This window comes from Haematomicrobium sanguinis DSM 21259, from assembly GCF_000688395.1.
In the GTDB taxonomy this organism is placed as follows: domain Bacteria; phylum Actinomycetota; class Actinomycetes; order Actinomycetales; family Micrococcaceae; genus Haematomicrobium; species Haematomicrobium sanguinis.
This window is the reverse complement of record NZ_JIAG01000007.1, coordinates 1-166,168: the sequence shown is the minus strand read 5'-3', so window position 1 is coordinate 166,168 and position 166,168 is coordinate 1. Positions and strand designations below refer to the sequence as shown.

The following is a 166,168-nucleotide window of genomic DNA, read 5'->3' as shown; positions in this document are numbered from 1 at the left end:
CGTACCGACGCCGACCACATCACCGAATGGGACACCGGCGGCGAAACCAACCCGGAGAATCTGCAGTTGTTGTGTCGCAAACACCACAACCTCAAAACCCACCACGGCTGGCAAGCCAAAGTCCTGGACCCAGAAACCAACACGATCCAATGGACCTCACCACTGTGCAACACCTACCTCACCGAACCCGTCGGAACAGGAACCGGCACCGGAACCAGCACCGGAGTCGGCTCGGGATCAGGTTCAGGTCGAGGCTTAGGCGCACAAACCGGCGCCGGCGACGGCACTCGCACCGGCGTGGGGGTCGACCCGTGGGGCACACCCCGCGACAACGATTCCGACAGTAATAATTCCGGCAGTGCGGGTGCGCGCAGCAACAGCAACTATGCCGCACAAGACGACTCGAGCAATCCGGCGCCCTGGACGTTCTCAGCACAAACATTCACAGCGCAACAAAACACCGACGCCGCGAACGGGCCCTGCTTCAAATGCCTCCGCCACGAATGCTCCACACCCGGCCACGACAACCGGATCGGGCCCTTCAACGACCACTCCGTCAGCTACCAAAACTCCCTCGCCGAAGGCTTCCGGCCCATCCAAGGACCGCATAACAAACCCGCCTCCACCCCACAGCACTTCACCGCCACCGGGGTTGACGACAACCCACCCTTCTAAACCGCGACCAACGCGGAACCCGGCGGCCGCGCGCCGCGCGTCTCTTGAACCCCCAAGCACCCCAGAACCAAGGTACGCACGCGTGATCAGCCGGGAACACGCCGTCGAACCTCACCATAAAGACGAGAGCGCAAAATCCTTCCGCGGCACCCGGTCAGCCCAGTAGTGTGAGACCACCACAGTCTTCCAGCGACAAACGGAGCAACCATGGACAACGTCATCTCAGCGAACCGTACCTTTCACGTTTCCCCGCAGCGCGCCTACGACGCCTGGACGACTCCCGAGCAATTCGCTTATTGGTTCGGCACGGATCAGGTCACTATCCCGCTCGACACCGTCAAAATGGACCTTCGTCCAGGTGGAAAATGGGCGGCCCAAATGCATTTGCCGGACGGCAACGTCATTAATTGGGTGGGGGAGTACCGCGAGCTTGACCCCGGAAACCGCATCGCCATGACGATTACCGACCAACCTGATGACCCCGCTCAGGCACTCCTCGAGGTGGACTTCAACCCCGAATCCGATGGTGAAACCAACGTCGCTATAACGCAGGAGGCACCCGGGTTCAGCGCCGAGCAGATCAAGCAGACCGAGGCGGGTTACAACTCGTTCTTTGACTCCATGGCCACACTTTTTGAGCGGCGCTAAGCCAAGTTCAACGCAGGACCAATCGCGTCAACGCCCTGCGAGAGCGGCACACCCGATCCATCCCGGCGACCAAACTCCGTCGGAAGCGCCCGCGCAACGCCTTGGGCTGAAACCGCCTTCGCAGGTCCGTGACCGGCCCACGCCAAAATCAGCGAATCTTCGCCCTTCAAGAATCGGTGCGCACGCACGCCGCCAGTCGCGCGGCCCTTCCCCGGGTACTCGGCAAACGGCGTGATCTTCACCGACCCCGGCGAAACACCCGGAAGCGCGCCGGACGCCGACGCAATGGTCACCACAACGGCCGCAGCGTCGGACGGGGAAACCGCGCCAAAGAACAACACCTGATCGCCGCTGGCAAGCTTGATACCCGCCATGCCACCCGCGTTGCGGCCCTGAGGGCGAACCGTGCTCGCCGGGAAGTGCAACAATTGTGCGCCCTGGGTGATGAACACCAACTCATCGTCGGCGCCAGCAGCAACAGCGCCCACCACCGCGTCGCCCGGCTTGAGCGAAATCACCTCAAATTCATCGCTGTTTTGCGGGTATTCGGGGGTGACCTGCTTGACCACTCCGTGCTTAGTGCCCAGGGCAATGACCTCGCTTACCGGCACCAGCGACAAGAGGCTCTCACCCGGTTGCAACGTCAAGAAGTCCTTTGCCGCCACCCCGCCGCTCAGGTTTGGCACTCCGGACGCCGGCGGCAACGCCGGCATGTCGACGACGTTCACCCGGATCATCCGGCCCAAGGAGGTAATGGCACCGACCTGGGCACGCGCCGTCGTACTGAGCGCCGCACGGAAGGCATCATGCTTCACCCGCTGCCCGCCATCCACCAGCGCACCCGCGTCCGCGGTGCGCGCCAGCTGACCGGAAGTGCTCAAGATGACCCAGCACGGGTCATCGGGAACCTCGAGCGCAAGAGCGGCAGCCTTAGCCCCGCCATCGCCCCCGGACGCCTTCGCCATGGCCGAGGCGGGAACCGTGCTCGCCTCCGACTCCAACAACACGGTGCGCCGATCCGTCCCAAACTTCTCCGCGACCTCTTCCAGCTCGGCGCACACCACATCGCGCAACACCGAGTCAGAGCCCAGAATCTCTTCCAGCTCGGCGATCTGCTTCGCCAACTCGTCCCGCTCGGTCTCCAACTCAATCCGCGAGAACTTTGTCAGGCGACGCAACGGCAGGTCCAGAATGTAGTTCGCCTGCACTTCGCTCAGGTCATAAATGGCCATCAGCCGCTCGCGTGCGGCGCCCGCATCATCCGAAGAACGGATCACCTGGATGACCTCGTCAATATCCAAAATGGCAATGAGCAGGCCATCGACCAGGTGCAACCGATCCTGCTTCTCCTTGAGCCGGAACGCGGTGCGGCGGCGCACCACCGACAAGCGGTGATCCACGTACACGCGCAACAAATCCACAAGCCCGAGCGTCTGCGGCTGCCCCTCGACCAGCGCCACATTATTAATGCCGAACGAGTCTTCCATCGGCGTCAACCGGTACAGTTGCGCCAGCACCGCTTGCGGGTTGAATCCGTTCTTGATCTCAATGACCAGGCGCAGCCCGTGCTTCCGGTCGGTCAGATCCTGCACCGCAGAAATGCCCTGCAGCTTCTTCGCGTTGACCGCATCCTTGATCTTTTCAATGACCTTTTCCGGCCCCACCAAGTACGGCAACTCGGTCACCACGAGTCCGGTGCGCCGCGCCGAAAGCTGCTCGACCTCCACCTTGGCCCGCGTCTTAAACGAACCGCGTCCCGAAGCGTACGCGTCACGGATCCCCGACAACCCCACAATCTTGCCGCCAGCCGGAAGATCCGGGCCCGGCACAAAGCGCATGATCGCCTCAAGGTCGGCATCGGGGTTGCGTATCAGGTGAATTGCGGCGGCGACCACCTCGCGCAAATTGTGCGGCGGCATATTGGTCGCCATGCCCACCGCAATGCCGGCGGCACCATTGACCAGAAGGTTCGGGTAGGCCGCCGGGAGCACCTCGGGTTGCATGAGCGCGCCGTCATAGTTCGGCACAAAATCAACCACGTCCTCTTTCAGATGCGCGGTCAACGCCTCCGCCGCGGCGTCCATCCGCGCCTCGGTGTAGCGCGGCGCGGCAGGACCGTCATCGAGCGAACCGAAATTTCCGTGCCCGTCAATGAGCGGCAACCGCAGCGAGAACGGCTGCGCCATGCGCACCATCGCGTCATAGATCGCGGTGTCGCCGTGCGGGTGCAGCTTGCCCATGACCTCGCCCACCACGCGCGCGCTCTTCACAAACGCGCGGTCCGGGCGCAGCCCCATGTCCGTCATCATGTACAAAATGCGCCGTTGCACCGGCTTCAGCCCATCGCGCGCATCCGGCAGGGCGCGCGAATAAATCACCGAATAGGCGTACTCCAGAAAGGAGTCCTGCATTTCCGAGGTGACATCGATATCGACAATGTTTTCGACAAAGTCGTCAGGGGCGTCGGTCGAGGTGCGGCGAGGCGTCACGAATGAAAAATCCTTCAACAAAAAATTGCTACTAGGCTGAGTCTATGGGCCAGGTGAGAGGATACCCGGAATATTGGGAAGCTGACGTCGTGTTGCGCGACGGCGTGACCGCGCACATCCGCCCGATCACCCCGGAAGACGCCCCCGGAGTCGAGCAGTTTCACCTCGGCCAGTCCGAAACCTCCATCTACTACCGTTTCTTCACCTACAAATCCACGCTCACCCCGAAGGAACTCGAGCGGTTCACCAACGTGGACTACCGCGACCGCGTCGCCTTCGTGATCACCGCGGGCGGCCACATCATCGGCATCGGCCGCTACGATCGGCTGAACAACCCGACAGAAGCCGAGGTCGCGTTCAATATCGCCGACGCGCACCAGGGCCGCGGGCTCGGCTCCATCCTGCTAGAACACTTGGCCGCCGCCGCCCTAGAAAACGGCATCACCCGTTTCAGCGCCGAAGTCCTCCCGGAAAACCGCAAAATGCTCGCCGTCTTCTCCGACGCGGGGTACGAAATTCAGCGCTCCTTCGACGACGGCGTCATTGCGGTCCACTTCGACATCGACCCCACCGCAAAGTCCCGCGCCGTCATGGAGGCCCGCGAGCACCGCGCCGAAGCCCGCAGCGTCGCCGAGGTCCTGCGCCCGCAACGCGTCGCGGTGGTCGGCGTCAGCAAAAGCCCCACCACCATGGGCCGCATGGTTTTCAACCACATTCGCGACGCCGGGTTCACCGGAACCGTCTACGGCGTCAACGCCCGCCTGGCCGCCGCGGACCCCGAGCAACGCCTCTACCCGCGCCTCAGCGATCTCCCCGAAAATGTGGACCTCGTGGTCATCGCGGTCCCGAATCGCAACGTTCATGAGGTCATTGCCGAGTGCGCAGGCAAGCGCGCAAAAGGCTTGCTGGTGTTAAGCGCAGGGTACGCGGACGACGGCGATGCCGGGCTCGAGCGCCAGCGCCACCTTGTGCGCGAAGCACGAAAAAACGGCATGCGGGTCCTTGGTCCCGCATCGCTGGGCATTTCCAACACCGACCCAGAAATCAAGCTCAACGCCTCACCGGCGCCACAACTGCCCAAGCGCGGCAGGGTGGGAGTCTTTACCCAGTCGGCCGCGCTCGGCTCGCTGCTTTTCGCCTCCGCCGCGCGCCGCGCAGTGGGCATCTCCACGGCCGTCTCGGCAGGAAACCGCGCCGACATTTCCGGAAACGACCTCATGCAGTACTGGGAAGACGACCCGAATACCTCGGTCGTTGGCATGTACTTGGAATCCATTGGAAACCCGCGCAAGTTCTCCCGCATCGCCCGGCGTCTGGCACTGACCAAACCGGTCATCGTCGCGAAATCCGATGTCATGGGACTCCAACTCCCGCCCGGCCACGTGGTGCGAACCACTCAGGCTCCCGCCGGCGCCCTGGATGCGATGATGCGCCAATCCGGCGTGATCCGGGTCAAAAGCAACGACGAGCTGGTCGACATTGCGATGGTGCTTGCCAGTCAGCCGGTGCCGCTTGGCTCCCACATTGCGGTGCTCTCCAATTCGCTGGCCCTCGGAAAAGTCGTCGCAGATAACGCGAGCGCCTGGAACCTCACACCCACGGTGCTCACCGCAAACCTGAACCTCTCGGGCAATACCGAACGCATCACCTCCCAACTCGCTAAAGCCGTGACCGAGGTGCTTTCGGGCACCCAGGCGGATGCCGCCGTCGTCACTCTCATCCCCACCCCGGGCGTGGCCACGGACACCCTTGCCGCCACCATTTACAACGCCGCCCGCGCGGCCGGGAAGCCCGTGGTCGCCAGCTTTGCCGGCGTCATGGACCAGTCCTTGGAAGCCTCCGGCCTCGTCACGGGACCCGACTTCGACCCGGCTCCCGACGGCCTGGATCAGGGCCTGCCCTGCTACTCCAGCCCCGGGGCGGCGGTTCGTGCCCTTGGCGCCGCGACCCGTTACGGGATGTGGCGGGCACGCGACCACGGCGAATACCTGGAACCCGAAGGCATCCGCGACGAGGACGCAACCCGGTTGCTTGAGCACTGGATGAAGGACGTCAACGGCGCACAACTGCTCACCCTGGACTCGGAGGAGAGCGTCCAACTGCTGGCAAGCTACGGCGTGAGGGCGCTACGCACCATCAAGGTCAGCACCGCTCAAGAAGCTGTCGCAGCGGCACACCTCTTGGGTTGGCCCGTCGCACTGAAGTCCACTGACGCCTACTTGAGACGGCGATTGGATTTGGGCGGCGTCAGGTTGAACCTCGGAAATCCCGTGCAATTGGCCGAGGCCGTGGACTCGATGAAAGAAGAACTGAGGGCATACGGCCGCAGCGGAATGGAAGTGCAAACCATGGCCGAACCCGGCCAGGCGTGCGTGATCCGCGCCATGGAAGACCCGCTGCTGGGCCCAGTGATTTCCTTCGGCATGGCCGGGGACGCCACCCAAATACTGGACGACTGGGCGCACCGCATCACCCCGCTGACGACCCAGGATGTGGCCGATATGGTGCGCCAACCGCGTGCTGCCATCAAGTTAGCCGGTCACCAAGAGAGCTTCGCGGTGGATAAAGGGGCGCTTGAAGACGTACTCATGCGCATTGCCGTCCTGAAGGACCGCCACCCCGAAATTGCCTCGATCAGCATCGACCCGCTCTTGGTGCACCGCGATGCCGTCGCACTTAGTGCCACCATCATGCTGGGCAATCCAGAGCAGAGAACCGACAGCGCCCGCCGGGCAATGAGAGACTAGGGAACATGACGCCAGCAACACCATCCAGCGCCGATCATCTGCTCACCTCCTTGGAGCGCTCCGGTTTTTACCCCGCCATGATGGCCGAGGTGCTCGTGGACGCCTTGGACGGCGCCGAGGCACGCGCCGACTTTGTGCATCTGGAAACGCACTTTGATCACAATGAGGTACACCGGCACTCCACCGTTTTGGTGCTCACCGATGATGTGCTTTTGGCCTCCCACGTGGATGATCACCAAATGAACGAAGAAGGCACCCATGTGATGGCCCAAATATCCACCGAGGCCATCCCGCTTGATCGCATCTCGACGGTCACGTTGACCTATGTCTATGACCAACCGCAGAACTTTACTCCGGGCACCGGACCCCAAGAGCTCACCCTCTCGATTGCGTGGACCGGCGGCCAGCGCTTGGACATTGCGCCGGCCGGATGCCCGGACCCCGATTGCGTTGCGGACCACGGGTACGCCGGTTCGCTGTCCACCGAGGACATCATTATTCGGGTCAGCGCCGAGGCCGACGGTATCGACACACTACGCGAGGCCAGCGCGTTCGCGAAGGCGTTGCGCAAGGCGACCTCCACCCGCGGCCGCTCGTGAGCACCCCGCTTCCGGCAGGGCCCGCCTTTTCCGGGGCGAGCCTCACCCAGGTGTTGCCGAGCGTCGCCAACGCACTTGGTCTAGCCGGTTTCCGCAACGAGCTGGATCTTCCCGACACCCGCAACGCCGTTATCGTCATGGTGGATGGTCTGGGGGCCGGCCAGCTCATGGAGAATCGTGCACATGCCCCCATGCTGGCTCGCGCCATTCGCGATGGGGGTCTGCGCACCCTGCAGACGGTCGCTCCCAGCACCACGGCCGCGGCGCTAGCCAGCTTTGCCACCGGATTGCCGCCGGCGCTCACCGGCATGGTCGGTTATGACGTGTTGGATCCGGATCAAGACAAGGTCGTCAACATGTTGGGCGGGTGGGACGCGAACGTCGATCCGCTGTCCTGGCAGACGCACCCCACGATCTTTGAAAAAGTGCAACCAGAGATTCAGGTCAGCACCGTCTCGCTACCGCACTTTGAACGCTCCGCGCTGACACGCGCGGCCCTCCGCGGTGGCGATTTCATTGGATCCAAGAGTGTCAGCGCCCGGGTGACGCATGTGAAAACCATCATGGAAAACCGGCGGGCGCGCCACCTGGTGTACCTGTACTGGAACGAGCTGGACAAGGCCGGCCACCGCTATGGCGTGCGTTCGCCGCAGTGGTTGCGCGAACTCGAAGAGCTGGACTTTAACATCTCACGCTTGGCGCGCTCCCTCGGCGACAACACGAGCATCCTGATGACCGCCGACCACGGCATGGTTGACATCCCGGCCGAGAACCGGCTCGATGTCAGCCACATGGACGCGCTCTTCAGGGGTGTGCGGCACACCGGGGGAGAACCCCGCTTCCTCCACCTCTATCTGCAACCCGAGCTGGGGACAAACTACGCCGAGCATCTGGCCAGCGAATGGCGGAACGAGTTTGGCGACCGCGCCTGGGTTGCCACCCAGGCCGAAGCCGTCGAGCTCGGCTGGTTTGGTCCGGCCGGACAACGCCCAAGCGAGAGAGTCGCGTCCCGCATTGGCGATGTCCTCGTCGCGGCGCGGGAGAACATCGCCCTTTATGACTTGAATCGGGTTTCGCTCGCCTCGATGGAGATGGTGGGACAACACGGTTCGCTCACCGACGCCGAACTGGGTATACCGCTGTTGCGAGTGAACTAGAGTTGAGGCGTGGCTGAACTCGTTTTCTTTTCCGGGACCGTGGACAGTGGCAAATCCACACTCGCACTTCAAATGAACTACAACCACAGTGTGCGCGGTCGCCGGGGACTCATCTTTACCAGCCATGACCGCTCGGGCACCGCGGTGCTTTCGTCCCGCCTCGGATTACAGCATGAGGCGATCGAGGTGGATCCGCAGCTCGATTTCTGGGAAGAGATTGTGCGGCGCAAAACCCACGGCGAAGCGATTCACTACCTCGTGTGTGACGAGGCACAGTTTTATTCACCGGAACAGATTGAACAGCTTGCCCGGCTTGTAGATGAAATGGGCATTGACGTTTTCACCTTCGGAATCACCAGCGATTTTCAAACCCGCCTGTTCCCGGGCTCGCGTCGACTCCTGGAATTGGCCGATCATGTGAAGCCGCTCCAGGTCGAAGCCCTGTGCTGGTGCGGCAAGCGTGCCACCCACAACGCCCGCACCCAGGACGGTGTCATGGTCGTCGAGGGGGAACAAATGGTGGTTGGCGACGTGGACCAGCGGGCCGCAACCGGCTACGAAACGCTGTGCCGCCGCCACTACATGCAAAGAATGACGGCCGGACGTGCCCGGCAAATCCCGGAAACGGCAGAACTACTTCCTTTCGACCTGCCGCCCGTGTAGGGGAGAGTTAGTCGTTCTTCGCGCCGAAGACAATTTCGTCCCAGCTCGGAACGCTGGAGCGCTTGTGCTTGAGACCGCGCTTAGCGCGGGCGTTGTCGGCCCCGGCGTCCTCCTCGGCCGCTGGTTTCTCCCGCTCGAGATCGACCGAAGCGGTATCCGTGTCCACGTCCTGTTGCAGGTTGATCGGATCATCCTTGGGCTCGGGTGCCAATCGCAAACCGCCAAAGAGCTGCTGCTGGCCTTCCAGTTCATCGGCCGAAGAATCAGATTTCCCCGACTTACCGGCCGCCGAGTCTTCGCTCGCATCACCCTTGGCCCCGGGGACCGGTCCCTTCGCGATCATGGCGGCCAACGCGTCATCGCTGATCTCATCGGTACCCAGACGTTGACCGCGCCGTTCCATGAGCATGTCCAAGAGCTCCGAGTGTTCGTCGGGGCCGGTATCGTCTTGCCCGTCATCTACCCCAGAACCGTCGGTGGCGGGCTCTGTGCCGGTCACCTCGCTCGGATCGGTGCCGCTGGTCTCGACGTCAAACACCGAGGACGGCACGGCCACGAGCCGTCGCGAGGGGAGCGGGCCGTCGATGGGCTCCATCTCGCTGAGCACCTGGGCCCACCGGTTCGCGTTGCTCAAGGACGCCGAGGACGCCTTAAAAATCCACCGTGCCAGCGGCGGTTCGCCAATCGTGTTGCTGGCATCCTTACCCAGTTCAAAGGCGAGAACCACATTCCAGGAACCGTCCTCGCGCTTGAACGTGTCCCAGGTCGCAGAGTCTGTATCGGCGCCAAAGGCTTCGAGCCGGTGGGCCACCATCTCGCCCAGGTTCGCCGAGGAGTTCCCAAAGGCCTCGCGGTAGCCATCTAGAAGCCCATCCGGCTCGGCAACGATCACGCCTTGAGCACGGGAGGCAATGTATTCGCGTTCTGCCAGGACCGGACCCTCAAAGCGTTGCACCATGGACAGCGGCGCGCCGGTCTCTTGTGCCACTTCCGCCGCGCTCGCACCGGCGCGGATCCGCGCTTGAATGTCGCGAGGCGAGGGAGGGGCAGCGTCACCCCCGGATTTAGCCAGCGGCGTGGGGTGGGTTTTCAGGGCCGCGCGGATGTCATCATTCAACGCGAGTGTGAAGTGGGTGCCGCTCTCATCGCTGAGCACGAGCGTTGACGTCTCGGCATCGACACTGACGAGGTGAAGTTCTTGCATCACGATTCCTTGAGTTGCACTATTCCTTGCCAACACTCTTACATTGCGTGCGCTGCAAGCGCCGGAATTAGGGCGGGTGTGGCGCACATTGGGCCCGGAATAAACCCAGACCTTCAACCGTTGCTTGCACTGATTGCCGCCCGCAACGCGAGCCGAAGAACTAACGATCGGAACACTTTTCTCACGAATCGTGCTCTGAGTTGGCATTTTGCCGCGGAATGGGCAACAATCTTTCGCGAGAGAAGACCATCCGACCGGAGTGAATTTTAGATTATGGCAACTGATTACGATGCACCGCGCAAGACTGATGATGACCTGAGCGAGGATTCCATTGAGGAATTGAAGTCGCGACGGACCAACACCCAGTCCGCGGTTGTCGACGAGGATGAGACCGAAGCCGCCGAAGGTTTTGAACTTCCCGGCGCCGATCTCTCCGGTGAAGAGCTCTTGGTGCGGGTGCTCCCGGCTCAAGCCGATGAGTTCACGTGTTCCTCCTGCTTCCTGGTACGTCACCGTTCCCAGATCGCTCGAGAAAAAGACGGACTCCTCTTCTGCAAGGATTGCGAGGGCTAAAGAGCCTCGCGGGCTTCCTGAAGCGCCTTCACCACGTCCAAGGGATGACGGGTGGACACCAACCAATACGGTGTGGTGTCCGCGTCATCCACCACGAAAACTTTCACCACGGGGGAAACCCAGCCCCGTATGCACAAATATGCCAGCCCGTGCAAACGGGTGCCGCGCTCAGCGGTGGCGGCATCGCCGTCGTACGCCTCGATGTCTCCCAAGTATTGGTGTTCAATTCTCGCCTTGCCCGCGGTGAATGCGTCCCGGGTGACCATGATGACCGGGGAGGCCGCGATAAAGGCGATCGCCACGGCGGCGGTGACGGCGATGCACCCGGCAATCGCTACCGGCAGGTTGATCGGCAGCAGGGCAAGCAGGGTTGCGCCCGCCACAAACAACACGAAAAACCACACCCCGACGCTGGGGTAGAGCTTCTCCCGGTACAAAATCGCGGAGCGGGCTTGTGTAAGGTCTGTGGTGTGGGGTTCGGCCATAAAATCTAGCTTGGCATTTGCCGCGACGCCTCGCAAAACCGACGCACACCGCGCGCGCCGGGAAATGAACGCCCATCACCACAATCGAGGTCATCCGTGAACCAGCCGACGAACACCGACGCCGAGCCCACCATGACGGTGCGGGTCAAACAACTGGATCCCGGCATCGAGCCGCTCGATTACGCACATGTGGGCGATGCGGGCGCGGATTTGCGCTCCACCATTGATCTTTCCCTCGCTCCCGGGGAGCGCGCTCTCATTCCGACCGGGATCGCAATTGCACTGCCACTCGGGTATGTTGCGCTGGTGCACCCGCGCTCCGGTCTCGCCGCCAAGCACGGCATCAGCATTGTGAATACGCCCGGCACGGTGGACGCCGGTTACCGTGGTGAGATCAAAGTCACCCTGATCAACACCGATCCGCGCGAAACTTTCACCGTTGCCCGTGGCGACCGCATCGCGCAAATGGTCATTCAACGAGTGGAAATCGCGCGTTTCGAGTACGTGGATGAACTCGATCAGACCAGCCGCGGCGAGGGCGGATTCGGCTCGACCGGGGGCTTCGCATCCTGATCTAGACTGGTGTACGTGCGCAGTTCTGGAAGGAGCCACCATGGCCTTTGGCCGATCCAAAAAGTCGTCTAAGAAGCAGTCCGGGGAATCGGTTGACCCCTACGCCAACATCCACCTGGGCAAGAACGTCGAGCAAAAACCCGTCGAGGAGACGAGCGGACCCTTCGACATTGCCGACCATCCCGACGACGACGGCTACATCGATCTCGGCGCGCTCAAGATTCGCCCGGTCGATGAGCTAAACATTCGGCTCGAGGTGGAGGAAAAGACTCAGCGGATTGTGGCCGTCAGCGTGGACTACCAGGGTTCCACCTTGCAGATGCAGGTGTTCGCGGCACCCCGCAAGGACGGGTTGTGGGAGGAAATTCGCGGGCAGATCACCGAGTCGGTCACCCGGCAGGGCGGCACGGCAGAAGAGAACGACGGCGTGTTCGGCCCGGAAATTTCGGCCAAGCTTCCCGCTGTGGCACAGGATGGTTCCAAAGGTCACCGGGTGGCCCGGTTTGTGGGCGTGGACGGTCCGCGCTGGTTCTTGCGCGGCGTCATCGGCGGGTTGGCCGCTACCAGCGCCAAGGACGCCGAAGCGTTGGAAGAGATTTTCCGCACCACGATTGTGGTGCGCGGCGAGGCCCCGATGCCGCCGCGCGAGTTGCTGACCCTGAGCGCACCGGGAGCGGTGCAAACCCCGCCCGCATCGCCCTTGGACACCGCGCCGCAAACCGGCCCGCAACCGGGGGAGCGCGGACCGGAGATTACCAAGATCGGCTAATGGCCCTGTCTCGATTGAGCGCCGCGGATCGCCGCTCGCCCTCCCGCGGCCGCATTAGCGCCATCACCATCCAGCCGGGCGAATCGGCGCCGCGATTCACCGCCGTCGTCGAGTTGCAAGAACCCGATGCCGGGCAAGAGCACCAGGTTCGTCTAGTGTGGCTCGGCCAACGCGACATTGCCGGGCTGGTACCGGGAACGGTTCTAGAATTTTGGGGGCGAGTGACCCGGTGGCAGGGCAAACCGGTCATCTTTAATCCCCGCTACGATTTGCTGTACACACCCACAAGGAAAATGACATGAGTGCGACGCCGCCCGAGAACGACCAGCCCAAAGCGTTTTGGCAGCAGGTCTCCGAAACCATGGCGTCCAAGAGCGGTGTCAAACAGGGCGAGGACGGCCAGATCGATGTGCTGGCGAGCATCGGCGGGGTGCGCGGCATCATTGAGAGCGTCGCGCCAGCATTCTTGTTTATTGTGCTGTACACGATCACGAGCGACCTGTGGCTTTCGGTCATGGCGGCGGTAGCGACCGCCGCGGTGCTCACCGTGATTCGACTGATTCAGCGCGACCCGTTTATGCAGGCGGTCGGCAGTTTGATCGGCGTCGCGATTTGCGCGTTTGTGGCGAATCAGACCGGGGAGGCCCGCGACTACTTTGTTCCCGGCTTTTTCATGAGCGGCGGCACCGTGGTGGTGCTGGTGGGTTCGATGATTGCCAAGTGGCCGCTTCTGGGTGTCGCCTTTGGCTACCTGCGCGGGGAAGGCCTGGAATGGCGCCAGCTCCCGGCGCGCATGCGCGTCTACCAATGGGCGACCTCCATTTTGGCCGCGGCGATGCTGCTACGCCTGATCGTCCAGGTTCCGCTGTATCTCACCGACAATGTGACCGCGCTGGGAGCCTCCCGGTTAGCCATGGGAGTCCCGCTGTACGCCTTGGCCGTGTGGATCGCGTGGATTGTGTCCTCGCCGCGGCGCGGAACCCGGGGCGCCAAGCCACCGGAGAATCAGCGCGGCTCAGGCCAGTAGCGCGCGCAGATCGTTTTCGGCGGCGATTGTGGTCACAAAGAACAGTTCGTCGCCGGATTCAATGACATCGTCTTCGCTGGGAGTGATGGGCTGTTCATCGCGCAAAATGGCGACGACCGTGGCGTCCGTCGGCCAGGAAATGGAGCCGATCGTCGCGCCAATGAGCGCGGATTCGTTCGGCACGGTGAATTCCACCAGGGATGACACGCCCGTCTGGAGGGTCAAGAGCCGCACCACGTCACCCACTTCGACGGCCTCTTCCACGAGGGCGGTCATCAGCCGCGGCGTGTTCACTGCCACGTCCACGCCCCAGGCGTCATCAAACATCCAGTCGTTTTTCGGGTTGTTTACCCGGCCCACCGTGCGGTTGACCCCGAACTCGGTTTTGGCGAGCAGGGAGACCACCAGGTTGACCTTGTCGTCACCGGTGGCGGACACCACAACTTCGGCGGTGTCCAAGTCGGCGTCTTTGAGGGTTGTCAGCTCGCAGGCGTCGCCGATGAGCCAGGTCGCCCCGGTGATGCCGCTGCGCCCCACTGCCTCGGGCTTTTCGTCAATGAGCATGACTTCGTGCCCGTGGCTCAAGAGTTCTTTCGCGATGGAGGAACCTACGCTCCCGGCACCGGCTATGACTACGCGCATGGGCTACTCTCCCTCCAAATCCAGGGCCGGGGCTTGTGAAAACACCTTGGCAATATCGGAGAGGCGGTCCCCGGCCATCATCGCGTGCACCACATCGCCGTCCTGATAGACCATGTCGGCGCTTGGCAAGGTGCCCTCGCCAAAGCGGGTCACAAAGGCGATACGCACTTCCCCGGCCTTCTCAATATCGGCCAGGGGAGTCCCGATCCACCCCTCGCCCAAGGGAAGCTCGCCCAGGACCAGACGTCCCGAGGCTTCCCGGAAATCGCTGTCAATGCTTCCTTCGGGCAAGATCCGGCGCAACACCTGATCGGTGCTCCACCGCACCGCTGCGACCGTGGGGATGCCGAGCCGCTGATAGATTTCGGCGCGCCCCGGATCGTAGATGCGAGCGACCACGCGTTGCACGTGAAAGTTCTCGCGGGCCACCCGAGTGGCAAGAATGTTGGAGTTGTCGCCGCTGGAGACCGCGGCAAAAGCGTAGGCTTCCTCGATGCCCGCGGCCCGTAGCGTGTCCCGGTCAAAACCGACGCCGGTCACCTTCTGGCCGGCGAAGTCCCGGCGCAATCGGCGAAACGCCCGCTCGTCCTGATCGATAATGGCAACGGTATGTCCGGAATCCTCCAGGGTGTGGGCCAAATTCGCCCCCACACGACCGCAACCCATAATCACGTAATGGGCCACAACTCTCCTCATTGGCGCGTACAGTGTTCTGGGTCTAAGTGTTGCAGATTCTTCACACATTCGCGCTGATGGCGGGCGCGCGATGACAAGCGCACCGCAAACGCTGTAGCGTTGTGGGCTGTGCTGACCTTTTTGGATGCGCTCAAGCGAGTATTGGTGGGGAAGCCGTTCCACAATGAACGGTTGCGTTCGCGCGAGTTGCCCACCCGCATTGCGCTACCCATCTATTCATCCAATTCTTGGTCCTCCGTCGCGTATTCGCCGGACGAAATCATTCTGACGCTCTCCTTGGCCGGGGTGTCCGCGGTGACGCTCGCGCCCTGGGTGGGGCTCGCCGTCGTGCTTGTGATGCTGGTGGTCATCGCGTCCTACCGGCAGAGCCTCTTGGCCTACCCGAAGGGCGGCGGCGACTACAAAATCGCGCGCAAGAACCTGGGGGATACCGCGGGTATCGCGGTGGCGAGCGCCCTGACGGTGGACTTTGTGCTGACCGTGGTGGTGTCCACATCCTCGGCGGCAACCTATGTGGCCAGCGCCATCCCGGCGCTGCAAGGCAAACAGGTCTGGGTCGCGGTCGCCGCTGTCGTTGTCCTGATCCTGCTGAACTTGCGCGGAGTGAAGCGCGGCGGCCGTTTTTTTGCGCTGATGAGCTACCTCTTCCTCGCCGTCATCGCCATCCTCTGCGCCGCCGGGTTCATTCAGGCGGCCCTCGGCATCTTGGACGCCGCGGTGAGTTCCGGGTACCAAGTCACCCCGGAAGAGGGGCTGAATCAGGGCCTGACCGGACTTGCCGGGGCGATCCTGGTGCTCCGCGCCTTCTCCACCGGCGCGGCCGCTCTCACCGGTCTGGAGGGCCCGGCCAACAACGTCGCCGAGTTCCCCAAACCTCGCGCCCGCAACGCGGCAACCACCCTGCTGTTGATGGGCGTCGTCGCCGCGGCCATCACGCTTCCGGTAATCATTCTTGCCCGGCTGACCCGCATTCACGTGGTCCAAGACCCCGCCAACCAGCTCACCATTGATGGCGCTCCACCACCGGCGGACTTCTTCCAAATGCCGGTGCTGGCCCAACTCGCGCAAACCATTTTCGAGCCCGGCAGCATCGTCTTTTACGTCCTGGTCGGGATTACCGCGCTCGTTTTGATGCTTGCCGCCCACGCGGCATTCAGCGGTTTCCCGGAGCTCGGCTCCACCCTCGCCCAGGACGGGTTCCTGCCTAAACAGCTGCGTACCCGCGGCGACCGGTTGAGCTACTCCAACGGTGTGCTCGCCCTCGGTATCCCGGCCATTGCGCTCATCCTGGTTTTCAACGCGGATGTCACCCGGCTCATCCAGGTGTACATTGTCGGCGTGTTCCTGGCACTGACTTTGGGTCAACTCGGCATGGTCCGCCACTGGAGCCGCACCTTGCACGCGACCCCCGGCAAACGGCTACGGCTCAAGGTACAACGCTCCCGCGCCATTAACTTCCTCGGTTTCCTCATGACCGCCTCGGTGCTCGTCGTGGTGTTGGTGACCAAATTCGTGTACGGCGCGTGGGTCGCCGTGCTGGCCATTGCGGCTCTCTCGTTGATCATGTACTCGATCCACGCGCACTACCGCACCGTCGCGCAGGAGCTCGCGATCACCGAAGACACCTCGGTGCGCGCCCTGCCCTCGCGGGTTCACGCGCTCATCCTGGTTTCCCATGTGCGCAAACCGGTTCTCCGCGCGCTCGCCTTTGCCCGCGCCTCCCGGCCCTCCACCCTGGAGGCGATCGTGGTGGACGTCGACCCCGAGGACACCGCACAAACCCTCGCCGAATGGGACACCTACAAGATCCCGGTGCCCATCACGGTCCTGGAATCGCCGTACCGCGAAACCGTGGGCCCCATCCTGCGCTACATCAAGGAGTTGCGCGCCAGTTCCCCGCGAGACCTCATTGTGGTCTACATCCCCGAATATGTGGTCGGCCGTTGGTGGGAGCAGCTCGTGCACAATCAGACTGCGCTACGCATCAAAACCCGCCTGCACTTTGAGCCGGGCGTCATGGTCGCCTCGGTGCCCTGGCAACTCAAGTCCTCCGAAACCGCTCACCACAACGACGGCGAGTAAGCGTGGAACTCGAACTCGACATCACCGCTGCCGCCCACGGCGGCCACTTTATTGCCCGCCACGAGGGCCGGGTCATCTTTGTGCGCCACGCGCTGCCGGGCGAGCGGGTGCGCGCCCGGGTGATGGAGAACGACGGCGATGCTCGCTTTTGGCGCGCAGACGTCACCGACATTGTGGTTGCCTCCGCCGACCGGCAGAAACACCCCTGGCAGCTCGCCGACGCGCTCGCGGCCGCGCGAGACGGACGGACCCCGGTCGGCGGCGCGGAATTCGGGCACATCGCCCCGGGGGCCGCGAGAGAAATCAAGGGCGACATTTACCGCGAACTCGTGACCCGCTTCGCCGGGACGGACGCGATCGCACCACACCTGTTGGATTCCCTCGCCGCCACACCCATGCCGGGCGAGCACCCCGACGGGCTTGGCTGGCGCACCCGGGTCGGTTTCGCCGTTGGAGAAGACGGTCGCCTGGGCATGCACCCGCACCGCTCGAACGCGGTCATCCCGCTCACCGAGATGCCGCTCGCCGCCGAACTCGACCCGGCAATTTTTGAGCGCGACTACTCCGGCTTCGCCACCGTCGACATCAGCCTCGGTACGCTCGGGGACAACGGTTACCGCCAGGCGAGCGTACTGGGCAATCGCCCGCTGCCGCCGCGCCGCGGCCGCACTAGGCCCACTCCCAAACCGCCGGTGCATCTGGCCGGATCGGAACAGCTGACCGAAACGGTTCTGGGACGCGAGCTGACCGTGAGCGCCGCCGGTTTCTGGCAAATCCACCGCAGCGCCCCCGAGGCCCTGGCCGCCAACGTCCGGGAGTGGATTGACCTCAAAGCTGGGGACACCGCCTGGGACCTCTACGCCGGGGCCGGCCTGTTCACCTCTGTCCTTGCCGAGGCGGTCGGCGAATCCGGAACGGTCCACGCCATCGAGGGGTCTCCCGTCACCAGCGCCAACGCCGCCGCGAACTTCGCTCACCAACCGCAGGTGAACGTCACGCGGGCGCGCGTCGACCAAGCCCTCGAAAGGCACCCAGGCCGGGTACACGCCGTCGTACTGGATCCGCCGCGCTCCGGCGCGGGAAAAAAGGTGGTGGAGCAAATCAGCGCCAGCACGGCCGAGAAGGTTGTCTACGTGTCCTGCGACCCGGCGAGCTTTGCGCGCGACCTCGCCGACATGCGCCGTAACGGCTGGCAGGTGGCGGACGTGAAACTGTGGGACATGTACCCCAACACCCACCACATGGAATCGGTCACCCTGTTCACCCGCGAACGCCCTGGAGCCGCCCGTGCCCGCCATTGACGCCGCCAAGCGCGCGGATAAGCGCCTGCAAACGCTCACCGAAGCCCGGGCGCACCTCGCGCCGCTCGGCGCCGAATACGTTGAGTCCGGGCTGAGCGCCGAGCAGGTCCACGAGCGCGTCAAACTGGATCTCAGCAACGAGCTCAAACACGATTCCAGCCGCAGCTTCTGGCAAATCCTGCGCGCCAACCTCTTCACCCTCTTCAACGCGGTGTTGACGCTGTGTTTTGTGGTGGTGTTGCTGGTCGGGGACTGGAAAGACGGGTTCTTTTACGCCATTGTGCTTGCGAACATCCTGATCGGGGTGGTGCAGGAGTACCGGGCGAAGCGCACTCTGGACAGACTTGCCGTGTTGAGCGCTCCGACGGCGCGGGTCATGCGCGAGGGCACTTGGCGGGACCTGGCACTAGACGATGTGGTGCTGGATGACCTCATCGAAATCCGTACCGGCGATCAAGTGCCGGCCGACGCCCTGGTTTTAGAATCCCGTTCGGTGGTGCTGGACGAATCGCTCTTGACCGGTGAGTCCGACGGTATTGCCAAGGGCAGCGGAGACGAGATTTTCTCCGGGTCCGCGGTGCTGGAAGGAAGCGCGACGGCCCGGGTCAACAAGGTCGGTCCGGAGTCCTTCTCGGCGCGGCTGACCGCGGAAGCGAAACGGTTCTCGCTGGTCAACTCGGAGATCCGCAACGCCCTGAACAAAATGGTGCTGTGGGTGACTTGGGCGCTCATCCCGATCATCCTGGTGGTGGTCAACGGGCAGATGCAGGCCCAGGGCGGCTGGGGGTCGGCGTGGGATTCCGGCGCCTGGCGGGTGGCGGTGATCAAGACGGTCGCGAGTGTGGTCGGCATGATCCCAGAGGGGCTTGTGCTTCTGGCTTCGGTGTCCTTTGGGCTTGCGGCCATCACCCTGGGTCGGCGGAAGGTGTTGGTGCAGGAGCTTCCCGCGGTGGAGGGGCTCGCCCGTGTGGACATGGTGTGCTTGGATAAGACCGGCACGCTGACCGAGGGGCGGATCAAGTTCGACACCGAAGAACCCCTGGTAAACCCTCCGGTGGACACGGCGAGCGTGCTCGCGTGGTTTGGCGCTCAGGGTTCCTCGCTGACCGGAGACGCGCTGGGGGAGCGTTTTGGCGCGTCCTCGCTGTCGGCGGCCGGGCAGGTGCCGTTTAGTTCCGCGCGCAAATGGAGTTCGGCGTCCTTTGACTCGGCTACAGGCGCGGACGCGGGCACCTGGGTGTTTGGGGCCCCGGAAATGGTGTTGGCCACCGGTTCCGCGCCGTTGGCGCGCGCGGCGGAGTTGGCCGCGGAGGGGGCGCGCACGCTGGTGCTCGCCCATTCGACTTCTCCCATGGTGGAGCACGACGGCGAATGGCAGCTCCCAGCCGATCTCACCCCGGTGTCCTTGCTCACCTTTTCCGAGCGGGTGCGGCCGGACGCCGCCGAAACCCTGCAGTATTTCCGGGAGCAGGGTGTGGATCTCATGGTCATCTCCGGGGACAACCCGGCGACCGTCGCGGCCATTGCGCATCGGGTGGGTATCGGCGTGTCATCGGGGAGCTCGGGTGGGCCAGAGGCCGGTTTTGATGCGCGCAACCTGCCGGAGGGGCGTGCCGAGCTGGACGCTGTCTTGGCCGAGCACCGGGTCTTTGGCCGGGTCACCCCGGATCAAAAGTTTGACATGGTGTCCGCATTGCAAGCTTCCGGGCGCGTGGTTGCGATGACCGGTGACGGCGTCAACGACGCATTGGCCCTCAAAAAAGCGGAGATCGGGGTCGCGATGGGTTCCGGCGCCCCGGCTACCAAGGCCGTCTCGCGTCTGGTGCTCTTGGACGGCAAGTTTTCGCGGCTGCCCGGGGTGGTGGCCGAGGGGCGGCGCGTCATTGCCAATATTGAGCGGGTCTCTAACCTGTTCTTGACCAAGACCGCCTACGCCATTTTTTCCTCTCTGCTGTTCGGCATTTTCTTGCTGGAGTACCCGTTTTTGCCGCGGCAGCTCTCGCTCGTGTCCTCGCTCACGATTGGTTTGCCGTCACTGGTGTTGGCTCTCTTGCCCAATAAGCGGCGCTACTTGCCCGGATTCTTGGGGCGTGCGCTGAAGTTTTCGGTCCCTGCCGGGCTTGTCATTACCGCGGTCATTTTTGGCACCTATTGGCTCGTGTATGAGTGGTTGGGCGCCTCCCGCGAAGTCATGCAGACCGCGTGCACCATCTCGCTCACGGCGGTGGCGATGTGGGTGCTGGTCGTGTTGTGCCGGCCGTTCGACCGGATCAAAACGGTGCTCGTGGCGGTGCTCGTACTGGTGTTTGTCGCCATGCTCACGGTCCCGCTCTTTGCCAACTTCTTTGCCTTCGTGATTCCCGACGGCGCGATTCTGGCAACTACACTGGGAGTGGCCGTTCTCGGATGCGGGGGAATTGAAATACTGTTCCGCCTGGTGCGCAAGGATGCGCTCCGGTCTCAGTGAGCGAAATGGGAGCTTTTAGACTCCGAGCGCCTGCGCCGGGAATAAAGCCGCCTCGAGTTAGGTCTACCTTGCTAGCGAGTGCACGGCGGTCACACAAAGATAAAAGGTGGCGAGAGGAGTCCAAAAAAGCATGAGTAATGTGGACAGTTTCGGATCCAAGGGCGTATTAGATGTCAACGGAACCGAGTATGAAATTTTCCGGCTACGCGACATTGACGGCGCAGAAAGCCTCCCCTATAGCTTGAAGGTTCTGTTGGAGAACCTGTTGCGCACCGAAGACGGTGCCAACATCACCGCAGACCACATCCGCGCGCTGGCCGGATGGGACCCGGATGCGCAGCCCAATACCGAAATTCAGTTCACCCCGGCCCGCGTGATCATGCAGGACTTTACCGGTGTGCCCTGTGTGGTGGACCTGGCGACCATGCGCGAGGCCGTCAAAGAACTCGGCGGCGATCCCACCCGTGTGAACCCGCTGGCTCCGGCCGAATTGGTCATTGACCACTCGGTGCAGATCGATGTCTTCGGCAACGATCAGGCCATCGAGCGCAACATGGAAATCGAGTACGAGCGCAACGGCGAACGTTACCAATTCCTGCGCTGGGGCCAAACGGCGTTCGACGACTTCAAGGTTGTTCCCCCGGGCACCGGCATTGTGCACCAGGTGAACATTGAATACTTGGCGCGCACCGTCATGACCCGCGAGGTCGATGGAAAACTCCGCGCCTACCCGGACACCTGCGTCGGCACCGACTCCCACACCACCATGGTCAACGGACTGGGCGTGCTGGGTTGGGGCGTCGGCGGCATCGAGGCCGAGGCTGCAATGCTCGGCCAGCCGGTGTCCATGCTCATTCCGCGCGTGGTCGGGTTTAAACTGACCGGGTCGATTCCGGCCGGCGCGACCGCCACCGACGTGGTGCTCACCATCACCGAAATGTTGCGCAAGCACGGCGTGGTGGGCAAGTTCGTGGAATTCTACGGGGAAGGCGTGGCCGCTGTTCCGCTCGCCAACCGCGCCACGATCGGCAATATGAGCCCCGAGTTCGGCTCCACTGCCGCCATGTTCCCGATCGACGATGTCACCCTGGATTACTTGCGTCTGACCGGCCGCAGCGAGGAAAACGTTGCCTTGGTCGAGGCGTACACCAAGGAGCAGGGACTGTGGCATGATCCGAGCCGGGAACTGCGCTTCAGCGAATACCTGGAACTGGACCTGTCCACCGTGGTTCCCTCCATTGCCGGCCCGAAGCGCCCGCAAGACCGTATCGAGCTCACCGATTCGCGCGAACAGTTCCGCAAGGACCTGCACAACTATGTGACGATCGGTCACGACACCTTGGACCAGGCGGTCGAGGACTCGATGATCGCTTCCGATCCGATAGGAGCGGCCCCCGGCGAAGAGGGAGCGTTCCTGCCCGATGACAATGAAGTGCGCCCGATGGATTCGGCCGCCAAGGGCAATGACGGACGTCCGTCCAATCCGGTGACTGTCACCGACACCGAGGGGCGCACCTTCGAGCTCGATCACGGTGCCGTGACCATTGCGTCGATCACCTCCTGCACCAACACCTCCAACCCCTCGGTCATGTTGGCCGCGGCCGTGTTGGCGCGAAACGCCGTGGACAAGGGCCTGGTGTCCAAGCCTTGGGTCAAGACCTCGGTGGCACCCGGCTCCAAGGTGGTCACCGACTACTACGAGAAGTCCGGCCTGATCCCGTACCTGGAGAAGCTCGGCTTCTATGTGGTTGGTTACGGCTGCACCACCTGTATCGGTAACTCCGGTCCGCTCAACCCCGAGATTTCCCAGGCCATTGCCGACAATGACCTCTCGGTCACCTCGGTGCTCTCGGGTAACCGTAACTTCGAGGGACGCATCAACCCGGACGTCAAGATGAACTACCTCGCATCGCCGCCGCTCGTGGTGGCGTACGCTCTGGCCGGTTCCATGGACTTTGACTTCAACACCCAGCCGCTTGGCCAGGACAAGGACGGCAACGACGTCTTTTTGAAGGACATCTGGCCGAACCCCGCCGAGGTGCAAAAGGTCATCGACGATTCCATTGACGAGGCCATGTTCGCCAAGGGCTACGACGGCGTCTTTGACGGCGATGAGCGTTGGCAGTCCTTGGACACCCCCGAGGGGAACACCTTCGAATGGGATGAGAAGTCCACCTACGTGCGCAAGCCCCCGTACTTCGAAGGCATGGGCCAAGAGCCGGCCGCGGTCGAGGACATCACCGGTGCCCGCGTCCTGGCGAAGCTTGGCGACTCGGTCACCACCGACCACATTTCCCCGGCCGGTTCCTTCAAGTCGGACAGCCCCGCTGGCCAGTACTTGATTGAAAACGGTGTGGAGCGCAAGGACTTCAACTCCTACGGCTCCCGTCGCGGCAACCACGAGGTCATGATTCGCGGTACCTTCGCGAATATCCGTCTGCGCAACCAGCTTCTGGACGATGTGGAGGGCGGCTACACCCGCGACTTCACCCAAGAGGGCGGGCCGCAGTCGTTTATCTATGACGCCTCGGTCAACTACCAGAAGGCGGGAACCCCGCTCGTGGTGTTGGCGGGCAAGGAATACGGTTCCGGCTCCTCGCGCGACTGGGCAGCCAAGGGCACCGCGCTCCTGGGCGTCAAGGCCGTCATCGCCGAATCCTACGAGCGTATCCACCGCTCCAACCTGATCGGCATGGGTGTGTTGCCGCTGCAGTTCCCCGAGGGCGAGAACGCCGCCACGCTGGGACTGGACGGTACCGAAACCTTCTCCGTCGAAGGGATCACCGCGCTCAATGAGGGAACCACCCCCAAGACCGTGAAGGTGACCGCTACCTCGGAGGATGGGGCAGAAAAGTCCTTTGACGCCGTCGTACGCATTGATACCCCGGGTGAGGCGGACTACTACCGCAACGGTGGAATCCTGCAGTACGTGCTGCGTCAAATCAGCAAGTAACTCGTTTCACATCCCCGGATCGCGTTTTCATCCCCAAGTGCGGGGATGAAAACGCGATCCGGGGATGTGGCGTTAAGCGCGGGTAGACTGGGAACCCAAGTGAGGTCAACATCAGGGAGGATCACGTGAGCTTGTTAGAGACCATCAAATCGCCACACGATCTCAGCAAATTGAGCAGTGGGCAACTGGAGGACCTCGCACAAGAAATCCGTGATTTTCTCGTCTCGAACGTGTCCCGAACCGGCGGGCACCTGGGGCCGAATTTGGGTGTGGTTGAGCTTACGCTCGCGATGCACCGGGTCTTCGACTCGCCGCGTGACTCGCTCATTTTTGATACCGGGCACCAGTCCTATGTGCACAAGATGCTGACCGGGCGGCAGGACTTCTCGACGCTTCGCAAGCAGGGGGGCCTGTCCGGGTACCCGGATCGCGCGGAGAGTGAACACGACATTGTCGAAAGCTCCCACGCTTCCTCCTCGCTGTCCTGGGCGGACGGCATTTCGCGGGCGCACAAGCTTGCCGGCAGGACCGATCGCTCCGTGGTGGTGATGATCGGTGACGGCGCGCTGACCGGCGGGATGGCGTGGGAAGCGTTGAACAATATTGCCGGGGATAAGGACCGCAGCGTCGTGGTGGTCGTGAACGACAACGGCCGATCCTATGCACCGACCATTGGCGGTCTGGCCGATCAGATGGCGCATTTGCGGAAGGCTCTGGACTCCGTGCGCACGCACCGCCGCTATGAAGGAACCCTGGACTGGTGGAAGAAACGGTTGCAAGAAGGCGGGCCGCTCGGCAAATTCACCTACAAGGGTCTGCATGCGACGAAGAAGGGCATTAAAGACTGGTGGGCGCCCCAGGGGCTCTTTGAGGATCTCGGGCTGAAATACATTGGGCCGATCGACGGGCATAACCTGGCCGAGGTCGAGGATGCGCTGACCACGGCGAAAGAGTACGGCGGTCCGGTCCTGGTGCACACCATCACCGAAAAGGGCCACGGCTTTCAGCCGGCCCGCGACCACGAGGACGACCAGTTCCACTCTGTCGGGGTGATTGACCCGCTTTCGGGTGCGCCCGTGGACGCGCCGGGTGCGCAATCCTGGACCTCGGTGTTTGCCGACGAAATTGTGACGATCGCCGATGAGCGCCCCGATGTGGTGGGCATCACCGGTGCCATGTTGATCCCGGTGGGGTTCCAGAAGTTGAAGGCCAAATACCCGGATCGGGTTTTTGACGTGGGGATTGCCGAGCAGCATGCGGTCACCTCTGCGGCCGGTATGGCCTTTGGCGGACTGCATCCGGTGGTTGCCGTCTATGCGACCTTCCTGAACCGGGCGTTTGATCAGTTGTTGATGGACGTGGCCTTGCATAAAGCGGGGGTCACGCTGGTCCTAGACCGCGCCGGCGTGACGGGTCCCGATGGGCCGAGCCACCACGGCATGTGGGATTTGTCCATTTTGCAAGTAGTCCCCGGCATTCATATTGCCGCTCCGCGCGATGCGGACCGCCTACGCGAAGAACTCCACGAAGCCGTGGCAGTGGAGGACGCGCCGACCGTGGTGCGGTTCTCCAAGGGCGATGTCGGAGCACCGATTGATGCGGTGGAGCGATTGGACGATGGCGTGGATGTGTTGGCACGCCGCCTTCAACCGCGCGATGGCGTCCGGGACGTGCTCATTGTCAGCGTCGGTGCGATGGCAGAACTGTCCCTGGACGTGGCGCAGCGGCTGGAAGCGCAAGGCATTTCCTCCACGGTGGTGGACCCGCGCTGGGTGCTTCCGGTCCCGCGATCTGTGGTGGACCTCTCCGACCAGCATCGGCTTGTGGTGGTTATCGAGGACGGCGTGCGGGCCGGGGGAGTCGGGTCGCGTATTCGGCAGGAAATGCGGGAGGCGGGTATCGACACCGGGCTCAATGAGGTCGGATTGCCGGTCGAGTTCTTGGCGCACGGATCCCGTTCCCAGGTGTTGGAACGGGTAGGGTTGAGCGCGCAGGAGATTTCTCGCGATGTGGTGGCCCAAGTACTCGGTGCTAAGGTTCCGCACGCCAGGCCGTTGCCGGGGGAGCGCGCCGCGACCGGCGAGATTCCTCGTCTGTAGTCCGCCCTGGCCGGGTTCTGAGCGAAGAAAGCGTGAGCATGAGTTTAGACGTGTCTACCGAAAGGCACCGTGCCCCGTATTCCGGGGAGCCGCTGACACATTTCACGGCCGAGCCCGGTGAACTTGTGGTCTTACGCAACTGGAAATGGGATGGGCGGCCGCACTGGGCGGTCCCGTCCTTTTATCTCGGATCCGATGAATACGGGCATTGGCTGTACCAGCCGGCCGGGCACCTCATCTCGCGGCCGGGATTCGCGTTCCTGGCACATCGGGAGAATCTCGTCCTCTTCCCCCACGACGATCAGTGGGTGGCGACATTCCATACCGGCGGGCATGAACACGGTTTATGGATTTACGTTGACCTGGTGACCGACAACCGTTGGCAACGGCTTGCGCGCGACGGCTGGGAAATCAACCTCGTCGATATGGACCTGGACGTGCTCCGCTTCGATGACGGCCGGATGGTCCTTGACGATGAAGACGAGTTCGAGGACCACCAAAAGTTGTTCCACTACCCACAGGCCATGATCGACTCGATCGCTGCGGACGCCGAGCGCATTTACCGACAGGTCGAAGCCGGTGACGCGCCATTTGACCACCGCGATCAACAATGGCTAAAGAGAGCCCAGGAATTGGGCTTGGATCGCTTCCCAGGAAAGGATGAGCGCTGATGGACATGCGTCGAGTAGGAAACTCCGGTCTCTCGGTATCGGTGGTGGGGCTGGGGTGTAATAACCTTGGCCGGGCTGGGACTGCCACCGAATCGCAAAAGGGGACTAACGCCGTCGTACGTGCCGCCCTGGATGCCGGGGTGACGCTTTTTGATGTGGCCGATGTGTACGGGAAGGAGCCCGGGCTCTCGGAGACGATGCTGGGCGCGGCGCTCAAGGGGCGGCGCGATGAGGCGATTATTGCCACGAAATTTGGGTTGGACGCGCGTGGCGCGAACGGCCCGGATTTTGGTGCGCGCGGGTCGCGGAAGTACATTTTGCAGGCCGTGGAGCATTCGCTCAAGCGGCTCGGCACCGACTACATCGACCTGTATCAGTACCACACGCCGGATCCGCTGACTCCGATCGGGGAGACGCTGTCCGCGCTCAATACGCTCATTCAGGACGGCAAGGTGCGCTACATTGGGCACTCGAATCGGGCCGGATGGCAGGTTGCGGAGGCCGAATATGTGGCGCGCGGGCTGGACGTGGAGCGGTTCATTTCCGCGCAGAATCACTACAATTTGCTGGATCGGCGTGCCGAGCTGGAAGTGGTGCCCGCCGCCGAGGCCTACGGGCTGGGTGTGCTGCCGTACTTCCCGCTCGCGAACGGGCTATTGACCGGTAAGTATTCGGACGGGAAGGCGCCGGCAGGGAGCAGGCTCTCGCACTCAAGGACCAACCTGGTGGAGAATGCGGACTTGGAGCAGTTGCGTGCGTTTGGCGATTTCGCGAAGGCGCGGGATCTGACCGAGGTGCAGGTCGCGTTCTCCTGGTTGGCAGCGCAACCCGCGGTGGCCTCGGTGATCGCCGGGGCGACTAAGCCGGAGCAAATCGAGCAGAACGCCCTCGCGGTGGTGCCGCTCAGCGACGAGGATCTGGCCGAGCTGGATGAGATCTTCCCGCAGACGCCGAAGGTCGCGCTCTTCTAACCTCAACTATGTAGCAAAAGATGCCCATGTGGCGCGAGAACATGGGCACCTACTGCTACACAGTCGAGGGGGATGCGGGACGAGGTGATACCAATGAACCTTGAATGGACTGTGCAGGACGAGACTGTACGCTCTATGCCCAGTGGCTTCAGAACCGTCACGACCCGAAACTACCGGATGCCCGATGGGACGGTGAGCGCATGGGATCTTGTGGATGATGGCGAATCTGTAGCAGTTCTGGCTCTGACTCCAGATCATAGGGTGGTGCTCGCCCGCCAATTTCGGCCCGGTCCCGGGAAAATATTGTTAGAGATGCCAGGGGGTCGGGTTGATCATGCTGAAAACGTCATTGTGGCCGGACAACGAGAGTTACGTGAGGAAACCGGCTACGGTGGATCAAACGCTGAGTACGTTGGTTCAACATGGCAATCTTCCACATCACGGCTCCAACAGCACGTCATTATCGTTCGTGATGCAGTTGAATTGGGAGCGCCTACCTTGGACACGGAAGAATTCATTGAAACAGTCACGGTGACATTGACCGAGTTTCGCAATTTACTGGCGTCCGGTGAACTCACCGATCAGGGGTTGGGATACCGTGCGCTAGAGCATCTCAATGCGGCGCAGCAATGAATTGCGGTTGCGCACCGAGCACTAATCTAGGTTCATGGACTTGGCAGACGCTTATATGTGGCGCGGTGTTGATGATCCGTCTCGGCAAGATTCCGCGTGGATTCACTTCGACGATTCGTGGATGCAAGCGCATGGATTCTCTCTCACACCCGAATACGAATTGTCGTGGGATCTCAGGGTGGATCCGGGGTGGATCACTCGAAGACTGCGGGTGAGCGTTGTTTCGCGCTACTTCCCGGAACATGGCATCACTGATCCAGACGCACTCAGCGACGCGCTGGACTGCGACTTGGCGTTGTGCCCGGTGACCAACACCATGCCGATTCGCCGCCTCGGGCTGCTCGAACACCCCACCCCTGAAACCACTTTGACCATGGCGTGGGTCGAGGTGCCCTCGCTGCGCGTGGTGCCGAGCCGCCAAATCTATTCGTCCTCCGGTGACGGTACCGTGCGGTATCAGAGCGCTGAGCGTGACTTCACCGCGGAACTTACTGTTGACGCCGACGGGGTGGTCATCGACTATCCCGGTCTCGCGAAACGCATCTCGAGCTGAACAGCCCCACGACGACGTGTATGTAGCGCGACACGCCGAGGGAAATCGCATTTCCTCGGCGTGTCGCGCTACATAGACGGGGGAGGGCTAGGCGTGGAACGGCTTTCGACCCACCCGCTCGGTCGCGCCAACCTGATCCAGGTACGGCGTGATCCCGCCCAAGAACATCGGCCACCCGGCGCCCAAGATCATGCACAAATCCACGTCCTCGGCCGCGGCAACCACGCCCTCGTCCAGCATCCGCCCAATCTCATCGGCCAACGCGTCCTGCACCCGCAGCAGCGCTTCCTCCGAGGTCGACGGCGAATCCCCAAACGTCATCAGTTCCATGGTCGAATCGGCAATCGTGCCGTCCTTCTCCCACAACCCCTTGACGCCCGCATCGATCAACTTCTGCTGGTTTTCGGATACGTAGAACCGATCGCCGAAGGCCGCATGCAGCGACTCCTGCACATGCTGACCCACCGGTAGCCCCACGAGCGCCAACAGTTTAAACGGCGTCATCGGCAGACCCATCGGCCGCAGCGCATTATCCGCCACCGACGCCGGTGTGCCCTCATCAAAGATCGCGCCGACCTCGCCAAAGAGCCTTCCGAGGACGCGGTTCACCACAAACGCCGCCGCATCCTTGACGAGCACCGCGGTCTTGCGCAACTCTTTCGCCACCACAAACGCGCTCGCCAGCACTTCATCGGTGGTCTCCGGCGCGCGCACCACCTCGACAAGCGGCATCACAGCCACCGGGTTGAAGAAGTGGAAACCGATCAGTCGCTCCGGATGCTTCAGGTCCGCACCCATTTCGGTCACTGAAAGCGAAGAAGTGTTCGTCGCCAGGATCGCGTCTGGCGAGACAATTTCCTCCACCTCGGCAAAGACCTTCTTCTTCACCGACATTTCCTCAAACACGGCCTCGATGACAAAGTCCGCATCCGCGTACACCGACTTGGAGACCGACCCGGAAATCAGTGCCTTGGTGCGATTGACCGCGTCCTGGCTCATCCGCCCCTTCTCCAGCTGTTTATCCAGCTCGGCATGGGCGTAGGCAACACCTTTATCGACGCGCTCCTGGTCAATGTCCGTCATGACCACGGGCACCTTCAAGTTCCGCGCAAACAGCAGCGCAAGCTGGCTCGCCATCAGGCCCGCGCCGACAACGCCGACCTTGGTCACCGGGCGCGCCAGTTTCGCATCGGGGGCACCGGCGGGTCGCTTGCCGCGCTTTTGCACCAGGTCCAAAAACGCGTACACGGTGTTGTGGAACTCGGGAGTCTGCATGAGCTCGGCGAGCGCCTCGCACTCGCGCTCGGCCGATTCGGCGAGCGTCCATTCGCGTCCGGCCTCCATGAGGTCCAACACCTTGCCGGGCGCCGGAGAGGCCCCACCGGTCTTAAGTTCGACGACGCCCCGCCCCTTTTCCACGGCGCTCGCCCATTCCTTCGCATCGGTGGGCGCATGCTCGAGTTCCAGGGCGCGCTCCACACTCACCTCGCCGCCAAGCACCTTCTGCGCCCAGGCGAGCGATTGCTCCAGGAAATCTGCCGGTTCGAAGATCGCATCGGCAATGCCGAGCTCGAAAGCCTGGGCGCCCTTTAACATGCGGTTGTTGTTCAGCGGATTTTCGATCATCACGGTGACGGCCGCCGCCGGGCCGATCAGGCGCGGCAGCAAATACACGCCGCCCCATCCGGGAACCAGACCGAGAAACGCTTCGGGCAGCCCCAGGGCACCGGCGCCGGTGGATACGGTCCGATAGGTCGAGTGCAATGCCAACTCCAGGCCGCCGCCAAGCGCCACCCCGTTCACAAAGGCAAAGGTGGGAACGCCCAGCTCGCGCAGGGTGCGGTACACGTCGTGGCCAAGCTGCGCCATCTGCAGTCCCTGTTTCGGGTCGTTGAGCTTGCCCACCGCGGAGAGGTCCGCGCCGGCCACAAAGAAATATGGCTTGCCGGTGATTCCGACGCCCACAATCTCGCCGCGCGCCGCCCGCTCGCGCAAGCCCTCGAGAACCCCGCCCAACTCGACCAGCGTATTTGGCCCCAATGTTGTGGGACGCTTGTGATCGCCGTCGTTATCCAGGGTAATGAGGACAAAGGTTCCCAATCCCTCAAACTCAATATCTTGGGTGTACGCGTGAGTCACAATTTCGTCGGGAAATTGTGCCGCGAGTTCGGTGAAATCTGCAACGGCCATTTACTTGTCCTCTCCGGAGTAATCGGGGTGGTGGGGATTTTCCCAAATGACGGCGGCGCCCATGCCCAAGCCGATGCACATCGCGGTCGCCCCATAGCGCACCGACGGGTCTTCCTCGAATTGGCGGGCCAGCTGGTTCATGAGCCGTACGCCAGAGGAGGCAAGCGGGTGCCCTAACGCGATCGCGCCGCCGTAGCGATTGACCCGAGGATCATCATCGGCAATATCGAAGTAATCCAGGAAACTAAGCACTTGCACCGCAAATGCCTCATTGATTTCAAAAAGCCCAATGTCCTCGATGGACAGGTCAGCAAGGCGCAAAGCCTTTTCCATGGCGGGGACCGGGCCGTAACCCATAATCTCCGGCTCCACACCGGCAAATCCAAAGGACACCATACGCATTTTCACCGGCAAACCCAGTTCCGCGGCGGCCTCGGCGGACGCCAGAATTGCGGCGGTCGCGCCGTCGTTGAGGCCCGCCGCGTTCCCGGCGGTCACCCGACCGTGCGCGCGGAACGGCGTCTTGAGCTCGGCCAGTCCCTCCATCGTGGTGCCCGGCCGCGGAGGCTCATCTGCGGTGCGCAAGGTCCAGCCCTCGCCGGCCTTCTTAGTCGCCACCGGCACCAGATCGGGCTGAATTTGACCCTTCTCATAGGCGGCCGCAACCTTGGCCTGGCTCGCCACCGCGTAGGCGTCGGCGCGTTCCTTGGTGATCTCCGGGAATCGATCGTGCAAGTTCTCGGCGGTGTTGCCCATGTTGAGGGCGGCCGGATCCACGAACTTCTCCGCCAGAAAACGCGGATTCGGATCGGCGCCGGAACCCATCGGATGATGGCCCATGTGCTCAACGCCGCCGGCAATGACCACGTCATAGGCGCCCACGCCGATTCCGGATGCGGTCGCGGTCACCGCGGTCATCGCGCCCGCGCACATGCGGTCAATCGCGAATCCGGGTACGGTGCGGGGGAGTCCGGACAAGAGCGCCGCGGTGCGACCAATCGTCAAGCCTTGGTCGCCGGTTTGCGTGGTGGCCGCAATCGCCACTTCGTCCACGCGCTCCGGCGGGAGCGAGGGGTTTCGCCGCAGCAAATCGCGAATGCAGTGCACCACGAGATCATCCGCGCGCGTGTCCCAGTACATTCCCTTTTCGCCCGCCTTGCCAAATGGCGTGCGCACCCCGTCAACAAAAACGACGTCCTTGATTTCTCGGCTCACCCGTGCTCCTCGTTGAGATTGTGATGGACGACGGCGATGCTCGCCTTTGCGCCCACCCCTTATGTTACCCACGGGTAACTTAGCTGTCCAAGTTGACGCAGATTACCGAAGTTGTACGGGATCCCGTACAACTTCGGTAATCTGCGTCAACTTTTTGGGGAGGACTTTTTCTCTGGGAGGGGGTCCGGGTGGGTGAACGCGTCGGAAATCAGGTCGGCGACGAGGCGCACCTGCCACGAACGCGCGCCCATATCCGCAAGCACCGCGCCAATCTGCGCCGGGCTCATGTCTTCCGGCGGCCGCCAGGCGAGGCGGCGCAAATAATCCGGGGTCAGAATGTTCTCCGCCGGGATGGTCAGTTCCTCGGATAGCGTCGCGATCCGGGCGCGGGCGGTCTGCAGGCGTGCTGCGGCTTGCGGGTCCTTGTCTGACCATAGTCGCGGCGGCGGGGGAGCATTGGATGCGCGGTGCAAGGGCGGCGGGTTCGTGCGCTTGCGCCCGGTAGCGATGGCCGCGATCCATCGCGGAGCGTCCTTACCCGCGGCGCGGCCGTGGAAACCGGGAGTGCCCAAGAGCTGCGGCACCGTGCGCGGCATCGCCTTGGCCGCGGCGATGATGGCCGAATCGGGAACAAGGCGACCCGGGGCAATATCGCGGCTTTGGGCGATCTTTTCGCGCTCTTCCCACAGCTCTTGAACCACAGCGAGCTGTTGCCGATCCCGAATTTGGTGCACGCCGGATGTGCGCCGCCACGGGTCGACGCGGGGCTCTGGCGCGTCCGCGGTGCGGATCGCTTCAAATTCTTCCAGCGCGAACTCGAGCTTGTTCTGGGACTCGAGCAGCTCCACTAGCTTCTCGCGCACATCGGCGAGGACGTCGACGTCGAGAGCCGCGTAATTCAGCCACGGCTCGGGGAGCGGACGCTCGGACCAGTCCACCGCGGAGTGTTCTTTCGCTAGGGTGAACCCCAAAAGCTGTTCCACCACCGCGGCCAACCCCACTTTGGGTAGACCGGCAATGCGCGCGGCGAGTTCGGTATCAAAAAGCTTGTCCGGCCACATGCCCAGTTCGGCGAGCCCGGGCAAGTCCTGAGTCGAGGCGTGCAGAATCCACTCGACGCCGGCAAGTGCTTCATGGAGCGAATCGAGATTTTCAAAGGGCTCCGGATCAATGAGGAAGGTGCTCGAGCCTTCGCGGCGCAACTGAACCAGGAAAGCGCGTTGACCGTAGCGGAATCCGGAGGCGCGTTCGGCGTCGACACCGACAGGACCGGTGCCTTCGGCAAGTTTGCGGGCCGCTTGGGCGAGCAGTGCGGGAGTGTCGGTAACCCGGGGGAGTCCGTCTCGCGGTGTATCCCAGAGCGGGTATACGGGTGAGTCCTCGGTGGCGCTGGGCTCGCGCGCGGAAACGGACTCATCATTCGTCATGGTATTTGTAGTCTATCCAGACATTCATGCCAAAGCTCGCATATTCCGCGGAAGGAATAATAGCGGTGCGTCTACGAGAGGCGGCGGCGGGGAATGGCGGAAACGCCCTCGGGCAACGGGGGTAGTCCGGCAAAGGTGCACACCATGGTTGACCACGCCTCCAGGTGCTCTTGAACATTGGGTCCGGGCGGGGTCCACGATGCCCGCAATTCAATGTCGATTCCATCCGAGCGATCGGCCAAGGTGCCGAAGCTTTGCGAGAGCACGCGCGTGGCGGTGCCCCCGGCATTCTTGTAACTCGTCTTGTGCTCGTCCAGCGCATCCAGGAGCCACGTCCAGGCCACCGAGCCCAAGAGCTCGTCATTGCCCATTTCGGCTTCCAACTGGGCCCGAATATAGGTCACAATCCTGAATTCGCCACCCCACATGGGCGAGCCGGCGGGATCGTGCAAGAGGATAAAGCGCCCGGTGGCCAGCTCCGACTCGCTGGCCGCCCCAATATCCAGGCGTTGCGCATCCGGGGATTCCATGACCTCGGCGCTCAACGCCACAGCGAATGGGGCCAGGCGGGCCGGGGCCGGGATCTCGGTCAACGAAATTTCCGGCCGAACTTCGGCGTGGCGAATGGCCGCCAATGCGGTCACGAATTCTGGCGGCGCGCTTCGCAAGTCAGGTGCACTCACACTGTGAGAATACGGCTATCCAGACTCGGAATCCGGCAGGCTCGCCGCACGCGAAGCGAGGTGACATTTAGCGCTCGGCCATTGCAGCCTCGATGGCCGCGACAAAAGCATCGACATCCTCTTCGGTGGTATCAAACGAGCACATCCACCGCACTTCGCCGCGAGACTCGTCCCAATCATAAAAGCGGAACTGCTCGCGCACCCGGTTGGCTACCTCGCCGGGCAGAACCGCAAAGACAGCATTGGACTGCGGCTCCTGTGTCACGGTCACCCCGTCTATCGACCGTACCCCGGCCGCCAGACGGGCCGCCATGGCGTTGGCATGCCGGGCGTTCTTGAGCCACAGATCGTTTTCCAACAGCGCAACAAACTGAGCCGCAATGAACCGCCCCTTGGACCCCAACTGCATGTTGGCCTTGACCAGGTAGCGTAGGTCCGTGTTGCCGGTGAAATCCAAAATGAGCTCGCCGAGCATCAGCCCATTCTTAGTGCCGCCAAAGGAGACAATATCGACCCCGGCATCGCGGGTGAGCGCCCGCAACGGCACGCCTAGGGACGCCGCGGCATTGGCCAGCCGGGCGCCATCCAGGTGCAGCTTCATCCCGAGCGAATGGGTGTGATCGGCGATCGCACGAATTTCTTCCGGGGTGTACACGGTGCCGACCTCGGTGGACTCGGTAATGGAGACCGCCGCGGGCTGCGCATAGTGCTCGTCGCCAAAACGAATGGCGACCTCGTCAATCAGTGCGGGTGTCAGCTTGCCGTCCGGGGTCGCAACCGGGCGCAACTTCATCCCGCCCACGCGCTCGGGCGCATTGCTCTCATCCACATGGATGTGCGCGGTATCGGCACAGATGACCGCGCCCCACCGCGGCAAGAGAGACTGCAGCGACACCACATTCGCGCCGGTGCCGTTGAACACCGGGTAAACGCCGGTACCTTCGCCAAAGTGCGCGGCAATGACCTCGGCCAGCCGCTCGTTGTACTGATCCTCGCCGTAGGAGATTTGGTGGCCGCCATTGCTGGCGGCAATCGCTGCCAGAACGTCCGGGTGGATGCCGGCATAGTTATCGGAGGCGAAGCCGCGCACAGTCGCATCGTGGATCTGGGCGTCATTGATCTGTGTGTCATGGATCGGGGCAGCGGAGTTCTGGGTCATCACAGTTCTCGATTATGTCTTAGGAAGCGGTGGAGGCCGAATCCGGGACCAGAGAGATGCGGGCACCATTGAGTTCGGCGTCGCCTTGGGCGCTCGAATCCTCAAACAAGTCCGCAAACGCGCGGGCGAGTGCATCCACATCGGTGTACCCCGGGAACGCGCGCTCGGGTTCGGCCTCACGCATGGCATCATCCAGCAGCGCCTTGACCACAAAGCGCACGCTTGCCGCCGGCGAATCAGCAGCCCGGAATCCCTGCGCTAGCGCCTGCATCCAGGTCTCCGCCGCCGCCTTGGCCGAGGCATAATTCGCGTTGGACGCCGTGGGTTTGTCCACCGCGGTCGCCGAGACGATCGCAATGCGACCGGCAGGAGCGGCCACCAAATCCTGGTAAAACTCCTGACTTACCAGGCGCAGCGAGTCCACGATGTTGCCGCTCAAAAATTCCCAGTCCGCCAGGCTTTGCCCGGCGATGCCGCCACCGCCGCGCCAGCCGCCCACCAACTGAAACACGCCGTCCACACCGCCGCCGGCACGAATCTGCCCGGCCACCGCGCTGAGAGAATCCGGATCGCGCAGATCCGCGGCAAGACAGGTGACACCCAAAGAGTCCATCGCCTGCTCAAGCCCCTCGAGATCCCGAGCAATGGCAACCACGCCAGCCCCACGCCGTCGTAATTCACGTGCGGCGGCGACACCGCTCGCCGAAGCCGCCCCGGCTAAGACAATGCGTTTGCCTTCCAGGCTCACGCCTCGCTCTTCCCGGTCATGCCGCTGGTGGACTCGATGACGCCGGTCATTTTCTTGGCAAGCGCCTCATAAAACATGGAGAGCGGGAACTCGTCATCGAGAACTTGGTCGGTCATTTCGCGCGGAGCGCCGGCCACCGGCAGCGCGTCAGCGCCCTTGGCCCACACGGAGGCGGGGTGCGGGGTGACGGTGCTGGACACGAGTTCATACGCGGCCAGCCAGTGCGCCACCTTATTGCGGTCGATGGAGTGCCAGTAAAGATCGTTGATCGCCTCACCGAGCTGAACAACGACGGCGGGCGCCTCCTCCCAGTCGATCGTCAGCTGGGTGTCGGTCCAGTGCAGGACGTGGTGCTGGTGCATCCAGGCGAAGAGCAACTGTCCGCCAAGGCCGTCATAGTTGCGCACCCGGCTGCCGGTGAGTGCGAAGCGGAAGATACGGTCAAAGATCACCGCGTACTGCACCAGGCGGGCGCGGTGGCGCAACAGCTCATCGGCGTCTTCATCGGCGGCGATTTTCGCGGCCTCGCGGAAGGCGGTCATGTCGCAACGCATTTCCTCCAGCGAGTACAGGAAGAAGGGCATGCGCTGCTTGATCATGAAGGGGTCGAAGGGCAGGTCGCCGCGCATGTGGGTCCGGTCATGGATAAGGTCCCACATGACGAAGGTTTCCTCGGCGAGGCGCTGATCCTCCAGCAGTTCCAGTGCTTCTTCGGGGAGTTCCAGGGCGGTGACCTCGGCGGCCTTCTTTACGACACGGCGGAAGCGGGCAGCCTCGCGGTCGGCGAAGATGGCGCCCCAGGTGAACTTCGGGATCTCACGCATGGCAACGGTCTCAGGGAAGAGGACCGCGGAGTTAGTGTCATATCCGGCGGTGAAGTCCAGGAAGCGGATCGGGACGAAAAGCTTGTTGGAGTATTCGCCGGCTTCCAGTTCGGCAATGAAATCCGGCCAGATGACCTCGATCAACACGGCCTCGACCAGGCGATTGCTGGATCCGTTTTGGGTGTACATCGGGAAGATGACCAGGTGCTGCAGTCCGTCAATGCGGTTCTGTTGCGGCTGGAATTCCACGAGCGAATCGAGGAAGTCCGGCTCGGCAAAGTTGCCGTCTGCCCAGCGGGTGAAGTCCCGTTGCGCAGCGTCGAGGTAGCTCGCGTCGTGCGGGAAGTTTGGTGCCAGAGTGGCAATGGATTCGACGATGGTGTTGACGTCGCGGCGGGCTTGTTCGTGATCTGCCGGTTCCGGGATCGAGCCGTCCTTAATCTGCACGGCTTGCAACGAGGCTGCCGCACTCTTGAGCGCCAGCCAGGCGGGGTCGCTAATAAGCGCGTTGCTCTCGGTAACGATGGCGGCGGGGGCGTTCGCCTCGGGGCGGACTGCGGTGTCGGTCACGAAAATCACCTTCTTGCTTCGTGGTTGGTCTCAGTATCTACACAACCACGAAGCAAGAAGTATTGTTCAGTTGGGCGCGCTTTGATTAGCTGCGCTTATTCTTTGCTGGCGTCCTCGCTCGGCTCCAGCGTGAGCGAGACCGAGTTGATGCAGTAGCGCTGATCGGTCGGGGTGTCATAACCCTCGCCCTCAAAAACATGGCCCAAGTGCGAGTCGCATGCGGCGCAACGCACCTCCACCCGATCCATGCCGAGCGTGCGGTCATGCAAGTACTTCACGCGTCCCTCGGCGAGCGGGGCAAAGAAGGAGGGCCACCCGCAATGCGAGTCAAACTTTTCCTCGCTGGTAAACAGTTCGGTGCCACACGCGCGGCATCGGTAGACGCCCTGGGTTTTGGTGTCCCAATATTCGCCGGTGTAAGGCCGCTCGGTTCCGGCCTTGCGGAGAACTTGATATTCTTCCGGACTCAGCTCCTCGCGCCATTGCTCGTCGGTTTTGGTGACCGGGGTGACCCCGGGGGCCACTTTAAAGGCGGGCTCGGTTCCTTCGCTGTGTGTGCTCATACTTCATTCAACACACAAATGCGTGAAATGAGTCCCGCCGGTGTCCGGCAATTTGCAAGAATGTCTGTATGAGCCGAGCGTCCCAGCCCGAGAGCCTGCAATCCGCCGCCGCGTCCCCGCTATCCTGGCTGAAACTGACGCTCCTCGCTGCGGGCGCCGGAGCGCTCATCGGGTCCACTTTTGCCGCCGCGGTTTCCGGGTTGGCCGCCTACTTTGCCCGCCAAGTGGTCACCCCGCACCCTCGAGTTGAGGACACCGACATTCTCGCCGTCCTTCCTGACCACTCCACGACCCCGCCGGGGACGCTCATCGTGTTCCCGGCCACGAAGGAGACCACGGCCCCCGGCACGTATTCGCTCTTCTGGGATGGCGGACAGGGGCACGCGCGCATCGGCGAGATCACCGCGAACCACCCGGCCGACGGCACGGTCACCCGGCGCGTGGAGCAGGTGTATTCCGGAGACCTGGATACGGCCGTTCGCGGTGCGCTCTCCGGGCTCGTGTATGGGCGGCCGCGCGAGATGGGTTTGGCCGAGGAAGAGGTGCACATTCCCACAAATCTCGGTGACGCACCGGCGTGGATTGTGCGCCCCGAGGCGCCGGGGGAGGTGTGGGCGATCATGGTGCACGGCCGCGGGCCCACCCGCGCCGACGCGTTGCGCGCGGTGCCTACCGCACGCCCGCTCGGGCTGACCTCGCTCTTGATTTCCTACAGGAACGACGGCGATGCCCCCAAAGCGGCGGACGGCAAGTATGGTCTCGGGTTGACCGAGTGGAATGACGTGGAAGCCGCCATTGAGTATGCGCTCGCCCAGGGAGCGAAATCGGTGGTGCTCTTCGGCTGGTCGATGGGCGGGGCGATCGTGCTGCAAACGGCGGACCGTTCCCGCTTCAAGCGCTCCATTGCGGCTCTGGTTCTCGACGGGCCTGTCATTAACTGGGTTGATGTCTTGGCGCACCAGGCGAAGCTCAATAAGCTCCCGGCAATGGTCGGGAAACTCGGGCAATGGCTGCTCTCCAACCCAGCCGGGCGCAAGCTCACCGGGCTCACCGCGCCCCTGGACTTGAAGGCGCTGGATTGGGTGTCGCGCGCCGCAGAATTGCGCATACCCACGCTCATTCTGCACTCCTCCGATGATGATTTTGTGCCGATCGGCCCGGCCGAGGCGCTCGCCGAAAAGAACCCAGAGCTTGTTACCTTAGAGCGCTACACCGTCGCCGACCACACCCGTGAATGGAATGTGGACCCGGAGCGCTGGAACAATGACGTCACGCGCTGGCTACGCCACACTCTCGCTACCCGACGGGGACCGGCGCGCAGTTAGTTATCGTATTGGCTCTTCATGAGCGCAACCTGGCGCTTAATGCGCCCGAGCATTGCGCTCATGCCACGCATACGGAGCGGCGTGATGGCTCCGGTCAAGCCCAGCATGTGGGGGACGTCATCGGGAACAGCCAACACCTCATCGGCGGGTAGGCCGTCCAGTCCTTCATGGAGCACGCTGGCGAAGCCGCGCGTGGTGGGGGCTTCCGGCGGAGCCGTGATGAACAGTTTCACCGTGTGGTTATCGTCGTCGTTCACCTCGACCGCGAGGAAAAGGGGAGATTGGCACTCCACTACCTGCTCGAGCAACTCCGGATGGTTCGCGAAGCGCTCGGGAAGCTCGGGCAGGGATTGGGAGAACTCCAACAGGAGTTGGAGGCGATCCGCCTCGCTGAGCGCCTGAAAATCGGTGACAATCTCAGCGAGGGCGGACGGAAGTGTATCGGTACTCACTCCACTCACTTTAGCGTGCGGGAACCTCGCCGGGCTCGGTGCCCTTGACGATCGGCACACGGACTGCGTTGCCCCATTCGGTCCAGGAACCGTCATAGTTGCGCACATTGTCCAGGCCGAGCAGGTGGGAAAGCACAAACCAGGTGTGGCTGGAGCGCTCGCCAATGCGGCAGTAGGCGATGACGTCCTCGCCGGTATTCACCTTGGCGCCGTCGAAGTAAATCTTCTCCAATTCGGCGCGATCCTTGAAGGTGCCATCCTCGTTGGCGGCCTTGGCCCACGGCACCGACTGGGCACCCGGGATGTGGCCGCCGCGCAGGGCGCCCTCTTCGGGGTAGGCGGGCATGTGGGTGCGCTCGCCCGAGTACTCTTCGGGGGAGCGGACGTCCACGAGCGGCTTGTCGAGGTTCGCCAGGACATCTTGCAGGTAGGCGCGGTGCGGTGCGTCGTTGCGCTCCACCACGGGGTAGTCCACTGCGGTGGGGGATGGCTTCTCGGTGGTCAGCTCGCGGCCTTCGGCAATCCACTTGTCGCGGCCGCCATCCAGCAGGCGAACATCCTCGTGTCCAAAAAGGGTGAAGACCCAAAGGGCGTAGGCTGCCCACCAGTTGGACTTGTCGCCGTAGAGCACGACCGTGGTATCGCGGCCGATGCCCTTGGATCCCAGCACCTTGGCGAACGTTTCACCATCGACAAAATCGCGGTCCACCTGGTCGTTGAGTTCGGTGTGCCAGTCGATTTTCACGGCACCGGGGATGTGGCCGGTGTCGTAGAGGAGGATGTCTTCGTCGGACTCGAGCACCACGACGTTCTCGTTGTCGAGGTTGTCGGCGAGCCACTCGGTGGACACCAGCCGCTCGGGGTGGGCATACGCCTCAAACTTCTCGTTCGTTTCCGCAGCTACGCTCACGGTATCGTCCTCTCTTCGGTGGGGGTTAGGTCAGCTTCTACTTCAGCGTAACGATATTGATGCCCGGATGCTTCCGAAAGGTCACAGTTGTCAATAAAGTCACACGCGGAACGGTGACCCCGGCGTTGGGGTCCGCGGGGCGGTTTGGTGAACGTGTCCCGGATGGTTACTTTTGTCTGGTGCACAATTGTGCACTCATGTCTTGAGTAAGGGAATAGCCGTGGACCAGAGAATCCACCTCACGAGCCGCCAACCCCAGGTTGATGCGCAAGAAATCCTGTCCGGTTTTTCCCCGTCCGCCCGATTCGCCTCGGTGTCCTTTGACTCCTATATACCAGACCCGAACCAGCCGAGCCAGGCGGCAGCAGTGGAAGCGCTCAGGGCGTTCTCCAAGCGCAAGGTCGGCAAGGACGCCGGTGGAAAGGGCCTCTCAAGGCTGTTCGCCAAGAAGAGCACACCCGGTCGGCAGGGGATTTACCTGGACGGCGGCTTTGGCGTCGGCAAGACGCACTTGCTCGCCTCGCTTTATCACGAGGCGACGGGCAAAAAGGCGTTCGGCACCTTTGTCGAGTACACGAACTTGGTGGGGGCGCTGTCCTTCCGCAAGGCGGTAGATGCGCTCAAGGAATACAGCCTGGTTGCCATTGATGAGTTTGAACTCGACGATCCCGGCGACACTGTGCTGATGTCACGGCTCATGCGCGAGCTCGCCGATGCGGGCGTCAAACTCGCCGCAACATCCAACACCCTGCCCGGTTCTCTCGGCGAGGGACGCTTCGCGGCGGTGGACTTCAAGCGTGAAATCCAGGTGCTGGCGGACCAGTTTGACGTGGTGCGTGTGGACGGCGAGGACTACCGTCACCGCGGGCTACCGGTCCCCCCGGAGCCGGTCCCGGATGACGAACTTGAAGCCATGGCGCGCAAGGTGTTTGCCGACAAGGTTGTCGCCGAGGACAATTTTGCCGACCTCTTGACCCATCTGGCGGGGGTGCACCCGAGCAAATACCGCCGCCTCATCGAGGGTGTCGAGGCGATTGTGTGGCACAACGTGGAGACCATCTCTGACCAGAGCGTGGCGCTGCGTTTCGTGGTGTTGGCGGACCGGCTCTATGACCTCGACGTGCCGATCCTGGCTAGCGGCATGCCTTTTGACAAGCTCTTTACCGAGGAAATGCTCTCTGGCGGGTACATGAAGAAGTACTACCGTGCCGTGTCCCGATTGACCGCGTTGGCGCGTGAAGCGCAGTTCGGCGATGAGGCTTAAAGCCCCAGTTCTTTTTGCAGGTCGACGTCTGGATGATGGTGCACCGTCTGATAGCCCTCTGCCGCGGCGGCCTCGACATTAACCTTTTTGTCATCGACAAACACGATGTCCTCGGGGCTCGCGTCCAACTCCTGGGCAATCCGGCGGAAGATTTCTGGATCGGGCTTTATCAGCCCCAAGTGTCCGCTGAAAAATAGCCGCTCAAAGTATTGTGTCCAGGGTTGCGATGAGAATTCATCGGCCATGGCCACCGGCATATTGGAGAGCACCGCGAGTTGGTGTCCTTGGCGCGAGAGATCCTCCAGCACGTCAAGGGTGTCCAGGTTCAGGTGGGACCACTGCAGGGCATCCAGTGAATCGAGGCGGCTCACGGTTCCTTCGCTCACCTCCGTGCCCGCGACCTTCGCCCAATATTCTTGGGAGCTCAGGCGTCCGGCATCGAAATCCTCGCGGTGCTGCCAGTATGGACTCTCGTCCTGACGCATCGGCATGCCCAAAGCGTCTTCCAGCAAGTCCCAATCTCGGTCTTCGGGCGCGGTGGAGATCACCATGCCATAGTCAAAGAGGTACCACTTCGGAGTTTGAACCATAGCCCTAGACTACGGTGCACCCCAGGTGAGAGTGCAAGGTACTTTGAGTGAACAATTCCGTCACGTTTGCTGGGAGCGTGAAGCGCCGAAAACCCGCTGCGAGGGGAGTAGCCTGGAAGGGTGTCCTTAGATTTCACCGCGATTGACTTTGAAACCGCCAATGGATTTTGGGGTTCGCCCTGCGCCATTGGCATGGTGCGGGTCCGTGACGGTGAAATCGCCGACACGCACACCATGCTGATGAAGCCGCCCGAAGCGGTGGAGCGCTTCGACCCGCGCAATGTCGCGATCCACGGGATCCGGCCGGACATGGTTGTCGATGCGCCGCGCTTCAAGGACGCATTGCAAGATATTTGGGACTTTGTGGGCGATGACGTGCTCGTGGCGCACAACTCCGCATTCGACATGGGGGTGTTGCGCTCGGCGGCGGAGGTGTCCCGCGTGGATTGCCCTTCGCGCCTGCACGTCTGCAGCGTCAAAATTTCCCGGCGCACCTACACCTTGCGCTCGCACTCCTTGCCCTACGCGGCCGAGGCGGCGGGATTTAACCTGGAGCATCACCACCGCGCCGATGAAGACGCCATGGCGAGCGCCGCGATTGTCATTGACGCGGCCCGCATCCACGGACACGATTCGCTATATGACCTGGTGACCAACACCGGCGCGGGTTTCCGGCGCTCGCGCACCTTTGAGGCGGGCGTCACGGAACTGTCCGACTCGGCCCGCAAAGCGCTCTCGCACATTTATGGCGAGCAACTGCCGCTCCAGCCCGAGTGGGCTACCCGCTAAATTTCCAGCCTGACCCCCGTCGCGCGTTCGGAGTACTCGATCAGCCGCGCCGCCTGGTCCCGATCGCGTGCCTTTTTCTTTGCGGACACGAGCGCGGGATAACCCGTGAGCTGCCCCCATCCGCCAGGACCCCAATAGTCCCCGTTGTCGACCAGCGGTTCGGTCAGCGCGTGCACCAAGGGGAGCGCGCCCATGTCCTTGCCCTGCACCACGTTTTTCGGCAGGTAGGACAGTGGATTGGGCCGCCGCGGGTGCCGGATGACGGAGCCACGCGTCGGCGCCAAGTCATTGATCGAGAGTCCCGGATGCGCGACGACGCTTTGCGCCCGCGACCGCGATTCGACCAGCCGGCGCGCCAACTCAAAACCAAAGGTCATCACCGCGAGCTTGCTGGTCGCATAGGCGCGCGCGTTGACGTATCGCGGAGCGGCATTCAGCGCGGATTCACTCAGCCGCGCCCAACGGTGCGAAATCGACCCCAGGTGCACCATGCGCGTCGCGTGCTCGTCAAAGAAGGGAAGCAGGCGGGCCAGCAGCGCGAAATGGCCGAGGTGATTGGTGCCCACTTGCAACTCGAAACCATCGGCGGTGTTTTGCCGCCGAACAGAACCGACGACGCCCGCATTCGCCAACACACCGTTCACCGCCGGGCCGTCCTGTATGGCTTGTGCCGCACGGGCGATGGAGTCGAGGTCGGCAAGGTCGAGTCGGAGCAGTTCAACATTCGCGCTCGGTACCCGGTCGAGAATTTGCGCTCGAGCCCGTTCGCCCTTGTCCAGGTTGCGCACCGCCAAGACGACCTCGGCGCCACGCGCGGCCACCTGTTCGGCGGCGAAATAGCCGAGCCCGGCACTTGCCCCGGTGACCAGGTAACGCTCCCCGTCCAGGCGGCGTTCTGCGGTCTGCCCGATCATGCGTCGACCGATTGGCGAGTGAACTCGTCGACGGCGCGCTCAACGACATCGAGGTCCTCGGTCTCCTGCAGCCACGCCTCCGGGAGCGCGCGCTCACCATAGAGCGCGCCGGAGAGATTGCCGATGACTGCGGCCGTGGTGTCCTTGTCCTCGGCCACCTGGGTTCCATGTACGACGGCGTTAACGAACCTTTCCGAGGCATCGTCAGCATTTTCGGGGTCACCAGAGTGCTCGCGTGCGACGCACGCGAGAGCCAGCACGAGGATATCGTCCGCGAGCTTTCCCGGCCCGAACCGATCGGTGAGGGGCGGCTGGGCGGAGGCATCGCCGTCGTGCTTCAGGGAGGCGACCGTTCGCAAGGAGGATGCGAGGTCAGTGGCTTCAAGATTGTCGGCGACCTGGGCGCCCGCGTCGATGGCGTCGGGGAGTGCCGTGCCAAGGGCGAGCTGATGGATGATGACCGGGAAGGCGGCACTGGCGGCGAGGGCTGCCGGGTGGCCGTGGGTGAGGGCGGCGCCGTCGAGGGCGAATGTCACGATGGTGCCGGTGTCGATGCCCGGAATCAGGCCGAAGGGGGCCGAGCGCATGAGCGAGCCGGGGCCGCGGGCGGTGAGGTTTTGCGGGTGTCGTGCGGTGCCCTGGATGCCGGAGGAGAGGCCGGTCAGGGTGGCGCGGCCGGGGTGGCGGCGCTGCATGGGCGGCGAGGTTTCGAGCCAGGTGCGCGGGGGAGCGGGGGCGCCGTCGGGGATGAGCTCTCCTTGGGTGCGTAGCCATCGGAGGCAGGAGATCCAGAGGAGTGCGGAGGTGTCGGTGGCGACGCCTTGGTTGGTCCAGTCGAGGAGTTCGGTGAGGGCTTCGAGCGTGAAGAGGGTGAGTTGGGTGTCGTCTGAGATGATGGGCGCTGGGGTGTTGTGCTCGGCTTGGTAGCCGTGAGCGTCGCCGAGCGCGCCGCCGACGATGCACCCGCGGATGACGGACGTCCAGTTTGTACTCATGAAGTCAGTTTAGGTTGGCGTACGGACATTGGCATTGAGCGTGGAATTTGCGCAGCGAAAATGCGCACGGAAAATGCGCAGCGAAAATGCGCACGGAGAGAGGAATCAAGGATGAGCGTGAAGTCGGAATCGAAGACCGGGTTGAGTGTGGGGAAGCCGTATGTCACGCATCGGTTGCTCCCGCGGCTCGGTGCGGAGTTTTTCGGGACGTTCATGGTTGTTTTGGTGGGCGTGGGGTACGGGGTGTTGGCGAACCCGTCCGAGTCGCCGTTGCTGCGCGCCGCCGCGTTCGGGTTTGCGCTGGTGGGTGCGATGTTCGTGTTTGCGCCGATTTCCGGCGGGCACCTGAATCCGGCTGTGACGCTGGGTGTAGGGGTGTCCGGACGGATGCCGCTCAAGGACGTTCCCGCCTATATTGTGGCGCAGGTCGCCGGTGGCGTTGCAGGTGTGGCGGTGCTGTTCTTTGCGTTTATGTCTCACCCGCAGTTGCAGGATGTGTCCGGGATCATCCGGAACTCGGGGAATGGTTTTGACCAGAACTCGCCGGCGCAGTTCCCGCTGACCAGTGTGCTGCTGATTGAAGTGGTGGCGACGGCGATTCTTGTTGCGGTGTACTTGGGGATTGGGCAGCGCAAGCGCGTGGGCAATGCGTTGCCGCTCGGTGTTGGTTTGAGTTACTTGGCGCTGCTGGCGTTCTTGTTGCCGCTTGATCAGGGCGGACTGAACCCCGCGCGGTCGACGGCGGTGGCACTGTTCGGGCTGGACTGGGCCGTGGCGCAACTGTGGCTGTTCTGGGTGGCGCCGCTGGTCGGGGCGCTCATTGCCGGGTTGCTGTTCCGGGCGTTGGATTTGAGTGCCGCGGTGGCGCGGAATCAGCGGTCTGCGGAGCGGGACGAGGATGATGCTGATGCTGAGGAAGCTACTGTGGGTGCTGCCGGGCGTGCTACCGGGGGTGCTGCCGTGGGCGCGGAGGGCAAGGCTGCGGGGGCCGAAGTGATTGCCGAGGACATTACCGTGGGGCGCCGCGGCGACACTAAGGTGGTCACCGAAGAGGTGGTCACTGACGAGGTTGTCGCTGAAGAGGGCGCTGCGGCCAAGAAATCCAAGCCGTCAAAAACGAGCGGCGAGCGAGATGAAGTTCAAGATTTCTTCGATAAGAAGTAAGTAACTTTCGAGAATTATCATTTTATTCACGGCATGATGGTGTGGCCGGGTGATTATTGCCCGGTTTTCTGATTGTGCTGTGGAGCTTTTTCGAGATTAGCAGCTGGGTCTGACATTGAGTTTCGCGGCCCGTACATTCAGGGCCTGAACGCAGGATTCCGGGGCAAGTTTCACGCAGCGTGCCTCGATCCTCATGGGGCGTGTGGTGGTTGCCGGGGGTGGATGCTCCTCCACAGGGAAAAACTTTAAAGAATTTTCCGAAGTTATCCACATTTGGGGTTTTTCGGGTGCTCAATGTCGGTGCCGGGTTATAGCGTGGTGTTATGACGTTTCCTATGGCACAGACAGAGCTCGGGGTCCGCACCAGTGCGGTCACCCGGCTCGCCTGTGGCATGGAAAAGCTCATGGACGAGTTTCAGCAGGATCTTCGGAATCCTCTCGGGGCGGAGCCCACCGTTCCGGCATCACCATCCGCGTTGGCCGCGGCCAGTGACGCGCACACCCCGGATGCGTTCAAGCGCGAGGCTTTGGGTGCTGTGAAGTTGTTGGAGCGTGCTCAGGTGCAGGTAGAGGCGGCGATGCATCTGGTTGCGGGTGTCGCGTTGAGCGTGGAGGCGGAGGAGCAAGAACGACTCTTGGATCTGCCCTTGGATGAAAAGATCGCACGCGGCAAAGGCGGGCACGGTGGCAAGCGCGGCAACGGTAGCGGCCGAGGGAAACACCAGGATGCGTTCACCGTCACTCCACCTACCAACGCGAACTCTCGCGCGGCTACGGGCCCGTCCGCGGCCAACCCCAACGGCACTAACTCCACGGGCACTGATTCCTCCAGCACTGCTAACTCGAGCACCGGCGCTGACTCGTCGAGCACGAGTGCCGGTTCGGCATCCAGTACTGGTACTGGGTTCGCGCGGGGTTCGGCGTTTTTCCCGGGTTTTAGCAGTCATGATGTGGCCGACAGTGAGGTCGGGTTCCCCAAGGTGTGGTGTGGTGTCAGCGTCAAGGCGATGGATGAAGCGCTGTGGGGTCTGGGTAGTGAGTTGGCGTTGTTGTGGGGTCGGAGCGAGTTCGTAACGACCGGGATGCTGATCGATACCGCGACCTTGTCCCGGCTGCCGAAACTCGAGGCCCGATTCATCACAGGAATGTTGAACAGCCGGTTGGTGAAAACCGTGGTGAAGCATTGTGTGGGGCTGACCGATGAGCAAGCTGCCAGTTATGACGAACGGGTGCATGAGTTCATGTTCCCGGCGAAATATGATGTGACCGGCCAATACCCGGTGCGCTCTGCGAATGATGTGGCGAAGTTCGCGGAGGTGACGCGGAACCGGTTGCACGCTGAGCCGCTGGCGGTGCGGGAGCGGCGGGAGATGAAGCACCGGTACGTGTCGATCTCGAATGAGTCGAACGGCATGTGCTCTATCTCGGGGTTGTTGCCGGCGATAGCGGCGCACCGGTTCATGAACACCCTCACGGATTTCGCGATCACTGCCAGAGGCGAGCAGGACACTCGTACGTTGAAACAATTGATCGCCGACGTCTTCACCGACCTGATCACCCATAACTACAACCAGTCGTACCCGAACACCCCACCCAACCCAGCGGGGACCAGTGGCGCGGGCCCACACGCGAGCCAGAGCACTGGCTCCACTGGCGGGACTGAGCGGACGAGTGCGCCCACCAGCGGAACGGCCGTGCCTGACACAGCCGCGGCTGACGGGACGAGCACGCCGGGAACCACTTCCGGCCAGTCCGAGAACCCTGCCTCGCGTTCGTGGGCCGAGAGTGCACCCGGGGATGCGGGTTCGCGTGGGGACGCGCCGGATGTGGGGTTGTCGTTCGAGTCCATCCATAACTTGTTCAACACCACCCGACAGCCCGGTGCCACGTTTACAGCCGGTTCCGACGGGACCACTACGCCCGACGGCAGGGCCGCAACCGGATTCGAGGGGACAGCTGCGCCTGACGATAGGTCTCAGGGGACACGTGGGCCCGATTCGGGAAACGGTTCGGCACCTGGCAACGACTGGGGGCGTGAGGACTGTTACTGGGTCGACCCCGACGGTGTCATCCACGACCACCCCGCGACTCCTGGGGGCGCGTCGGCGCACCCGGACGCCAGCCCGGAACCGGAAACTGCCTCGGGGTCGCGGTCGGGGTTGCGCGGTGAGGCGAAAATCTTTGTGACGATCCCGGCCACGTCGTTGGCGGGGTTGGATGAGCAGGATGCGATGCTCTCCGGGTACGGTCCCATCCCCGCCGACGCGGTCCGGGAACTCGCCGGAACCGCACACACCCTGTACCGCATATTCACCGACCCCAACACGGGTAGGCCGCTCGCGTTGGGCCGCTCAAGTTACCGGGTAGACACCCAGTTGCGTGAATTCCTGCAACTGCGCTCGGATACCTGCCAGTTCCCCGGGTGCGGTGTGAACGCTCGTCGTACCGACGCAGACCACATCCACGAATGGGATGCCGGCGGCGAAACGAACCCGGAGAATTTGCAGTTGTTGTGTCGTAAACACCACAACCTGAAAACCCACCACGGCTGGCAAGCGGAAGTGCTGGACCCCGAAACCAACACGGTCCAATGGACCTCACCGCTGGGCAACACCTACATCGCCGAACCCACCGGAACAGGAACCGGCACCGGAACCAGCACCACATCCGGCCCTGAATCGGAACCCGACACGGGCAACCAGACCACGGCCAACGCCAGTCGTGACCCCTGGGCCACCCTTCCCCACGAAAACACCGCCACCAACTGGTCAGGCGCACCCTTCTAAACCAGGCCCCGTTCTAAGCGGGCCCCTTCGAAACCACACTCTCCTCACCCGCTCCATTCGCAGAAGCATCTGGTGTCCAATACATTCTTCTGGCGTTCATCGGTCCAGCGCTCGTCGCGACGCGCACCAACGAGCTAGAGCCAGCACAGAGTTAGCACGAAGCCAGCACAGAGTTACGGGTAAGCACCACGAATAAAGGCGACAACGCGGAGCCAAGCCGGGAACACGCCGTCGAACGTCAACGAAATATGCGAATCCGGCACTAACTCATTGGGCCACTCTCATAGCCCGACTGGGGGAGTTATTCCGTCAGGTCGCCGAAAAGGTCACTCGACTGTGCAGCTTGCTCGCGGGCTTCCTCGAACTTCTTTTTCATCGTGGGGTTGCCGCGGGTCAGCTTCTTAATGGTGACGTCTTGGGCCTTGTCGTTCGCGAGTCGAAGGTTGCGCTCCGAACTGAGCAGGGATTCCTTGACCTTTTGCATCTGGGCGATCGACTTATCGATCTCTCCGATCGCGTCATGGAACTGTCGGGAAGCAAGGTCAAAATTGCGCGCAAAACCCGACTTGAACTTCGCCAGGTGATCCTCGAAATTCGTCACGTCGACATTCTGGGTACGAATCTCTGCCAGCTCACGCTTGTAGGGCAAAGAGTTGGTCGCGGCGTTGCGCAATAGCGTAATAATCGGCACAAAGAACTGCGGCCGGACCACATACATTTTGGGATACCGATATGACACGTCAACGATCCCCGAATTGTAGAGCTCGTTCTCGGCCTCCAACAAGGTCACTAGGATCGCGTACTCGCACCCCTTTTCGCGGCGGTCCTTATCCAGTTCCTTGAAAAAGTCCTCATTCTTGTGCTTGGTGGCCGTGGTGTCGGACTCGTTCTTCATCTCAAACATGATTGAGGTGATTTCGACGCCGGACTCATCCAGATCGCGGAAAATATAGTCGCCCTTGCTGCCGCTGGAGGCGTCATTATCTTTCTCGAAATAGGCGTTCGGGAACAGGCCCGCGCGCATGCGATTGAACTCGATTTCGCAGTGTTGCTCCAGCGTTTCGCCCAGCATTTTTGTGGACAGCCGCGCCTTCATATCCTTGAGACGCTCGATCATGTCGTCGCGATCCTTGAGCTGGGTTGAATGCAGTTCGCCCAGAGCCTTGGTTTCCAGTTCGGCCTCGAGCCGCGCGCGCTCCAGCGCGACCTTGAACTCGTCGCGCTCCTTTTCGACGCTGTTCACCGCCTCCGAGACGGCCAGTTTCTGCTGAATTTGGGCCGACTCCAATTGAGAACGCAGGTCCTTGATCGTCGCTTCGGACTGCGCATGCGCCTTCGCCAGTTCGTGGACAGCGCGTTCACGCGCCAACTCTTCGGCAGCCGCGCGCTCCTGTTCTTGGCGCTTCAACGCATTTTTGAGTTCATCGCGTTCGCGCTCGAGCGCAGACTTCGCCTCATTGACGGCGTGCTTCCTCGACTCGTCCGCGCTCTCAATCTGCTGGCGAAGGCGATCGAGCTCATTCTCCTTCTCCGAAAGCGCCTTATCCAAGGCGCCTTGAGCGCGAGTTTCGGCCAGGGCCAGCGCGGCGTCTTTCTCCTTGGCCGCCTGGGCAAGCCGCTCATGCAACGTGGATTCAAACTCCGCGTCGCGTACTTGCTTGGCGATGTCCGCATACTGATCCTCGTTGATCGTGAATGCGGTGTGGCAGTGCGGGCAGATTACTTCGTGCATGTGCCCTTCCTTTCCGAGCGGTGCGGTCCCGAATAATTCTGACATCTCGACTCAATCACATGTCACCGACATTGAGTTTTCGTGTGGCCGTCCTAACAGGCCAACGTGCCGTGGCTACCGCAAGAGCACGGTAAACTAGAGCCCTAGTACATGGGTTCAGTGTGTCGGGCGGAGGGACGGCACACACGCTTTTTGGGTACACACATGATCTCAACCTATGCACGTCTTTTCCGCATCGCGGGCCCGTCATTCTTCTGGATCGGGCTCCTTGCCCGGCTACCGATCGCCATGCACACGATCGGCGCGCTCACTTTCGTCACCGCCCAGTCAAACAACTACGCCCTCGGTGGCCTCGCCGCCGGTGCCGTCGGCATCGGCTCGGCGATCGGCGCACCCATCTCTGGCTACATTGCCGATCGCATCGGCCAAAAACCGGTCCTCATCGTCACCGCCTTGGCTAACGCCGCCGCCATTACCGCTCTCATCCTGGTCGTGGCGAGCGCCCCAGATTTCACCCCGGCCGTCAGCACCTGGACCCTCGTGCTTTCCGCCCTGGTCGGATTTAGCGCGCCCCAAGCCTCATCCATGGCGCGCGTGCGGTGGATGGCGATGTCCAAGGGCCCCAAAGCGGCCCAGCTCTCGGCCGCCCTCAGCTACGAAAGCACCGCGGATGAAATCACCTTTGTCTTGGGGCCCGCGCTCGTCGGGCTCTTCGCGAGCCTGATCGCCCCGTGGCTCCCGCTTGCCATTGCGGCCGCATTAGCCGTGACCATGGTGCTGGCCTTCGCGTTCCACCCCACCGTCAACGAGGTCGTGATCACGTCTCGCGACATCCCGGCACCAAAAATCAGCGCATCCATTTGGGCCCAGGTCGCAATCCCGGTCCTCGGCATGATCGCCATGGGAACCTTTTTTGGTGCAACCTCCACCGCAGTTACCGCGTTCGCGGGGGAGAACGGCAACTCCAGCCTCGGCGGCCTGCTTTATTCCTGCATGGGCCTCACCTCCGCGGTCACGGCCCTGTCCGTGGCCCTCTGGTCGCCCCGATTTTCCATTGCCGCCCGGTGGCTCAGCTGCGCTGCCGCGATGCTCGCCACCACGAGCCTGCTTCATCTGCCCACAACCATGCCGGTCATGATCGCAACGCTCATGCTAGTCGGTCTCTTTGTCGGTCCGACCATGGTCACCATCTTCAGCGTCGGCTCCCTGGTCGCCCCGGCCTCCCGCCTCGGCACGGTCATGACGTTGCTTGCAAGCGGTATTGTGGCCGGAAGCGCGCTCGGCTCTAGCATTGCCGGGGCATTGGCCGAATCGAGCGGTGCCTCGGCAGCGTTTTGGGTCAGCGCGGCCGCCTCGGTCGCGATGGTGATCTTCGCGGCGATCAGCGCCTGGGCCATCCCGGCGAGCCGACACAAGATCTAAGCATTACCCGCCAAACATCGCGGTGATCGGCCCGCGCACAAAGTAGAGCACAAACCCGACCGAGACTACCCACAGCAGCCAGTGCACCTTCTTGCCCCCGCGCACCGCGGTATTCAGAATCGCCCAGGAGATAAAACCGACGCCAATACCGTTGGCGATCGAGTAGGTCAGCGGCATCGTCACCACGGTCAAAAATACCGGCAGCGACACGGTGAACTGAGTGAAGTCCACATCCCGAATCTGCGCCACCATCATGGAGCCGACCACCACCAGCGCGGCGGCTCCGACCTCCATCGGGATAATCCCCACGATCGGTGCCAAAAACATGGACGCGAGAAACAGCGTCCCGGTCACGCACGCAGCCAACCCGGTCCGCGCGCCCTCGGCAATGCCCGCCGCGGAATCCACAAACACGGTATTCGATGACGAGGACGTCGCCCCACCGGCCACGGCCCCCACACCCTCGATGACAAACGCCGCCCGAATCCGTGGGAACGTGCCATCGGCATTGGACAGCTTCGCATTCCGGGCGAGCCCGGTCATCGTCCCCATTGCGTCAAAAAAGTTCGTAAACACCAGCGTGAAAATCAGCATGATTGCGGCCAGCGCCCCAATGCGCCCAAACGCCCCGAACAGATCAAACTGTCCAATCAGCCCGAAATCGGGCAGCGCCAAAATCTGTTCCGGCAACACCGGCGCGTTCAGATTCCAACCGTTGGGATCCGGGTTCTCCGGGTTACCAACCGTCCCCAAATGCGCAAAAGCCTGCACAATGCTCGCCACAATCGTCGCAACAATCATGCCGATCAAAATGCCGCCCGGCACGCGTTTTGCAACCAAAATTCCAATCAGCAGCAGCGCAAAAATGAACACCACCGTGGGCAGGCTGGTAATCGACCCGTTGATGCCCAATTGCACGGGCGGCCCGGCCGGTGTGCGGGTCACGAACCCGGAGTTCACAAACCCGATAAACGCAATGAACAGCCCAATGCCCACGGTGATCGCGGCCTTGAGCTCGGCCGGCACCGCATTAAAAATCGCCGTCCGCGCGCCCGATGCACCGAGGACCACAATGATCAAGCCGTTGATCACCACGAGCCCCATCGCTTCCGGCCAGGACACCTCCTTCACCACGGCGACCGCCAGGAAGGAGTTCATGCCGAGCCCGGCCGCGAGACCGAACGGCAGCCGGGCCACCAGCCCAAACAGGATTGTCACGAAACCGGCGGTCAACCCGGTCACCGCGCTCACCTGCGCGAAATTCAGCGTATTGCCTTCCACATCGGCCGAACCGCCGAGAATCAGCGGGTTCAGCACCACAATGTAGGCCATGGCCACAAAAGCGACGAGCCCGCCGCGCAATTCCTGGGCCACGGTGGATCCTCGCGCGGTGATCTCAAAAAAGCGGTCCAGAAAGCCGGTTGCGGTGCGTGATGACATGGTGCCTCGTTCAAGTGGGGGATAAAAATTGCTGAAAAGGTGCGCTAGTTCATACCTAGCTTAAGGGGATAGAGTGCCAAGTATGCCCCTGCTGAGCCATGGTTTCCCGCGCGCCGCAACCCGAATCCTCCGAGCCGGTACCGCTATCATCGCGATCGGTGTCCTGTCCGCGTGTTCCTCGCCCACCCCCGCAAGCACCCAGGCGGCCCCGAAGGAGATCACCATCTACGCCGCCGCCTCGCTCACCGAATCGTTCAACGAAATCGCCGAAGCCTTCAACACCCAAAATCCGCAGTACGCCATCGCGCCGATCAGCTATGACGGCTCGGCCACGCTCGCCACACAGATCAATTCCGGCGCCCCGCTTGACGTCTTCGCCTCCGCCGACATGGCCAACATGGACAAGGTCATCGATGCCGGGAAGAACGACGGCGATGCTCGCGTTTTTGCCCGAAACATCCTCAGCATTGTGGTCGCCAAAGATAATCCGCAGGGCATCGCCTCGCTTGCGGACCTCACCAAACCCGGGGTCAAGACCGTGCTGTGCGCACCGGAGGTGCCCTGCGGGGCGGCCAGCACAAAACTGTTAGACGCCAATCGGGTCGAGGTCAATCCGGTCAGCGAAGAACAAAACGTGAAGGCCGTGCTCACGAAAGTGTCAACGGGGGAGGCCGATGCCGGACTCGTCTACGTGACCGACGTCAACGCGGCCGGGGACGCCGTCAGCGGGGTGAGCGTCCCCAACGCGGACCAGTTCGCCAACGACTACTACATTGCGAAAATTGTCGATTCGAACAACCCCAAGGGAGCACAAGCCTTTATCGACTATCTGCTCTCCGCTCAGGGACAAGACGTGCTCGCCCGCTACGGGTTCAAGGCGCCCTAAACCGGTGACCGACCTGCCGAGCCCATTCACCACATTTATCCTGTGACCATCAAACTGCCCCGCATCCTCTACGCCCTTGCGCTGGTGGGCCTGGCGCTCCTCGTCCTGCCGATAGCAGCGCTCTTGATTCGCGCGGATTGGGCCGACTTTCCGGCCGCCTTGAGCGCGCCGGAAACCCTCGAAGCCTTGGGACTGTCGCTGCGCACCTCGGCCGCCGCCACGGCGCTGTGCCTCATTTTGGGTGTGCCGTTGGCACTCGTCCTCGCCCGATCAACCTCCACACTCTCCTCGGTGCTGCGCGTCGCGACAACACTCCCGCTGGTTTTACCGCCGCTCGTCGGCGGTATGGCCCTGCTCTTCCTCCTCGGGCGAACGGGCCTGATTGGCTCGCTCATCGCACCCTGGGGGATTCAGATTCCCTTCACCACTCTTGCGGTGATCATTGCCCAAACTTTTGTGGCCCTGCCATTTCTGGTTCTCTCCATCGAAGGCGCAGCCAGAACCGCCGGACAACGCTATGAAGCGGTCGCCGCAACCCTGGGCGCAGGACGGTGGCGCACCTGGTGGCGGATCACTGTGCCGCTCTTGGGGCCGGGGCTGCTCTCGGGAACGGTGCTCAGCTTCGCCCGGGCGCTCGGCGAATTCGGCGCCACCGCGCTCTTTGCCGGAAACGCCGCCGGTATCACGCGCACCATGCCGCTCGCCATCTATACCGCCTTCAACGGGACCGCCAACGCACAAGGGAGCGCGGTCGCGATGGCCATTGTATTAATTGCGATGGCGGCCCTGGTCCTGGTGTTCTTACGACCGTGGAAAAGCGGCACAAGTAGGGACGCGTCATGAGCGAAACAACCATTGTCGATGTGGCGGTGCGCCGCGGCGACTTCGACCTCGCCGCTGCTCTCACCCTTGAGGCAGGTAACCGGCTGGCGATTCTCGGTGCCAATGGGGCCGGAAAGTCGACGCTGCTCTCGGCCATCGCAGGACTGCTCACCCCCGAGCGTGGCCGAATCCTCGTCGCCGGCACACCGGTATTCGAACGGCATGCGGGGGAGCGGCCGGTGCGCAATGTGCCCACCGCACGGCGCCGCGTTGGGTTCCTCGGCCAGGACCCGCTCCTCTTCCCGCACTTGAGCGCGCTCAACAATGTGGCCTTCGGGCCGCGCGCGCATCACGTGCCCCGCGCCCAAGCCGCCGATGAGGCAACTAGGTTACTGACCGCCGTCGGGCTTCACAGCGTGGAAAGGCGCAAACCGCACCAACTCTCCGGCGGGCAACAACAACGTGTGGCGCTCGCGCGGGCGCTGGCGGCGCGGCCGCAACTGCTGCTCCTGGATGAACCGTTTGCCTCCATGGATGTGCAGGCGGCGAGCCATATGCGCACGCTCGTTGCCGATACGCTACGCGAGCAGGGGATAACGGCGATGATGGTGACGCACAATGTGTTGGACGCGATTGCGCTCGCCGATCGGTGCCTGGTGCTCCACGAGGGGCGCGTCGTGGATGAGGGGCCGACGGCGCGAGTGCTAGAACACCCGCGCAATGCACTCGCCGCCGCGCTCACCGGTACGTGCCTGGTTCAAGGGCCGCTAGCCGGTGACGGTTGGCCCGGCGTCGAAGCTTCGGTGGCAGGCGTCCTGTTGCACCCCCGGGATGCTCGCGGATTAGCTCCGGGAACGCAGGTACGGCTGGTCTTCGCACCGCGCGACGCGGACCTCTTGCACCCGCAAGCTGGACCGAATGCCGGGCTCACCCACCGAGTCGCGACGCTGGAGCCGACCGGCGACGGGGTGCGGGTGCGCTTTGCGGGTAGCGAAAGCCTGCAAGTCGAGGTCGGCGCCGAGGCCGCGCTGCGCTTAAGCTTGAGAGAAGGCCTGGACTGCCAGGTCCGCATTCGCGAGGGCGCCGCACGGGTCTCGCCCGTCAGCTAAGCAGGGGAGGAACACATGGCAAAAGTGTCATTGCCGCTTGGCACCTCCCGCGAGGTCTCCGATCGGCGGGGCCGCCCGCTACATGACCTGCGCATTTCGGTCACCGACCGATGCAACTTCCGGTGCGTGTACTGCATGCCCAAGGAGATCTTTGGGCGAGACTATGCGTTCTTGGAAACCTCGGAGATGCTGACCTTCACCGAGATTGAACGGCTCGTGCGGGCCAGTGTGAACCTGGGTGTGCGCAAGGTGCGCCTGACCGGCGGGGAACCGCTACTACGCAAAGGCATTGAGGATCTCGTGGCGCGCATTGCCGCGGTAGGGCATGATGCCGGGGTTCCGCTCGATATTGCTCTGACCACCAACGGTTCGGCGCTCAAGGTCAAGGCCGCAGCGCTCAAGGCCGCCGGGCTCAACCGTGTCACCGTGTCCATGGACGCTCTCGATGACGCGGTGTTCCGGGACATGAATGACGTCAACTTCGGCGTGGACCGGGTCTTGGCCGGGATCGCCGCCGCCGAGGACGCCGGACTCGGCCCGGTCAAGATCAATATGGTGGTGCAACGCTCGCGAAACCTCGATCAAATTGTGCCGATGGCCGAGTACTTCAAGGATCGCGGACACGTGTTGCGTTTCATCGAGTTCATGGACGTGGGCGAAACGAACGGGTGGGACCGCACCGACGTGGTGCCCACTCGGGAAATCGTGGAACTCTTGGACGCGCGCTTTGGACTGATGGCTCTCGAACCGGAGTCGCCCGATTCCACCTCGACCCGCTGGGGATATGCCGATGGCAGCAACGAAATCGGGTTCATCTCCAGTGTGACCGGCGCCTTTTGCTCCACCTGCTCGCGCGCGCGGATATCGACCGACGGCCAGCTTTTCACGTGCCTGTTCGCCACCCAAGGCACTGACCTGCGTTCGCTTTTGCGTTCCGGATACACCGATGAACAGCTTCAAGAAGCGCTCGCCGGAATCTGGGGAGTGCGCGCCGACGCCTACTCGCTACACCGCGGTGAGGACACAGATGGGCGGCGCGCTCGCGGCAACAAGGTGGAAATGTCCTTTATCGGCGGCTAGATCCGGTGTGAGAAATCCCATATCCGCACTACTTGGCTAGAAAAATCAGCAACGGTGTGATGATCTTAGGTAAGCATTACCTAAGAAAAAGGAGACATCGCTCATGGGGAATCTGAAACGCCGACACGCACTGGCCGCAGGCCTCGCCGTCGCCGCGCTCGCGCTGGCCGGTTGCGGCGCCACCAACTCTGCAGAGGCCGGCAGCACGGGAGAGAGCGCCAAAACGGTGAGCATCACCGACAACGCCGGCACCCAGCAGATTCCTGCCGATCCGCAGAAGGTCATCGCGACCGACAACCACATCTTCCGCACGCTCGAAGCCTGGGACGTGCCACTGGTGGCCGCCCCGAAGAAGATCATGCCCAAAGATCTCAACTATGTCAGCGATCAGAACGTCGTGGACCTCGGTAACCACCGTTCGCCCGACCTCGAAGCGCTTGTCGCGGCAGAACCCGACCTGATCTTGAACGGCTACCGTTTCGAATCGCAAGCCGAGAAGATCAAGGAACTCGCCCCGGACGCGGCCATTGTGGACTTCGCGCCGCGCGACGGCAAGGACCTCGGTTCCGAACTGAAGCGCCAAATCTCCGCGCTCGGCGACATTTTCGGCAAGCAGGATGCCGCCACCGAACTGAACGCCTCCTACGATGACGCGGTTGCCAAGGCAAAGGACGCCTACAACGGCACCGACACCGTCATGGGTCTCATCACCAGCGGGGGCGACATTTCTTACGCCGCCCCGAGCAGCGGTCGCTCCGTCGGCCCGGTGTTCGATGCCCTCGGCCTCAAGCCCGCTCTCGAACAGACCGCCCAAGACTCCAGCCACGGCGACGACATCAGCGTCGAAGCCATTGCTAACGCGAACCCGGACTGGCTCATTGTGCTGGACCGCGCCGCCGCCCTCGGTGAAAACTCTGCCGGCGCCAAGGAACTCCTGACGACCTCGGAAGCGCTCAAGGACGTTCCGGCCATTAAGAACAACCAGATTATTTACCTGGATCCGCAGTTCTACCTGACCGAAGACATCCAGGCCTACACCGGGCTGTATCAGGACATCGCTTCGGCGTTCAGCAACGCCGCATAAACGGTGCTGAAAAAGGCTGAAGCTCATCCGGCCGCGCCACCGCCCACTGGGCCGGGGCGAGGCCGGATGAGCCGTACCCGCCATTGGCCGCTCCTGCTCGGTACGCTTGCCACCGCCGGGCTCGTGGTCGCTTCGCTCTTTGTCGGCGCCTATGACTTCGGTGCCGAGGGCGCCAATGCCGACATGTTCTTCATTACCCGCGTGCCACGGGCCATCGGGTTGGTCCTCACCGGCGCGACTCTGGCCATGTGCGGCCTGGTGATGCAGTTGCTGACCCAGAACCGTTTTGTCGAGCCCTCCACGGCGGGCACCACCGAATGGGCCGGGCTCGGGGTTCTCCTCATGCTCATCCTCGCCCCGGGTGCGCCGCTCATTGTCACGATGCTTGCCGCGACCGCCGCCGCATTTATCGGCACCTGCGTATTCTTTGCCATGTTGCAGCGTATTTCTCTGCGCTCCTCGCTCATGGTCCCAATCGTGGGCATCATGCTTGGCGCCGTCGTCGGCGCGATCTCCACCTTGATCGCCCTCGGTACCGATCTTCTTCAGGTCATCGGTATCTGGTTCGCCGGAAGTTTCACCTCGGTGTTGCGCGGCCAATACGAAGTGCTCTGGCTCGTCCTCATTGTCACCGTCGGCATTTTCGTGGTTGCCGACCGGTTCACCCTCGCCGGACTCGGCAAAGATATCGCCACCAACGCCGGCGTCAATTACCACGCGGTGCTGCTGATCGGCACCTCGATGGTCGCCCTCGCGGTAGGTGTGACGACCGTCGTGGTCGGCGCCATCCCGTTCCTAGGGCTCATTGTTCCCAACGTCGTCTCGATGATCCGCGGCGACAATATGCGGGCAAACCTGCCCTGGGTGGCGCTCGGCGGCGTGGCGACGCTCACCGTGTGCGACATTATCGGCCGCACCATCAGGGCGCCGTTTGAGGTGCCCGTCTCGCTGATTTTGGGTGTGGTTGGCGCAATCGTCTTTGTCCTCATCCTGGTGCGCCAGCGGAGGGTGATCTAAATGTCGCTCCTGACCCGACATCAGCGGCGCCGGGAATCGATATCCACCCCGGCCACAGCCGAGCAACCCACCCATTCGGCCAAGCGCTACCCGATATTGCTAGGCCTCCTCGGAGCACTGGCCGTCGCGCTCATCATTGCGCACCTCGCCTGGGGTAACCCGGCGCCGGTGGGCTCCCGCGGCTTCTACCTCATTGCCGGCATGCGGGTGGAGGTGTTGGTCACGATCGCTGTGGTGGCCCTGTGCCATTCGCTCTCCACCGTCGTGTTCCAAACCATCGCGAACAACCGCATCATCACCCCATCCATCATGGGGTTTGAGGCGCTGTACGTGACCTTCCAGACCGCGACCGTATTTTTCCTGGGCGCGAGCGCCCTCGCCTCCATGGGCAAGGTCCCGCAAATCGCGATCCAGTCGCTCCTCATGGTCGGTTTTGCGGCGCTGCTTTACGGGTGGCTGCTGTCCGGAAAGTTCGCCAATATGCACATCATGCTGCTGGTCGGTATCATCATCGGCGGCGGTCTCGCCTCGCTCTCCACGTTTATGCAGCGGCTCCTGACCCCCAGCGAATTCGACATTCTCTCCGCCCGGCTCTTTGGCAGCATCTCCAATTCAAATGCCGCCTACCTACCCATCGCCATCGGCGTCTGCGTGCTCGTGGGCGCCTACCTCTGGACGCAATCTCCCCGCTATGACGTCATGGCCCTTGGCCGGGACGCCGCCATCAATTTGGGGCTCAATCACCGGCGCCAAACCATCCTGGCACTCCTCGCCGTCTCGGTGCTCATGTCCGTCACCACCAGCCTGGTTGGCCCAATGACCTTCCTCGGATTCCTGGTGGCAACCCTGGCCTACCAAGTGACCGGCTCCCATCAACACCGGCGCATCCTGCCGGTCGCGTTCCTCCTAGCTTTCGTGATGCTGCTCGGCGCGTACTTTGTGATGCGCAATATCTTCTATGCCGAAGGCGCCGTCACCATCATCATCGAGCTCATCGGCGGCGGTTTCTTCCTGTTCTACGTGCTACGAAAGGCCAAACAATGATTGAGGTACGGGAGGTCACCAAGGACTACCAGAAGACCACGGTCCTCGGACCGGTCAACCTGCGCATCCCCTCCGGCGGCATTACCGCGCTGGTCGGTCCCAACGGTGCCGGAAAATCCACCATGCTCACCATTGCCGGGCGCCTGCTCGCCCAAGACTCGGGTACCGTGAGCGTCGGCGGCCACGACGTGAGTGACACGCCATCCAAAAAGATGGCCACAGTGCTCTCCATCCTGCGCCAAGAGAACCACTTTGTGACCCGCCTGAGCGTCCGCGAACTCGTCGGCTTCGGCCGCTTCCCGCACTCCCAGGGACGCCTGAAGCCCACCGACCACCAACACATCGACAGTGCACTCGAGCTACTGGATTTGACCGCGCTTCAAGATCGATTCGTCGACCAACTCTCCGGCGGCCAACGCCAACGCGCCTACGTGGCGATGGTGCTCGCCCAAGACACCGACTACGTGCTCCTGGACGAGCCGCTAAACAATCTCGACATGCAACACAGCGTGCAAATGATGCAACGGCTGCGCCACGCCTGCGACACCCTCGGCAAAACCTTCGTGATCGTCCTGCATGACATCAACTTCGCCTCCGCCTACGCCGACCACATTGTCGCGCTCGGCGAAGGGAAGGTCGTACACGAGGGCAGCCCCGGCGAACTCATGCGCGAGGACATCTTGAGCGAGATCTTCCACACCCCGGTCACCGTGCTCCCGGGCCCGCATGGCCCGCTGGCCGTCTACTACCGTTAGGGCGCGCCGCCTCCACTGGCACGCTTGATCGACTTAAAGTGTTCTTGGGAGCATCGAGGCCGGGAGAGCACATGAAAACCGTTGCAGAATATCGACACCTCATCGCCGAACTGTTGGCGCCTGTCGGACAGGGCCTAGGGGCAGAGGCGGTGCGGATCGATGCGCCGGAGGTCGTCGGCCGGGTGATTGCCGAAACCCTCATCGCCGAACGGGACCTGCCGATTTTCACCAACTCGCAAATGGACGGGTACGCGGTGTACTCGGCCGACCTGGCCGCCGCCACGACCGACTCCCCGGTAGAACTCCCCGTGGCGCCCATGATCGCGGCCGGTTCGGCGCCGACCGAACTCTTGCCCGGGCTCGCCGCGCCCATTATGACCGGCGCGCCGCTCCCGGCGGACGCCGATACCGTCGTCCCGATTGAACGCGCGGATCCGCCCCGCTTTCACAGCGAGGAGATGAACGACGGCGATGCTCACCTCGTGCGCTTTAGCGCACCGAGCGCCCCCGGTACCTTTGTGCGCAAGGCGGGCAGCGACATCGCCCAAGGCGAGGTGCTCATCGAGGCTGGCACCCTACTCACCCCGCCCAGGTTGGGTGCGCTCGCGGCGAGCGGCGTGCTCGAGGTGCCGGTACGCCGTCGTGCTTCGGTCTTAGTGGTTGCCACCGGCAGCGAACTGGCGGGCGAGACCGGCGGCGAGTTAGAGCCCGGACAGATTTTTGATGCCAATACCGCAATGTTGCTCGCGGCGGTGCGCGAGTGCGGGGCCGAGGCCAGAGCGGTTCGGGTGGCCGATGATCCCGAGGCGCTGCGCGCGGCGTTGGGCTCGCAAACCGGGATCGATCTTGTGTTGAGCGCGGGCGGGATTAGCGCGGGTGCCTTTGAAGTGGTGCGCCAAACCTTAGGTGAGGCCGCGTTTGAGCACATCGGAATGCAGCCCGGGGGGCCGCAGGGGCACGGGATGGTGCAGGCGGGTTCGCGCAGCGTGCCGCTCGTCGCCTTTCCGGGGAACCCGGTGAGTGCGCTCATCTCCTTTGAAATGTTTGTGCGGCCGGTGCTGCGCGAGTGGGCGGGACGTTCGCCGTGGCGGGTGAGCCGCCAGGTGCGCCTTGCCGAGGGACTCGATTCGGTCCCGGGGAAACACCAGGTGCGGCGCGGCGAGTTTGACGAGTACTCGCACGTGCGCATGGTGGGGGGCGCGAGTTCGCACCTCTTGCACGCCTATTCGCGAGCCTCGCTCCTGGTGCACATTCCCCAGGAGGTGGACCACCTGGACGCGGGCGATCTGGTGGAAGTGTGGGAGCTTTAGCGATCCAAGAACGCGAGCGATTGCTCCTTGAAGAGCCGCGAGGTGAGCACGCTGACGTGGTCGCGGCCCTCGATGAGCGAATACTCGAACTGCGGGGCGAGCGCGGCTAGCCTGCCCGGCTCGGAGAGCGCATCGTCGGCGCCGGAAATGAAGGCAATCGGCTGCTCGGGTTTGGGCGTGGCCGGATCAAAGGGGTGGAACGGCTCTCGGGACGCGGCGGCGGCCAGGGCGAGCATGCGTTCCCTGTTGGCGTCGGCGTTGAACGGGGAGTTCAGTATGGCGGCGAGCTCTGATTCGGCAAGGTGGTCCCTGGTTGGGGCCCCGCCGAGGACCGCGCGGTGCACCAGTTCCGGCTGGGCGACCAGGAGGTCCCAGGCGAGCCGGGCGCCCAGCGAATAGCCGATCACGTCCATCTGGTTCTCGGCGGTAATTCCGGCGGTGCGCGCCGCCAGGTCAAGCGCGCGCACAATATTGCGGGGCAGATACGGATCTGTTGCGGAACCGGGTGCCGGGACGAGGCTCGTGCTCTGGCCGTGGCCGGGCAGATCCACCAGGATCACCGGGCGAGAGGCACGGGTGAAGAAGGAGACCCAGCCGCTCTGTTTCCAATTCAGGTCGCTACGCGAGGCAAAACCGTGGATGAAGAGAACCGGCCGGCCCGCAGCCTGAGCGCCGTGGGGGCCGGCCAGTTCCACATGCAGATCAGTCACGGCTGCTGGCGTTCTTTCGCACCGCAAAAACAATGGCAAAAACGATCGCGATCCCGGCCACCAGGGCGAACACCTGGAGCAGTTGCGAGCGGGTTGCCTCGTTCAAGAAGCCGAGGACAAAGATGCCCAGCAGTAACACGAGCCCGAATCCGGTCACGAACGGGAAACCGGGCATCGTGAGCGGTAGCGCGGTGCCCTCCCGCTCCGCGCGGCGACGCAAGATGAGCTGTGAGACCAGGGCGAAACCCCACACCATGAGGCAGGTTGCGCCCACCACGTTCAGCAGCGCGTTCAGAATCGTTTCCGGGTAGAGGTAATTGAGCACCACCGTGATGAAGCCGAAGGCGACGGAGGCGAGGACCGCCGCGCGGGGTACCCCGTTCTTGGTTGTGGTGGAGAGAACCCTTGGCGCTAGACGGCGGTTGCTCAAGGAAAACACCATGCGGCTTGCGCCATACAGGTTGGCGCTGAGCGCGGAGAGCAAAGCAATCACAATGATGATGGCCATGATGACGTCGGCACCCGGGATGTTCGCCGCCGAAAGGACCGAGACGAAGGGGCTCGTGCCCATGTTGGGGTCATTCCAGGGCAACACCAAGATCATGACGGTGACCGAACCGATGTAGAACACCAGGATGCGCCAGAGCACGGCCTTCACCGCGCGGGCGACGTTCCGGCTCGGGTCCTCGGTTTCGGCGGCCGCGATCGTCACGATTTCGGTGCCGCCAAAGGCGAAGATCACCACGAGCAGCCCGGCCGCGACGCCGCCGAGCCCGTTGGGTAGGAATCCGCCGTTCGCCTCAATCATCGCGAACCCGACCTCGTGTCCGGGGGAGAGGATGCCGACCAGCATCATGATGCCCACAACCAAAAACGCAATGATGGCAAGCACCTTGAGGGTGGCAAACCAGAATTCGAACTCGCCGAATTTGCCGACCCCAAGCAGGTTAATGCCGGTGAAGATGACCAGGAAGACAAAGGCGAGCAGCCATTGCGGCGGCCCGTCCGCCCACAGGCCGATAATGATCGCGGCGCTGGCTGTCGCCTCCGCGGCGATCACGACGACGAGCTGAATCCACCACAGCCACCCGAGGGTCGCTCCGGCGACCGGGCCCATCGCCTTTTCCGCGTACACCGAGAATGCGCCGGAATTGGGGTTGGCGGCGGCCATTTCGCCGAGCGCCCACATCACAATGATGACGACGGTTCCGGCGATGAGGAAGGAGAGCAGAACGGCGGGGCCAGCCGCCGCGACACCGGCGCCGGTGCCGACGAAAAGGCCGGTGCCGATGGCGCTGCCCAGGCTCATCATGACCAGTTGGCGGGTGTTCATTGAGTGTTTGAGGGCACCGGTTGCTGGGGTTTTTCCAGCCGCGGGCGACGTCGTTGTCTTATCCACGGACAAAGCGCTATTCCTTGATCTTTGGGGGTGTAAAAATCCTCATCGAGCCTATGCCGTATCTCACTCCCTCTCAAAATCGCCTCCCAATTTCCCCTCCCAAAATCGACTGTGCAAAACACGCACGCGACACGCCGTGAAAGTGCGCATTATCTGCACAGTCGATTTCGAGTGTGCAGGTCTCGCGGGGTGCGCTGCGGCTCGTGGGATAGCCGCAACAAGTTATTGTCTAAGTGACATTAAGTGCTAAGTTGGTGGCGTGGTCAGCATGATGCGTGGAGCTCCAGCGATAACGGGGTCGATGGCAAATGTCGCCGAGCGGCGTCTTGCGCCGCCGCGCGTCGCGGTGTCCACCGTCATTTTCACGATCGACTGGGCGGAGAACAGTCCGCGGCTAGTCCTTCCGCTGGTGCGCCGAATCCGCCCACCCTTCAAGGGCCAGTGGGCGCTTCCCGGCGGCCCGCTCGGCCCCGAAGAATCCTTGGTGAGCGCTGCGGAAGGCAACCTCGTGGCAATGACCGGGGTATCGCCGTCGTACCTGGAACAGCTCTACACCTTTGGCGACCTTGCCCGCTCACCCCAGGAGCGCACGGTGTCCATCGTGTATTGGGCGCTAGTGCCGCCGAGCGCGCGGACCGTGAGTGATGACGAGAATGTGAAGTGGTTTGACGCCGACACGGTGGGCGAGCTTGCTTTTGATCACAATGCGATTGTGGAGTATGCGCTCGCGCGGCTTCGCACCAAAGTGGCGTACGCGGACATTGCGTACCGGTTTTTGGGGCCCACTTTTACGCTGTCGCAGGTGCACGAAGTGTATGAGGCGGTGCTTGGACAGCGCGTTGACCCGGGAAATTTCCGGCGTCGGCTCAAGCGCGAACAACGCATCGCGGCGACCGAGGATTTTGTGAGATCCGGGGCGCACCGTCCTGCCAGACTCTACCGATATCTCAAGGATGAACAATGACGAATCCGCTCACCACGCGTGTGGAACTGTCGATTTCCGAGCGGCTCGGCGGTTCGGCCGAGTCGCGGTGCGCTCCTGACTTAACGTTACGTCCGTGGCAGGTAGGGGGTGCCGGGTACGGTCCAGGGGCCTCGCAAGCGGATACGGTGCCGCCGGGATCGCCAATTCAGGGAGGGTTGCCCGCTACGTATGCCGAGGCGAGCGAGGCGGAGTTGGCGGAGCGGATCGCACGAGCGAAGGCCCGGCTGGGGTCGCGGGTCGTGATTCTGGGGCACTTTTATCAGCGCGATGAAATTGTGCAGTTTGCCGATTTTGTCGGGGATTCCTTTCAGCTGGCGCGTGCCGCGAAGGAGCGCAGCGATGCGCAAGCGATCGTGTTCTGCGGCGTGCATTTTATGGCCGAAACCGCGGATATCCTCTCGGGCACGGATCAAAAAGTTATCCTGCCGAATCTGGCCGCCGGGTGCTCCATGGCAGACATGGCCAACGTCCCGGACGTGCAGTCATGCTGGGCGGAATTGACGGAGGTATTCGCCGGCGAGGCATGCGAGGCCGGCTTTCAGCCGGTCATTCCGGTCACGTACATGAATTCCTCGGCGGCGCTCAAGGCCTTTTGCGGCCGGAACGGGGGGATTGTGTGCACCTCCTCGAACGCTTCGGCGGTGCTGGAGTGGGCGTTTGAACGTGGTCGCCGAGTGTTGTTCTTCCCGGATCAGCACTTGGGGCGGAACACGGCCAAGGCGATGGGTGTGGCACTGGATGAGATGCCGACCTGGAATCCGCGGCTGCCGTTGGGCGGCAACACCCGGGATGCTCTGGCGCGATCAAGAGTTATCCTGTGGCACGGATTCTGTTCTGTGCACCGCCGATTTACGGTACAACAGATCGAGAAGGCGCGCACCGAGTTTCCCGGCGTGCGTGTCATTGTGCACCCGGAATGTCCCATGCCGGTGGTGGATTCGGCCGACGAGTATGGATCCACGGATTACATTCTCAGGGCGGTTCGCGAAGCCCCGGCGGGGCAGACTTTTGCCATCGGCACCGAAATCAATATGGTGAATCGCTTGGCAGCCCAGCACCCCGAGCACACCATCTTTTGTCTGGACCCGGTCATTTGTCCCTGTTCCACGATGTACCGGATCCATCCCGGTTATCTTGCCTGGGTTCTTGAAGAACTGGTCTCCGGACGCGTGGTCAATCAGATCTCTGTGAGCGAGGGGGTAGCGTCAGACGCGGCGGTGGCTCTCGAACGGATGTTGCAGGCGGTGCCCAAATGATCTTGGATGCCGCCGCCGTCGACGCCGTCATTGCTATTGCAATGCGGGAAGATAAACCTTGGGGAGATGTCAGCTCCGCCGCGTTCATCCCTGAGTCAAGCGAATCGCAGGCCCTCTTGCGGGCGCGCGAACCCGGTGTGATGGCCGGGGCGTCGGTCTTTGAGCGCGCCATGCGGTGGGGCGCCGAGGAGGCGGTGCGGGTGCAGCTGCGAGTGCAAGACGGTGACGCCTTCGCCGCAGGGGACGTGCTGGCGGAAGTTTCCGGTTCGAGCAGGGCGATCCTCGGGAATGAACGTGTGGCGTTGAACCTCGTGCAGCGCATGTGCGCCGTGTCCTCGACGACAGCGCGGCTGGTCGCCCTGGTTGCTGGGACGGGTGCTCGCGTGGTGGACACACGCAAGACCACGCCCGGACTGCGGTTGCTCGAAAAATATGCGGTTCGTTGCGGTGGCGGATTCAACCATCGATTCAGCCTCTCCGACGCGATCATGCTCAAGGACAATCACCTGGAACCGCTCCTTGCCGAATTCACGCGAAACGGGTCGGTGGACCTGGATGCGGCGGCCGCCGAGGTGCGCTCACGGCGCCGTGCGGCAGGGCATACTCTTCACCTGGAAATAGAGGTGGATCGCCCCGAACTCATCGATTTTGCCCTCAACGCGGGCGCAAACACCATCATGTTAGATAATTTCGCCGCTGCCGACGTGCGCGCTGCTGCGGCTCACATCGGTGACCGGGCCCACGTAGAGGTGAGCGGCAACATTACCGCAGAAACCATAGCGGATTACGCCGCTGCGGGAGCCGAAGTGATATCCGTTGGCGCTTTGACCCACAGCGCACCGGCAGTCGACCTTGGCCTCGACTTTGTCACGTCCACGCCAACGACTCCGAGCCCATGATTTACCTTGATGCCGCCGCGACACGCGAGGTAGATCTCGAGGTTTTAGAATTCGTGGCACCGCTGCTTCGCCACGATTTTGGCAACCCGTCCAGCGTGCACGAACTGGGGCAGAGCGCTCGCCGGGCGCTGGAATATGGTCGCGACATGGTGGCAGGCGCAACCGGTGGGCAGCATCCGGTGTTATTCACGAGCGGCGGGACCGAAGCGAACAACCTGGCGCTCAAAGGAGTGACGCTTCCACGGTGGTTAGAGCGGGGGAGGACGGGCGAGACTCTCAATGTGCTAGTGGGTGCCACCGAGCACTCCTCGATTGTTGAAGCGGCGCGCTATCTGGAGCGGTTCCACGGCATCGAGGTCCGTAGGGTTCCGGTGGACCGGGCTGGCGTTATTGATCTGGCGGCGCTTTCTCTCCTGCTCGATGAACACACAGCGGTGTGCGCGGTGGGTTTGGCGAATAACGAGGTTGGGACAGTGCAAGACACCGTGGCGATGTCCGTGCTGTGTCGAGCGGTGGGGGCGCACTTTCATGTGGATGCGGTTCAGGCCGCTGGCGTCATGGACATCGATCTAGATGCCGTGGGCGCTGACTCCCTCAGCATTTCCGGGCACAAGGTCGGTGCGCCTAAGGGCATCGGCGCTTTGGTGTCCCGGGCCGGCGTAAGAATTGAGCCGCTCATCCATGGCGGCGGTCAAGAGCGCGGTGTGCGCTCGGGAACCGAAAACGTGGCCTTCGCGGTCGCGTTGGGGTTGGCCCTGGCGCGGGCAGGCGAACACCGGGAAGAGCACGCCGCCCGGCTGAGCAGGTTCCGCGATTACCTGATCGAGGCGCTGACCGCGGGTGTGCCGGGAATGGAGGTGACCGGGCATCGCACGCAACGGTTACCAGGTCACGCCTCCTTTGTGAACGCGCTCGTGTCGGGGGAGAGCGCGCTCATCGAACTCGAGCGCGCGGGCGTTCTCGCCTCGTCCGGTTCCGCTTGCGCCGCGGGACGAAGCGACCCGTCCGCGGTCCTCTTAGCCATGGGCTATTCGGCGGAGAGCGCCCAGACGGCGTTGCGGTTCACCATAGATTCCACCGTGAGCGAGGCCGCCATGACCCGGGCAGCACGCGACGCGGTGTCAACGATGGCGCGGCTTATCGGGGAGATTCGCGCGTAGTTTCTCGGTGATCCGTTGCAGTTCCAACATTTCCGCCTCGCTGAGCGTAGACCCCAGTAATTCGTGGATATGGCGCACGTGTTCTTTTCCGATGCGTTGCTGTGCCTGGCGCCCCGCTTCGGTCAGCGAGACAAGGACGCCGCGCTGATCGTCGGGGGCCGTATGGCGCTCTACGAGGCCGCGGGCCTGCAGGCGGTCAATCATGCGGCTGAGGCTGGGTTGGGAAATGAGCAATACTTCATTCAGCGAGTTCAACCGGGTTTTGCCGCCCGGGCAACGGGAAATATTGAAAAGCACGTCATACTCGCGCAAGGAAATATCGGCGAATTCTTGGCCTGCCTGCAGTCGGCGCATCACCGCAACCTGGGAGCGAAATAGCGCCTCCCAGGTTGCGGCGCTTTGCCGCAAGCTCACCTTGCGATGTTGCGTCATGAGCGGTGAGAGACTTCCTCGGCGGGAGCGGCAATGTCGGTTTCATAGGCATTGGTTTGCTCCGAACTCGTCGAGCTTTCGGTGTTTCCGGATGACTCTCGGGCCCGTTTGTCGGCGAGCATGCTTTCATGTGTCGGGGTCTCGGGGATCCCGGCAGGGGTGCGCTCGGCCAATTCCTTCTTCAACACCGGTAGCACCTCTTCACCGAAGAGATCCAATTGCTCAAGAACGGTCTTCAAGGGCAAACCTGCGTGATCCATTAAGAACAATTGGCGCTGGTAGTCGCCAAAGTACTCGCGGAAGGTCAGCGTCTTTTCGATAATCTGCTGCGGGCTGCCCACGCTCAGCGGGGTTTGGTCCATGAAATCTTCCAGCGAGGGTCCGTGGCCGTACACCGGAGCATTATCGAAGTACGGGCGGAACTGGCGGATGGCCTCTTGGGAGTTCTTATTCATAAAGATCTGCCCGCCCAGGCCCACGATCGCAGTTTCGGCCGCACCGTGGCCGTAGTGTTCCCAGCGCTCGCGGAACAGCCGAATCAACTGCATGTAGTGTTCCTTGGGCCAGAAAATGTTGTTGGCAAAGTAGCCGTCGCCAAAGTACGCGGCCAACTCGGCGACCTGCGGGGTACGGATGCTGCCGTGCCACACGAACGGCGGCACATCATCCAGCGGCCGCGGCGTCGAGGTGAAGTTATGCAGCGGGGTGCGGAACTTGCCTTCCCAGCTGACAACATCCTCGGTCCACAAACGGCGAAGCAACGAATAGTTTTCAATGGTGAGTTCCAGCGAATCCTGGATGTTCTTGCCGAACCACGGGTACACAGGAGCGGTATTGCCGCGGCCCAGGATGAGATCCACACGCCCGTCTGCCAAGTGTTGAAGCATGGCAAAGTCTTCGGCGATCTTGACCGGATCATTGGTGGTGATCAGGGTAGTGGACGTGGAGAGAATGAGCTTCTCCGTTTGCGCGGCAATGTAGCCGAGCATGGTCGTCGGGGAACTGGGCACAAACGGGCGGTTATGGTGCTCGCCGGTGGCGAAGACGTCCATGCCGACCTCTTCGGCCTTCTTCGCGATAGCCACCATCGCCTTGATGCGTTCGTGTTCGCTCGGCTCAATTCCGTTGGTGGGATCCACCGTGACGTCGCCGACGGTGAAAATTCCAAACTGCATGATGTCCTCCTCGAGAACCCTCCGGCTCTCCTAAAGTATATGCATTTGCATCTATGTGCGCTACAACAGAGGATGAGTCGCAGACATTCCCGAGCTACGCTTTCTTTGCCGCGCGCCGTTCCTTGAAGCCTTCCACAAGGCGATACAGCACGGGAACCAGGATCAGGGTGAGCGCGGTGGATGAGATGAGACCGCCGATGACCACGATCGCGAGAGGTTGCGAAATAAATCCGCCTTCCCCGGTGAGACCAAGCGCCATCGGAATGAGAGCGAAAATCGTGGCGAGCGCCGTCATCAGAATGGGCCGTAACCGTTGGAGCGCTCCGACGGAGATCGCTTCGGCCAGCGGCATGGCCGCGCGGGCGCCGTCATCGCGCCGATATTGATTAATGAGGTCGATGAGAACAATTGCATTTGTCACGACGATTCCCACCAGCATGAGCATGCCGATCAGAGACGGCAGCCCCAAGGGAACTTGCGAAATCACCAACAGGGCAATCGCACCGGTGGCGGCAAAGGGAATGGACACCAGGAGCACGAGCGGCTGAACGAGCGACTTGAAGGTCGCAACCATGATCACGTACACAATGGCAACGGCGGCCAGGAGCGCCCAGAACAGTTGGCTGAAGGATTCCTGTTGCGATTGCGCGGCGCCGCCCACACTGAGGGTTGCGCCCGGAGGCAGTTCCACTCCGTCAACCCGGGCGTTCACCTCCGAAATGGTGGCGCCGAGATTGTCGGAATTCGGGGTGACGCTAATGGTGGCGGTTCGTTGGCCATTTGCCGAACTGATCGAGACCGGGACGTTGACCTCGGCGACCGAAGCGATGTCGGAAAGGGGAACGGGCCCGCCGGCGGTCGGGATGTTCAGGTTACGAATTTGAGCGATGTCGGTGAGCTGTTGCCCTTCGCCGATGAGCACCGGGTAGTCCCGCACGTCAAAGCGGATGGTGCCGGCCGGGATGGGGCTGATAGCGGATCCGGCGACCGCGCCAATTTGCGCTTCGCTCAGGCCCAACTGCGCGGCCTTGGCGCGGTCCACGGTGACCTGGATTTGGGGGAGATCTTCGGCGAGATTGCTGGACACATCGCTCGCTGAACTCAGGTTGCCGAGGTTGCTGAGCACGGCCTCGTTGGCTTTGACCAGAGTGGGCGTATCTGGCGCCGACACGTTGACATCCACCGTCGAAGCACCGCCAAATCCGCCTTCCTGGCTGGACAGGGTGATTTCGCCGGCACCCTTGAGTTTGCCTATCTCGGCGCGGATCCGGTCTTGAATGCCGGTCTGGTCGGCACCCTCTTGGGTGATGACGGTGAAAGTCGCCTGGGAGGTGCCTCCCAAGAGGCGCGCGGCAAGCCCGCCTTGCGCGTCACCGATATTGAGCTGATAGGTCTGGACCTCGCCGTCATTTTTCAAAATGTCTTCGACCTTGCTGGCGGCCGCGGCCGTGGTGTCCAGGCTGGATCCGGGCGCCATCTTCTGCGTAATGCTGAAGCTGTTCTGCCCGGAGGATCCCAACAGGTTGACCTTGAGCAAGGGGATAAGCGCAAAGGTGCCAATGACAATCACCAAGCTAAGCGCGACAGTCCAAACCGGGTGGCGCTGGGTGAGGGCGAGAACGGGCGCGTAGCCGCGTTGGAGCGCGTTGCGCTCCAAATATGCGCCGCTCACGCTATCCGCCTGAGCATCCGGGCCCGCATCCGAACCAGCAACCGAACCACCAACCGGGCCCGCACTCGCGGCGTGAGCGTGCCGCGACCTTTTCGGTTTCAAGAACCAATACGCCAACACCGGGACAATGGTCAGCGACACGATCAACGACGCCAACAGAGCAATCGTGACGGTCAAGGCGAATGGCCGGAACAGTTCCCCTGCCAGACCGCCCACAAAGGCAATGGGCGCAAAAACCGCCACCGTTGTGAGCGTGGACGCGGTGATGGCACCGGCAACTTCACGGACGGCGCGCACGATGGCCTCGCGTTTGCCGATCCCGTAACCCAGATGGCGGCTGATGTTCTCAATCACCACAATCGAGTCATCGACCACGCGCCCAATGGCTATGGTCAGCGCACCGAGGGTCAGGATATTGAGCGAGTAGCCACTGGCGTACAGACCGATGAAGGTGACCAAAAGCGACAAGGGAATAGATATGGCGGTCACCAGGGTGGATCGCACCGAGAGCAAAAAGACCAAAATCACTAGGACCGCGAACGCGAGCCCCAAGAGTCCTTCGGTGCGCAAATCGGAGATCGATTTCTCGATAAACGGCGCCTGGTCAAAGACCGTCGTGAATGTCGCGCCGTTGCCGAGCTTCTCCTCCAGTGCGGGTACAAGCTCCTCAAACGCTTGGGATAAGCCGACAATGTCGCCATTCGGGACCTTGGTGATGGACAGCGACAGCGTCTCTTCCCCGTTGGTCCGGGTGATCGCTGTGGGAACGTCGTCCTGGATCGAAACCGCGGCGACGGATCCGATAGTTGCCGGAGCGGAAGCGCCGGGTGAGGATCCTGCCAGCGGGAGACCTTTGATGACGCCCAAAGAATCGATGGGCGACCCCGCTTGGACGGTGAGGGTTTTGCCATCGGTATTCAGCACACCGATGGGAACCAAAGACCCGGAGTTGGAGAGCGCGTCGGAAATGTCGCTCACGCTCACCGACGCCGCCGCCATGGCCCGGGCATCCGGGGTGATCTGAATGTGCTGAGAAGTGCCGCCGGTCAGATCTGCCGACCGCACGCCGTCGAGCTTTTGAATCTCTGGGAGCGCAAGGCGCTCCACATCCCCTCGAAGCTCGGACAGCGAGCGATCCGAGGACACCGCCGCGAAAATGACCGGAAAATCGCTCACGCTTCCGGCGAGGGCCTGGGGTTGCACGCCATCGGGCAAGTTCGGCGCCACGTTGGCAATGGCGCGGTCCACTTGCGAACGCGCGCGATCCAAATTGGTGCCGTACTCAAAGGTCAGCGAGACCGTGGAAAATCCACTCCGGGACACCGAACTAGAGGACTCGAGCCCCTCAACGGCCCGCAACGCGGACTCGAGCGGCCGCGACACCTGTGCATCCACCACCGCGGGGCTCGCACCGGAATACGCGCTCACCACGCTCACCCGCGGAAAATCGAGCGAGGGGATGAGTTCCTGCTTGAGCGAGGACAGCGTGATGCCGCCAAAGATCGCCACCAGGACGGTGATGAGCGCAATGAGCGCCCGGTTTTTCAACGAGAGCGTCGCCAAGATTCCCATGAGCTGCCCCCGAGACCCGTCCCTAGGCGAGTTTCAGCGACGCATTGGTGCGAGCGGTGACCTCGGCCAGCAAATCCGGGTTGTCATTGAGCTTCTGCCCGTAGCTCGGGACGATCTCGCGCAGTTTGTCCTCCCACCCTGCGAACTGCGCGGGGAAGCAACGCTTAAGCAATTCGATCATGATCGGCGCGGCCGTGGAGGCACCGGGGGAGGCGCCCAACAGTGCGGCAATGCTGCCGTCGCCGGCGGTGATGAGCTCGGTGCCGAACTGCAAGATTCCGCCCTTCTTGGCGTCCTTCTTCATGACCTGGACACGCTGCCCGGCGGTGATGAGTTCCCAGTTGGCGCCATCGGCCTCCGGGAAGAACGTGCGTAGCGTGTCGTCCTTTGCCGATCGCGACTTCAGTACCTCGCTGACCAGATATTTCACCAGACCGAGGTTCTGCGCGCCAACGGCCAGCATCGGATAAATGTTGTTCGCCCGCACCGAGCCGGGCAGATCCAAATAAGAACCCTTCTTCAAATACTTGGTGGAGAACCCGGCGTACGGGCCGAAGAGAAGCGAGCGCTTACCGCCGACGTACCGGGTGTCCAGGTGCGGCACCGACATCGGCGGAGCGCCCACAGACGCCTGACCGTACGCTTTCGCCAGGTGCTGATCCACGATGGCCGGGTCCGTGCACCGCAAGAATTGGCCGGAAATGGGGAAGCCGCCAAAGCCCTTACCCTCGGGGATACCGCTTTTTTGGAGCAAATGCAGCGCACCGCCACCGGCCCCGATAAACACAAATCGCGCCGAGACGTGCTTGGTTTTCCCGGTCTCCAAATCCTTGACCGTGACCTCCCAACCTCCGGTACCACCTGAGCCGGAACCACCGGCGCCGCTCGAAGTACGCGAAAGATTGGTGACGTCATGCCGGAAATGGAGGGTCGCGCCGTCGTTCTTCAAATACTCGGTGAGCTGACGGGTCAGCGAGCCAAAATCCACGTCGGTGCCGCCGGCAACCCGGGACGCGGCAATCTCTTGGCCGGCATCCCGCCCGGCAACCATCAGCGGCGCCCATTGGCCGATCTGATCGCGATCCTGCGTGAATTCGATCGTGTCAAAAAGCGGTTGCGGCTTCAGCGCGTCATAACGGGTTTTGAGGTACGCCGAATGGTCCGCCCCCCACACGAAACTCATGTGCGGCACCGGGTTGATAAAGCTCTTAGGGTCGCCAATGAGCTTATTGTCGACAAAATAGGACAGGAACTGCCGGGTGATCTGGAACTGCTCATTAATGCTGATGGCCTTGTCCGGGGACACCGAACCGTCCTTGGCCGCCGGCGTGTAATTCAATTCGCACAGCGCCGCGTGCCCGGTGCCCGCGTTGTTCCACGGATCCGAGCTCTCCAGCCCGGGCGCGTCCAAGCGTTCGAAAAGCTGGATATCCCATTGCGGCTGCAACCGCTTCAAATAGGCGCCCAGGGTGGCGCTCATAATGCCGCCCCCAATCAAAACCACGTCCGTATCGATGCGTTCGGATTGCGCGGGCTGGGCTGAAGTCACAAGTTACTCCCGGGAGAATTGATGGTGTTCCACTCAACATTAGCGCGGGGTGCGCGCGGGTCTAAAACTGGGCGATCCTCGCGCCCATGCGGCTCACTCGGTGAGCTGAATTTTCGAATACGACTCGTCCAGCACCGGCGAAACCGGGTAGGAGCCAACCCGCGGGCTCACGGCAAGCGCGGACACCGGGAAAGCAATGGGGATGGCCGGAACCTCTTCAGCAATGGCCACCGAAATTTGCCGATAGGTTTCCAGCCGATCCTCGCCGTTGGCTTGGGTGCGGCCCTTGGCAACGAGATCGAAGAGTTGCTGATCGCTAAATCCCAGTTCGGTGTTCTTGGCGGCAAAAAGCGGGGAGATGAAGGTGTTCGGATCGTCATAGCTGCCGGTGAACCCGCCGAGATACAGCGCGCGGTTGGAATCGCGGCCGATGCGCTCCAAGTAGCCGTCCTCCCAGCGGATGGGCACGGGTTGAATATTAAGTCCGACGGCGACCAGTTGCGCTGAGAGCCGAGCGTACAGGATTTCAGGGGACGGCATATAGGAACGATTGACTTCCAGCGGATAGTAGAACGGAAGCGTCTCGCCTTGGTAGCCGGCAGAGTCAAGCAACTCCTTGGCCTTGTTCTGATCGAAACCGTAGCCGGGAATGTCGTCGGTGGGAACGCCGAGTTTTGGCGGGAAGAAGGTGTTAGCGGATTTGGAGTCCTTGAGGAACACGTCCCGCATGACGTCGTCCTTGTTGATGGCGTGGTAGATCGCTTGGCGCACGCCCAGTTTATCCAGCGGGGCGAACTCGGAATTGATACCCAGGTAAAAGACGGAGAATGGGTCGCGTTGCAGGATGTTCTTGCCGGAGCGGAGCAGGAGGATATAGGTGGGCACGGTAATGAGGTCGATCGCGTCCACCTTGCCGCTGTCCAATTGGCGCACCCTTGCGGCCGGTGAACTGAGAGTTTTGATTTCAACGGCATCCACATTCCCGGACTCGCCCCAGTACTGGGTGAATTTGCCGAGCCGGATCGTCTCATCCTTCCAGGAGACAAAGCGGAATGGACCGGTCCCCACCGGTTGCGTGGAGTAGGCGGTGCGCAGCGGTTCGGTCTCGTCGCTAATCGCCGCATCGGCACGGAAGCGGATGAGCGCGGCGGGGGAGGACATGGCAAAGGGCTGGGAGGCCATGGCCTTGATGAACGGGGTGAGTCGGCGGGTGAGCGAAATGCGGACCCGGAACTCATCCAACACGTCGCAACTGGCAAATGCCGAGTAGGCGCTGTCTCCCTTGAAGGAGCCGAAGAGCGATTCAAATGCGGTGCCCGCTCCGCGTGAACGGAGTGCGGGCGAGAGGGAGAACCAGCGGTCGAAGTTGGCTTTGACCGCCTCGGCGTTGAACGGCTCGCCGTCGTGAAATATGACGCCTTGCCGCAGTGTGAACGTATAGCTGAGGCCTAGGACGCTTTCGGTCCAGGATTCGGCAAGTAGCGGTGTGGGTTGGGAGGTGACCGGGTCGATGCCGACCAGGCACTCCAAAATCTGCCGACTGACCCGAAAGGACTCACCGTCTTGGGCGAGTACCGGGTCGAGACTGAGGGCGTTCGCTGGGGCTGCGATGCGGAAGGTCTTGATCGGCGCGGCGCCCCCGGAAAGGTCGGTGCTGGCTTGCGGGGTCGGTTGGCTGGTGCAACTGGCCAAGGAAAGGCCCGCGATAGAAAGCCCAAAGGCACCCAAGACCTGGCGACGGTTGGGCAGCTGTGACGGATGGGCGGAACTCACAGCGGGCAAACCTCCGGGGGTGGCTAAACAGCGATCGCGTGGCGAACACGGGGCAGATATTCCATTCTAATTCACGGAATCTGTGCGCTGGCCGGGAGCGGGCTCGCCGAAGCCTGGTACCGGGCGGGGAATGGGGCAAGGTCAGTCGGGGGTGACGCGGCGTTGCCGGGCCGCCTCATACATTGCGACGCTCGCGGCATTGGCGGCATTCAGCGAGCTTGCCGACCCGCCGATCGGGATGCGTGCCATCACATCGACGGCATCGCGCCATCCGGCGCTCAGTCCGGACGTTTCGTTTCCGACCACTAAAAGCGTGGGGCCGCTCAGGTTCACCTCGGCAATGTCGAACTCGCCGCCTTCATCGGTCCCCACTACCTGTATTGCCACGCCGCGCTCGCGGTGTGCGGCCACCCAGTCCAGCACCTCGCGATGCGAGCCCGTCCGCACCACGGGCAACGCAAACAGCGAACCCGTGGATGCGCGCACGGCTTTCGGATCATAGGGGTCGGCGGCATGGCCGGTGATGATGACGCCGGCACCGCCAAAAGCATCCATCGAGCGGATGATGGACCCCACATTGCCCGGCATGGTCGGCCGATCGATGACCACGCCGAGAAAATCAGGGCTTACGCCAATGCGATCGAAGTCATCCTCGGGTAGCTCCACGACGGCAACGAGTTCTGGCGCCTCCGCGTCTTTCTCACCGAGTTGCCGGATGAGGTCCGCGGACATGGCCACCGTTTCGACCGGCTCGCCTTTCGCCGGCTCGCCTTTCGCCGGCTCGCCCAGAGCGTCCGCGCCCGCGAGGACCTTCTTGGCCCAATGGGACAGCGACCGATCGGCATCAAAGATGAGCGCCCGAATCGTCCACCCATGCTCCATGGCTTGAGAGATGGGCCGTACGCCTTGCACCAGAAATTCGCGGTTTCGCTGCCGTTTCGTGCGGTTCTTGAGTAACGCTTCCCACTGTTGGAAGCGGGCGTTGGGCCGGGTGATGCGTGTTGCGTTCACGTGTCGTCTCCGTGCATGGAACTCGCCGGTTAGTGGTGCGCGAGGGGGGACTTGAACCCCCACGTCCTAAGACACTGGAACCTAAATCCAGCGCGTCTGCCAATTTCGCCACTCGCGCTCGCACCGGTCAATTTTCCGCCCGGTGCAACACTCAATGGTAGGGGATCGGCCCCAAAATCCCTAGTCGAGAACCCTGAGTTGTGCGCTACGCGGCGAGCCCAAGATCCTTACGCAACTTGGCCACGTGCCCAGTCGCCCGCACGTTGTATTGCGCCAACGCGATCTTGCCCTCGGGGTCGATGACGAAGGTGGACCGAATCAGGCCCTCATAGGTCTTGCCGTAGTTCTTCTTTTCGCCCCACGCGCCATACGCTTCGGCCACCGCATGATCGGCGTCCGAGAGCAGCGGGAACGGTAGCGACTCGTCCTCGGCGAACTTCACCAACTTCTTTAGCGGATCCGGCGAAATGCCAAGTACCACGTACCCTTCGGCGGTGAAGCGCGCCAGGTTGTCGCGAAAATCACAAGCCTGCGTGGTGCACCCCGGGGTCGATGCCGCGGGATAAAAATAGACAATCACATTCTTGCCGCGCTGATCCGCGAGCGTCACGGTCTCGCCCTGGGCGTCTTGTAGCGAAAAATCGGGGGCCGGGTCACCAACATTGAGCTTTGTCATGTCACCCAGTCTAGGCATTTTTGCCTCAGAAGCACGACGGCGTGTGCCCGGCTTTATTGCCTCACCTCACCTCGGTCTGGCGTGCTTGGGCGCACGGGCGTAGCTCGATTTCACAAAATCGGTTTCGCGCTGGTAATGTTTTTTGTCGTTGCAAAACGCACCTCTAGCTCAATTGGCAGAGCATCTGACTCTTAATCAGCAGGTTCCGGGTTCAAGTCCCGGGGGGTGCACCATTAGCCCCGGATCCCTAAAGATCCGGGGCTTTTTCGTGTCCCCCGAGACACCTCCCTGCGCCGAGTCGGCACGTCTTCCGCTAAAAACCCCGCCAAAAGCGGAAGACGTGCCGACTCGGCGACGTGGGGTGAGGCGTTCACGATCCGACCCGAAGTCTGAGCTCGGCGATCGCCGGGCATACAATGCTGGACATGAGTGCGGAAAATACCCCTGACATGAAACCACGCAGCCGCGATGTCACCGATGGCATCGAGGCGACCACGAGCCGCGGGATGCTTCGCGCGGTCGGCATGGGCGATGACGACTGGGACAAACCGCAAATCGGCATCGGGTCGAGTTGGAATGAAATCACCCCGTGCAACCTCTCACTGGAGCGTCTGGCGATCGCCGCGAAGGACGGGGTGCACACCGCCGGCGGTTTCCCGTTGCAATTCGGCACCATTTCAGTCTCCGACGGCATCTCCATGGGCCACGAGGGCATGCACTTTTCGCTGGTATCCCGCGAAGTCATCACCGATAGCGTCGAGACCGTCGTCATGGCCGAGCGCCTGGACGGCACGGTGCTGCTGGCCGGGTGCGACAAGTCCCTGCCCGGAATGCTCATGGCCGCGGCACGTCTGGACCTTGCCAATGTCTTTGTGTACGCCGGCTCGATTCTTCCCGGCCACGTGAAGCTGAGCGACGGCACCGAAAAGACCATCACCATCATCGACTCCTTTGAAGCCGTGGGCGCCTGCAAGGCCGGCACCATGAGCGAAGGCGACCTCAAGAGAATCGAGTGCGCTTTTGCCCCCGGCGAAGGCGCCTGCGGAGGCATGTACACCGCAAACACCATGGCCTGCGTCGCCGAAGCGCTCGGCATGAGTCTGCCGGGATCCGCATCCCCGCTTGCGGTGGATCGCCGCCGCGACTATTTTGCCCGCAAGTCCGGCGAGGCCGTCGTCAACCTGTTGCGCCAAGGCATTACGTCACGCGACATCCTGACCAAGAAGGCCTTCGAAAACGCCATCACCGTGGCCATGGTTCTCGGCGGCTCCACCAACGCCGTACTGCACTTGCTGGCCATCGCGAAGGAAGCCGAGGTCGATCTCACCCTGGACGATTTCACCCGCATTGGCCAGAAATCGCCGCACCTGGCGGACGTCAAGCCCTTCGGCAAGTTCGTCGCCCAAGACTTTGACCGCGTCGGCGGTATGCCGGTGGTCATGAAAGCGCTCCTGGATGCGGGTCTCCTGCACGGTGATGCGTTGACGGTGACCGGAAAGACGGTGGCCGAAAACCTGGCCGAACTCGACCCCGAACCGTTGGATGGCGACGTTGTCCGCGATCTCGACAATCCCATTCACTCCACCGGCGGTCTGACGATCCTGAGCGGAACGCTCGCACCGGAGGGTGCCGTAGTCAAGACGGCCGGTTTCGATGCCGAGGTCTTTGAAGGACCGGCACGCGTCTTTGAACGCGAGCGCGCCGCCATGGACGCCCTCACCAACGGCGAGATCAACCATGGCGACGTCGTGGTGATCCGTTACGAGGGCCCCAAAGGCGGCCCAGGCATGCGCGAGATGCTCGCGATCACCGCCGCCATTAAGGGTGCGGGGCTCGGTAAGGACGTATTGCTCTTGACCGATGGCCGCTTCTCCGGGGGAACCACCGGGTTGTGCATTGGGCACGTTGCGCCGGAGGCCGTCGACGCCGGTCCGATCGCGTTTATTCAGGACGGCGACCGCATTCGCGTGGATATCCCGAATAAGACCATCGATCTGCTGGTCGACCCCGCCGAACTCGAAGAGCGCAAATCCGGGTGGGAGCCGCTTCCGGCACGCTACACCCGGGGCGTGTTGGCCAAGTACGCGAAGCTCGTGAATTCGGCATCCACAGGAGCCTTCACGGGCTAGTCCAGCGACACGGCCGTCTCACGCACTGGACGCGGTGTCCAGATTGTGAGACGGCCGATCGGCGGTTTGACACCCCGGGCGGACCAGAGTTGACTAAAGGGCATGAGCAACCTCCTCGTAGTACTTATTAGCTGGCGCGTGGCGTAACCCACACCCGGTCGTACTACGTCACGCGCAGCCCCTCACCAACCACGGAAGAGGGGTTTTTTTGTACGCACATACAAATCGGCGCGGCACGACGAGAATCAGACATTCTCCATAAAGGAATAGACATGACTAAGGCATCACCCATCAGCCCCAAGCTGATGGCAAAGAACAGCCACGCGGGGGCCAAGGCGAGCTCCGCCGGGCAGGCGAGCAACGCCGTCGGACATCATGGCGAGCGCGCTCAAGGCGCCCCGGATGTACTGGCGGGCGCGCAGCTTGTGCCCGCCACCCCGATGACCGGCGCCCAGGCGATTGTGCGATCGCTTGAGGAGCTCGGTGTGGATGAAGTTTTCGGGCTACCCGGCGGCGCGATTCTGCCGACCTATGACCCGCTTTTTGCGTCCGAAAAGATCAAGCACGTGCTGGTCCGGCACGAACAGGGCGCCGGGCATGCGGCGCAAGGGTACGCGATGGCGACCGGTCGGGTGGGCGTGTGCATCGCCACGAGCGGACCGGGCGCGACCAACCTCGTGACCGCGCTGGCCGACGCGCACATGGATTCGGTGCCGATGGTCGCGATCACCGGGCAGGTGGCGTCGCCGCTGATCGGCTCGGATGCCTTTCAGGAGGCGGATATCGTCGGGATCACGATGCCGATTACCAAGCACTCGTTCCTGGTCACGAATGCTGCCGATATTCCGCGGGTCATCGCGCAGGCGTTTCACATCGCCTCGACCGGGCGCCCGGGGCCGGTGCTGGTGGATGTGACCAAGGATGCGCAGGTATCCGAGATGGAATTTTCCTGGCCGCCGACCTTTGATCTGCCCGGGTACCGCGTTATCACGCGCGGGCATTCCAAGCAGTTGCGCGAGGCGGCGAAGCTGATTCAGAGCGCTAAACGGCCGGTGTTCTATGTGGGCGGCGGCGTGATCAAGGCGGATGCGGCGGACCAGTTGCGCGAACTCGTGGAATTTGTGGACGCTCCGGTGGTCACCACACTGACCGCGCGCGGAGCGTTCCCGGATTCGCATCCGCTGCATATGGGAATGCCGGGGATGCATGGTTCGGTGGCTGCGGTGAGCGCGCTGCAGCAGGCGGATTTGCTGATCACGCTCGGTGCGAGATTTGATGACCGCGTGACCGGGGTGCTCTCCACCTTCGCGCCGGGTGCGAAGGTTATCCACGCCGACATCGATCCGGCGGAAATTTCGAAGAACCGGGCCGCGGACGTGCCCATTGTCGGGGCGCTGGATGACATCATCCCGGACCTGCAGGAGGCCGTTGCGGCGCGGTTTGAAGAGAGTGGCCGGCCGGATGTCGGCCGATGGCGCGAGCGCGTGTCCAAGATCAAAGTGGATTATCCGCTGGGATTCACGGCGACTCAAGATGGCTTGTCCGCGCCGCAGCACATTATCGAGCGCATTGGCGCGCTGACCGGGCCGGAGGCGATCTATGTCGCCGGGGTGGGGCAGCACCAAATGTGGGCGTCGCAATTCATCAAGTATGAGCGGCCGCGTTCCTGGCTGAACTCCGCTGGACTGGGAACCATGGGGTACTCGGTGCCTGCTGCGATGGGCGCGAAAGTCGGTGAGCCGGACCGTGTGGTGTGGGCGATCGACGGCGACGGTTGCTTCCAGATGACCAATCAGGAATTGGCGACGTGCGTGATCAACAACATTCCGATCAAGGTTGCGATCATCAATAATTCTTCGCTGGGCATGGTGCGGCAGTGGCAGACGCTGTTCTATGACGGCCGCTATTCGCACACGGACCTGAATACGGGGCATGAGACCATGCGGGTGCCGGACTTTGTGAAGCTTGCCGACGCTTATGGTTGCGTGGGTTTGCGGTGCGAGCGGGACGAGGACATTGACGCGACCATTGAGCAAGCGTTGGCGATCAATGATCGCCCCGTGGTTATCGACTTTGTGGTCAGCCGGGATGCGATGGTGTGGCCGATGGTGCCCTCGGGCGTGTCCAATGACAAGATTCAAATTGCCCGCGACCTGACGCCCACCTGGGAGGAGGAAGACTAATGAGCCGCCACACCCTGTCCGTTTTGGTGGAGGACGTTCCCGGCGTTCTCACCCGCGTGGCAAGCCTCTTTGCCCGCCGCGCATTCAACATTCAGTCCCTCACCGTGGGGCCGACCGAAATGTCCGGCGTTTCCCGCATGACCGTGGTGGTCGATGTGCAGGGCGATGCGCTGGAACAAGTGACCAAACAATTGAACAAGCTCATCAATGTCATCAAGATTGTTGAGCTGACTTCGGACACCTCCGTACAACGCGACCACATCCTGGTCAAAGTACGTGCCGACGCCGTGACCCGGCTACAGGTGACCCAGGCGGCGGACTTGTTCCGCGCGCATGTGGTGGATGTGTCCCAGGATTCCGTCATCCTGGAAGCCACCGGTAATCCGGAAAAGATTGCCGCGCTCTTGGATGTGTTGGAGCCCTTTGGGATTCGCGAGATCGTCCAATCCGGCACCCTTGCCGTGGGCCGCGGCTCCAAATCCATGAGCGACCGGGCGCTACGAAGCGCTTCCTAGCCATTCAATAGTTTTTAGCGAGACACAAACAAGGAGAAAATCACGTGACCGAATTGCTGTATGACGACGATGCCGACCTGTCCATCATCCAAGGCAAGAAGGTAGCCGTTATTGGTTACGGAAGCCAGGGCCACGCCCACGCGCAGAGCCTGCGCGATTCCGGGGTCAACGTTACCGTTGGCTTGAAGGAGGGCTCGAAGTCCAAGGCGAAGGCCGAGGCGGATGGCTTCACCGTATTGCCGGTGGCCGACGCGGTGAAGGACGCTGACGTCATCATGATTCTGGCACCGGATCAGGCGCAGGCGGGGATTTACGCCGCGGAGATCGCGCCGAATCTCGAGGCCGGGAACGCGTTGTTCTTCGGGCACGGGTTCAATATCCGTTACGGGTTCATTGAGCCGCCTGCGGATGTCGACGTGGCGCTCGTCGCGCCGAAGGGTCCGGGGCACATTGTGCGCCGCGAGTTTGAGGCCGGGCGCGGCGTGCCGGATTTGATCGCGGTGGAGCAGGACGCGAGCGGCGGCGCGTGGGACCTTGCGCTGTCCTACGCGAAGGCCATTGGCGGCACTCGCGCGGGTGTCATCAAGACGACGTTTACCGAGGAGACTGAGACGGACTTGTTCGGCGAGCAGGCTGTGTTGTGCGGTGGCACCTCGCAGTTGGTTCAGTATGGCTTTGAGACTCTGGTCGAGGCCGGATATAAGCCCGAGGTCGCTTACTTCGAGGTGTTGCACGAGCTCAAGCTCATCGTTGACCTCATGATCGAGGGTGGCATCGCGAAGCAGCGCTGGTCCGTGTCCGATACCGCCGAGTTCGGCGACTATGTTTCCGGCCCGCGCGTCATCGACCCGCGCGTCAAGGAAAACATGAAGGCCGTACTCGCCGATATTCAGGACGGAACGTTCGCAAAGCGCTTCATGGACGATCAGGCTGCCGGCGGTCCCGAGTTCAAAGAATTCCGGGCGAAGGGGGAGAAGCACCCGATCGAGGCAACCGGGCGCGAACTGCGCAAACTGTTCTCCTGGATCAAGTCCTCGGATGACTACAAGGAAGGTTCGGCGGCGCGCTAAGTAGCGCTCTGGAACTTTCGCGGGGTGGACCGGTTCGCCGGTTCGCCCCGCTTTTTATTTTTTTTAGTATTTCTGAATTCTTACAATTAGTATTTTTATGCACGACGGCGTTACTCGCCGTACGTGCGAGCGGTGACCTCCTGAGGTGGTCTACATTGATTATTTCCTAGGTTTATGTGGTCATGAAATGTGGCCTCCTTACTCGGTTATGAACTGGTTTCGCCCGGTGTCATTCGACCCTAGCAGCTGGGTCTGACATTGGGTTTCGCGGCCCGTGCATTCAGGGCCTGAACGCAGGATTCTTGGGCAAGTTCACGCAGAGTGGCCAGCTCTCCTCATGTTGTGGGTGACGCTCGCCGGGGTGGATGCTCCTCCACAGGGAAAAAGTTTTAAGAAATTTTCCGAAGTTATCCACATTTGGGGTTTTTCGAGTGCTCAATGTCGGTGCCGGGTTATAGCGTGGTGTTATGACGTTTCCTATGGCACAGACAGAGCTCGGGGTCCGCACCAGTGCGGTCGCCCGGCTCGCCTGTGGTCTGGAAAAGCTCATGGACGAGTTTCAGCAGGATCTTCGGAATCCTCTCGGGGCCGAGCCCACCGTCCCGGCATCACCATCCGCCTCGACCGCGGCCAGTGACGCGCTGACACCGGAGGCGCTCCAGCGCGAGGCTTTGGGCGCGGTGAAGTTGTTGGAGCGTGCTCAGGTGCAGGTAGAGGCAGCGATGCACCTGGCCGCGGGTGTCGCGTTGAGCGTGGAGGCCGAGGAACAAGAACGACTCCTGGACCTTCCCCTGGATGAGAAGATCGGACGCGGCAAAGGCGGGCACGGTGGCAAGCGCGGCAACGGTAGCGGCCGAGGGAAACACCAGGATGCGTTCACCGTCACCCCACCCACCAACGTAAACGCTAACGCGGCTACGGGCCCGTCCACGTCCAACCCCACGGGCACTGACTCCACGGGCACTGACTCCACGGGCACTGCTACCTCGAGCACCGGCGCTGACTCGTCGAGCGCGGCAGCCGATCCGGCATCCAGTGCTGGGACTGGGTTCCCGCGGGGCTCGGCGTTTATCCCGGGGTTTGACTCCCGCGATGTTGAAGACTCCGAGGTCGTGTTCCCGCGGGTGTGGTGTGGTGTGTCGGTGACAGCGATGGATGAAGCGCTCTGGGGTCTCGGGTCGGAGTTGGCGCTCTTGTGGGGGCGCAGCGAGTTCGTGACCACGGGGATGCTCATCGACACCGCGACCCTATCGAGGCTGCCGAACCTGGAGGCACGATTCATCACAGGGCTACTGAACAGCCGGTTGGTGAAAACCGTGGTGAAGCACTGTGTGGGGCTGACCGATGAGCAAGCCGCCGCGTATGACGAGCGGGTGCATGAGTTTATTTTCCCGGCGAAATATGATGTGACCGGCCAGTACCCGGTGCGCTCCGCGAATGATGTGGCGAAGTTCGCGGAGGTGACCCGGAACCGGCTACATGCCGAGCCGCTGGCGGTGCGGGAGCGGCGGGAGATGAAGCACCGGTACGTGGCCATCAGCAACGAGTCGAACGGCATGTGCACGATCTCGGGGTTGTTGCCTGCGACGGCGGCGCACCGGTTCATGAACACCCTGACGGATTTTGCGATCACCGCGAAGACCGAGAACGACACCCGTACGTTGAAACAACTGATCGCCGATGTTTTCACCGATTTGATCGCCCATAATTACAACCACTCGTACCCGAACACCCCACCCAACCCCGCGGGAAGCAGCAGCGCTGGCCCAGACGCGAGCCAGAGCACTAGCGGTGCTGAGGGGACCAGTGCGCCCACCAGTGGAACGGCCGAGCCAGACGTAGCCGAGGCTGACGGGACGAGTGCGCCTGAAACCGGTTCCGGGCCGACGGCGGGCACCGATTCGCGGCTACCCGGCGACCAAGAACCAGCAGCAGACACCGGCCCGGGTCGGTCGGCACCAACTGAGAAACTCTCGTACGACTCGATCCACGACTTGTTCGACCACACCGCCACGCCACGCACCGGGTTCCAGGGGACAACCACGCCCGCACCCGGTGGCGAGGGGACAACTGCGCCCACGTCCACCGACACTGACGGTTTCACCGTGGACGCCGACGGCGTCATCCACGGCCACACAGAGGAGAACGAACCGACTGATCCGGTCGTGGACACGGATTCGGACGCGCCGGCAACTTCGGGTCCGATTTCAGACACGGACTCGCGACACAGCACCGATACTGCCCCGACACCTGGCCAGGATAGAGAATCAGAGCCTGTTTCGGCAGATGCTGGGTCTGGCTCTGGTTTGGGGTTGCGGTCGGGGTTGCGCGGTGAGGCGAAGATCTTTGTGACGATCCCGGCCACGTCGTTGGCGGGGGTGGATGAGCAGGACGGTTTTCTCTCCGGGTACGGTCCCATCCCCGCGGACGCGATCCGGGAACTCGCCGGAACCGCACACACCCTGTACCGAATACTCACCGACCCGAACACCGGCAGACCCCTCGCATTGGGCCGCTCAAGCTACCGGGTAGACACCCAGTTGCGTGAATTCCTGCAACTACGCTCGGATACCTGCCAGTTCCCCGGGTGCGGGGTGAACGCCCGTCGCACCGACGCCGACCACATCACCGAATGGGACACCGGCGGCGAAACCAACCCAGAGAATCTTCAGTTGCTGTGTCGCAAACACCACAACCTCAAAACCCACCACGGCTGGCAAGCCAAAGTCCTCGACCCCGAAACCAACACGATCCAATGGACCTCACCACTCGGAAACACCTACATCGCCGAACCCGTCGGCACCGGAAGCGGCTCGGGCACCGGAACCAGCACCGGAACCAGCACCGGAGTCGGCACAGGAGAGGGCTCCCGATCAGGTGATTCCCCGGATGGGGATTACCGGTCAGGAATGCGTCGCGATAGTCGCTCGGACGCCGGATCGAGCGCGGACCAGGCTTCCGGATACGGTAACAGTGTCCGCGGATCTCGTGACCCGTGGGGGATGACCCCCGAAGAGCACGCCACCACTGTCTTCACAGACGCCCCCTTTTAGCGGTCGCACACTTCTCTAGCACCCCAAACCCCCGTGGCCGAGCCGGGAACACGCCGTCGAACTTCAGCGAAAGGTGTGAATACCAGGGATCGTTACCGAAATTAGTGAGTGAACACGCAGAATGGGTGACCGTCGGGATCCAACAGCACGGTGAAATCCTTTGGGCTCGGCTGGGTCTCAGCCAACGACCCACCCGCGGCTTTAACATCCGCAACTGCCTGGTCACCATCCTGCACGGTGAAGTCCAAATGGCTCATCATCAACTGATCCCCGCGCCTCGCGGGCCACGTCGGCGGTTGATACAACTCTTCCAGCTGCACCGAAATCCCCGCGCCGCCCTCGGGATTTGAGACCTTGGACCACGTGGGGTCATCGTGCGTCACATCCCAGCCAAGAAGCTGCCCATAAAAATTCGCGAGCCGCTGGGGGTCGGGACTGTCTAACACCACGTTGAATGACTCAATGTTCGCCTTGTTGCTGAAAGACACGCTTCCATCCTTTCGTCGTTGTACCTGGTCAACGCTATGAGCTCAGCCCAGAGCCCGCGAGATCAAAGGACTCCAAAGCGGACGCAGGGTGTCCGTGTCATTTAAGTAACGATTCTGTCCCACGCACCGGTATACTCATTCCTTGCGTAGGGGAGTATCCCAAGAGCATCATCCGTCAATACGTCGATCAGTGCCGATCTTCCGGGTGTTGCTGGCCGCAACCTCAAAGCATTCGCGGCCGGAGAGACTTACGGTAATCATCCCTCCCTTGCGAAAGGTTCTTCATGAACGATCTGCCCGTCTGGTTTGAAGTCGGCACCTTTGTGGTCCTCGGCGTCATCCTCGTCGCCGACCTGCTCCTCGTGGTCAAGCGCCCCCATGAACCCAGCGTCCGCGAATCCTCGCTGTGGGTGAGCTTCTACGTTGGCCTTGCGATCGTCTTCGCGATCTTGATGTTCAACTTCACCGGCCCGCAATACGGCCAAGAATTCGTCGCCGGCTGGCTCACCGAATACTCGCTGTCGATCGACAACCTCTTCATCTTCATTCTGATCATGACCCGCTTCAAGGTGCCGCGACGCTACCAACAAGAAGTGCTCATGATCGGCATCCTGATCGCCCTCGTGCTGCGCGGCATCTTCATCGCCCTCGGCGCCGTGGTCATCGAACACTTCTCGCCGATCTTCTACATCTTCGGCCTCTTCCTGCTCTGGACCGCCTGGCACCAACTGCGTAGTGAAGAAGAGAGCGAACACGTCGGCGACAACACCGTGGTCCGCTGGGCCCGCCGCGTCCTCCCGATCTCCGACAGCTACGAGGGCGGCCGCTTCCGCACCACAGTCAACGGTAAAAAGATGTTCACCCCGCTCATCGTGGTAATCCTGGCGCTCGGCATGACCGACCTCATGTTCGCGATCGACTCGATCCCGGCCATCTTCGGGCTGACCCAGCAGTGGTTCATCGTGCTGACGGCAAACATCTTCGCGCTCATGGGTCTGCGCCAGCTCTACTTCCTGCTCGGCGGCCTGCTCACACGCCTCATTTACCTCAAGTACGCGCTCTCCTTCATCCTCGCGTTCATCGGCGTCAAGCTCATCATCCAGGCCATGCACGAGAACGAACTGCCGTTCCTCAACGGCGGCGAGCCCATCACCTTCCTGCCCAAGATCGAAACCACGTTCTCGCTCGCGGTCATCGCCAGCGCAATCCTGATCGCGACCGTCGCGAGCCTGATCGTGTCACGACGCCGCGAGCGGCAGTCCGACGCTATCGATGCGAATAACGGGAACTCCTGAGAGGTTCGACGACGGGACGTCCACTTCCGCATTAATGCCCCAGTCTCCGTTCCCTTCCGGATCGAGGAAAACCTGGCGCACCTTCCAGCGCGTCTCACCTTGGGTGATGTGAAGCAAGTGCGGCCCGCGGGCCGCCGGGCCGTCGTTGATGTCCGGATACTCGTCAAAGTATTCGTCCATTGCGTCGGCCCAGCGGTCCGCGTCCCACCCCGAATCGTGATCGAGTGCTCCGAGAGCTTCTTCATTCTCATCGGCAAAAAGTTTCACCCGCTGGAACATGGCGTTGCGCACCATGACCTTGAACGCGCGTGTGTTGCTGGCCAGCGGCGGCGGTGGCGGAGGAACCTCGAGCTCGTCGCGTTCCAAGGCGCCAAGGTCGCCGCGGCGCAAGTCTTCCCACTCGTCCAATAGGCTGGAATCGACCTGGTGCACCATTTCGCCCAGCCACGCGATCAGGTCTTCTAGCTCTTCGGTAATGCTTTGAGTCGGCACCGTTTGGCGAAGCGCCTTATACGCGTCGCTCAAGTAGCGCAAAAGCACGCCCTCACTGCGGGTCAGCTGATAAAACGACACGTATTCGGTAAACATCATGGCGCGCTCAAACATGTCCCGCACCACACTCTTGGGTGTGAGCTCGAAGTCGGTCAGCCACGGTGCCGAGGAGGTGTAGGTTTCAAAACTCTGCTCAAGCAGTTCGCCCAGCGGTTTCGGATAGCTAATCTCGTCCAGCCGTGCCATGCGCTCGTTGTACTCCAGGCCGTCCGCCTTCATCGCGGCCACGGCCTCGCTCTTCGCCTTCTTTTCTTGTGCGAATAGCACTTGGCGCGGCGGCTCCAAGGTGGACTCAATGACCGAGACCATGTTGAGCGCATGGTTCGGATCCTCGGCGTCTAAGAGCTCAAGCGCCGCAACGGCAAAGGGGGAGAGCGGCTGGTTAAGAGCAAAGTTCTCCTGCAAATCAACCTTCAGCCTGAGGGCCCCGGGCTGAGCGTCAGCGCCTGTTCGCTCCACGACGCCGGTTGCGAGCAATTCCCGCAAAATGCCGATGCCCTGGCGTAACAGCGCAAACTTCCGAGTCCGCGTTTCGCCGCTTTTCTCGATGAGTTCGCGAAATTGTGCGATCGGATTGCCGCCGCGGGCCATCAGGTTGAGCACCATGGAGTGTGAGAGCCTGAATTGCGAGCGCAAGGGCTCGGGGTCCGCGTCTCGCAACCGCTCAAATGTGGGCTCGCCCCAAGACACAAACCCCGCGGGCGGCTGCTTGCGCGTGACTTGGCGCAGCTTCTTCTGGTCGTCGCCAAATTTGGACCTGGCCTTGGCCATCGCCCGCTCATTCTCGATGACATGCTCAGGTGCTTCGACCATCACGGTACCGGCGGTATCAAACCCGGCCCGGCCGGCCCGCCCTGCCAATTGGTGAAATTCGCGAGCCGAAAGATGGCGGGTGCGTTCGCCGTCGTACTTGCTCAAGGCGGTCAAAAGCACGGTGCGAATTGGCACATTGATGCCCACGCCCAAAGTATCCGTGCCCGAAATGACCGTGAGCAGCCCCTGACCGGCCAGCTGTTCCACCAGCCGCCTATATTTGGGCAGCATGCCCGCATGGTGCACGCCGATGCCGTTACGCACCAGCTTGCTGAGCGTCTTGCCGAAACCGGGACCGAAGCGGAAATCGCCGATCGCCTCGGCAATGCGATCCTTCTTTTCGCGCGAAATGAGATTGAGGCTCAACAGCGATTGCGCCCGTTCAATCGCCTCGGCCTGGGAAAAGTGCACGACATACACCGGGGCCTGGCCGGTCGACGCGATTTCTTCGATCGTCTCATTGATCGTGGTGGTGACGTAATAAAAATGCAGCGAGATGGGACGGGTCGCGTTGGCTACCAGGACGGTGTCCCGTCCGGTCGACTCGGTGAGCCGCTCCTCAAATTCGCTCACATCCCCGAGGGTTGCGGACATCAGCAAGAACTGTGCACCGGGAAGCTCATACAGGGGAACCTGCCACGCCCAGCCCCGCTGCGGGTCCGCGTAGAAATGGAACTCGTCCATGATCACCATGCCGACGTCGGCGTCCCGGCCCTCACGCAGTGTCTTGTTTGCCAAGATCTCCGCGGTGCAACACACAATGGGCGCATCGGCGTTGAGCGAAGAATCACCGGTGACCAGACCCACGTTCTCGGCACCGAAAATGTCCACTAGGGCAAAGAATTTCTCCGACACCAGGGCTTTGATGGGCGCGGTGTAATAGCTGCGCTGCCCCTCTGCGAGCGCCTTGAAATGCGCGGCCACCGCCACCAGCGACTTTCCCGATCCGGTGGGCGTCGCCAGAATGACGTTGTGACCGGTCAGGATTTCCAGCACCGCTTCATCTTGCGCCTCGTAAAGCGTGATGCCGCGATCCGAGGCCCACGCGGTGAATGCGGCGTAGAGGGAATCGGGTGTGCGCTCGCTCATTTCGGCGAGGCGGGCGGCAAGGTTCGGGAGGTGGCTTGGCTGATTCATGGTGCTTCTAGACTAGGGGGTGGGTCCGACAATGAGCGTTGGCCCCTCGCGAGGACAGGAGAATTCATGAAGTGGGACCCAGAGGTGTATGCGCAATTCGCCGATTTTCGGGACCGGCCCTTTCACGAAATGGTGGCTCGGATTGGCGCCGCCTCGCCGAACATCGTCACGGATCTGGGATGCGGACTGGGGAACCAAACGGTCACACTGACCGAGCGCTGGCCGCAGGCCGCCATTATGGGCATTGACTCATCGGAAGAGATGATTGCGAGGGCCAATGCCATCGAAGGCTACCCGCACGTACACTTCAAGGTCGGAGAGGCCACCACCTTCGACGCCTCGGTCACAGATGTGTTGATCTCCAACGCCATGTTGCAGTGGATCCCCGAGCACCGCGAACTCCTGTCCACCTGGGCAGACCAGATGCACTCCGGAAGTTGGCTCGCCTTCCAAGTCCCCGGCAACTTCGAGGCCCCCTCGCACGCCCTCATGCGCGAACTCGCCTCAAGTCCCGCATGGAAAAAGAAACTGGACGGCGTGTTGCGCGGCGGCGAAACCGTCTCGGATCCCAGCGACTACCTCGCGCTGCTCGCGGGCGCCGGAATGATCGCCGACGCCTGGGAAACCACGTATTCTCAAGTCCTGCAGGGCGAGGATCCGGTGCTCGGCTGGGTGCGCGGCACCGCGCTACGCCCCGTGTACAATGCGCTCTCGCCCGAGGATGCTGACGCATTTGTCGCCGAATACGCGCGATTGCTGCGAGACGCCTACCCGGCGCGCGACTTCGGCACGGTTTTTGAATTCCGGCGCATTTTCGCCGTCGCGTTCAAACCGTAACACCGCAACAACGCCTACCACCGCGCCCATACTACTTAGTTGCATGAGGCAACCAAGCGTCTTATAGTTGATCAAATCAACTAATTATGGGTCGTCCGGCCGCCCGTGGCCGAACCCCGCCACGACGTTGGGGGAGTAGATGCCGCGCGAGGCCGAGGACGTAGCCGAACTGGTCAACAACGTTCTCAAACTCAGTCGCATAGTGCGCACCCTGACCCAGCGAGCCGGCGAGTCGGTCAATTTGGCGCATCAAGCGGTTCTCTTCGCACTGAAGCGCTCCGGGCCAATCCGCGCCAGCGACCTCGCGAGCCAGCTATGCGTCGGCAACTCCGCGATGAGCCGGCAGCTCGCCGAACTGGAAAATTCGGGACTGATCACCCGCGAACAGGATTCCGCAGATGGGCGTGCCGCACTCGTGCGCCTGAGTCCGGAAGGGGAGACCTACTTGACCGCTCTCCAACGGCGCCGCACCGAACGCATGAAAGCCACCTTGCAACAGTTCAACGCCGCCGAGCTGCACGCCTTTAACGCAAGCCTGACTACCTTGAACGAACACTTCAGCGCCGCTCTGGATACCCCCACTGGCACGCTGAAAGCGGTTGCGGCAGCCGGAAGGAAGGACGCGTGAGTCACAGCAACGCCTTACCGGCATCCCAGCCACCGGCCGCGGCCATGACGCAAGGAGAGATCACCCGCGCCATCATCGGCCTGATGCTCGGATTCCTGACCGCCATGATCTCCACCACGATTGTGGTCAACGCGCTACCGGTCATCATCGCGAGCCTGGGCGGGTCTCAGACCGATTTCGCCTGGGTCATCACCGCTGCGCTGCTCGCGACCGCTGCGAGCACACCCATTTGGGGTAAGCTTGCCGATCTCTTTAATAAGAAGCGACTCGTCCAACTCACCATAGTCATCTTCGTCTCCGGGTCGGTTTTGTGCGGTTTTGCCACCGAAATGTGGATGATGTTGACCGGCCGGGTGATTCAGGGGATCGCAGTCGGCGGTCTCATGGCGCTTTCTCAAGCCATCATCGGATCCATGGTGTCCCCCCGCGAGCGCGGCAGATACTCCGGATACATCGGCGCCACGATGGCCGTTGCCATGTCCACCGGCCCGCTCATCGGCGGAGCCATTGTCGACAGTCCGCTGGGCTGGCGCTGGACGTTCTTTGTCTGCGTGCCGCTGGCCGTCATCGCGCTCGTCGTCTTGCATATGACGCTCAAGCTCCGTCACGTGCCGCGACCGGTCTCCATTGACTGGTGGGGCGCCATCACGCTCACTAGCGGGGTCTGCCTGCTCCTGATTTGGGTGTCCTTCGCAGGCCAAGACGGCTACTACGCGTGGCTGTCCTGGCAAACAGCGGCCATGGTCGGCGGCGGGCTCGCCCTCATCGTGGCGTTCGTGGCAATTGAGAAATACGCAAAGGCACCGATCCTGCCGCTTTACATTGTGAAAAATCGTACGACGGCGTTGGCCATCCTTGCGTCCGTCGCTGTCGGTATCGTGATGTTCGCCTCGAATACTTTCTTGGGCCAATACTTCCAGCTGGCTCGCGGGCATACGCCCACCGAATCCGGGCTACTTCTCCTACCACTGATTGCCGGAAACGTCATCGGCACCATCAGCTCGGGCCAGTTGATTACCCGCTACGGACGGTGGAAGGTCTTCCTGGTATTCGGCGGCATTTCTCTCACCGTTGGCAGTGTGCTCGCGGCCACGCTCAACCATTCCACTCCGCTCTGGCAGGTGGGCATCTACATCTTCTTTATTGGACTGGGCATCGGCAATATGTTGCAAAACCTGGTGCTCGCGGTGCAAAACACGGTCGATGTGAAGAACATCGGTGCCGCCAGCGGTGCGGTGGCGTTCTTCCGCAGTTTTGGCGGGGCCATCAGCGTGGCGGTGCTGGGAAGCCTCTTGGCGACCCGGGTCCGCACCTCGACCACGGAGGGACTGGCGGCCATCGGCATCACCACGCCGCCGAACGCGGGCGGCTCGGAAATGGACCTGGGATCCATGCCGGAGAACGTTCGCGAGATTGTGCGCGCCGCCTACGGGGACGCCACCGGATTCATTTTCGTCGTCTGCGCCGCGAGCGCACTGGTGGCGCTCGGGATTGTCCTCGCCATTAAAGAGGTGCGATTGCGAACCACAGTAAAAATGGAGACCTCTTCGATCCCCGTGGTATCCGAGGCCGATGCGAGCTTGCCCGAGCCCGGTGAACAGGATTCTGCCGCAAGAGAGGACGGGCGTAATCTAGATCAGCTAGACGACGCCGCGCCCCCACCGGCACACACCCCCACTCGCTAGATCCGACGAAAAGGCCCCATGTTCCTCAAACTGATTTATCGCTATGGCAAAAAATACAAGATTGCCATAGTTGCCATCATCGTGCTGCAGTTCGTGCAGACGCTGGCGACCCTCTACCTGCCCACGCTCAACGCGGACATTATCGATGAGGGCGTGGTCAAGGCCGATACCGGGTACATCATGAACGTCGGCGGATGGATGTTGCTGATTTCCGCGGGCCAGGTTGTCGCGATGATCGCCGCCATTTACCTGAGCGCGCGGGTCTCGATGGGAGTGGGCCGGGATGTGCGGCGCGAGGAATTCACGACCATCTCCACGTTCTCGGCCCGCGAGGTCGGGGATCTGAGCGCCGCGTCCCTGATCACGCGTACCACCAACGATGTGCAGCAATTTCAGGTGCTGTTCCTGATGGGTTTCAACATGTTGGTGGCGGCACCGGTCATGTGTGTGGGCGGTATTATTCTTGCGCTCGCGCAAGACGTGCAATTGTCCTGGCTGCTGGCCGTTTTCGTGCCAATCCTGGTCATTGCGGTAGGCCTCATTGTCCGAAAGCTCGTGCCGCTCTTCCGCAAGAGCCAAAAACTGTTGGACGGGCTCAACGGTATTCTGCGCGAGCAAATTATGGGCATGAGCGTGATTCGCGCCTTTGTCCGCGAACATCACGAAGAACAACGTTTCGCCGACGCCAACGCCACCTACACCCGGGTACAGGTGAGCGCTGGCCGATGGATGGTGTTCATGTTCCCGGTCATCATGTTGATCGTCAACATGGCCAGCGTCGGTGTGGTCTGGTTTGGCGGCATGCGCGTGGACTCCGGCGGCATGCAAATCGGTGCCCTCCTCGCGTTCCTCTCCTACATCATGCAGATCCTGATGTCCGTCATGATGGCCATGTTCGTATTCATGATGATTCCGCGCGCGGCGGTTGCCGCCGAGCGCATCACAGAGGTATTGGAGACCACCTCAAGCGTGCCCGACCACGGTGACGCGACGCTCACCGGCTCCGTGGAGCACCTGGAATTCGCCAACGTCGGGTACACCTTCCCCGGCGCCGACGCCTCGGTCCTGGAGGATGTGAGCTTCCGTACCGTTCGCGGCGAAACCACCGCCATCATCGGGTCTACCGGGTCCGGCAAGTCCACCTTGCTGAAGCTCATTCCGCGGCTCATTGACGCGACCGATGGCGCCATTGCCATCAACGCGATTCCCATCAATTCGCTCCCGCTGGCTCAATTGCGTTCCCACATCGGCTACATTCCGCAAAAGGCCTTCCTCTTTTCCGGCACCATCGCCTCAAACTTGAGAATGGGCAACCAAAACGCCACCGATGAGCAACTGTGGGATGCCCTGGAGATCGCCCAGGCCGCCGATTTTGTGCGGGAGTCACCCGAGCAACTCGACGCTCCGGTCGCCCAGGGCGGCACGAACTTTTCCGGCGGTCAACGCCAACGCCTCTCGATTGCGCGTGCGCTCGTGTCGAGTGCGGACATTTACCTGTTTGATGACAGCTTTTCCGCGCTTGACTTCTCCACCGATGCGCGGTTGCGCGCCGCCCTCGCTCCGCTAGCCAAGAACGCAATCGTGATGATCGTGGCGCAACGGGTCAATACGATCAGACACGCCGACCGGATCCTGGTGCTGGATGAAGGCAGGCTCGTGGCCCAAGGAACCCATGACGAGCTGTATGAGACGAGTCCGGTATATCGGGAAATTGTGGACTCGCAATTGGTGATGGAGGAAAGCGCATGAGCATGGGACGGGGAATGCCGCCGGCCAAGCCGCTGAACTTCGGCCCCACCATCAGGCGGATTCTGGGGTTATTTGGGCTGGAAAAGAAACTCCTCCTGGTGGCGAGCGTGTTGGCCGCGATCGGGGTGTTCCTCGGGGTCATCGGCCCCAAAATACTTGGCAATGCCACCGACGTGATCTTCAGCGGATTTGTTGGCGCCCAGTTTCCAGACAACGCCGGATTGACTCGCGATCAGGTGATCGATGGACTGCGCGCGCAAGGCGAAAATCAGCAAGCCGACCTGCTATCCGGCATGAATTTTGTGCCCGGGCAAGGCATCGATTTTGGTGAGCTGGGCGCTGTGGTGAGCATCGCCGTCGTAGTTTATCTGGCGGCCTTTGCTATTAACTGGCTCCAAGGCTTTATCACCACCGGGCTAATTCAACGCGCGGCCATGCGTTTACGCCGGGATATTGAGGCGAAGCTGAACCGGTTGCCGCTCTCGCATTTTCAGCAAGAATCGCGCGGCGACGTGCTCTCCCGGGTCACCAATGACGTGGACAACCTCGCGCAGACACTCAACCAGACTCTGATTCAGGTCATGGTGTCCGTGCTGACCATCTTCGGTGTGCTCGGCATGATGTTGACCATTTCGCTCTGGCTCTCGCTCATCGCAATTGTGACGATCCCGGTGTCGGTGCTGCTCACCCTGGTGATCACGAAACGTTCTCAGGGCGAGTTTGTGAAGCAATGGGGTGCCACCGGAGTGCTCAACGGGCATGTGGAAGAAACCATCACCGGACACGAGTTGATGCAGGCCTTTGGGCAGCAAAAGCAAGCGGTGGCGACCTTTGACAACACCAATCAGGAGCTTTTTCGCTCCAGTTCGCGGGCGCAGTTCATGAGCGGGATTGTGATGCCGGCAATGGGATTCGTCTCCAACCTCAATTACGTGGCGGTTGCCGTGGTTGGTGCGCTTCAAGTGGCCTCGGGCGCGCTGACCATCGGTGCGGTACAGGCCTTCATTATGTATTCCCGGCAGTTCAGCCAGCCGCTCGCGCAACTCGGCGGAATGATAAATTTGCTCCAATCCGGAGCGGCCAGCGCCGAGCGGGTCTTTGCCATGCTGGATGAGAAAGAGCAAACCCCCGATCCCGCTCCGGGAGCCGAACCGTCCTCGCGCCGCGGACACGTGCAGTTTCAGGACGTCAATTTCAGCTATTCGCCGGACAGGCCATTGATCGAAAACCTCAGCCTAGACGCCGAGCCCGGGCAAACAGTGGCAATTGTGGGGCCGACTGGCGCCGGAAAGACCACGCTGGTGAACCTGCTCATGCGCTTTTATGATCCCGATTCCGGGCGCATCCTGATTGACGGAGTGGATACCCGGGAGATGACCCGGGACAGCGTGCGCTCACGGATCGGCATGGTCCTTCAGGATGCGTGGCTCTTCAACGGGACGATTCGAGAGAATCTGCTCTATGGCAACCACGATGCCACCGAGGAAGACATGGTGCGCGCCGCAGAGGTCACCTCCGTGGACCACTTTGTTCGTGCGCTCCCCGAAGGCTATGACACCGTGCTGGACGATGATGGCAGCGCCCTGAGTGTGGGACAGAAGCAGCTCATGACGATTGCGCGAGCCATGTTGGCGAATCCTGAGATCCTGGTGCTGGACGAAGCGACGAGCAGCGTGGATACTCGAACCGAGGTCATGATTCGCCAAGCCATGACCGCATTGCGCACCGCACGGACCAGTTTTGTGATTGCCCACCGGCTCTCCACGATCCGTGATGCGAATATCATCCTCGTGATGAACCACGGCCGAATTGTGGAGCAGGGGACTCACGAGGAACTCTTGGCTAGGGACGGCTTTTATGCCGAACTGTATATGTCGCAATTTGCTGGCGACGATCTTGATGAGAGCGAAGAACAGGTGGATAGCGCCCCATGAATACCGCTGACGTTTCCTGGTTGACCGTCTCCAAAAAAAGCAGTGTGCCGCTTTACGATCAGGTGCGGCTACACATTTTGGAGGGCGCGCGTTCTGGCCGTTTGCCGGTGGGAACTAAGTTGCCGCCGGTGCGGCAGCTGGCAAAGGCTCTCGGTCTAGCGGCTAATACGGTTGCCCGCGCCTATCGCGAACTGGAAGAGGCCGGAGTTGTTGCCACTCACGGCCGGGGCGGCACCGTGGTCAGCGCCGAGGGCAACGAGATTCGTGCGCTCATTGCCGACGCCGCGGAGCAATATGCGCGGGTCACCCAGTCGCTTGGGTTCTCCGAAGCCAAAGCGATTTCGGTGTTCAAAGCGGCGCTGGGGCGGATTCGCCGTGAGGATTGAGCTGCGCACGGCTGCTCGGCAACTCGCGCCGCGAGATGCGGACAAAAGCTGTCCGCGAAACTTCGCGCCGACGCGAGAGCGGTGACATAGAGTATTCAGGTGCCTAAAAAGACCTCATCCGCCCCTGCCCTCGACCAAACGCGGCTCATAGTTCAAGGCGCGCGCGAGCATAACTTGCGCAATGTGGATCTGGATTTGCCGCGCGACGCGATGATTGTGTTTACCGGGCTGTCGGGTTCGGGTAAATCCTCGCTCGCCTTCGACACGATTTTCGCCGAGGGCCAGCGCCGCTATGTGGAATCGCTGTCCGCCTACGCCCGCCAGTTTTTGGGTCAAGTGGACAAGCCCGATGTGGACTTCATCGAGGGACTCTCGCCAGCGGTGTCCATCGACCAAAAATCCACGAGCAAGAATCCGCGCTCCACGGTCGGCACCATTACCGAAATCTATGACTATATGCGCCTTTTGTGGGCGCGCATTGGGCACCCGCACTGTCCCATCTGCGGCGAGCCGATTACCAAACAAACCCCGCAGCAAATTGTGGACCAGCTCTTGGAGTACCCGGAGGGCACCCGTTTTCAAGTTCTGGCGCCCGTTGTCCGCGGACGCAAGGGGGAGTTTGTTGACCTCTTCCGCGAGTTGAGCGCCAAAGGCTACGCCCGCGCGATAGTTGACGGCAACATGGTTCAGCTCAGCGAGCCCCCCACCTTGAAAAAGCAGTTCAAGCACAGCATCGATGTGGTGGTGGACCGTCTCGCCGTCAAGGACGGCGTGCGGCAACGTCTAGCGGACTCGGTGGAAACCGCGCTCGGCCTCGCCGACGGCCGGGTCGTGGCGGACTTTGTGGACCAGGACAGTGATTCGCCCGAACGCTACCGCGCGTTTTCGGAAAACTTAGCGTGCCCGAATGAGCACCCGCTCACCATTGATGAGATCGAGCCGCGCTCCTTTTCCTTTAACAATCCGTTCGGCGCGTGCCCGGCATGTACCGGAATCGGGACCAAGCTGGAAGTCGATGAGGAACTCATTGTCCCCAATGAGGACGCGACCTTAGCCGAAGGGGCAATTGCGCCCTGGGCCCGCGGCCCCTCCACCCAAGAATATTGGACTCGGCTCATGGCCGGACTTGGCGAGGAAATGGGATTCTCCGTCACCACCCCGTGGAAGAAGCTGAGCAAGGAAGTCAAGCAGACGCTGCTGCACGGCAAAGACCACAAGGTCGTGGTGCAGTACCGCAACCGGTTCGGCCGGGAACGCAAATACAGCACCGGGTTTGAGGGGGCGGTGCAGTATGTCCAGCGTAAACACCTGGAGACCGAATCCGATTACGCGCGCGATCACTACGAAGAGTACATGCGCCAAATTCCGTGCCCGGAATGCGGGGGAGCGCGGCTGAACCCGACGAGCCTTTCCGTGCTGGTCAATGGCAAATCGATTTCCGAGGTGTCCGCGCTTCCCATGCGCGAGGCGCAAGCGTTCTTGATGAATCTTCAGCTCAGCGCGCGCGAATCGCAAATCGCGGCCCAGGTGCTCAAAGAAATTCAAGCACGCCTGCAATTCCTGTTGGACGTGGGACTGGAATACCTCAATTTAGAGCGCGCCTCGGGAACGCTCTCCGGCGGTGAGGCGCAACGCATTCGCCTGGCAACCCAGATCGGTTCCGGGCTCGTGGGCGTGCTCTACGTGCTGGATGAGCCCTCCATCGGCTTGCACCAGCGCGACAACCGCCGCCTGATCGAAACCCTGACCCGCCTGCGGGACCTGGGCAACACGCTCATTGTGGTCGAACACGATGAAGACACCATCCACGAAGCGGACTGGATTGTCGACATCGGACCGGGTGCCGGCGAGCACGGCGGCAAAGTGGTGCACTCCGGTCCTTTGGCCGAACTGAAAAAGAACACCCAGTCCGTCACCGGTGACTATTTGTCCGGCCGCAAGGCCATTGCGGTGCCGGCAAAGCGCCGACCGATCGACAAGAAACGCATGTTGAGCGTGGTGGGGGCAAAGGAGCACAACCTCAAAGACCTGACGGTGGACTTTCCGCTGGGCGTGTTGACCGCAGTGACCGGAGTGAGCGGATCCGGGAAATCGACGCTGGTCAACGAGATCTTGTACAAGGTATTGGCCAACAAGCTCAACGGGGCGCGCCAGGTGGCTGGGCGGCACAAATCCATTAAGGGTCTCGAGCACCTGGACAAAGTGATCCACGTCGACCAAAGCCCCATTGGCCGGACGCCGCGGTCAAACCCGGCAACCTACACCGGGGTATTTGATCACGTGCGCAAGCTCTTCGCCGAAACCCAAGAAGCGAAGCTGAGGGGCTACCAGCCGGGCCGGTTTTCCTTCAACGTCAAGGGCGGGCGTTGCGAGGCCTGTAGCGGCGATGGCACCTTGAAGATTGAAATGAACTTCCTCCCCGACGTGTATGTCCCATGCGAAGTGTGTCACGGCGCCCGTTACAACCGCGAGACCCTCGAGGTGCATTACAAGGGCAAGACGATCGCCGACGTGCTGGACATGTCCATCGAAGAGGCGGCAAAATTCTTTGCCGCCTTCACCCCGATCGCCCGTCACCTCAACACACTCGTGGACGTGGGTCTTGGGTATGTGCGCCTCGGACAGCCCGCCACCACGCTTTCCGGTGGTGAGGCGCAGCGCGTGAAACTTGCCAGCGAGCTCCAGAAGCGCTCGAACGGGCGTAGTGTCTACGTCCTCGACGAGCCCACCACCGGACTGCATTTTGAGGACATCCGTAAGCTCTTGCACGTGCTACAAGGACTCGTGGACAAGGGCAACACCGTGATCACCATCGAGCACAACCTGGATGTCATCAAAAGCGCCGATTGGATCATCGACCTCGGTCCGGACGGCGGTTCCGGCGGCGGCACCGTGGTCGCGACCGGCACTCCGGAGCAGGTCGCGAAAAACAAGGACAGCTATACCGGCACGTTCCTGGCGGAAATCTTTTCGGAGAACCGATAACGCACCGCAGCCGCCCGGCGGCATATTCCTTTACGGGAATATAATTTTCGGTAAATGCGTCCTCGGTGTGAGAAACTTTCTCGGTGACCCCAGCGCCGCTCTACGCCCTCTTCGACCTCGACGGCACCCTTGTCGACCCGCAAGGAGCCATCACCGACGGTGTAGCAGACGCCCTTGCGGCGCACGGCATAGAACGCCCAGACGAGGCGACGCTGCGCACCTTCGTCGGACCGCCCATGACGGTGCGCCTGGAGGAGCTCTATGGCCTCGACGCCGAAACAGCGCGGCACATCGTTGACCGCTACCGTAAGAAATATGTCTCCGAAGGCATGTTTAAGAGCGAGGTCTACGCTCAAGTACCCCAGGTTTTGGCGACCCTCGAGCATGCCGGTGTTCACCTCGCCGTCGTAACTCAGAAACCGCAACCGGTGGCCCACGCACTCTTGGACGCGATGGGGCTCAGCGACTATTTCGCCAACGTGTACGGCGACCTCGGCGCCGAAACCGAAGGTAAAGAGCCGATCCTTCGCCGCGCGCTTGCCGACCTGCCCGCGGGTTCCCGCGCCATCATGATTGGCGACCGTCGCTACGATATCGAAGCCGCCCAAGCGCTCGGCATTCCGGGCTGGGGCGTCGCGTGGGGGTATGCCGCCCCCGGCGAACTCGAAGCAGCGGGCGCCCAATGGATCGCCGCTACACCCGAAGAACTCGGCGACAAACTGCTGGAAGTGAACCGCGCATGAAGATGCTGGACGCAAGCCGAGTCACCACCGGCTCAGTGATCAAGGGACTGTGCCGTCCCACGGTCAACGGGCTCGAAAACGTCCCGACCACGGGCCCGCTGATTGTGGCGCCGAATCATCTCTCTTTCTTTGACTCCATCATTGTGCAAACGCTGATGCCGCGGCGCATCGCCTTCTTCGCGAAAGCCGAATACTTCACGTCTCCGGGCGTAAAGGGAGCATTTTGGCGTTGGTTCTTTGGCTCCACCGGATCCATTCCGGTACAGCGCGGGGAACACGCGGCAAGCGTCGCGGCGCTGCAGAGCGCGCTGGAAGTGCTCGAATCGAATGAGGCGTTCGGCATCTACCCGGAAGGGACGCGCTCTCGGGACGGGCGGCTCTATCGGGGGCGCACCGGCGTTGCCTGGCTCGCGCTGACCACCGGCGCCCCCGTCGTCCCGGTGGGCCTCGTCGATACCGATAAGCTCCAGCCCGCCGGTTCCAACCTCATCCGTCCGCACCACTTCACCATGAATATCGGCAAGCCGCTGCACTTTGACCGGCTCGGCCCGGACCATGCCCTGCCAGCCCGGCGCGAAACCACCGATGCGATCATGGACGCCATTGCAGCCTTGAGCGGCCAGGAGCGCGCCGACCATTACAACCAGAGCCCGAGCACCGAATAGCGCGCACCGGGGAAACGCTCCAGAATCACGCCCTCGGCAAAAGCGGGCGCGTGGCTCGCTCCTGGGCGGGGCGGGCAAACTAGACTTGTCGAGTGGCAGATCCGCAGAGCTATCGACCCAAAACCGGTGACATCCCCACCGACCCCGGGGTGTATCGATTCATTGACGGCAATGGCCGCATCATTTATGTCGGCAAGGCCAAGAATCTGCGCAACCGGCTCACCAGTTATTTCGCGAACCCGCACACGCTGACCAGCAAGACGCGCAATATGGTCTTCACGGCGGTCCGCGTGGAATGGACCGTTGTCGCCACCGAACTTGAGGCGCTCCAGCTGGAGTACAGCTGGATCAAGGAGTTCATGCCGCGCTTCAACATCGTTTTCCGCGATGACAAAAGCTACCCGTACCTGGCGATCAGCATGAATGAGGAATTCCCTCGGGTACAGGTGACCCGCGGCAAGAAACGCAGGGGCACCCGCTATTTCGGCCCCTATTCGCAACCGCGCGCGCTCCGCGAAACCATGGACTCGCTCTTGCGCGCCTTCCCGATCCGCTCCTGCTCCTCCGGGGTCTTTGCCCGGGCCCAACGTTCGGGCAAACCCTGCCTGCTCGGCTATATCGGCAAATGCTCGGCACCCTGCGTCGGCAACATCAGCCAGGAAGCGTACTACGAGCTCGCCGAGTCTTTCGTGAACTTCATGGACACCAACGCGAAGCAACACATTCACCACGTCGAAGAGCTCATGGCTGATGCGGTGTCCAAACTCGAGTATGAGCGGGCCGCCCAGTTGCGCGACGAAATTGCCGCGCTCCGCAAGGTCTTTGACGGCCCGAACATCGCCACCATGCTCAACGAGAACACGAACGGCGACTTCTTTGCCGTCCATGCGGACGAATTAGAGGCCGCCATTCAAGTGTTCTATGTCCGGCAGGGCCGCATTCGCGGCCACCGCGGCTGGGTGAGCGAACGCAGCGACGATTCCAGCACCGCGGACATGCTCCAACAGTTGCTCATGCAGGTGTATAGCGACGGACAATTGGCGGACAACGGGCTCCCCGGCAGAATCTACGTTGAGGAAAATCCCACCGACCAGGATCAAATCGAAGAGCTCCTGGGCGCCGAACGCGGCACCTTGGTGACCATCAAGGTCCCCCAGCGCGGCGAAAAGGCCGCGCTCATGCGCATCCTCGCTGAAAATGCGAAACAGGCCCTCGCCTTGCATAAGTCGCAGCGAGCCAGCGATATCTCCATCCGGTCCCAAGCGCTCGAAGACTTGCAGCAGGCCCTGGGGCTGCCGCAGGCGCTCTTGCGTATTGAGTGCTTCGACATTTCGCACGTGCAGGGGACCAACGTTGTCGCTTCGATGGTGGTGATGGAGGACGGCCTCGCTAAGAAGAGCGAATACCGTAAGTTCAATATCACCGGGGACGCCGCCCGCGACGACACGGCCAGCATGTATGACGTCATCACCCGCAGGTTCCGCAATTACGTTGCCGAACAGGCCGAGATCGCGGCCGCCCGCGGCGCCTCCGAGCTAGAAGCCCTACAGGCCCGCGAGGAGGCCAGGGCGCAAGAGGCCATCCAGGACACCACCACCCAAACGAGCGCCCGCAAGTTCGCCTACCCGCCCAACCTCGTGGTGGTGGACGGCGGCCAGCCGCAAGTGAACGCCGCGGCCCGGGCCCTGGCGGATCTTGGGATTACCGATATCGCGGTCGTGGGGCTCGCCAAACGCCTGGAAGAAGTGTGGCTTCCCGAGGACGACTACCCGGTCATTCTCCCGCGCTCCTCTGAAGCGCTGTATCTCATCCAGCGTCTACGCGACGAAGCACACCGCTTCGCGATCACCTTCCACCGCAAGAAGCGCTCCAACTCCATGATTGTGTCCGCGCTGGATGGCATCAACGGGCTCGGGGAAAGCAAACGGAAAGCGCTCATCAAGCATTTTGGTTCGTTGAAAAAGATTCGCGCCGCGAGTGTCACAGAATTGCAGCAAGCCTCCGGGATTGGTCCGCGGCTCGCCGAAACAATTCATGCCCACCTCCATGAAAAGAACGACGGCGATGCTCGCCAAATCATCAACCTCACCACCGGTGAGGTGCGTGAGGAAGAGTAGGGCCTAAGCATATTAGGCTAGAGAAGACAGGCCGGGAGACGACGGCCCCAACAGCCCGCCTCACGATGTCAAGGAGTTAATGCATGAGCGAAGATGCCGGTCTTCGTAGCGAAAAACCTGCCCAATCGGAGATTCTGGTGGTGACCGGAATGTCGGGTGCGGGTCGATCGACCGCGGCCAACGCCTTGGAAGACCACGGCTGGTACGTCGTGGAAAACCTTCCGCCGCAAATGCTCGGCCCGTTGAGCGAACTGGTGGCACGCTCGCCGGAAACCATGCCAAAACTCGCCGTGGTTGTCGATGTGCGCACCCGGGAACTCTTCCGCGAAGTGCGTGAGGCGCTGGCCGGTTTGCGCTCGGCGGGGGTGGACTACCGGGTGCTGTTCCTGGACGCCACCGATGACGTGTTGGTTCGCCGCTTTGAACAAGGCCGCCGCCCGCACCCCTTGCAGGGCGATGGGCGCATTTTGGACGGCCTCGCCTTAGAGCGCGAAGTGATGAACGAGGTGCGCGACTTCGCCGACCTGCGAATCGACACCACAGACAAAAACGTCCACCAGCTGGCCACCACCATCACCGACCTCTTTAAAGAGGACGGGCCCATTGTGCTGCGCATCAACGTGATGAGTTTCGGCTTCAAATACGGGCTGCCGGTGGATGCCAACTATGTGGCCGATGTGCGGTTTTTGCCCAACCCGCACTGGGTTCCCCAGTTGCGCCCGCTCACCGGGCAAGACGAGGCCGTCTCCGAGTTTGTGCTGCACGAAAACGGCGCCGAAGAGTTTGTCGAGAAGTACGTGAGCGCCCTGGAACCGGTCTTTGAGGGCTACCGCAAGGAAAACAAGCACTACGCCAATATTGCGATCGGTTGTACCGGCGGAAAGCACCGCTCGGTGGCCGTGGCAATCGAACTGGGCAAGCGGCTCGCGCAATTGCCCGGGGTGAAGGTTGCCGTGCACCACCGAGACTTGGGCCGAGAATAATATGTGGACCGGCTCTCTACCGATACTTCCGCCAGCCGCCGGTAAACCGGAACCGACCGATCAAAGCCGGCCCAACGTCGTCGCACTGGGGGGCGGGCACGGGCTCTACGCATCGCTTTCGGCGCTGCGGCACGTGACCGGGGAACTCACCGCGGTGGTGACCGTCGCCGATGACGGCGGCTCCTCCGGGCGCTTGCGCACCGAGATGGGCGTGCTCCCGCCCGGCGATTTGCGGATGGCGCTCGCCGCGCTCTGCGACACGAACGACTGGGGACGCACCTGGCGAGACGTGATGCAACACCGCTTTGTGTCCCAGGACGGCATTGACGGCAGCCTCGACGGGCACACCCTGGGCAATCTGCTCATTGTCACGCTCTGGGAACTCCTAGGCGATCCGGTGGCCGGTCTACAGTGGGCGGGCGCGCTGTTGGGTGCGCGGGGGACTGTGTTACCGATGTCCAAGCTTCCGCTCACCATTGAGGGCGATGTCTTGCAAGAGGTCAACGGGCAGCTGAGTACCGCGAAAATTGTCGGGCAGTCTCACCTTGCCCGTGCCGGGGCACACAATGTGGTGTCCAATGTGCGGCTCTTTCCCGAGGACGCGCCCGCCTGTGAAGAAGCTCTCAACGCCATTGAATTCGCCGATTGGGTCGTGCTGGGGCCCGGGTCCTGGTACACCTCGGTCCTACCGCACTTGCTGCTTCCAGAGATGCGCCGCGGACTGCAAAATTCCACCGCCAAGCGAGCGTTGGTCATGAATTTGAGCACAGAAACCGAGGAGACGGTGGGCATGAGTCCCAGCGATTTCCTGCGTGTCATCAAACGCTATGCGCCCGAGTTGCGCTTTGATGTCGTGGTCGCGGATCCTACGGTGCTACACCCCGGGGACGGGTTTGAGGAGGCCGCACGCGAGTTGGGTGCACAGGTGAGCGTGAGTAAGCTTGGCGTGTCGAGCGGTGAGCCGATCCATGATCCGATCAAGCTCGCCGCCGCAATGAACGAGATATTTGAGGGCTAAGGGGAGTACATGGCGCTGACAGCAGAACTGAAAGAGGAACTCTCCAGGCTCGAAGTCAAGAAGTCGGTTATTAAGCGTGCCGAAACCTCGGCAACCCTCCGTTTTGCCGGAGGACTGCACATTATCTCCGGGCGCATCGTCATTGAAGCCGAAGTAGATTTGGCCTCCACCGCGAGACGGCTCCGGGCGACCATCGCCGAAGTTTTTGGGCACCAGAGCGAAATCATCGTGGTCTCCGCCGGGGGATTGAGGCGTACCAGCCGGTATGTGGTCCGTGTGGTCAAAGATGGCGAATCCCTGGCACGCCAAACCGGTTTGCTGGATGCCCGCGGCCGCCCGGTGCGCGGTTTGCCTTCGGCGATCGTCAACGGTTCGGTGGCCGAAGCCGAGGCGGTGTGGCGCGGTGCGTTCTTGGCGCACGGTTCGCTCACCGAACCGGGACGCTCCTCGGCGCTGGAGATTACCTGCCCTGGCCCGGAATCGGCACTCGCCTTGGTGGGCGCCGCGCGACGCCTCGGCATTGCCGCCAAAGCCCGCGAAGTGCGCGGCATTGACCGGGTCGTGATCCGCGATGGCGATACGATCGCCGCACTGCTGACCCGGATGGGAGCGCATGACACCTTGCTGGTGTGGGAAGAGCGGCGAATGCGCAAGGAGGTTCGTGCCACAGCCAATCGGCTCGCGAACTTCGACGACGCGAATCTGCGCCGCTCCGCGCAAGCGGCCGTTGCCGCCGGTGCACGCGTGGAACGGGCGCTGGAAATCCTCGACGACGATGTCCCCGATCACCTCAAATATGCGGGCGAACTGCGCACCGCGCACAAGCAGGCGAGCCTGGATGAGCTTGGCCGTCTCGCCGATCCGCCCATGACGAAGGACGCGATCGCCGGTCGGATTCGCCGACTTTTGGCCATGGCGGATAAGCGGGCCGCCGAGCTCGGCATACCGGGCACCGAAGAGAGTGTGACGGAAGAGATGCTGGATGAATAGGATGGGAAATAGGTCACTCATTCCCTGAGTTGAACCCAGTAGGAGAAACCGGCGAGGTTTCGCCCGCGCGGCCACGACAAGACTGGCCGCACACATCGAAATTGGAGGAATACGTGAGCAATTTCACCGAGTACACCCTTCCCGATCTGCCCTATGACTATGCGGCTTTGGAGCCTTACATCTCCGCGCGCATCATGGAGCTTCACCACGACAAGCACCATGCGGCATACGTGGCCGGTGCGAACAAGGCCATGACCCAGCTCGCGGAAGCTCGCGAGAAGGGCGAATACGGAAATATCAACCAGCTCTCCAAGGACCTCGCGTTCCACACCGGCGGTCACACCAACCACTCGATCTTCTGGAATAACCTGTCCCCGGACGGCGGCGACAAGCCCACCGGCGAGCTCGCAGCCGCGATCGATGACGCGTTCGGCTCCTTCGACAACTTCCGTGCACAGTTCACCGCAGCGGCGCTCGGTCTGCAGGGATCCGGTTGGGCATTCCTGTCCTTCGATCCCATCGGCGAGAACCTCTTGATCGAGCAGCTTTATGACCAACAGGGCAACGTTGCCGCAGGCGTGACCCCGCTTCTCATGCTCGACATGTGGGAGCACGCGTTCTACCTGGACTACGTCAACGTCAAGGCCGACTATGTGAAGGCGTTCTGGAACATTGTGAACTGGGAGGATGTCGCCAAGCGTTTTGAAGCGGCCCGCAACGGTTCGCACAAGCTGATCGCGGTAGAGGGCTAAGAACTCTCCCGCATCCCTTACCCGAGCCTGCCTCTCGCTTTCGCGGCGACGCCAATGCCGTGATTGTGAGAAGTAGCGAACGGGTGATGTAATGTAAGTCACGTCCCTTCGCGAAACGAAGGTGAAACATGGACTTCATCGAAGGCACATTGCCGTGCAATGCACAGGCAGTGTGCCTTTGTGTTTTAAGGAACCTGGTATCCCGCACACAGCGGGGTGCATCTATTGAAGGAGAGTAATTCGTGGCCGTCAAAGTAGGAATTAACGGTTTTGGCCGCATTGGACGCAACTTCTTCCGGGCCGCCCTCGAACAGGGCGCGGACCTGGATATTGTGGCCGTCAACGATCTCACAAGCCCGGAAACTCTGGCTAACTTGCTCAAGTTCGACAGTGTCGCAGGCAAGTTGAGCGAGGACGTGTCCGTCGAGGACGGAAACCTCAAGGTCGGAGACAAGACGATCAAGGTGCTCGCCGAGCGCGACCCGGCGAACCTGCCCTGGAAGGACCTGGGCGTTGACATTGTGATTGAGTCCACCGGTTTCTTCACCAAGGCGGCGGATGCGCAAAAGCACATTGACGCCGGTGCGAAGAAGGTCATCATCTCGGCTCCGGCCACCGATGAGGACGCCACCTTGGTCATGGGTGTGAATGATGAGAGCTATGACCCCGAGACGCAGAACATCATTTCCAACGCGTCCTGCACCACCAACTGCTTGGCACCGCTCGCACAGGTCTTGAACGATACCTTTGGCATCGAAAAGGGTCTGATGACCACGGTGCACGCCTACACCGCTGACCAAAACCTCCAGGACGGCCCGCACAAGGATCCGCGCCGCGCCCGCGCTGCCGCGATCAACATTGTGCCGACCTCCACCGGCGCCGCCAAAGCAATCGGCCTGGTGCTTCCCGAACTCAAGGGCAAGCTCGACGGTTTCGCCATGCGTGTTCCGGTACCCACCGGTTCGGCAACCGACCTGACCGCCGAGGTCTCCCGCGAAACCACCGTGGAAGCTGTCAACGCCGCCTACAAGGCCGCCGCCGAAGACCCCAAGTGGAAGGGCATCCTCGCGTACTCGGAGGATCCGCTGGTGTCCTCAGACATTGTCGGAGACCCGCATTCCTCCATCTTTGATGCCGGACTTACCCGTGTGATTGGAAATCAGGTTAAGGTAGTTGCGTGGTATGACAACGAGTGGGGTTACTCTAACCGCCTCGTTGACCTGACCGAACTGGTCGCCTCGAAACTCTAAAACCTAAGGAGCCGTTGCGTGAGCGCGAAAACCCTGGACAGCCTGCTTCACGAGGAGATGAAGGACCGCTACGTGTTGGTCCGCTCGGATCTGAACGTACCGCTGGACGGGGAGGGCGCTGACGCAACCATTACCGATGATGGCCGTATTCGCGCCTCGCTGCCGACCTTGGAAAAGTTGGTCGGCGCGGGGGCGAAGGTCATTGTCATGGCGCACTTGGGCCGACCCAAGGGCGAACCCGACCCCCAGTATTCGCTCGCGCCGGTCGCAAAACGGCTTGGCGAACTGGCCGACTTCCCGGTGGAATTCGCCACCGACCTGACCGGCGAGGACGCGCGCGCCAAGGCGGAAGCGCTCCCCGGCGGATCGGTACTGCTGCTGGAAAACGTGCGCTTCGATCCGCGTGAAACCTCAAAGAACGACGGCGATCGGCTGGCTTTGGCGAAGGAACTCGCCTCGCTCACGGGGAACCAGGGCGTATACGTCGATGACGCCTTCGGCGCTGTACACCGCAAACACGCGAGCGTTTACGACATCGCAACCGTCCTCCCGGCCTACGCTGGCGGTTTGGTCGACACCGAAATCCAGGTTCTCAACAAGCTCACCCAGGACCCGGAACGCCCCTACGTGGTCGTGCTTGGCGGCTCCAAGGTTTCCGACAAACTCGCCGTGATCGACTCGCTCCTGGATCGCGCCGATTACCTGCTGATCGGCGGCGGGATGCTGTTCACCTTCCTGGCCGCTCAAGGGTTGCGGGTTGGCGCAAGCCTCCTGGAAGAAGACCAGATCGCTACCGTCAAGGATTACCTGCGCCGCAGCGAATCCGGCGAGGGCGCAAAGATCGTCCTACCCACCGACATTGTGGTTGCCGACAAATTCGCCGCCGACGCGGACGCCGAAACACTGGGGGCCGATGAAATCGCGTCCGGGACCTTTGGCGAGGCGGCCATCGGCCTCGACATTGGACCGGAAACCGCTCAACAGTTTGCCAATGTGATCACAGACGCCAAGACCGTCTTTTGGAACGGCCCGATGGGTGTGTTCGAATTCGAGCAGTTCTCGGCCGGGACCCGAGCCGTCGCGCAAGCACTCGTGGATGCCACCAAGGACGGCGCATTCACCGTCGTCGGAGGTGGCGACTCCGCTGCCGCGGTGCGTACACTCGGGTTTGAGGAGTCCGGTTTCTCCCACATCTCCACCGGGGGCGGAGCAAGCCTGGAATTCCTTGAGGGCAAAGAACTGCCTGGCGTCACGATCCTGAATTCCTAGCGACGCGACACTCTTTCCCATCACCACTTCAACACCTGTGAGGCACCCATGACGATTGTGACCGACGGCAAATTCGAGCGCACCCCGCTGATCGCCGGCAACTGGAAGATGAACCTGGACCATCAGCAGGCCATCACCCTGGTACAAAAACTGGCCTGGACCTTGGACGATGCCAAGCACGACTACTCCCGCGTCGAAGTAGCCGTCTTCCCGCCATTCACCGATCTGCGTTCGGTACAGACCTTGGTGCATGGCGATGACCTCGATCTCAAGTACGGCGCTCAAGACCTCTCCGAATTTGACTCGGGCGCATACACCGGTGAGATTTCGGGGGAGTTCCTTGAGAAGCTCGGCTGCTCCTTTGTGTTGGTCGGCCACTCGGAGCGCCGCACCATTAACGGGGAAACCGACGATCTTTTGGCCCGCAAGCTACAGGCGGCCTACCGCCACAACATCACCCCGGTCTTGTGCGTTGGCGAAGGTCTCGAGGTTCGCAAGGCGGGCGAGCATGTCCAATACACACTGGACCAAGTGCGTGCCGACCTGGAACCGATTACCGCCGAACAGGCCCGCTCGCTTGTGATCGCGTACGAGCCGGTGTGGGCCATTGGCACCGGTGAAGTCGCCGGCCCCGAGGACGCCCAAGAAATGTGCGCGGCCATTCGCGACGAACTTGCGAAACTCTATGACGAATCGGTCGCGAAAGACGTTCGACTGCTCTACGGCGGTTCCGTCAAGGCGGCCAATGTTGCCGCGATCATGCGTTCGCGCGACGTGGACGGCGTGTTGGTGGGTGGCGCGAGCCTGGACGCCACCGAATTTGCTAATATTGTCAGGTTCGAACAACACCTGGTGACCGGTTAGCCACTCTGGCCCGGAACCGCGAAAGGCTTCTGCGTGGAAATTCTCAATGTCGTCAAGATTGTCCTCTTGGTCATTCTTGGAATCACCAGCTTCTTGTTGACCGGACTCATTCTTTTGCACAAGGGCCGTGGCGGCGGCGTCTCCGACATGTTCGGCGGCGGCTTTACCTCCAACCTGGGAGCCAGCGGCGTTGCAGAAACAAACCTCAACCGCATCACGGTCTTCATCGGCTTGACCTGGGGGCTTGTGATCATTGCGCTTGGCCTGATCCAGCGCTTCGCCCAATTCGGCGACTCCTAACCTCATCTATGTAGCGCGACACGCCGAGGAAACACGCGTTTCCTCGGCGTGTCGCGCTACATAGACGAGGGCGCGCGCCGCGACGGTCACCCGAACCGAGGCCCTTTCCCGCGCGCACTTGATTTCGACAGTGCTGATTTTGCTGGCGCTGAATTCGCCGGTGCTGAATTCGACTGTGCAGAACACGCGCGCGACACGCCGTTAAAGCGTGCATTTTCTGCACAATCGATATCGAGAGTGTTGTATGGATCACAGGGGACGATTCAGGGACAACACGCGCCGAAGGGACAGTTTCGATGGGCATGGGCATACCGGGGGACATGCGGCGACCCGTAAGCCGTCGGACCATATTGGGCGCACTGGCAGCCGGTGCCGCATTCACGATCCCGGCCCTCAGCGGGTGCGCGCCGCAAGACGAGTCCAAGCTCCTGAAGGTCAGCCACCAGCAGTGGGGTAGCGGCACCGTCATGCAGACCTACCTCGCCCGCGTGATCGACCAATTTCGGCAAACGAATCCTGACATCACGGTCCAAGTCATCCCGCTTGTCGCCGCCGAAAACGACTACTTCACCAAAAACGAACTCATGATGTCCTCGGAGCGCACAGCGCCCGACCTGGTGTATGAGGATACGTTCATTTTGAAGTCGGACGTCGCCGCCGGGTATTTGCGCCCCTTGCAGGACTACCTCGCCATGTGGCAGCCGTGGCAAGACATTTACCCGGCATCGAAGGACGCGGTCTCGGCCGACGGCATTCCGTACGCCATCCCTACCAGCACCGACACCCGTGCACTCTGGCACAACCAAGACCTCTTTGAGCAAGCCGGGCTGGCGCGCGAATGGAACCCGTCGTCCTGGGATGACATCCTGCAAACCGCGCGGACCATCAAAAGCGCCCTTCCGGACGTCATCCCGTTCAACATCTTCTCCGGCAAAGCGCAAGGGGAAAAAGCCAGCATGCAGGGCTTTGAAATGCTGCTGTATGGCACACGTTCCACCCTGTTCACCGACACCAGCCAGCAGTGGGTGGTCGGTTCCCAAGGCTTCCGCGATTCGCTCAGCTTTATTAAGACCGTGTTTGACGAAAAGCTCGCTCCGCCCCTGCAAAACGCGATGGACCCCAACCTGACCGAAACCATCTATACCAACTGGCTCCCGCAATCCACGCTCGCTATTAACCTTGACGGCAGCTGGATCAGCAGCAACTGGGCGGAAGGCGCCGCGGGGGCCTGGCCCGAGTGGTCCGAGGTGATGGGCCTGACAAAGATGCCGACCCAGCAGGGCCAAGACCCCGGTGCCGTCACTCTCGCCGGCGGGTGGTCCTGGGCCATGCCGCGCCTCTCGCGAAACCCGGACCTCGCCTGGGAGTTCCTCCAACTGCTGTGCAACACCGAGAACTCCACGTTCTTCGCGACCACGGACAACAACATCACCATCCGACGGGACGTGGCCGAAAGTCAGGAGTACCAAAGTTATTCGCCGACGGTCGGGTTTTTCACCTCCCTCATGGACTTCGCCACGTACCGTCCGGCTCTCGCCCCGTATCCGCAGATTTCCGCGGCCATTCAATCGGCCATGGAGCAGGTCATGATCGGCGGATCCGTCGATGCGGCCGCCGCGGCCTACGACGCCACGGTCACCGACATCGTCGGCGCGAACAACACGGTCAAGGAGGGCTAAGATGAGCGGCTCAGAATCCCGCGAGGCGGCGTCCGAATCGATCCGGATTCGCGAGGTCACAACCGCTGAGCGTCCAGGCGGGAGCGGCGCCCCAGCAATGCGGCAGCCGCGACCACACAGGAAGACAACGGTTCTTCGCTTCCTCCCGCTGGTACCCGCACTCCTGATACTTCTGGCATTCCTCGCCGGACCGATTATCTATTCGGTCTACCTGGCCTTCACCAACCGGGCCCTACGCGGCGAGGGTTCTAGCAACACCGAATTCGTCGGCTTTGCCAATTTCGCGGAAGCCTTTTCCTCACCCGGGTTGTGGAACGCCGTCTGGCTCACCCTCGTGTTCACGTTCCTTTCCGCGGTGATCGGACAGAACATCCTCGGGATGATCTTGGCGCTGTTGATGCGTAGCGCCAACAAGTTTGTTACGGCACTGACTAGCGCCATCATCATTGCCGCCTGGATTCTGCCCGAAGTTGTGGCCGCCTACCTCTGGTCCACGTTCTTGGGCCAGGAAGGCACCCTCAACGTGATTGCCAATGCGCTGGGTTTGCCCTCACAAGACCTTCTCTTCAGTTTCCCGATCCTGGCGGTGGCTTTCGCCAATATTTGGCGCGGCACCGCCTTTAGCATGCTCGTCTACCGTGCGGCGCTAACCCAAGTGTCACCGGATGTGTGGGAGTCGGCGCAAATCGACGGCGCCGGAGCGTTCCGGCGGTTCTTCTCCATCACGGTGCCGCTCATCCGGCGATCCATCTTGACCAACCTCATGCTCATCACCTTGCAGACCCTCTCGGTGTTCGGACTGATCTACATCATGACCGCCGGCGGCCCGGGAACCGCAAGCCAAACCCTGCCGCTGTTCATGTACGAGCAAGCGTTTAGCTTCGGCCAACTCGGTTACGGCACCGCCGTCGCGCTACTGCTGCTCGCCATCGGGGCGATCGCCTCGCTCATCTACATGCGCCTGTTGCCCAAGGAGGACAAGTCATGAGTGCCGCCGCCGAAAGCGCACCCAGCCACACCGTTTCCACCTCCTCGCGCGCAGCGCGAGCCTCGTCCCCCAAGCACCCCAATCGGAGCCGGACGAAAACCGCGAACGTGGCAAGCGCCGTCGTACTTCTGGTCATTGCCGCGGCCTTCAGCATCCCGCTCTTGTGGGTCATTTTTGCCTCGCTGGACGTCAACGCCACCCTTGCGGTGAAGTGGCCGGAAAAGCCCAGCCTCGATAATTATGCGGCCATCTGGAACACCGAAACGACGTTCCGGCCCATCTGGAACTCGATTGTCCTCTGCGGCGGGGCAACACTCGTGACCATCGTGTGTGCCGCGCTGGCGGCCTACCCGCTCTCGCGCTACCAGTCGAGGGCCAAGCGCGGTTTCCTGCTCACCATCGTGTTTGCGACCGGGTTGCCGATAACCGCCATCATGATCCCGGTGTACGCCATGTTTGTGCAGGTCAACCTGATCGATTCCATGGTCGGGGCAATCCTGTTTTTGGCCGCATCGAGCCTGCCGTACGCGATCTTCCTGATGAAAACATTTATGGACTCGGTGCCGAAAGAAATCGAGGAAAGCGCCTGGACAGAAGGCGCCTCCACCATGCAGACACTGTGGTCGATTGTGCTACCGCTCATGCGGCCGGGGACCGCGGTCGTCACGATTTTCACTTTTGTGGGGATGTGGGGAAACTTCTTTGTCCCCTTCATGCTGTTGCTGTCCCCGGACAAGTTACCGGCCGCGGTGAGCCTATATACCTTTTCCTCGCAGTACGGGCAGGTCGCCTACGGGCAACTGGCCGCGTTCTCGATCCTGTATTCGCTGCCTGTGGTGGTCTTGTACTTGCTCATGGGCAGGCGGCTCGGGGCCGGGTTTGTCGGTGCCGGAGGGCTCAAAGGGTAGTTAACACCCAGCGATCCCTTTCGGCGCGAGCGGCGCAGAATTAGGATGGTGATAAGGAGACCGTCTAGCCCAAGGAGTGCCAAGTGAACGCAAATGGGGCAGTGCGGGGGAGCCGCGTCGGCGCGGACCCGCTGACCGCCGAAAGCTGGCAAGTCGATAATGGGCGCGATACTGACGCGCTCATCGGGACCGTGATCACGTACGTCTGTCCCGGCGGGCACTCCACGACCGTGCGTTTCGCCCCGCTGGAGGACACCGAGGTTCCGCCAAGCTGGGATTGCTCCACGTGCCACCAGATGGCCGGGCGGGAGGGCGCGCTGGTCACCGTCGACGCCGAAGAGCCGTACAAAACGCCGCTCGAGTACGCCAAAGAGCGCCGCAACGCGGAGGATGCCGAGCAAATCCTCGCCGACGCACTGAAACGCTCGCGCCGGGAGAACTAACGGGCGCCGCTAATTGTCCTGGGTGTAGATCAAGTTCCGCGGCACCTTAGCCGCCGCGTCCTGATCGATCAGCCAGAAGGTGCGGTCCACGGCCTTGACGCCCGCGGCTGGCACTTGGACGGGCCCGGCCCCGGCGAGGGCGAGCCCCACCGCACCGGCCTTGTCGGTCCCGGCCACACAAATCCAAATCTGGTGGGCGGTGTTGATTGCGGGGAGTGTCAGGCTCAGGCGCTCTGGCGGGGGCTTTGGCGCGTCATACTCATAGATGACGGTCTTGTCCTTTTCGCGGATCCCGGCGAGCTCGGGAAAAAGGGAGGCTACGTGCGCGTCAGGGCCCATGCCAAGCAGCAGGACGTCAAAAATGGGAAGGCGTTCGTCGATATTGGGTTGCGCGGCGCTGGACACGGCGGCGACTTCCGGCATGCGTTCCACATTCGTTTCTTCGGTGTAGCGCCGCTCGCTCGCCGCCGCACGGGCCAGCTCGTCGGCATACGCCTGTGCCGCCGCTTCCAGCGAGTCGAACTCGTCACTCGCGCCAAACTCGTGAACACGAGAGGGATCCACATCGATGTGGGAGAGCAACGCGTCCCACGCCTGCCGAGCATTGCGTTCGGGGGAGTCCTTGGGCACAAAGCGCTCATCGCCCCACCAGAAGTTCACTCGACGCCAATTCACCGCGTCCCGCGCCTTCGATGCCGCGACCGCTTCCAAGACTGCCTGACCCAAGGTTCCACCGGTGAGAACAACGGTCGCCTCGCCGCGGACATTTTGCACGTCCACCAGGCGGGTGATCAGCCGTGCCGCGGTGGTTGCCGCCAGCACGTCGAAACCGGGGTGCAGGTTGATGTAGGTCTTGGAACTCATTGCTGCCTTTCTTGTAGGAGGCGCTAATCGGTGGTGCGCGCGGTGGCGCCTTCTCGCGACAAGAGCTCGGGCAACGCCGTGGTGATGACGTCTCCGAACACCTCGTCAGCATCTAGCCTACGTAATTCTTCGGCCAAACAGTCATCCAGGGTCCGCCTCGGCAGCGCGATATGCTGCGGCGGCTGTCCGGGCTGGGTGAGGCTCGCCACCGAAACCTGCGGCCGGTTCAACTCCACATCGCCCTCCGCGCGGTGCACGCTCACACGTCGGAGCCCGGTCCCGGCGGCGTCCTTGACCATGGTGGTTGGAGCGCCCAGACGTTGGCTCAGCCACGCCGCCAAGAGCACGGTGCTCGGCGAATCGGAAGCGCCCTCCACCTCGATGGCGGTGACCTCCCCGGCTCCGAGTTGATCAAAAACGGCGGCCAACTGGATGCGCCAATTTGTCAATCGCGTCCACGCGAGGTCGGTGTCGCCGTCCGCATAATTCTTGCTCATGCGCTCCAGTGCGGATTGCGGATCCGGCTCATTGGCCGAATCGGTGATGCGTCGGTGCGCAATGCGGCCGATCGGCGAGTCCGCCGGGTCCTCCGGCGCCAAGTGCGGCCACCACGCGACAATGGGCGCGTCCGGCAAAAGCAGCGCGGACACCAGGGACTCATTGTCCACAGCAAGCTTCCCGGACCCATGCAGCACAATCACCTCGGAGGCACCGGCGTCGCCGCCAACCCGGATTTCCGCATCCAGACGGTCCTCGCCGCCCGGGTCCGCCTTGGATAGCACGATAATGCGGCACGGGTGCTCCCGGCTTGCCTTATTCGCCGCCTCGATGGCCTCTTCCTCGGTGCCTTCCGAGGTCATCACCACGAGCGTGAGCACTCGGCCGAGCGCTATCACGCCGCCCTGCTCGCGCAACTGCATGAGCTTCTTGGAGATCTTCGAGGTGGTGGTGTTCGGCAGGTCAACAATCATGGTCGTCTCCAGGTGCGCTGGTCGCGTTCCAGGAGTTCGGCGGCTTGTTCTGGCCCCCAGCTTCCTGGCGCATAGGACTCGGGTTGAGTTCCGGAATCGGCCCAATATTTTTCAAAGGGGTCCAGGATTTTCCAGGACAGTTCCACCTCGGCTTGGCGTGGGAAGAGCGGCGGTTCGCCCAGCAGCACGTCCAGGATCAGCCGTTCATAGGCCTCCGGGCTGGATTCGGTGAAGGAGTGTCCGTAGCCGAAGTCCATTGATACGTCGCGCACTTCCATCTGAGTGCCGGGCACCTTGGAACCAAAGCGGAGCGTGGCGCCCTCGTCGGGTTGGACGCGAATTACGACGGCGTTCTGACCGAATTCTTCGCTCTCACCTTCCGTAAAGAGCAAGTTGGGCGCGCGCTTAAACACCACGGCAATTTCCGTGACGCGCCTGCCTAAGCGCTTTCCGGCCCGCAAATAAAACGGTACGCCGCTCCAGCGGCGGGTATTGATGTCCACCCGGATTGCGGCGAAGGTTTCGGTAGCGGAATCCTCGGGGATGCCCTCTTCGTCCAAGAAGCCGTTCACGTATTCGCCGCCTTGCCACCCGGCCGCGTATTGGCCGCGCGCGGAATGCGCCCCTAGGTCCTCCGGCAGCGTGACAGCGGCGAGCACCTTTTCCTTCTCCGCGCGCAAATCCTTCGCGTCAAAAGAAATCGGCTCTTCCATCGCGGTCAGGGCGAGGAGCTGCAGCAGGTGGTTTTGGATGACGTCGCGGGCAGCGCCCACGCCGTCGTAATATCCGGCGCGCGAACCAATGCCGATGTCCTCGGCCATGGTGATTTGCACGTGGTCAACATAGCGGGCGTTCCACAAGGGCTCAAACATTTGGTTGGCAAAGCGCAGAGCCAAAATGTTTTGCACGGTTTCCTTGCCCAAGTAGTGGTCAATGCGGAACACGGCGTCTGGAGGGAACACCGACTCGACGATCGCGTTGAGCTCCCGGGCCGACTCCAAATCATGGCCAAAGGGTTTCTCAATGACCACCCGGCGCCACTTCCCGTCCTCGCCCTGAGCCAGGCCATGCTCGGAGAGTTGCTGGCAGACGGCTTCAAAGGACTTTGGCGGGATGGAGAGATAGAACGCATGGTTGCCGCGCGTCCCTCGGGTTTTTTCGAGTTCGGCCAACGTGTCGCGGAGCGTGTCAAAGGCAGCACCGTCGTCAAAACCGCCCTGCACAAAGCGGATGCCCGCCTTGAGCTGATTCCAGACGTCCGGGTTGAAGCTTGTCCGTGAGTGGTCGCGAACCGACTCTTCAACCACATCGGCGAACTGCTCATGCGTCCAGTCGCGGCGCCCGAAACCGACCAGCGAGAAGCTGGGTGGCAAGAGTCCGCGATTTGCCAAATCATAAATGGCCGGGAGCAACTTCTTTTGGGCTAGATCTCCGGTAACGCCAAACAACACCAGGGCGCTCGGCCCCGCAATGCGGGTCAGCCGACGGTCGCGGCCATCCCGCAGCGGGTTTGCGGTACTACTCGGGCTCATGCGCGCCCGTCGCCGGCGGCCTCCAAGGACGCCACCGCCTCCAGCAACTGGGCAATGCCCTGACCGCGATTGGTGAAGTTCAGCCGCAGCACGGGACGACCGTGCTCTGACAGGACATTCGCATCGCCTTGCGCCTGCGCCTGAATGAGCTCGCCAAAGGTGAAGGGCAGACCCGGAATATCCAGGTCTTTTTCGGGGACGCCGGTGATCTGAAGGTACACGCCGATGGCCGGGCCGCCCTTGTGGAACTGGCCGGTGGAGTGCAGGAAACGCGGGCCCCAGCCAAAGGTGACCGGACGCCCGGTCAACTCGGCGAATTGATCGCGCAAGGCAACCAGCGCCTCGTCGGTCAGGCGATTCAAATACGCCTGAACGCTCACGTACCCGTCGGAAGGCACTTGCTTCAGCAAAGCACCCAAGGCCTCGGTGAGAGTATTCGCCTTACCCAGCCACTCGCCGTCGGCCCTCACTTCAACCGCGCCGTCAACAAAGTTGGCCTGCGTGGCTTCCGGCTTGTTCTCCAGCAAACCGCGTGCGGCCACCTTCGCCGCCTCGACGTCCGGCTGGTCGAAGGGGTTGATGCCCAGCAGGGCGCCGGCAACGGCCGTGGCAACCTCCCACAACAGCATTTGGGCGCCGAGACTGCCGGCGACCGCGACTTCATTCTCGCCCGCGGTGAGTTCCGAGTCCGGGTTTTCTAAGCGGACAATGAGCACGTCATCGGCTTGGCGGCGAGTCTCGGGTGCACCCGCGGAGGCGACCACCGGGAGCACACCGGTGCCCTGCTTGCCGGTGGATTCGGCGATGAGCTGCTCGGCCCAATCCGCGAAATCCACGAGCCCGGAGTTTTCATCGACGAAGACAATTTTGTTGCGCAGCGGATTGGTGCCGCCAAGAGCGGAACCGAGCGCCAGGCCGGGATTGTTCGCGTCATCCTCGCGCAGGCTCTCTTGAGCTTCCTCGGCCTCGTCGAGCAAGGTGGCGATGTCAACCCCTGCCAGCCCGGAGGGAACCAGGCCGAACGCTGTCAGCGCGGAGTAGCGGCCGCCCACGTTGGGGTCCGCATTGAAGACGGCGCGGTAACCGGCCTCGCGGGCGGACTTATCCAGCGGGGAACCGGGATCGGTGACCACCACTATGCGGGACTTAGCGTCGATGCCGGCGTCGGTAAACGCCTGCTCAAAAGCCCGGCGCTGCGAATCTGTTTCCACGGTGGACCCGGACTTGGAGGACACCACGATCGCGGTGGCCTCCAACTTGGTGTCCAGTACCTCGCGGACCTGATCCGGGTCGGTGGAGTCCAATACATGCAACTCGACGCCGGCGGTTTTGGTGATGACCTCGGGGGCGAGCGAGGAACCGCCCATTCCCGCCAGCACAAAACGGTTCACGCCTTCGGCGGCGAACTCATCGCGCAGCTTCAAGATTTCGGGGACAAGCGGACGGGAGGTTTCGGCCAGATCTACCCAGCCGAGGCGGATGGACGCCTCCGGTTCGGCATCCGTACCCCACAAGGTGGCATCCTTGTCGAACAGGCGGCTGGCGAATTTGTCGCTGACCAACTGTGGGACGTGCGCCTCGGCGGCGGCGCGTGGTGCGCCCTGGGCTTCGTAAGCAATTGTGCTCATGAGGATTTAAGCCTCCTTGCTTGCGGACGCGGACTTCTGGGCGGCCTGATCCAGTGCGGTTTGCACGGTCTCCAGCAGCTCGGTCCAGGAGACGTCAAACTTCTTGATGCCCTCATCCTCGAGCTTGGCGACCACGTCATTGTAGGAAATGCCGAGTTCGGTCAGCTCATTGATGAGGACCTGAGACTCTTCATAGGTTCCGGCAATGGTGTTGCCCTTGATCTCACCGTGATCGGCCACGGCCATCAGCGTCTTTTCCGGCATGGTGTTCACGGTGTTCGGAGCGACCAGTTCAGTGACGTAGAGCGTATCCGGGAGGCTCGGATCCTTGACCCCGGTGGATGCCCACAGCGGGCGTTGCACCTTAGCGCCGGACGCTTCCAGGTCCTTCCAGCGCTCAGAAGAGAATTCCTGCTCAAACACCTGGTAGGCCAAGCGCGCATTCGCGAGGCCGGCCTTGCCCTTGAGCGCAATCGCCTGGTCGGTGTTGATTGCATCGAGCTGCGCGTCGACTTCGGTGTCCACCCGGGAGACGAAGAAGGATGCTACGGACTCCAGCTTGGAGATGTCCTCGCCGGCTTCGCGCGCCTTCTCGAGGCCGAGCATGTACGCATTGATGACTTCGCGGTAACGCTCGAGCGAGAAGATGAGGGTGACGTTCACGCTGATTCCGGCGGCGATCGTTTCGGTGATTGCCTCCAGTCCCTCCTGGGTGGCCGGAATCTTGATGAGTGCGTTGGGTCGATTCACCTTGTCCGCGAGGCGTTTTGCCTCAGCGATGGTGCCCTGAGTGTCGCGGGCAAGATTCGGGGACACCTCGATCGAGACACGGCCGTTGAGCCCATCGGTTGCCTTGAAGACGTCGGCGAACAGGTCTGATGCCTGGGCAACATCATCGGTGGTGATTTCAAAGACCGCCTGATCGACGTCGGCGCCCTGGGCGGCTAGGTCTTGAACCTGCGACTCATAGGCCTCGCCGTTCTTGAGCGCGGCCGCGAAAATGCTCGGGTTGGTGGTCACACCGACCACGTTCATGGTGTCGATGAGTTCTTTGAGCGAACCAGACACGATCCGCTCCCGGGAGAGGTCATCCAACCAGATGGATACTCCCGCGTCGGAGAGTGCTTGGGTATTGGCGTTCATTCTCTTCTCCTCTAATAACTTCTGTGATGACTAGTGCTGGTGACTAGTGTTGGTGCTTCTTGACGGCGTCAATGGATTCCTTGGCCGCGCTCACCACGGCCTCGGGAGTAATTCCGAATTCCTTGAACAGGGTCTTGTAGTCCGCGGACGCACCGAAGTGTTCCAGGGACACGGTGCGGCCCTCGCTACCGACGAATTCTTGCCAGCTCTGCGCGACTCCGGCTTCCACCGAGACGCGGGCGTGCACATCCTCCGGGAGAACCTCGTTGCGGTAGGACTCGTCCTGGCGCTTGAACCACTCCACACTCGGCATGGAAACCACACGGGCCGCGATTCCCTCAGCGGCCAGGCTTTCGCGAGCGGCAACCGCCAATTGCACCTCGGAACCGGTACCGATCAGAATCACATCCGGGGTGACAACCTCGCCGTCCCGCTTTGCCTCCTGGAGTACGTAGCCGCCCCGGACCACGCCCTCGGCGCTGGCAAAATCGCCGTTATTGCGGTCAAAGGTTGGCACGTTCTGCCGGGTGAGCACAAGGCCCGCCGGGTTCTCGTGGTTATCCAGGATGCCCTTCCAGGCGTAGGACGTCTCATTGGCGTCTGCCGGGCGCACCACATCCAGGTTGGGGATGGCGCGCAGGGAGGCAAGCTGCTCCACCGGTTGGTGGGTGGGGCCGTCTTCGCCGAGGCCAATGGAATCGTGCGTCCAGATAAACGTGGACGGAACGCCCATGAGAGCAGCCAGCCGCACCGATGGACGCATGTAATCGCTAAAGATCAGGAACGTCCCAACAAAGGCGCGGGTATGCGAGCTCAGCACAATGCCGTTAATGATGGCAGCGGCGGCGTGCTCGCGGATACCGAAGTGCAGGACTCGGCCGTACGGCCCGCCCTTCCACGCCTTGGTCTGCCGGTCCACGGGGATAAAGGACTCGGCACCCTCGATGGTGGTGTTGTTGGATTCGGCCAGGTCGGCTGAGCCGCCCCAGAGTTCGGGCAGCTCTGGTGCAATCGCGTTGATAACCTTGCCGCTGGCCGCACGAGTGGACACGTCCTTGCCCGCTTCAAACTCGGGAAGCGCCTTATCCCAACCGGCTGGCAGCTCAAACTTTCCGATCCGATCCAACAGTGCAGCGCGGTCCGGGTTGGCCTCACGCCATTCGTTGAACTTCACATCCCAGTCCTTGCGCAACTCTTGGCCACGCTCCTTGACCTTGCGCGCATGCGCCAAGACCTCGGGGTCGATGTAGAAGGACTTCTCCGGATCGAATCCGAGAATTTCCTTGGTGGCTTTGACCTCGTCGGCACCCAGGGCGGAACCGTGAATCTTTCCGGTGTTCTGCTTGTTCGGCGCGGGCCAGCCAATAATGGTGCGCAGGATGACGATGGAGGGCCGAGAGGTTTCATTCTGCGCATTCTTGAGCGCCTTGTAGAGCTCTTGGATGTCCTCAACGTATTCGCCGGTCTTGGTCCAGTCCACGCGCTGGACGTGCCAGCCGTAGGACTCATAGCGCATGGCCACGTCTTCGCTGAAGGCGACATCGGTGTCGTCCTCAATCGAAATGTGGTTTTGGTCATACAGAACTACCAGGTTGCCAAGCTCTTGGTGCCCGGCAAGCGAGGACGCTTCAGAGGTGACGCCTTCTTGCAGGTCTCCATCGGAGGCGAACACCCAAATGGTGTGATCGAACGGGCTCTCACCCAGTGGCGCGTCCGGGTCCATCAGTCCGCGCACACGGCGTTGCGCGTACCCGAAACCGACCGATGATGCCAAGCCCTGGCCCAGCGGCCCGGTCGTGATTTCTACACCGGGGGTGTGCTTGTATTCGGGGTGTCCCGGAGTCCTAGAACCCCACGTGCGCAGGGATTCGAGATCTTCCATCTCCACTCCGTAGCCGGAGAGGAACAGCTGAATGTAGAGAGTGAGCGAAGTGTGGCCGGGGGAGAGGATGAAGCGGTCGCGGCCGAGCCAGAGCTCGTCGCTGGGGTCGTGGCGCATGATCTTGTTAAAGAGCAGGTAGGCCGCCGGTGCCAGGCTCATTGCAGTACCGGGGTGACCGTTGCCGACCTTCTCGACCGCATCTGCGGCGAGGACACGGATGGTGTCTACTGCCTTCTTGTCCAGATCGTTCCACTCAAGGTTGTTGGCGTCTGTTGTTGGCACTGGTGAGCCCCTCTCATGTTGTCTGTGCGTGTCAGCCATCCGATCGCACCCTCAATGTGCGATTTCAGGTCACATCGCCCAGGCTTCTCAGCGCTGGCTACGATGCACGCGTTGGTACCTCCACCTTATCCCGATTGCGGGCACCCGAGCACTACTTGTGTCCTCGTATGATCGGGCGGATATTCACCTAAAACCACGGCTTCGCAACCGATATTCCACGCCCCAATCCGTTTGCGCAAACACGGTAGTATTGATGATGGGACATTCGCCCCTGAAGGGTCATCACCACCAGCATTGTGAGTAATTTTCTGTGAAGGTTCAGCACGTAGATCGCGACGCGCACACCGCGGCCGGCGCCGCATCCCCGGTAGTTTCAAAGGACGGCAGCACCCGGGCGAAAATCGGTTTCAAACGCAAACTCGCGGCATACTTCCAACTCACGAAACCCCGTGTCATTGAGCTGCTGCTCGTCACCACGCTTCCCACCATGATTTTCGCGCAACCCGAGCGCGGCACGTTCCCGAGCATCGGGCTGATCTTGGCCACCATGATCGGCGGGGCGTTTGCCGCCGGGAGCGCCGGGGCGTTCAACTGCTATTTAGACCGCGACATCGACAAGGTCATGCACCGCACCGAGAAGCGACCGCTGGTGACCGGCGAGGTCACCCCGCGCGAGGCCCTGATCTTCTCTTGGGCACTCGGCATTGCCGCGGTGGTGATCCTCACCGTGGGCGCCAACGCCCTCGCCGGTTTCCTCGGTGCCGTTGCCATCTTCTTTTATGTTGTGATTTACACGCTCATCCTGAAGCGCCGCACCCGGCAAAACATTGTCTGGGGCGGCGCGGCCGGATGTATGCCGGTGTTGATTGCCTGGGCCGCGGTCCGCGATTCGCTGGACTGGCCGGCGCTCATTTTGTTCCTCATCATCTTCCTGTGGACGCCGCCGCACTACTGGCCGCTTTCGATGAAGTACCGCGAGGATTACACCAACGCTCACGTGCCGATGCTCGGCGCGGTCGCCGGCGCGAAGGTCGTCTCGATCCAGGTGGTGCTCTATGCGTGGGCAACCCTCGCCTGCTCGCTGCTGTTGGTGATCGTGGGACCGACCGGCTTCGTGTACGCGCTCACCGCACTAGCGGTCGGCGGGTGGTTTGTCTACGAGTCGCACCGGCTCTATCGCAGCGCGCAAACCGGCGAGGTGACGGACAAGAAGGCCATGAAAGTCTTCCACGGCTCGATCAGCTATCTCTCGTTCTTGTTCCTCGCCTTGGCCATCGACCCGTTTGTCGGACCGACGATAACAAGCCTGCTCGCGTTCTAGCCCTTAGGCACCCGCGAGTGGCGCACGGCCACCGCCACCAAATTGGTGCTGGCCGCAATGGTCAGCGAGGCACCGAGCATGTGCAGCCCCACCAGCAAGACCGGTAGTTCCAGCGCAAATTGCGTGAATCCGATAATCGCCTGAAGCACGACGACGGCACTCACCAAAGCGAGCGGCTTACGCAAATACTGTGGTCCGCTCGAGCGGAAAACCAACAGCCCGAGCAGTCCGATCGCCGCGATGAGCAGGTAAACCGGGAGCGCGTGGAAACGGGCAATCACTTCCAGGTTGAGCTGGTTGCGCGGCGATTCCGGGTCACCGGCGTGCGGCCCGGCTCCGGTAGTCATAATGCCGAGCAACACGGCGATCCAGGACAGCGCGAAGATGACCCAGGAGAGTTGGGTGGTGGAGCGGGTGCCACCGGCGACGAAACCAAAGTTGATCGGGGAGGTCAGGTTGACCAGGAGCGTTGCCTGCATGACCAGCAGCATCGAGACGACAAAATGCAACCCGACAACCCAGGGGTTCAGGCTTGTCCACACGGTGATCCCGCCGATGAGCGCCTGAGCCGGAATCCCGGCGAGCAGGCCGATGGAGAGCCCGAAGATCGCGGGATGCTCTTTGCGCAGATTCAGCACCGCGAAGAACGTGAGCACCGCAATGATCACGAGCACAAAGGTCAGGGTGCGGTTGCCGAACTCGATGAGACCGTGAATACCCATTTCCGGCGTAGGCACCATGGATTCCGGGGTGCATTTGGGCCACTGCGAACACCCCAGCCCGCTTCCGGTTAAGCGGACCGCGCCGCCGGTGACGACAATGCCGATCTGGGAGATGAGGCTCGCCCAGGCAAGGCGGCGCACCGTGGGGGTGATCCCGTCCTGATGGAGGAAGTTGCGGGTGCGGCTTTTGATGGTATCGAGGCTCACGTTAGCTCCACTTGAAGTATCGGATGGCGAGAAGACTGGCGGCGGCGGCCCAGGCTACCAAAACCAGGCTGGCTACCGGGTTGAAGGTTCCCTCAATGAGCGCCGCGCGCAGTGCGTCGCCGAGAGCGGCGGAGGGAAGCACCTGGGCAAAGGGCTGGAAGAATTCTGGCAGGTGCGCAATCGGCACGACGATCCCGCCGAGCGCTGTCAACAGTACCCACAGCAAGTTGGTGAGCGCGAGGGTCGCTTCCGGGCGGCACGTTCCGGCGATGAGCAATCCGAGCGCGGTGAACGCGAGGGCGCCGAGGATGAGTTGGATGATCGCCAACGGTATGCCGATGAGGTTCGGTTGCCAGCCGGAAAACAGCGCGATCACGGTGATGAGCGCCGTTTGCAGAGCCAGGACGGCGAGGACGGCGATGGTCTTACCGGCAATCAACCCGAACTTCCCGAGCGGGGTGGTGGCCATGAACTTCAACACCCCGTAACGGCGGTCGAACCCCGTCGCGATGCCCTGGCCGGTGAAAGCCGTGGAGAGCGCGCACAGGGCGAGGATTCCCGGCGTCACAATGTTGACCCGTGTGGTTCCAACCAGGTCGGTGACGCCCAGGCTATCCAAGATGGGTGTGATGGTGAGCGCGGCGAACACCAAAATGGGCAAGACAATTGCTAAGACCAGTTGCTCACCGTTGCGCAGCACGGCTTTGGTCTCGAAGCTGCCCTGGTTGAGGATGCGGGTCGCAAGCGGTGCCGGCGCGCTCATGCGGACTCTCCGGGTGCGTTTTTGGCGGCGAACTCGAAGTAGACGTCCTCGAGCGAGCGTGGTTTCATAGCGATCTCGGTGGGGTTGATGTTCATGGACTGCCACCAAGACGCCAGGGTGTTCAGGCCCGCGGCATCGAGGTTGCCCTGCACCTCATAGGTTCCCGGGGTGACCTCGGTGAGATGCAACTCTGCAGGCGTGTTGTGGCTGGCGGCAAGCTCGCGCAGATCCAGTGGGATATCGCAACTAAAGCGCAAGAGTTTTTGCTGGTTGCCGCTCTGGCTGCTCGTCAACTCGGCGACGGTGCCGTGCGCCACCGTAACCCCGTGGTTAATGATGTACACGTAGTCGGCGAGTTTTTGCGCGTCGTCGAGGAGGTGGGTCGTCAGGACTATCCCGAGCCCTTCGGAGCGCAATTGCTCGATGAGGGTGAAGATGCGCAGCCGCGATTCCGGATCGAGTCCTGCGCTCGGTTCATCGAGAAAGACCACCTCGGGGTCGCCAATGAGGGCTGCCGCGAAGGCAACGCGTTGCTTTTCGCCGCCGGAGAGCTTGCGGATTGGGGTGTTACGCAGCGGGTTCAGATCCAGCGCTGTGATCAGTTCGTCCAGGTTTCTCGGTTTTTGGTACATCGTTGCGAGATGCTTGAGAAGTTCGATCGGGCGTAGCGCCGGAGGCAGCCCTCCGTCTTGCAGCATGACGCCGACTCGGGCCCGCAATGCCGCCCCGGCATGAAAGGGGTCTTCGCCAAGAAGCCGGATGGAACCGCCGTTGACCGGCATCATGCCTTGGGCGCAGGCCAGGGTGGTGGATTTGCCGGCGCCATTCGCGCCCATCAAGACCGTAATAGTTCCGAAACGCGCCGTAAAATCGACGCCATCCAAGATGCGCACCATTTTCCCGTCGAGGGAGGCGACCGGACCCATGTCTTTGACGAGCCCGCGCAGGTCCAGGCATAGTTCGCCGCGGTTCAAGGTGGAGGAAGGCACCCGATAATTCTACCGCTTGTAGAACCCTGCGGTGCTAGTCCGACTGGTGTCTTGGCGCCGAATCAGGTCGCGAAGAGATAAGGTGGTAAGTCTTCGTCCACTCCGAAGCTGTCACCAGGGAGTCTGCGGTGGGGTAAGTCACTATCGCTCTGGAAGATGCATAGGAGGGTGCTTGCTGGTTCCGCAAAGCCATCAGTAAAGCGGACGGAGACTTCAACTCGAGACGCCGAATTGAAACGGGAGCTTCCAGCGAACTCAATTGCCTCAAGAACCGAAGCTTGAGTAACTTCCCACAGTTCTTCACGCCAACTGTCGTGTGCGACTTCCGTCCATGCGCGCACCAAAAAAGTGGGTATCTCATCTAGGCGCGAAATCTCACGGCCATCTATCAGTTCGACATTCATTAGATCGACTTTTTGACTATTTTCGCAAAACTTCCTATAGTTCCTTTTCCCGGAGAAATGATTTGCCAGGTGGAACTCGGACTCCAATAACCGTTACCACGGCCCCCATTTTTTCCTTTTTCCAGAGGTGTATAATAAGTCACTGAACCACCATTGACAACAACAACCTGGTTGTAATCACTGCCGGCACGGAATTGAAAGTTGGTCGTGGAATTTGATGAGAATACTAAAGATCCGCGCACCCGTATCGTGCTCTCTGTGGCGCGGGGTAACTCGCTAATCTCAACGGTGATGGCCCTTGATACATGGAGCTCATCAGGGCAATTGAAACTGCAGAGATCACGCTTAATTGGATTTTCACTAGATTTCCGTCCTGTATGAGCAAATGAACGCCAAATTTAAGCCAGTCTATATCCCAGAATCAGGCGTGGTGATAACGTTTTCATAACATGGATGTTGGAGTAGCTTTTGGTGGGCATCGGTCCTAGCGTAATTGGGCACGTGCCCGTAGTCTGGGCGGCTGGGATTCCTTGTTTGCTGGCCGCAGTTCGACATTTTTTAGTTACGACTCAGGTTGATGAAGGTTCTTCTTATGGATCCATGCGCGATTGTCGTGCTTGCGGTAGCTTGGCTTGTCCACTCAGTGGTCCCGCCAGCCGATGGTCGATACTCAGTCGCTGAACGCTGAACGCTGAACGCTGAAGTTACGATAGCCCCTGGGTTCTTCCGCGCTGAACTCAAATATTCCTGATCGGTTCTCGGATCAGCTTCAAAGCGGATCGATTGACTCGGCCACGGCCGTCTGAGTCAAGGCGGAGTAGCAGGCCACATGAGTCAAGCTTGCCAACACCACTTGACCCCGGACGGTCAACAGGAGCTCGGGTCGCCACCGCGATCAGGTGCGGAGGGTGATTTAGGACTCCCTTACTAGAAATCGCCAGCTTAATTAGGTCATAGTTGTGTTATCTAATTAGATTCTCGACGCGCGCCCACCGCAAAAGGCGCCGCCAATTCAAGGAGTGCTTCGGTCCTGGCCACGCAATTGCCCACTGATTCCGAGTTGCGCACTCAAGATCGAGTGCGCACGATGGTCGCTGAGAGCGGCCCGATCAGTGCTGCCCATGTGGCGAAAAACCTCGGACTGACACCCGCCGCGGTGCGCCGGCATCTGGACAACCTCGAACAGGCCGGAGTCATCGAGGTGAAACTGGTCACCTCGGAACACTCGAAAGCCGGACGGCCCGCCCGCCGCTACGTGCTGTCCGCCCAGGGGCAAACCGCGCTGGGAGATGACTACCTCGGAATCGCCAAATCCGCGCTCCGCGCCTTGACGCAATCCAACCCGGACGCGATCAAGGATTTCGCCCGGGCGCGCGCCACCGCGTTTGAGGAGAAGGTTCGCGATCGCATCCAGGCCGAAGACAGTGTGGAAGCAAAAGCGGCAGCGCTCTCCGCGGCGCTTCGCGAAGAAGGCTTCGTGTCCTCGGTTTCCAGCATCACTTCTCCGGCGGCCGGTGCCACTAACCTGTTAGGCGCCGCACAACTATGCCAGGGTCATTGCCCGGTGCAGGGACTGGCCGAAGAATTCCCCGAGTTTTGCGAGGCCGAATCGGAAATGTTCGCCCGCTTGCTCGGCGTTGATATTAGAAGACTTTCCACTCTTGCCACGGGTTCGCACGTGTGCACCACGCACATTCCGCTCGCCCGCGACGCACAGAAACCCCACAGAGAAGGAGCGCGGTAAATGACCGACCAACTGAGCCCCGAGGCCGCTGAGCAACTCAGCCGCGCCGAGGACCTGAGTGAGCTTCCGGAACACGTGATCTCCGAAATTCTGGAGAAAAACCCGGAACTGCACGGGATCGGCAACTATGAATACGGTTGGGCCGATAAGGATGACGCCGGAGCCTCGGCGCGCCGCGGCCTGAATGAGGAAGTCGTCCGCGATATTTCCGCGAAAAAGGGCGAGCCCGAATGGATGCTGGACTTGCGTCTGAAGGGTCTGAAGTACTTTGATCGCAAGCCCATGCCAACCTGGGGCGCCGACCTCTCCGGCATCGACTTCGACAACATCAAATACTTTGTGCGCTCCACCGAGAAGCAGGCCGGTTCCTGGGAAGATCTTCCCGAGGACATCCGCAACACCTATGAGAAGCTCGGAATCCCGGAGGCAGAGCGTAACCGTCTGGTTGCCGGTGTCGCCGCGCAATACGAGTCCGAGGTGGTGTACCACCAGATTCGCGAAGACCTGGAAGCCCAAGGCGTCATCTTCCTGGACACCGACACCGCGCTGAAAGAGCACCCGGAAATTTTCCAGGAGTACTTTGGCACCGTCATCCCGGTGGGCGACAACAAATTCGCGTCCCTGAACACGGCCGTGTGGTCCGGCGGTTCCTTCGTGTACGTGCCCAAGGGCGTGCACGTGGAGATCCCGCTACAGGCCTACTTCCGCATTAACACGGAAAACATGGGCCAATTCGAGCGCACGCTCATCATCGCCGACGAGGACTCCTACGTCCACTACATCGAGGGTTGCACCGCGCCGATTTACACCTCGGATTCCTTGCACTCCGCGGTCGTGGAAATCATCGTCAAGAAGAATGCCCGCGTCCGCTACACGACCATTCAAAACTGGTCCAACAATGTGTACAACCTCGTGACGAAGCGCGCCATCGCCGAAGAGGGCGCCACGATGGAATGGATCGATGGCAACATCGGCTCCAAGGTCACCATGAAGTACCCGGCCGTCTACCTGACCGGCGAGCACGCCAAGGGCGAGACCCTTTCGATCGCCTTTGCCGGCGAGGGCCAGCACCAGGACACCGGCTCCAAGATGGTGCACATTGCGCCGAACACGCAAAGCTCCATCATCTCCAAGTCGGTTGCGCGCGGCGGCGGCCGCGCGGCCTACCGGGGTCTGGTACAGGTTCGCGAGGGCGCAATTAACTCCGCCAACACGGTGCGTTGCGACGCCCTGCTGGTGGACACGATCTCCCGCTCAGACACCTACCCGTACATCGACATCCGCGAAGACGAAGTAACCCTCGGCCACGAGGCCACAGTCTCGCGCGTCTCCGAAGAGCAACTCTTCTACCTGATGTCCCGCGGCCTGCCCGAGGACGAGGCCATGGCGATGATAGTCCGCGGCTTCATCGAACCGATCGCGCGCGAACTCCCAATGGAATACGCGCTCGAATTGAACCGCCTTATCGAACTGCAAATGGAAGGATCCGTGGGCTAGTAATGACCGAAACGACCCAAACCCGCCCCGACACCCAGGCCGGTAAGCCGTCCATCGCAGGCTTCACCGAAGAGGGCGAAAAGCTCGTCGAGGACAAGGTCGATCGCGCGCACAATGACGGTACGCAAGTCATGGCCTCGCGCGCCGAGCGCCTGACGAGCTTTAACGTCGACGACTTCCCGCTGCCGCGCGGCCGCGAGGAAGAGTGGCGTTTCACGCCGTTGCGGAAGCTGGAAAACCTGCTTGCCGATGCCCCGACCGCGGCTATCGACGGGGTTGAGGCAGTGGAGTACGACGTCGAGTCCCCGGCTGAATACCTGCTCTCACCTTTGGCTGCCGGTACCGCGCCGCGCGGAACAGTTTTGGTTCCCGCGGACCGCGCCGCGGTGGTCGCCTCCGCAAACGCGGAGGAAGCTCTGCACCTGAAAATCCCCGCGGACACCGAAGTGGCCGAGCCCCTGCGCGTCAAGGCGACCGGCACCCAAGCGGGCGCTCGAGCCAATTCCCACTATGTGCTGGAAATCGGCGAAAACTCGAGTGCCGTCGTCGTACTTGAACACCTCGGTGCCGCCGATTTCAACGGCAACGTGGAAGTGATCGTCGGGGACGGGGCGAAACTGACTCTTGTCAGCCTGCAATTGTGGGATGACAGCGCGAATCACACCGGCCAGACCGACGCGCAAGTCGGTAAGGACGCCGAATACAAGCATGTGGTGGTGACTTTGGGCGGCGGCACCGTGCGCCTGAACGCGAACGCGCGCTATCGGGGCGAGGGCGGCCAGGCCGAACTGTTCGGGCTGTACTTTGCCGACGCCGGGCAGCACCTGGAGCACCGCACTTTTGTCGATCACAATGAGCCTAACTGCGTCTCGAACGTGCTGTACAAGGGCGCGTTGCAAGGTCAGGGCGCGCACACCGTGTGGATCGGCGATGTGCTGATTCAGAAGAACGCGGAGGGCACGGATTCCTATGAAAAGAATCAAAACCTCGTGTTGACCAAGGGCGCGCGTGCCGATTCCGTGCCGAACCTGGAAATCGAAACCGGTCTGATTGAAGGCGCCGGCCACGCCTCCTCGACCGGGCGTTTTGATGACGAGCACCTGTTCTACCTCATGGCGCGCGGCATTCCCGAGGATGTGGCCCGCCGCCTGGTGGTGCGCGGTTTCCTGAATGAGATCATTCAGAAAATTCGGGTGCCGGAAATCGAGGAGCGACTGGTTGCCGAGGTGGAGCGCGAGCTGCGGGCGGGCAACAACTAATGAGTGCTGAGTCGGCAGCCGACGCGAGTGCGCGCGGGACGTTGGTGTGTCAGGTCAATGACCTTTCACCGAAGCAGGCGCTGCGTATTCTCGTCGACGATTACCCCGTAGCCGTCGTCAAAGATTCGATGGGCAACATATACGCGATCGGTGATACATGCTCGCACGAGGATGTCTCGCTGGCCGAGGGTGACGTGGCCGGATGCACCATTGAATGTTGGGGGCACGGTTCCCAGTTCGATTTGCGCACCGGCGAACCGCTGAGTTTGCCCGCCTTCGAGCCCGTGCCCACCTTTGCGCTGACCGTTGATGGGACCGATGTCTACGTCGACGTCGACACCATCACCAACGGCGCACCCAAGACCTACTACTAAAAGCTTTCCCAAGGAGAAATATGTCAAAGCTGGAAATTAAGGACCTGCACGTGTCGATCGAGACCGAGCAGGGGCGCAAGGAAATCCTGAAGGGCGTCAGCCTCACCATCAACACCGGCGAAGTGCACGCGATCATGGGACCAAACGGTTCCGGGAAGTCCACCCTGGCCTCCACGATTGCCGGTCACCCGCGCTACCAGGTGGATTCCGGACAAATCCTGCTCGATGGTCAGGATGTCCTGGAAATGAGTGTGGACGAGCGCGCCCGCGCCGGACTGTTCCTGGCCATGCAGTACCCGGTGGAAGTTCCCGGCGTGACCATGACCAACTTCCTGCGCACCGCCAAGACTGCGTTGGATGGCCAAGCGCCGAGCCTGCGCACCTGGACCAAGGACGTCAAGGACGCCATGAGCGAGCTGCGGATCGACGCGGACTTCGCCCAGCGCAACGTCAATGAGGGCTTCTCCGGCGGCGAGAAGAAGCGCGTGGAGATCCTGCAGCTGGAGCTGTTCAAGCCGAAGTTCGCGGTGTTGGACGAGACCGACTCCGGCCTGGACGTGGACGCGCTCAAGATCGTGTCCGAGGGTGTCAACCGCGCCCAGGACACCGGGGAGATGGGCACCATGCTCATCACCCACTACACCCGTATTCTTCGCTACATCAAGCCCGATTTTGTACACGTGTTTGTGGATGGACGCGTGGCCGAAGAGGGCGGCCCGGAGCTTGCCGAGCAACTTGAAGAAGAGGGTTACGACCGTTTCCTCAACCCTGCAAAGGCGTAACACACCATGAGCGAAACCCAAACCGAGCCGACGAGCCTCGAGGATGTCGAGGAGGCGCTCAAGGACGTGATTGACCCTGAACTGGGCGTCAACGTGGTGGACCTCGGCCTGCTCTATGGGCTGAGCTACTCCAAGGACGATGGCGCACTCTTGATCGACATGACGCTGACCACCGCGGCGTGCCCCTTGACCGACATGATCGAGGAGCAGGTCGAGAAGGCCATTGGCACCTTGGTTGATGACTGGCGCCTGAATTGGGTGTGGATGCCGCCGTGGGGTCCGGACCGCATTACTGCCGATGGTCGCGACCAAATGCGCGCCCTCGGGTTCAATATCTAAACTCTCAAGAGCGGTAACTGTGGGGCCCCGTGCCGCCGATTTCGATCGGTGGCACGGGGCCCTTGCGCTGGTAGCATCGGCTAAATGGAGGGCAACGATATCGCGCGTGAGATGAGAGAAACCGAGGCGCGGGACTTTGCTTCAGCGCGCCGATCTCTTCTGGAAAACGTCCGGGTTCGCGGGGCCCGCGAGCACAACCTCAAGAATATTGACCTAGAGATTCCACGTGACGTCTTTGTGGTCTTCACCGGGGTGTCTGGTTCGGGTAAGTCATCCCTTGCTTTTGGCACGCTGTTTGCCGAATCGCAACGCCGATATTTGGAATCGGTGTCGCCCTACGCCAGGCGGCTCATCGACCAGAGCGGAATACCGCAAGTGGATTCGATTACCGGGTTGCCTCCCGCCGTCGCGTTGCAACAACAGCGTGGGGCTCGCAATACTCGATCGACCGTGGGCAGTGTTTCGACGCTGTCTAACGTGGTGCGGATGCTCTATTCGCGCGCCGGCGTGTATCCGACGAAACAACCCATGCTCTACGCCGAAGACTTTTCGCCCAACACTCCTCAGGGCGCCTGCCCCGAATGCCATGGGATCGGCCGCGTATATGACGTGCCGGAGAACCTCATGGTCCCCGACCCATCAAAAACTATTCGCGAACGCGCCATCGCGTCCTGGCCAACCGCTTGGGGCGGTCAAAACCTGCGCGACGTGCTCATCACGCTCGGCTATGACGTAGACACACCCTGGAAAGATTTACCCCAAAAGGACCGAGACTGGATTCTCTACACCGACGATCATCCGACCGTGACTGTCCACACTGGAGTGACGCCAGAGCAGGCCGCCCGCGGCGAAGTTGACGACGCGGAGCGCACCTACCAAGGAACGTATACCGGGGCGCGCCGCTACGTACTTGACACCTTTGCGAAGACCAAAAGCGCACTGACAAAGAAGAAGGTGGCGCAATTCCTCAGCACCGCCGTGTGCCCTCTCTGCCACGGAGCGCGGCTGAAACCCGAAGCGCTGTCGGTGACTTTTGCGGGACTGAGCATCGCGGAGTTCGCCGACCTGCCGCTCAGCGACGTGGACGCGCTGTTGCGTGAAGTGGTTGCGGAAAACGAGGCGTGGGGCGAGGGTACAGACCCGAATAGGTCTGAGGGGGGTGGCGCGGACGGTGCGGTATTGGGAGCGAAGGCGCGAGCCGCCGCGGTAAAGTCCCGGGTCGATGCCGGGGGATCCGCACATGCGTCAGCACCCGACGTGAGACGCACTCCGAATTATTCGGTTGAGAAGCGGAAAACAGCGAGCCTATTGGCCACCCAGATTTTGAATCGGCTTGAGCCCATGATTGATCTGGGATTGGGCTACCTTTCACTTCGCCGCTCCACTCCCACGCTCTCGGGTGGCGAATTGCAGCGCCTGAGGTTGGCGACGCAACTCAGTTCCGAGTTGTTTGGTGTGGTCTACGTCTTAGATGAGCCCTCGGCGGGGCTTCACCCCCAAGATATCGATGCCCTATTGAAGCTCCTGCGTGGCTTGAAAGACCGCGGCAACTCGCTTTTTGTCGTGGAGCACTCGGTGGCGGCAATGCGGGCGGCCGATTGGATGGTGGACCTCGGGCCGCACGCCGGCGAGCGCGGGGGACATGTGCTGTACAGCGGCCCGCCCTCAGGGCTCAAGACCGTTCCCAATTCCCTCACGGCTACCTACCTTTTCGGTACCTGGTCGCCGCCGCGACGCGATCGGCGGCGTTGCACGGACTGGCTGGAGCTGAAGGGCGTGACACGTAACAATATTCGGGATCTCACCGTGGCTTTCCCGCTCCGGGCGCTCACCGCGGTGACCGGAATTTCCGGGTCCGGCAAGTCGAGCCTGGTATCCCAAGCGCTCCCCGTGCTGGTGGGTGAGAAACTGGGGCGTCCGGTGCAACTTGTCGATGAGGGCCAGGTCGGCACGGACATGTTTCTGGCCGAGGAACCGCAACACGTTCTTGGCGAGGTGTCGGGCGAGATGCCGGGAATTAAGCGGGTCGTCTCCATCAATCAAAAACCGATTGGCCGCACGCCGCGCTCCAACGTCGCCACCTACACCGGGTTGTTTGATCATGTGCGCAACCGATTTGCCCAGACGCCGTTGGCGAAACGTCGGCGGTACAAGCCTGGGCGGTTTTCTTTTAACGTGGCCGGGGGTCGCTGCCCGGTCTGTGAGGGCGAGGGTTTTGTGATGGTGGAACTCTTGTTCTTGCCCTCGGTGTACTCCACCTGCCCACAATGTCATGGCACCCGGTACAAGGAGGAGACTCTTCAAGTGGTGTGGCATGGCAAAAACATTGCCGAAGTTCTGGCTCTGAATGTGGACGAAGCCCATGAGTTCTTTGCCGGGCACGCGGACGTCATGCGCTCGCTCTCCGCGCTGCAACTGGTCGGACTCGGGTATTTACGTCTCGGTCAACCTGCAACGGAACTGTCCGGCGGCGAAGCGCAACGCGTCAAGCTGGCAACGGAACTGCAACGAGCAGAGCGCGGCGACACGCTTTATGTCTTGGATGAGCCAACCGCCGGTCTCCATCCCGCCGACGCCGACAAACTTCTGGGGCATTTGCAAAATCTGGTGGACGCAGGAAACACCGTCATCATGGCAGAACTCGATATGCGCATTGTGGCGCAAAGCGACTTTGTCATTGACCTCGGGCCCGGGGCTGGCGATCGCGGCGGCCGGATAGTGGCTCAAGGAACTCCTGAAGTTGTAGCGCGCGTTCAAGAGAGCGCGACGGCCCCATTCCTCGCTTCCGCCCTCACCTAGCCCTCACTTAGCTACCACCTGTCTTCACCCCTCCCGCCCTCTTCGACTGTGCAGAACACGCACGCGACACGCCGTTAAAACGTGCATTATCTGCACAGTCGATTTCGAGTGTGCAGGGTTCTGGGAGGCTGGTTGTTACGGGTTATCCAAATCCGGGGCGTCGAAGGTGTTGCACTTGTTGATGTCACCGGTCTGGTACCCCTGAGCAAACCACTTTTGGCGTTGCGCAGAGGAACCGTGAGTCCACGACTCGGAATTGACACCGCCCATGCTTTGCTGCTGGATGCGGTCATCGCCCACAGCTGACGCCGCGGACAGAGCATCGTTGATGTCTTGCTGGGTCAATTGTTTGAGAAACGGTTGACCGTTTCCGGTGTCCTCGGACGCGTAGCGAGCCCAGAGTCCCGCATAGCAATCTGCTTGCAACTCGGTCCTGACCGCACCGGAGTCTGCTCCACGAGGATCCTGTTGCGCATAGCCCAAATACCCCAGCGAATTCTGGATGTGGTGCCCGAACTCGTGCGCGACAACATACTCCTGGGCAAGTGGACCGTTCGCGGCGCCAAACCGGTTTGTGAGTTCGTCGAAGAAGGAGAGATCGAAATAGGCTTTCTGGTCGGCAGGACAATAGAACGGACCGACGTCTGAGGACGCGGGGCCGCATGCCGTTTGGGTCTGGCCGGTGAAGAGCACGGTCTTTGGCGCCGTATATTGTTCGGAGTACTGCGCCAGATAGTCCTTCCAAAATGCGTTGAGAGAATTCGCGGTGCCGGTAATGCGGCAGTCGAGTTCGGCGTTGGCATCGGCTCCGGTAACACAGTCATCCACGCCACTGCTGCCTTGCGGAAGCTGCTGTTGTTGCTGAGACGAGTCGGCAGCGGGCCCCAAAAGGTCGGTCACGAGGTTGGGATTAATCCCGAAAAGCGACGCGACAAGCGCAATGAGCGCGACACCGCCGCCGATTCCTGCTTTCGCACCCGTGGACATGCCACGCCGATCTTCCACTTGGCTGGGGTCAAGGCGGGACCCCTCGTTGAAACTCATGAGATAGAGCCTAATTCACATTCCGAGGGTTGACAGTGGCATTCGTGTCCCCGATTTCGGTGCTTTCCCGCGGGTTTACGCGATAACAAAACCACGGCACCGTAACGAAAGCGGGTGCACAGTCAATATCCACTGTGCAGATAATGCACGTTTTAACGGCGTGTCGCGTGCGAGTCCTGCACAGTCGATATTGAGGGGGTGGGGAGTGTAGGTGTGCGGAGTGTAGGGGTGGGGGAGTAATGCGGTGGGATAGAGAGGAGGCGGCTAGTCGTCGTCGAGGCCGCGGGCCGCCAGCGCCTCACCGGTTTGCTTCGCGTAGCGCACCGTCTCCAACACGAGCGGAGTCGACCGGGCGCGCAGGTTCCGCTCCAAACCCCGTGCGCGCGCGGCGTCACGCACGGAATCATTAATCTCCAGCAGCCGCGGAATGCTCCGGAACACCAGCGAAAGCGTCAACGCGACCAGCTCGGGCCGCGCCCCAAAGCGTCGAAACGGCCGCACCGCCGCGACAATCCCATCGAGGATCTCATTCATTGGCGTCGTCCACGGGATCAATCGCGTCAAGAGCAGCGCGGCAAGAATGCCCGAGACCGTCGTCACCGCCGCAAGCCACCCCTGCGTCACCCACTGCAACCCACCGATGAAGACCATCATCACTACAACCGGAACCAGCGGGCCCAGCACAACCCGCCAGCGCACCCCGACCAGTCGCGACGCCAGCAACGCCACGAGCACCAGCACCGCATTCAGCCACAGCGACCGCACCACCAGAATCAGCACCGTCACGCCCAGCAACACCAGGAATTTTGCCCACAGCGGCGCCCGATGCACCCAGGACCGCCCCGGCACATACACACCCAAGAGCTGCGCAAAGGTGTTCACGCGAGGCTCGCCACCAGCGATGTATACGCCGCGACCGCGGCAGACGGAGCCCCGTCGAAATACACCGAACCCTCGTGAATCACGACGGTCCGCTCGGCGTCCAATGCAAATTCCAAGTCATGCGTGGCGAACACAATTTGCTGCTCGAGACCGGCAAACACCCGCCGCACCCGCTCGCGGTTCGCCATATCCAAAAGCGTGGTCGGCTCGTCCGCGACCAAGACGCTCGGCGAGGTCGCCAACACACTTGCGAGCGCCACCAACTGGCGCTGCCCGCCGGAGAGCTCGTGCACGCTACGCTCGGCCAGATCGGCCACCCCGAGCCGCGCCAACACGGCCAGAGCCCGATCCCGCCGATCCGATCCCTCACGCACGGTACGCCGCAGCGAGAGTTCCACATCCTCCAGCACAGTCGGCATCACCAATTGCGCATTCGGGTCGGTAAAAACAAACCCGACCGCACGCCGCACCGCCGCGCCGTCGCGCGCTACCGACATCCCATCTACCCGAACCAACCCCGAGGTCGGGGCCACCAGCCCATTCACGAGCCGCAGCAGCGTCGACTTCCCGGACCCGTTCAGGCCCAGCACCGACACCCGTCTCTCCGGCACCACGAGCGATACCGAACGCAACACCTGCAAGGGGGCATCGCCGTCGTACGCGGGCGGGACGGTGTAGCTGACCTCGGAAAACTCAAGCATGCGACGTCAAAAACCGCCCGTACGCCTTGTGCACCGCAAACGCAATCGCACACGCGACGACGGTCTTGATCACATCGCCGGGAAGGTACATCGCGTCGGCCGCGACGGCCGCGCCAAAGGCCAGCTGCGCATTGATCATCATGCCCAGAATACCGAGCCCGTGCACAATCACCAGGCTGCTCGCCAGGCTTGCGACCACCAACCACAAAAGCGTGAACTTCGGGCGCGCGCGCAGAATCCGGTAACCGGCCCAACCGATCACGAAGGCCGCAATCGGGAACGCGATAATGTAACCCGCGCTCGGCCCGGCAAGCACGCCAATACCGCCGCGAAAACCGGAAAATACCGGCAACCCGATGAGCCCGAGCACCACATAAAGCACGACGGCGATGCCTCCGCGGGTGCCTCCCAGCACCAACGCGGTGGTCATCACCGCGAAGGTTTGAAGCGTGATCGGCACCCCGAGCGGCCCCACCGGGATGCCGGGCAGGATGGAACACACAATGACAAAGGCGGTGAAAACGGCGATGAGGGCAAGGTCGGTGGCGCTCCAACGGCGTCGTTGGTGGGTACCGGTAGTTGCGGTGGCAGTCATAGCGAACCTCGAGGTCAGGGATGGGAAATCGTCAGAATTGAACACTATTCAATTGCCTCGCGTTGGCGCAATTCCTGTGACCTGCGGCAACTGATTCGGCTTTGCGTATCGCGCTCGCTAAGATGGACTGGCGCTCTTTTCTGCCGCGCATTTCCCAAGGAGTTTCCCATGATCACCGTGTCCAATCTCGAGTTGCGCGTTGGCGCGCGCCTGCTCATGGATGAGGTGAACTTCCGGGTCGATAAGGGTGACAAGATCGGGCTGGTGGGCCGCAATGGAGCCGGTAAGACGACGCTCACCAAGACCCTTGCAGGAGAGAACCTGCCTGCCGACGGCACCATTTCGCGTAGCGGCGAGATCGGGTACTTACCGCAGGACCCGCGCACCGGAAACCTGGATCAGCTCGCGCGGGACCGCATCCTTTCGGCGCGAGGGCTCGATGTGGTGACGCGCAAACTCAAGGATGCGCAAGCCGATATGGCAAGCGATGACACGGCGGTTCGAGACAAGGCGCTGGCCCGTTATGACCGCCTCGAGGCGCAATTCTTGGCCGGCGGGGGATACGCCGCCGAAGCCGAAGCCGCAACGATTTCCTCCAACTTGGCGCTCCCGGAACGCATCTTGGCCCAGCCGCTGCGCACCCTCTCCGGCGGTCAGCGCCGCCGCGTGGAACTTGCCCGCATTCTCTACTCGGACGCCGAAACGATGCTGTTGGACGAGCCGACCAACCACCTCGACGCCGACTCCATTACCTGGCTCCGGGACTTTTTGAAAAACCATCAGGGCGGGCTGATCGTGATCAGCCACGATGTCGAGCTGCTCGAGGCGACCGTCAACAAGGTCTTCCATCTGGATGCGAACCGCGCAACGATCGACATGTACAACCTGGGCTGGAAAAAGTACCTGGAACAGCGCGAACTCGACGAACACCGGCGCAAACGCGAGCGCGCCAACGTGGAAAAACGCGCCCAAGTCCTACTGGATCAGGCCGAAAAAATGCGTGCGAAGGCCACCAAGGCCGTCGCCGCGCAAAACATGATCAAGCGTGCCGAACGGATGCTTGGCGGCCTCGAGGCCGAGCGCGTCCAGGATCGGGTGGCGGCGCTGCGTTTTCCGAAACCGGCGCCGAGCGGGAAAACGCCGCTCATGGCCAAGGGACTCTCGAAGTCATACGGTTCGCTGGAGATCTTCACCGACGTCGATTTGGCGATCGACCGCGGCTCGCGTGTGGTGATCTTGGGCCTCAACGGCGCCGGCAAGACGACCCTGCTGCGCATGCTGGCCGGCGTGGACAAGCCGGACACCGGGGCCATCGAACCGGGGCACGGTCTCAAGATCGGCTACTACGCGCAGGAACACGAAACCTTGGACACCTCCAAAACCGTCCTGGAAAACATGCTCTCCCAGGCGCCGTCCATGCCGGACGCCGAGATGCGCTCGATTTTGGGGTCGTTCCTGTTTACCGGCGAAGACGTGCACAAAAAGGCGGGAGTTCTTTCCGGCGGCGAAAAAACACGTCTCGCGCTGGCGACGATTGTGGCGTCCTCGGCGAACGTGCTGCTCTTGGACGAGCCGACCAACAACCTCGATCCGGCCAGCCGCGCCGAGATCCTGTCGGCGCTGGAGCATTATGAGGGCGCGGTAGTCATGGTCAGCCACGATGAAGGAGCCGTCAAGGCGCTCAACCCGGAACGCATTGTGCTTCTCCCGGATGGCGTCGAAGACCTCTGGGGCGACGACTACCTCGACCTGGTTACCCTCGCCTAACGAGCGGAGAGTCGAGGCCTCAGTGGCCGCGGGTACAACTCCCTAAAGCACATTTCCCCACGCCAGGGGTGCCCTAGCCTACCGGTACCCCTGCGCGTCCAACAGCGCATCTTCCTCATCCTCGGCGGTGGGCTTGCGCGAAGGCTTCTTGCGCGGCGCTTTGATCGTGACGGCTTGATGCTGGATCCCGGCCTCTCCGAGCGCTTCGCGTTCGGCGGCCTCTTCTGCCGCCAACCGTTCGTTTCGGGCGTGCGCCCACGCCGCATACCCGTACCCGATGAACATCATGACCGCGAACGCAAACCACTGCATGGCATAGGAGAGGTGCGGTCCTTCATCGAGGGCGGGTTTGGTTTGCTGCGGCGGCATGCCCTCGGGCGGTGCCGGACTTTCCGAGGCCAGCGCACCATAGGCGCCGGTGGCGAGCGGGTAGTCCACTCGCTTCTGATAGTCCTTCAAATTGATTGACGCCAACTGCCCCTCGGGCGCTCCCCACGCTACTTCGGGCTCCCCGGGACGCACACGCGCGGTAATCGTCACCTCGCCGGTCGGCGGCACTAGAACGTTCGCCGGGCGCGCATTGTCGCTATCGCTGGGGGCCGACCACCCGCGGCTAATGATGACCGCGCTTCCGTCGGAAAGGCGGAAGGGCACCAAGGAAAGGAACCCTGGCTTCCCATTCAAAGGCCGGTTTCGCACCAAAACCGCGGCATCGCCGTCGTACGTGCCCGTCAATTGCACCGGCGTCCATTCCTGGTTCTTCTGGAAATCACTGAACGGCTGGAAATCCGGGGCGAGTTGGCGCGGCGCGGCATCATAGTTGGCCTCAATGCGCTGAATGTTTGCGACCACGGTGGCGCGCCGATCCAGCTGCCAATTGCCGAGGAACACACACACGGTCGCCAGCGCGGCGGCCAGCGCAAGATATCCTAACCACTGGCTGCTCAGCAGAAACCGGTATTGCTTGATCTTCACGCGGCGCCCTCGCGGTGCGGGAGGGTTTCGAGGTACATGTCGCGGTCCTTTAGATAGTTTTCAAGCCAATTTTTGTGCTCCGCGCAGGCGAGCCAAATCTTGCGCCGATCGGCGGTGTGGATTCGCGGATTGCGCCACACAATGTCCCACTCGGCGCGTTGACGGCAACCCTTGCGCGAGCAGATGGCTTCTGGGGCGATGGCCTCGCCCCCACCTAGCAGATTCATGCGTCCTTACCTGCAGTGTTTTCGATGACTTCGCCTTCAATGGTGATGTTCGACGGCGATGCCTCGCCTTGGGTGCCTTGGGGAGCCTCGATTTCTCCTTGCGGGAGTTGATCGATCAGCGCGTTGGGTCCCTTGCCAGTGGAGGTATCGGCGCCGGCATTGGCGAACATGACCGCAAAGAAGGGGAGGAACACGGCGCCAAGGATCGGGATAAGTTTCCACCAGCCGTCCACGACGAACACCAGAACGAGGCAAATCGCTCGAATACCCATGGCGACACCGTACTCAATCATGCGCTTTCTCATGTCGACGGTGTGGTTGCGCGTGGCATCGGTGATGGCGTGAACGGGCGCCGCCTCACGTGGGGGTTTCATGATGCACTGCTTTCGGTGGACTGCATTCCATTATTCCACCCGCGTGCCCGGTGGCGGGAAATCACGGACTCGGCGTCCGGCGTCGCCGCGATAAATGGGTGCGAACGCTAGGATGGTTCGTTGAACAGCAGTTCCGGCGACTAATTGTGTCCGGATTTCCCCCCACCATGGAGAGGTTTTGTATCGTGGCAGACGCTGCACAGGAGACGGCACCAGCAACAGGGCGATCGGTGCTCATTACCGGCGGAAATCGGGGGATTGGCCGGGCGATTGCCGATGCATTTGTGGCAAATGGCGATCGGGTTGCCGTGACTTACCGTTCCGGTGAGGTGCCAGAAGGCGTCCTCGGCGTGAAAGCAGACATGCGTGACGCCGCTTCTATCGACGCCGCATTTTCCGAGGTCGAGGCGGCACAGGGACCGGTAGAAATACTGGTGGCAAATGCGGGTATGACAAAAGACACACTTTTGTTGCGCATGAGCGAGGATGACTTCACCTCCGTCATCGACACCAACCTCACCGGCTCTTTCCGTGTGGTGCAGCGCGCCATAAAAGGAATGTTGCGTAAGCGCCGCGGCCGTATTGTGCTGATTTCATCGGTGAGCGGTTTCGCCGGTGCGCCGGGCCAGGTCAACTATGCGGCATCGAAGTCGGGGCTTTTGGGGATGGCGCGCTCGATCACTCGCGAACTCGGGTCGCGAAACATTACCGCCAACGTGGTGGCACCCGGATTCATCAACACCGACATGACTCGCGAACTGTCCAAGGAACTGCAAGACGATTACCGTTCGCGTGTTCCCGCGGACCGCTTTGGCGAGCCGAGCGAAATCGCAAACGTGGTGCGGTGGCTTGCAGGCGAGGAAGCAGGCTACATCTCCGGCGCGCTGATCCCGGTCGATGGCGGCCTCATGATGGGGCACTAAGCGCCAGGGACCGAATCCAGAACCTAGAACGGGGGATCTGGTTCGTGTAACGGTACCGGAGCCGCGTAAAAGATCGAGCCAAGTGGTGAGGTCCATTCGGTTCTGCCGTCGTCGAGTCTTCGACATCGCCAACCCAAATGGGTCTTGAGGTTGTGGTGCTTTCGGCACAGCAGCTGGAGATTTTCCGGGTTCGTCTTTCCGCCGCTGCGCCAATCCTGGATGTGGTCGGCGTCGGTGCGATGAACCGATGCACCACATCCGGGGAATTCGCAGGATTGGGTGCGAGCCATGAGGTACTCGCGCAATTTGGCATCAACGCGGTACCGGTTTTGCTCCAGTCCGAGGGCAACTCCCGTCGCCGGGTCGGTCAACATTCGGGTCAACGTCGGTGCGAGGGCTGCTATCCGGAGCGCCGATTCTGCGCTGATTTCACCAATGCCGTCCACGTGGGCTCCCACGTCTGATTCTCCGGTGAGAACCGAGTAGGGGATCGTCACGATGACGTTGGCGCGGACTCGGCCATCCAGGATGTTGTCAAGAGCGGCGGGCGCGGCGGGAGGGGCGGAGGAGCCGGCCGGGTCGACCGGTTCGGACTGAGCGAGAGTGCGAAGGGGATTCCCTGCCTCCGCATTGTCCTGATCTGTACTATCTGGATCTGCGCTGACTGGGCCCGCGCTGTATCGATCCGCGACGTGTTGATCTGTGCCGACTGGATCCGCGCTGTATAGACCTGCGTCGGCCACATTGTCGACTCGATCTAAATCGGCGTCGCGATGCGCCCCGGTATAGCCGGCGGCGCGGAGCACGCCACCGTGACCGCGCGCGAACGAACGCCCCTGCAGGATCCGTGCCGTGGCTTCCGGGTCGAGGTGCCCGCGGTCCGCCAGCGCGCCCAGGGAAGCGGTTTCGCCACAGTGGTGCCAAGGAATGCGTTTGCCGAGAAAGGGCACGGCTTTCGGGAACTCGCTGCCCACATCCATGGTCAAGGCAAACTTCGTCGCCGTCCGTGCGACCGGGTTGTCCGAGGCGCGTGGCGGCGCGAGAACCAGTGCGACAAGCGCGTCGGCCCTGATCTGTGCGGCGGTACGGGTATCGGCAGTCCGTTCCGTTTTGACGGCGGCGGCGAGGTCGTTGAGTGTGTTGTCGATGGCTACGCCGGCTTCCGCGGGCAATTTTGCGATGAGGGTGACGAGACCATCGAATTCGGGTTCCAGGTAGACCGTGCGCTTCTCGTGGGCGCGCTTGCGACGGACGCTAGATGCCTCGGGGTGAAGCGTGTTAAACACCTTTTGTGCTCGATTGTTCAGCGTCCGTAATGCGCGCCTTCCGCTGGTGACAAAATCGGTGAGCTTCGCGTCATACTCGTGCAACGTGGCGCCCACGAGGTCCGGCGCGTACCGAGTAATAGCAGAAACTTGCCACGTGGGAATGCTGCCGTGGCGCGAGAGATCGTTGAGTCGAGGCATCCGGGCGAGCTGCTCGCCCTCAAACATCAGCCCAAGCGCGAGCTTATCGCTGCATCGAAATGCAGTAGAGATCTCGGAGCTAGTCAACACACGCGCATCAATGAAGGCATTTGTGAGCGCAGCCTCGCCGTCACGAAGCGGTTGGCGGCGTTTGCGTCCGCGCGACGGGGTATCCATTTCTATCGCAATTTGGCGCACCGTGTTCTCGACGTGCAAAGAATGGCTCGCTGTCAGAATGCAGTTCTCCAGTTGGGCCTTGATAACGCTCAGGCCCTCCAGCGAATGCCCTAAACACTCGGTGGTCTGATCGAGCGAGGCGATGCTGGCCGGGGGCTGGTCCGGTGCGGAAATTCCCTGATTCTCAATGTCAGAGCCGGGTGATTCAGTGGAGGCAAGGAACTCATTCACGGCCGATGAGATGGAGGCAACGAGATGCTCAAGCGCTACCGCAAAGCCCGGCACGGCGCCGTGTTGCTCGTAGAGGGCGGTCAGATCCGCCACTGGATCTTGTGCTTCCATGAACCAAGCTTATCAGAATATCAGTACTATGCCAACTGTGCTAATTAGTACACTTCGATCGATCCGACGACCATATTAGGATGGGGGGAAACGACTTCGACTCGCACACATTGAGGAAACATGACCGAAAACCAGGCAAAGACCGCCATCGTCACCGGATCGTCTCGAGGAATTGGGGCGGTAGTCGCCAACCTGCTCGGCGAAGATGGCTACAACGTCGTCGTGAATTACCGCCAAAAAGCGCCCCGGGCCAACAAGGTTGTTGCCTCAATTGAGGACAAGGGCGGCAAAGCGGTAGCGGTGGGAGCCGACCTCACCGAGGAGTCCGGCGCGAGGGCCCTTGTCGACGCGGCTGTGGAGAACTTCGGCGGACTCGATGTACTGGTCCTCAACGCGTCCGGCGGTATGGAATCGGACATGGGAGAGGACTATGCGCTTCGCCTGAACCGTGACGCACAGGTCAACATGGCAAAGGCCGCCGCGGAAAAGATGGAGAACGGCGGGCGCATCGTGTTTGTGACCAGCCACCAGGCGCACTTCATCAACGATGTCGAAACCATGTCGGAATATGATGCGGTCGCGAAGACCAAGCGTGCCGGCGAGGACGCCCTGCGCGACCTGATTCCAGAACTCGAGTCGAAGGGCATTTCGCTCGTTGTCGTCTCCGGCGACATGATCGAGGGCACCGTCACGGCCTTGCTGTTGGACCGCGCTCGCCCTGGCGCCATCGAAGCCCGGCGGGAAGCTGCGGGCAAGCTTTACTCCGTTGAAGAATTCGGTGCTGAGGTCGCAAAAATGGTTGAGGCCGACGTCCCAAGCGGCCACACCGAGTTGGTCGGCGGCGCACAGGACTTCCTGGATCGCCAGTAGTCATCACAGCGCGACGGTAATGTCGTGCCTGCCAGAACGGCTGGAGCGCGAAACCGCGAGCTCAAGACTCGAGTTCGGCGAAAAGCCGCACCGGCGCGAGGCTCGGCAGGTCCAGTTCCACATGGGCGACCTCGCGTAACGCGGGCTTGGCATTGAACGCCACCCCAAGGCCAGCAGCTTGCACCATGGGAATGTCATTTGCGCCGTCGCCCACCGCCACGACTGATTCCGTGCCGACACCATACTTGGCCGCCCATTCCCGGAGCATGCGAGCCTTGGTGTCCGAATCAACTACGGCGCCCAGGACTCGCCCTGTGAGGTGACCGTCGACAATTTCCAGGTCGTTCGCCAGGTGCTCGTCGATGTGGGCCCGAGCTGCAAGCGGTTCCAGGATCTGCCGGAAGCCTCCGGAGACGACGGTCACCGGATGCCCAGCAGAACGAAACGCCTGCACCAACTCCAGCGCACCCGGGGTAAATTGCACTTCAGCCACCACGTCGTCGATCACCGACGCAGGCAAGCCCGCGAGGGTTGCCACCCGCTCGTGAAGGCTCTGCGCAAAATCAAGTTCACCGCGCATCGCCGCTTCGGTCACCGCGCGAACCCGGTCTTCCACGCCCGCTCGCGCGGCCAGCAACTCAATCACTTCCTGCCGGATCAGCGTGGAATCCACGTCCATGATCAGCATCTTGGGCCCAGGAGTGGCCAAAGCCCCGCCCACTAGTGCGAATTCCAGTGCGCCGACGGACTCGCTTTCCCCTCGCAATGCATCCCGCAAGGCGTCCCGCAAAGCACCCGCTTCCACCGTGCCGCCCGGCGATAAAGGTGAGGCGCCGCCGTCGTACCTCAATTCCCACACGTTCGCCTCATACCCGGCGCCGGAATCGAACTGCGAGCTGCGAATCTGCCAGCCCGCAGCCAGCGCCGCGCTTTGTACCAAACCCAGCGCGGCGTCGGGAACCGAGGCGCCAAAAACGGTCAGCCGATGCGGCGCGGCACCGGCCGGCAAAGCGTCGCGAAGCACGGCGGCAACGTCAATGGGCACGTTAACTCCTCGGCGATTTTGGGTCCGCTCGGCGTAGCGGTTTCTCACAGCGCCGCCCTTTAGCCTAGTCTCAAAGTCATGAACGTTCTTGAACTTGCCGGCGTCACCGTCATCCGAGGTCAAAAGAAGCTACTCGACTCGATTTCGCTGCAGGTCCAGGAGGGGGAGCGCTGGGTGATCCTTGGGCCCAACGGGGCGGGGAAAACCACGCTGGTGCAGATTATGGGCGCGCGCATGCACCCCACGAGCGGCGTCGTGGGCATTTTGGATGAGGTGCTGGGTGCCGTCGACGTGTTCGAATTGCGGCCGCGGATTGGCCTCGCCTCCAGCGCGTTGGCAACCCACATCCCCGAGGAAGAGACGGTGCTGAACGCTGTGATGACAGCGTCTTACGGGGTCACCGGGCGGTGGCGCGAAGAATACGAGCGCATGGACGCCCAACGAGCCTTCGATCTGCTCGAAGCCTGGGGGATGGCGCCGCTCATGGCCCGCAAGTTTGGCACGCTCTCCGAGGGCGAGCGCAAGCGGACGCAGATCGCCCGCGCGCTCATGACCGACCCTGAACTCCTGCTTTTGGACGAGCCCGGAGCCGGACTCGACCTCGCCGGACGCGAGGATTTGGTGCGCCGCCTGGGCGAACTCGCGCAGGATGAGGAAGCCCCGACGATCGTCCTTGTGACCCATCACCTTGAGGAGGTGCCCCCGGGCTTCACCCACGCGCTGCTTTTGCGCGAGGGCGGCGTGGTTGCCGCGGGTCCCATTGATGAGGTGCTCACCGAGGGGCCGCTGAGTGAGGCGTTTGACGTGCCATTGGACGTGAAGCACGACGGCGCGCGGTACAGCGCCTTTGCTAAGTCACCTTCGCGCCGCTAGGGTCGAGCGAATTCATGGATGTGCTTTCAGGGGTCCTGATTGCGCTGGCCGGGTTGTGGGCCGGAACGATCAACACCATTGTCGGCAGCGGGACGCTCGTCACGTTCCCAGTCTTGCTCGCGCTCGGGTATGCCCCGGTCACCGCGTCGATTTCCAATGCGATGGGCCTGGTTGCCGGCGGGTTTTCGGGGACGTGGGGCTACCGCAAGGAGCTGCGCGGTCAGGGGCGCACGCTCGCCAAGCTGGCGCCGGCGTCGGTGCTCGGTGCGATCATCGGATCCTCGCTCCTATTGCATTTGCCCGAATCGGTTTTCGCCATCGTGGCGCCCATTCTCATTGTGGTTGCACTGCTCATGGTGATCTTTCAACCGCGGTTGCAGCGGGTTTTGGCGGCTCGGCGAGAGAAGGTGGAGGCGCCCAAGGAGCACCCGTGGCAGTTGCTGGTGTTGGTGTTTCTGGCCGGAGTATATGGCGGCTACTTTGTGGCTGCGCAGGGCATTTTGCTGATCGGCATTTTGGGTATTTTTCTCGCCGGGACCATGCAGCAAGCCAACGCGCTCAAAACGTTGCTGACCACGCTGGTGAACGTGGTCGCCGCGGTGTCTTATTTGATATTCGCGTTTGATCGGATCGCGTGGCCGGTGGTGGCGGTGATCGCGGTGTCCTCGCTGATCGGCGGGTATTTTGGGGCGAAGATTGGGCGCAGGCTCTCGCCGGTAGTGTTGCGCACGGTCATTGTGATCCTCGGGCTTGCCGCGCTGACGAACATGTTGTTACAACTGGCGGGCGTGCTGTGAGCGGTGTCCCCGAGAGTGTCCCCGAGGGCAGCGACACCGAGAAACGTGTTGCCATAAGAGGTGTACCTGAGAGCAGGCTCACGTGGTTGGAGAGCGTTGACGACCCGCGGGTGGCCCACTACTCCCAACTGAGCGACTCGGCGCTGCGGCGTCGGGTGGAGCCGGAGTCGGGGATCTATATTGCCGAAAGCTCCAAGGTGTTGCGGCGCGCGCTCGATGCCGGGCATGAGCCGCTCAGTTTTTTTCTGGCGGAAAAGTGGGTGGACTCGCTTGCGGACGTGTTTGCGGCGTACCCGTCGGCACCCGTGTTTGTCGGCTCCGATGCGGTCCTGGAAGGCATTACCGGATTCCATTTGCATCGCGGCGCGTTGGCGGCGATGCGGCGACCCGACCCGCATTCGGTGGCGGATGTCGTGGCTAGGGCGAGCCGGGTGGCCGTTGTCGAGGACGTGGTGGACCACACCAATTTGGGTGCGATCTTCCGCAACGCGGCCGCTCTCGGTATTGAGGGGGTGATCCTGTCGCCGCAATGTGCCGATCCGCTGTACCGCAGAGCGATCCGGGTCAGCATGGGTGCCGTGTTTCAGGTACCGTGGGCGCGGGCCGAGTCCTGGCCGGATGCCCTCGGCGAGCTGTGCGAGCAGGGGTTCGAGGTCTGGGCGCTCGCTCTTGGAGCGGGTTCGGTTCCGCTCGGGAACATCCCGGCGGGCGCGGTGCAGAAGGTGGCGCTCATGCTAGGCACCGAAGGCGCGGGGTTGAGCGAGGCCGCCGTGACCCACGCCGACCGGCGAGTCGTGATTCCGATGAGCAATGGCGTCGATTCGCTGAACGTCGCCTCGGCCAGCGCCATCGCGTTCTACACCCTCTCCTCCCTCGTTTGACATCCCCCTACCGCACTTTCAGCCCCGCATACGTCTCTCGAAACGCGGTACGGGGATGCGAAACGAGGGAGAGGCACTTTGAGTGAGATGATGGTGGGCAATGAAAAAACCCGGCTGCATGCCGACTCAAGTTCGACAGAGGCATTGTGCCGGAGACTTCACATTTAGTTTAGCGGAGTGGGAGGTGGATCAAAATGAAAACTGGACGCACGGCCGTGACGGCCCGAATCGTCCTGCCGAACGCATCCGAGTCCCGCAGAATCTCTAACTTCCTCAACGCAAACGATATTAAGACCACCGGCGACCAAGTCCGTGAAGTGATCGAGGATCCAAGGCGAGCCTTGTTCGTGGCCAAAGTCGATGGCGAAATAGTCGCTTGGGCGAAGACCCACTTTTATGAGCAGCCGTCTGGCGAAGCTCCCGCCGGAAACTATCTCGGCGGCATCGTGGTGGCACCCGGTTGGCGACGCACCGGGATCGCGCAGCGACTCATCGCGGCCAGAGCGGCCTGGCTGGACACCAACCCTCGTGCCGGCAACCACCATGATCAGGTGCATTTCGTCGTCAATGCGATGAATCATCCCTCAATTCACCTCCACGAGCCTTTCGGCTTCCGCGAAGCTGCTCGAGGCAGGGACTTTCATGGCGTCACGTTTTCCGGAGTGTCCGGTGCCGGAAACGGCATCCTGTTCAGCGCCGAGCTGGGTGGGATACTGGAGAGGTGGAAGCTCATGTCAGCCCCAACAGCAAAAGCCGCCGAACCTCGCGCAGAGTCTTAAGCACGACGGCGTTGCTCGCCACGCTCGCGCTTCTCACCTCTGCTTGCACTCCGGGAGGAAGCGAAGGTGAGCCGACCGCTGCGGAGGCAACGCCGTCGGACATCAGCGCGACCGGAACCGCAACCCCGACCTCTAACGCAACCGCCCCGCAAGCTACGAAGAGCGTCGATACCGCGTTGCGGCAACGAACCGTCGCGACCACGCCGTGGGCACTCGCACCGCTGGAAGACGGCCGGATACTGTTCACCGAGCGCAACACCGGCAAGATTCGCCTGCTCGATGGCGACAGGGCGGTGGATATGGGAACCGTCCCCGGAGTGGACCGCAACACGCTCGAAGGCGGTCTGCTAGGGCTCGCGCTGAGCCCGAATTTCGCCTCCGACCAGAAGATTTTTGTGTACCTGACCACCGCGAATGACAATCGCGTCGTCTCCATGACGGTGAATCTCGACGCTCCCAGTCTCAGCGAACCCACCGAGGTGTTGACCGGCATTCCGCGGGCGTATCGGCACAACGGCGGGCGCATCAAGTTTGGGCCGGACGGGATGTTGTACATCGGGACCGGCGATGCGGAGGTCGCCTCCAGTGCGCAGGACCGGGCCGCGCTGTCCGGAAAAATATTGCGCGTGACCCCTGAGGGTCGCCCCGCGCCTGGCAACCCCTTTGGCGACTCGCCGGTGTATACGATCGGGCATCGGAACGTGCAGGGTTTTGCCTGGGACGCGGAAGGCAACCTGTGGTCTAGCGAATTCGGGCCCACCGTCGATGATGAGCTCAATCTCATCACCCCAGGCGCAAACTATGGCTGGCCGACCGTGACCGGGGCACCGGGGGACCCGCGGTTTCAGGATGCCAAGGTGGTGTGGCCGGTGACTGCGGACGCGTCGCCGAGCGGGATCGTGGAGCAGGACGGTCGCGTCTTTGTCGCCGCGCTGATGGGGCGGCGTGTTTTTGAGGTGACGTTGGATGGTTCCTCGGCCTCGCTCACCGGGGACTTTGTGGCCGATCGCGGTGAGCGGGTGCGGGATGTGGCCATTGCCGACGGGTTGCTGTACTTCGCGACCGATAGCGCCGAGGCTAGCGGAATCTACTCCATGGGGGTGCCGGAGTAACTTTGCGCAGTGTCGACTCGGGCTAAACTGGATGCGGCAGACGTTCACGTCCGTAGGTGAGCAGTCATGATGCCGGACAACAACAAAGGAGACACCCGTGTCAGAGCCCCAGCAGATCACCGTCAATATCGTTGACGAAGCGACCACGGTGACCGGCGGGACTACCGGGTTTGACCTGTTCGGCGATGACAAAAAGATCGTCGTGATGAGGGTCGACGGCGAACTGTGGGATCTCTCCCGCGAGGTACCAGCGGGCGCCGTTATTGAACCGGTCAGCATTGAAGAGCCGGACGGCCTCAATGTTTTGCGCCACTCCGCCGCGCACGTCATGGCACAAGCCGTCCAACAACTGCGCCCGGACGCGAAGCTGGGCATCGGCCCCTATATCACCGACGGCTTTTACTTCGATTTCGACGTTGAGGAGCCGTTCACGCCGGACGATCTGAAGCAACTGGAAAAGATGATGCTGCGCATCGTCAATCAGAATCAACTCTTTGAACGCGTGGTGGTTTCAGAGACCGAAGCCCTCGCGGCCATGGCCGACGAACCCTACAAATTGGAGCTGATCGGGCTGAAGGGCGCCGGTGCGGACGCCGCCGAGGGCGCGAGCGTCGAAGTCGGCGGCGGCGAACTGACGATCTACAACAACGTGGATCGCAAAAGCGGGGACGTGGTCTGGAAAGACCTGTGCCGCGGCCCGCACCTGCCCAATACCAAGCTAATTGGCAACGCTTACGCTTTGACCCGATCGGCGGCCGCGTACTGGCGCGGCAGCGAAAAGAACAAGCAGCTTCAGCGCATTTATGGGACTGCCTGGCCCAGCAAGGAAGAACTGCGCGCCTACCAGGAGCGTCTGGCCGAGGCCGAACGCCGCGATCACCGCAAGCTCGGCTCGGAACTGGACCTGTTCTCCTTCCCGGACGAGCTGGGCTCGGGGCTGCCGGTCTTCCACCCCAAGGGCGGGGTCATCAAGCGCGAAATGGAAGACTACGTGCGCCGCCGCCACATCGAAGAGGGCTTCGAATACGTGGGCACCCCGCATATTTCCAAGGACGGACTCTTTCACACCTCCGGCCACCTGCCGTATTACGCGGATGGCATGTTCCCGCCCATGGTGGTGGATGAAGAAAGAGACGACGACGGTAACCTCACCAAAGCGGGCCAAGAGTATCGGCTGAAAGCCATGAACTGCCCGATGCACAATCTCATTTACCGTGCGCGCGGGCGTTCCTACCGTGAGTTGCCGCTGCGACTCTTCGAGTTCGGCAACGTGTACCGGATGGAAAAATCCGGCGTGGTTCACGGGCTGACCCGTGTGCGAGGAATGACTCAGGACGATTCCCACTCCTATGTCACGAAGGAGCAGGCCCCTGAGGAAGTGAAGCACCTGCTGAACTTCGTGCTCTCGCTCTTGCGGGACTTTGGCCTGGACGATTTTTATCTGGAACTCTCCACGCGGGATGAGGATTCAGACAAATTTATTGGGTCCGATGAGCAGTGGGCGGAAGCCACCGCGGTGCTGGAGCAGGCCGCTCGGGATACCGGTTTGGAGTTAGTCCCCGATCCCGGGGGAGCGGCATACTACGGTCCCAAAATATCCGTGCAAGCTCGTGACGCCATTGGCCGGACCTGGCAAATGTCCACGATCCAGTATGACTTCAACCAACCCGCACGGTTTGGCCTGGAGTACCAAGCTGCCGACGGCACCCGGCAAGAGCCGGTCATGATCCACTCCGCGAAGTTCGGTTCGATCGAACGGTTCTTGGGAGTGCTGACCGAGCACTACGCGGGGGCATTCCCGGCATGGCTTTCGCCGGTGCAAGTGCGTGCAATACCGGTGGCAGAAGCGTTCAACGACTACCTGGCAGACGTGGTGCGCGCCCTCAAGGCTCGCGGCGTTCGGGCGGAGCTGGACGATGGCAACGACCGTTTCCCCAAAAAGATCCGCAACGCGTCCAAGGACAAGGTGCCGTTTGTGCTCATTGCCGGCGGCGAGGATGCCGAAGCAGGCGCAGTGTCCTTCCGATTCCGCGACGGCTCGCAGGAGAACGGCGTACCCATCGAAGATGCGATCGCCAAAATTGTGGGCGCGATCGCATCCCGAGACAACAGCTAGGGGCGCACCGTGGCAGATATCCCTCAGGATGACTTCGAATTGCCCGGGGTTCCGGACAGCTTTCAGCGTCTGTGGACTCCGCACCGGCTCGCCTACGTCAAGGGCGGCCAGGAGCAGTATGCGGGGGACAACCGTGACCCCTTCTGTGCCGCACCGGATCGCAGCGACGAGGAATCGCTGATCGTCCGCCGCGGGGAGACCTGCTACGTCATCATGAACCTGTTCCCCTATAACGCGGGGCACTTGCTGGTGTGTCCGTACGAACACATTTCGCTGTACACCGAAACCAGCGAGGCGCAAATGCTGGAAATGGGTGAACTGACCAAGCAGTGCATGTGGACGCTCACCAAGGTCGCCAATCCCGGCGGATTTAATATCGGCATGAACCAAGGCGCCGTTGGCGGTGCCGGGATCGCCCAGCATTTGCATCAACATGTGGTGCCCCGCTGGGGCGGTGATTCCAACTTCCTGCCGATCATCGCGCAGACCAAAGCGATCACACAGACCCTGGGCGACATGCGAACACAGCTCGCAGAGAACTGGGTCAGCAGCGCGCCGGAGCCCGCCGAAGGCAAGGGAAACTAGCGGCCCATGTTGAACAAATATGCCCGCGAGCTGTTTACGCGGATCTTTACCCCGGTGGCTAGGGCACTTTTGCGTCTCGGCGTGAGTGCGGATGCCGTCACCATTGGCGGTACCGTCGCAATCGCGGCCGGTGCACTGGTGCTCTACCCGCTCGGGCAACTCTTCTGGGGAACGCTTTTCATCACCCTGTTCATCTTTTCCGATATCGTCGATGGGATTATGGCGCGCCTGCAAGGGCAATCCAGCCAGTGGGGAAACTTCCTCGATTCGACAATGGACCGCATTCAGGACGGCGTCATCTTTGCCGGGGTAGCGATCTGGTTCTTCACCGGAGGCAACAATCCGGTGATCGGCTATGCGGCTTTAGCTAGTCTGGTCTGTGGCCAGGTCGTGTCGTACGCGCGAGCCAAGGCGGAATCCCTAGGGTTGAACGCGAACGTCGGAATCGCCGAACGTGCCGAACGGATCTTGGTGGTCTTGCTCTTAACCGGGCTCACCGGTCTCGGTTTGCACCCCGCATTCCTGACGGTGGGCTTGATTCTGCTTGCGCTGGCCAGCCTCTTCACCATTTATCAGCGCGTCCGAGCGGTGTATCAACAAACCCATTGACGCGGCCTTGCCTCGTGCCAGGACACTGAACCAACTATTCACAGCACCAACCAGGAAAGGGCCCCGGTGACCACAACCGTGAGCAACCCAGACAACACTCCCGCAACCGACACGGCACAGCCCGCAACCGGCGGCACCCGGGTCAAACGCGGCATGGCCGAAATGCTCAAGGGCGGCGTCATCATGGACGTCGTCACTCCTGAGCAAGCGAAGATCGCCGAAGACGCCGGCGCCGTGGCGGTGATGGCCCTGGAGCGCGTTCCCGCGGACATCCGCGCTCAGGGGGGCGTCTCGCGCATGAGCGATCCGGACATGATTGACGGCATCATCGAAGCCGTCTCGATCCCGGTCATGGCCAAGGCCCGGATCGGGCACTTTGTTGAGGCTCAGGTGCTTCAATCCCTGGGTGTCGACTACATCGACGAGTCCGAGGTCCTCACCCCGGCCGATTACACCAACCACATCGACAAATGGAACTTCACGGTGCCCTTCGTCTGCGGTGCCACGAGTCTTGGCGAAGCGCTCCGCCGCATCACCGAAGGCGCCGCCATGATCCGCTCCAAGGGAGAGGCCGGCACCGGCGACGTTTCCAACGCCACCACGCACATGCGCACCATCCGCGCCGAGATCGCCAAGCTCACCTCGATGGCCCCGGATGAACTGTACGTCGCCGCCAAGGAACTCCAGGCGCCATACGAGCTGGTCAAGGAAGTTGCCGAACGCGGTAGCCTGCCGGTGGTGCTTTTCACCGCAGGCGGCATTGCCACCCCGGCCGACGCCGCCATGATGATGCAGCTGGGCGCCGACGGCGTTTTTGTCGGCTCGGGCATCTTCAAATCCGGCAACCCCGCCCAACGCGCCCAGGCCATCGTCAAGGCCACCACCTTCTTCGACGACCCCGACGTGATCGCCAATGTCTCCCGCGGGCTGGGCGAAGCGATGGTGGGTATCAATGTGGAGGAGATTCCGGAACCGCACCGGCTCGCCGAGCGCGGCTGGTAAGTCCCTCCAAGAGGTCCCATCTTGGCCGTTCATCCGCCAATTGCGTTTTCATCCTGCAATTACAGGATGAAAACGCAATTACGGGATGTGCCGCGGTTTAGGCGAGCCCTCGCTTCTTCAGGAGCGGCTCTACGCTTGCGTCTCGGCCGCGCAACGCCCGGAAGGATTCGAGCGGGTCGCGCGAGTTCCCGCGGGCGAGCAGCTCGTAGCGCATTTTGTCGCCGTTCTCACGGGTCATTCCGCCGTTCTCCTTGAACCACTCGACGGTTTCCGCGTCCAGCACCTCGGACCAAATATAGGAGTAATACCCGGCCGAGTAGCCGCCCGCGAAAATGTGCGCAAAGTATGCGCTCCGGTAGCGTGGCGGCACCAAATCATACTGAAGTCCGACGGCGTTCATCGCCTCGGTCTCGAAAGCCTCCACATCTTCGGGAACCTGGGCATCGCGGCTCCCATACCAGGCAAGGTCGAGGAGCGCGGCCTTGAGATATTCGGTGGTGCCAAACCCTTCGCCCCAGAGCGCCGCCTCCTGCAACTTCACCACCGTTTCAGCGGGTAGCGGTTCTCCCGTCTCGTAGTGCTTCGCGTAATTCGCAATGACCTCCGGCCACAGAATCCACATCTCATTGACCTGTGAGGGGTACTCGACAAAGTCCCGAGGAACGTTCGTGCCCTGTAACCGCGGGTAGTACACGTCGGAAAACAGCCCGTGGAGCGCGTGGCCGAACTCGTGAAAAGCGGTGCGTACCTCGTCCATGGTGAGCAGCGCCGGGGACCCCTCGGGCGGCTTCGGAATATTTAAGTTGTTCATGACGACCGGCTTGTTCCCCAACAGACCCGACTGGTCCACCAGGTTATTCATCCAGGCGCCGCCCTTTTTCGTCTCGCGCGCAAAGTAGTCGCCCAAGAAGAGCCCGAGCGGAGATCCGTCCTCGTTGAACACTTCCCACACCCGCACATCGGGGTGGTAGCCCACCAGATCCTCGCGCTCGGTAAACGTGACCCCATACACCTGGTTCGCGGCGAAAAACACACCGTCATTGAGCACCCGGTTCAACTCAAAATAGGGTTTGAGCGCCTCGGAGTCGACCGCATACTTTTCCCGCTGGACCTGATCGGAATAGAACGCCCAGTCGGACGCCTCGATGTCATGCCCGGCAACTTCTGCCATGATTTCCGCTTCGCGCTCGGCATTTGCCAGAGCCGCCGGGGCCATCCGGGTCAGCATCTCCATGACCGCGTCCAGGCCCGGCGCCGTCTGATCGGCAATCTTGTATTCGGCGTGCGAATCGAAACCGAGGATCGCGGCCTGCTCGCTACGCAACGCAACCAATTCCCGCAGGATCGCGGTGGTTCCCCCGTCGCCAAGCCCGCGCGCGAGCGAAGAGGCGAGCAATCGCCGTCGAACATCACGGTCCTGTAGGCGAGCCAAGGCAGGCTGGGAGGACGGGGAGAGCAAGGAGATCTGGTATTTGCCCTCGTGTCCGTTGTCCGCCGCCAGCGCCGCCGCGGTGGCAATCTCGCCGTCGGTCAGCCCGGCAAGCTCGTCCGCGGAGTCGACAATGAGCGCCGCGGCCTGCCGATTGCGGGTCGCGGTCTGCCCAAACTGGCTCTCCAATTCGGCAATGCGCGAGTTGATCTCCACCAGCCGCGCGCCCTCGGCCGCCCCGAGATTCACGCCGCTTAGCTCGAAGTCGCGGAGCAACTCGTCCAGCAAGTGCCGCTGCTCGGCGGTGAAAGCCGCACCCGATTCGGATACCGCCTTGATCCGCTCATACAGCCCGCGGTTCATGTACAGCTCGCTGCGGAACTGCGCGTACAGCGGGGCGACCTCATTCTCGGCCGCGTCAAACTCCGGGGTGCCGAGCGCGCTGGAGAGCGCAAAGACGTAGGTGGCCGCGCGCGCCAGAGTCTGCCCGCCGCGCTCCATCGCCTCGACGGTGTTTTCGAAGGTGGGCGGCTCCGGGTTGTTCACGATCGCATCGATCTCGGCGCGAACCTCATCCATCCCGGCGCGGAAGGCCGGGGCGCCGTGCTCGGCGCGCAGGTTCGCGAAATCGGGAAGCTGGTAGGGGAGCGTGCTGGGGGTGAGCAGGGGATTTTCGGCAACGGGTGAGTTGGTCATACGTCCACCCTATGTCACAGCGATAGGGTGGTTGTGAGAGTGCTCACAGGGTTTGATGTCACTGGGTTTGAGGTAACAGGGTGGAGGGGTATTTATGCGTGCGCGATGGTGGCGGTTCGCGGCCGCGGCGGCAACGTTGATTGCGCTTGCCGGGTGCACGGCTGTGAATAACGACGGCGATGCCTCCACCGCGGGCGGCTCACCGCCTGCGCCTTCCGCGCCTTCCCAACCTTCCGGACAGAGCGAAGAGCCCACGCCGACGCCGAGCCCCGGGGTGGGGCCAACGTGTCCGACGGAGCGGTGCGCGTCGGTGACGGTCGCCGGGGATCTGCTGATTCACACGCAGCTGTGGGCGCAAGCGCGCGCCGACGCCGCGGTGACCGGCGCGGGCGAGGCGGGGATGGATTTTGGGCCGCTCATGGAGGGGGCCAGGCCGTATGTGACCAACGCGGATCTCGCGGTCTGTCATATGGAAACTCCGGTGAGCACGCCTGAGGGGCCGTTTAGCGCGTACCCGTCCTTCAACGTACCGCCGCAAATTTTGACGGCGGCCAAGGGCGTGGGTTTTGACGCATGCGACAACGCGAGCAACCACACCATCGACCAGGGGACCGAGGGTCTGATGCGGACGGTGGACGCATTGGATGCCGCCGGGTTACCGCACACCGGTGCGTATCGCAGTGAGGCCGAGTCGCGCGGTGTGCTGATCATGGACACCCCGAGCGCCAAAATTGCGATCATCACCGGGACGTATGGGTTAAATGGGCTTGTTCCCGAGGCTCCGTGGCAGGTGGACATGCTGGACGCGCCCACCATGATTGCCAAGGCTCAACGGGCCCGCGAAATGGGCGCCGACCTGGTGCTCGCGAACATGCATGCGGGTGAAGAATACGTGGACTACCCGAACGAACAGCAAACCACGACCGCCCGCGCTCTCATCGATAGCGGACAGTTTGACGCGGTATACGGCGAGCACACGCATTCGGTGTTGCCGATCGAAAAGTACAACGGCAAATGGATTGTGTACGGGATGGGCAATATGCTGACCGAGCTCTCACCAACCTATGTGGTCAATAATGAGGGCATGATCGCGCGCTTCCAGTTCGCGCAACAGCCCGACGGCACCTGGCAAACCAGCGACTTGGCGTGGGCGCCCTCGGTGATTCGGGACAACCCGTATCGCTGGTGCTCGGTGGCGCAGGATATGCCTAACGGACAGTGCGGCGACCCGGCCATGGATGCTGCGAGTTATGAGCGGACCAAGGCGACCGTAAACTCCATGGGTGCGGCCGAGGATGGTGCACGTGAATGGAAGGTGACCGAGGACCCGATGCCCGGCGATCCGTCTGCCATCCCGACGCAGGACCCGGCGAGCGTCGAAAGCGGCGCCGGTGGCTGAGCGCATCGCGTTAGACGTTGACGAGTTGGCGCTCCTGCGTCGGGTTCGCGATTACGTGGACCGGCACTACGCGGAGCCGTTGAATGTGGAGCATCTTGCGGCAAAGGCGTACATGTCCGCGGCGCACTTTTCGCGGCGGTTCAAGATCGCTTTTGGCCAATCGCCCTATCAGTATGTGATGTCGCGCCGGGTTGAGCGAGCGATGGTGTTGCTGCGCCAAGGCGCTTCGGTGACCGATGCGTGTTTCGCGGTGGGCGCGTCCTCGCTGGGCTCGTTCTCGTCTAGCTTTCTCGCGATTACCGGGCTGAGCCCGAGTGCGTACCGTGAAGCAGACCATTCCGCGATCAATGCACTGCCAAGCTGTGTGGCGCGGGAGTTTTCCCGGCCAGGTGTGCCCCGGACGCCTGAGCGCAAAAGCTGAGCAGTTTTCGAGAAGCGCCGCCCGGTGGTTGACTTTTAGGCTGAAGTCATGAAAACAACATTGAAATACGCCAACATTTCCGTTCTCGATGTCGAAGCCGCCGGAGAGTTTTACCGCACTGTCCTCGAACTCGAGACCACGCAAAACGTCGAGTATGAGGGGATGCGCTGGTTAACCCTCGGTTCCGGTGAGGGCGCTGAAATCGTGCTGTCCGCCCCACACGCCGGCCGGAATGAGGAGGACTCCAAGCTCATCGGCGAACTCGTCGCCAAGGGCACCATGCCCATGCTCGTCTTCGAGGTCGATGACCTGCAAGCCGCTTTCGACCGTGGTGTCGCGATCGGCGCGGATGTTCTCCAAGAGCCGACCGATCAGCCCTGGGGCCCGCGCGACTGCGCCTTCCGCGACCCGAGCGGCAACGTGCTGCGCATTAACCAGCGCGCCTAGAGGACTCCCGCCGCGCGCAAATTTCATGGTCTTACGTACGTTTCATGGCGTTAGGAGGACATGAAACGTGAGTTTGGCCATGAAATTTGCGTTAGCGGGGGCGGGTTTGGGCAGTTTCGCGGGCGCGGGTTTCAAACGGAACGTCCAGGGGCTCCAGAACGGCATCAGAATTACGACGGCGGAGCGCCACTCCCAGCAGATGGTCGGCAATGCGGGGGTTCTTGGGCAACAGCGAACCGTGCAGATAACTGCCAATCACCTCGTGCACACGGGCCCCCTCGCCCTTGTCCTCACCGTTGTTTCCCGCGCCCAATGTGACGGTGCCGAGTTGCGCGACGCCGTCGGCCAAATAGGTCAGGCCAGAATGGTTTTCGTAGCCGATCACGTCGCCGAACTCAGGGGAGCTAATGACGGTGTTTCCGATGAGACGCTCGGGGCCGCCGCGGGTTTCCATATCGATGACCCCTATACCCTCGATCGTGTGGCCCTCGCGCGTAATGAAGCGGTTGCCAAAGAGTTGGTACATCCCGCAGATCATGAGCATCGGCATACCGTCGCGTGCCATGGCGCGCAGTTCTGAGCCAATGCGCTGCAAATCTTCGGCAACCACGTCTTGACCGGAGTCCTGGCCGCCGCCGCCGACGATGAGGTCAATATCGGTGACGAAAGTGTCACCGGGATTGTGCTCAACGAGTTTCACATCGATCCCGCGCCACTCGGCACGTTTCGCGACCGTTTGCACATTGCCCCAGTCGCCGTAAATATTCATGTCGCGGGGGTAGAGCTGCATGATGGTGAGTTCGGCCATTTAGATCGCCTTCACGTCGGTGAATTTCGCGAGTTCACGCCGAAGCGCAAGCATTGCGGTGTACGTCGTATAAATCCGTTTCGGCTGCCCCGGATTCCCGTTAATGAAAGTAGCCAACGCGCTCGGTAGCGCTTCGTCCAGGGAAGTGACTGCCACGCCGTCGTACTTCAATCTCAAGGCCATGTCCGCCGCCCGCACGCCCGAGACCATCTGGACGCCGCGCTCACCGAGCGAATCGAAGTCGACGTCCCAGAGCCAGGACATGTCGCGGCCATCGGCGTAATTGTCATTGATCGCAATCATGGTGGCATAGTCAGCGGCCGGGAAGGACTTGAGCGCGAGGCGGAAACCGGCGGGGTTCTTGACCAGCACTAACTCGAGCGGCTGGCCGTTCACGGTAAGCGCTTCGCCGCGGCCAAACGCGGGTTCAACGGTCCCGAGCGCGTCAATGAGCGGTTGCGGCTGTGCGTTGTCGCCGAGGATTGCTTGGGCCGTGGCTAGCGCGGCGGCGGCGTTGAAGGTGTTGTAAAGGCCGTTGACCTTGAGCTCGGTGCTGAATTCTTTGCCGGCGATCTCGAAGGCTGCGCTGGTGCCGGACTGTTGGGTGAGGGTTACCGCGGCGTTCGGGGGCCGGTCGCCGGAAGTGTGTTCCTGGTGATGCTCGCCGTCGCCTTGGGCGGTGACCTCGGCCTCGCGCATTTCATCGTCGGTGGGGAAGAGGCGGCGCAGGTCGGCTGAGAGCCCGTAGTAGACGACGTTTTTTGCCTGGGTTTTGGCGGCGAGGGCGCGGATACGGGGATCTTCGCGGTTCAAGACCAGGGTGTCCGTGGTCGCGGCGGCAATCGCTGCGAGCAGATTGGCCGTGTACTCGATTTCGCCGAAACGGTCGAGCTGATCCCGCATGACGTTCAGAAGCAGGCTCGTGCGGGGGGAAACGAGTTTCACGAAGTGTACGGCGTGGGCCTCATCGAGTTCCAGGACGGCGACATCCGCGTTGACCTTCCCGGCAATTCCCTTTTCGGCTAGCACCGACGCGACGACGCCGCGGGTGAAGTTGGAACCGGAACGGTTGGTGAAAACCGTGAGGCCTTGTGCCGCCAGGAGTTCGACGAGCATTTTGGTGGTGGTCGTTTTGCCGTTCGTGCCGGAGACGACAACCACACCGTAGGGCAGGTTCGCGAGGGCTCGCGGCAGGAACTGGGGGTCGATCTTTTCTGCCACAAGACCGGGGGCGGCGCTACCGCCTCCGCGTAGTCCGGCTACACCCCGGACGGCCTTTCCAATCACAGTCGCCAAAAGGTGTCGCATAGATAAAAGCCTACATTCTGCGCCGCCCCCCTTTCGCGAGTTGCCACTTGTGACGCTTATCCGGCGGGTGGTTTCAAGGGGCTAGTGCAACACCTGAGTTTTTTGGAGTGTGTGTCGTGCCTGCTGTGATTCCGTGGTGGAAGGTTTCGTTGTGCCTTGATTTGCTTGCTCGGGGTGTTATCGCGGTGCGGGTGGCTGAGCGTGTCGGGGTGGCGCGCACGAGTGTGAACAGGTTTGCCAGACTGGCTGGTATGGAACTGGTGTATGGCTCCCGCGGGGGCATGACGGGTCCTCGTGTACCGGACACGGCGTTGATGGAGAGCGGCGGGGGCGTGAGGGCGCGGGGGAGGGCGTATTCGCGGTTGAGTTTTGAGCAGCGAGTCATTCTTCAAA

Annotated in this window: 143 protein-coding genes and 2 tRNA genes; 91 read left to right on the top strand and 54 right to left on the bottom strand. The window is 62.0% G+C overall.

The genetic code is table 11. The features are described 5' to 3' along the window. Both O148_RS0108075 and O148_RS0108070 read left to right on the top strand, forming a co-directional pair. The coding region (locus O148_RS0108075) for an HNH endonuclease signature motif containing protein (RefSeq protein ID WP_026530511.1) at positions 1 to 675 on the top strand (675 nt) is incomplete at its 5' end. Positions 676 to 882: 207 nt separating this feature from the next. Next, positions 883 to 1,323 carry an SRPBCC family protein gene (locus O148_RS0108070; protein WP_026530510.1) on the top strand — a complete coding sequence of 147 codons (441 nt, stop codon included), beginning with the start codon at positions 883 to 885 and terminating at the stop codon, positions 1,321 to 1,323. Here O148_RS0108070 and O148_RS0108065 read toward each other — a convergent pair. After that, positions 1,320 to 3,812 carry a DNA gyrase/topoisomerase IV subunit A gene (locus tag O148_RS0108065; protein WP_035745448.1) on the bottom strand — a complete coding sequence of 831 codons (2,493 nt, stop codon included), beginning with the start codon at positions 3,810 to 3,812 and terminating at the stop codon, positions 1,320 to 1,322. The two genes, O148_RS0108070 and O148_RS0108065, sit on opposite strands and share 4 nt — an antisense overlap. Before the next feature lie 44 nt (positions 3,813 to 3,856). On the opposite strand from O148_RS0108065, the gene O148_RS0108060 reads away from it, so the two are divergent. From O148_RS0108060 to O148_RS15565, 4 genes are read left to right on the top strand one after another with little or no spacing between them, the layout of a single operon-like run. After that, entirely contained in the window at positions 3,857 to 6,559 is a 2,703-nt protein-coding gene (locus tag O148_RS0108060; protein WP_026530508.1) for a bifunctional acetate--CoA ligase family protein/GNAT family N-acetyltransferase, read from the top strand. A 5-nt stretch (positions 6,560 to 6,564) separates the two neighbouring features. Then, entirely contained in the window at positions 6,565 to 7,158 is a 594-nt protein-coding gene (locus O148_RS18115; protein WP_051620001.1) for a DUF5998 family protein, read from the top strand. Then, entirely contained in the window at positions 7,155 to 8,315 is a 1,161-nt protein-coding gene (locus O148_RS0108050) for an alkaline phosphatase family protein (protein WP_026530507.1), read from the top strand. The genes O148_RS18115 and O148_RS0108050 overlap by 4 nt, the downstream gene beginning before the upstream one ends. Before the next feature lie 9 nt (positions 8,316 to 8,324). After that, complete coding sequence (locus O148_RS15565; protein ID WP_035745446.1) at positions 8,325 to 8,978, top strand: thymidine kinase; 654 nt, start codon at positions 8,325 to 8,327, stop codon at positions 8,976 to 8,978. 7 nt (positions 8,979 to 8,985) lie between these two features. Here O148_RS15565 and sepH read toward each other — a convergent pair whose 3' ends face one another. Continuing rightward, positions 8,986 to 10,182, bottom strand: coding sequence for a septation protein SepH (gene sepH / locus O148_RS0108040; RefSeq protein WP_026530506.1), 1,197 nt, complete (start codon positions 10,180 to 10,182; stop codon positions 8,986 to 8,988). Between the two features lie 273 nt (positions 10,183 to 10,455). Here sepH and O148_RS0108035 point away from each other — a divergent pair, with 273 nt between their 5' ends. After that, a complete protein-coding gene (locus O148_RS0108035; RefSeq protein WP_026530505.1) occupies positions 10,456 to 10,755 on the top strand; it encodes a DUF4193 domain-containing protein in 300 nt (99 codons plus the stop codon). On the opposite strand, the gene O148_RS0108030 is transcribed toward O148_RS0108035, so the two are convergent. Further along, positions 10,752 to 11,240 carry a DUF3093 domain-containing protein gene (locus O148_RS0108030; RefSeq protein ID WP_026530504.1) on the bottom strand — a complete coding sequence of 163 codons (489 nt, stop codon included), beginning with the start codon at positions 11,238 to 11,240 and terminating at the stop codon, positions 10,752 to 10,754. The genes O148_RS0108035 and O148_RS0108030 overlap by 4 nt on opposite strands. A 132-nt stretch (positions 11,241 to 11,372) precedes the next feature. Here O148_RS0108030 and dut point away from each other — a divergent pair, with 132 nt between their 5' ends. Genes dut through O148_RS15560 form a run of 4 tightly spaced genes read left to right on the top strand, consistent with a single transcriptional unit; the run spans position 11,373 to position 13,609 of the window. Then, positions 11,373 to 11,813: a dUTP diphosphatase gene (gene dut / locus O148_RS0108025; protein WP_035745505.1), complete on the top strand. Its 441-nt coding sequence runs from the start codon at positions 11,373 to 11,375 to the stop codon at positions 11,811 to 11,813. Between the two features lie 40 nt (positions 11,814 to 11,853). Continuing rightward, positions 11,854 to 12,582 carry a DUF3710 domain-containing protein gene (locus O148_RS0108020; RefSeq protein ID WP_026530502.1) on the top strand — a complete coding sequence of 243 codons (729 nt, stop codon included), beginning with the start codon at positions 11,854 to 11,856 and terminating at the stop codon, positions 12,580 to 12,582. Continuing rightward, positions 12,582 to 12,884: a single stranded DNA-binding domain-containing protein gene (locus tag O148_RS0108015; protein WP_026530501.1), complete on the top strand. Its 303-nt coding sequence runs from the start codon at positions 12,582 to 12,584 to the stop codon at positions 12,882 to 12,884. Before O148_RS0108020 ends, O148_RS0108015 begins: the two co-directional genes overlap by 1 nt. Continuing rightward, positions 12,881 to 13,609: a DUF3159 domain-containing protein gene (locus tag O148_RS15560; RefSeq protein ID WP_035745444.1), complete on the top strand. Its 729-nt coding sequence runs from the start codon at positions 12,881 to 12,883 to the stop codon at positions 13,607 to 13,609. Before O148_RS0108015 ends, O148_RS15560 begins: the two co-directional genes overlap by 4 nt. On the opposite strand, the gene O148_RS15555 is transcribed toward O148_RS15560, so the two are convergent. Next, a complete protein-coding gene (locus O148_RS15555; RefSeq protein ID WP_051620000.1) occupies positions 13,598 to 14,251 on the bottom strand; it encodes a potassium channel family protein in 654 nt (217 codons plus the stop codon). The genes O148_RS15560 and O148_RS15555 overlap by 12 nt on opposite strands. Before the next feature lie 3 nt (positions 14,252 to 14,254). Then, positions 14,255 to 14,935 (bottom strand): potassium channel family protein, encoded by a 681-nt coding sequence (locus tag O148_RS0108000; RefSeq protein WP_026530500.1) that lies wholly within the window; start codon positions 14,933 to 14,935, stop codon positions 14,255 to 14,257. 120 nt (positions 14,936 to 15,055) lie between these two features. Here O148_RS0108000 and O148_RS0107995 point away from each other — a divergent pair, with 120 nt between their 5' ends. The 9 genes from O148_RS0107995 to O148_RS0107955 all read left to right on the top strand — a co-directional run bounded on the left by O148_RS0107995 (position 15,056) and on the right by O148_RS0107955 (position 28,677). Further along, positions 15,056 to 17,029 carry an APC family permease gene (locus tag O148_RS0107995; RefSeq protein ID WP_026530499.1) on the top strand — a complete coding sequence of 658 codons (1,974 nt, stop codon included), beginning with the start codon at positions 15,056 to 15,058 and terminating at the stop codon, positions 17,027 to 17,029. 2 nt (positions 17,030 to 17,031) lie between these two features. Further along, positions 17,032 to 18,330 carry a class I SAM-dependent RNA methyltransferase gene (locus O148_RS0107990; RefSeq protein WP_026530498.1) on the top strand — a complete coding sequence of 433 codons (1,299 nt, stop codon included), beginning with the start codon at positions 17,032 to 17,034 and terminating at the stop codon, positions 18,328 to 18,330. Beyond that, on the top strand, positions 18,317 to 20,797 hold the full coding sequence (locus O148_RS0107985; protein ID WP_240470829.1) for an HAD-IC family P-type ATPase: 2,481 nt from the start codon (positions 18,317 to 18,319) through the stop codon (positions 20,795 to 20,797). The genes O148_RS0107990 and O148_RS0107985 overlap by 14 nt, the downstream gene beginning before the upstream one ends. 130 nt (positions 20,798 to 20,927) lie before the next feature. After that, a complete protein-coding gene (locus tag O148_RS0107980) occupies positions 20,928 to 23,750 on the top strand; it encodes an aconitate hydratase (protein WP_026530496.1) in 2,823 nt (940 codons plus the stop codon). A gap of 125 nt (positions 23,751 to 23,875) precedes the next feature. Next, positions 23,876 to 25,849: a 1-deoxy-D-xylulose-5-phosphate synthase gene (gene dxs / locus O148_RS0107975; protein WP_026530495.1), complete on the top strand. Its 1,974-nt coding sequence runs from the start codon at positions 23,876 to 23,878 to the stop codon at positions 25,847 to 25,849. A 38-nt stretch (positions 25,850 to 25,887) separates the two neighbouring features. Continuing rightward, positions 25,888 to 26,520 carry a DUF402 domain-containing protein gene (locus tag O148_RS15550; protein ID WP_084157212.1) on the top strand — a complete coding sequence of 211 codons (633 nt, stop codon included), beginning with the start codon at positions 25,888 to 25,890 and terminating at the stop codon, positions 26,518 to 26,520. After that, the gene (locus tag O148_RS0107965; protein ID WP_420805772.1) at positions 26,520 to 27,491 is read left to right on the top strand and encodes an aldo/keto reductase; all 972 of its coding nucleotides are present in this window, start codon (positions 26,520 to 26,522) and stop codon (positions 27,489 to 27,491) included. Before O148_RS15550 ends, O148_RS0107965 begins: the two co-directional genes overlap by 1 nt. Before the next feature lie 93 nt (positions 27,492 to 27,584). Continuing rightward, positions 27,585 to 28,124 (top strand): NUDIX hydrolase, encoded by a 540-nt coding sequence (locus O148_RS17380; RefSeq protein WP_169737517.1) that lies wholly within the window; start codon positions 27,585 to 27,587, stop codon positions 28,122 to 28,124. 34 nt (positions 28,125 to 28,158) lie between these two features. Beyond that, on the top strand, positions 28,159 to 28,677 hold the full coding sequence (locus O148_RS0107955) for a putative glycolipid-binding domain-containing protein (RefSeq protein WP_051619997.1): 519 nt from the start codon (positions 28,159 to 28,161) through the stop codon (positions 28,675 to 28,677). Between the two features lie 87 nt (positions 28,678 to 28,764). Here O148_RS0107955 and O148_RS0107950 read toward each other — a convergent pair whose 3' ends face one another. The 8 genes from O148_RS0107950 to msrB all read right to left on the bottom strand — a co-directional run bounded on the left by O148_RS0107950 (position 28,765) and on the right by msrB (position 38,056). Further along, the gene (locus O148_RS0107950; RefSeq protein ID WP_026530491.1) at positions 28,765 to 30,867 is read right to left on the bottom strand and encodes a 3-hydroxyacyl-CoA dehydrogenase NAD-binding domain-containing protein; all 2,103 of its coding nucleotides are present in this window, start codon (positions 30,865 to 30,867) and stop codon (positions 28,765 to 28,767) included. Then, the gene (locus O148_RS15545) at positions 30,868 to 32,082 is read right to left on the bottom strand and encodes a thiolase family protein (RefSeq protein WP_035745441.1); all 1,215 of its coding nucleotides are present in this window, start codon (positions 32,080 to 32,082) and stop codon (positions 30,868 to 30,870) included. 146 nt (positions 32,083 to 32,228) lie between these two features. Beyond that, entirely contained in the window at positions 32,229 to 33,509 is a 1,281-nt protein-coding gene (locus tag O148_RS0107940) for an HRDC domain-containing protein (RefSeq protein WP_026530490.1), read from the bottom strand. A 71-nt stretch (positions 33,510 to 33,580) separates the two neighbouring features. Further along, complete coding sequence (locus O148_RS0107935; RefSeq protein ID WP_026530489.1) at positions 33,581 to 34,192, bottom strand: DUF3000 domain-containing protein; 612 nt, start codon at positions 34,190 to 34,192, stop codon at positions 33,581 to 33,583. A gap of 67 nt (positions 34,193 to 34,259) precedes the next feature. Then, entirely contained in the window at positions 34,260 to 35,351 is a 1,092-nt protein-coding gene (locus O148_RS0107930; protein WP_051619996.1) for a threonine aldolase family protein, read from the bottom strand. Positions 35,352 to 35,370: 19 nt separating this feature from the next. Beyond that, on the bottom strand, positions 35,371 to 36,099 hold the full coding sequence (locus tag O148_RS0107925) for an SDR family NAD(P)-dependent oxidoreductase (RefSeq protein ID WP_026530487.1): 729 nt from the start codon (positions 36,097 to 36,099) through the stop codon (positions 35,371 to 35,373). Next, the gene (locus O148_RS0107920) at positions 36,096 to 37,448 is read right to left on the bottom strand and encodes a DUF6421 family protein (protein ID WP_026530486.1); all 1,353 of its coding nucleotides are present in this window, start codon (positions 37,446 to 37,448) and stop codon (positions 36,096 to 36,098) included. Before O148_RS0107920 ends, O148_RS0107925 begins: the two co-directional genes overlap by 4 nt. Positions 37,449 to 37,588: 140 nt before the next feature. Then, entirely contained in the window at positions 37,589 to 38,056 is a 468-nt protein-coding gene (gene msrB / locus O148_RS0107915; protein ID WP_026530485.1) for a peptide-methionine (R)-S-oxide reductase MsrB, read from the bottom strand. Between the two features lie 68 nt (positions 38,057 to 38,124). Between msrB and O148_RS0107910 the strand changes: the two genes are divergently transcribed. Next, positions 38,125 to 39,381 (top strand): alpha/beta hydrolase family protein, encoded by a 1,257-nt coding sequence (locus O148_RS0107910; protein ID WP_026530484.1) that lies wholly within the window; start codon positions 38,125 to 38,127, stop codon positions 39,379 to 39,381. On the opposite strand, the gene O148_RS0107905 is transcribed toward O148_RS0107910, so the two are convergent. Both O148_RS0107905 and O148_RS0107900 read right to left on the bottom strand, forming a co-directional pair. Further along, positions 39,378 to 39,833 (bottom strand): SufE family protein, encoded by a 456-nt coding sequence (locus O148_RS0107905; protein ID WP_026530483.1) that lies wholly within the window; start codon positions 39,831 to 39,833, stop codon positions 39,378 to 39,380. The two genes, O148_RS0107910 and O148_RS0107905, sit on opposite strands and share 4 nt — an antisense overlap. A 10-nt stretch (positions 39,834 to 39,843) precedes the next feature. Next, on the bottom strand, positions 39,844 to 40,743 hold the full coding sequence (locus O148_RS0107900; RefSeq protein ID WP_026530482.1) for a sulfurtransferase: 900 nt from the start codon (positions 40,741 to 40,743) through the stop codon (positions 39,844 to 39,846). Between the two features lie 220 nt (positions 40,744 to 40,963). Here O148_RS0107900 and zapE point away from each other — a divergent pair, with 220 nt between their 5' ends. Further along, on the top strand, positions 40,964 to 42,007 hold the full coding sequence (gene zapE / locus O148_RS0107895; protein ID WP_035745439.1) for a cell division protein ZapE: 1,044 nt from the start codon (positions 40,964 to 40,966) through the stop codon (positions 42,005 to 42,007). Here the strand turns inward: zapE and O148_RS0107890 are convergent. Continuing rightward, a complete protein-coding gene (locus tag O148_RS0107890; RefSeq protein ID WP_026530480.1) occupies positions 42,004 to 42,597 on the bottom strand; it encodes an HAD family hydrolase in 594 nt (197 codons plus the stop codon). The genes zapE and O148_RS0107890 overlap by 4 nt on opposite strands. A 120-nt stretch (positions 42,598 to 42,717) precedes the next feature. On the opposite strand from O148_RS0107890, the gene O148_RS15540 reads away from it, so the two are divergent. Beyond that, positions 42,718 to 43,386, top strand: coding sequence for a 3'-5' exonuclease (locus O148_RS15540; RefSeq protein WP_051619995.1), 669 nt, complete (start codon positions 42,718 to 42,720; stop codon positions 43,384 to 43,386). On the opposite strand, the gene O148_RS0107880 is transcribed toward O148_RS15540, so the two are convergent. Together O148_RS0107880 and O148_RS15535 are read right to left on the bottom strand one after the other, a co-directional pair. Further along, a complete protein-coding gene (locus O148_RS0107880; RefSeq protein WP_051619994.1) occupies positions 43,383 to 44,300 on the bottom strand; it encodes an SDR family NAD(P)-dependent oxidoreductase in 918 nt (305 codons plus the stop codon). The genes O148_RS15540 and O148_RS0107880 overlap by 4 nt on opposite strands. After that, on the bottom strand, positions 44,297 to 45,295 hold the full coding sequence (locus O148_RS15535) for an ADP-ribosylglycohydrolase family protein (RefSeq protein ID WP_051619993.1): 999 nt from the start codon (positions 45,293 to 45,295) through the stop codon (positions 44,297 to 44,299). The genes O148_RS0107880 and O148_RS15535 overlap by 4 nt, the downstream gene beginning before the upstream one ends. A gap of 111 nt (positions 45,296 to 45,406) precedes the next feature. On the opposite strand from O148_RS15535, the gene O148_RS15530 reads away from it, so the two are divergent. Together O148_RS15530 and O148_RS0107865 are read left to right on the top strand one after the other, a co-directional pair. Further along, positions 45,407 to 46,459 carry an MIP/aquaporin family protein gene (locus O148_RS15530; protein ID WP_051619992.1) on the top strand — a complete coding sequence of 351 codons (1,053 nt, stop codon included), beginning with the start codon at positions 45,407 to 45,409 and terminating at the stop codon, positions 46,457 to 46,459. 335 nt (positions 46,460 to 46,794) lie between these two features. Next, a complete protein-coding gene (locus O148_RS0107865) occupies positions 46,795 to 49,245 on the top strand; it encodes an HNH endonuclease signature motif containing protein (RefSeq protein WP_026530478.1) in 2,451 nt (816 codons plus the stop codon). Positions 49,246 to 49,546: 301 nt separating this feature from the next. On the opposite strand, the gene O148_RS0107860 is transcribed toward O148_RS0107865, so the two are convergent. Further along, positions 49,547 to 50,977 carry a DUF2130 domain-containing protein gene (locus O148_RS0107860; protein ID WP_026530477.1) on the bottom strand — a complete coding sequence of 477 codons (1,431 nt, stop codon included), beginning with the start codon at positions 50,975 to 50,977 and terminating at the stop codon, positions 49,547 to 49,549. A gap of 204 nt (positions 50,978 to 51,181) precedes the next feature. On the opposite strand from O148_RS0107860, the gene O148_RS15525 reads away from it, so the two are divergent. Continuing rightward, the gene (locus O148_RS15525) at positions 51,182 to 52,399 is read left to right on the top strand and encodes an MFS transporter (protein ID WP_035745437.1); all 1,218 of its coding nucleotides are present in this window, start codon (positions 51,182 to 51,184) and stop codon (positions 52,397 to 52,399) included. Positions 52,400 to 52,402: 3 nt separating this feature from the next. Here the strand turns inward: O148_RS15525 and O148_RS15520 are convergent, their stop codons facing one another. Continuing rightward, a complete protein-coding gene (locus O148_RS15520) occupies positions 52,403 to 53,839 on the bottom strand; it encodes an NCS2 family permease (RefSeq protein WP_051619991.1) in 1,437 nt (478 codons plus the stop codon). Between the two features lie 82 nt (positions 53,840 to 53,921). Here O148_RS15520 and modA point away from each other — a divergent pair, with 82 nt between their 5' ends. The 9 genes from modA (at position 53,922) to O148_RS0107805 (ending at position 62,946) form a co-directional block, all read left to right on the top strand. Next, positions 53,922 to 54,725: a molybdate ABC transporter substrate-binding protein gene (gene modA / locus O148_RS0107845; protein WP_084157207.1), complete on the top strand. Its 804-nt coding sequence runs from the start codon at positions 53,922 to 53,924 to the stop codon at positions 54,723 to 54,725. Positions 54,726 to 54,767: 42 nt separating this feature from the next. Then, positions 54,768 to 55,568 (top strand): ABC transporter permease, encoded by an 801-nt coding sequence (locus O148_RS0107840; protein WP_240470828.1) that lies wholly within the window; start codon positions 54,768 to 54,770, stop codon positions 55,566 to 55,568. After that, a complete protein-coding gene (locus tag O148_RS0107835; RefSeq protein ID WP_026530474.1) occupies positions 55,565 to 56,656 on the top strand; it encodes a sulfate/molybdate ABC transporter ATP-binding protein in 1,092 nt (363 codons plus the stop codon). The genes O148_RS0107840 and O148_RS0107835 overlap by 4 nt, the downstream gene beginning before the upstream one ends. Before the next feature lie 15 nt (positions 56,657 to 56,671). Continuing rightward, entirely contained in the window at positions 56,672 to 57,736 is a 1,065-nt protein-coding gene (gene moaA, locus O148_RS0107830; RefSeq protein WP_026530473.1) for a GTP 3',8-cyclase MoaA, read from the top strand. A gap of 103 nt (positions 57,737 to 57,839) precedes the next feature. Further along, on the top strand, positions 57,840 to 58,820 hold the full coding sequence (locus tag O148_RS0107825; RefSeq protein ID WP_035745433.1) for a siderophore ABC transporter substrate-binding protein: 981 nt from the start codon (positions 57,840 to 57,842) through the stop codon (positions 58,818 to 58,820). Positions 58,821 to 58,886: 66 nt separating this feature from the next. Further along, the gene (locus O148_RS15515) at positions 58,887 to 59,837 is read left to right on the top strand and encodes an ABC transporter permease (RefSeq protein WP_035745431.1); all 951 of its coding nucleotides are present in this window, start codon (positions 58,887 to 58,889) and stop codon (positions 59,835 to 59,837) included. Further along, a complete protein-coding gene (locus O148_RS0107815) occupies positions 59,838 to 60,881 on the top strand; it encodes an iron chelate uptake ABC transporter family permease subunit (RefSeq protein ID WP_026530471.1) in 1,044 nt (347 codons plus the stop codon). It abuts the gene before it with no gap. Then, positions 60,878 to 61,636, top strand: coding sequence for an iron ABC transporter ATP-binding protein (locus O148_RS0107810; RefSeq protein WP_026530470.1), 759 nt, complete (start codon positions 60,878 to 60,880; stop codon positions 61,634 to 61,636). The genes O148_RS0107815 and O148_RS0107810 overlap by 4 nt, the downstream gene beginning before the upstream one ends. A gap of 71 nt (positions 61,637 to 61,707) precedes the next feature. Next, positions 61,708 to 62,946 (top strand): molybdopterin molybdotransferase MoeA, encoded by a 1,239-nt coding sequence (locus O148_RS0107805; protein ID WP_035745429.1) that lies wholly within the window; start codon positions 61,708 to 61,710, stop codon positions 62,944 to 62,946. Here the strand turns inward: O148_RS0107805 and O148_RS0107800 are convergent. Together O148_RS0107800 and O148_RS0107795 are read right to left on the bottom strand one after the other, a co-directional pair. Continuing rightward, positions 62,943 to 63,656 carry an alpha/beta fold hydrolase gene (locus O148_RS0107800; RefSeq protein WP_051619990.1) on the bottom strand — a complete coding sequence of 238 codons (714 nt, stop codon included), beginning with the start codon at positions 63,654 to 63,656 and terminating at the stop codon, positions 62,943 to 62,945. The genes O148_RS0107805 and O148_RS0107800 overlap by 4 nt on opposite strands. Then, positions 63,649 to 64,989: an amino acid permease gene (locus O148_RS0107795; protein WP_051619989.1), complete on the bottom strand. Its 1,341-nt coding sequence runs from the start codon at positions 64,987 to 64,989 to the stop codon at positions 63,649 to 63,651. Before O148_RS0107795 ends, O148_RS0107800 begins: the two co-directional genes overlap by 8 nt. Positions 64,990 to 65,356: 367 nt before the next feature. On the opposite strand from O148_RS0107795, the gene O148_RS0107790 reads away from it, so the two are divergent. Genes O148_RS0107790 through O148_RS0107775 form a run of 4 tightly spaced genes read left to right on the top strand, consistent with a single transcriptional unit; the run spans position 65,357 to position 69,355 of the window. Then, the gene (locus O148_RS0107790) at positions 65,357 to 66,019 is read left to right on the top strand and encodes an NUDIX hydrolase (RefSeq protein ID WP_240470827.1); all 663 of its coding nucleotides are present in this window, start codon (positions 65,357 to 65,359) and stop codon (positions 66,017 to 66,019) included. After that, positions 66,016 to 67,296 (top strand): quinolinate synthase NadA, encoded by a 1,281-nt coding sequence (gene nadA, locus O148_RS0107785; protein WP_026530466.1) that lies wholly within the window; start codon positions 66,016 to 66,018, stop codon positions 67,294 to 67,296. The genes O148_RS0107790 and nadA overlap by 4 nt, the downstream gene beginning before the upstream one ends. Continuing rightward, positions 67,293 to 68,195, top strand: a complete 903-nt coding sequence (nadC, locus tag O148_RS0107780; protein ID WP_026530465.1) for a carboxylating nicotinate-nucleotide diphosphorylase — start codon at positions 67,293 to 67,295, stop codon at positions 68,193 to 68,195. Before nadA ends, nadC begins: the two co-directional genes overlap by 4 nt. Then, on the top strand, positions 68,192 to 69,355 hold the full coding sequence (locus O148_RS0107775) for a cysteine desulfurase family protein (protein WP_026530464.1): 1,164 nt from the start codon (positions 68,192 to 68,194) through the stop codon (positions 69,353 to 69,355). The genes nadC and O148_RS0107775 overlap by 4 nt, the downstream gene beginning before the upstream one ends. Here O148_RS0107775 and O148_RS0107770 read toward each other — a convergent pair. From O148_RS0107770 to bcp, 8 genes are all read right to left on the bottom strand, one after another. After that, a complete protein-coding gene (locus O148_RS0107770; protein ID WP_026530463.1) occupies positions 69,317 to 69,787 on the bottom strand; it encodes a MarR family winged helix-turn-helix transcriptional regulator in 471 nt (156 codons plus the stop codon). The genes O148_RS0107775 and O148_RS0107770 overlap by 39 nt on opposite strands. After that, entirely contained in the window at positions 69,784 to 70,962 is a 1,179-nt protein-coding gene (locus tag O148_RS15510; RefSeq protein ID WP_084157205.1) for an LLM class flavin-dependent oxidoreductase, read from the bottom strand. The genes O148_RS0107770 and O148_RS15510 overlap by 4 nt, the downstream gene beginning before the upstream one ends. Before the next feature lie 94 nt (positions 70,963 to 71,056). Next, positions 71,057 to 74,206 (bottom strand): efflux RND transporter permease subunit, encoded by a 3,150-nt coding sequence (locus O148_RS15505; protein ID WP_051619988.1) that lies wholly within the window; start codon positions 74,204 to 74,206, stop codon positions 71,057 to 71,059. A gap of 22 nt (positions 74,207 to 74,228) precedes the next feature. Next, complete coding sequence (locus tag O148_RS0107755; protein WP_075204322.1) at positions 74,229 to 75,755, bottom strand: malate:quinone oxidoreductase; 1,527 nt, start codon at positions 75,753 to 75,755, stop codon at positions 74,229 to 74,231. Between the two features lie 93 nt (positions 75,756 to 75,848). Next, the gene (locus O148_RS0107750) at positions 75,849 to 77,528 is read right to left on the bottom strand and encodes an ABC transporter substrate-binding protein (RefSeq protein WP_051619987.1); all 1,680 of its coding nucleotides are present in this window, start codon (positions 77,526 to 77,528) and stop codon (positions 75,849 to 75,851) included. Between the two features lie 141 nt (positions 77,529 to 77,669). Continuing rightward, positions 77,670 to 78,539, bottom strand: coding sequence for a TrmH family RNA methyltransferase (locus O148_RS0107745; protein ID WP_026530460.1), 870 nt, complete (start codon positions 78,537 to 78,539; stop codon positions 77,670 to 77,672). A gap of 33 nt (positions 78,540 to 78,572) precedes the next feature. Continuing rightward, positions 78,573 to 78,657 (bottom strand) — tRNA-Leu (locus tag O148_RS0107740). An 87-nt stretch (positions 78,658 to 78,744) separates the two neighbouring features. Then, the gene (gene bcp, locus O148_RS0107735) at positions 78,745 to 79,215 is read right to left on the bottom strand and encodes a thioredoxin-dependent thiol peroxidase (protein ID WP_157374572.1); all 471 of its coding nucleotides are present in this window, start codon (positions 79,213 to 79,215) and stop codon (positions 78,745 to 78,747) included. A 157-nt stretch (positions 79,216 to 79,372) separates the two neighbouring features. Between bcp and O148_RS0107730 the strand changes: the two genes are divergently transcribed. The 6 genes from O148_RS0107730 (at position 79,373) to O148_RS17075 (ending at position 88,165) form a co-directional block, all read left to right on the top strand. Continuing rightward, positions 79,373 to 79,448: transfer RNA gene (locus tag O148_RS0107730), tRNA-Lys, on the top strand. A gap of 192 nt (positions 79,449 to 79,640) precedes the next feature. Then, positions 79,641 to 81,344, top strand: a complete 1,704-nt coding sequence (gene ilvD / locus O148_RS0107725) for a dihydroxy-acid dehydratase (protein ID WP_157374570.1) — start codon at positions 79,641 to 79,643, stop codon at positions 81,342 to 81,344. A 272-nt stretch (positions 81,345 to 81,616) separates the two neighbouring features. Continuing rightward, a complete protein-coding gene (locus O148_RS0107720; RefSeq protein WP_026530457.1) occupies positions 81,617 to 83,527 on the top strand; it encodes an acetolactate synthase large subunit in 1,911 nt (636 codons plus the stop codon). Further along, the gene (gene ilvN, locus O148_RS0107715; protein WP_026530456.1) at positions 83,527 to 84,042 is read left to right on the top strand and encodes an acetolactate synthase small subunit; all 516 of its coding nucleotides are present in this window, start codon (positions 83,527 to 83,529) and stop codon (positions 84,040 to 84,042) included. Before O148_RS0107720 ends, ilvN begins: the two co-directional genes overlap by 1 nt. Positions 84,043 to 84,086: 44 nt before the next feature. Next, a complete protein-coding gene (gene ilvC / locus O148_RS0107710; protein ID WP_026530455.1) occupies positions 84,087 to 85,112 on the top strand; it encodes a ketol-acid reductoisomerase in 1,026 nt (341 codons plus the stop codon). Positions 85,113 to 85,591: 479 nt separating this feature from the next. After that, positions 85,592 to 88,165: an HNH endonuclease signature motif containing protein gene (locus O148_RS17075; protein WP_026530454.1), complete on the top strand. Its 2,574-nt coding sequence runs from the start codon at positions 85,592 to 85,594 to the stop codon at positions 88,163 to 88,165. Between the two features lie 101 nt (positions 88,166 to 88,266). Here the strand turns inward: O148_RS17075 and O148_RS0107700 are convergent, their stop codons facing one another. Then, entirely contained in the window at positions 88,267 to 88,653 is a 387-nt protein-coding gene (locus O148_RS0107700) for a VOC family protein (protein WP_051619986.1), read from the bottom strand. Between the two features lie 284 nt (positions 88,654 to 88,937). Here O148_RS0107700 and O148_RS0107695 point away from each other — a divergent pair, with 284 nt between their 5' ends. After that, positions 88,938 to 89,948 (top strand): TerC family protein, encoded by a 1,011-nt coding sequence (locus O148_RS0107695; protein ID WP_026530452.1) that lies wholly within the window; start codon positions 88,938 to 88,940, stop codon positions 89,946 to 89,948. Here O148_RS0107695 and O148_RS0107690 read toward each other — a convergent pair. Further along, positions 89,892 to 92,402: a DEAD/DEAH box helicase gene (locus O148_RS0107690; RefSeq protein ID WP_157374578.1), complete on the bottom strand. Its 2,511-nt coding sequence runs from the start codon at positions 92,400 to 92,402 to the stop codon at positions 89,892 to 89,894. The two genes, O148_RS0107695 and O148_RS0107690, sit on opposite strands and share 57 nt — an antisense overlap. A gap of 114 nt (positions 92,403 to 92,516) precedes the next feature. On the opposite strand from O148_RS0107690, the gene O148_RS0107685 reads away from it, so the two are divergent. The 22 genes from O148_RS0107685 (at position 92,517) to O148_RS15470 (ending at position 117,623) form a co-directional block, all read left to right on the top strand. Further along, positions 92,517 to 93,287 carry a trans-aconitate 2-methyltransferase gene (locus tag O148_RS0107685; protein WP_026530450.1) on the top strand — a complete coding sequence of 257 codons (771 nt, stop codon included), beginning with the start codon at positions 92,517 to 92,519 and terminating at the stop codon, positions 93,285 to 93,287. 139 nt (positions 93,288 to 93,426) lie between these two features. Beyond that, on the top strand, positions 93,427 to 93,915 hold the full coding sequence (locus tag O148_RS17070; protein WP_051619985.1) for a MarR family winged helix-turn-helix transcriptional regulator: 489 nt from the start codon (positions 93,427 to 93,429) through the stop codon (positions 93,913 to 93,915). Beyond that, positions 93,912 to 95,600, top strand: a complete 1,689-nt coding sequence (locus O148_RS15490; RefSeq protein WP_075204321.1) for an MFS transporter — start codon at positions 93,912 to 93,914, stop codon at positions 95,598 to 95,600. Before O148_RS17070 ends, O148_RS15490 begins: the two co-directional genes overlap by 4 nt. Before the next feature lie 18 nt (positions 95,601 to 95,618). Continuing rightward, positions 95,619 to 97,349 carry an ABC transporter ATP-binding protein gene (locus O148_RS0107670; protein ID WP_026530449.1) on the top strand — a complete coding sequence of 577 codons (1,731 nt, stop codon included), beginning with the start codon at positions 95,619 to 95,621 and terminating at the stop codon, positions 97,347 to 97,349. Then, positions 97,346 to 99,283 (top strand): ABC transporter ATP-binding protein, encoded by a 1,938-nt coding sequence (locus tag O148_RS15485; protein WP_051619984.1) that lies wholly within the window; start codon positions 97,346 to 97,348, stop codon positions 99,281 to 99,283. Before O148_RS0107670 ends, O148_RS15485 begins: the two co-directional genes overlap by 4 nt. After that, positions 99,280 to 99,669, top strand: coding sequence for a GntR family transcriptional regulator (locus O148_RS0107660; protein ID WP_035745426.1), 390 nt, complete (start codon positions 99,280 to 99,282; stop codon positions 99,667 to 99,669). The genes O148_RS15485 and O148_RS0107660 overlap by 4 nt, the downstream gene beginning before the upstream one ends. A 99-nt stretch (positions 99,670 to 99,768) precedes the next feature. Beyond that, positions 99,769 to 102,654 carry an excinuclease ABC subunit UvrA gene (gene uvrA / locus O148_RS15480; RefSeq protein WP_035745424.1) on the top strand — a complete coding sequence of 962 codons (2,886 nt, stop codon included), beginning with the start codon at positions 99,769 to 99,771 and terminating at the stop codon, positions 102,652 to 102,654. An 83-nt stretch (positions 102,655 to 102,737) separates the two neighbouring features. Next, on the top strand, positions 102,738 to 103,397 hold the full coding sequence (locus tag O148_RS0107650) for an HAD-IA family hydrolase (protein WP_026530447.1): 660 nt from the start codon (positions 102,738 to 102,740) through the stop codon (positions 103,395 to 103,397). Next, the gene (locus O148_RS0107645; protein ID WP_026530446.1) at positions 103,394 to 104,062 is read left to right on the top strand and encodes a lysophospholipid acyltransferase family protein; all 669 of its coding nucleotides are present in this window, start codon (positions 103,394 to 103,396) and stop codon (positions 104,060 to 104,062) included. Before O148_RS0107650 ends, O148_RS0107645 begins: the two co-directional genes overlap by 4 nt. 92 nt (positions 104,063 to 104,154) lie before the next feature. Beyond that, the gene (gene uvrC / locus O148_RS0107640) at positions 104,155 to 106,179 is read left to right on the top strand and encodes an excinuclease ABC subunit UvrC (RefSeq protein ID WP_026530445.1); all 2,025 of its coding nucleotides are present in this window, start codon (positions 104,155 to 104,157) and stop codon (positions 106,177 to 106,179) included. An 83-nt stretch (positions 106,180 to 106,262) separates the two neighbouring features. After that, complete coding sequence (gene rapZ, locus O148_RS0107635) at positions 106,263 to 107,162, top strand: RNase adapter RapZ (protein WP_026530444.1); 900 nt, start codon at positions 106,263 to 106,265, stop codon at positions 107,160 to 107,162. 1 nt (position 107,163) lies between these two features. Further along, on the top strand, positions 107,164 to 108,180 hold the full coding sequence (locus tag O148_RS0107630) for a gluconeogenesis factor YvcK family protein (RefSeq protein WP_026530443.1): 1,017 nt from the start codon (positions 107,164 to 107,166) through the stop codon (positions 108,178 to 108,180). A gap of 9 nt (positions 108,181 to 108,189) precedes the next feature. Further along, entirely contained in the window at positions 108,190 to 109,170 is a 981-nt protein-coding gene (gene whiA, locus O148_RS0107625; RefSeq protein ID WP_026530442.1) for a DNA-binding protein WhiA, read from the top strand. A 113-nt stretch (positions 109,171 to 109,283) separates the two neighbouring features. Then, the gene (locus tag O148_RS0107620; protein WP_205618175.1) at positions 109,284 to 109,922 is read left to right on the top strand and encodes a superoxide dismutase; all 639 of its coding nucleotides are present in this window, start codon (positions 109,284 to 109,286) and stop codon (positions 109,920 to 109,922) included. 242 nt (positions 109,923 to 110,164) lie between these two features. Further along, a complete protein-coding gene (gene gap / locus O148_RS0107615; protein ID WP_026530440.1) occupies positions 110,165 to 111,172 on the top strand; it encodes a type I glyceraldehyde-3-phosphate dehydrogenase in 1,008 nt (335 codons plus the stop codon). 18 nt (positions 111,173 to 111,190) lie between these two features. Next, the gene (locus O148_RS0107610) at positions 111,191 to 112,441 is read left to right on the top strand and encodes a phosphoglycerate kinase (RefSeq protein WP_026530439.1); all 1,251 of its coding nucleotides are present in this window, start codon (positions 111,191 to 111,193) and stop codon (positions 112,439 to 112,441) included. 48 nt (positions 112,442 to 112,489) lie between these two features. Then, positions 112,490 to 113,305, top strand: a complete 816-nt coding sequence (gene tpiA / locus O148_RS0107605; protein ID WP_026530438.1) for a triose-phosphate isomerase — start codon at positions 112,490 to 112,492, stop codon at positions 113,303 to 113,305. Positions 113,306 to 113,338: 33 nt separating this feature from the next. Next, positions 113,339 to 113,605 (top strand): preprotein translocase subunit SecG, encoded by a 267-nt coding sequence (gene secG, locus O148_RS0107600; RefSeq protein WP_026530437.1) that lies wholly within the window; start codon positions 113,339 to 113,341, stop codon positions 113,603 to 113,605. 320 nt (positions 113,606 to 113,925) lie between these two features. After that, positions 113,926 to 115,284 (top strand): extracellular solute-binding protein, encoded by a 1,359-nt coding sequence (locus tag O148_RS0107595; protein ID WP_026530436.1) that lies wholly within the window; start codon positions 113,926 to 113,928, stop codon positions 115,282 to 115,284. Between the two features lie 97 nt (positions 115,285 to 115,381). Then, a complete protein-coding gene (locus O148_RS15475; protein ID WP_035745479.1) occupies positions 115,382 to 116,272 on the top strand; it encodes a carbohydrate ABC transporter permease in 891 nt (296 codons plus the stop codon). Further along, positions 116,269 to 117,180, top strand: coding sequence for a carbohydrate ABC transporter permease (locus tag O148_RS0107585; protein ID WP_026530435.1), 912 nt, complete (start codon positions 116,269 to 116,271; stop codon positions 117,178 to 117,180). The genes O148_RS15475 and O148_RS0107585 overlap by 4 nt, the downstream gene beginning before the upstream one ends. An 83-nt stretch (positions 117,181 to 117,263) precedes the next feature. Next, positions 117,264 to 117,623, top strand: coding sequence for an RNA polymerase-binding protein RbpA (locus O148_RS15470; protein ID WP_035745421.1), 360 nt, complete (start codon positions 117,264 to 117,266; stop codon positions 117,621 to 117,623). A 9-nt stretch (positions 117,624 to 117,632) separates the two neighbouring features. On the opposite strand, the gene O148_RS0107575 is transcribed toward O148_RS15470, so the two are convergent. From O148_RS0107575 to tkt, 6 genes are read right to left on the bottom strand one after another with little or no spacing between them, the layout of a single operon-like run. Beyond that, positions 117,633 to 118,487, bottom strand: a complete 855-nt coding sequence (locus O148_RS0107575; protein ID WP_026530434.1) for a 6-phosphogluconolactonase — start codon at positions 118,485 to 118,487, stop codon at positions 117,633 to 117,635. A gap of 23 nt (positions 118,488 to 118,510) precedes the next feature. Further along, entirely contained in the window at positions 118,511 to 119,458 is a 948-nt protein-coding gene (locus O148_RS15465) for a glucose-6-phosphate dehydrogenase assembly protein OpcA (RefSeq protein WP_035745419.1), read from the bottom strand. Beyond that, positions 119,455 to 120,990 (bottom strand): glucose-6-phosphate dehydrogenase, encoded by a 1,536-nt coding sequence (gene zwf / locus O148_RS0107565; RefSeq protein ID WP_026530433.1) that lies wholly within the window; start codon positions 120,988 to 120,990, stop codon positions 119,455 to 119,457. Before zwf ends, O148_RS15465 begins: the two co-directional genes overlap by 4 nt. After that, on the bottom strand, positions 120,987 to 122,618 hold the full coding sequence (locus O148_RS0107560) for a hypothetical protein (RefSeq protein ID WP_026530432.1): 1,632 nt from the start codon (positions 122,616 to 122,618) through the stop codon (positions 120,987 to 120,989). The genes zwf and O148_RS0107560 overlap by 4 nt, the downstream gene beginning before the upstream one ends. Positions 122,619 to 122,624: 6 nt before the next feature. After that, on the bottom strand, positions 122,625 to 123,761 hold the full coding sequence (tal, locus tag O148_RS0107555; protein ID WP_026530431.1) for a transaldolase: 1,137 nt from the start codon (positions 123,759 to 123,761) through the stop codon (positions 122,625 to 122,627). A gap of 43 nt (positions 123,762 to 123,804) precedes the next feature. After that, a complete protein-coding gene (tkt, locus tag O148_RS0107550) occupies positions 123,805 to 125,964 on the bottom strand; it encodes a transketolase (protein WP_084157199.1) in 2,160 nt (719 codons plus the stop codon). 271 nt (positions 125,965 to 126,235) lie between these two features. Between tkt and O148_RS15460 the strand changes: the two genes are divergently transcribed. Further along, entirely contained in the window at positions 126,236 to 127,246 is a 1,011-nt protein-coding gene (locus tag O148_RS15460; protein ID WP_084157197.1) for a heme o synthase, read from the top strand. Here the strand turns inward: O148_RS15460 and O148_RS0107540 are convergent. From O148_RS0107540 to O148_RS0107525, 4 genes are all read right to left on the bottom strand, one after another. Continuing rightward, positions 127,243 to 128,175, bottom strand: coding sequence for a COX15/CtaA family protein (locus O148_RS0107540; RefSeq protein ID WP_026530429.1), 933 nt, complete (start codon positions 128,173 to 128,175; stop codon positions 127,243 to 127,245). The genes O148_RS15460 and O148_RS0107540 overlap by 4 nt on opposite strands. 1 nt (position 128,176) lies before the next feature. Then, positions 128,177 to 128,938 carry an ABC transporter permease gene (locus O148_RS0107535; RefSeq protein ID WP_026530428.1) on the bottom strand — a complete coding sequence of 254 codons (762 nt, stop codon included), beginning with the start codon at positions 128,936 to 128,938 and terminating at the stop codon, positions 128,177 to 128,179. Continuing rightward, a complete protein-coding gene (locus O148_RS0107530; RefSeq protein ID WP_051620004.1) occupies positions 128,935 to 129,864 on the bottom strand; it encodes an ABC transporter ATP-binding protein in 930 nt (309 codons plus the stop codon). The genes O148_RS0107535 and O148_RS0107530 overlap by 4 nt, the downstream gene beginning before the upstream one ends. A gap of 125 nt (positions 129,865 to 129,989) precedes the next feature. Beyond that, a complete protein-coding gene (locus O148_RS0107525) occupies positions 129,990 to 130,331 on the bottom strand; it encodes a hypothetical protein (protein ID WP_157374568.1) in 342 nt (113 codons plus the stop codon). Positions 130,332 to 131,418: 1,087 nt separating this feature from the next. Between O148_RS0107525 and O148_RS15455 the strand changes: the two genes are divergently transcribed. The 7 genes from O148_RS15455 to O148_RS0107490 all read left to right on the top strand — a co-directional run bounded on the left by O148_RS15455 (position 131,419) and on the right by O148_RS0107490 (position 139,125). Then, the gene (locus tag O148_RS15455; protein WP_157374566.1) at positions 131,419 to 132,075 is read left to right on the top strand and encodes a helix-turn-helix transcriptional regulator; all 657 of its coding nucleotides are present in this window, start codon (positions 131,419 to 131,421) and stop codon (positions 132,073 to 132,075) included. Beyond that, the gene (sufB, locus tag O148_RS0107515) at positions 132,076 to 133,572 is read left to right on the top strand and encodes a Fe-S cluster assembly protein SufB (protein ID WP_026530425.1); all 1,497 of its coding nucleotides are present in this window, start codon (positions 132,076 to 132,078) and stop codon (positions 133,570 to 133,572) included. Positions 133,573 to 133,574: 2 nt separating this feature from the next. Then, complete coding sequence (gene sufD / locus O148_RS0107510; RefSeq protein WP_026530424.1) at positions 133,575 to 134,831, top strand: Fe-S cluster assembly protein SufD; 1,257 nt, start codon at positions 133,575 to 133,577, stop codon at positions 134,829 to 134,831. Next, positions 134,831 to 135,205: a non-heme iron oxygenase ferredoxin subunit gene (locus tag O148_RS0107505; RefSeq protein ID WP_026530423.1), complete on the top strand. Its 375-nt coding sequence runs from the start codon at positions 134,831 to 134,833 to the stop codon at positions 135,203 to 135,205. Before sufD ends, O148_RS0107505 begins: the two co-directional genes overlap by 1 nt. 20 nt (positions 135,206 to 135,225) lie before the next feature. Continuing rightward, the gene (sufC, locus tag O148_RS0107500; RefSeq protein WP_026530422.1) at positions 135,226 to 135,987 is read left to right on the top strand and encodes a Fe-S cluster assembly ATPase SufC; all 762 of its coding nucleotides are present in this window, start codon (positions 135,226 to 135,228) and stop codon (positions 135,985 to 135,987) included. Between the two features lie 6 nt (positions 135,988 to 135,993). Next, on the top strand, positions 135,994 to 136,326 hold the full coding sequence (locus O148_RS0107495) for a metal-sulfur cluster assembly factor (RefSeq protein WP_026530421.1): 333 nt from the start codon (positions 135,994 to 135,996) through the stop codon (positions 136,324 to 136,326). 111 nt (positions 136,327 to 136,437) lie between these two features. Further along, positions 136,438 to 139,125: an excinuclease ABC subunit UvrA gene (locus tag O148_RS0107490; RefSeq protein ID WP_051620003.1), complete on the top strand. Its 2,688-nt coding sequence runs from the start codon at positions 136,438 to 136,440 to the stop codon at positions 139,123 to 139,125. 135 nt (positions 139,126 to 139,260) lie between these two features. Here O148_RS0107490 and ypfJ read toward each other — a convergent pair whose 3' ends face one another. From ypfJ to O148_RS0107470, 4 genes are all read right to left on the bottom strand, one after another. Continuing rightward, the gene (ypfJ, locus tag O148_RS0107485) at positions 139,261 to 140,169 is read right to left on the bottom strand and encodes a KPN_02809 family neutral zinc metallopeptidase (protein ID WP_026530419.1); all 909 of its coding nucleotides are present in this window, start codon (positions 140,167 to 140,169) and stop codon (positions 139,261 to 139,263) included. A gap of 264 nt (positions 140,170 to 140,433) precedes the next feature. Next, a complete protein-coding gene (locus tag O148_RS0107480; RefSeq protein WP_026530418.1) occupies positions 140,434 to 141,051 on the bottom strand; it encodes an energy-coupling factor transporter transmembrane component T family protein in 618 nt (205 codons plus the stop codon). Continuing rightward, a complete protein-coding gene (locus O148_RS0107475; protein WP_026530417.1) occupies positions 141,048 to 141,752 on the bottom strand; it encodes an energy-coupling factor ABC transporter ATP-binding protein in 705 nt (234 codons plus the stop codon). The genes O148_RS0107480 and O148_RS0107475 overlap by 4 nt, the downstream gene beginning before the upstream one ends. Beyond that, entirely contained in the window at positions 141,745 to 142,347 is a 603-nt protein-coding gene (locus O148_RS0107470; RefSeq protein WP_035745469.1) for a biotin transporter BioY, read from the bottom strand. Before O148_RS0107470 ends, O148_RS0107475 begins: the two co-directional genes overlap by 8 nt. Positions 142,348 to 142,515: 168 nt before the next feature. On the opposite strand from O148_RS0107470, the gene O148_RS0107465 reads away from it, so the two are divergent. After that, on the top strand, positions 142,516 to 144,114 hold the full coding sequence (locus tag O148_RS0107465; RefSeq protein ID WP_026530415.1) for an ABC-F family ATP-binding cassette domain-containing protein: 1,599 nt from the start codon (positions 142,516 to 142,518) through the stop codon (positions 144,112 to 144,114). A gap of 78 nt (positions 144,115 to 144,192) precedes the next feature. Here O148_RS0107465 and O148_RS0107460 read toward each other — a convergent pair whose 3' ends face one another. Genes O148_RS0107460 through O148_RS0107450 form a run of 3 tightly spaced genes read right to left on the bottom strand, consistent with a single transcriptional unit; the run spans position 144,193 to position 145,690 of the window. Next, positions 144,193 to 145,089 (bottom strand): SURF1 family cytochrome oxidase biogenesis protein, encoded by an 897-nt coding sequence (locus tag O148_RS0107460; protein ID WP_026530414.1) that lies wholly within the window; start codon positions 145,087 to 145,089, stop codon positions 144,193 to 144,195. Then, positions 145,086 to 145,316 (bottom strand): hypothetical protein, encoded by a 231-nt coding sequence (locus O148_RS0107455; RefSeq protein ID WP_026530413.1) that lies wholly within the window; start codon positions 145,314 to 145,316, stop codon positions 145,086 to 145,088. Before O148_RS0107455 ends, O148_RS0107460 begins: the two co-directional genes overlap by 4 nt. Then, positions 145,313 to 145,690 (bottom strand): DUF3099 domain-containing protein, encoded by a 378-nt coding sequence (locus O148_RS0107450; RefSeq protein WP_051619981.1) that lies wholly within the window; start codon positions 145,688 to 145,690, stop codon positions 145,313 to 145,315. The genes O148_RS0107455 and O148_RS0107450 overlap by 4 nt, the downstream gene beginning before the upstream one ends. A 185-nt stretch (positions 145,691 to 145,875) precedes the next feature. Here O148_RS0107450 and fabG point away from each other — a divergent pair, with 185 nt between their 5' ends. Further along, entirely contained in the window at positions 145,876 to 146,613 is a 738-nt protein-coding gene (gene fabG / locus O148_RS0107445) for a 3-oxoacyl-ACP reductase FabG (protein WP_026530411.1), read from the top strand. 23 nt (positions 146,614 to 146,636) lie between these two features. Here fabG and O148_RS17065 read toward each other — a convergent pair whose 3' ends face one another. Then, on the bottom strand, positions 146,637 to 148,598 hold the full coding sequence (locus O148_RS17065) for an HNH endonuclease signature motif containing protein (protein WP_084157193.1): 1,962 nt from the start codon (positions 148,596 to 148,598) through the stop codon (positions 146,637 to 146,639). Between the two features lie 120 nt (positions 148,599 to 148,718). On the opposite strand from O148_RS17065, the gene O148_RS0107435 reads away from it, so the two are divergent. Further along, on the top strand, positions 148,719 to 149,468 hold the full coding sequence (locus O148_RS0107435; RefSeq protein WP_026530410.1) for an SDR family oxidoreductase: 750 nt from the start codon (positions 148,719 to 148,721) through the stop codon (positions 149,466 to 149,468). 61 nt (positions 149,469 to 149,529) lie between these two features. Here the strand turns inward: O148_RS0107435 and serB are convergent, their stop codons facing one another. Then, positions 149,530 to 150,513, bottom strand: a complete 984-nt coding sequence (serB, locus tag O148_RS18110) for a phosphoserine phosphatase SerB (protein WP_240470825.1) — start codon at positions 150,511 to 150,513, stop codon at positions 149,530 to 149,532. 78 nt (positions 150,514 to 150,591) lie between these two features. On the opposite strand from serB, the gene O148_RS0107420 reads away from it, so the two are divergent. The 9 genes from O148_RS0107420 to pdxS all read left to right on the top strand — a co-directional run bounded on the left by O148_RS0107420 (position 150,592) and on the right by pdxS (position 159,267). After that, entirely contained in the window at positions 150,592 to 151,386 is a 795-nt protein-coding gene (locus O148_RS0107420; protein ID WP_026530409.1) for an ABC transporter ATP-binding protein, read from the top strand. A gap of 14 nt (positions 151,387 to 151,400) precedes the next feature. After that, positions 151,401 to 152,183: a sulfite exporter TauE/SafE family protein gene (locus tag O148_RS0107415; protein WP_026530408.1), complete on the top strand. Its 783-nt coding sequence runs from the start codon at positions 151,401 to 151,403 to the stop codon at positions 152,181 to 152,183. An 86-nt stretch (positions 152,184 to 152,269) separates the two neighbouring features. Next, positions 152,270 to 153,064, top strand: coding sequence for a TrmH family RNA methyltransferase (locus O148_RS0107410; RefSeq protein WP_240470824.1), 795 nt, complete (start codon positions 152,270 to 152,272; stop codon positions 153,062 to 153,064). 194 nt (positions 153,065 to 153,258) lie between these two features. Further along, the gene (locus O148_RS17060) at positions 153,259 to 153,843 is read left to right on the top strand and encodes a GNAT family N-acetyltransferase (RefSeq protein WP_051619979.1); all 585 of its coding nucleotides are present in this window, start codon (positions 153,259 to 153,261) and stop codon (positions 153,841 to 153,843) included. After that, on the top strand, positions 153,786 to 154,955 hold the full coding sequence (locus O148_RS15435; protein ID WP_051619978.1) for a PQQ-dependent sugar dehydrogenase: 1,170 nt from the start codon (positions 153,786 to 153,788) through the stop codon (positions 154,953 to 154,955). Before O148_RS17060 ends, O148_RS15435 begins: the two co-directional genes overlap by 58 nt. 97 nt (positions 154,956 to 155,052) lie before the next feature. Beyond that, positions 155,053 to 157,071: a threonine--tRNA ligase gene (thrS, locus tag O148_RS0107395; RefSeq protein WP_026530406.1), complete on the top strand. Its 2,019-nt coding sequence runs from the start codon at positions 155,053 to 155,055 to the stop codon at positions 157,069 to 157,071. A gap of 9 nt (positions 157,072 to 157,080) precedes the next feature. Further along, entirely contained in the window at positions 157,081 to 157,656 is a 576-nt protein-coding gene (locus O148_RS15430) for an HIT family protein (protein ID WP_051619977.1), read from the top strand. 6 nt (positions 157,657 to 157,662) lie between these two features. Then, positions 157,663 to 158,265, top strand: coding sequence for a phosphatidylinositol phosphate synthase (gene pgsA / locus O148_RS0107385; protein WP_026530405.1), 603 nt, complete (start codon positions 157,663 to 157,665; stop codon positions 158,263 to 158,265). A 78-nt stretch (positions 158,266 to 158,343) separates the two neighbouring features. After that, positions 158,344 to 159,267: a pyridoxal 5'-phosphate synthase lyase subunit PdxS gene (gene pdxS / locus O148_RS0107380; protein ID WP_026530404.1), complete on the top strand. Its 924-nt coding sequence runs from the start codon at positions 158,344 to 158,346 to the stop codon at positions 159,265 to 159,267. A gap of 97 nt (positions 159,268 to 159,364) precedes the next feature. Here the strand turns inward: pdxS and O148_RS0107375 are convergent, their stop codons facing one another. Next, positions 159,365 to 161,392: a M3 family metallopeptidase gene (locus O148_RS0107375; RefSeq protein WP_026530403.1), complete on the bottom strand. Its 2,028-nt coding sequence runs from the start codon at positions 161,390 to 161,392 to the stop codon at positions 159,365 to 159,367. A 94-nt stretch (positions 161,393 to 161,486) separates the two neighbouring features. Here O148_RS0107375 and O148_RS15425 point away from each other — a divergent pair, with 94 nt between their 5' ends. Genes O148_RS15425 through O148_RS0107360 form a run of 3 tightly spaced genes read left to right on the top strand, consistent with a single transcriptional unit; the run spans position 161,487 to position 163,659 of the window. Then, a complete protein-coding gene (locus tag O148_RS15425) occupies positions 161,487 to 162,791 on the top strand; it encodes a CapA family protein (RefSeq protein ID WP_084157190.1) in 1,305 nt (434 codons plus the stop codon). Next, the gene (locus O148_RS0107365) at positions 162,784 to 163,212 is read left to right on the top strand and encodes a helix-turn-helix domain-containing protein (RefSeq protein WP_026530402.1); all 429 of its coding nucleotides are present in this window, start codon (positions 162,784 to 162,786) and stop codon (positions 163,210 to 163,212) included. Before O148_RS15425 ends, O148_RS0107365 begins: the two co-directional genes overlap by 8 nt. A 48-nt stretch (positions 163,213 to 163,260) precedes the next feature. Continuing rightward, positions 163,261 to 163,659: a VOC family protein gene (locus tag O148_RS0107360; RefSeq protein ID WP_026530401.1), complete on the top strand. Its 399-nt coding sequence runs from the start codon at positions 163,261 to 163,263 to the stop codon at positions 163,657 to 163,659. Positions 163,660 to 163,750: 91 nt separating this feature from the next. Here the strand turns inward: O148_RS0107360 and O148_RS0107355 are convergent, their stop codons facing one another. Together O148_RS0107355 and O148_RS0107350 are read right to left on the bottom strand one after the other, a co-directional pair. Beyond that, entirely contained in the window at positions 163,751 to 164,467 is a 717-nt protein-coding gene (locus O148_RS0107355; RefSeq protein WP_026530400.1) for a type 1 glutamine amidotransferase, read from the bottom strand. After that, positions 164,468 to 165,775: a Mur ligase family protein gene (locus O148_RS0107350; protein ID WP_026530399.1), complete on the bottom strand. Its 1,308-nt coding sequence runs from the start codon at positions 165,773 to 165,775 to the stop codon at positions 164,468 to 164,470. Between the last annotated feature and the right edge of the window lie 393 nt (positions 165,776 to 166,168).

Coding starts and splice junctions, on each gene's coding strand:
- O148_RS15560 (WP_035745444.1), top strand. CDS start 12,881: ATGAGTGCGACGCCGCCCGAGAACGACCAGCCCAAAGCGTTTTGGCAG.
- O148_RS0107835 (WP_026530474.1), top strand. CDS start 55,565: ATGAGCGAAACAACCATTGTCGATGTGGCGGTGCGCCGCGGCGACTTC.
- moaA (WP_026530473.1), top strand. CDS start 56,672: ATGGCAAAAGTGTCATTGCCGCTTGGCACCTCCCGCGAGGTCTCCGAT.
- O148_RS0107490 (WP_051620003.1), top strand. CDS start 136,438: ATGAGAGAAACCGAGGCGCGGGACTTTGCTTCAGCGCGCCGATCTCTT.
- O148_RS0107670 (WP_026530449.1), top strand. CDS start 95,619: ATGTTCCTCAAACTGATTTATCGCTATGGCAAAAAATACAAGATTGCC.
- O148_RS15555 (WP_051620000.1), bottom strand. CDS start 14,251: ATGCGCGTAGTCATAGCCGGTGCCGGGAGCGTAGGTTCCTCCATCGCG.
- tal (WP_026530431.1), bottom strand. CDS start 123,761: ATGAACGCCAATACCCAAGCACTCTCCGACGCGGGAGTATCCATCTGG.
- O148_RS17380 (WP_169737517.1), top strand. CDS start 27,585: ATGAACCTTGAATGGACTGTGCAGGACGAGACTGTACGCTCTATGCCC.
- O148_RS15550 (WP_084157212.1), top strand. CDS start 25,888: ATGAGTTTAGACGTGTCTACCGAAAGGCACCGTGCCCCGTATTCCGGG.
- O148_RS0107455 (WP_026530413.1), bottom strand. CDS start 145,316: ATGAATCTGCTAGGTGGGGGCGAGGCCATCGCCCCAGAAGCCATCTGC.
- sepH (WP_026530506.1), bottom strand. CDS start 10,182: ATGCAAGAACTTCACCTCGTCAGTGTCGATGCCGAGACGTCAACGCTC.
- O148_RS0107630 (WP_026530443.1), top strand. CDS start 107,164: ATGTGGACCGGCTCTCTACCGATACTTCCGCCAGCCGCCGGTAAACCG.
- O148_RS17070 (WP_051619985.1), top strand. CDS start 93,427: ATGCCGCGCGAGGCCGAGGACGTAGCCGAACTGGTCAACAACGTTCTC.
- O148_RS15465 (WP_035745419.1), bottom strand. CDS start 119,458: ATGATTGTTGACCTGCCGAACACCACCACCTCGAAGATCTCCAAGAAG.
- O148_RS0107470 (WP_035745469.1), bottom strand. CDS start 142,347: ATGACTGCCACCGCAACTACCGGTACCCACCAACGACGCCGTTGGAGC.
- O148_RS0107890 (WP_026530480.1), bottom strand. CDS start 42,597: ATGGTTCAAACTCCGAAGTGGTACCTCTTTGACTATGGCATGGTGATC.
- O148_RS0108030 (WP_026530504.1), bottom strand. CDS start 11,240: ATGGCCGAACCCCACACCACAGACCTTACACAAGCCCGCTCCGCGATT.
- O148_RS0107535 (WP_026530428.1), bottom strand. CDS start 128,938: ATGAGCGCGCCGGCACCGCTTGCGACCCGCATCCTCAACCAGGGCAGC.
- O148_RS0107350 (WP_026530399.1), bottom strand. CDS start 165,775: ATGCGACACCTTTTGGCGACTGTGATTGGAAAGGCCGTCCGGGGTGTA.
- O148_RS0107420 (WP_026530409.1), top strand. CDS start 150,592: ATGAACGTTCTTGAACTTGCCGGCGTCACCGTCATCCGAGGTCAAAAG.
- O148_RS18115 (WP_051620001.1), top strand. CDS start 6,565: ATGACGCCAGCAACACCATCCAGCGCCGATCATCTGCTCACCTCCTTG.
- O148_RS0108060 (WP_026530508.1), top strand. CDS start 3,857: ATGGGCCAGGTGAGAGGATACCCGGAATATTGGGAAGCTGACGTCGTG.
- O148_RS0108015 (WP_026530501.1), top strand. CDS start 12,582: ATGGCCCTGTCTCGATTGAGCGCCGCGGATCGCCGCTCGCCCTCCCGC.
- zwf (WP_026530433.1), bottom strand. CDS start 120,990: ATGAGCCCGAGTAGTACCGCAAACCCGCTGCGGGATGGCCGCGACCGT.
- O148_RS0107415 (WP_026530408.1), top strand. CDS start 151,401: ATGGATGTGCTTTCAGGGGTCCTGATTGCGCTGGCCGGGTTGTGGGCC.
- O148_RS0107475 (WP_026530417.1), bottom strand. CDS start 141,752: ATGCTTGAGTTTTCCGAGGTCAGCTACACCGTCCCGCCCGCGTACGAC.
- O148_RS15425 (WP_084157190.1), top strand. CDS start 161,487: ATGCGTGCGCGATGGTGGCGGTTCGCGGCCGCGGCGGCAACGTTGATT.
- O148_RS0107660 (WP_035745426.1), top strand. CDS start 99,280: ATGAATACCGCTGACGTTTCCTGGTTGACCGTCTCCAAAAAAAGCAGT.
- O148_RS0108035 (WP_026530505.1), top strand. CDS start 10,456: ATGGCAACTGATTACGATGCACCGCGCAAGACTGATGATGACCTGAGC.
- O148_RS0107560 (WP_026530432.1), bottom strand. CDS start 122,618: ATGAGCACAATTGCTTACGAAGCCCAGGGCGCACCACGCGCCGCCGCC.
- O148_RS0107775 (WP_026530464.1), top strand. CDS start 68,192: ATGATTTACCTTGATGCCGCCGCGACACGCGAGGTAGATCTCGAGGTT.
- O148_RS0107435 (WP_026530410.1), top strand. CDS start 148,719: ATGACCGAAAACCAGGCAAAGACCGCCATCGTCACCGGATCGTCTCGA.
- O148_RS0107355 (WP_026530400.1), bottom strand. CDS start 164,467: ATGGCCGAACTCACCATCATGCAGCTCTACCCCCGCGACATGAATATT.
- O148_RS0107980 (WP_026530496.1), top strand. CDS start 20,928: ATGAGTAATGTGGACAGTTTCGGATCCAAGGGCGTATTAGATGTCAAC.
- nadA (WP_026530466.1), top strand. CDS start 66,016: ATGACGAATCCGCTCACCACGCGTGTGGAACTGTCGATTTCCGAGCGG.
- O148_RS0107815 (WP_026530471.1), top strand. CDS start 59,838: ATGTCGCTCCTGACCCGACATCAGCGGCGCCGGGAATCGATATCCACC.
- O148_RS0107825 (WP_035745433.1), top strand. CDS start 57,840: ATGGGGAATCTGAAACGCCGACACGCACTGGCCGCAGGCCTCGCCGTC.
- O148_RS0107795 (WP_051619989.1), bottom strand. CDS start 64,989: ATGAACACCCGCCAACTGGTCATGATGAGCCTGGGCAGCGCCATCGGC.
- O148_RS0107790 (WP_240470827.1), top strand. CDS start 65,357: ATGGCAAATGTCGCCGAGCGGCGTCTTGCGCCGCCGCGCGTCGCGGTG.
- O148_RS0108070 (WP_026530510.1), top strand. CDS start 883: ATGGACAACGTCATCTCAGCGAACCGTACCTTTCACGTTTCCCCGCAG.
- O148_RS15530 (WP_051619992.1), top strand. CDS start 45,407: ATGAGCGTGAAGTCGGAATCGAAGACCGGGTTGAGTGTGGGGAAGCCG.
- bcp (WP_157374572.1), bottom strand. CDS start 79,215: ATGACAAAGCTCAATGTTGGTGACCCGGCCCCCGATTTTTCGCTACAA.
- O148_RS15525 (WP_035745437.1), top strand. CDS start 51,182: ATGATCTCAACCTATGCACGTCTTTTCCGCATCGCGGGCCCGTCATTC.
- ypfJ (WP_026530419.1), bottom strand. CDS start 140,169: ATGAGTTTCAACGAGGGGTCCCGCCTTGACCCCAGCCAAGTGGAAGAT.
- sufC (WP_026530422.1), top strand. CDS start 135,226: ATGTCAAAGCTGGAAATTAAGGACCTGCACGTGTCGATCGAGACCGAG.
- ilvN (WP_026530456.1), top strand. CDS start 83,527: ATGAGCCGCCACACCCTGTCCGTTTTGGTGGAGGACGTTCCCGGCGTT.
- O148_RS0107930 (WP_051619996.1), bottom strand. CDS start 35,351: ATGACCCAGAACTCCGCTGCCCCGATCCATGACACACAGATCAATGAC.
- nadC (WP_026530465.1), top strand. CDS start 67,293: ATGATCTTGGATGCCGCCGCCGTCGACGCCGTCATTGCTATTGCAATG.
- O148_RS0107495 (WP_026530421.1), top strand. CDS start 135,994: ATGAGCGAAACCCAAACCGAGCCGACGAGCCTCGAGGATGTCGAGGAG.
- O148_RS0107525 (WP_157374568.1), bottom strand. CDS start 130,331: ATGAATGTCGAACTGATAGATGGCCGTGAGATTTCGCGCCTAGATGAG.
- O148_RS0107375 (WP_026530403.1), bottom strand. CDS start 161,392: ATGACCAACTCACCCGTTGCCGAAAATCCCCTGCTCACCCCCAGCACG.
- O148_RS15475 (WP_035745479.1), top strand. CDS start 115,382: ATGCGGCAGCCGCGACCACACAGGAAGACAACGGTTCTTCGCTTCCTC.
- O148_RS0107695 (WP_026530452.1), top strand. CDS start 88,938: ATGAACGATCTGCCCGTCTGGTTTGAAGTCGGCACCTTTGTGGTCCTC.
- O148_RS0107860 (WP_026530477.1), bottom strand. CDS start 50,977: ATGCACGAAGTAATCTGCCCGCACTGCCACACCGCATTCACGATCAAC.
- O148_RS0107360 (WP_026530401.1), top strand. CDS start 163,261: ATGAAAACAACATTGAAATACGCCAACATTTCCGTTCTCGATGTCGAA.
- rapZ (WP_026530444.1), top strand. CDS start 106,263: ATGAGCGAAGATGCCGGTCTTCGTAGCGAAAAACCTGCCCAATCGGAG.
- ilvD (WP_157374570.1), top strand. CDS start 79,641: ATGAGTGCGGAAAATACCCCTGACATGAAACCACGCAGCCGCGATGTC.
- O148_RS15515 (WP_035745431.1), top strand. CDS start 58,887: ATGAGCCGTACCCGCCATTGGCCGCTCCTGCTCGGTACGCTTGCCACC.
- O148_RS0107595 (WP_026530436.1), top strand. CDS start 113,926: ATGCGGCGACCCGTAAGCCGTCGGACCATATTGGGCGCACTGGCAGCC.
- O148_RS0107685 (WP_026530450.1), top strand. CDS start 92,517: ATGAAGTGGGACCCAGAGGTGTATGCGCAATTCGCCGATTTTCGGGAC.
- O148_RS15485 (WP_051619984.1), top strand. CDS start 97,346: ATGAGCATGGGACGGGGAATGCCGCCGGCCAAGCCGCTGAACTTCGGC.
- O148_RS0107505 (WP_026530423.1), top strand. CDS start 134,831: ATGAGTGCTGAGTCGGCAGCCGACGCGAGTGCGCGCGGGACGTTGGTG.
- O148_RS0107585 (WP_026530435.1), top strand. CDS start 116,269: ATGAGTGCCGCCGCCGAAAGCGCACCCAGCCACACCGTTTCCACCTCC.
- O148_RS0107940 (WP_026530490.1), bottom strand. CDS start 33,509: ATGACGAATGATGAGTCCGTTTCCGCGCGCGAGCCCAGCGCCACCGAG.
- O148_RS0107955 (WP_051619997.1), top strand. CDS start 28,159: ATGGACTTGGCAGACGCTTATATGTGGCGCGGTGTTGATGATCCGTCT.
- O148_RS0107530 (WP_051620004.1), bottom strand. CDS start 129,864: ATGGGTCCGGTCGCCTCCCTCGACGGGAAAATGGTGCGCATCTTGGAT.
- O148_RS0107575 (WP_026530434.1), bottom strand. CDS start 118,487: ATGAGTTCCAAGACCTACATCAACCTGCACCCCGGTTTCGACGTGCTG.
- O148_RS0108020 (WP_026530502.1), top strand. CDS start 11,854: ATGGCCTTTGGCCGATCCAAAAAGTCGTCTAAGAAGCAGTCCGGGGAA.
- sufB (WP_026530425.1), top strand. CDS start 132,076: ATGACCGACCAACTGAGCCCCGAGGCCGCTGAGCAACTCAGCCGCGCC.
- O148_RS0107645 (WP_026530446.1), top strand. CDS start 103,394: ATGAAGATGCTGGACGCAAGCCGAGTCACCACCGGCTCAGTGATCAAG.
- O148_RS15535 (WP_051619993.1), bottom strand. CDS start 45,295: ATGAGTACAAACTGGACGTCCGTCATCCGCGGGTGCATCGTCGGCGGC.
- O148_RS0107910 (WP_026530484.1), top strand. CDS start 38,125: ATGAGCCGAGCGTCCCAGCCCGAGAGCCTGCAATCCGCCGCCGCGTCC.
- O148_RS0107720 (WP_026530457.1), top strand. CDS start 81,617: ATGACTAAGGCATCACCCATCAGCCCCAAGCTGATGGCAAAGAACAGC.
- whiA (WP_026530442.1), top strand. CDS start 108,190: ATGGCGCTGACAGCAGAACTGAAAGAGGAACTCTCCAGGCTCGAAGTC.
- tpiA (WP_026530438.1), top strand. CDS start 112,490: ATGACGATTGTGACCGACGGCAAATTCGAGCGCACCCCGCTGATCGCC.
- O148_RS15520 (WP_051619991.1), bottom strand. CDS start 53,839: ATGTCATCACGCACCGCAACCGGCTTTCTGGACCGCTTTTTTGAGATC.
- O148_RS0107450 (WP_051619981.1), bottom strand. CDS start 145,690: ATGAAACCCCCACGTGAGGCGGCGCCCGTTCACGCCATCACCGATGCC.
- O148_RS17060 (WP_051619979.1), top strand. CDS start 153,259: ATGAAAACTGGACGCACGGCCGTGACGGCCCGAATCGTCCTGCCGAAC.
- O148_RS0107810 (WP_026530470.1), top strand. CDS start 60,878: ATGATTGAGGTACGGGAGGTCACCAAGGACTACCAGAAGACCACGGTC.
- dut (WP_035745505.1), top strand. CDS start 11,373: ATGACGGTGCGGGTCAAACAACTGGATCCCGGCATCGAGCCGCTCGAT.
- O148_RS0107950 (WP_026530491.1), bottom strand. CDS start 30,867: ATGGCCGTTGCAGATTTCACCGAACTCGCGGCACAATTTCCCGACGAA.
- O148_RS17075 (WP_026530454.1), top strand. CDS start 85,592: ATGGCACAGACAGAGCTCGGGGTCCGCACCAGTGCGGTCGCCCGGCTC.
- modA (WP_084157207.1), top strand. CDS start 53,922: ATGCCCCTGCTGAGCCATGGTTTCCCGCGCGCCGCAACCCGAATCCTC.
- O148_RS0107865 (WP_026530478.1), top strand. CDS start 46,795: ATGGCACAGACAGAGCTCGGGGTCCGCACCAGTGCGGTCACCCGGCTC.
- O148_RS15510 (WP_084157205.1), bottom strand. CDS start 70,962: ATGCAGTTTGGAATTTTCACCGTCGGCGACGTCACGGTGGATCCCACC.
- tkt (WP_084157199.1), bottom strand. CDS start 125,964: ATGGCTGACACGCACAGACAACATGAGAGGGGCTCACCAGTGCCAACA.
- O148_RS0107690 (WP_157374578.1), bottom strand. CDS start 92,402: ATGAGCGAGCGCACACCCGATTCCCTCTACGCCGCATTCACCGCGTGG.
- O148_RS15455 (WP_157374566.1), top strand. CDS start 131,419: ATGGTCGCTGAGAGCGGCCCGATCAGTGCTGCCCATGTGGCGAAAAAC.
- O148_RS0107880 (WP_051619994.1), bottom strand. CDS start 44,300: ATGATCGGGCAGACCGCAGAACGCCGCCTGGACGGGGAGCGTTACCTG.
- pgsA (WP_026530405.1), top strand. CDS start 157,663: ATGTTGAACAAATATGCCCGCGAGCTGTTTACGCGGATCTTTACCCCG.
- sufD (WP_026530424.1), top strand. CDS start 133,575: ATGACCGAAACGACCCAAACCCGCCCCGACACCCAGGCCGGTAAGCCG.
- O148_RS0107965 (WP_420805772.1), top strand. CDS start 26,520: ATGGACATGCGTCGAGTAGGAAACTCCGGTCTCTCGGTATCGGTGGTG.
- O148_RS0107770 (WP_026530463.1), bottom strand. CDS start 69,787: ATGACGCAACATCGCAAGGTGAGCTTGCGGCAAAGCGCCGCAACCTGG.
- O148_RS0107465 (WP_026530415.1), top strand. CDS start 142,516: ATGATCACCGTGTCCAATCTCGAGTTGCGCGTTGGCGCGCGCCTGCTC.
- O148_RS15505 (WP_051619988.1), bottom strand. CDS start 74,206: ATGGGAATCTTGGCGACGCTCTCGTTGAAAAACCGGGCGCTCATTGCG.
- msrB (WP_026530485.1), bottom strand. CDS start 38,056: ATGAGCACACACAGCGAAGGAACCGAGCCCGCCTTTAAAGTGGCCCCC.
- O148_RS17065 (WP_084157193.1), bottom strand. CDS start 148,598: ATGGAAGCACAAGATCCAGTGGCGGATCTGACCGCCCTCTACGAGCAA.
- O148_RS0107805 (WP_035745429.1), top strand. CDS start 61,708: ATGAAAACCGTTGCAGAATATCGACACCTCATCGCCGAACTGTTGGCG.